Consider the following 227893-nt stretch of genomic DNA (forward strand, 5'->3'; position numbering starts at 1 on the left):
CAGGCCCGCGCTTTCAATCCCTTCCGCAAGCGACCGCAGATCGGCGGGAATGTCTACGAGAACCCAATGAAAAACCGACACACGGGGATCATTGCGGTGGATCACGACGCCGGACTTGTTGATTTGGCTGAAGTCCTTCGGCACATCGGGGTCCGTCATCAGTAGGACGTAGGAGCGCGTGCCGCCCGGTCCTGCGGACCAGGTAACTGGTGGGCTGATGTTGTTTCCAGAGACAGTAGACGGCGCGCAAAAGGCGGCCTTGTCGGGCAAACGTCCAGCCTTGCCAAGACCAGGAATCGTGACCTTGAGGCCGATAATGTCGGATGATCCAGCCGCCGTTGTGGCAAACGCTGCAATGAAGGCAGCGCTCATTGTTCGCAGGTAGTGGTGCATAGTGGTTATCCTCACTGTTTCTATTGGTGAGGATACCGATGCGCCTGCGAAAATCTGGACCCGAACCGATCAGCTTTGGGCCGGATTCAGTCAGGCAGCCGCGTTTGTGACCTGTGTAACCGTACCTCTGACGGTGTCGCACCAAAGCGCTGCTGAAAGTGCTTCGAAAAGTGCGAACGAGATTGATAGCCAGTCGCCGCTAGCGCCTCGGCAACGGATGCGTCACGGTCGTTCAAGATGGTGAAGGCAGCTTTCATACGCTCATCTAGCAAAAGGTGCTGAAGCGAATGGCCCTCCGCGCTGAGGCGGCGGCGAAGGGTGGCCTCAGACATCGAGAATTCCGAAGAGACTGCTGCCGTGGTCCACGGGAAGTGCAGGCGGTGGCGAACGAGGAGACGCACAGCCTCCACCACTGAACCATCCACATATTTCGGCGTCAGCGAAATCGCGCCCTGCTCAGCCAGTATCAGCAGCACCTCAAGCAAGCGGTGCTCTGCGACCCTGCGGGAAACTCGCGTTTGATAAGACAGGGCTTCGGCCGCGTGGAGAAGTGCGGAGCAAAGGTCGTCTGTCAGCAGAGGCTCCCGTAATCGTAGCTCCTGGTTCACGAACTGTGGCCACAAGCGTGCGGCCTCTATGATCAGAGCGCGATCAAAGCGCACGAAGAGGGCTCGATAAAAGCCGGATTTATGATCTGGTTCATTGACCACATCGACATGCTCGTTGGCATTGAGAATGAAGGCGTCGCCGCTTCGATAAATTCGGTGCTCGGTACCCGAGACAATGTCCTTAGTACCTTCCAGGAGCACGACGAGCCCCGCCGTAGGCATTACGAGACGGTTTAGCGTCTCGCGTACACGAGTGACGAAAGCGGAGATCACTGGAGGATGGCTTTCTCCCTCAACGGCTATGCGTGTGTCTTGCCTGGCAAGCTTGAGCAGCCTGCCCACGTCAGCTGTCTTGCTTGGCACAATCACTACTGCATCACTCATCGCATCTCCTTCTTCCCGAAGAGATTTACACCCGGGCGAAGGGCGAAGAAAGGGTGGTTCAGAGCGGTTCGGTGGGTTGTGGCGGAACGAATTTTAGGTTCGCGCCGATATTATCGAAGCCTATTGGTGGTTGGCATCCCATCCGCCCCTTGGAAATTTAGCCGCCGTGACACGAACCGTCAGCCGACATATCGTACAGTCTTTCTAGAAGTCTGATGGGTGTAACTCGGTTGTGGATGGAGCAACAATCTACGAGACGCCCCGCGAGTTGGCTATGCTTGTCGGGATGGCCTCGTATGGCGAGACAAAAATCCGTTTGTAACTTTGCCGGCTGGCAAAGATTGGCACGACATCGACCTGTGCCTTTGCGGCATCGATATCTCGGCTTCTCGGCGCGACTTGAATTCAGTGTGAACGGATGACAGCGGACTGGATGGAGCTGAAGATCGTTCGGTGATGTCGGATGTAGCCCTATTGCCGAGGAATTCGCACTGCTTATGCAGGAAGGCCCTGATTAGCCAGGGCCGTCTGATGTAGAGGAACGCCGCCGGTACGGCTATCCTTCGGCGGCCACTGTCATTTGACTGCGGAATTCCCACCATTCGCGTAAAGCGGTGAACCCATAACAAAGCTCGACATGGCAAGGAAGAGGGCGGCATTTGCGATTTCCTCGGGTTGTGAGATCCGTTTGATCGCGTGCAGCCGGGCCGCCCCAACGCCCTGGCAGCAGTAATCCGCCGTGATACCCTTCACCAGACCCATCAGGCCGCCTTGGCAGTGGCACCGGGGAGCCCGACGCTCGTGCCAACAACGCTCGATTTAAAGATGATGCTGCCGCCTCCAGTCTGATGCATCGCCGGAATTTAGATACGGCTAGCAAAGGAAAGCATACGTCAGCGTTGTCGAGACGGTATTCTGCCATTCCGTCAAGTCGACCTCGGCCAGCGGCTTTCGGGGGCCGATGAAAACCGCGTTGTTGAAGGCGATGGCTAACCGTCCGAAGGACTGATGCGCCAGTGCTACCAGCCTGTCATGTTGTCTCCGGCAGGCCGACGTCGCCAGGAACTGCATCAGCTGTCCCTGCTAGAGCACGAATGCTGTCGAACACATGGCCGAGCGCTGCTGTTTTTCTCCGATTAAGCACAACCGCCGCACCCTCGGCGCTGAACAGCAATGCGGCCGCGCGGCCGATACCTGACGATGCACCCGTGACAATAGCTACCTTGTTTACAAGCAACCCACTCGTGGCCTCCATTGTTGAAGGACGAAGGATATCAATGCTGGTGACCCTCGCCGTCACCCGTGTCATGCGGGACCGGAGACGGAGCGCCGCAAATCCTTCAATGACGCTGAGTGAGATTGGTCGACCGGCAGGTCGAACGTATTGTGGCCAGATGTCCTCGAAGACCGTGCGCTTTCGTACGAAATAAAATGAAAGCGGAACGTCTTCGCTGCCTGGTCATTCATCTTCTGAGATCGCGGCTGTGTCAACCGGACGCGACGGGGATGGTGAACGCAGCGGTTTTTCCGGTTTCTCGCTGCGGGCAACGAAACGCCAGGCGAGCACCCAACCTGTCCGACCGCGATCTCTACCTGTTCCTTAGGAAAACCGATTGGGGTGGCTTGTGCAAAGTGTTAAAGAGAATGCAGAAGCTCCGCTTCTTCAGGCGATTGTCGAGTGGTTTAGCTTCTACTCGGTACCTTTCGAAGAAGAGGTAGCAAACGTTCTGTGTGATCGAGCCATTATGCTCTACAACCAAGGTGCCAGCGGTTCAGAAATCACCGAACACCTTCTCACACATTTTGTAGGCTTAGTTTCCACTAAAGCAAACGCGCCTACGTCTTCCGCACTTCATTAAGCGCACGGCGAGCGGCTCAGCGTTGATGTACGAGAAAGGTGGCGTTGCGCACGGTGCGCGAAACGGTCAGGCGCTCGGTCTCGCGCTGGCGCAGAAAGCGTTGAATCGGCGACGATGGCAGCATGATTGTTAATGACACAGCCACCCAATGGCTTCCACTTGTAGAATTCGCTGGGTAACCGCGAAGCGCAAAGCGTTGCTATTACTCACACGGCAGAGCAGGTGTCGTCGGTGAATGGGCTCCCCGTAACAGCTTACCATTCCGTCGCTAACGTTGGCTTCCAATGCCCTCGGGAACCTCCAAGGTCTGGCCAAGTTTTCCCTCTCTAGGATGGAGTTGAAACAATGCTGAATTTAGTCACAGCGGTGATAGCGCTTTCACTTATGACAGCCAGTGTGGCCGGGGCGGAAAGCCTCCCGGACCAAGCTGGTCCCACTCCTGGCCCAAGTTCCTCTTCATCGTCTGTTGAGGGTGACATCACCAACCCGAGCGGTTTCGGCTCGGCCGCTGGTGCCCAGAAAGCTCCGGATGCGACGCCTGAGGACGAGAAGAAAACAAGGTGCGCCGATGTGAGCGGGTCTACAAACGATGAGCAAAAACGGGACTGCGTGCGGTAGCTTCGATACCGTGAATGGCCAAGGTGGACCTCGCCTGACTGGGGGACCGTACGCTGCCCGGCGCTCGAAACAGATTGCGGAGGGCGGTCTCCACGGCTTTGTCAGCCAGCCTTGCGAGACTTCAATTCCTTCTGGACTGACTTTTTCAGAGCATCCATTATGTTGACGACGTTGTCGGACTTTGTTTTGTCATCATCCCGGCTCTTTTCCGCTGTTTTCTTCGATGGCTTCTTAGCCTTCTTCTTCTCGGCGATGAGCTTCAACAAGCTTTCCTGGATTGGGTCGGACACCATCTCTGGCGACCAATTCTTGGTACGCTTCTTGATGACCTTTTCGAGCGCGTTGACACCCTCTGCGTCCGATTTCTTGTCGATACCGGTGAAATATTCGTTCTCAGGCCGAACTTCATCGCCATACCGCAGCGTCCAGACAACGATACCCTCGCCACGTGCCTCCAGTATAACGGCGCGCTCGCGGCGGCCGAGAACCACACGGGAGACACCGACAACATTCTGAGCTTTCATTGCTTCTCTAATAACGGCAAAGGCTTCGTCCCCGATCTTGTCGTTCGCGGTGAGATAGTAGGGGGTATCGAGATAAATCCATTCGATCTTGTCACGCGAAACGAATTTCTCGATATCGATGGTGCGCACGGTCTCTAGCTCGACGGATTCCAGGTCCTCGTCGGTGAGAATGACGTAGTCGTCTTCGCCGCGCTCGTATCCTTTGGCCTCGTCTTCGTCCTTGACCGGTTTGCCCGTCACGCTATCAATGTACTGGGAGACAACACGATTGCCGGTTCTTTCATTGAGGGTATGGAAGCGAACCTTCTCGCTTTCTGACGTCGCGGGCACCATTGCGACAGGGCAAGTAACGAGCGACAGTTTCAGGTAGCCTCTCCAATACGGACGACGCGGAGCCATTGTCAGCTTGCCTTCCTATGTGTGGTTTTGGACTTAGAAGAAGTGGTTGAAGATTTCTTCTTGCCAGAATTTGCGTTGGCTGCTTTCGGCTTCCCTGAGGAACCGCTGCCCATGCCGGCGCTCTCTCTTAAGGCCTTCAGGAGATCGTTGGGCTTCGAAACCTTTACCGGCTTAGGCTTCGGGAGCGATTTGCCCTCGGCCTTGGCCTTTACGAGCGCGGCTAGCGCAGTCTCATATCGGTCGTCAGTCTTGCCGGGATCGAAATCGCCAATTTTGGTTCCGATAATGTGTTTGGCCAAGTCGAGCATCTCCCCTTCGACCTTCACCTTCTCAACGTCCTTAAACGCTTCTTCAGAAGGTCGGACTTCATAGTCAAAATTCAGGGTAGTGGCGATCAACCCGTTTCCGTGCGGCCGAATTAACACGGTTCGCATGCGTCGGAACAAGACCGTCCTCGCGATCGCAGTGGAATTGGTCTTACTTAGTGCGTCTCGAATGCTGGTGAAAGCATCGTTTGCTTCCTCATCCGCCGGGACGAGGAAGTACGGTCTGTCGAAGTACACATCATCGACGTCGCCGCACGGAATGAAGGCCTCGGCTTCGAGCATCTTGTCCGATTCCGGCATCACTGCCGCAACTTCCTCCGGGTCGATCATAATGTACTCACCGTTCCCGGTCTCGAAACCTTTGACCTGCTGGTCACGTTCGACGACTTCTTCGGTTTCGCTGTCAATGAGCTCGCGCTTCAAGCGGTTGCCCGTCTTTCCATTGAGCATGTGGAAACTTATACGTTCCGAGGTCGACGCTGCCGTGTATAGTCCTACTGCGCAAGTCAGCTCGCCAACTTTGAGATGGCCTTTCCATTGAGCACGATGCGCAGTCATGTCGTTCTCCTGTTGATCCAGCTAAATCGTTCTATCGGTCCAGTTGTTCCGACCGCAGTGTGGCCATCTGCGCACCTTTTCTTTATAACGTCGCAAGTCGGGAAAAGATCGGATTGGAACAAGTCGGTCCGATAATTGGTCTGATTGGCCGGGCGCATGATGAGCATCTCTTCCTCGCGCACTGTTGCGCGGCATAATCCCATTCAAATTTACTATCCATTGAGCACCGTACGATGCGTCGGCCCGGTGTTGTTTCGGGATCAACTCCCCCGCGATATTGGCTGCCTGCGTGACGTCGACGATGACGTCGCGGCCTGGTCGTGCCAATCTTTGCCTCTGACCGAACCAGACTTCGTCGTCAAACGTGCCGACGTCAGCTTCGCAATTGATGGCCTTCGCGATGACGCTCCACCGCCCTGGGTGCGCGAGGCAGGGCATGCATATGAGCTGATCGAAAGCGATGCTGTCCCGTACGTCCGGTTGAAAAACGCCAAGGATCTTTTGCGCTACGCACGGCACGAAGCCGCATTGTCGGATCGCATCCGAGTGCTCGCGGCTCTGGATGAGCATTCAAGCCTAACCGTTGCGGAAGCGCTGATGTTATTCCGTGAGACGAGCCCGTCGCGGGCTTAGCCTCGCTCTTCTTATAGCGCTTCATCACCTGGATCTGGACGACAGGTTTATTGGACTGGAAACGATAGTCGCCGTGAACCCCGTTAATTCATTAACACGATCGCAAATTACAGCGCCGCAATCGCGGTGGAGGGATAACTATGCCTATCGATCTCGCAGATTTGGCCATTACGTGGTCGGTCAAGAAGTTCGCACACTACCTTTGCATTTGATCGCTCCCTTGAACGCTCCCCAAGCTTCAAACTGGAAGGCGGCCCGCTGTTTGAGCAGCGCCAGCGCAGGTTCAACTCTCTGGAACCGGGTCAAACGGAAGGGCGGGCTGGTCTGGAATACGTTTGCGGCGCGGCCGTGATCTGATCGGCGCATCGTCGTCTTTAAGGAGCGGCTTTGATTTCGGCGGCTTGCTCATCCTGCTTTATCGCGAGCACCTAGCGGTTGCTGAAAGCTTGGCGTGCGGGAACTTAGTTCTCAGATGATACTTCTATTCCTATCGAAGGAGGACGAAAATGTCAGGAAGCAAAAACAAAACCGTGGCCGCAACCTTTGAAACGCGCGAAGCAGCGGACCTCGCGGTCGAGCATCTGGTGCAAAAGATCGGTATCGAGCGGACAGATGTGTTTGTTCAAGCCGCCGGTCGTCAGAATTCCTCGGGTGTTGAGGCCAGTGGTGGTGATGCTCCGTCCGCAAATGAAGATGGACGAGAAGACGCTACACTTAGTGGCGAGATCGAAGTCTCAGCGGACGTAGCTGATGATAAGATCACGACGCTCCATCGGACGTTTGGCGATCTAGGGGCGCTGCGTGTCACCGCCAAGTAATGTCGAAGCGCTGAAGATTCGAACGCGTCGTTGAATGGAGTAGGTCATGAGCAAGGACCTGAAGAAGGGCGACCATGTCGTCTGGAAAACCAGCCAGGGTGAGACGACTGGGACCGTCGTCAAGAAGCAGACCAGCCCTACAAAAATCAAAGGTCACCAGATAAAAGCGTCCCGATCAGACCCGCAGGTCATCGTCGAGAGTTCGAAGACCGGAGCAAAAGCAGCTCATAAACCGAGCGCGCTCAAGAAGAAATCTTAATTCGAGTGGGGCGAGCTTACCGTTTCCTATCGCAGCGCGATCTAGCAGCGCAATCTCAGGCTTGAAGTAGAGTGTGACGACGGCGCCTGGTTCGGATCGGTCAGTGCAGGGTAGGTCTATTGCTCAAGCCGATGGAAAGTTTGGGGTGTATGCGCGAGCCCACCATCGTCAGTTGCTCGAACGCGTACTCCGCTATCGGCGCGATTGTTCTGCAAGGACCCGCTTCCCGTCTTCAGTCAAAATGAGAGTCGGTTCGCCGTTGAACGCAACCTCCCTCAGGAGAGATTTCTGCTCGAGTGCAGCGATGGCGCCTGACGGGATCCGCCTGTTGCCAACGAGCCAACCTCTATTTGACCGGTACTGACGGCGAAATCTCGCGATAGCCCCCAGGTTGTCGATAGCAGTTTTCGAAATGGACCCACCGTTTGACATGAGAAGGCTCCCAATTGAAGTTCTCTTTCTGTTCATGTGCGCATTCGAGTCATTGCTTTCAAGTGGCCGGTTATGGACGCGCATCGAACCACCGGCCGTGGAACCCTGTGAGCTCGCAAATGTTTGAGAGTACCGCGACATGCGCATGGCCGCCTCCTGCGTGAGCCTCGCTGCAGGTCGTCCAGACCAGAGCCCTCGGACCGCCACAGGACGAGCGCTTTGAAATCAACCGGCTGCGGCCTTGTGGAAAGGCCGCTTCCTGCATAGGTCAGTCAAATCGACTTCTCCTCGAAAGTGGCCAGAGCGAACAATGATCCTCACCCTTGACGCCGTTCGCAAATCATACCCATCCACTGAAGGGCCAATCGAGATCCTGAAAGGGATCAACCTTAGTGTATCGGCCCGTGAGAGCGTCGCTCTTACAGGAGAGTCTGGAAGCGGCAAAAGTACGCTCCTTCATCTGGCAGGCGGTCTCGATCGGGCAGACAGTGGCTCTGTTGTCATGGACGGCGACGATCTGAGCACATTCTCCGAGGACCAGCGGGCCCGATATCGAAGAACCAAGGTCGGCCTTGTATTTCAGCAGTTCAATCTCATTCCGTCCTTGACGGTCGCTGCAAATATATCCTTCCACGCGAAACTGGCGAAGCGACACGACAGCGTCTGGGAAAGGAAGCTGATCGAGGCCCTGGGATTGGAGCAGTACACTACCCGATACCCGGAACAGTTATCTGGAGGACAACAACAGCGCGTTGCGATAGGCCGAACCCTCGCTGCCAAGCCTCGGCTTATCCTTGCCGATGAACCGACCGGCAATCTGGACGAACAAACCGGTGACGCCGTACTTGATTTGATGCTTGATCTGGCGGGAAGCGCTGGATCGGCGCTGCTGCTTGTCACGCATTCGACCCGTTTAGCGGCTCGACTGGATCGTACCGTACTCCTTCGAGGCGGGAAGATTGCCGAATGAGCGTTCAAGCTTTCAGCGCCCTCCTGTCCCACTGGCGTCGGAAACCCTTGCAGCTCCTGACGCTGGTGATGGGTATCGCGCTCGCAACGGCACTGTGGTCCGGTGTGCAAGCGATCAATACCGAGGCAAGGGCAAGTTATGCTCGGGCGGCTTCGGTCTTAGAGCAGGGAGCGCTAGCGCAAATCGTGGCTAACGACGGCACCGGCATCTCCACGGAGATCTATGGGAAGATTCGGCGCTCAGGTCTCAAAGTCTCGCCGGTTATTGAAGGGATAGTGCGCCTTGAGACAGCCCGCATCCGGTTAATCGGCATAGACCCTTTGACCATGCCCCGAGATAGCCAAACGGTCGCCATTGAGAGCGGAAGCGAGCTCACGAGCTTCTTCGATCCGCGCGGGCAGCTTTTGGTGTCCAGCACCACAGCTGAACAGCTCCGTGGCAATACGGATATGAAAGTCCGGATTGACGCGAACGTGCCGGAGGGCGCAGCCTTCGTGGACATCGCTGTCGCAGATCGACTCTTGGACAAGCGCGGTCGGATCGATCGTCTCGTTGTTGCCCCGGAGCAAAGTCTAGCTGCCAGTTCCCTTGGCCAGTTCTCACCCGCGCTCGTTGTCCGCAGATCGGCGGAGCAACCGGATGTCGCGCGATTGACTGATAGTTTCCATCTGAACCTAACCGCTTTTGGTTTCTTGTCCTTTGTCGTCGGTCTTTTCATCGTCTACTCGGCAACAGGTCTTACGTTCGAGCAACGACGCGGCACATTTCGAACGTTGCGATCCCTTGGGATCTCTCTCCGTCAACTGACAGCGATGCTCGTTGTTGAGCTTTCGATGCTCGCTCTGGCATCTGGCGTGATCGGGGTCATACTGGGCTACGTGATTGCGTCGATTCTCATGCCGGGTGTCGCGGCCACCCTTCGAGGACTTTACGGGGCCAATGTCTCCGGGTCGCTCTCGATCCGCCCGGAGTGGTGGCTTGCTGGACTGGGTATAGCGCTTGCTGGGGCGGCGATTTCTTCCGCTCAAAGCCTCTACAGGGTCTGGAAGCTCCCAATTCTCGCCGCGGCGCAACCGCGAGCTTGGGCACGGGCGTCTGCGCGAGGACTGATGATCCAAGCAGGGGTTGGGGGGATACTTCTGTCACTTGCTGGCGCTTTAGCGCTGACCGCATCGGGCCTGGTGGCTGGTTTCGCGGTGTTAGGGTGCCTGTTGCTGGGCGCAGCACTCATGCTTCCGTCAGTTTTAGCAGCCGTATTGATCGGCATGCAGCGTTTGTCACGCAGCGCCATGACCGAATGGTTCTGGGCTGACACGCGTATTCAACTTCCCGGGTTGTCGCTGGCTTTGATGGCACTTTTGCTGGCGCTGTCGGCTAACATCGGCGTTGGCACCATGGTTTCCAGTTTCCGGCTGACGTTTACCGGGTGGCTCGATCAACGTCTCGCCGCCGAGCTTTACGTCACCGCCAAGGATGAAGACGAAGCGGCGAGGTTGCGGGCTTGGCTTCCCTCGCACTCGACCTCCGTCCTGCCAATCTGGAGCACTGAGGGCGATGTTGCAGGGGAGCAGATTCAGGTCTTTGGGGTCGCGGACGACCCGACCTACCACGAGCATTGGCCGCTGATCGCATCACAGGTTGGCGTCTGGGACACGATCGCAAAAGGTGAGGGTGCCCTCGTCAACGAGCAGATGTGGCGGGGCGGGGCGGCGAAATTAGGTGACGCACTAGCCATGCCCGGCGGCTGGAATGCAAAAGTCGTCGGAGTCTTCTCTGACTATGGAAACCCAAACGGGCAGGTCATCATCGGGATTGACGCTTTGACTGCTCATTACCCGCAGGTCGCCAAGCTCCGATATGGCGTGCGTGTTTCTCCTAATAAATCGGGTGATCTGAAGCGACAATTGATCGAGGACTTCGGCCTCCCGGAGACTGCTGTCGTAGATCAAGCCGCGTTGAAGAGGCAATCGCGAGCGATTTTCGACCAGACATTCAAGGTTACTGATGCGCTAAACTTCCTCACCTTGGCCGTAGCCGGTTTCGCCATGTTCTCCAGTCTCCTGACCCTTTCCGCAATCCGGCTTCCCCAACTTGCGCCCGTCTGGGCGATGGGGGTGCGTCGGCGTAATCTAGCTTTATATGAGGTCGCCCGAACGTTGGCGCTGTGGCTAGCTACGTTTATCGCGGCAATACCCGTCGGTCTTGTATTAGCGTGGGTGTTGCTGGCAATTGTGAATGTTGAAGCCTTTGGATGGCGGTTGCCGATGTACGTATTCCCCCTGGACTGGCTGTTGCTTGGTGCAATCGCCTTTCTTGCGGCGCTCGCTTCGGTGTTTCTTCCTGTCCGTCGCCTTGCGACGATAAATCCGGCCGATCTGCTTAGGATTTTTGCCAATGAGCGGTAGAGCAGCTGCTTTGATTTTGGTGGTCGCCGCCATGATGGGTTCAGCGGGAGAAACGCTAGGGCAAGGGTTCGCTGGATTAGGATCGGACGCCCAGGGCTTCGCTATTCCAGAGCGCGGCCATGAACTATCTTTTCCGAGAGATCATGGGGCGCATCCGGAGTATCGCATCGAATGGTGGTACGTCACTGCCAATCTCAAGGGGCAGGACGGCAAGCGATACGGAGCGCAGTGGACACTTTTCCGATCAGCACTCGCCCCGGAAAGCAAGGCTGGCTTCGCTGACCCTCAGATATGGATCGGACATGCCGCTGTCACGACGCCCGACCACCAATACGTCGCGGAGCGGCTCGGCCGTGGCGGCGTGGGCCAAGCGGGGGTCAAGGCTGCGCCCTTCCGCGCCTGGATAGACGAATGGACAATGTCCGCCGTCGACAATTCCAGCTCCGATCCTTTGGCAAACCTCTCACTAAAAGCCGCTGGGCCAGACTTTAATTACGCTTTGAACCTCAAGGCAAACGGTCCGCTTGTGCTCCAGGGCGACAACGGGTTCTCGGTGAAGTCGGCAAGCGGCCAGGCGAGCTACTACTATTCTCAGCCGTTCTATGAAGTCTCCGGAACAATAGAGGTGTCGGGGAAGCCTATCACAGTGAGTGGCAATGCGTGGCTTGACAGGGAGTGGTCCTCGCAACCGCTGGCTTCGAACCAGACGGGGTGGGATTGGTTCTCGCTGCACTTGGCGAGCGGCGAGAAGCTGATGGCTTTTCGTCTCCGCGATGACAAGAACGGGTTTATCTCGGCAAACTGGATCTCTCCTGATGGGCGCACATTGCCGCTGACCGGAGACCAAGTTCGTCTCACCCCACTGCGGACCGCGACGGTCGATGGGAAGCAGGTCCCGGTGTCCTGGCGGATTGAGGTCCCGTCGAAATCGCTTGATGTTCAAACTCAGCCGGTGAACGATCAATCTTGGATGGCTACGTCCACGCCGTACTGGGAAGGCCCTATCTTTTTTGAAGGCTATACCACAGGCGTAGGTTATCTCGAGATGACAGGGTACGAGTAGGCGGTCAGCGAGGTCCGTAACGGCCAGTGTCGAGCCAATAATGGCGATAGACCGGCGGATGCCCCCTGAGGGTACGTTGTGTTTTGGGAAACGGCTGCAGTAGGTCGGGTTCTCGATGCCCGGGGCGCGCCAGATAGTCGCGAGCTGTTCAAATCCGAGTGATCGCCGTATGCGACACTTGCAAAACAAACGATTGCGCGTAAATAGATTGTGCACAATAAAATAGGAGAGTGACCATGTTCAAAGAAGTTTTCACCGCAGCAGCATTGACCGTTGGCTTGGCGTTTGGTGCCCATGCTGCAGATAAGCCCACGGTGGTGCTAGTCCACGGAGCGTTTGCTGACGCCTCTAGCTGGAATGGAGTGATCACTCGGTTGGAGAAGGACGGGTATCCCGTTGTTGCAGTCGCCAATCCGTTGAGAAGCGTGAAGGGCGACGGCGATTACGTCCGCAAGGTACTGGCAGGCCTTAAGACCAACGTGGTTCTCGTAGGCCACTCATACGGTGGGTCGGTCATCAACGAGGCAGCCAAGGGCAGCTCAAACGTGAAGTCATTGGTCTTCGTCGCCGCATTTGCGCCTGACGTTGGCGAAACAGCACTCGCTCTTTCGGGGAAGTTCCCCGGTAGCACGCTGGCACCGACACTCGCAGAGCCCGTTTCCCTGGATGATGGATCGAAAGATCTCCACATCCAGCAGGATAAGTTTCACGACCAGTTTGCCGCTGATGTCTCGGCAAGTGAAGGTAAACTGATGGCTGCTACCCAGCGACCGATCGCCGACAAGGCACTCGGCGAGGCTTCGACTGTCGCAAGCTGGCAGACGGTCCCCTCCTGGTTTGTATACGGTGACGCGGACAAGAACATCCCACCTGAGGCGCTGGGCTGGATGGCAGAACGAGCTCACTCCAAAGAGACGGTCGTGGTGAAGGGCGCGTCCCATGTCGTAATGGTCTCCCACCCTGAGAAGGTAGCGAAAGTCATCGAAGACGCAGCCGCTGGTAAGTGATTGTTATTGGCGGCTGCTCAGGCAGCCGCTTTCAGCTCAACAGGATTTCTTCAACGGAGGCCGGCGGCCCGGGCTTTTGGGTTCGGCGCACGACTTGGGGAAACACTATAGCGCGGGTGGTCGGGGCAGGGCGTCACCCGTCGCGCCTCCCTACTTCGGAAATCCGTCCGTCGTAATGGACGTTACGGTGACGACAGTGCGCTCAAGGATGCGCTTGCTCCTGTCACGGTGCCTGGCACCTTCGAGACAGGCGAATGATCGATCCACCTTTATTGGGCGGATTCCGCCGAGCTGCGGCCGCTGGATGATCCACGGATTGCAATGGCGATCGAGGTTCTGGACCGGACGGGGAAAACGCCGGTGATAGCCCAGGAGGGACGAGATACCAGAAGGATACGCGATCCTGGCACGGCAAGGCTTGGACGGCCGCTCGAATTTAACGCTAGTTTCAATAATGGGTTGCGCATACCGTTGCCGAGGCCATAGCGAACGCATTGCCCAATGCTGAGCAGGTTGCTGATCGCTGGCATCTAATGGAAAATTCCAGTCGAGCCTTCCTCGATACAGTCAGCAAGACGATGCGACAGATCAGGCAGGCGGTCGGCAGCAATGTTGTTGCTCCCAAGCTTCTGACATACGCTGAAAAGCTGCAGTATGAAGGGTATCTACGCCGCCAGGAAACGAACGAGGCGGTTCGTGAGCTGTCGAAGAATGGAACATCAATTCGGCAGATTGTGCGGCAAACCGCCCATAGCCGAAAGCTCTTTCGCGTTTCAAGGGGGCAGCGTCTCGACGTATTCCGAACACGGCCCAGCTCTCTGGATCGCTGGCTGCCTTGGCTCACAACCGCTGAGAAGAAGGGGCACGTAACGCGCTTCGGCACTCTGGCGTGAACTGAAGACGAAGGGCTTTACGGGACAGAGTGGCGTCGTATCGAAATGGGCTCAACGCCGTCGTCTTGCGGAAAAGGCTAATCAGAGCGGGCTCGCCAGAACGCCATCGGCACGTGTCATCGCTCGGCTCATGACCACCGCGCGCGATGACCTTGCAAAGTCCGAAGCGATCCTCGTCGCGGCGATCGAAGTGAACGTCCCGGACCTTGTGGTTGCCCGCACGGTCATCGGGGACTTCCAGTCCATGATCCGCTCGAAGACTGCGCGTAAGCTGGACGAATGGCTGGAAGCTGCCAGGAGCAGCTTGGTCGGATCGTTTGCCGCGGGCATTGGAAAGGACCTCGATGCCGTCAGAAATGCAATTATCTCACCTCGGTCGAACGGCCAAACAGAAGGTCAGATCACACGCTTGATGCTCATCAAGCGCCAGATGTACGGAAGAGCAAAACTCGATCTGCTGCAGGCGCGGTTGATAGGCGCGTCGTAGGGGCTGCACATCAGCAAAAGTGCGTCAGAGCCAACTCTCAGCGCAAATCGACAGCGGCGGGGTATCTGTAAGGGTGCGGGATCGTCATGTCGGTCTCCTGATGTCTTCAGGAGTTTTTGGGAGCCGCCTGCAAGAAAGAAGCGCTGGTTCGGTTCGAAGAGGTCGACAGGTGCCGTTTTTGAGCTAGGGCTTATATCCTATAATTGTAGCGCGTCCTTGAGCCGTACACAAAGTTCCATAAGATAGATTATGCGATCTTTGGATGTAGCCACAAAGTTAGAATGTCCTGTTTCTGCAAAGTTGGAATGTCACACTCCCCGGGTCTGAAGGATGCGTGGGAGATTGCAGATGGGATTGATAGCGATGAGCGAGCGCGATCTGCAGCGGATTGAGATTTATCGAAGGTGGCCGCTGGCCGGATGACTACGGTGTCAGCGGCACACGTTCTTGCCGTGAGTGAGCGCCAGGTGCGTCGGCTTTTGGAGCGGATGCGAACTGGCGGCGCGGCGTCGATCCGACACAAGGCGATCGGCCGACCATCGAACAATCGGATCAGCGACGGGGTTCGCGATTATGCGGTGACGCTGATTCGCGAACGTTATGCGGATTTCGGCCCGACGTTGGCGACGGAGAAGTTGGCTGAGCGCGATGGCTTGCGGGTGTCACGCGAGACGGTGCGCGGTTGGATGTCCGAGGCCGGACTGTGGCTGTCGCGCAAGCAGCGCCGGACGTTTCACCAGCCGCGGCTTCGACGCGAGGCTTATGGCGAGTTGGTGCAGATCGACGGATCGGAGCATCGCTGGTTCGAGGATCGCGGGCCGCCTTGCTCGCTGCTGGTGTTTGTCGACGATGCGACCGGCAGGCTGATGCAGCTGCGTTTCGTGCGCTCGGAAAGTGCCTTCACCTACTTCGAGGCGCTGGAACTCTATCTCCACCGTCACGGCGCGCCGATTGCCTTTTATTCGGACAAGCATTCGGTGTTCCGGGTGGCGAAGAAGGATGCCAAAGGTGGCCAGGGCATGACCCAGTTCGGGCGTGCACTTTGCGAGTTAAACATCGAGATTCTATGCGCAAATTCGAGCCAGGCCAAGGGTCGTGTCGAACGCATGAACCGGACGCTGCAGGACCGCCTGGTCAAGGAGCTCAGGCTTTGCGGCATCGACAGCATGGAGGCCGGCAACGCGTTTTTGCCGGACTTCATGGAGGACTACAATGCGCGTTTTGCGGTTACCCCTGCCCGGTCTGATGATCTGCATCGGCCGCTGAATCTGGCGCCAGATCGGTTGACGGAGATCCTGTGCAAACGCGAGCAGCGCTATGTTGGATCGCAGCTGACGTTTTCGTTCGAGCGCCAGCGGATCATGCTGGAGGAGACCGATGTGACGCGTGGGCTGGTGGGGCGCTATGTCGAGACCTATGCCTATGCCGACGGTCGTCTGGATGTGCGGTGGAAAGGCTACTCCCTGCCCTACACGGTGTTCGACAAGGACCAGCGGGTGACGCATGCCGCGATCACCGAGAACAAGCGGTTGGGTGATGTTCTGGCCTATATCAAGGAGCGCCAGGAGCAGCAGGACAAGCCGAAGGTGAAGAGCAGCAGTGACAAGAATGGCTACGTCAAACGGGCTCGCGGACCTGGCCGGCGGAAGGATTTCATGAACGATCCGGCAGTGATCGCACGGCGCCAGAAAGCACTGTCGCGACAGCAGGCTGCGGAGTGAGGCGTGTCAAAGCTAAAGCCGAAGAGGTGTATTTACCACCCGCCCCGATCTGATCTTGCAACCGGGATCAACCGCTCAGATCGGGGCTGACCGTTGTGCCGTGTGATGACCACGCGGACATTTCTACCTTGCAAACCGCCGGACATTCCAACTCTCCCGCCACATTGGATGTAGCCAGGGTGGGTTCAAGAATGAAGTGCGACTTGCGAATGATACCAATGGGTTGTCACTCGCAAGGAAGCTGCAATGAAACGCACCTACTCCCACATCGACATGGATGAACGACGCAAGATCGCCCGCTGGCGCATGGCGGGCCTGACTGTTGGCGTCATCGCCGAGAAGCTTGGGCGCCATCGCTCGACGATTTTCCGTGAAATCCGGCGTAACATGTTCATCGATGAAGTCGTCCCGGATCTGAACGGCTATTACTGTGTTACGGCGCATGGCATGGCGTGCGAACGGCGCGCTAAATTGCGGAAGCTATCGCGCTTTTCTAATGTCAGGCAGTCCGTCATCGACCGGATCATGCATGGCTGGTCGCCGCAGCAGATCGCCGGCCGAATGCGGCTAGAGCGACATCCTGTCTCGGTGAGCCACGAAACGATCTACAAGTTCGCGTATTCCGCCGATGGTCAGTCGATAAAGTTGTGGCGACATTTGCCCGAACACCGGGCCCGGCGTAGACCGCGTCACGCCAGACGCAAACACGGTCAACGGTTTAGCCCGGAGCTCAACATTCTGCGCCGCCCCGACGCGGTTGCTGATCGAAAGCAATTCGGGCACTGGGAATGCGATCTCATTCAGTTCCGCAAGAAGTTCGGGAAAGCCAATGTGACGTCGCTTGTCGAGCGAGTGAGCCGCTTTGCGATCTTCCTGCGTAACAATGATCGGCAATCCCGGCCGGTCATGGACGGCCTCGTCCAGGCACTGCGAGCCCTGCCCCATCTCGCACGTCGCTCCATCACTTTTGATCGCGGCACGGAGTTCACCGACTGGCCTTACCTCCAGGCGAGCATAGGTACCCAAACCTGGTTCTGCGATCCACAATCGCCATGGCAAAAAGGTACGGTCGAAAATACTAACAGACGAGCCCGCAAATGGCTACCGAGGGAGGTCGATCCGCTCTCCGTCAGCGATGCCGACCTGATCGAGATCTGCAATCGGCTGAACACTACGCCACGCAAATGCCTTGGCTATCGAACGCCAGCAGAGGTCTTTCGAAAGAAACTGCTCGCGCAGATTCGTTATGCTGGTTAGTTTGGACCAGCCCGCAAGTCGCGGTTCAGCATGAACTCACGCGGCTATTTAGTAATGCGACAGTTGGGCCAGTTAGAGATGCGACAGTCTCGCCTCTCGACGCACTGGTCAAAGCCAACGTTGGGAGCAAGGATGACGACTATCAGCCTGGTCGAGACCATGAGCGGTTGGAGTCGTCATGTCCTTTATGATCACCATGTCGCAGAAAGAATTGCATCGCCTTGAGCTTATCCAGAAGATCCGTGACGAACGCCTGACCGTTGTCCAGGCTGCCGAACGGCTCGACCTCAGTCGAAGCCAGGTCCATCGGCTGCTGCAGGCCTATTACCGGGATGGTCCGGCCGGTATGGTCGAAATATGGCTATACCTCCGCTTGGCGGCCCTAGGCTATTGCTATCCCACGAACCGTTATCGTCTGCCAAGCAAGCGCCGATTCCAAGGGCAGTTGGACATGGCGAAGCTATTGGCCAATGCGATTCGCAGCAACACCGTCAACAAATTGAAAGGGAATTTCTACGACATGGATTATCACAGAATTAGGCAGCAACTGCCACCTGTCTCTGTGGCGGTAAACTCTCGGATCAGCGTGTATTCGTATGATTCAGAACGTCACAGACCATGCCGGCGCGGCACCTAGGAGTCGATGGGTTTTGTTGTGATAGGTTCAGGCTGGTGAACTCGGACTGATAATTTGCGCTTTTCACCACAAACATAGATACTTGATGAGTATCCGGGATACGCCTATATTGTCCGCATGTAGGAGTTGTAACCATGTCTGCAAAAGAACGCATCAAGAAGTACCGGGAGACTGGAGGAGCGTCTGATCTCGTGAGGGTGGAGGTTCTCGTTCCCAAAGCACGTAGAGATGAGATCGTGAGTGCAGCGGCTGAATTGCGCTCTGCGCATCGGGATGAAAAGAGTCGTCTTGCGGAATTTATCAGGATTGCGACCGAGAGGTATGGGCTAAGAGTTTTCGATAACATCGACATCGAAAAGCTGAATGATTTACCGCAGAAGGTGCGAGTTGTCGCCAATGCCCTTATGGAGCGCGGCGATGCGAGGGCTTATGCGATGGGACGAAGAATGGTCGTTCAGCTAGGAGACGGGCGCTGATGGCACTAACGCTGATCCAGAAAGAAATCATGGCCTCCATCGCCGGAAACAGGTCTGACACCAGTTACGTTGCTGGCGGCTTGGTTTTGAACATGGATTGGCCACGGATGTCCGATGACATTGACATCTTTCATGATACCGACGAGGAAATTGGTGTCTCGGCGGATACTGATATCGCGAAATTAGAGGCTGACGGTTTCAAAGTATCGATTGAAGTCAACGTTTACGGTTGCGTTGAGGCAAGTGTAATTCGCGACGGAGAACGCACCCTTGTTCAATGGATGAGCGAGACCCGGACACGCTTCTTCCCACTGGTCAGGGATGATGAGTGGGGATCGCGCCTACACCCGTCCGATCTTGCAGTGAACAAGGTGATTGCCGCGTCTACGCGGACGAAGGCTCGGGACTATGTCGATCTGCTGATGATCGAAAACCACATGTGCCCGTTGGGGCCAGTAATTATGGCCGCAGCAGGTAAGCCTCCCTACTTCTCGCCACTGCGTATCGTTGATGAGATTCGTCGTAAAGCGTTGTCCGTCACGAATGAGGACTACACGACGGTTCGCGGCCTACCTTCTGATTGGACTGCCGCAATGATCCGCGACGAGCTTATTATTGCTCTTGATCACGCAGAGAACTACCTGCGCAATGCGCCCCCAGAACTCGTAGGGATTTTGGCCATAGACATTTCCGGCGTTCCGTTGGAGGTCTATGACCTTAGCGCCCCTGGGGTCGGGTATCGAAAAGCGACTTCCGAGCCTGAAGTGATACCAGATTTGCCTGAAGCGGGCAGTCGCTGGGGGAATCTAGCCTAACCTAGCGCACGAGTGGGCAGGGTGTTCTCCTCAGAAGCATGCCGCGAACGAGTGGTGACAGCGCGGCGACATTGACGTCACCCTGCAGTTTGATTTCCGGAAGCATCGTGCAGCTTTGATCCCTACCCGCACAATTCAGATAGAAGCGAGTATCAGCCGGAGACGGAACAATTGCTACTGAGAAAGCTCACATGAGGATTTCGCCGTCAAGTTCAATCATAGTTTCATAGCTTGCCCCTTCGATTTTGTATCGAACCCATGGTCTGAGCCAACTTGGGCGTCAAATCAAGAAGTTCCACGCACTACGGCGCGAGGCACTCGCCGCAGATGCCGCAACCGTCGTCATCGAGAAAGGATCGCGAGCGCCCACAACAGAGACAGGCAAAAGCGCCGTCGCGAACAATGTCGTCGCTCGCCGTAGGCGGAGTAGCCGGTGGCCTCGACCGTGGCGCCGGCCGCATCGGTAAGGGCAACGATGAGGCCGAGGAGATCAGGCGGTGTTTATTGCCAATGAGTGACCCGCTTGGCTGATATCTCCATTGAGAATCAACTCTGGATCGAACTCACTAACAGGCCGATGACATCAATGATCGAATCCCTACGTGAATGTATTTCACAGTTTTGACGAAAGGTGATAGGTTTTCGCTAACGGTGACGGCTTCTCGCAACGGGGGCTAGATCCGGTGACCCAATTTCGCGAGATGACCTATGGGTGAATGGCCTGCGCAGGGCGTGATTGACTTTCACGGAAGAACCCTGCCTGAGCGAGGCGAGCCGGCAGGATATGCCGCGATCATTGCAGCATTTGACCTAGTCATACCCCCGCCGTCGCGGATGGCCGCGATCTCGGAGCGGCACCACCCGAGATCGACCGAAGCGTGGCTCATGCTCACGCCTCGCCATCGTCCAGAGCCGTCCCTTGTCTCTCATCTGGTCTTTGCCTTCAAATATGAAGGCATCGACCTGCAGGTATTAGCTGCACTTTTTCGAGCAGTTCACCCTGAGGCGATCGAGGCGATTATCCGGATGACTCCAACCGGCGCCTTCGCACGACGGATCTGGTTTCTGTACGAATGGCTGACGGGCAACCAGCTCGATGTTCCAGATCCCGGCAAAGTGCGCATGGTCCCGGTTCTCAACGCGGATCAGCAGTATGGTCTCGCGGAGGGCGATCCCTCGCCTCGGCACAAGGTCTTGAACAACCTTCCCGGCACTGCAAATTTCTGTCCGCTCGTTCGAAAAACAGAGTCTCTTGTTGCGTTCTCGCAGAAGGCACTTGGCGCGAGGGCGCGCGAGGCGATGGGCCGGATCCGCCCCGATCTGATAGCGCGCGCCGCAGCATTCATCCTGCTCAACGATTCAAAGTCCTCATTTGCTATTGAAGGTGAGAAGCCGTCAGGGCAAAGAGCGGCGCGTTGGGGGCAGGCCATTTCGCAGGCGGGCGTGAGACCGCTCAGTGTCGAGGAGCTCGATCGTCTTCAGCGGATCGTCATCGGCGATGCTCGTTTCGTGCGTCTCGGGCTCCGAGATGAGGGCGGTTTCATCGGGGTTCATGACCGTGACACGAGCATGCCCATTCCCGATCACATCAGCGCCCGACATGAGGACCTCGGAAGCTTGATTAGCGGTCTCATCGCCTATTCCGATCGCGCGACACGAGGAGCGATGGATCCTGTCGTGGCTGCAGCTTGCCTGGCGTTTGGCTTCGTCTACATCCATCCGTATGTCGATGGCAACGGCCGCCTTCATCGCTGGCTGATTCATCATGCTCTCGCGACAGCATCCTATAGCCCGCCTGGTCTCGTGTTTCCCGTCAGCGCGGCAATCCTGCGAAACATAGACCAGTATAGGGCTGTGCTGGAATCCCGGTCTGCGCCTTTGTTGCCTTACATCGAATGGCGACCCACTGCTGCTGGCAACGTCGAAGTGCTGAACGACACCTCTTCGTTCTACCGGTATTTCGACGCGACAGAGCATGCCGCCTTCCTTTACGGCTGCGTAGAACAGACCGTGGAACATGATTTGCCCGAGGAAGTCCGTTTCCTCCAAGCCTTCGATCTTTTCGCGGCCGGTGTTCAGCAGGTCGTCGACATGCCTATGGCCCAAGCCGAGTTGCTGCACAAATTTCTTGACCAGAATGGGGGTCGCTTGTCGCAGAGGGCCCGCACAAGGGAATTCGCTGCACTCAACGATACGGAGGTCGAGCAGATCGAGGCGCTTTACGCCGGCTCATTCGATCAACCTGCCCAATGATGGCTCAAATGCATGGAGCCAGCTGGCGACCCAATCAAGCCGATCTGGGCTCTTTCCATCGATCTGCGCAGGATTTCGCGATCGTGTCCCGCCGCGTGGTGTAGCTGGTTGATAGCGAAGCCGCTCGCGAGCGCACTCTCCAATGTGCCGTAGGGAGCGGGCGGCGTAGCGGTAGTCACCAGTGATTTCCGGTAGGGTCGGGTTGCTTAGAGCCAACCTGAGGGACACCACCGATGACCGACGACATGATGAACCTGCGCTCGCTCGTTGAGAAGAGTGCTGATGCTGACCTGCCACTGAAGTTTCATCCGGCTGCGATTAGAGCCTCGGCGGTTTTTGATACGCCAAATGGCGGTGTGTTAGCAACCGGCGGAAACGCGAAGCTTCCATATTGCGTAGCGTTGGAGCCGGTTGCGGCGATGATCCCGGCATAGTCCGCCGGGGTTTGGTATCCGAGCGATGAGTGCGGCCGGAAATTGTTATAATCGTCGGCCCATTCTGCGATGGCGCTGCGGGCATGATCGAGCCCGAAGAACAGGCTCTCGTTGAGCAGCTCGTCGCGCATGCGGCCGTTGAAGCTCTCGACATAGCCATTTTGCATCGGTCTTCCCGGCGCGATGTAGTGCCACTCGACCTTGTGATCCTTCGACCAAGCAAGGATGGCATTCGAGGTCAGTTCGGTCCCGTTGTCTGAGACAATCATGCCAGGCTTACCTCGTCGCTCGATAAGCGTCGTCAGTTCTCGCGCGACACGGCGACCTGATATCGATGTGTCCGGGATCGCCGCCAGGCATTCGCGCGTGACATCGTCGACTACATTGAGGATGCGGAAGCGCCTGCCGCAGGCGAATTGATCGTGGACGAAATCCAGAGACCAGCGGGCATTGGCCTTTGCTTCGACGAGGATCGGCGCACGCGTGCCGACGGCACGCCGCCTGGCTTTCCGTTTGCGCACGGAAAGACCTTCCTCGCGATAGAGCCGATAGATGCGATTGACCCCGGAAGGCTCTCCGTCTCGCCGGAGCAGAATGAACAGCCGTCGGTAGCCGAACCGTCGTCGCTCGTTGGCTAGATCGCGCAGCTTCGCTCGCAACTCGACCTCAGGCGGCCGAGAGGATCGATAACGGATCGTCTTTCGATCTGCGGATATGATCTGGCAGGCCCGCCGTTCCGAAAGACCCATGATGGCCTTCAGGTGCGCGACAGCGTCACGCTTGGCGGCAGGCCCTACCATTTTTTTGAAAGAAGCTCGCGGAGTGCGGCTGTATCCAGCATCTGTTCGGCAAGCAGCTTCTTCAGCTTGGCATTCTCGTCCTCCAGAGCCTTGAGACGCTTGGCCTCAGACACTTCCATGCCGCCATATTTGGCTTTCCAGTTATAAAAGGTCGCCTCGGAAATCCCGTGCCTACGGCAAAGATCAGCCGCTTTCGCTCCGGCTTCCTGCTCCTTCAACACTGCAATGATCTGCTCTTCCGTAAATCGCTGCTTCTTCATAAGTCCGTCCTCAATGGGCCGAACTCTAATCCATTCTGGAGGAAATTCTCAGTGGCAGGTCAATGCCGATTTGCTGCGCGAGATGATCGGCTTTGCTGCCGAGAAGCTGATGGCGCTGGAGGTCGGGACGAAGACCGGCGCGGGCTACGGCGAGAAGAACGGCTTCCGACTTGCCCAGCGCAACGGCTACCGCGATCGAGACTGGGAGACACGTGCAGGAACCCTCGAGCTGCGCATTCCCAAGCTTCGTACAGGCAGCTACTTCCCGAGTTTCCTGGAGCCGCGCCGGATGGCTGAGAAGGCCCTGACTGCGGTCATTCAGGAGGCTTACATCCAAGGCGTTTCGACCCGATCCGTCGATGATCTCGTCAAGGCCATGGGCATGAGCGGCATCTCCAAAAGCCAGGTATCCCGGCTCTGCGAGGAGATCGACGAGAAGGTGAAGGCCTTCCTCGACCGTCCCATCGAGGGCGAGTGGCCATACCTCTGGATCGATGCCACCTACCTGAAGGTTCGTCGCGGCGGTCGTATCGTCTCTGTCGCGGTCATCATCGCCGTAGGCGTCAACACTGATGGTCGGCGCGAGGTGCTCGGCATGGAGATTGGCACTTCCGAGGCCGAGGCGATCTGGACCGAGTTTCTGCGAAAGCTGACCAGACGGGGCCTGCGCGGCGTCAAGCTCGTCGTTTCCGATGCGCATGAGGGCATCAAGGCCGCCGTATCGAAGGTGCTCTCCGCCACCTGGCAGAGGTGCAGAGTTCACTTCATGCGCAATGCGCTGGCCCATGCGGGAAAGAGCGGAAGGCGTGTCGTCTCCGCCTTCATCGCCACGGCCTTCGCCCAGGACACCCCGGACGCGGCAAGCACCCAATGGCGCAATGTAGCAGACCAGATCAGGCCGAAGGTGCCGAAACTCGCCACGCTGATGGATAGTGCCGAACAGGATGTGCTAGCCTACATGACCTTTCCCAAGCAGCACTGGGCAAAGCTTCATTCGACAAATCCAATCGAACGTCTCAACGGCGAGATCAAGCGACGCACTGAGGTCGTCGGTATCTTCCCCAACGACGACGCCATCGTCAGGCTGGTCGGCGCATTGCTGCTGGAGCAGAATGACGAGTGGGCCGTTCAGCGATCCCGCTACATGACACTTGAGACAATCGCCACGATGAGCGATGATCCGCTCATCAGCCTGCCTGCCGCAAGCTGAATAATTCCCGGTTCTGTCCGGAAGGCACGGCGACCGCCGAAGCTACACCAATCCATGGGACACGATCGATTTCGCACACTATCGCCATCAGATTCAGTATTGCCATCGCTCTTTGCGCTAGCGGTAGCATCGTCGCTCGAGCTTGCATCCCCGCCATCATCGACAACTGCTTAGTTCTTTGAAACGGGTTCGCCATCTCTGCGAGAGCACGCTGCCGCAGATCTGCGTTCTCGATAAATGTTCACATAGATAGCGACATCAAGCGTGACTCCGGCTTCGTTAAGCGCGGCGACTGAGCGTAGGTGCCTCGCTGAACCCAGTGTCGATCAATCTGATGTTGGAAAGGGCACCCCAACCTCTCGATCAGAGCGCCCTGTTCTGACGCCACGAGGTCTAGAAAGGCGCCAGGCCATCGAACAAAACATCGACGGTTTCCGCAACCACATTCCTATTGAGATCGGTGCGAACGGGAGTTGTTACCGTTATCCACAGAAAGCGAGAGGACAAAACGCCCGCATTTAGGACTTCTCTTCTTCGGTTGGAGTTTTGACGGGCGTTAACGACTACTCCGCCGCTATCGTGTGCAGCTTTGCAGTCGCCTGAATTTCTTCAAAAATCATGCAGCATCAGACTGCGTGATCAGCGTAGCCGGCTGGCCCAACAGGCTGACGAGTTCAACCGCCTTCCGGTCGAACGATACAAAGGTCTCTCCTCCCAACCATGCTCCATCATGTGCGATGACGCCGTCTGCGAAGTCGCCACCAGCTTCGAGCACTGCCAGTCCGGCTTCCACTGCAGGTCGGTTCATCGAAACGGTTCCGGCATCCAGCAGGTCGCGGATCGACAGTGCCACATCTTCTTTTGAGAGCTTGGCACCGCGCCGGAGCACCCACACGAATTCGCATAAGGTTGGCAACGAGATTGCGATGAGCGAAGCACGTTCAAGCATAGCCGCGGCCGCTTGCCCCTGTTGCGGGTCATCCTGCAAGACCGCGCGAGCCAGAACGTTAGTGTCTGCAATGACTTTCACGGTTCGCCGCTCCAGCCCGCAGCGCCGATCTCGTTCATTTCGTCGATGGAGAGAAGCCGTTCGGACTTACCGGCCCATGACGGCCGCCGCCCTGGTCAGCGACGTGATGGAAGCACGTGACGAGCGGCGTCTGCTCCGGTTCCAGAAGCAGATGGCATCTTACAAGCTACTGATCATCGGCGAGCTGGGCTTCGTACCGCTCTCCAAGACCGGTGCGGAGTTGCTGTTCGAGCTGATCTCGCAACGATACGAACGAGGCGCGACACTGATCACCAGCAATCTGCCCTTCGACGAATGGACGGAAACTCTGGGATCAGAGCGCCTCACCGGCGCACTGCTCGACCGCATCACCCACCACGTCAACATTCTCGAGATGAACGGTGACAGCTACCGTCTCGCCCAGAGCCGCGCCAAAAAGGCAAGCTAAAACTCCCTTCAAAAAATCGCCGCGCGGCCTGAGACCCTCGCTCGGGCTACGCCCTCCTGGCGGTCTCAGGCCAGCGCAAGAGTGGCCGACTTTTGCTCCGCCCCTTAGCCGGTTTTTACTCCGCCGTTGACAATCGTTCGTTGCTTCTCGTGTCCCCGCGAAGGCGGAAGCCTGTTGTTCCGTTTTCGGAGTTCTATCTGTTTGTTTTCACGGAGCGGTCACAGTGGTCATTCCCGGTTGTTTGCGAAAATGTTAAAAGTGCTTGGCCCGTCTTAATCGACTTCGATTATGACTGGACGCATCAGTACAGACCGGAATAACGTAAATTTTGAAAAAATTTACGGAATTCCGATTGAGTTCTTTTCCCTGGTCTGTTACGAAATTCCGTGTGGTTTCCTCAAAAGAACGGAATACCGTAATGCGTTATCGGATATTTGAGCGATTGGCTGATCAGATAGCCACCGCGCGCCAAGCGAGGGGCCTGCGTCGGACCGAACTAGCCGCACGTATCGGGCGCAGCCCCGCGCGTCTAACGGAGTTCGAACGGGACTTGACGAGCGGACGTTTGGGCAAAGACCGTTTAACTCTACTTGTCCAGATTTGCGACGCGCTCGATTTGGTGCCTGTAATCGTCCCGCGTCAGCATCTGCATGAGGTTGAAACGCTGCTGGGAACCAATTCAACCTTGCCACCTGTTTCTACACCTCCGAAATCGGTATTCAGCGAGGTGTTCGTGTCACTCAGTGACGAGGATGATGACTGATGGCCAAGACCCCGGCAATTCTCGGCGTCCATCTGCTTCATCAAGGGAAAGCTGTCCGAGTTGGCACGCTCACCCGCAGTGCAGCTGGTGAAACGGCATTTATTGTCGAGGAAGCCTATCTCCGCGATACGGGCCGTCCGATCCTCAGCCTCTCTTGGTTAGAGCCAGCCAGCGAGCAAGGCACAATGGAACGGCTTGCCTATCGCGGCGACAAAATTGGCATATTGGGCACTTTGCCACCCTGGTTCGCCGGCCTATTGCCTGAAGGCGCCTTGCACGATCTTGTATTACACGAAATGGGCGCTGGCGATCATGACCAGTTCGATCTCCTGACGCGGCTCGGTGCGGATTTACCTGGCGCGGTGTTAATCACGCCCGAAACTGAGACACCAACATCGGCTGGCCCGCTAAGGCTTGAACAAGTCGCTGGTTTTGACACCCCCCGTCCTCAGGGCACTGTGAAATTTTCCCTTGCCGGGGTTCAACTGAAATTTGCCGGCCGGATGGACGGAGATCGCTTGACCGTGCCGGCACGGGCGGGCGACGCACGGTGTATCCTGAAAGTCCCGACAGAACGTTTTTCCAATTTACCGGAACTCGAGTTTGCCGGAATGACGCTTGCCCGCTCAATCGGCGTAACGACTGCCGATTTCCGGCTGCTGTCCGTCGAACACGTAACGGATATTCGACCTGAATTCCTAAAGGCTGGCCCCCAAGCGCTTGTTGTCGATCGTTTCGACCGCGGCGCTGACGGTCTGCGTACCCACATGGAAGACATGGCCCAGATCCTTGGCGCGCTTGGCGAGCGCAAATATACGATGGGCACTGGAGAGACGGTGCTTAACATGATCCGACGGTTCAGCACCGATTGGAGGGCCGATGTCCTAGAAGGGTTTCGTCGCATTGTTGCCGACATATTGATCGGCAACGGCGATAACCATCTCAAGAATTGGTCCTTTCTGTTTCCAAGCCCAGGCGAGATCCGCCTGTCGCCAGCCTACGACATCGTCCCGACCGTGCTCTACATCCCCGACGACCAGATGGCGCTGCAGTTCGTCGACACCAGCAACTTTAACACCGTGACGGTTCGCCGCTTCCGTCGCGCGGCAAAGTTCTTAGGCCTTGAAGAAGATTGGATCGAAGCTGAGATTAGCAGGCAAGTCAAACACGCTGTCGAAGTTTGGCAGACCCTTGTCCCGTCCTTGCTCGACGAGAAGCGCGCAGTTCACTTCCTAGACAGGTTGAGAACGCTTACTCTTGTGCAGGAGGTGATCGGCTGAAACTGTTCAGGTCATGAGGTATTGAGGAGAAGACCGGCCGTGAAACGAGACGATCATGCTAGCCCATGTCGTGGCGGGACGCTGTAAGGCGCCGGGCGAGCCTCCATTTTTTCGCCTGCCCTTATTGGCTTTGCGGGACACCCCTGAGGAAGACGAACTTAGCACAAAGGTCTCTCCGCCCAACCACGCTCCGGTCATGTGCAATGACGCCGTCTGCGAAGTCGCGGCCAGCTTCGACTACTGACAATCCGGCCCTAACTGCAGGTTGGTTCATCGAAACGTTTCCGGCATCTAGCAGGTCGCGGATCGACTGTGCCACATCTTCTTTTGAAAGTTGGCACTGCGCCAAAGCACCCACACAAACTCACATACGCTTGGCAACGAGATTGCTATGAGCGAAGCGCGTTCAAGCAGAGCCGCAGCCACTTGCCCCTGTAGCGGGTCATCCTGCAAGACCGCGCGAGCCAAACGTTAGCGTCCGCAATGCGATTCCACGACGTTATCGAGGTCGTAAGCGTTATAAGTCCCCCCGCCCCAAGACCTCCAGAACCTGTTCTGCCGGTCTTTCATGGGCGTAGAACAGTTGTCCGTTGCCGCCGCCGCAAACCTTGAATCGGCGCATTACACCGCCTCCCGCGCAAAGAAGACAACAATCGGTAGCGTAGTCGAACCGTTTGGCCAGCTTGATGCGGGCTCCCAGGCCCTGAAGGAGCTCGGGACTTTGAATTCGCGGCTCTGGTCGTCACCCGTATCATGGAGGCTGCAGCGACGGAATTGCGCAAGATATCAGTAAGGGTCCTGCCGTCCGACATCTTGCCGTCCCATAATTCGATTTGGCATCGCATGTGTTGCACGGGGACGAGATGTCTGTCTCTTCGGCTATAGGTCAAGCAAAAGTCGGCCAGCGTCTGGAAGCGACATGGCCGTCACATCGTTGGGGAGGGGGAAGGTTTCCTGGCCGGGATAAACGACGATGCGCTTCTGCGGCTGGATCTCTTCGCAGGCAAAATAGAACCCCTTTTCGAGTTTTGGCGAAAGACTTCTCTTGATTTCCACTGCCCAAGGCTTCTCACCTGCAGGGGTCAGCAGGAGATCGATTTCGGCGCCGGCCGACGTGCGATAGAAGTTCGCAGCTGTGCCATCAGGTGCTGCCGCGATCAGCGTCTCGATCACGAAGCCTTCCCAGCTAGAACCGACAATCGGATGGCCGAGCAATTGCTCAGTGCTGCCAAGTCCCAGAAGCGCGTGAGCAAGGCCACTATCCCTGACATAGATTTTCGGTGATTTGACCAGTCGCTTGCCGACATTGGCATGCCATGGTTCGAGGCGGCGTACGAGAAGCAGGTCGACGAGAAGATCGAGGTAGGACGCAACGGTTTTTCCATCGACGCCCAGGGAGCGAGCAAGCTCGGCCGCGTTGAGGAGCCCTGACTGGCGATGTGACAGCATTGTCCAGAACCGTCTTAGCGTTTCGGCAGGGATGCGCGGCCCGAGAAGCGGAATATCGCGTTCGAGATAGGTGCGAATGAAATCCCGTCTCCAGCGCAGGCTCCCACGGTCGGTTGCCGCCAGAAAGCTGTCCGGAAAACCACCCCTTAGCCACAGCGTATCAAGTGCGTCGTCCGCGACTTCTAGCCCATCGACAGGTTGCATCTCAAGATAGGCAATACGGCCTGCGAGCGACTCGCCGGATTGCCTGAGAAGATCGATGGAGGCCGATCCGAGAAGCAAAAACTGGCCAGCGCGCCGACCGGCTCGTCGGGTGCGATCGATCAGGCCACGAAGGATCTGAAACACGCCTGGGAGGCGATGAACTTCATCGAGAATGACCAGCTTGTCGTCATGGCCCGACAGATAAAGCTCTGGTTCCGAAAGCTTGGCCCTGTCAGCCTCCGATTCCAGATCGAGATATATAGACGGCCTGGTTCTGCCGACATCGATTGCCAAGGTTGTCTTGCCGACCTGACGAGGTCCGAGCAAAGCCACGGCGGGACTTTCCTCAAGAAGAGCTAAAAGCTTGGATTCAATTCTACGCTCAATCATCATCCTTGCATTTATGGATATAAACTCCACAAATGCAAGGACCAATGCGTGGGTCCAGCTGGAGCTGTCTTGAGACAGGAGCCAGCTTTATCGGCCATCCTCTGCAACGGCGTATGGCGCTTCGTCAGGTTCAGCGGCGAAAGCGCCAACTCGCGCGACGTGAAGTTCTCGCTGGAGCGGACCGCAGCAGAAGGCAATTCCTCTGGCAGAGGTCGGCATGCTCCGCAATGGCAGCGACTGCGCTCATCTGCCGTCCCCGATCCGGTTGCCTTAAAGCCGCATAACAGCGAGGCAGATCCGTCCGATACTGTCCTATCATGCACCGAATGGAACGCCATGGCTGCTGCCAAACTCCATCAAGAGCGCTCGCAAGCCAGGCTGCGACGCTTCACGTGCAGCGATTGGGAGCGGGAACCAACTCTGCTTGCGAGTGCCTCTTTCCGGATATTCGAGAGCGATTTCCACCACTTCGATGAGGTGGACGGTGACATGGTAGCGATGCGGTGCGCTGTCCTTCACGTAGGCGAAGAAGCCGAAAATCGCCTGATCGATCCGACCGATAACGCCCGCTTCCTCAAAGGATTCGCGTTTAGCCGCGACGCCACTGGTTTCGCCTTCGTCTATATGCCCTTTGGGAATGCCCCATCTTCCGTTGCGACGACTGCCGATGAGCAGGATTTCAACCACCCCACCCTCACCCTGTCGGTAGCAGATGGCGCCAGCCTGCGTGATCTCGCGGGACGCTCCGGTCCCGGAAAAGTTTTCGTTCGCTTGCATGGCGTTCCCGAAATTCTTCCTATCTTCATTCGAACAATGACCGCGAAGTCGCGGCGGTCAGGCCGCTTTCCTTGTAATCGCAACCGGAGCATATCTTGTCGTCGGAAACCGAAATCAAGCTTGATCTTTCACAGGATGCCTGCGTCGCCCTCCTCGGATCCGATCTTCTTGGCGAGCCTGACAGAACTCTTCAGCAGCGTTCCACATATTTCGACACGCCCGAGCGCACACTGTGGAAGCAAGGTTATAGTCTTCGCATCCGGAAAGTCGGCGATGCGCGAACTCAAACGGTGAAGGCTACGGGGCCAAGCCGAGCGTTGTTTGCCAGGTCCGAGTGGGAAATACCAGTGGAAGGAGACGAGCCTGTTCTCGATCATACAAGCCCGCTGATCGGCGAGTTTGGCAAGGAACTAAGGCTCGAACCTGTCTTCGACGTCGTCGTCGAAAGGCGCCTCTGGAACGTTGACGAGAACGGATCCCGTATCGAGGTCGTCGGTGACCAGGGCGAGGTGATCTCCGGTGAGCGCCGCTCTCCGATCCGCGAGCTCGAAATTGAGTTGAAAGACGGAAGTCCTGGCGACCTCTTCGCGCTTGCAAGGAAGGTCGATGCGATCGCTGCCTTCAGGTTCGGCGTCATCTCCAAGTCCGAGGGGGGGGTCCTGCTAATCGATGCGCAGAAGACGGTCTTCAAGTCGGAACCAATCTACCTCGACCGCGGAGGGAGTCCCGCCTTTGCCTTCCAGTCGGTCGCACTGTCATGTCTGAGACATTTCCGGTTGAATGAAGACGTTTTTATGCGCGGGGGAAATCCTGAAGCCCTCCACCAGGCGCGGGTGGCCCTTCGGCGTCTGCGCTCGGCGTTTTCATTGTTCAAGCCGATCCTCGAAAACCAGGAGCCGCAATGGCTAAAGGATGAGCTGCGTTGGCTCGCTGGCGTGCTTGGGGAAGCCCGCAATGTCGATGTGCTTCTCGCCAAGGCCGTCGATCCGGATTTCATCTGGAGGCTGAAGACCGCAAGGAAAGCAACGTATCGCGACGCTCTCGACGCGTTGGAATCCTCCAGGACACGTGCGCTCATGCTTGACGTGGTCGAATGGCTCCAATGCGGCGATTACCTCTCGGGCGGCCTCGGGACAGGCGAAGCGTCGGATGCGTCGCAGGCTTTTGCGGCCGGGGTGCTTGAAAAGCAGCGCAAGCGTTTGAAAAAGGACGCGCGCGCGCTAAAGAAGCTGGACGACCAAGATCGGCACGAAATCCGGAAAGATGCGAAGAAGTTCAGATATGCAGCGGAGTTCTTCGCCTCGCTTTTCGATGACAAGCGCAGCGCGCGGCGGCATAGCAAGTTCCTCAAGGCAATGGAAGCCCTGCAGGACCAGCTCGGCGCTCTCAATGATCTCGTCACTGAGCCTGATGTGCTGAACCGACACGGTCTATCGAATCACCCTGCCGCCGACACTGTCATGTATCACGGTGCCAAGGGCAAACTGATCGATGCCGCACAAGACGCGCTCGATGAGGTGCTGGACACGAAGCGCTTTTGGAGGCTTTAGCCGTCAGGCGTCGTCGCCGTCATGTATTGTTTGGACGTAGCCTTAACCTCTTTCGACCTTGGCGTCCGATCAGTCCGGGCTGATGGTTGAGGGCGGTCGGATCGGGTCCTTGGAGGCGTCGTCATTGAAAGCGCGTTCGGCTTCCTCGTTCGCCCTGGTAATCTCTGCAGCCTCTTCTTCGCTGACTTGTTGCCCCTCGCCGGCACGCTTCCAATGATCGTCGTGCTTTCCCTCTGGGCGACCTTCATCCTCCCAAATCTTATAAGCCCGGTCGCGCCTGTCGTTTTCCGTATCCATTCGATGAACTCCTGTTGCGGCTGCCACCATAAGATCTGGAATGGCCGATCGTTCCATTGGAAGGTTCTCAGCCGGTCCGGCGAGCCCTGCCCTGCCGAAGCAACAGGTGATGAAGGTACCGTCAATTAGTGACACGCCTATGAAGCTCGGCGAACGTTCCTGCACGACTGCTGGCATGGCATCCCCCGCCCTTGTACCGCCGCCGACTGTCAAGAAAGTTTCATAAACAATAACTCGATCAGCAGCCGGGTGTCAGGTAGAAGTCCGGCAGCAGAAGGCAACCTGATGAAGGAGAAAGCCATGGCGGAGACAGCTAGCATCGCAAAGACCGTGGCATCGCTCGCCCGGCCAGGCATGAAGCCAAAAGAGCTGATTTCTGCGGTGCGAACAGAACATCCCGAAGCCACGAAAAAGGATATCGCACGCGCTGCGTTCTATGCGGTCATCCTCGCCTCCGAAGAAATGTCGAACCGAGTGGAAGAATTACACGATATCGCAATCGAGACGCGTAACAGCAGTGACGACAGCGCGTTGAATGACCACTGAATGGGTTCCTGGGAACTCTCACACCCATTCTCGGTTGGATCACGAGATTGGCGGTGATTGGATGGTTGCCATAGATAGTCCGACCGCGCCTGCTGCTGAATATCAGCAGATCGGCGCAATATGCATGCGACTACAGGACCACGGCCCCGAAGTGCTGCTGATTACCACACGCGAAACCGGCCGTTGGATGATCCCGAAGGGATGGCCGATCGCCGGCCTCCTCCCGCATGAGGTCGCCGAGCGGGAGGCGTGGGAGGAAGCCGGCGTTATCGGAAAGGTCAAGCGCAGGATCTTTGGCGAGTTCAGGTACGCGAAGATCCTCTCGGACGGTAGCAAGGTCGAGCCGCTGGTGTCGGTTTATGTTATCAAGGTCCGTTGTCGTAAGAAGCGTTTTCCCGAACGGGCGGAACGAGACGTCATATGGATGAATCCCACGGACGCTGCTCTAAAGGTGCAAGTACCCGAACTGCGAACTCTGTTGCAAGATTTCGCTCGCAGTTTGACACTGGGCTCTGACAAAATCTGGTGATGCCTTAGCTAAGCTTCTCGCTAAGCGGCGAACAGAAGGCAGCTTGAAAGAGCGTTGCTGACCTTCTTTTTTTGTGATGGACAAGCCTGGCGGGGACACCGCTCCAACGCGCGACAGAATTTCCGGGTAGACCGGGCAGGTGGACATTCCAACGGCCGTCGGAAGACTTTGCGTTGCGTCTTTCCAACGGAACGCCGGATCTACCCGCGCCAACCGGACGGGCAGCGCGTGCCGGAGCCGCTCGTCGTGTCGGTCGACCTCTCCGACATCAAACCGAGCTGACATGGATTGCTGCTCGGCCTGAACCGGGCGGCGCGCAGACGCTCGGTTTCGCCTCGCGGAGCTTCGCTCTTCCGCTAGAGCGTCGCGAGCTATCTTGTTGGTTCCTTCGCGGACCTTGCGGTCGCCTTGATGCGGTCAGCAAGTTTAAGCCGTCATCGTCTGACCGAACGACAGCGGACGAGTTGCTTGACCGCAGCCCGACGAGCGCCCTTCCTGTAATGACCAGGACTGGGAGGTGCATCGTCGTCGGAGGCCCCGATCAGTCGCGGGAAGTCAATAGTTCGCGAAGACGGTTCTTGTCGGTGACGCCGGCCTGAAACCATCCGAGAAGATCCTTCGCGGCGGCATGCGCCTCGGGACAACCGGAATCGATTGATTTGGCCTCGCAGAATTCTTTCACAAGGCCCTGTACCATCAAGACTTCGTCCGGTCCCAACGGCTGCTTCCCGCCACTGTCGAACGCCTGGAACATCGCACCCTCCTTCGCACGAGCGTCTATGCACGTGAGGGAGCCTACGCCGATCCCACGACATTGCAACGACGTCGCGTGGAACCCACCCGACGTCTGAGCATTTCGGAGGCATGAGACCGTTGTTCCTCGCATTGTCTGAAGCAGTTGTTCGGGTTGCCGGTCACCGTTTCACGGTCGCAGGGGCGTTCGCACTCGTAATGCTGTGGTGCGCGGCTGGCGCGATGTTCGGCCTGCCAACGGAATGGTTCCTGCTTTCAAACATGATCGGCACGAGCGCGGCGCTGTTCGTTCTTTTGATCATGCAGCATTCGCAGAACCGCGACATGGCGGCCTTGCAAGTCAAGGTGGACGAACTCATCCGCTCGAGCGAAGCTGGCAATCACATGATCGGGATCGAGCGGCTTGAGGCCGAGGAGCTTTCCCGGCTTGCACGGGAGCGTCAGGCAGGTGTCTGAACTCGCACGACGCTCCTGCAGCACAAGCACGCTGGCGCCCTCACCCTGCACGTCCCAAAGCGTACTGGAACAAAGCTCGGATGACGGGGCTTCCTTTCGTCGAAGGAAAACCTCTCATGTCCCATAACATTGCTATCCCATCCGCCTACGTCCTGCTCATCCTGTTGCCTGCTCTATCTTCGACGAAACCGGCCAGCCGTTGATCATGACAAACAAACTGCCTTGGCGAGTGAGTACGCCGACCCTTCAAGCGAGTGTTCATCGATAAGCTTTCTTATCGAAATCCTACTTCCCGCTACGCACACCCGGAACAACCGCCCGATTTCGTCCGTGACGAGCTCACCGACAAGTTCGGAGGGCTAGCGATCCAAATCATCGACGAGAGCCTGAAGCAACATTGAGTTCGAGGCCTTCTGAAGCAGACCCGATGGCGATTCATGGACCAACTGGTCCTACGGTAACGAGGCAAACGGCAAGAGCGTGCTCGCTGGCATTCTCGGCCGCTTACGATGACTGCCTATCGTTCTTGTAGGGCTAGTGCTTAAGAAGCATAAAAAGCGCAGCGCACCGAGATCGTGGCGCTGCCCGCTCCAATAACTCATAGTGAGGCGCTGCCTTGGCAAGATTGCCTCTCTCCGGACCTGCACGCTTTTAGCCGGATATCCGATTAACCATTTCCAATATTCTTCTAGTGCCAGTAGTGTCCGAGGTGGGGGAGATAATCTATGGGAAAATCTGACAGTGATGCATTCAATGTGATCGTGCCTTTTGATTTGCAAAAGGCGGATCTACTTTTGCGTACGCTCAGCCACCCGATCCGATACTATATGACGGAACTGATGCTTGAGAGGGAGCGGACCGCCGTCGACTTCCAAGAGATCATCGGCATCACCGAAGGTGCTGCTTTGCAACATCTACGAGTGCTGAAACAGGCCGGCGTCGCCAAAGCGCGGCGGAGAGCCCAGACTTTCTATTATTTTTCGCGATCGGTTGAGGCGGCCACGCTGCTTGCTTGTGTCACGGAAATTACCATGCAGTACTCGTCGGCGACTAAGTCTCGTTGAGTTACTCGTCACCGACCTCGATGCCGCGGCACCAAAGGGACGCGACAATGGTCGACAAGCAAATTTGCATCACTTAACCTGCAGACGGGGATTCGCTGTATCAATCGTTGCCAGATGAGCGAAAAGCTCCTCGGCGGACATTGCGAAAATCAGGACAATGACCCTCCACGGTGGTCCCGACGCTGAAAGAGGCCGCGAATGGTCATCGCTGCAACTCGGTTCGCCGGGATTGCCGCTGCAGATGCCAAATTTTCCATACCGCATTTGAATGACTAGCTCGCCGCAGATCTTTCGCAGAGTGGAAAGCTGTTAGGCGTCGATGGACCACTTCCCGTGCCCGTCATTGGCGTCCCGCGCTCGCTAAGCTCACGCATAGGCTTGAGCGCAGACTGGCGCTACGAAGTGTCGTCGACGAGGGCGCGAGCGAGCTTAAGCGCGTTTTCACGATAAGTGAACGAATGGCTTCTAAAACGGCGCGAGCGATGGAGAGGTTTGATGTGGTCCCTAGCGTTTATCAGTGTCATTATTTGGACAGTCGTATCCGGGCTAGGAGGAGGCGCGGTCGGATCGCTGGCACTTGCCTTAGCAGCTTCATTTGGCGCTGGTGTCATTGGAATTTGTCTCAAGTGGGGCGAGCGGAGCCTATGGATCGGCATAACGGCCGGGCCCGCATTGCTGCTGATCATTCTGCTCTCGGCGGCCATATCAGACCGTATGGCTCGGCGTCTGCAAAACAGGAAGCGTTCTAAATTTTTCACCTGAAGGTTTATGGATCTTTCAGTTGTTCTCGGCGGACAATCACGATCTCTTGGTCTGCCGATGACGGTCGGAGTTACCGTCTTTTTCGATCTAGTGGCCGTCGACATGGCCAATCGACCAGGCCCTTCCTGTTCCGAGCGTTCAGGCTCAACGGGCTTCCGACGAGCGTAGCACGATACCCACTAAACCACCTCACCAGCGTACGTTTCCGCGATCGTCTCCGCGACGCATCAGACGACACAGTGATCCTCTTCAGCATTTCAATTCGGAGGCTTACGGTCGAGGCAAGCCCGTCTCGCATTCACCGATGTCAGTGGACCGCGCAGAATGGCGCTAAATCAACGATAGGATAGTGCTTCGAGGATAGCCTTCCACGACTGGCTGTCCGGCGCCGCTAGGAGGTGACCCTTTGCAACTGTTGGTCGATACGGCTGGCCCGTAGTGGTTGCTGCATAACCACCCGCTTCCGCGTGAATCAATATCCCAGCCGCGTGATCCCATGGGTTCATGCCTTCGTTTAAGCAAAAGCTCATGGCACCCGTTGCCAACATCCGGTATTCCCAGGCTGAACAGCGCCAAGATGTGACGCGGCTAAAGTTCAACACGCCCAACGCAACCGAAGCGCGCGTTTGAGCTTCGAATGCGTGAACTGCTGCAAAACCTTGCATTTCATTTACTGAACCTCCCCCCGCGACCGCCAGCCGCGTGGAAGCTCCATCCGCCCCCACATGCCAAGCGCCCCCGCCGGGTCGGGCAATGAGGAAGTCCCCAAGCACCGGATAGTGTATAATGCCGGCGATGGTTCTACCCCGTGATACGATCGCCAGGATACTGCCGAACATCGGCGAACCGTGTGCGAAATGCCACGTGCCGTCTAACGGATCAACGACGGCGGCTAGGTCGGCTCCGGAGAGACGATCCAACAACGATGGATCTTCTGACACCGCTTCCTCGCCGATTATCACGATGTCGGGCAGCCTCGTCCTCAGCTTTTCAGCAATCAGATGCTCGGACGCAATATCCGCATCAGTTACGATATCGTCAAAGCTTGTCTTGGCACGCTTCGAGTCAGAGGAGACAGATCGGAATCGCGGCAGAATTTCCTCGACCGCTGCATCGCGTAGATAGCTCATAAGCTCTTCAAGTAGCTCTTCAGCAACACTTTCCATACTGCAACGTGTCCAGATCGCTTGCGCGCTTGTCCAGCTAAATGTCTATCGTGATTCCCACCGGAGACAGCCAAATGATATCAGTTTCAACACGCCCACAAGCCCGCTATTTGCCCCACTGCCCCGCCTCCGGTAAACGGCTGTGCTGTTTCACCCAAAAATGATGGTAGACACGGCCACCGCTTCGGTTAACGTGCGTGTAGGCATTGGCTAAGCAGACACCATTGCCAAGAGATTATCGTTAGACTTAATACAGTCCGGCGATGACCTCACCAAAGTCTTTGGCGGTTGCGGCCCTGTCATAGCGGTCTGCGGATCCCGTTGGAGAATGGCTCTCCTACCCTCACCGCGGGTGCGCCGATAGCGCTTTTTGTAGACGCAAAAAGATGCGCCGCACACAGCAGAATACGACGCATCTTCTCGAAGGATCACCGTGGGCTAGCAGGTCGTGTGCACGTCTTAGACAATGCGCCCGCAGTGACCGCATTCGAACTGCTTGTATCAATGAAAGTTTCCAGCCGGCAAAAAAATAACGCCAGTGCAACACTGGCGCTAAGTTGGTCATCCATTGGGAGCGCCTCCCAACGCGGGAAAGGAAAGAAGAATGGCAAGCCAATCTCTCGTCGGGCGACCCCTATTTAACATCGACCGGCAGCTGGAGTTCCCGTCTGCCACCGTACCAACGGCAAATCCTACCGTGGTTGGCACGGCAACAGAAAGCTCACGCGACTGAGACGCGCGCGGCTTATTAGTCGTTTCGTGTTAGAGGATCAGAAAACCGTTTGGCCCCTACGGCGGTCGCCAATGAGATGCTGATTGGCATCCCGGATTAGGCAGACAGGCCGAGATCACTCAATGGATTGCGGCACCGCCAACCGGTCCTTCGACGACCTTACGTATGGTGGAAACTAAGCGAGCGGTCGAGGTGATGATTTCCGTTGCAATGTCCTCATCGCCCTCACCTACCTCGACGGCCATCTCGCCGACCGCGGCTGCTGCATTGGCGACCAAAACTGAGAGGGCGACCCTTTCGCGAGGGACTCGGCGGGCGAACGCCTCCAAGGTGGCACTGAAGTTGAGGAGGACCGCCGTCATCTGCTCGGGCGTCATTCCAAGCGGCTTTAGTGTGTCTGGCAAAACAGTGACTCACATAGGGAGAAATCGCGTCGACGATAAGCGGCTGGTTCATTCGAACTCCGGCGCTCATGGAGGTGATTCTAGCAAGCTAGGGCGAAACATCGTCTGTTCAAGGTCGGCCGCGGATGTCCTCGCCTCCAGCGCCCCAAGCCTGTCACGATGATCGCCAGCCGCGATGTCCTCCCTCCGTCCGTATTAACTGACCCCGTTTGAACACTGCCAATGTTGTCAACTGACGAGCTGTAAACGGGATCTTATCCGCATCATCGCGGGGACCGACCGTGAGGAAGCGGCTACGGCCGGCGACCTATTGGCCGAGCCAGTTGTACTCGGCAATGGATACTTTCCCTGACTTCTTGTCGTAAAGACATATCAGGTTGACCATTTTTTTGGTCTTGGTGTTCCTTTCGCGAAGCAGGATTGCGATTTTTCCCACAGTGTCATCGAAGAGGATCGGTGTAGTCGCTTCCGGGGAAACCATCCGTGACTGCCCGATGCACTTGCCATTGGCCTTTGCAAAGAGGCCGTTCCAAGCTGCGTCACTTGAAGCGTCGGCGATCTGCGCGAGGGAGAGACAGCATACGATGGTGGCGAGTGGAAATTTTAGCATTAGGGTCCTCGTCTCGAATCTGCCAACATTGGCGCGACTTTTCTTGCGAGGAAAAGTGGCATGATCGCGGCCTCATTTGTTGGAAGTTCACGTCGTAAAGGCTTTTGACATCGTTTCGCTTGACGGACATATAGGCATGGCTTTCAAGTGGCCGCTTGCCAGGCAGTCCAAGGAAGGCGCGAATGGAAGCAGGCCTCGACACTATCGTACACATTGCCGGGGACCCGATCAGCCAATTCGTAACGCTGGTGTTGTTGTTGGTCCTGGCGAGGATAATCGTTCAAGGGAAGGCCACTGACCGTTTCCTTATTCACATCGGTTTCTTTGTCCTCCTCACAATCCTACTTGTCGGCCATGACGTCGCACCATGGACGACGGTGATCGACGATGAAGACCTCCCCCACAGGATGTTCATTGGCATTGCGAAGGCGACCTGGTGGGCAGGCGGAGCGATGGTTATCGCAAGCTCGGTTCGCGTCTACCTCATCATCGAGCGTAAACCGCGTGAAGGTCGCCTCCTGCAAGATCTATTGGTTGCCATCATATACATTGGAGCGGCCCTATCCATAATCGCCTTTGTGTTCGACCTTCCCGTGCGGACGCTCATTGCAACATCCGGGGTATTCGCTATCGTCTTAGGGCTGGCTCTGCAAAGCACGTTGAACGACGTGTTCTCTGGCATAGCGCTGAACCTGGGGCGTCCTTACTCGGTTGGTGACTGGATTGAAGTTGAGGGCGGCGTTCGCGGTCAAGTCGTCGAAACCAACTGGCGCTCCACTCACCTTCTTAACGACGCCAATGATCTTGTCATCGTGCCAAACAGCGCGTTGGCCAAGGCAACGCTGACCAACCTGACTGGCGGCGACGCCATCCATGGCTCAAAAGTGGTAATCCGGGCGCTGCCGTCGAAGTCGCCGGCGCTGATCGAAGAGACCATGAGGACGGTGCTGCTGAGCGCCAATTCGATTTTGAAGTCGCCGCCCCCGTCGGTATCCGTTACCGCACTGGACGGTTCCGCTGTTGAAGTTGAGCTCTCGTTCAAGGTTTCGAGCCTTGGGCAAACTGGCGTGGCGAAGAACGAAATCTTCGACCTTGTGTATAGGCACGCGAAGGCGGCGGGGATCCAATTGTCCTTGGCGGCGAACGCATCGGCGGTGATGAACCCTGATCCCGGATCGAAGCACCCGGGAACGCCGTGGAGGCTACTGACGTCCATCCCGCTCTTCTCGACGCTTACCGAGGATGAGATGGAGGCTCTGGCCAACAGCATGGAGCGTCTGGCGTTCAAGAAGGGCGTCGTCATCGCTCCACAAGACGCTTCGATGACATCGTTGATGATCGTTCGCAGTGGCGTCGTCACGATCGAACGCGTCAGTGATCATGGAAGAGAAGAACTCACCCGGCTGGCTCCAGGCGACCTCTTCGGTGAGCGCGGCGTGCTGATGGGAGCGCCCGAGCCGGCAACCATGCGCGCCCTGACATTTGTTGTGGTCTACGAGATCTCCAAAGAACACCTGGCCAGCGTGATGCACCAGCGCCCGTCCTTGGCGGAGGAACTCAGTCAACTTCTGGCAAAACGTGTCGAAACAGAAGAACACTTAAAGATCGATGGGCGCTCTGCGGTTGAAGATCATCCGGTGTCGCTTGCCGCTCGAATACGCCACCTCTTTGGCGTGCAGCAACGGAGCATCCCTTAAGCAAGGGTTCAGACAACCTCGTTGGCGTTCGGGGCTGCCATCGTTGATGGCCGGCCGCAAGCGAGATGTGCTTATGAAAAGCAAACAAGGGGAAGACTTGTGTCACCCGGAAAATTTTCTGATTTCGCTCGGTGCGCTTCTTCCATAGCCTACAACCACCCCACTGCCCCGGGTCGGCCTCTGCGGGAGCCAGCGTCCTACAGTGACGGAAGTCCCGGCGATTATATCGGTGATCGAGAGTCTTGCTCTTGCTGAAATCATAGCGGCATTCGGCGCTGCGTACCATCCCACGCCCACGCCACTATCAAGGTCCAAGATCCCAAACTGGACGATGAAATCCCTACACAGTACGGGATAGTTTTGCGAGCTACACGAGGACTAAAACCGCGTGAGACGCTGGCCGATATTCTCGCAGGAGCGTCTCTTCATAGCGCTCACAGGGACCGTTAACAAACCGTCATACTCGCTGGATTTCGGCGTGCTTGACGCTATCTCACGGCGATGGCCGACACACGTTTTCCAACAGCACTCCATATCGTCGTCACTGTAGCGGTGAATGAGGCCGCCGGCGTGCGAACGACAAGCCCCATCCTTGCCGAAGCTTTGAATACGAACGCTAGTTTCGTGCGAAAACTTGTTTCCACGTTAACGAAGGCGGGCATTTTGGCGTCCAAGGACGGATCGGGCGGCGGTATCGGCCTGGCTAGAAAATCCGAAAAAATCCAACTTATCGAGATCTACAACGCGATACTGCCCGATCAACGATCATGGGCCGCACGCGAAAAAATCCCTTCTTTGTGCGCAGTAACACGTAATATCGGCACCATCAGCGATCAACTCGGCGAGCATGCTGACGCTGCAGTAGCCAGAGTGCTGGGTGGAGTATCCATCGCCGACTGCGTCGCCAAAATCGCGGAACTAGAAACATCCGCTAAAACCGGAATCTAAGCAGACGTTCCTCACTGTGATTGGTGGCAAATTGACAGTCGGCGCGCTTGGAGCCGAATGAAACACCGGTCCGGAGCTTAAGCGACCGGAGGACCAGTCAGTGACGTACAGCCTGTTTAGCTGTTAGCGATGCGATTTTGATCATCAGTTCATCCATTTGGACCGGCTTGCTGAGGCAGGGAACTCGTGCGAAGCGTTTTGGCATGCGGCTGCGATCATAGCCGGTCACGAAGACAAACGGCACTTTCCGATTATATAGAATATCGGCCAGTTCGAATACATTTTCCGAACCGAGCCGGACATCGAGAACCGCAAAATCGACGGCCGCTTTCGCCAAAGCTCCCAAGGAGCCTTGTAGATCTGGATAAGGGCCGATAACGTTCGCGCCATGTTCTTCCATCGCCAATTCGATATCGACGGCCAGTAGATATTCGTCCTCAACGACGAGGACGTTTCGTCCAATGAGATCACTGAACATCATCGACGGTCCCATCCTTTTCTGAGCAGGACATCATACGCTGGTTAAGCAATTTGCGAAAAGAGAGAAGATGGTTTGAAACCGTACAGATATGGAGTACGCGCCATCATGCGGTGCGAATAACTACGGCTTCCGGGACTGTGGCCAAGCCCGTGTGTTCGGATCATGCAGGGTATCAAGAATCATTTTGTGACCCCTTGATACGGCTTTCCCACCATGGGATCGTCTATTTTCCGTGCCGATCCTACCGCCGCAGCCCGGCAAGAAACGAAAAATTATAAATCCCGTGACCATGAGCTCGCATGTCGGCGTTTGCGGTGAACGCGCGCTCCGCTCACCCCAAGTCGGGGCATTACAGTGACTTAAGCTCCACCAGTTCGCGCACTTGGTTGAACACGGAAGCCTCCACGCGTCGTAACCGGCCTATCAGTCTGGCCTCATCGTCGGTCACAAGGACTACCTCGCGTCTTTGCGCTACTTCCCCGCGCACAAAATACTCCATTGGGAGGCCGAACAGCTGGGCAATGTGGTGGAGCGAAGCCGCGGTCACCCGGTTTTCGCCCTGCTCGTATCTCTGGAGCTGCTGGAATGATATTCCTAGCCTCTCCGCAACAATCTTCTGCGATAATCCCGCATTCTTTCGAACTTCCCTTAACCGAACGCCGATCTGCAAATCGATTGCCTTGGTCCCGCTTTTCTTGATCGTTTCCAGTTCCATCAACGTCCCCCGACGATATATGTGTCGTCTATCTAAGGCATCCTGGCATCGTTTCACAAACCAAAAGGGATGCAGAGATGGCCGTCGCGACAATTGGATTAGATATCGCGAAGAACGTTTTTCAAGTCTACGGGGCGGACGAAGCAGGCGAGCAACTGTTCAACAGGAAGATAGCGCGCACGGCAATCCTGACTACTTTCGTAAGCTGCCGCCATGCGTTGTCGCGATGGAGTCTTGTGCGACAGCCCACCATTGGGGCCGCTCGATTGCCGCGCTCGGTCATGAGGTCCGCCTGATCCACCCCACATATGTGAAGCCGTTCGTCAACCGTGACAAGACCGATGCGAACGATGCCGAGGCGATCCACGCAGCATCTTCCAGGAAGTCGATGCGCTTCGTACCGGTCAAGTCGGCAGGTCATCAAGCCTCTACGATGCTGTTCAAAACGCGGGCGCTCCTGGTGCGTCAGCGCGTTCAAGCAGTAAATGCGTTGAGAGCCCACCTAGCCGAATTTGGCATCGTTTCTCGTCCGGGAGCTGCCAATGTTCCCACATTGGTTGCAGCGGTCCGCAACCGAACAAACACCATCTTGCCGCCGCAGGCCAGGGCTGCTCTCAGGATCATTGCGAAGCAGATTGACAGGCTGTCTCAAGATATCGCCGGTCTCGAAAAGGCATTAAAGGCTCATGCGAAGGCTGACGATGAAATGAGGAGGCTCATGACGATCCCAGGGGTGGGACCGATGACCGCCACTGCCGTCAAAGCATTCGTACCGGATGCCAAGATCTTCAAGTCTGCGCGTCACTTCGCTTCATGGACGGGCCTTACTCCCCGAACGCTCTCGAGCGGCGAGCGTACCTGGACTGGCGGCATCACCAAAAGGGGCAACTGCGAACTGAGATCGTTGATCGTCGCGGGAGCTATGTCTGTCGTTCGAAACACCAAAGAGGATGCGCGCAGCTGGGTGGCCTCGTTGAAGCGACGACGTCCCTTCAAAGTTGCGGCGGTCGCCCTTGCCAATAAAATTGCAAGGACAATCTGGGCGCTTCTTGTTAACGGTGGCATTTATAATCCGGAACTGCTGGCATAGCCGGCGCGGCTGGTTAACACGGGCCGCTTAGCTTCGGCCGGAATGCCGATCATCGAATGCACAGCAGGCGAGCAACACCGACGAATACCCTGTGCTTGTGAGCACGCTCGAGTGACGGGTGCGCTTGTCCCGCGTACGTCGCTGAGGCTCATTGCAAGCCCTTGCATGGAAGCCGTACACTTGGTTGCAGCATAAGATGTGAGGTAGCTGGCCGGGCGGATCGCAATGACTTGCGATCCGCCTCTTAGCTTCCTCTGCTCCTCATGAGAATACGGCATTTACCCCCTTGCCTTGTATGACAAGTTTGGATCAGATGCGGGAAAGCTCAATGTATGGAGAGGTCGTATGACACGCCTACTAATTCGCGCTACTTTGGCTCTGTGTGGTTTCATCATTCCAGCCGCCGCCTACGCTCATACCGGAGCGGGTGCTCCATCCGGGTTCGCGCACGGCTTCGCGCATCCGATATCAGGTATTGATCACACTCTTGCGATGGTGCTGGTCGGTCTACTGGCTTTCCAGCTTGGCGGACGAGCTGTTTGGCTCCTGCCGATGGCATTTACCGGTTTGATGATTGTTGGAGGGATCCTGGGCATCGCCGGCGTGAACCTGCCTATGGTGGAAACCGGTATTGCCGTCTCGGTGATCATCCTCGGAGCATCGGTCGCGTTCAGGATCAAGACACCGACGGCTGCAGCAATGGGTGTTGTCGGCCTCTTCGCCTTGTTTCATGGGCACGCTCACGGAGCAGAGATGCCTGGAAGTGTGTCCGGCCTCACCTATGCCATCGGCTTTCTCGCTGCGACTGCATCGCTTCATTTGGTGGGGATCGGAACCGCATTGCTGTTTAGCCAGCTTGATCAACGCCGAGGCGCAATCATTACTCAAGTAGCGGGCAGCGTCGCGGCGCTCGCCGGGGTCGGTCTCGTCCTCGGCATCCTCTAATAACCGACAAGCAAGAGAAACGCTCCCAATCGTCGCAGAGCTAGCGCCGAAACGATAGGCAGGCCGCTGTTCGGACGGGAGCCCAGCTGGACTTTCGGAGGGGTGTTCTTAGCCAGCGTATCGGCTGCATCCTATCAGCGTTGACAGGCCCCATTCTCCAGCGTGGGGCTTTTTTCTCAACTTCTACTGAACCGCCGCCTAGCGCGCTCCACTACACGTTCGGGACCCGCGCGAACAAAAACCCTTTGTCCAGACCTGCGCCTGGTTATGAACGCACCGCGATGGTCATCGCCAGGTCACCGTCATCTGCCAGTCTTGGAACTCGACCGACACTCTGGCGTTACACGATTTCACAAAGAGGAGACGTAGCATGTCGACAGAAAATCGATCGGCCTGCCCATCCCGGTCGGCATCATAACCCCTGAGGATGGCTACCAGCAGCAAACCGAGGTCATACCGGCAAAGGAGCCTGACGACCTAGCCTCAGCCACTATTCGATCCGTTGACGCGCTGTGGCTCGCGCCGATGAAATTCACGCTCGCAGCCACATTGGCAACTGCAGCCCTCTCGCTCAATCCTTTGTTCGCGTTGAAATTATACCAGCCGGGTAAGCCGTTGGCCTAAGGCGTCGAGAGCGTATTTCAGTCGAACCTGTGACCAAGTCGGCACGAAGGCCTTCGCGGCGTTTGCACCCCGCTCTTCGATTGCGGGCTGCAGGTTTGATTTAGGCCGGGGAACATCCCGGCGCCAAGACTGTTTCTGGACGACACCAATGAGGAGGACCAAAAATGTCGAAAGATCTCAGTGTTGGCTTCACTGGCATTCCACGCGAACCCGCGACGGGTGTGCGCAAGGTGGCGAAGAACGCTGTGGACACTGTACGGCGCGAAACGAGCGCCGTTGCGGCAGGGGCAGCCGATCACCCACACACGGCAACTGGGCTCCTGCTCGGCGTAGGAGCATTGGCGTTTATGGCGGGCTTCGTCTTCGGCCGCGGGGCTGCGGATCACACCTCCACTTGGCGATAGCTGGAAGGCTTGCAACAGCCTGCTCGAATATGGCCGACGTACCCGGGTAAAGCCGAACGGCTGACTTGGGCTGAGGTCGGCTGGCAGGGACAAGCAAATGGTTGCCAACGGCACCAAAAAATCTTCAGACGGATAAGGTCTTCCGCTTATGCCAACGCGGCGAAAGGGACGCCAGATTGCTTGTAGGTTAAATAGTCGAGCTCTCCGGTCTGCGCGCGTTGAGCGAAGGCCGGAAGCCGAGCTGGGATTGACGTACCGGCAAAGCGCCGCATAAAACATCCAGATGACATGATGACTATGGGCCTGGTGAAACGGGGTCCAGTCTCTTCAAGGTACCGGTCCTATCTCACAATCGCTTGAAGATTACGCACGTGGCAGCTTCCTGTCTCTCGATATCGAAGGCGACGGTAACAAAGACCAGCGCCCGGTTGAAATCTCCCTGTGCCAGTTCGATGGCGGGCTGTTTACCCGGGAGTGGCACTGGTTGGTCGACCCTGGAAGAGCGATCAGCTACTTTGCGACAAAAAAGCATGGGCTGCGTGACGGCGACGTCAAGGGAGCGCAAGCATTTGCGGAAATCTCACATGAGATTGCCGTGGCCGTGGAAGGACGGGTCTGCGTCGCTCATGATGCGATCGGCGACCTCTTGATGCTTGGCGAGGGCGATGTTCGAACACTGGACCTGCCAAGTCGAATCTTCTGCACCTACCGAATGGCCAAGGCCGCCATCGCTCGCGGCCAGCCGGTCAGCCCCGGGGTGGTGAGCTTGAGCGAATGGCTCGGAATCGGCGAGCCGCCCGAGACGTTGCAGCGGCGCACTGTTCATTCAAGCTCGCTCGACGCGTGGCGGACCGGGCAAATTTTTCTTGCCCTCGCTTTGCAGCTGGCCGGGAACGTCCCGGCAGATCGGCAAGAGATCGACCGCTTCTGTATCGGACAAAAATCTTTGCAGTCCGTCAAAGCAAAACTCGCAAAGCGTCGATCAAAGGCCGTTTGACCGACCGAAAACCGCCCATCGGCGCCAATGCCCCGACGCCGTCACCATTGACCCGTCATCGGCAGCCCTGGCATCGCTACACCCGCCAGCTCGAGTGCATGGTTATCAGTTTGCCGGGCCAGGCTCGATGAGGGACTGTCGTCTTTGGACATGATCCGGTCGGCGAGCTTTCGTCAACCGGCTCATGTTTTTCGGCTTTCCTCACAGCAAACGGGCGCCGCCCGACCTGGATATCACTGAAAATTCCGGCTCTTTACCTTCAGCGTATCGATATGCAGATCCGGAATAAAGATATCTCTTGGCCTGACGGACGGCCTGCGATCCCGTGAATCCGGACTTCCAGGAGATCCGTGGGCGAACTCATCACCCCTGCCCGTCGGCAGCTTGAAGTCGAGATCGCGGTCAGCAAGCCCTGTCAGATCGTCGGAGAGATCGAATAGTTGCTGGGCGACAAGATGGACGACGTCACCTTCGCGCTGAATCCTGCCGTTGATCGCCATCATCGACGATCCCAGCACCACCCGACGCCGCTTCTCGAATAGCGACGGCCAGACGACGACATTGGCAGGGCCGGTTTCGTCTTCGATAGTGATGAACATGACGCCCTTTGCGCTGCCCGGCTTCTGGCGGACAAGAACAAGGCCGGCGGTCATCAGCCATTGACCGTCGCGGGCGCTCATGGCGTCTGAACAGGTGACGATGTTTCGCCTCGCGAGATCGGCCCTCAGGAAGGAGATCGGGTGGTCACGGAGTGTCAGGCCGACATGGCCGTAGTCCTGGATGACATTATGCCCTTCAGTCATTTGGCGCAGATGGACTTCCGGTTCCTGTTGTTCGGCTATCACCGTTGCCTCGCGCTCGGCTGCTGCGGCAAACAACGGCAAGGGCTCGTCGCGTAGCGCCTTAATCGCCCAGAGAGCGTCGCGACGTTCAAGCTCCATTGACGGCAGGAAGGCGTCCGCCTCGGCAAGTTGTTCAAGGGCTTCCGTTGGGACGTTTGAACGTCGCCACAAGTCATCAACACTTTCGAATACCCGGTTCATGCGGGCAGCAACAATGCGTGCCGCGTCGGCGACGGCCAACCCCTTGACCATTCGCATGCCAAGTCTGACCGCATGCCGGCCCGTATTGTTTTCGAGCTCCTCAAGCGTGCAGTCCCAGCGTGAGCGATTGATACAGACGGGCCTGACTTCCACGTTGTGATTTCGGGCGTCTCCGACGATTTGCGCAGGCGCGTAGAAGCCCATGGGCTGGGAGTTCAATAGCGCTGCACAGAAGATATCAGGGAAATGACACTTCACGTAGTTGGAAGCATAAGCGATCAGCGCGAACGACGCCGCGTGGCTTTCAGGGAAGCCATAGCTGCCGAAGCCTTCAAGCTGACTAAAGGTTTTCGCTGCGAATTCAGCTGAGTATCCGTTCTTGATCATGCCTGACACGAGCTTGTCCTTGAAGCGTGAGACGCCGCCCGTAAACTTGAAGGTCGCCATGGATTTTCGAAGCTGGTCGGCTTCGCCACCGGTGAAGCCGGCACAGACCATGGCGACCTTCATTGCCGACTCTTGAAACAGCGGGACGCCCAGCGTCTTGCCGAGGACGGCCTCCAGTTCCGGTGTCGGGTACTCGACCTTTTCCTTGCCTTCTCTCCTGCGGAGGTAAGGATGGACCATATCGCCCTGAATCGGGCCTGGCCGAACGATCGCTACCTGGACGACGAGGTCGTAGAAGGTCCTCGGCTTCATACGCGGCAACATCGCCATTTGCGCGCGGCTCTCAATCTGGAAAGTCCCAAGCGTATCCGCCTCGCGTATCATTGCGTAGGTCGCGGCGTCCTCCTGCGGTATAGAAGCAAGATCCAGGGGTTGGTGTTTATGGTCGCGAATGAGATCGAAGGCCTTCTGCATGCAGGTGAGCATGCCGAGCGCCAGGACGTCGACTTTCATGAACCTCAAGGCTTCAACGTCGTCCTTATCCCATTCGATAATCTGACGATCGGCCATGCTTGCCGGTTCTATGGGAACGAGCTCGTCCAGGCGATCATGGGTGAGGACGAAACCGCCCGGGTGCTGGCCAAGATGACGCGGCGCTCCCATCAACTGCTGGGCGAGCTTGAGGGTCAAAGCCAGCCGGCGGTCCGCGGGATTGAGGTTCAGCTCCCGGATATTGCGATCGGGCACTTCCTCTGACCATGACCACATGCCCGAGGACAACGCCTTGATGACGTCTTCCGGCAAGCCCAGCGCCTTGCCCACATCACGGATCGCGCCTTTGGCCCGGTAGCGCGTGACCGTTGAGCAGAGCGCCGCCTTTTCCTTGCCGTAGGTCTTGTAGATCCACTGGATGACTTGTTCACGCCGCTCATGCTCGAAGTCGACATCGATATCGGGTGGCTCGTCGCGCTCCTTGGATACGAAGCGTTCGAAGAGGAGATCGTTGGTTTCAGGATCGATGCTTGTGACCCCGAGGATGTAGCAGATCGCCGAATTGGCGGCCGATCCCCGGCCCTGACACAGGATGCCCTGGCTCCGCGCGAATTTGACGATGCTGAACACCGTCAGGAAGTACGGCGCATAGCGCATCTCCTTGACGAGATCGAGTTCATGTCGGACGGCTCTAAGAACCTTTTGGGGCAAACCTTCCGGATATCGTTGGGGGATGCACTCCCTGACATAATGCTCTAACGACTGCTGGGCATCCATGCCGGGAACAATGGCCTCCTGCGGGTACTGGTACGTGAGCTCTTCGAGTGAGAACCTGCAGCGCTCGGCAATCTCCGTGGTCCTGGCCAAAGCTTCCGCATAGCGCGGGAAGAGGCGCTCCATTTCGTGTGGCGGCTTAAGGTATCGGTCGGCATGGCGTTCACGCTCGAAACCGAGCTCGTCAATGGTCGTGTTGTTCCGTATACAGGTGACCACGTCCTGCAATTGACGCCGCCCCGGTTTGTGAAACAGCACATCGTTTGTGACGACAGTGCGAACACGGTGCTTGGCCGCCATGTTGGCAATCTCGTGGAGCCGCATCTGGTCGTTCGGCCGACGTCGCAAGGTGAGCGAAACATAGGCTCGGTCGCCGAAGATTTCGGACATCTTCCTAAGGTGGAGCGCGCAAAGCTCGTCCGGCAGATCAGGAACCAAAATGGCGATGAGGCCATCGCTGTAGAGAGCGAGGTCGTCAAGTTGCAGGATACAATTGTCCTTGCCTCCCCTACCCTTGCCGAACGTGATCAGCCGGGTCAGCCGAGAGTAGGCCGCCCTGTCGGTCGGATAGACGAGAATGGATATTGCCTCTTGCAGGTCAAGACGACAGCCGACCACCAGGCGAACACCCGTGGCCCGCGACGCCTCGAGCGCCCGGACGATGCCGGCCAGGGAGTTTCGATCGACAACGCCAAGCGCTTCGATGCCCAACTCCTTTGCCGTCGCAAACAATTCGTCGGCAGAAGAAGCGCCGCGCAGGAACGAGAAATGGGTGGTGACCTGGAGCTCGGCATATCTCATCCGAATATCCCATGCATGAACCATTTGCGATCTCCCGTCTCCGGATCGACACCGTCACCGCTGCGGAATATCCAATATCGCTCTCCCATCTCGTTCTCCACCACGTAGTAATCCCGCACGGCCTCAAGCTCGCTCTCGCAGGTCCACCATTCGCCGAAGACACGCTCGGGACCGTCTGCCTTGCGCACATTATGCTGACGTCCCCTCCAGGTGATGCTGCGCGGTGGATAATCCGGCATGAGGGAAAGCGCCTTGATCTCGTCAGGCTGGTGAAGCAGCCGTATCGGCCGTCGCCAGTGGCCGTCCCAGGTCCCTCGGATATCATCCCCAGCAGGCGCAATCCGTCTGACGCTGCGCTCCGGAACATCCGAGGCGACCGGAGCGATACGGTAAACGCGCTGACCGCGATTGCCCAGGATGTCGATCAAAGGCGCAATGTCTGCCGCCGCCTCCTCTACAAGCGACGACGTCTTCTGTTGCTCTTGGAGTGGTTCGGTCACGACCGCGATGAGCGTCAGCTTCTCGATACCGAAACCTGGCTCGATTTTCTCGGTGCGGTCCTTGAACAATTTCGTCAGCCAGGCCTCGTCGCGAGCGGGCTTGGCAGTTCCTGCCCTTATCGCCTGGAGGGTGCCGTCGGTCTTTTCGACGATCAGGTCTATTTTGCGAGCCCCCAGACCGCGACGTTGGAGCTCGCCGATCAGTTGCTGGATGAGCCGACCCGCATACTTGTTGATCGTTTCGGCGGCTGCGATGGGTTCAGCGAAAGCGCGTGATACGTCGATCCGGTCGGCTTCGCGGATTGGTTCGATCGGTTCGGAGATCCGGCCGAACATCTGGTCGAGGCGCCGGCCGACTTCCGGGCCGAACCGCAGCGCGAGCGGCGCTCTGGCCGTCGCCGACAACTCGCCGATGGTCCGGAACCCGAGCGTCCCGAGATCGGCGACGATCTTCGGGGCAAGCCTTAGCAATGCAACAGGAAGCCTCGCCACCGCATGGAACAGTTCACCGCGGCCAACGATGACCGTTTCACGCCTGATCGATCGAGCACAGGCATGAGCAGCGCCCCAGGTGTCGGCGATTGCCACCCGTGCGTTAAGACCCTTGGCTTTGAACTGGCTTGCGACACGGCTGAGCATTTTCTGCTCGCCGCCTTGCAGATGATCGGCACCCTCGGTGTTCATGACGATACCGTCGTTGCCATCCACGGCGACGACGGGCGAGTAGATGGAAAGCGCCCATAACGCAATCCGTTTGAGAGCTAACTGGTCGCCAACAGGGTCGGCATCCACCAACTTCAGGTCGCGAAAGATCGCCTGCGCTTTGGCAGCCGGCATTCCAGCGGTTACTCCGGCCCTGCGCGCCGCGTGATCGGCGGCAGACACCCAACGTCTGGAACCCGACTTCGCGATAACCGCGATAGCCTGATCAAGCGGAATAGAGGGATCGGCTCTCCGAATCCGATCGGTCGCCAGATCGGGGAAGAATATCGATACGACCCTTGTCATCGCAGGCTCCGATTTCAAACTCAGCACACTCGCCCGCACGCGATCTCATTAATTCCAACAACCACCTTGGCCTGCCGACGCCCTGAACCGGGAGATCAACGCTTGGCAGGACGCTGATCCTCCAGCGCGTCGTTGCCGCTGTTGGCTGACCAAAGTCGTTGGCTTCGATCTGTCGTCGCCACCGCCTTACGGCCAGGGCAATCGTACCCTTTCGTTCTGCAGCCAACTGAAGCCGCCTTGAGGCAGTCATGGGAAGTCGAACGAGTTCGCCTACTACCGCTCCGAGACCACCATAGGCCAGGCATTCCTCCATACTGGCAAGGACATCTTCCTCCTTGTCTCCTTCGACAAAGACAACCCGACCGGGATGCAGACCGGATTGTGCCAGAGCAGGCATGAACAGGTCCGGGCGGGTTAGGCACCATACCACCTGACCGGTGGTTCTAGCTGCGATACCAGCGGCGAACAAAGCTGCCGCCGCCCCGTCGACGGTCCCTGCCCCCCCACCCGCGAATTCATGCAGCGCGCCGCGCGCCAGACCACCGCCTGGCAAGGTCGCGTCGATCTCGGCTACACCGAACGGCAGCGAACCGGCACGTCTTGCGATCCCGCCTTCAAGGGCGGAAATGCGCTCTCGCAGGTCGGCGAGAACGTGCTCGCGGGCAACAGTCATCTGTCACGAATCCTTTCGAAATCGCGTTAAAACATCCGGCTTCATGCCGTGAAAAGTTGATTGTTCCCTTTTTGTTCCTTATCTTGACCGCCGTCAAGATCGCCGATTCCAGGAATCTATTCCTCAAACTGGGTGATGGAAAAGATAAGCGAGGTGAATCAATTCCATAGTGGAAGCTTTCAGCTTAAATGCCGTTATCGAAAAAATTCGCCGTCGGTGCCTTGCCTGTTGAAAACCATGCGGCTAGCTAGCTGCCGCGCGATGAGATGCCCTGCGCCTGGAGAAGAGATGGCCAGAAGACACCACAACCTGGCCGGTGGCGATGGCCCCAGGCTGAAGGACCTGCGTGACGCAGTTATCGTGCTGGAATGCAGGTTCTGTCATCGCAGCGATGGCTTCGAGCGAAAGAGTCTCGTCGCACAATTTGGCGCGGACGCATGTCTGGCAAAGCTGCGCCGTCGACTGGCGATGGGCTGCGAGCGAATGGTCGGTTCCGAAGGCGATCGCTGCCAGACACGGTTTGCAAATCTTGAGCCGTAGACCGCTGGAACATTCACCTTCGTTGCCCGTTGGCTCCCCTAGCAAACAACGGAGGAGCATTTCCATGACCAACGTCTATAACGAAGGCGCGCCGAGCTTCGCAAGCGGTCTAGCCAAGAGCACCCTGACTGCATTCTTCGACAGCCGCAGCGACGCCGAAACCGCCGTCGAAAAGTTGAGGTCTAAAGGCGTCGCAGACGTGCGGCTTATGCCGGGCTACGAAGCCGACGGCGAAGGAGCATCGTCTGCCGCGGAAAGTTCCGGCTTCTGGTCAAGGCTCGGGGACTGGTTCTTCCCGGACGAAGACCGCGACGTCTATGCCGAGGGGTTGCGCCGCGGCGGTTTTCTTGTCTCCGCTTCCGTCGATCAGTCGAATTACGACACGGCGCATGACATTCTCGACGACGCGGGGTCAATAGACCTCGATGAACGCGCCGACCTTTGGCGCACCGAAGGCTGGACGGCAGGCACTGGTTCCCAACAGGCAGCAGCGTCCAAGGAAGACGTCTCCCAGGCGGACGCGGCTGCAGGAAGCGCATCAGGACCTGGCCGTTACACGCGAAGCACCCAAGCGACATCACCGCGAGTGCGGGGATACGACCTGACAGAACTGTCCCGCGACATGGTCGACGACGTCATCCCGACGGGTCATCAGCGCGACGTCTCCGAAGGGGATCGACCTGCCGGAGATCGGCCATCGCAGGATCAGCCTATTGACGACGTCCGGCAAAGCCAGATGCTTCCAGGCAGCCGCTGATCGACCGGCAATCACGGAAGCCGCGTGTGATGCGCGGTTTCACCATGGTTGCCGGAATGAACCGCTTGCATTTGTCCGGAGCAAGGATGACCAACGACCAGCAATTGAAGACGATCGCCTGGTTCGGCTCGCTGCCGCCAGTACTGCCGACGGAGATGGTCGGCCTTTGGCAGGGCGAAGGCATTTCTTCCGGTCATCCCCTCGACGGCGTGCTCGAAAATCTGCAATGGTTCGGCAAAAGGTTTCATGCGGATTTTAGAGCCGACGCCCTCCTGTTCCAGTGGCAGACAGGCCGGCTTATTGCCCTGGAGCCGTCTTTTTTGCCTATCAAACTTGCCCTGCGCTTGGCGGCCGTCGGCCGGACATCTATCGCCCGGAACTGGTTTTCGTACGTGCAAAAGGCATGCCGCGCGCGGGGCACGACGGCGATGGTCGAACTGCGGAAACTCGATGGCGCGCAGACAGCGGCTATGGTCTACGACAGCCAGCCGATCGCCGACTACTTCAAACGGATCTGTGACGACCAGATCGCTGGAATGATGGCCGTCGAGGGCGACGCGCGCCGATACTTCTTCCGTCTCTGGCGCGTGGAGCCCCGAATTATCAGCGGCGGTGACCACAGTAACGGTAGCCCGCGAAACGACTGAGCGCCTTTGTGTGGCTGCAGCACGAGCCTGGCGCCGGACGCTCGCTCCTGCCATGACCGCCCAACCGCTCCTTGCCCGCATCATCCGAAAAGACAGCTGCCATATGGCCTAAGACCGTGAAATGATGCCTGGCGAACCGGAGGATGACGATGCTGGCGTTGACGATCTGCCTGCCGATTGCTTTTGCGATCGTGCTTCTCGCTGCTGTTGTTTTGCGGCTCATTCCAGCTGGGGGAGAGGTCGAGGGCAGACGCGCCAGCAGCGATCCCCGTCGCATCGAAAAAAGTGGTTTGAAAGATAGTGATGTGCAGCGCTCTTGAACGCTGTGGCAGCATCAGGGCGACCTGATGACGGCAAGGCAGGGTCCGCGGAGCCGCCCGATCTCAAGTTCCTCGCTCTGCTCATGCTGCAGGAGAGATCTCCTTCATCATATCGCCGTCGATTGCAGCAAGATGCAGATATTTCAGGGCGAGGAAATTTTTCAAGATTGCGCCGTTGCCTGTCCCGCGTCTGATCGCAGGAGACCCAAGGTGCCCCAACCGGAACGCCGCTCGATCCTGCTTTACCAGCTATTGCAAACGACTTCGAAGACGAACGGCGCCGCTAAGCGTTCGAGGCCGGACAGACGATTGCAAGGACCACCACCAATCTGTATGTCGTAACCGCCTTTCGGATACTGGGATGATGGGGGAGTTCCATGACGCTCCAAAATGATGACGACAGCGTCTACGAGGCGAGGGCGCGGGAAGCAGCGCGACGTATCGTACGCGATGAAGCGGTTCAGTTTGCGGCGTCTGCGGTTAACGGAGACGAGGCTGGCCTGGAAAACAACGCGCATGCTCTCGAGCAGGCAATCATCGCCGCAATCATGGAAGGCGTCGGGAGGCGCTAGGTTTTTTGCAACTTCGCACTAAGCCTTCAGTCTGAGGCGACGGACGGGCTGGAGCGCATCGAATGTTGCCGATCTGAGGCAGGAGCACCAGAATAACGACCATCGGCTGAGGTTGCCAGCACAGCATCTTTCGTCGCAGGAAGTGGAGCCCGATTGAGACAGGGCGAACACCGTGGAGCGTCTTTGACAAGCGATGGCTGCAACGAGGCACACAAGAAAAGCCCCGGCATTGACCGGGGCTGAAGTGAGGTGCCGACTGAGGAACGTGCCAGCGCAGCTATAATGCACGGTGGCGTTGCGGGTTCCACGATTGATGCCGATTGTCATCTTTCGTACAAAGTCGGAATGCCCTTTACGCCGTTGATTGAGGGCTGGCATGATCGACGTCGACGATTCGGGGCGCCCAATGAAAATTCTACACGCTGCAATAATGGCGACACTTGCTGCGGGCACACCGGCGCTTGCAGATGATGGTGTTTTTGACGAGTTACGATTCGGCGCATCTGCGTCTATCCAGGGCGGTGGCGAACATGAAGACGGAATTTTTCCCGAATTTACGCTGTTCTTCGACCCCTTTGGCCATGATCAATCGACGGGTCTGCAAAAGCTTGCTCGCCCTCGAATCCATCTGGGAACCTCCATCGGGACGTCAGGATCTGCAAGTCAGGTCTTCACCGGCTTTTCGTGGACAGCCGATTTTTCTGATAAACTGTTTGCAGAGGCGGGCTTCGGCGGCGTCATCCATACAGGTGACCTCGACAGCAACGACAACGGCCCAGCCCTTGGTTGCCGCCTGCTCTTCCATGAATACATAGGCGCGGGCTTCCGGTTCGACAGTCACTGGAATGTAATAGCACAGGTCGCCCATTCTTCTCACGCCAATCTCTGTGATGGCCCCAACAACGGAATGACACGCGCGGGGCTTCAGCTTGGCTACAAGTTCTGAGGCCCTTGTGACCGCGCATAAGCAGCGATAGCAAAGCAGCTCTTTGAAAAGCTTCGTGGTGACAGAGCAACTCGCTGGACGGCAGGACCTGGCCGCCCTTCTTCGCCTGCGTGTTTCCAAGATCGTAGCCTCATAGCGCAACCCATCAATAAGCTTAGTGGCCGACAGGCACCCCTGGGTACGCTGGCTAGGATTGAACCGAGACCAACTGCCTCAGTGCGTCGTGACGCCCCGAGCCGGTTTGGCGCCGCCAGACACCACAGGCTGCGATGACGCAGCGCTTGCTGATGACTTTTCCTTTTTAATCTTCCCGGTCGTCGCCTTTTTGGCATCTGGCGAAGAGGTCGTCATTTTCGTGGCCCGAGCAGGCTTGAGGGTGCTGGGCTGCGCGTTCTCTGCAATTTCCTGGAAGGCCTGCATCCAATGCTTCAGATCGTCCCCGTGCGGACGACCTTCACGCTCCCATATCTGATAGGCGCGCTGGCGAATCTGGTCTTCGTGCGTAGACATCGTTTAGTCCCCGTTTTGGTGTGCTGAGCCGTAAGATGGGCCCAATCGAACGAATGGCAATAGCCGGTTCCAGATGGCTATAACCAGGAGATCACATGCCGTCAGACATGAGGCTATCGCTCGGGCCGATGTGACTGCGGCCGGCGACGCGCGGCATATTCGAATATGGCGGCGCAAAGCAATGCTGCCGTTGCTGCGATATTCAGAAAATAAAGCGGGACCAGCAGTGCAACGATACTGATTGCCAAGAGGCCAGCGAGACCAGCAAGGTGAGAAAAGGGAAACCGCTCGGCGGCTGCGAGCTTCAGCCAGATGTTCCCGCACAGAAAGAGCACGGGGCCCCCGATGATCGCGCAGGCACTTTTCCAGTCCCCCTGTTCCTCTGGATGCGAAAGCGCAAAGTCTTCGCCAACTGCTGTCAGGATTATGCCCGCGACGATCGGAAGGTGTCCGTAAGTGAACAAACTATGCGCGACCGCCTCAGGCTCGTTGGTTTCCTCCGCCTTCTCTGCCGCCTCCTCCTGGCCGCGGTGGAAGTAAATCCACCACATAGCGACGGTGCTTAGGAATGCGCCGCAGAAAACCATGAACGTCAGATCTGGCCCCATATGCTCGACGGCATTGCGACCCGTGGTCAAGATCGTCTCTCCGAGACAAATGATGACAAAGAGTGCGCAGCGCTCAGCCAGATGTTCTCCGTTGAGGTTCAAGGTCTCTTTGTCGGCTCTGCCAAGCCCCGGAAAAGGAAAGCGCAGGAGCGGCACGCCATATTCGATCGCAAGGGCCAAGCCCCAGACTGCCAGACGCCACTCTGTGGATGCAAATGCGCCAGCCACCCAGAGCGTGCCGGCTATACAGGCCCAGAACGTGATCCGACCGAAGGTCGAGGCGGATTTCGGATCGTGACTGCCAAACGCAACCCAGGCAAACAGCGATCGCCCGACCTGCATCAAGGCGTAGATGGCAGCAAAGGGCAGCGCATGATCGCCAAAGGCTTCGGGAAGCGCGATCGCCATTAGGATGGCTGCGAACATCAGGGCAAAAAGGAGATAGCGGACAGGCTCACTATCGGTGTTGAGGAGATTGGTCACCCAGGTCGTGTTGATCCAGAGCCACCAGATCGCCAAGATGAGCAGCAGGGCCTCACCAACAGCGGTGGACGTAAAATCCTCTGCAAGCGTATGAGAAAGCTGGATCAGGCCGAAGACAAAGACGAGATCAAAAAAAAGCTCCGGAAAGCTGGCTTTCGACTTTTTCGCCTCCCTGTCACGCAGCCAGCGCATCGGTTGCTTCTTCTTGCTCATCGGCACTCCATTGCTCATGGGTCTGCATAGCCGGCCGCGCGGACTGACAGGTCGCCGGCAGCAGGATCGGCGGAGAAAATCAGCGCCCCCTCGCCCGACGAGTTTGCCGGGACATAGTCGAGCGTCGTTTCGGCCGTCTCTGTTATTCCATCAGGCCGGCGCCATTCGCCACGCACGAGCACGGCCGCAGCTGTGGTATCGGCGATGTTTGTGATTTTGAACCGCACCTGTCCCTTGGGGGTAGCGTCAGTGGGCGCAAGTCGGGAGACCACAAAGTCCGGTGGGGATCCAGAGTTCGTTGCCGCTTCATAGCCAACGATGGCGATAAGAATTACAACGAGAAGGCTGCTGGCAACGCCGAGCGCCCATTCAACCGGGTGCGGTTTCGCTGATGGTGTTTTCTTTCGTGCCACTTTTCGTCGTCCTACAAAATCAGGCGTGCGGCCGCTGCACCGATGGAGCACGGAAGCCCAAGGACCACCACGGCCGGGAGAATCGCCGATGCAGATGTTCCGCTGAAGCGTTCGAATATCCAGAGGCAAAAGGCGCTGACCAACAGCGCGATGACATATCCCGGCAATGTGAACCGAACCACGATGTGCCAGGCGGGCACCTTGTCGCCGATCTCATGGCCCCCCTTGAACGAGACAGCGTAGACAAAACCATGCATGACCGCCAGTGAGATGACAATGACGCAAAGAACATGCCATGGGCTCATTTTGAAGGACAGGAGGATCATTTCCTCGGTCGGAGCGACATTCAGGCCGAGAAACAAGGCCCCGAGCGCCATCAAGAACATCTCGCCGCTATAGTCGGCGGGGCCTTCCTGCACCGGATCACCTTCATCGCCTTTGGCACTCTCGTCGCCATTGAGCTGACTTCGGCCCAACAGAGCGCCGATACTGGCTGGTACCGCCTGGAGGGCGATCTTTCCGACAATCTCATAGACAGGCTGGCCAGCCTTAAGCACGCCGACAGCGAGAAGGATCGCCACCGACGACACGATACCAATGGCAAAAGCGATCGCTGCATCACGGCTTGCATCGCGCCACGTCGACGTCTGTTCGAACCCGACGCGGTCCGAAAGGAGGATAAGAAGCGGGACGTTCACAATCAGAAGGAGCAGCAGACGCCAGCGATCCATGTAGAAACCCAGTTCCCACATCTCCATGGTCATGAACATCGGCAGAGCAAAGATCAATGCCCCGGCAAAACCTCGTCCAAGGCCTGCGGTAAACGCCTTGCCATCCCATTCACCGCTTGTTTGCGCTTCCGTCTTCGCTACCGCCATTTTCCTAGAGGTAGGAGGCCAATCGATTTTGGCGAGGAGCAAACCTTAACTCTTCGCATGGATTGACTGCAGGATTGTCATCGCCCTCGCTCCAATTCGCAAGACGCAACCGACGAGCTCAGCGATCTGATCCAAGTCTTGGCCGTCGTCTCGGCCCGGATCTGGGCCACCCCTCGGTCGAACCGTGCCCGACGCTCTTCAGAGATAGCTTCGATGCCCCGTGACACCGCGTCTCTTGAGCCTCGACTCGGCCGCACTGTACAGGCGAGTGAGAGGCCATGCGCGCATTCCGATGGTGAGAAATAAACACTGCCCTGTAGAGGGTCCCGCCTATGGTAATTGAACCAGACAATGTTGTTCTCTGGGACATCGGTGGATGTCCGCAGAGCATTGCACCCAATACTCAGTCACGCTGAACCCTAGATCGCCGAAGTTCGGTTCATTGGAAAAGCTCGGGGCATCTGAAGCATCTTCAGCGCTGGCCCAAATCACAGATAGTGCGATCTACCCGGGAAGGCACGGCCTGCATCAAGATCGAAACTCGTCGTTTGCTTCCCCTCTCACCACGCGTGCCCGCTCTTCGTCCAACCGATCAAGCCAGCTAAGACACAATTGGGTTCCTTCCTCTTTCATTGTGTCACTTGCAAAAAGGCCGTTGTGCCCACCCGGTTGCCTGCCTAAAGTGAATACGTCTGGACCGACATATTCCGAGGAAGAAATGGCAACAGGAACAGTGAAGTTTTTTAACCAGGACAAGGGCTTCGGCTTCATCACCCCGGACGCTGGCGGACCGGATGTCTTTGTCCATGTCAGCGGGCTCAGCGGTCAGGGATCGATCAAGGATGGCGACAAAGTCACTTACGACGTCGGCCAGGACCGTAAGACCGGCAAATCCAAGGCCGAAAATGTCAGACTGGGCTGACTGCTCCTGCCCCGGCCGCGCAGGTGGCCGGGGATCGACGGCTGCATCGTAAGCGGCCCTCGTTCGGCGAAAGGTAGATGGCATCCCAGCCCGTAGACAATTTCTTCGATCGGAGCGCCGTATGGCGGAACCGCCGACCTTCGCGGTCGTTAGATTAACGCGAAAACGGAGGTTCCTACATCATGTCGAACGTCTCGAGGACCGGCAATACCGAAGAGATCAACACCGCGACCAGCCAGGTCGAGTTTGGAAGCTCTGTCGAGAGCAAGGCTCAGATCGAGGACGCGACCGCTGCCGGCGCCGATCTGAGCGCGGAACCTCTTTCCATCTATCGCCTGGAGCCGATTGCGGGTCCAGGCGATCCGAGATGGGCGAACGCACCGGGTCATGGTGTGGTTGTTGTGGCAGCGCGCACCTCCGGTGACGCGCGGATCGTCGCCGCCAGCCGCGAACTTGATTACATGGAGATCGATTCTGCGCCTGCAGAAGACGTCACGACAGCAAATGCCAGCTCCTTCCGCGACGATAAGCTCTACACCGTGATTGAGATCGCTCACGGCCGCACCGACGTGAAGCGCGGTGTTCTGGACGGCCAGATCAGCGTCGACACCATTCGACCAACGCAACGCGACTGATTACGAGGATGGTTTTTACGGCCTGCATTGTCGTTGAACGGCAGGCCCCGCATGCGCCACTCGTCGCGCAAGACCCTCTCAAGATCATCGAGCGCGAACTCATCGAAATTTACCCATAACTGCACCTGCGGCGGCATCGGCGAGGGCGTCGACTGCAGGGTCCAGATGCAAATTTCCGTTCATAGCGCCGCAGCGGAAACAGGATCGACGAGCGCGCACGCGTTTTCATCTCTTCGTCCCGCTGGCTGTACAGCGGCAGGGGCAATCGAGCTGCTATCAGCCTGCTCCTGCGCTTCGACGAAACGTGAGACATCGCCCAGGCGGCGCTCCTTCTTGCTTGCCTTGCTATCGGTTTCTAACATCACTGCTCCTTCGCATAACGAACGCCAGTTTCCTTGCGGAACGTCGCTAAAGATTCTGAAGATCCGGCCCAGGGTCGAAACGACGCTATTCGCACGCTCCGCGGCGATCTTGAGGCCGTGTCGATCGCCCAGCTTAACCATGAAGCTTAGCCGGACTGACCAGAGGTCTTTCCGAGGCTGTCGGCGACGAAGGCACCGCGCACTCCCATTGGAAGCGGAGCGCCAGTTGTCGTGTCTCTCGCCGTCTGATGTTCGAGCTCGGCATTAAGCTCGGCGCCAACGATCAGAATCGTGACAGAAAGCCAGGTCCAGACCAGCAGGCCGATTAGCGCGCCAAGCGCCCCGTATGTCGCCTTGTAGTCTGCGAACCGGTCGAGATAGAGGGAAAAGCAGAGCGACATTGCCACGCAGGCGATCGTCGTCATCGCAGCACCCCAGGTCATCCAGCGCACCTTGGCGGGTTCACGGCTTGGGCCAAAGCGGTAAAGGGCCATGATGCCGCAAAAGAAGATCGCAAGCAGAACCGGCCAGCGTATCATCAGCACGATCTCTTCGGGCACCTCCCCCAGCCACACGTAGGAGAGGACGATCGGCAATCCCGCGACTAACCCGATCATTGCAATGACCACGATCGTAGCGCCAAGCGTAAACGCGAGGCCGGTCAGGTTGCGCCACAAGAAGGTCCGTTTTTCGTCTTCCTCATAGGCGACGTTCATCGCATCAAAAAGCGCTAACGTTCCATTGTGGGCGCTCCACAAAGCGATCGCGAAGCCCGCAAAGAAGGCAATGCCGAGCGATCCGTTCGGCTTTTTCGAAAGCTCCTGGATCTGGTCTGCGACAATGTCGAAGGCACCTGGCGGGAGAAGAACGGCGAGCTCCCGGATATGTTGGGCCATCGTCGCTCGATCCGCCGCAAGCCCGTAAAGTGCGACGACCGCGCCAAGGGCGGGAAAGAGTGCCAAAAACAGATAAAAAGTGACGCCGGCGGCGATCAGACTAACCCTGTCCCTCAAGACTTCTTCGTAGACGCGCCAGAAAACATCGACTAATCCCCGGGCGGGTATCGCCTCAGGCCGTTCGGCATCCCTTCCATGAGGATCTTCGGTCGCGATATTGCGACAGGGATCACCCCGGCTGCTGAGGCGAACTACGAGCCGCGTCGCGGCTAAGGCCATCATCGCGCCGGCGAGAGGGACAAGATATCGTTTGATCGACAGGCCCAAGTTGATCGGCTCCGTATTCTTTCGCGAAGGAACGCTTGCTGGTCTTCAGCGCAACTTTACGAACGTTAGCCCGGCGCTGCCTCGCCACTTTTTTGAAGCTTGGCGAGGCCAATCTCCAATACCTGATCCATCTCGCGTTTCAGCGGACCGTCCGTTGTGTCGTATCGATCGATTCCCGGCGATGACATAACAACGAGATGCTGCAAGGGCGTTATTCGCTCATCGACGACAGCTGCTATCCCGGCGGACCAGGCTTCAGAAAAGAGTTCCGGTGTCCATTGATCACTACTCATCCAGGCCTCCAGGCGACGGGCGGGTTCCTTGTCTCCTCACAAACATTTGTAAAGCCAATCGGTTCCGGCTGGCGTTGCCGAACCCGCAAAGAGTGGACCTCCGGCAAAACATTCAATGCTGTGCAAACGGAAAAAGGCCGGAGATGATCCGGCCTCCCTGTCGTCAGTTACAATCTGTCAGTTGTTGTTTTCGCCGCAGGCCTGATCCTGTGGCGTCGCATCACCCTTGCCGGCCTGGGTCTGGAGAGCGCCCTTGGCGTTCGAGCCGTCCTTACACTTGGTCTGTTCGGTCGTGCTGTTGGTCATCGTCGAGTCTGTGCCCATCGGCTTCATGGTCTTGGTGCCGGAAGAATCGCTGCTTCCAGCGCCGCCGCCGGCATCCTCGTTGGCGTTCTTATCGGTTGCCATGTGATTGGGAACCGGGTTGGACTGCGCGTAGGATACAGACGTTGCCATAGCGAGTGCGACGACGGATGCCGCAATAAGTTTGATACGCATTGGGAATTTCCTCCGTGGGAGTTTTCTGAGTTGGTAACCATTGCCAAACCTACGCAACGATGCCTGGTTCCACCGGCAGCAACAATAAATTCCCAAGTCCTACGGCAGTTGCCTCACTTCCGCCTTGTACTGGTTATCGTCAGAAGTTCTATCGCCGGCTCAGGCTGAGCAAGCGAAACCAAAGGTGTCATGACGCGTTGGTGATCCTTGCTTGGCGAGATCGAAATTGGCTGCCGGGTGGCTTAATCGCGGCCGGCCGTCAGCGATGAGCGGACATGATCTGCGAGCACAGTGTCGGTTGCGAGATGACGCTGAAAATCAGCCTCCTCCATCCGGCCCGACTGATAGGCGTTCAGCACTTCCTGCTGATCAACGGTCAGGGTTGTCAGCCCATCCCGCTCCGGAGGCAGAACGCCCAATTCGGTCAACAAACCATTGAGGCCGTCGCCTTTTTGTTTTGCCATGAGATCCGTCTCCTTTTGAGCGTGGCCGGCTGGCCCCGCCTCGAACGAGTGACTTTTAGCTGTCGCAGACTTGCCAAATGCGAGGTCATCGTCATGATCGTCCTCATCGAGCAGTTCCTGCATCGTTTCGTGATCATCATCGCCGAAGAGCTCGTCCTCCGCCTGCAGCCAATGTCGCTGGTCGGCACCGTCCGGACGCCCCTCGTCCTCCCATATTTCGAAGGCGCGCCGGCGGATTATTTCCTGTCTGTCGACACCCATGACCGCCTCGACCTACATTTGTACCTTGGCATTCTCGCCCATATCCGGCTTGGCGCTGGATACAGCAGCGGCAGCCATCTTGATGTAGCTGACGATGGTGCCTGGACTATCCCAATATTCGGCGAAGTTCGGCGTTACCTTGAGGATGCGGATCGAGGGATCTTCGGGACTATCCCACCATGCCTTGGCGGGGGTTGCCCAGAGATCCCGGATCTTCTCCCGGTCGTTCTGGACCTCCGCGATGCCCGATATCGAGACGTATTTCTGCCCCTTGCTGTCTGCGAAGGCGAGGCAGACGGCCGGGTTACGCTCGATTTCGTCATCCTTGTGGCTGTCGACATCGGTAAGGAAGTAGAAGGCGTTGTCGACCCTTTCGGCATATGCCGACATCGGACGGGCGCGTAGATCGCTTCCCGACTTTGTGGTCAGCATGCAGAAGCCAATTTTCTCTGAAAGGTCCCATACCTTGTGCAGTTCGTCATGATCCGTCATTTAAAAGTCTCCTGACTGTTTTCATTGAATAAAGTGCGGGGGCAGACTATGCCGCCTGCGTCCGAACATGACCTCATTGAACCTTCTCGGTGCCCGACGGTGTGGTGACCTGTGTCGGACCGCCGCCGTTGCCGCTCGGCGAGGGCGAACGATCTGTCTGCTTCGGCGGGGGCGCGCTGCCATCGGCGGCATTATTGTCGAAGGTCCCTTCTCCTGAGGGCTGGGCATTGATGGGGTCATTCGCAGTTGCGGCCGTCGAGGTTTTGTCAGTGTCTATGCTCTCGCCCCACATATCGACACCTACCCAGACGATCATGGCAAGGACCAGGCCACCGATAAGGACCAGGAACACCGGCCTGCCCCATCGGCCCTGCCTTGCCTCAGTCGCCGTTTCGGTCACTCTTTCACTGCTGCGGTGGTTGTTATTCATAGTCTTTCCTTTCGCGGTCGCTTGACGCGGGTAGCAGGCGCGGATCCGAGATCACGAGTTACAAATATGACGCGCCATAAAAGTTCCATGCGAACCGACGCGTCTCAATCCTCAGTGAGGAGAAATGTCTTGATCGCGGCAGCCAGATCTCTTGGATTTTCTTCTGCGACATGATGCCCACTGTCGACCCCGAAGCCGCTGACGTCGCTGGCCCAGTTGCGCCATATCGCGACGGGATCGGTGTAGATTTGTTGCAGGTCGTCGCGAAGTGACCAAAGACAAAGCATTGGGCAGGAAACCTTGCGGCCCGCCTCCCGGTCCTGCTTGTCATGGATATGATCGACGCGGATCCCGGCTCGATAATCCTCGATCATCCCGTGGATTACGGCTGGGTCATGGATGGCCTCACGAATGTCGGCATAGGCCTCAGCCCCCATTACGTCGGGCGACAGCTTGTCGTACCAGGCTTCGGGATCTGCGGAGATGACCCGCTCGGGCTTTCCGGGCTGGGCGAAGAAGAACCAGTGATACCAGTCGCGGGCGAACCGCCAATCGGCGCGTTCGAGATGTTCGAGCACAGGCAGGCCATCGATGATCACGAGCTTTCGCACAATGTCGGGACACATCATGGCCAGCCGGAACGCCGTCAGGCTCCCTCTGTCATGCCCGGCGAGAAAGAAGGACGGAAGACCAAGCTTATCCATCAGCTGGCGAAGCGATCTAGCCTTTTCCATCTTTGACGAATGGATCGAATCGGGCGCGTCCTGCGGTATGTAGGATTTGCCGAAACCAGGCAGATCGGGACAGACGACGGTGAAAAACGGCGCGAGGATTTCGGCGACGGTGCCCCATGTCATGTGCGTGCGGGGATGGCCGTGCAACAGAAGCAAGGGCGGCCCGCTTCCACCAATTCTGAGGCGGATGGCACCGGCATCGACATCTACCGTTTTAAGTTCGAAATTGGAAAACGGCATATCGTCAGCGTTCGCTGATTGACGGCAGATGGAGCTCGACTTCCCGACGTTTTTCTTCATCGAGAGGAGCAACATGCTCCTGCCAGAACCTTTCCGCCTCGGGAGTATCCTCATCCCATGCCCGCGTACTGACGATGTTATCGTCAACCTTGGCGAGCCTGCGGCCGCCGAGCCGGCGGTACTCCTCTGCAAGCTGTTTCGATTGGGTCATCATGGCTGTGCTCCTTTCCTTGCGAAAACACCGAGAAATGATCCAGGTTCCGGCGGACCTGCCATTTTCAGCGTGTTTCGCATCGTCGGAACATTCGGGAGCCTGTGATACTTATAGGATCTCAGTCACGCCCAGGAGGACATCATGCCGTCAATGACACTTGAGGACCTGTCCTCGCACTTGAGGAAAATTGACTTTTGCATGCTCTGCACCAACGCCGGCGCCGGCAGGATTGCCACCCGGCCGATGAGTAACAATGGCGACGTCGAGTATGACGGGGACTCGTGGTTTTTCTCCTACGAAGACACCCACAAGGTCAGCGAGATCGAGGGGATAAATGACGTTTTGCTGACCTTCACCGCTCCCCCAAGCCTGCTGGGCAAACCGGGGATCTTCATCGCGGTTGAGGGAGGCGCTTCCGTCATCCGCGACAAGGCGATGTTCGAGGATCACTGGTCCTCCGGTCTAGAGCGTTGGTTTCCGGAAGGGACCGAGACGCCAGGCCTGGTTCTCATAAAGGTTTCGGCTGCATCTATCCGTTATTGGGACGGTGAAGAAAACGGCGATGTCGTACTGTCTTCCAAGCCGTAGCAACGGCTCGGGATAAGAACTAGCCACACTTCGGGAGGACAGTCAGGTTTCGCCCGCCGCCGTTCGATAGCGAGCTTTTGGCGGCCGAATAGTGGAGAACGGCACAGCTTAGAGCGGGGTTGAAACGAAGCACATCGTTTTGGGAGGTGAGGCCGCCGAGAGGGGATCCTGACATGGACCTCACGGACGACTGAGCCGTAACATGTCAACGGTTGCAGCTATGTCCACCGGCTCTGAACGGTCCAGCTTGCGACAAGAAAATTGCTTCGGCGTTGATCACCGATGCATTGGGACATGACCTCGTCCGGACGGTGATGTTGCGTCCGCGACTGAGGGAGTAGGGCCGCTATCGCCTGGAGTGAGATTTCTTTCTTGTACGGCGGGAACAATGGTAGCGCTGACACGTTATGTCTAGCCGCCGGGCGAAGTGACGCGGATCTAACGAGACCCCGGCTTTTTCGATGCAACCCGGCGGTCCTTGCTCTCTGTTTTCAGCACGCCCAATTTCCCCGATGACTGACGTCGTCGGGGATTTTTATTAGTCGTCTAGGTCATCCGCTGGTTTCGCGAGCGTGCGAGGCTGAGCGTCATAACGAACCTGGTCGCAGTGGATGCAGGTGCCAATCAGCGACAGATTCCCGCCCGAGACGAGCGAACGGGCTTGCCAGATTGTGGATCGATCATATTTCTTGAAAAAAACCAATTGATATCTGGGACCCATAACGTTGCCTGACACTATTTCAACCGGAAATGCAGGCCTTGACATCATTCTCAAAGGCGGCCTGTCGCCACGACGACTTTATCTCCTGGAAGGCGCACCTGGCTCCGGCAAAACGACGCTGGCCTTGCAATTTCTTCGCGAAGGGGTGCGGCGCGGCGAAAAGGCCCTTTACATAACCCTGTCAGAAACGGCTGAAGAGCTTGCGGCCGTTGCTGCATCTCATGGATGGGACAGTGGCGAGTTCGACGTGTTCGAGTTCGACTCCGCTGCCGAAATTTTTGGTGAGGGCCGTGACCAGTCGATCCTACACCCCTGGGAGATGGAGCTCGGCGAGACGATCAGGCTCATCCAAGAAGAGGTGGAGCGGGTTAAGCCTAAGCGCGTCGTGTTCGATAGCTTGTCGGAAATGCGCCTGCTCGCACAGGATCCGCTACGGTATCGCCGGCAAGTGCTCGCTCTCAAGCAGTTCTTCTCGGGACGCGACACAACGGTGATCCTAGTTGATGACATGACCGGCAAAGCCGATGGCCGCGACGCTCATCTGCATAGTCTCTGCCATGGCGTTATAACCCTTGAGCGGCTGACGCTCGACTTCGGCGCCGCGCGGCGGCGACTGCAGGTCCAGAAGCTTCGCGGCATTGATTTCATCGCCGGCTATCACGATTTCACGATCAGGACAGGCGGGCTGCAGATCTATCCAAGACTGATTGCGGCTACTCACCACGGTGAATTTGCCGACGAGGTCACGCCGAGCGGAGTGCAGGGGCTCGACAACCTGCTTGACGGCGGACCTCTTCGCGGCACGAGCACGCTTCTGACCGGCCCCGCTGGCAGCGGCAAGACGACGATCGCGCTGCAATATCTGCATGCGGCCTGCGAGCGGGGTGAACCCTCCACCGTCTATGAGTTCGACGAGCGGATAGGGACATTGATGGCTCGCGCCAAAGCCTTCGGTTTCGATCTGGAGAAGCATATTGCGAATGGCACGCTTTGCGTCGAACAGATCGACCCCGCGGAGATTTCGCCCGGTGAATTTGCATTTCGGGTGCGACGTGAGGTCGAGGAGCGCAAGGCCCGGATGATCGTCATCGACAGCCTGAACGGATATGTCGCTGCCATGCCTCAGGAGCAGCATCTCATCCTGCAGATGCATGAGCTCCTGTCCTACCTCAGTCAGAAAGGCGTTGTGACGCTGCTGATCGATCCTCAAACCGGTCTCGTCGGCGCGATGACGACGAGCCTCAACATATCCTATATTGCAGATGCAGTCGTCTTACTGCGGTTTTTCGAAGCCGAGGGGCGGGTGCGCAAGGCAGTCTCGGTACTCAAGAACCGTGGAGGCGCGCACGAGGATACGATCCGTGAATTGAGGGTCGATGCGGGCGGGATCCGCGTGGGCGAACCCCTGTCCCAGTTCAGGGGCATTCTGACCGGTACGCCCGAGTATCTTGGTATACGGGATCCCTTGATGGAAGATCGAGATCGTGAGCGATAGGTCAGAGACGTCCGAAGGCCGGCGTATCCTGATCTGCGCGCCCTTCGGCAGGGATGCGGATGCGGTCTCATCGATCCTGACGCATAAAGGCTACGAGGCGGTCATCTGCCGCGATCTCGAAGATGTCGCAGGCATGATGAGCGAACAGATCGGCGCGATCCTGCTGACGGAAGAAGCGCTGGCAAGAAATGCCGACACCTTGAAGTCAGCGCTTCAGGCTCAACCCTCCTGGTCTGACGTGCCATTCGTTCTTTTGGCCGCGCCTCGCGCGGCGCGCATGCCCAGCGAACGCTCGTCGCAACTGGCGCTCTTCGATTTGTCGAGCAACAGCGTTGTGCTCGAACGGCCACTCGGAAGCGCCTCTCTTTTCAGTGCGATCGCATCGGCGATGCGGCTGAGGCAGAAACAGTTCCAGATGCGCGATCGCCTGAGGGACCTCGATGAGAGCGAGACGCGGTTACGTCTAGCAACGAGTGCGGCGGGAATCGGGACCTGGGATTATAACCCTGCGACGGGGCCTTGCGTTGGGACGAGCGCTGCAGGGCGATGTTTGGATTGACGTCTGATCGGCAAATTTCCTACGAGGGCACCTTTCTCGCTGGACTTCACCCACAGGACAAGGAGCGCGCCGACAACGCCGTCAAAGCTGCCTTGGAGCCCACAGGGCGCGGCGAATTCGAAGTCGAATACCGCACCATCGGCATTGACGACGGCAAGGAGCGTTGGATCGCTGCAAAGGGAGGCGCAATATTTTCTGGTGCGAGCGCGGTGCGCTTCATCGGAACCGTGATCGATATTACTGAAAGAAAGCGAACGGAAAGCGCTCTTGCGGCATCGGAGGCGGCGCTGCGTGTGGAGCGTGAGGCGCTCGACACCCTGAACCGAACGCTTGAACAGCGGGTTGCCGAGCGCACAGCCGCTCTGGAAAACGAAATGGCGGCTCGCAATCTTGCCGAGGAAGCCCTCCGCCAGTCCCAGAAAATGGAAGCGGTCGGTCAACTGACCGGCGGGATCGCACATGATTTCAACAATATGCTCACCGGTATCATTGGGGGCATCAATATCGCAAAACGCCGCATCGCAAGCGGACGGCTCGAAGACGTCGACAGATTCATGGACGCCGCCGTGGATTCGGCAAATAGGGCGGCAGCTCTGATCGCACGGCTGTTGGCCTTTTCTCGCCGCCAGACGCTGGACTCCAAACCAGTCGAGATCGCGCCGCAGTTGGAAGCAACCAGGGAACTCCTGGAAAGGACATTGCCGGAGAACATACGCGTAGAGATCGACGTCGAGGCCGGGACCGGGGCAGCCTTGGCCGATGTTAACCAGTTGGAAAGCGCATTGCTCAATCTCGCAGTCAACGCGCGCGACGCTATGCCAGACGGCGGTCGATTGAGAGTTGCCGCCAGGCGCTGTGTTGTCGAGGCCTGCGAGCGGAGTTTAGACTTGAAGCCGGGCACCTATGTATTGCTAGCCGTTAGCGATACCGGTATCGGCATGCCGGCCGATGTTGTGAACAAGGTGTTCGAACCGTTCTTCACGACAAAGCCGGTCGGCCAGGGCACCGGCCTCGGCCTCGGCCTGTCGATGATTTACCGTTTTGTTCGTCAATCCGGTGGCCAGGTCCGCATTGATAGCAGGCCGGGACAAGGGACAACGATCGAGCTCTATCTCCCGGCGGCTGACGGGCCAAGCGATGATAAAGGACCGATGGTTCCAGAAGCGGCGCCGGAGGGACGGGGGCAGAGCGTCCTTGTGGTCGAAGATGACGACGCAGTGCGCCTCCTGATCTGCGACGTGCTCGGTGAACTGTCCTATCTCGCCTTCGAGGCGGCCAACGCGGAAGCCGCCATCGGTATTCTGGCCTCTGAAAAAAAGGTCGACCTCATGGTTTCGGATGTCGGCCTTCCTGGGATGAACGGCCGACAGTTGGCGGAAATTGCCCGGCAATATCGGCCGGATCTTCCTATCTTGTTCGTGACAGGCTATGCCGAAAACGCTGCCACAAAGGCAAGTTTTCTTGGGCCCAACATGGCGGTGATCGGCAAGCCTTTCGCCGTCGATGATCTTGCCGGAAAGATCAATGAGATGATGCTGGCCAACAATCCCGGCCGATAGTTTGATCGGCAGAACAGACTAAAGCTCCAAGGACCGCCGCTGTGCGTGCTGCAGCTCCTGCGTGAGCGCGAGTGGACCGCACCTTCGACAGCAGTTCGAGCATGGGGTCGGACCACGCCTCACGGAAATCCCTGCAAGCGGATGGAACCGCGAGCGCTTCCCTCTGTTCTAATCAGAAAGGAGCCTATCATGATCTACGTCGCCTCCCCGCGTTTCAGTCAGGACCCGGCTGCCCGTGCGGCAAACCTCAAGGAATGTCTTGAGACGGCAAGCAAACATCTTGATGAGACATCTCGATCGTCATCTGCGGAGAAAATGGTCGAACTGATCGAATCGGCAGTGCGGGCGGGATGGGAGGAAAATGAGGTCCGTGCCGCGCTATCGGCATCGCCTCAGCCCGGCGCCGAAGCTGCGGACACGCCCTCACCGAACGTGGTGATGTCGTCGTCGATGTAAGTCTGCCCCTATCGGCGGCAATTCAAATGCCTGTGCGGCCGTTCGCGCGCAGCAGGGCGAACACCAACCCACTCGGCCTGAGCCGGAACCCGATCGATGAAGGGTCGGCCGCCCGAGACAACTGCCCTTGCCATCCTTGCTCAGCGGATCGATCATATTTAAGGGCATTGTAAGCGACCGCCGCTGATCGACCGCAATGCCTTTCCCCTGCCCTCGCCTCGACGGAGATACGAGGTATCGTGCGGCAAATTCGGCGATCGCGGCCTTTATAGGAAGCGTCGCCCGGTGTCCTTCTCATTTTTCATTAATCCGGAGAAAGCTTCGGCCTGCAGCAGAGGCCTAGGGATCGTCGACCGAACCGGCCGCTTCGCCAACGGCCTCATCATAGGGTGTTCCCAAATGGCGCCAAGCCTTCTAGGGTGCGGCAGGGGTAGTTGACGGAACCAGAATTGTGACACAGGCACTAGCAAGACTTCAAACGGGCGTTCCCGGCCTAGACGCCGTCCTCGGCGGAGGGCTCGTCATCGGCGCATCATACATCCTGCAAGGCCACCCTGGCGCAGGAAAGACGATCTTCGCCAATCAGATCGCCTTCAAGACAGCCGAGAAGGGCAGCAAGGCGCTCTACGTCACGCTCCTTGCAGAGACGCACGAGCGGCTCTTTCAGGCGCTTGGCACTCTTGAGTTTTTCGACAGTTCACGTCTCGGTATCGACGTCACCTATGTCAGCGTGTTCCAGACCCTGCGTGATGAGGGTCTGTCGGCGGTCGTAAAGCTGATCCGGCAGGAGATCGCCCGTCAGGGCGCCACCCTGCTGGTGTTCGACGGGCTCCTGAATGCGCGTGATCGGGCCGATACGCAGCTTGACGTCAAAACCTTTGTCGCCGAGGTTCAGAGCCAGGCCGCCTTCGTCGGTTGCACGGTTTTATTCCTGACCAGCAGCCGGATCGCCGAAGAAAGCCCGGAGCATACGATGGTCGATGGGGTGATCGATCTTCATAACGAGTTGAGCGGTGTGCGCGCTGTTCGCCGCCTCCAGGTCAAGAAGTCCAGAGGAACCGCAGCACTTGGCGGGCACCATCAGTTCGAGATCACGTCTGATGGCGTGGCGGTATTCCCCCGAGTTGAGGCGCTTCTCGCTCATACGAGCGTGCCTGATCATGCGCCGACTGGATCAGTTTCGTCCGGGACGGGCGGTTTCGACGCATTGGTCGGAGGCGGCTTGCCCGAAGGTTCGGTATCACTCGTCTTCGGACCGTCAGGAAGCGGAAAAACCTCGCTCGGGATCAATTTCCTGTCGCTTGCGACGCAAGAGCAGCCGGCGCTTCATTTCGGCTTCTATGAGACGCCTGCCCGCCTGCGCGGCAAGGCAGCCGCGCTGGGTGTCGATTTCGAAGGGCTGATCAAAAATGGCGCTCTCGAAATGATCTGGAATCCGATGACCGAAAATCTCTTGGACAAGCTCGGACATCGTCTTCTCGACGCCGTGCGTGAGCGCGGCGTGAAAAGGCTGCTGATCGACGGCCTTGGCGGTTTCGAGCGTGGGGCGGTTTATCAACCGCGTATGGTCGAATTTTTCGCAGCTCTGACGAACGAACTGCGTGCGCTCAACGTTACTACAATCACGACCTGGGAACTGCGAGATCTCTTCGGACCCACGGTGACGGCGCCAGGATCGGAGATCTCCAGTCTCCTGGATAATCTGGTAATGCTGCGCCATGTAGAGATCGGATCGCGTTACAAGCGCACTGTTTCGGTCCTGAAGGTCCGTGACCGGGCGTTTGAACCGATCATCCATGAGATCGGATTCGGGCCGGGTGGGATGGAGGTTCGAGCGGCACTTGAACCGGTCGCGGGGGCCGCTACCGGATTGGCGCAGGGGTCGGCTTGACAACAGGGAACTGCCAGGGATGCCGCTGATCGTCATAGCCGAGGATGAATTCCTGCTCGCAGATGTCCTTACAATGATGCTGGAGGACGCGGGCTATGAGGTGGCCTCCGCATCACATGGAAAGGCCGCGCTGACGCTTGTCAAGCAAAAGCTGCCGGCGCTCGTCATAACGGATTTCATGATGCCGCTCATGACCGGTTTGGAGCTCGCTCAAGCTATGCGAGCTGATGCCACTCTTTCGTCCATTCCAATCGTGCTGGTAAGCGGCGCACAGGGAAGCATCGGGCGAGCGCACCCTGAGGTCTTCGATGCCGTCCTTGACAAGCCTTATCGGGAAAAAACGCTGATCGCGACCGTTGCCGGTCTGATCGGCAACAGGTGATAAAAGATCCACCAAACGTTTTCGGAAGAGACAGAGAGCTCTGCTCGTCGTCTAGCCTAGTGATTATGAGCGTCCCGAAGTTTTGAAATGCCGTCAGTGGGCTTTTGATGAGTTCGGCTCGGTATGCTCTGGACTAGCCTGAATGGCTGCGGCCAGTTGTATGGCGTGTCGCACAGCCTCGCGCGTCACCGGCTTTGCCGCGCCGCCGATCGCGTCGCTGGAACCCTTCGGCGCGTCCTGACCGTTCGTCAAATAAACAACCCCAATCCCAAAACCATTGACCAGGCTTTTGGCAATCTCCGGGCCGGTCATTGCGTCGCCAAGACGGATGTCGATGAGGGCAACGTCTGCGAGAGGCGCAAGTTCGAGCGCTTCGGCCAGCGTCGTGGCAATCCCGATCACTTCCCCGCCCTCCTGCAGGATGACCTCCTCGATTTCAAGAAACATCTGAGGCTCGTCTTCAATAACCAGAACGCGCATGCCCACTCTCCCTCATGAAAGACGCCTCTAAACGAGAATAGCACGGGAGCGCCGGAGCGCAGACGATAAGTCAATGCCGGGCTGCCATTGTCCGAAACCGGACATTTTTTGAAAGAAGGCCGCGGCCGTGGGTATCGAGGGAACATGACGGTCAGCCACGGGTTAGAGTTCTAGACTGTTTCGAACAACGACCAAGGAGAAGCAAAATGGGAATGAATTCTCCAAAAGACGGGATGCCCGGCACGACGGACCAGTCGCCGCGTTGGGAAGGACCTAAATCGAACACGCCGCGCGGCTACATGCCAGCCAAGGACGATCCGGATCGCGACCGTGACGCCCTGGGCGAGAACAATCGCGACCCAGAGACTAGAAAGGTCTCCGACGCGCTGAAGACAAAGGAGAACGGTGATGAGTAACGTCGAAAAGGATGCACGCGGACAGTTTGCGAAATCACAAGGTGACCGCAAGGCGTCCGGCGTCCACAGCGCCAAGCCCACTGTCGTGACCGGCTCAGAGGATGCGACAGCTCACAAGCGTCCTCCAGGTTCCAAAAAGCCGGAGAAGGACTGGGACATCAACTATGACCCGTCAGAAATGAACGAGGGACGCTCTCACTGACGCAAGCCGGAGCTCCGCTGTATCAGGAAGCTTGAAGACGGTGATCAAGGTCAGGAAATCAGCGTTCGTTGGACAAGCCGCGTCGCCTTCGAAGATCCACGCGGCGAAAAACGCATGCGAACGTTTATGACGCGATGTGCCAGTGTTCGCCGGAGCGTGGCTGATGCACTCTCCTCCGAGCGACTTCAAGTTCTCGATCTCGTAGCGGTTAGTGCCGTCATCGTGATGATGCCGCTGGTCGTGGTTGACGCGATTTGTCACCGCTTCTAGCGGGAACACCACTTTTGGAACAAAGGACGCCGCTGTTTGTTGGACGCGTGCAAACGTAAAAAGGAGAACGACATGGCCACAGCAAAGACCCTCGACGACCTGTTTCTCGACACTCTCAAGGACATCTATTATGCCGAAAAGCAGATCTTGCGTGCACTTCCGAAAATGGCCCGGGCTGCACAGTCTGAAGATGGCAAGAAAGGTTTTCTGAAGCATCGCGACGAAACTCAAGGCCAGATCGAGCGCCTGGAACAGGTATTCGAGATCATTGGGAAGCCGGCCCGAGGCAAGACCTGCGAGGCGATCCAGGGGATCATTGCAGAAGCAAACGAAATCATCGAGGAATTCGACGGAAGCATTGCTCTCGATGCTGGCCTGATCTCGTCAGCGCAGGCTGTAGAGCATTACGAAATTGCGCGCTACGGCACGCTGATTGCATGGGCCAAGCAGCTCGGGCACAAGCAGGCAGTCACCCTTCTCCAGCAGAACCTTGCGGAGGAGGAGGCAACCGACAAGAAACTGACAGAACTTGCACTGTCAGCGGCGAACGCCAAGGGCACCAAGGCAGCTTGACATCTTGAAGCGCTGCGGCACGGTCGCAGCGCTTCGCACCTCAGGCATTGTCAAGTATCGGCCAGTAGCAGTCGTTCCGGAAATCCGCTGGAATTGGGTCGAGGCGTGACAAGGCGCCTACCACAAATTCAATCTGCATTCGAAAGTGATCAACAGAACGCGGCACCGCAATACCGGTCATGCGCCGCCGTGCCTCCAGCCGATCATAGCCCGAATCTCGCAGCCGACGCGCGCCCTCTCTTCTGACCTGCGCTACATCAACCTGAGCGGCATTGTCTCCATTCACCCACCCATTGGCCGCGAGGCCACCCTCGATCACCCTGAATGCCATCTTCGTTCCACCGTCACCCCGACCCTAACTGGGATCAGAATCCGATTCGACGCAACGGCATCGATAGCGGGGCGGACGATGGTCGATTGACTCTAGCGGCGGTCATTGCTGATTTGCAACAGCTGGCCACAGGTGGGCAGGAACAACTCTCCGGTTCCCTGGTTCGATTGAGCAACTATTCAAGGGTCTGCTAAATGACAAACTACCTCACATTGGAGGCCGGATGCGAGCGTAAGGGTGAACTTGATCGTCAAACTTACCGTCACCAAATCCGCGGATTCATTCGAAACACAAGGTTCGGAAGACGAGGACATGGTCTTTCCTGGCAAGGAGACGGAACCGCCCGTTGTCTTAAGATCGCCGGTAATCATCTCGGCGATGCCAATATTGATCGAGCTTAAGGAAGGTGTCGAGTGGGACGAAAGATGGGATCAACGCGCGTGAAGCTTGTAAACCGGTTTGCACGGCAACGATCAAAGCTTGCACACTGAGCCAAAAGATCTCGGATGCCAAAAGATAACAATCCGCTCGAGCGGATCCCTTGTCGGGCAGGCAGGCTCTCGTCACTGGGTTCCACCGCATCTTCGCGCAGCGGCTGGCAGATCAGTACGGAGTGACCGGTCAAAAGAGCGACAAATAGAATGTACGCAAACGGGGCTGAAGAACCTTCATTCTCCAATTCGATCAAGCAGGGGCGGCAGGTCTGGCAGCTGCCAGCGCGACACTCAGCTGTGCCTGCGTGAATGGTTTCGAGAGCTTCACGACGCGTGGCGCCGTGCCGTCGGGCAGCTCCGCATAGCCTGTGGCAAGAACCAGCGCCACGGACGGGTGCGAAAGGCTGACTGTTCGGATCAGCTCCGCCCCTGTCATATTTGGCATGGCATGATCGGTCAGGATGACGTCCGGAATGAACCCTTCCTTGAGCAACTCGAGCACCTGCCCCGCTGATTCAGCCTGTATGGCCTCGTGGCCCAGATCTTCCAGCATCAGAATAGTGTTCATCAAGACGAGAGCATCGTCATCGACGGCAAGAACAGTCAATTGCGACGGTGATTGGACAAGCGGTTCGCTTGGCAGATGGGACGCCGGCTCGTTCTGATCAGCCGCGACTGGCAACCACAGTTGCGCCGTGCAACCCAGGCCCGGCGCCGACTTCAGATGAAGGGCCCCGCCTGCCTGGGCCATCAGGCCCTGGACCATGGGCAAACCCAGTCCAGTACCTTTGCCAATTCCCTTGGTTGTGAAAAAGGGCGTCGTGGCAAGCTCCAGGGTCTCGTCATCCATGCCGCCTCCTTCATCGGCGACCGAAAGACAGACATAGTGTCCCGATGGCAGTCCCTGGCTGTTGGTACCTGTGAGGCTATGGCGCCCGGCGCTAATCGTGATCGTGCCACCATCGGGCATGGCATCACGCGCATTGACGACCAGATTCAGGAGAGCGTTTTCAAGCTGATTTGCATCCGACAGAACTGCCGGCAGGTCAGGCTCAAATCGGCTCACGATCTCGATCGCCGGACCGATCGAGCGTTCCATCAGTTCCGTCATTCCGCTTACAAGATCAGCGACCTTGACCGGTTCAAGTTTGAGGTCCTGCTTGCGGGAGAATGCCAGCAGCCGCTGCGTGAGAGACGCGCCCCTTCGCGCGCCGACGATGGCGTTGTCAATCAAATCGAGGACACTTTCCCCAGCCAGGGTTCGTTTGCGGGCGATCTCAAGGCTGCCAAGGATTGCCATCAGCAGATTGTTGAAGTCGTGCGCGACCCCGCCGGTCAGCTGACCGACCGCCTCCATCTTCTGCGCCTGAAAGAGCTCCTGCTGTGCACGGGCCAACGCTTCTTCGGCCTGCCGCTTCTCGGTAATATCGCGGGTGATCTTCGCAAAGCCGACAAGGCTGCCGTCATCGGCATGTATGGCATCTATTATGACGTTTGCCCAGAAGCGGCTGCCGTCCTTTCTGATCCTCCAGCCTTCCTTTTCAAAACGGCCTTCGCGCGCGGCTGTTTCAAGGGCCATAGAAGGCAGACCCGCTGCCTTGTCCTCGTCGGTGTAAAAGCGTGAGAAATGCTGCCCGATGATTTCGTCGGGCAGAAAGCCCTTGATGCGCTGAGCGCCAGCGTTCCAGCTGGAAACCAGGCCATCGGGATCGAGCAGATATATCGCATAATCCGTGACACCCTGAACGAGCATGCGGAACTGCTCTTCCTGACGCTTGAGAATCTGTTCGGCCTTCTTGCGCTCAGAAAGATCCCTGGTGATTTTGGCAAAGCCGAGGAGCAATCCGCGACTATCGCGGATCGCATCGATCACGACGTGGGCTGGGAAACGCTCCCCGTTCTTTCTGAGCCTGAAGCCCTCGGCCTCGAAGCGGCCGGTTGTGGCTGCCGTCTCCAGTGCGGTTGCGGGAACGCCGGATGCCCGGTCTTCCGGCGTATAGAAGCGCGAAAAGTGCTCACCGAGGATTTCGTCCTCCTCGTATCCCTTAAAGCGCTTGGCGCCCATGCTCCAACTGTTTACCCGCCCTTGCGGGTCAAGCATATAGATGGCGTAGTCGGTGATAGCATCGACGAGGAGCCTATATCGGCCGTCCAGGTCGCTCCCCTCAAGATCTGTCATGCTGGCAGTCCCAAAATCACTTTGCGCTATGGAGGTTCGGATAACCGCTATGATCTAGTCCAACCAGTTCATCCGGCAAGGCTGTGTACGATTCCGGTCATAAGGACCATATCTACTAGTCGAAGCTGAAGTTGTCCGGAAGCGGCGTAGCAATGCTGCAACAGTTTTCGACATCGGTACTTCGAGATTTGGGAATGTCCGGTCTGTGGGACGGTGCCTCGGCACCGACAGCCCCACGGCGCGCACTCTCGGAACTGAAGATCCATCAGCATGGGACTGGACGGGCTCGCCCGCTATCCGCACTTTGTAGACCACCCGGACCTGTCTCATCGTCGAGAGCTTAAAAGCCATCGAACTTTGCGAGAGAGAGGGCGTTCGATCTTATGCGAAGCGAAATCGGACCGATCTCCGCTTGAACAAAATCGGAAAATTATCGTTTGCTTTCTATCGCGCGGGAGCCAGCATGATTTTCCAAAAGGGAAGCTTCGCTGCAGACTATCTGACTGGCACGCACATACGGAAAAGCCAGCGAAGTGAAAGATAAGGCGATTTGTCGATGAACCAGCCTCGAACGGTAAGATTGACCCGCGCCGATGCCGAGAGCATTGGACAATTGATCCGGTTCTGCCGGGAGCTCGCCAGCATTGTCCGCGATGCAGATCTTGCCGAACTGGATCAAATTACGGCCGCCATTAATCAGGCGCAGGCGTTTCTTGAGCGCAATGAAGACATGATCGAGCCGGACAACGGCCCGGTTTAAGACTGCTGTTCAATTTCGGCCATCCCGTCGCCGCATGGCGCGCCGGATAAGACCCTTCTGCCGTCTTTGCTCGATAAGGTAGTCAGCATACCCAAGGGCAACGTACAATAATGTTCGTCCGGCAACAGCGGCAATCAGCAGCAGTGCTATCAAAATGATCCATGTCATTGGAACGCCTCGGTATCGGGATGATCCGTCAAACGTGGAAATACCAGCCTGGTTCCCAACATCCGGGCTGTCGTCCATGGAACTGCTGGCGGCCTCGGTAGTTCGACGAAGCGATATGGGATACAGCCACGCGATGGAACCCTTTCGATCGAAATATCAATGGCGCAGGACAGGCACCGGATCCCAGGATGTCTTCGACGGCAACGTCCGTTTTGGGCGGGTTATCTTTGAGGTGGGTGGCGGCCCGCGGCAATGCGATGGGAAGGCGGGCTTGACCCACGGATCAAGATGATCATTAAACCGCATGTCGAGGCAGCTGAGCGAGAATCGGATGCTTTTGCACTGGTCGAAGCCCATTACGAAAGCTGCCTCAGATTGAATGGGCTGACAAAAGGCCGGGCGATCCAGTTCTCGTCGAGCGACGTACAGGAAGGACAGTGACGCTGACGCGCGGAGGCGGTGCCTCGCGCGGCATGGAGGGTAATGTGGATCAGAAGCTTAGCCTGCTCACTGGGAAGAATATCCTGATCGTTGAAGACGAATATTTCGTCGCCGACGATGTGCGGCAGGCACTTGAGCGGGCGGGAGGGTGCGTGGTCGGCCCGGCGCCTTCTGTCGAAGCCGGTATGGTATTAATCGACACGCGTGCCATCGACGGCGCGATCCTGGACATCCGGCTTGACGGTGAGACGGTTTTTCCGATTGCCGAACGGCTTCAGACAATGGGAATACCGTTTGTGTTCGCGACCGCTTATATCCGCAGCCAGATTCCCGAAGGCTTCGCGGGATATCATCTTTGCGAAAAGCCGACGGAACTCGGCGCCATTGCTGTCGCGCTTTTCGGCACCGCGAGAGGTGACCATTAGCACCGATCCCTAGGTACGGTTGCGTACCTTGCCCTTTTCACCCGGAACAAAGGTACCTTCTGAGCTTTGATGAGGTCGGGAGGTGCACAATGGCCCTTAAAATCAATCGACAGTCGAACATAGAGCATGAGCTGGTCCTTCTGTTGCCGGCTCTGCGCGCTTTTGCGAGGACTTTTCATCGCAATCCGACCGAAGCGGACGATCTCGTCCAGGAAACGGTGGTCAAGGCGCTATCACACATTGACCGCTTTCAAGAGGGCACAAGGCTGAAGTCGTGGCTCTTTACCATCATGCGAAACACTTTCTGCTCGAAGTTTCGTGTCGGGAAGCGGGAGATTCTTGGCGCCGAAGATTGCGCCTCCTCACGTGGCAGCGTCCCACCCGAGCAGGAGTGGCGCGTGCGAGGCCATGAACTCGAGCGTGCCTGCGGCCAACTGCCCGAACCCTATCGATCGGCATTCGAGTTCGTGTTCATCGAAGGCCACTCCTATGAAGCCGCCAGTGAGCACTTCGATTGTCCAACCGGAACGATCAAAAGCCGCGTCAACCGAGCAAGAGAGCGGATTGCGCAAGACCTTGGCGAGTTGAAGAGTGGGACGCCCTAGCTGGGAGCATTGGGGCGCAGCGTTGCGACAAGATCGCGATAGGCGCTTTCTGCCTGCCCGTAGCAGCCCTGGCAGAATTGTTCCAGTCCGCGGCGATCCCTCACCACGACGAGACTGCGTTCCGAATGGATCAATCGCCGGCCCTCAAGCACATGAAGCGCCGTCGTCACGCTTGGACGGCGAACAGCCAGCATGAGTGAGAGGAATTCGTGTGTGAGGGATACACGGTCGCCGTCGATGCGGTCGTGGCACATCAATATCCAGCGCGCCAGGCGCTCTTCGACGGATTAGCTGGCGTTTGCCAAGGCCGTCGAAGCTGTCTGCACCAGGAAGCTCTGGGCATACCGGTACATGATCTCGCTTACTGCCGGGTGGGCTAGCAGGACGGGCCGGAAATTCTTTGTGCGGGCCCGCAGGCCATATCCCTCGACTTGCATGACGGCATCGAACGGCGCGCTTTGCCCCGTCAGCAATCCAGCAATTGGCGCTGCCCCCTCCCGTCCGACAATGCCCACCTCGCAAGACCGGCCCTCCGACGTCGTCATGATGATCGAGGCTATACCACCCTCCAGAAAGTAACAGAATTCCGGAACCTTCCCACTGGTCGAGAGCATCGAATTCTTTGCAAGGACGACAGGTTCAAGAAGAGGCCGTAGCGCAGACATCGCGTCTTTTGCGATAGCAGAAAGCAGGCCGTTGCGTTCGACTGCCTCGGTGGATGTGTCCATTGGCCGATCTCCCTTTGCCTCCCGAACGTCGGCACAAAGCGCGAGTTCCAGCGCGGCGAACTCACCAAGGCCGGAACTTTCTACCTTGGAAACTGTTCGGCAGATTTTCTTGAAGGGAGTTCGGCAGATGAGCGAGACCGCGCTGACACCGGGTCTGGAAGTTGTGCCCTCGGATAATCCAAATGTCTTCAACCTCGCGCACGAGGGTATGTATATCGGGGTTCTGGCCTGCGACGGCAGCAACCTGACCAGCAAGGCTCCGTGGGGTTGGCGTCTGAGCGTTGGTCACGGCGTTGGCACCCTGCCGCCGACTGGGACCTCGGCCAGTATAGAGGAGGCGATCGCTCAGGCTGAACGCGCCCTTCGCCGGACTACGACACGGCGCTGACCCGACTGTCAGGAGGGCAATCGACCAGGACCGTTCGCCTTCCAGTGCCCGTCCGGCCGATCAATCGCAGCCTTTCGCGTGTTTGTCTTCTGGCAGACATTGACTCCTATAGCCTGCTATCAGAGAAATGAAATCTACCGTTCGGCGGGGATTGAATGCGAACCCAACGCGATTCCACGATAGTTGGAAAGGCAGCGGTCGGCGCGATTGCGGCGATGTTCTGCGGATTGGCGGTCGTCCTTTCCCTGTGGCTCCATTCGAGCTACTGGTCGGCCGTCACACGCGGTGAAGAACAGGTCACGGCGACAACCAAGATCGTCGCTGCAAACGCGATCTGGATCAATTCGCTCGCTCGCCAGACGCTCTATCGCATGGACGATGCGGTGGGTGACGCTTCCCAGCCGCTCGACGCTACCGGCATCAAGCATCTCAACCAGGCGACAGCCGGATTGCCTGTCACCGCAACGGCATACGTCATTGCGCCCGACGGCCACGTGATTTACTCCAACGATCGCGAGAACAGCCCTTCCGACATCGCCGATCAGCTTTTCTTCAAGCGATTGTCGAATGGGGCGGAGGATTACACTTCCGCTTTGACAATGCTTCGAGGCACGAACCGTCATGTGTTCCTGTCGGCAACAAGGATCGAGCGTAACCGGATTTTCGCAGGAGTTGCCGTGCTTGCCTTCGATGCCGGGATGCTGAGGGCGATATGGGATGCCGCATCCCTCGGAAAAGGTTCAACGGTCAGTTTCATCCGACGTGACGGGAAGCTGATCGCCAGGCATCCCGAAGCAAAGGATGCGGTCGATCTCGGTAACTATGTGCTGTTTACAGACTATATGCGAAAGGCAACGGCGGGCACCTACATATCGGCATCGCCCGTCGACGGTGTCACCAGGCTCGTCGGCTACCGGATCGTCGAGCGCACGCCCTTCGTGGCAATCGCCTCGGCAGAAGTGTCAGCCATCATGTGGCCGTTCTGGCGTGACGTGCTGACAGCGGCGACAGTTCTTCTGCTTGCGCTTGCCGCAGCCACGACCGGCGCCTTGAAGATCCTCAGTCTCGCCAAGGCCGAAGCACAACGCACCACCGAGCTCGCACAGGCAGTGCGCACCAACAAGGTGCTGATGCGCGAGATTCACCACCGGGTGAAGAACAATCTCCAGACCGTGATGGCTTTGATCCGGCTTCAGGGCCTCAAGCAGGAGACAGTCCAACGGCTGCACGAGCGTATCATTGCCATGTCAGCTGTCCATGAGCAGATGTATGGCTTCGATCAGTTTCGAAGTGTCCAAGCACGCGATTTCATACCAAACCTCGTCAGAACCCTCGTTGACCTCCATGATCGCGACATAGCACTTAATTTCGAGATCGACGATATCGAGATCGATGCGGACAAGGCAACACCGTTCGCGCTTCTCCTTAACGAACTCCTGACCAATGCAATGAAGTATGCTTTCGATACGCGCCAAGATGGCCGCATCGAGGTTCGGCTTCAAAAACTGTCTACCGGGCGGGTCAGACTGGAGGTGAGCGATGACGGCATCGGCTATGTGCCGGCAGGCGCCAGGTCAGGGATGGGAACCCGGCTGATCAAGTCATTTGTTTCGCAGATGAGCGGGGAATATCGCTATGAGCAGGCCGGCGGAACGGTCTTTATCGCGGAAATCTCACTCGGATAGCGGCGACGCGCAGCGTCATCGTCAGGACTGTCGGTCGATCCCGAAATGGTCGAGGATGATGCGGGCGTTACGCCGGTGGGATTTGAAATAGACATCGAAGAAGTCGCCTGCAATCGGGATGGTGCCCGACGCCGCATCAAGCCCGAGATTGACAAACATTTTGACGAGCTTTTCGCGCGGAAGGCCTAGCTGTCGCGCCTCGTTGATGATCACCAGCCCAACCAGCGAGCCGGCAATATCGCCAATGCCCGGGATCAGACCGAGTATCGCGTCGGCGCCGAACCTTATCCCAAGGCCAGGAATGCCAACAGCGGTGTCCATGAGGTTTGCGAGGCGCATTGCACGACGGATCCGCACTTCCTCTGCTGGCGTCGGCCCCGAGGCGTGCCTAGAACTCATCGGCTCAGGCTGCCATTGTCAGCCGCTGCGGTGCAGGAATGTCCTCACCTTGAGTTTTGGCACTGATATAGCGCAACACTGCGGCTACATCGTTGTTTCGAAGGGGTTTGGCGAGTACACCAAGCGAGCCGCGAAATCCCTCAACCGCTTCGGGATTGCCGGTCAGAAACACGACATTCACGCCGAACTCGTCGATAAGGCGGCGCGCAATTTTGGGACCCTCTACCCCGTCACGCAGCCGAACATCGGCGAAAGCGACATCCGCCTTTGGAGCGAGCGCGAGAGCATCATCATATGATGCAGCAAACCCGACGGAGCGATGTCCGGCATGGTGGACGTCGTCTTCGAGGTTCAAAGCAAGGATGATTTCGTCTTCGACGATCATAACGTTCATGAAAGTGCGCCCTTCTAAGATCGCACATTAACGTTAAGCCGGATACTTTAGTTCCAGCTCATGAGCGATTTCAGCGGTCGAAGGGGATGTCCGTTATATTGTTAATTGGTTGACGACGCCCGCAGATCCCGACCGTTGGCGGCACGAGGGCGGCAATGGCGCGCTTTTGGCCCCCACTCGGCATTCAACTGTGGGCTGGCGCTTGTCTGACGTAACCTTGAACTGTGATCTTCCAAGTCGCGGTTGGAACAAACAACGCTTTGCGAAGTTACGACCCCGTTAGTCATTCTTTCAGGAGGTTTTAAAATGGGTCGTGGACTATTGCTCTGGTTGCTTGGGATCCCCCTGCCAATCGTTATTCTTCTCGTACTGTTCATGCGATAGGAGCGGCTGATGGCTCTTGGCTCCGAAACCGGCACCGGGCTCGTTCCGGTCGAATCGGCAAAATCAGCGATCTCCTGGGGTTCAATTATCGGTGGGACGGTCGCGTCGATCGGCGTGACGCTGATGCTTCTTCTGCTCGGTACAGGGATGGGCCTGACCATGGTGTCTCCGTGGTCGGGCGAGAGCAGCTCGGCCGCGACCGTTGGGATTTCCGCAGCGATCTGGCTGGTCGTCGTGCAGTGGCTCTCTTCGGCCCTTGGCGGATATCTAACGGGGCGCCTGCGTACGAAGTGGGCTGTGGTCCATACCGACGAGGTCTTCTTCCGCGATACAGCGCACGGCTTCCTCAGTTGGGCACTGGCGACGATCTTCGTTGCCGGATTCCTTGCTTCTTCTCTCGCATCGCTTGCGGGCGCTGGCGCAAGCGCAGCCGGTTCTGTTGCGACCGGCGCCGGGATCGCGGCGGCCGCGCCTGCAGCATCCGCCGCATCCACCAGCGATCTGTCGACGGGTTATTTCACTGATGCTCTTCTTCGCCCGGCCGAGGCCGGTGCCAGGGCAAAAGAGGACAACGCGGCGGCGACAGCGGAAATCTCGCGCATCTTGATGCAGAGCGCCGCGAAGGGATCGGTTTCCGATAACGACAAGGCCTATATCGCAAGCCTCGTTGCCGCACGTACCGGCTTGTCCGAACAGGATGCGCGCAACCGGGTTGATACGGTGCTCAAAGAGATCGAAGATGCGAAGGTTGCCGCGCAGGCTGCCCTCGACAAAGCGCGAAAGAGCGCGGCAACAACCGCTCTTGTGGGAACGATTTCGCTGCTAGTCGGCGCCTTCATCGCATCGGCTGCGGCAGCACTTGGTGGCCGCCAGCGTGACGACGAAGAGGATTTAGTGCGCACAACGCGAGGCCCTCTCGTCTGAGTGCGCATTGAAAAGCCGGCAGCGCTCACGCGCTGCCGGCTTTTTGTTATCAAGCGTACAGACACCCTCCGTCGTCTTATCTTGGTGTAGCATAGGCGCATGCAAGGCGGAGTTGTCGTGCCATCATGCCACCGATAAAAAATTCCAGACTTCTGATCCTATTGGAAGGATTGAGCCAGACAGAGTACATCTCGCCGCCGAGTGGCGTTGGGCTGAAAACCGGCCTGCGAGCTGTCGAACTGGGCCTCGTCCAATGGAACGACGACGTTAAAGCTGCGCGGTTCAAGCTGACGAAAAAAGGGCTGGGCTACCGGTCGCGCTTTGCAAAAGCCATCTGATCATCATGTGTCCCGTCTGGATGAAACTGCCTGCATCGTTGCGCGAAGTGCGGCATCCAAGACAGCGCGGCCAGGCAGCAATCGGGCCAAGCGGGGCTGTCGACATATTCGCGCCCCTGCCTCGCCGCCCTCGATCAAAGTCTGACGCACGTCGTCGTCGCTCAATTGGTGCTCCCGCTTTCTGTAGAACCTGGATAGGCCGTAGACCGCGAACGGTAAGCCCCAGACGCTGCAGTCGTTGCGGAGAAGCTCTGGTGGAAAAAGCGCGACCGAACTCATGATGCCGTTGCGCGTTATGACGTGACAGCATTTGTAAGCCAGGAGCAAACAAAAATGAAAAATCACGTCCGGTTCGCGCTTCTGGCGAAAGCCGGCTATGCGGCGCGGGGCCTCGTCTTCCTTCTTGTCGCGGGACTGGCGCTGTTTTCGGGTCTCACCGGCGGCACTCCTGAGACGAAATCAGCACTCTCAACGCTGCTGCAGCAACCTTTTGGCCGCGTGTGGGTCGGCCTTATCGGGATTGGATTGCTGGGCTTTGTCGCATGGCGACTCGCACAATCCCTGGCCGATGCGGATCGGCATGGGCGCGACGTAAAGGCAATGATCATTCGCTCAGCCCTGTTTGGCAGTGCGATAACCTATATCGGTCTTGCTGCCTATGCACTCGGTCACGCCTTTGCGGTCGGCGGCACGAGTGGAGGTTCTGGAGAAAAGGGTTTAGCGGGATGGATCATGTCGCAGCCATTCGGCTCCTACCTGGCGATCGCCGTCGGCGTCGGTTTCATTGTTGGCGGGGGCATGACCGCGCTCAAGGGTGTCACCGGAAAGTTCAGGCGTTACATCAGGCTGGACGAACGGTCTGCAGCTTCATGGATTTGTATCTATGGTCTGCTCGCACGTGGCGCAGTCTTTGCGGTCACAGGCGTGCTGTTCGTTTTCGCTGGCATCCATGTTAATCCTGATGAAGCGGGGAGCATGGCCGACGCCCTCGAATGGGTCCGCCACCTTCCGTTCGGCGGCATCCTTTATGCGGCAGTCGCAATCGGTCTGGCCGCATTCGGCATCTACAATTTGATCGAGGCGCGCTACCGGATCGTGCGCAGCCCATCGCTTAAGGACGTGACGAAGTCGATCCCGAGCACTCGCTGAGCAAAAAAGGGTATGAGCTATAGCCCGTCATCTTCGATTAGACGCGCAAGCTCGGCCGGACTGCGAATGCCAAACTCATACCATCCGATGAGCTCTCGGGCCTTAAGGCTGCTCGCGTCATCGGTGATTGCCAAGCCACGGCGCGCGCACCAACCGCGCAGGACGCGATCGATACAGTCGACATCCTCCTCGACCAGAGGCGCCTTGGGCCAACAGGTGGTATTCATGTTCCCCTCATCGGCGTCAGATCGCCAAGGTCCACGATAGGCGAAAGTTCAAGGCGCACAAGCGGTTTGCGGCCAAAACTCACAGCTGGTTGAAATCGTACAAACCGTTGTCGACCGGCGGTCCGCAGTGCCTTCCCTCCGTACCTCCCTTCAAGACTGAAGCAGATCGGCCCTGCTCGGTCCTGCCGCATGGGGAATGGAGTGTCTTTGAAATCCAGCGGGCGTGGGCTTGACGATTTATCGCCGATTTTCCTGCCGTTTTGCAATGTCGAGCCAACAATCGTGAGGGCAACAGCCTGATAATTTCGGCAACAACGTGAACGACCGAGTTGACTGAATCGGGTTGGATCTTCGCCTCCCCGATAGGGGAAGACGTCAAAGACAGGCTGAGAAAGTCGCTAAGAGCTTGAATGGAGCAGGATCAGGAAAACCTGACCGCATCTTTAAAGGGCACGACCCGCACCACAGCTCCCGTTTCGTCGGTGATCTCGAAGCTTTGTCCATCGACAAGCTTGCCGAGCCTTACAATTTCACTCAGGAGTTCGCGAGCGCCTGTCAAGGCTTCCTCGACCGCGGCGTCGAGATCTGCGAGCTCGGTGCCATCGGGATCGGCGATATAATCGTCACCGTTGCGGATGTTGAAGAAAAATCGGGGCATGTTCACCATTCTCGGGAGCTCGTTTCCATAACCGTCGGTGCGCGGGATTTGTTCCGGGAACGTCCCCTGGCGGCGCCCGTGACTTCAATTTGGCCCATCGAAGTGGGAACCCTCGGGAGATGGCGGAGTTAAGACAGGTGTCGAACGCGAGCTCGGTGATGAGGAACATGTCTCCTCAAGCCCCTAGCGGAGATACCCGCGATGATGAGCGGCCAGCGGCCAGTCAGCACGATAGGCAAAGGCCACCGGTTTGAGACAGCTCGCCTCGCGGAGGACAACCATGTCCGGCCGCTCTACGTCTCAGTCCCGGATAGAGCGGTAGAAGGCTCCCGGGTCCCAAGGCAGATAAATTGAAAGGCGCTATCAATGACAGACCGAAAAAATCAAGGTTCGCTTGACGTCGACGGCGAGGATATCATCGACGGCAATACCGGAGGTCAGCCAGCCGACCGCGGCGACGACGGGTTTAAGTTCAAGGCCATGCGTGAGGCTGTGCGTCAGCGCTCCGACGGTCTCATCGTAACATCAGACCTCGAAGATCATGAGGAACGCGAGGCGGCGTCTGGAACGCGCGAACAGGACTAGGGACTGTCATTAATCGGTTGTCGATCGGCGGCGGCTGTATCAGGCGTCTTTAGGGAAAAGGCCGTTTGTCTGACCCGTCAGCATTTACGAGAGGCCAGATCATCACAAATGGGTCCTGTCCAGTCGTCTGGCGGGCCGGTGATGTCACCCTACGCCTAGGTAGCTGATGGTCGTGGCGCTCCTTCATTGCGGCCAACGGTGGACGGGTCCGACAACGCGGCGCTTGTGAATTTCAGATAATCTGAACTGCGCCTCATATGTCCTTGCTGGGGCTGAGCCTTCCATTTTCATCGATGACAATGTCCACCTGGTCCAAGCCACGCGGAACATGTTTTTGTTGCCAGCAGCCGCTGAGCAACAGCCAGGACACTCCCAGGATTAAGAACCGTCCGAGCTCAACGTTACAGAAAACGCATTGCCCTGATGAGTGCCGAAAACCGCTTTTAGCCTGCCTCGATTTGCCATGGAACAAAGCCGAAGCGATAAGGGTTCATTCAAAGCAACTTAAGGAGATGCAACAATGGACCATACAAATCATGTCCGGCTGACCGCCGACGAGCTAACACCAGCTGTTCTTGAAGGCGCTACCGTTTATGGCGCCGACGATCACAAGATCGGCAAGGTTGATCATGTTCACGGAAGCGGCACGGCGACCAACGTTGTCATCGATGTGGGTGGTTTCCTTGGAATAGGCGCCAAGCCGGTGTCGGTGCCGGTCGGTGATCTCGAATTCATGCGTGACGAGGACGGCGACGTGCACGCCCTCACCGCCTGGACGAAGGATCAGCTGAAAGAGATGCCTGAGCACCGAGATTGACGGGCGGACGCGCCGACATGCTGGCCGCAGGGTCGGCGCGGTAGCTGTGCAGCCGATGAGAGCCCTATGTGCTTGAAGGGAGTGCGACATGGCTTACAACGTGCTTATTGTCGAAGACCAGCCGCTGATTGCCCTCAATCTTCAGGATACGGTCGAAGAGCTTGGACACCGCACGATCGGCATCGCCAGCAACATGTACCAGGCACTGATGCTGTCTCATGATGCGGAGTTGGCGCTCGTCGATGTCAACCTGGAGGATGGCCCGACCGGACCAATTCTCGGAAAGACGCTCGTCGATGCGAACGTCACCGTCCTGTTCATGACAAGTGACCCCGGCGCGCTACGTGGCGGCGTGCCGGGCGCGATCGGTGTAATGCAAAAGCCGGTGCCCGACAGGGATCTCGGCGATGCGATCCGCTATGCTGCGGATCGTCGCAGCGGCAAGGACAATACCTCCGTTCCCAGAGGCCTTGTTCGGTTCCACGCGTGATCCAAATCCAGTCATTTGCACCATCGCACCGCACCACAAATGGTTCATGACGCCTGCTAGGCCGCAACGGGACCGGAAACGGCGGCCTTTCTGAGGCTCGCAGAAATTCGCGCGTCGCTGAACGGCTTGGCAACGATATCGATACAGCCGGATAATCCGCTTCCCACTTCTTTAGGGCTGCCAGTCACGAAGATGACCTTGATATGAAAGCGGTCCATAAGCCGCCGGCCAAGAGCTGAGCCGCTGGCACCGTCCGCCAGGCCGAGATCGACAAGCGCCGCCTCGGCGCGCGGAGCGTGGGCAAGAGCCTGTTCCAGCGTGACAACCGATCCTATGACTTCGTGCCCGGCGTCGCGAACGATCCGCTCCAGCTCAAGAGCGATGATTGGCTCATCCTCGATAATCAAAACACGCATTGATCCCTCCTACGATTAGTCCAGCAAATAGGTCGGGTTTAGAAAATGACCACGAAACCACACGGTTTTTTGATTGAAAACAGGCAGTTGGTACGGTTTCGTACCGGATCGACGGTCTCGTCCGCATTGTCCGTCAGGAAGCGTGGAACCCAACTGGCACCATCTCGTTAGCTTTGAACTGTGATGAGTGGCGGCCATGCACGGTTGCGACAAGAAAGTGCCGAAAACGTCTTTGCACAGCTTGCACATCGAAAGCGAACAGTAACTGACATTCGCCGCGCTTGACCGGTACGCTGCGCGTGACACAGGCGCAACCAGCGCCCGGCTGACAGAAGGCGCCAGTCTGTTCAATGGAGAAAAAAATGTCCGAATCTTCGAAGCCCGCCGTGCGGGGAATGCTTCTTTATCTCGGCGCGCTTCTTTCACTGGGCCTGATAGCTGGCGTGATCTTTACCCTCTCTGGCAGGCCTTCGAATCCTTCCGTGCAGTCGGCGGGCGAAACCATTCCTGAAGCGACAGCACTACCACAGCAAGCGAAATAGGCAGTTTTCGTCTTCACCGAGTTCAGGCGATGAGCTTCAGCAACTCCAGTCCCGCCGTCGGCTTAGCGACAAAAGTCACGCCGGCCTCGACATCGTCGTGCGAAAGCTTCACGAGACCTGAGGTCACGATAACCCGGGTCGCTGGCCATTGCGACCGGACCCGCGCAACCAGGCCGAGGCCATCCATACTGCCGGGCATATCTATATCGGTGTAGAGGGTGTCGATCTGGTTGGTCTTGAGTAGCACCAGCGCCTCGTCGGCATTGGCAGCTTCAAGCGTCCGGTAACCGGCGCGGTCGAGGAAGTCGACAATATCGAAGCGCAGGCGGCTTTCGTCCTCGACGACCAGGATACTGCGCTCAGCCATGTCCTCGATCGCGGCAGGCGCGCGCACGCGATCAAGCACTTCGCGACCATCTGGCGATGCCTGGGTATGCTCAAGAAGCTCGCGTTCGAGCACCGCCTGGTGCCAATGGAGATCATCCTGCCCGAAAGGCCGGCCGGCCTGCTCCCATAGAGAATAGGCGCGTGCGGCGATCCACTCACTTCGATTACCGGTCATTTATCGATCTCCCTCCGTCTGCGGCGGGCAACGAACGTATTGCGGGTGAACTTGGTTCCATAGCCGAGCGCAAATTCTCCCGAACTGGCGCCTTCCGTACGGTTTCAGACCGGATCGATCGCTTCAGCTGACAGGAAGCGACCATGCAAAAACGCTTTCGTCATTTCGTAGAGCCACCTTGCGCTTTCCTCGCGCCCAAGGTCGATGAGGCAATTGCGTTCGAAGGGCGCGGTGGCATGTGCCGCCCAGTTTCTGGCTTTGCTCGGATCGTCCCACTGCTGGAACTCCCTTCTGATGCCAAGGGTTAATGCCACACTCGGCAAAGGCCGATCTATGAAGGAGACGATATCATGAAAAGCAAGGATCTCGGCGATACCAATCCCTGGAGCGAACGCAACTGGGTTGCTGTCGTCGCCGATGGCGACGAGGCTTTCCAGGCCATCACTCGCTTTGCGGAAGATAAGCGCATCGCAGGGGCGTCGTTGACCGCGATTGGAGCATTCAGTTCCGCCACCCTCGGTTTTTTCGATTTCACGACACGCAGGTACAAGGAGATTGTGGTCGACCGGCAGGCGGAAGTATTGAGCGCGATCGGCGACATCGCGATCGGAGACGACGGTCATGCAAGCCTGCATTTGCACGTCGTTCTCGGTTTCGAGGACGGTTCGACCAAAGGCGGTCATTTCATAAGCGGTATCGTTCATCCGACATTCGAAATCGTCATCCGCGAGAGCGCAACCGGTTTCCGCCGCCGCAAACACGACGACCTCGGGATCGCCTTGATCGACCTTTGAGTGACAAGACCGCGGAGCGTGGCGGCGGGGTTTTTGATCCTGTCCTGCGTTGTCTACGACAAGGGTCACGCAGCCCATCTGAACAAACTGGCCGCTTCCGGCGCGTCGCGGATACTTCGATCCGAAGCGCTTAAACTATGCTCGAGCGGAGGAACATTGCTGCGCCGATGACGGCACGGCCGCTCCGGCATCGACAGTTGCCGGCCGGCAAGCCTGAACTCTTACCGGTCGACGCCGTCACTCACGATTGAAAGGCCGGACCGACAGGATAGTCTGGATGAAGCGCATGGAATGTCGTCATAAGGGCGAGAGCGCGTGTGACCACGTCTTTCGCGAGTTCAGGATCATTGACGGCAAGATCACTCGCGACTGAGGACAGTGCTTTGCCGACCGATGCCATAACCGTCTCGAGCCCATCGTCCCCCTCATCGGCTGCCCAGCGTGCATTTCGCTCCAATGTGATCGCCAGCCGCTCCAACAACGCCTGCTTTTCCGCCACCCCCAATGTCGCGAATGTCTCTTCCGTCACCAGCAAATTCGTAGTTCCTCTTATGGACGCGGGCGGTAAACGCACATCAGGAAAAAAAGATGCACTCAAGTGCGCGTCGGCAGAAGGGTTGCGGAACATCGCAGCCGCTTGCTTGTTAGTGCTGCGACACTTCTGTCACAACTCACAAAAGACGGAACTGAAGCCATGACCCTTGCCGGGAAGAAGATCGCCATTCTCATTGCGCCGCGCGGGACGGAAGAGCCGGAATATGTCAAGCCGAAGGTGGCCGTGGAGGCGGCAGGTGCGGCCGTAACGGTCATCGGCATCGAAACGGGAAAGGGCCAGACGAACAACAGCGATCCGGTCCCCGATGGCAGCTATCAGATCGCCAGCGTCGTTGCGAAGATCGTCGAAGAATTTGCAGAGGGCCGCCATTCCGAACAGGCCCGCGGCGCCTGATAGGCTTAATTGCGCTGCCGGGAGCGACGGACGAGCGAGTTCGCCGCCTCGCGCCTGCGTCGGTGGAAAGGGAGTTTTGAGATGACGGAAGACAACAAGAAGCAAGCAGAGCTGCCGGAAACAAGCCCTGGCTTGGAGCCACCGATCAAGGAATCAAGCGAGCAGCGCGGCATGGCGCCCCGGCCGGATGAGAAAGAAAAGCTCGTGCCAATCGGCAAGTCTGGCTTGAGTGCTGGCAAGCCCGATCGATAAGGCCGACGGGAGCAAAACCCGGTCCCAGTGGTACCTTGTGAGGCGGATACCCGCCCTGTCAAGATCGAACGGCGGGCTTCCTGACCCGGTTCCGATTTCTGACGAATACTATGCAGCAATCCCATCTTTCAGCATGGGGTCGGTGGTTCGCGCCTCAGTGTCCTCCTCGAACTCCGGGTGCGGATTCCCGCTGCGAGAATGAAGTCGCTCGATCTTGCGACAGGAAAAATTGTACTGCGCGCGAGATCCAGGACATCCGACCAATACATCTACTCCGTCATTGCTTGCTGCCCGACGGACGACTTCCACGTGCCGGAACGGGAACTGGACGGGCTCAATCGCCGGGCCCGTAAGATTATCTTTCATGACCGGGTCCGAAAGCGGTCGAGAACATGCTTGCCCGCGCCATTCTAGAGGAATGAGGCGAGGAAGACCTGATAAACCAAGTCGAAAGACGGCGTCGCGCCGCATATCGGGCGAAGCTGACCCTATCGCCGAGGAAAAAGGAGGCGACACCCGTCAGCCCGCCACTGACGGCGACGCGTCGAACTTGGATGGCTGACAAGAACTAATGCGCGCCGGCTTTCTGGAGTAAACCCAAGCAGATCGCACTCATCGTAGTGCCGAAGCTGCGCCAAGACGATCGCGGCAGGAAAATGGTGGAACCGGTACCTTCGATCGCCGTTGTCACACGAAAGGAGACCGGCATGCGCTACTTTTTCAACGTCAAATCAGAGGCTTTCGACGAGATCGACAAGGAAGGCAGCGACTTTCCGGATGTTGCCGCAGCTCACCAGGAGGCGGTTCGTTCTGCGCGCGAAATGGTGGCTGAACTGGTTCTTAACGACGACCGCATCGACGGCATGCGTTACGAGATCGCCGACGAAGCAAACGAAGTCGTTGCGACCGTGTGGTTTCGCGACGTCCTCAAACTGGACTAGCTTGCTTCGCCGATCAGACGTTCGAATTCTTCTTCGGGGATACCGTAGGAGCCTGCTGCATAGGCTTCGAGGCCTTCACGATCAAGGACTTCGATTGCACCACGCGTTGATCTTATCAGGTGAAGTCCCTCCAGCAGGTGAAGACCGGTTGTGACGCCCGGCCTTCGCACGCCAAGCAGCAGCGCGATGTAGTCGTGCGTGATCTCCATGACGTCGGCGCGTAGCCGGTCGTGACACATGAGGATCCAGCGCGCCAGCCTCTGTTCCAGCCGAAACTTCGCATTGGCAAGCGAGGTGTAGGATACCTGCGTGGCAAACACATGCATGTACTTGATGAAAGGTATCTGCAAGGTCGAGCTTTGGAGAGTAGCCTTCCTCATGTGGTCGATGGGAATCCGGTAGCCGGATCCGGCAACATGCATTTCGATGAGATAGGGGACCTCGTTATCGCCGATAATTGTCGCGGTGGGTACAAAGCCCTCGCGCCCGAACATCCCGGCTTCCGTCGCGGTTCCAGTGGCGGCCACGGCAAGCACCGAGCCGATGCCGCTCTCGGGGAAATAGACGTGCTCTAGCGTCTTGCGCGGTTCGGCGATCCGGAATGCACTCGTCAGTCTTACGGGTTCGAGATAAGGTTCAAGCAGACCGAAATCCTCTGCTGTCAGTGCCCTTAGCATTTTATTTCTCAGGTCGCTTTGCTTTACCATATCCGCCGGTCTCATTGTTGGCATCAGTTTGACGATGCCGATCCTGTCTATCATCCGGAGAAATTGGGGTTCGCCAGCCGAACGGCAAGGCGCGGAGAAGTCCCTCCAACCAAGGGCCCCCGGGAGGTATTGGGCCAACGAAAGTTTGCAGCTGCCCCCGGGGACCGCCGCACACAAAGCAGCGACAGCATCAGATGGCCTCACCTGGGCGCCTCAAATCCAGGCAAGGAGCCAATAATTTGCGCGGCAAATCAGGAGAATGAACGTGCCCATCCAAACGGCAAAAAATTATCCTGATCAGGCACTTGATCATTTTCCGCACTGCAACATCTGCGCGAGAAACGCCTGTCTCTCCACCGTCGTCGACGCGCTGGGGCGGGGCCCGTATCTTACAGGAGTGTGCAGAATGGAATATGTCGAGCCGAGGAACGTAACCAGCGATGCTTTAACGCGGGTTTGGTCCGTCGCCGAATTTTGCGACCGGCATCGCATCGACGACAGGGAGCGGCAGCGGCTGTTGGAACTGTTCGGATCTTTTGCAACTGCAAGCGAATTGCTTCACAACGCTCGGCGCGAACCCAAATTCAGATAATCGCACGCTCGATCGACGGCTTTCAGGTCTGCCGTGTTGCTCACCTTATCATCGCCGTCCCAGGCATTTTCGCCATTTTCACAGTTTCGTGTGCTGGGAACAACGTCTGGCGACGACCGTTCGCCTTTCGTTGACCTTTGAAGGATCCGAGAATGAAGACAATTGCAAAACCATTGCTACTTGCTGCCCTCAGCGGCGCACTGACCGTGACGACGATGTTTCCCGCTGCGGCGATGCCGGTTCCGGTTGTGAAGCAGACACAGATCAGCAACCTAGAAGACGTCCAATTTCGCCGCCCCGTGAGGCGTGGATGGTATAATGGACATCGCGGTTATCGCTCGTACCACCGAGGCTATCGCCGCCATAGCGACGGTTTCTGGTACCCGCTTGCCGCTTTCGGTGCCGGGGCAATCATCGGCGGCGCTCTCGCGGCGCCCCGAGCCTATGCAGGTTCCAGCCGCCATGTGCAGTGGTGCTCGGAGCGCTACCGCACCTATCGTGCATCCGACAACACCTACGTGCCGCGCGCTGGCGTGCGCGCCGAATGCATTTCCCCGTACAACTAGTGCCAAAGGAGGCCGCCTGACACCAGGCGGCCTTTCTTGCCTCAGGGCCTGCAGGAGATCCTGAACCCTGAGCTCTCTGGCTACGTTTTCAACACACTGTCCAAGCGGACGACGTTGGCTGATTGGGCGATCCTTGATCGCTCCGCCGCCAGGGCTGCTGCCAGGTCTTCGGTCCGAAACGGTTTGGCGACGACCGGCCGCGTCACTTCGGCTCCTGATTCCAGCTTGTCGCTGTAACCGGTCATCAACACGACAGGAAGGCGGGGATGGCTGTGTCCAATCGTTTCGGCAAGCTCGATCCCGGACATCTGCGGCATCATGATGTCGCTGACGATGGCTTCGACTTCTGGATGGCGATCAAGGATTTCGAGCGCCTCAGCGCCTCGCCCGGCCGTGAAGATCGTCGCGACGAGACCTTCCAGCCCCAGACGGACCGACTCAAGCGATGCGGGCGTGTCGTCGACAATCAGGATGACTTTGGCGAGTTCTGCCGATGAAGGCTTAATCTGTCTGGAGGTCTTTGGCGCATCGGATTTCGGCAGAAGGAGTGTGAAGGCGCTGCCATGTCCGAGCAGGCTGGAGACCTTGACCGCGCCTCCGGCTGCCAAGGCGAAACTATGAACTTGAGTGAGCCCGAGACCGGCCTGGCCGTTTTCCTTTGTCGAGAAGAAGGGCTCGAACACCCGCACCAGGTTTGCCGCGTCGACGCCCTTGCCTGCGTCTGTGACAGTCAGCGCCACGAAGGCGCCACGGAGCCGCGCATCTTCCAGGCCGGCCTCGGCGACATTCCTGGCCGAGATCGTCACCCTTCCTCCATCCCGCATCGCTTCCCTGGCATTGGTCAGGAGGTTGATAAGGGCAATCTCAAGCCCGGCCGGATCCACGTGAACGGGCCAGAGGTCATCATGGAGTTCAAAATCCAGCGTGACCGTGTCATTAAGAGCCTGGCGAAGAAGCGGTTTGATGGCAGCGAGTTTCTCGTCGAGTTCGACATGCGTCGCACCCTGGTTGGATCGCCTGGAAAATGACAAAAGGCGTTGGGTGATCGCCTTGCCTTTGGTGACGCCGTCGGCCATGTGGCCGAGCAAAAGCGTAACGCGCTGCTCGTCGCCTCTGCGCCGCTTGATGCCTTCGACCCCCGACTGGAAGACCATCAGGAGATTGTTAAAGTCATGAGCAGCCTGCCCCGTAAGCTTGCCGAGTGCGTCCATTCGCTGCCAGTTGGCCATGCTCTCGCGTTCGCGATTTCGCGCATCGATTTCCCGCAGCAGCAGGAATGCTGCAGCGCCTGACAGCAACAGCGTCACGCATGCGCCAGCAATCAGCAGCATCCAGGCCTTGTTGGCCAGTCGATCATATTCTTCGGCGGGGATGCCGACCCTCACGCGCCAGGGTGTCTCTGCAAGTCGTGCCTCGGCAGCCCTGAGGGTCCCCCCGGACGCCAACACTGCGTTGCCGAAGCTGCTGCCGGTAAAACGTGCGAATTCGTCGCCGGGCCTGCCTGAGAGTGCGGGCGCGCCGGTCGAGGCAACCAGCCGGTCTTGCCCATCGACGATCCATGCCGGCCAGGTGCCGGGAAGACCGGTCGCGGCCAGCAGCTCGGTAACGGTCTGCGGGCCGATCACCGCGGAAAGCACAGCCTGAAGCTTGCCTCTTCTTTCGATAGGGACCCGGATAGCGAAAGCTGCCCTGCCCTTCGGACCGACAACGACGTTCCCAATGACCGGCTCGCCCTTTTTGAGTAGCCTTTCGTAACTCTCGACATCAACAATACGCCGGCTCGCCGATGCATCCAGGGGCGGAAGCGAGAGAACGACATTACCGTCCTGGTCGGATACGCGGATCTGCTGCCATCCCGGCACCCGTTCACGCAGCCGGCGCGCCGTCTCTGCAAAGCTTGAGCGAGAAACCGGAAGATCGAACCTTGGCGAGTCGGCGATCACTGACAGGAGCTGTATCTGGGTATTGAGCTCGCGCTGGACCGTCGCGGCGATCGTGTCGGCCCGCAACCGGACGTCATCATCGAGCGACCGTCGTTGCTCGGTCACGAAGAACCACTCCATTCCCGCGGCCAGGATGATGACCGGTATGAGGGAGGCGCTGAGGAGAAGGAGCGCTGGCCGGACTTTGTTCAAGCGATTTCCCAGATGTTATTCGGCAACGGTTATGACATATGCGAGCAAGCCAAACTTGCAAGCGGGGGCAGACTGCGGACTGCCGGCTGCATTGCCAGTTATTTTATCAGGCCTGACGCAGGAATTTCGAGTGAAATCGAAACGCCGTCGCCGCCCCATTTTCGCTCGATTGCCGCATTCAGACCTTTGAGCGCGGCTCTTTCAAGCGTCGTCCCGAAGCCTTCCCGATCCGTAGGACCAGTCATCTCGGGCGAGCCTTGCTCGACCCACCTGAGATGAAGGACACCCTCGGACATAGAAACGTCGATCGAAAGCTGTCCCGAGGGCGTGGAAAGCGCGCCATACTTGGCGGCATTCGTCGTCAGCTCATGGAGAAGGAGCGCGAGCGAGGTCAGCGCGTTACCGCGCAGCGGAGCGTCCGCTCCGCTGATCGCGATATTGGCTTTCTGCCTGTTTTCATGGGGAGCAACGATCGCTTCCAGGAGCGCCTTTACGGTTGTATCAGCCCAGCTGATCCCGTCGCCGCTTCCAAGTTCGGGCAGCGTCAGGTCATGAGCGCTGGCAAGTGCCTGTATGCGCGACCTGAGGTCGCTCTCGAGGTCGGCGGCGCTGGTGGCCGACCGGGCGCTGAGCGAGATCAGCCCGGCCGTGATGCTGAACAGGTTCTTGACCCGGTGATTGATCTCCCGCAACAGCACGTCCTTGTGCCCGGCTGCTTGCCTGAGAGCCTCGGCCTGAAGGGCGAGCTCGTCCCTTTGCGCTGCCAGCTGTTGTCGCTGACGATAGAGTTCGACGAAAACCTCGGCCTTGCTGCGCAGGATGTCTGGCTCGATGGGCTTTTGGATAAAGTCGACCGCTCCGGCCTCGTAGCCCCGAAACCGGCGCTGTCCGTCTGTCGTACCAGCGGTCACGAAGATAATCGGGATGCGCCGGGTCCTTTCGTTTCCACGCATCAGCTCGGCGAGCTCGAAGCCGTTAAGGCCCGGCATCTGCACGTCGACCAGCGCCAGCGCTACATCGTTTTGCAGCAGGATCTCCAGCGCCTGGTCGCCTGATCGGGCCTTGAGAAGCAGGAGGTCGTCGCGCCGCAGCAGCGCCTCTAGGGAAAGCAAATTTTCCTCAAGATCGTCGACGAGGAGAAATGGGACGGGCGCCAACAAGTGATCTAAACCTCTTTTAAAAATTCGCCGATCGCTGCAATCGACATGACATGCGCCGCTGGACACATTGCGATAGCTGCTTCAGGCATGGCGGATGCGAAAGCCGTAAGCGGGTCCTGGATGAGGGCGATCCCGCCGGCAGCGCCGACCGCCTGCAAACCCTTTGCGCCGTCATGGTTGGCGCCGGTCAGCACAATTGCAATAAGAGACGGCCCATAGGCATCGGCAGCGCTCTCGAACAGAACGTCGATGGACGGCCTGGAAAACAGGACCGGCTCATCGCTCGATAGTGACACGGTCTTATCGAATTCAACGAGGAGATGGTAGTCGGGCGGCGCAAAATAGATCGTGCCTGGCTCTATCGGCTGCTTGTCCTCGGCCTCCTCGACGCGCAGGCTGCATTTGGCGCGGAAGAGTTCGGCCATGACGCTGCGCTTGTCCGGCGGGAGGTGAACAACCACTAGGATCGGGATAGGGAAGCTGACAGGCAGGAGCGGCAGTATCGCCGAAAGCGCCTCAAGTGCACCTGCCGACGCTCCGATTACCACGGCTTGCGGCCTGATCGCGCTCATTCTCCCTGCCTTTGGTAGATTTTCTCCTCACGGACGAAGTCTCTGAAGGCACCAGATTGAGGCGAGAAGCGCAGGCTCTCCTTGGCACCGAGCCCCAAAAAACCCTTGCGGGCGAGCGAGTCCTTGAAGAGGCCAAGTGCCCTGTCCTGTAGGTTTCGATCGAAATAGATGAGGACGTTGCGGCAGGAGATGAGGTGCATCTCGGCAAAAACGGCATCGGTTACCAGACTATGGTCCGCGAATACGACATTGCGGCGCAATGTCCTGTCGAAGGTGACCCGGCCGTAGGCTGCCTGGTAATAATCCGAAAGCGAGGACTTTCCCCCGGACTTGCGGTGGTTTTCGGTAAAGAGGGGGACGCGGTCCAAGGGATAGACGCCTGCTTCCGCCGTTTTCAACGCGTCCTGGTTGATGTCGGTGGCGTAAAACAGCGTGCGCTCTTCCAGCCCCTCTTCCCTAAAAAGGATGACCATGGAGTAGAGCTCCTCACCGCCGCTGCAGCCGGCAACCCATAGCTTGATCGATGGATAGGTGCGCAGATGTGGAACGACCTTTTCCCGGATTGCCCTGAAATAGGAGGGATCGCGAAACATCTCGCTCACCTGTACCGTCAGGTAGCGCAGGAGTTGCCCGACCATTTCCGGATCATGAAGTAGGCTTTCCTGCATGGCTGAGAAAGTCGCCAGCCCGAGCTGCTCGCGCGCCTGCTTCAGGCGCCGCTTGATGGAGGCAAAGGCATAACTGCGGAAATCGTAGTGGTACTTCAGAAACAGGGCTTCGAGCAGCAACCTGATCTCGATGTCCTCGACCTTCTCGGGGATCGGTACAAGCGTCATTTCGGCATCCAGACCCGTACCAGCGACAGAAGCTTCTCGACGTCGAGCGGCTTTGCCATATAGTCATTTGCGCCCGCTTCGATGCAGCGCTCTTGGTCGTCCGGCATGGCCTTGGCCGTAAGCGTAATGATCGGCAGTTTCTTCCAAGCGGCGTTCTTGCGGATCTCGCGGGTCGCCGTCAGGCCGTCCATGACCGGCATCATCACATCCATCAGCACCAGGTCGATGCCGCCATCGGCTTGCGCTGCGGATTTTTCCAGAGCTTCGAGCGCTTCCCGGCCGTTGCGTGCAATCTCGATTATCGCTCCCCGCGGTTCCAGGATATTGGTGAGAGCATAGACGTTGCGCACATCGTCCTCGACAACGAGGATCCGCCGGCCTTCAAGAAGCGCGTCCCTGTGCCTCGCCTGACGGATCATTTTCTGCCGTTCGGCCGGCAGTTCGGAGATCACCTGGTGCAGGAAGAGGCTCACTTCATCGAGCAGCCGCTCGGGGGATTTCGCACCCTTGATGATGATCGACTTGGAATAGCGCCTGAGCTTCTGCTCGTCGTCCGCGGACAACTCACGACCGGTATAAACGATGACCGGCGGGAATGCGTAGGCGCTCTCCTGACTCAAGGTCTCCAGGAGGGAATATCCGGACGCATCGGGGAGCGTCAGATCCATGACCATGCAATCGAACGTCTCCTGCCTTAGCCGGTCGAGGCATTCGGCCGCCGTACTTGCTGTCACAGTCTCGACGTCGTGCGAGGCGAGCAGTCGCGCAACAGCCTCGCGCTGCACCGGATCATCCTCGACGATCAGGACGCGACGAACACCCTGGGACAACCGGGCTTCGAACTTCTGGAGCACATCGACAAGCTGATCACGATTGACGGGCTTGATCAAGTAACCGACCGCGCCGAGTGAATAGGCGGTTTCAAGATGGTCGCTGCCGGATACGACGTGGATCGGTATATGGCGTGTCTGAACGTCCTGCTTTAACCGGTCGAGCACCGCAAGCCCTGATTGATCCGGCAACCCGATGTCAAGGACGATGGCACTCGGCTTCAAGTCCTTTGCAAGCGTCACCGCTTCCTCGGCAGTTCCGGCAACGATGGTCTGGAAGCCCATTTCCCGCGACAGATCACGGACGATCGATGCAAAGGCATCATCGTCCTCGACGACCAGCAAGACACGCTTTGTCTCGTCGAGCGAATGGCGGTCGTCCTCGACGCGGCGGATCGGCCTTTGGGGCGCCGCGGGAGGCTCCCTGACAGCGGCAATGATCGGTTCAACGGCTGTGGCGGGACGCATATCGCGCGGTGTCACCTTCGCCGGATCGTATTGTTCGGGCAGGGTCACCGTGAACGTGCTCCCCTTTCCGAGCGTGCTCTCCAAATCGATCGCTCCGCCAAGAAGCCTGACAAGCTGACGCGAGATCGACAGCCCAAGCCCGGTGCCGCCAAACCGGCGGCTGATCGTGCCGTCGGCCTGGTGAAAGGCATCGAAGACTGTATGCTGCTGCTCGCTGGCGATCCCGATCCCCGTATCGGAAACGGAAAACGTCACCTGCCCGCCCGCCGCGCGGCGGATTGACAGCGATACCTGCCCGTCCTCGGTGAACTTGATCGCATTTGAAAGCAGGTTCTTGAGCACCTGTTCAAGGCGTTGCGGATCGGTCTCGATGACAGCAGGGCAGGCGCTGTCGACCTCGATGGCGAAGGCAAGCGCCTTGTCTGCAGCCAACGGCTGGAAGACCTGCCGGAGGTTGCCGGCCAGCCGTTCGAGCGTGACTGTTTCGGGCCTGATCTCGACATGTCCGGCCTCGATCTTCGAAAGGTCGAGGATGTCGTTGATCAGGTTCAACAGGTCGTTGCCAGAGGACTGGATCGTGCGTGCGTACTTGACCTGCTCGTCGGTCAGATTGTCTTGCGGATTGTCGGCAAGAAGCTTCGCCAGAATGAGCGAGGAGTTGAGTGGGGTGCGCAGTTCATGCGACATGTTTGCAAGGAAGTCAGACTTGTACTGGCTCGCCTGCTCAAGTTCGCGCGCTTTCAGACCGACGGCGACATTGGCGCGTTCCAGCGCGTCGCGCTGGGTTTCCAGTTGCTGGGCCTGCTCTTCGAGCTGGGAATTCGTCTGTTCGAGCTCGACCTGTTGCTGCTCCAGCCGCGACTGCTGTTCCTTCAGCGCCCGGCTTTGCTCCTCCAGTTCCTCGTTCGAAACCCGCAGTTCCTCGCTTTGGGTCTGAAGCTCTTCGGACTGGCGCTGTGTCTCTTCAAGGAGATCCTGCAATTCGCTGCGGTATGTGGCCGACCTGACGGCAATGGAAACGGCTTCGGATGCCCGTTCCAGGAGGGCGACGATCCGTTCGTCGACCGGGTGCAGGAAGCCGAGTTCGATCACGGAATTGACGGCGCCATCGACGCTTCCTGGCAGAATTACCAGGTGCTTTGGCTTGTGTGCACCGAGAGCGGAACTGAAGGTGAGGTAGCCGTCCGGGACATCATCGACAACGATTGCCCTGTTTTCGGCAGCCGCCTGACCGAGCAGCCCCTCTCTCAACCTGAATTGCGAGCGAATGCTGGCGGCGTCACCCACGCCGTAGAGCGCCTGTCTCTGGAAGGTGTCGCCGCCGCCAGAAAAGATGGCGGCGGCCACTGCGCCGGAGTAGCGGGCAAGATAATCCAGGATGCTGTTGCCCAGTTTGGCGATCTCCTGATCGCCCATCATCGCACTGGCAAGCCCGACCTCACCGGACTGCAGCCACTGGTCCCGGCGTCGCGCAAGCGTGGCCCTGCGAACCAGAAAGCCGATCGTCGCTGTCAGGACCAGGCCGAGAGCAACGGCAAAAACCGTGCTCAACAAAGCGCGTTGCTGTGCCTGTTTCATTTCCACGAAGCGCTTCAGGCGTATGTCAGCTTCTGCGCCTGATATGGCAGCGATCTGAGCGCGGATCGCGTCCATCTCCTGCTTGCCGCTGTCGGCGTTGACAACCGCAAGCGCTGCTTCGAGACCTTGAGAACGGCGCAGATCGATCGTCTGGGCAAGTTCGGAAAGCTTCGCATCGACATGCTGTTTCAACGTCGCCAGTCTCTGGCTCTGCCCGGGATTGGCTCCCGTGAGTTCGCCGATCCTATCGAGCTGCCGCGGGATCGCGCGCAGCGCCTCATTGTAAGGTGCGAGGTAGGTCTCGGTGTTTGTCAGGAGGAAGCCGCGCTGGCCGGTCTCTGCATCCTGTATCTGCGATAGCAACTCGTCGAGCGCAACGATGGCCACATGCGTCTGGACAACCCGTCCGTTCCCATCCTCCAGTGCCTGCAGATTGGAGAACGATACGAACCCGTTGAGAAGGAAGAAGAGCACTGCGCCTGCTAGACCAAGAGCGACAGCAGGGTCGAGACCGAGCGTTGGTTTCGATCGATCCGGCATACGCGCGTCAGTCATTCTAACCTCATTGGCATTCGCGGGGCATTCTTGTCATGACGGGAGGCACCCGGAAGACCCCTCGCCCGGACACGCGACGAAATCTAACGGCAGATCTCGTCTGTGGAAGATGCACGCGCAAATATTTCTTGCCAGGCACACAGATTTTTTCCAATCCGCAAGTGCGTTGGCGCACACTCTGCGCCGCAGCCCGGGCTACGCGCCACCAGGGGCCGGTGATCTCATGAAACGAAAGGCTGTCTGGGGCCTGGCACCCGGTAATAGGGTGGACCGCGACGCGAGCGACCTAGCCGACGACTGGCAGACCGGCGATCAACTTGTCGAGGGTGATCGGATACTGCCTGACGCGGATGCCTGTCGCGTTAAAGATTGCATTGGCGACGGCCGCCGATACACCGCATAAGCCGAGTTCTCCGACGCCCTTGGCCTTCATCGGTGATGACATCGGATCTGTCTCGTCCATGAAAATGACGTCCTGATGAGGAATGTCGGCGTGAACCGGCACTTCGTAGCTCGCCAGATCATGATTGACGAAAAAGCCGCGACGTGTGTCAACTGCGAGCTCCTCGGTCAATGCGGCGCCGGCCCCCATGGTCATTGCGCCGATGACCTGGCTTCGAGCTGTGATAGGGTTGAGGATCCGCCCGGCGGCACAAACGGCAAGCATACGACGGATCCGCGTCTCCCCGGTAAAGGCATCGACCCCAAGCTCGACGAAATGAGCCCCAAAGGTCGATTGCTGATGCGTCTTGGCGAGGTCACCCCATTCCATCGTATCTTCGCCAACCAAACCGTCTCCCGCTGCCTCCGCGAGCGCCACCGTGCGATTGCCGGACCGGACCTGGCCGTTCTCGAACACCACGTCATCGGAGTTGAAACCGAGTTTGCTCGCCACGGCCTCGCGCAACTTCACGCAGGCCGCATAGACGCCTGACGTCGATGAGTTGGCGCCGAACTGCCCCCCGGATCCAGCGGACACCGGGAACTGTGAGTCTCCCAATCGGACTCTGACCCTGCCGATCCCGACACCCATCATTTCCGCGGCCGTCTGCGCTATGATCGTATAGCTTCCGGTGCCGATATCGGTCATGTCGGTCTCGACCGTCACGATGCCGTCGCTATCCAGTTTCACCCGCGCGCCCGACGGCATGACGAGATTGTTGCGGAAGGCAGCTGCGACGCCCATCCCGACAAGCCAGTTTCCCTCCCGGCGCGAAGCTGTCGCGGGGCGCCTGTGCCACCCGAAGCGCTCGGCTCCCAGGGTCAGGCAGCCGATCAGATTGCGATGAGAGAACGGTCTATCGGGATGTTCCGGATCGACCTGAGTATCGTTGACCATGCGAAATTGGACCGGGTCCATTGCGAGCTTCACGGCCATTTCGTCGATTGCAATCTCCAAGGCCATGAGGCCTGGCGCTTCACCGGGAGCGCGCATGGCATTGCCTTCTGGCAGATCGAGCGCGGCAAGCCGCATGGCAGTCATGCGGTTGGCTCCAGCGTAGAGCAGCCTTGTCTGATTGACCGCAGTTTCGGGGCCGCCACCTTTGAGATCGCCGGACCAGCTCTCGTGGGCGATCGCGGTAATCTTACCATCGCGCTCGGCGCCGATGCGGATCCGCTGGATGGTTGCCGGCCGGTGGGTCGTATTGTTGGGCATCAACGGGCGTGGGAGAGCAACCTTTACCGGGCGACCAACCTCCCTTGCCGCGAAGGCGGCGAGGACGGCGTCAGCGCGCAGGAACAGCTTGCCACCAAAACCGCCACCGACGAAGGTTGACATAAGGTGAACCTTTTCCTTGTCCACGCCGAGCGTCGTTGCGAGGTCGCTCCGCCACCAGTCGATCATTTGGCTCGACGTCCAGACGGTGAGCTGGTCTCCGTCCCATGAGGCGACCGACGCATGTGGCTCCATCATCGAATGGGACTGGTCTGGTGTGGTATAGGTTTCATTGAGGCTGACGGGTGCCGATCGGAACGCCCCTTCGAAGTCGCCAACTGCGGTATCCGGTTCAGTAGACTCGTCGGGCTTTTGTGCCGACGCCATAGCACCCCGCAGGTCAAAGGTACCGGCCTCCGCTTCATAGTCGATTTTCAGGTCAGTGGCAGCCGCGCGCGCCTGTTCAAATGTCTCGGCGACCACCACGGCGACAGCCTGATGATAATGTTGAATCTCGGCGCCGCCAAAGAGCGTGGCGGTGTTGTACTTGCCCTTGTCGAGGTCACCCACATCGAGCGTCGTGACGATGCCGAGCACACCGGGCGCCTTACGTGCGTCGCTGGCGTCAATCGCCCGGACCTGACCCTTGGCGATCGCTGCGCCAACGGGGTATCCATACGCGTAAGGCGCGTTCGGCTCGTTCCACTCATAGGCATAAATCGCCTTACCCGTGGTCTTCAGCTCGCCGTCAATCCTTATGGTCGGCTTGCTCACCACCTTGAGCTGGTCGATCGGATTGGTGGTTGCCGGCTTGTCGAACTGCATGATTATCCCCTTGCCTGCGCAATGACGGCTGCGAGCGCTCGCTCTACCAGCTCGAGCTTGAAGCGGTTCTGTTCGGTCGGGCGGGCATCTGCCATCAAGGCGGCGGCAGCGGCTTTGGCTCCGTTTTTGAGTTCCTTGTCCCCGTCCTCGACACGCCATGGCTTATGGGCGACGCCACCGGCGGCGACGCGACCGCTGCCATCGGGCTGAATGACGGCACCGATCGAAACAAGCGCAAATGCGTAGGATGCACGGTCTCTGACCTTCCTGTAGATGTGGGTGCCGCCGGCTGGAGCCGGCAGGACAACGCTTGTGATCAACTCGCCGGGCTCGAGAACGGTTTCGATGTGGGGCGTCTCGCCCGGAAGCCTATAAAATTCACCGATTGGTATTGCGCGCGCCGAGCCATCTGCCTTGACGGTCTCGACGACAGCGTCGAGCGCGCGCATTGCGATCGCCATGTCGCTCGGATGCGTGGCAATGCAGGCATTGCTGATGCCAACGACTGCATGCTGGCGGGTGAAGCCGCCTATCGCCGAACAGCCGCTACCGGGCTGGCGCTTGTTGCAGGGCTGGTGCGGATCGTAGAAGTAGGGACAGCGCGTGCGCTGCAAGAGGTTGCCTGCGGTGGTTGCCTTATTTCGAAGCTGACCGGATGCTCCTGCCAACAGCGCTCGCGACAGAAGAGCGTAATCGCGACGCACGACCTCGTGTGAGGCTAGTGCGGTGTTGCGTACCAGCGCTCCGATCCGCAGACCGCCTGCCTCCGTCAGCTGAATCTCATCGAGCCCAAGTCCGTTGACGTCGATCAGATGGGCGGGACGTTCAATCTGAAGCTTCATCAAATCGAGCAGATTGGTCCCGCCGGCAATGAATTTCGCCTCGGGATTTTCCGCAGCCGCCCTTGCAGCGGACGAAGCAGAGCTAGCGCGCTCATAGGTGAACGGTCTCATGGGTTGATCCCTCCGACCTCTTCGATCGCTTCCAGGATGTTGGAATAGGCACCGCAGCGGCAGATGTTGCCACTCATGCGCTCGCGAATCTCCGCATCAGTAGGGCGGGGTGGTCTCGTCAGCTCTTCGGTGACGTGGCTTGGGATGCCGGCCCGGATCTCTTCAAGTACGGCGACAGCCGAGCAGATCTGGCCAGGCGTGCAGTACCCACATTGAAAGCCATCATGTTTGAGGAATGCGGCCTGCATCGGATGGAGTTGACCGGGTCTCCCCAGTCCCTCGATTGTCGTGATATCGTCGCCCTCGTGCATCACGGCGAGCGTAAGACAGGCATTGATACGCTGGCCACCGACATGCACGGTGCAGGCGCCGCACTGCCCATGATCGCAACCCTTTTTTGTCCCGGTGAGGTGCAGATGTTCGCGCAGCAGGTCGAGAAGCGTCGTCCGGTTGTCAACGTCAAGCTCATGCCGCTCGCCATTGATGGTGAGTGACACAGGGGTCGAATATGTCATCGTGTCTCCTGCAGATTGGGCCACCGCACCTCTTTTGGCAGTGCTGGTGACCATGACAGTGCCCTTCGAAGAGATAAGAAGCGCCACGCGACAAAGTTCCAGTGTGATCGACGCGTCAGGAATGACTGGCAGTGTGCCAATCGTGCGCCGAGCGAGAGGTGCACTTGAGCCGGCAGCTTGGTCATGGGTGTCGCTTGCGCTTGCACCGGCTGCCGATAATCCGTGCAGAGGGTTCACCGCCTCGCGGTCACGATGTCCCCGACACCTTTCGCGGGTGCAAGAGCCCCGCGATAGCGAATGACGGGATTTTTCCGCGGTAGGGTTTCAACGCATGTGCTGGCGGTCGAGCTGGCGACCGATAGACATCCCGTGCTGCGGCGTATTCTGAAGCGCTATTCCTGTATCGGTCATGCTGCCCTCCTGAGAACGATTGGTGCATCCAAGGGCCGTGATCAAGATTAGTGATAAGACAACAAGTATCTTCATGAGATGTTCTCGATGGTTGGGGCGCCGGCCGATGGCCGCGCCTAACTATATCCATCCCTTAACCCGCGCCGCGACTGATGGTTCCGCGTCCGCGGCAGGGTCGCGCGAGCATAAGTCAGTCTCGCGTTTCGATAAGCGCGGCCGACAATTTCTGACCTCGATATGGAAAATCGACCGATCTTGACCGGATCTTGTGGTGCAGGAACAATAGGGTTAAGTGCTTTTCACCATAGCGCACCTAACAAGTCCTACATGCTCGTAGTATAGAGCCTTTTCCAACGACGACACGGAGGCAGAAATGCGAAAGACCTGGACCGTCAGCCGCGGCCCGATCGCCGCCACGCCGGCCGATGTCGAAAAGGCGAGCGCGATCAACGCCATGCTTTGCGAGCCGATTGGCATACTGCCGAAGGCTCCGGGCGATCCAATCCGTCCATTTTCCCTCGGCCTGTTCAATCACATCAAGACGCGCTTGAAACCCGAGTTCGGCGTAAGCGCCTTGCGGCGCGCCACGGCCTTCTACATTTTCTCAAAACGCTATTATTTCGCGAGCGCGCAGCCAGATTCGATGCGGCACGACATCGACGGCAAGCCTGTAGCGCCACTGACCGCGGCTGACCGGGCGGCTGCACAGAAATCCTTTATCGAGGTGAAGAGAAGCCTTGAGGAGCGTCGCGACGGTGCGGTAGGTCGAACGCGGCCCAAGGAGGATGGCGATGGGCGGCGACCAAAGGCGGGTGACCTTGCGCGTCGGCTATAGCTTTCAGGAATGGCCGCCCTAACTCGTTTTGATGTCAAGCGAGGGGAATGCTGCGATGAACACGCACATATTCGATAAAGTCATATCGGAACTGGAAGGTTTGCAGGCTCCGATTGCGGCTATTAATGCGCGCCCATTCCTGCCCGATGCGCCGTCGCCGATTGCAATGCACACAAGACATTCGAAGAAAACCCGATCTGGCGATACAGGGGCTGCGGCGCGCGTCCAAGACACCGCAAAGAGGCTAACAAAACAGGGTTGATCTCTCCTGATATGTCGCGCAGCAGGAAAACCGCTCGTCAGTATTGCGACCCCGTGCTGTGAAATGCCTTCGACGACGCCGCCAGGTCATCGTCGACCTAATGTTTTCGATTGTATGGCCGGTGGATGTGGCCGCAGCAATCAATGCATTTGCAATCGAAAGCCTTGATCTAGTAACGGTTAGAGAAGCGGTCGGCGGTGTTGCCCGGCGAGCCGGGCTGCCGAGCTGTCGAAAGAGGCGCCTGCGCCCTGGGTTTGAAAGCGGAACAAAGTTCAGAGCTCAGCGCCCCTACCCAGACCGCCGGATCGGAGTGAAGCTATCTAAAACGGAGACAATGCTCACCGCCCCCTTCGATCAGCCGCCACCTCTCCGGGACAACCGGGGATATGATGAAAGCCGGTGCAGTGTGGCAGATGCCAAAACCGATGCGGCAAGCGAGAGTAGCTTCTGCGCACTTCAAGCATCGCGGCGCTATGATAGAAATTATCAGGGCGCTAGACACTCTTCGCAGATGCCGCAGCCGTCTTCGTCGAGAATGGACTTCGAACGACGGCAGCAGATGCAGGTGTGCTCGATGTCACCAAATATGGCTTCCGGCGGCAGGATCTCGATCTCCGATGCGCCAGTCAAGTCTACGGTCTCGTCTTCCATCTCGAGTTCTCCAGGTTCGAGGTTTCATCTGAGATGGGGAGCCGATCCGTTGAAACAAGATGCCCACACAGCTGGCCAGCGACTTCGAGCAGCCGATGCGATGGCCAAGCAATCATGGCTACCAAACTTCGCAATCAAGTACTAACTTCCACCAGCACTCACATCATCCGGGACCATGGCCTCTGGCGTCTGGAGCAGGTCGCAGTGCCCCTTTGCTTCCACATGAGCAGCCGAAGCCCGGTCGAACCCCCGGCGCTCGGTACGCAACCGTACCGCGCAGCGCCTTTAAGGTAATATTTGCAGTCCCGGCCTAGATTGTCCTGAGAATTTCAACGAACCATCGTCTCATGCCGCTACCAAAGTTCCCAAAACCGATCCTTTTGACGAAGGCCGCCCTAGGCACGCTCGCCTTCGTCTCCGCCCTCGTCATCTTGTCCGGGCTCGTTACGATTGCCTTCAGCGAAATGAGACGGGACGCCAACTGGATTGACGACGCGCGAGCCGGTCAAGCTGCAAGAGCGGCGATCAAGTCCTTCCAATCACGGCTCGGAGCGACCGTACGCGACAATGCGATCTGGGACGACGCCTACTTACGGATGCAGTCGCCCGCCGGTGCAGCCTGGGCTTACGAAAACTGGGGGAAAGTCAGCGCCGATTACCCACTATACGACGTCGCTATCGTCTTAACGCCCACCCTCGGCGTCTTGAGCGCCTATAAAAAGGGCATCGCGTTCGATCCGATGAAGGACTTCGGGGCAGGACTGCTTCGCCTGGCGGCAAATTCTGCGGCAACCGAACCGGCTGCGTCCACCGCTTTCATTCCCACGCAAGAGGGCCTTTATGTCGTCGCTGCCGATCGTATCCAACCTTACGACAGCAGGCCAGAGGTCTCGACACTGCATACCCTGGTCTATGCGAAGTTACTCACCCCGGACGTGGTCGGCCAGCTCGAAACGACCTTCGACATAACGGGTCTTCGACTGGCGCCCGCGCCTTTGCAGGAAGAGCTCAGCATGCCGCTGCTGGGGCCCGACGGACGCGCTGTGGCCTATTTCGAATGGCCGAGCCGCCTGCCCGGCGACCAAGCCTTTGCGCACGTCCATGGCTACTTGATTGCGGCCGCCATGGTTTTGGCATGCATTTTCGCCGGACTGTTGCGCGTGGGCATTCGCACTGCCGGCCGGCACAAGAACGATGCGGAGAGATTTCGCCTCCGCGCGTCCCATGACGATCTGACCGGACTGGCCAACCGCACCGGGCTAGCGGAAGCCTTCGACAAGAGGCAGCTTCCCGCGGCATTGGCGATTGTTGATCTTGACGGGTTCAAGGAGGTCAACGATGCCTGGGGACACGACGTCGGCGACAGTCTGATCCAAGGCGTCGCGGCGCGGCTTCGCGAGGCGGTGCCCGAGGGAACGGTCGCAAGGCTGGGGGGCGACGAGTTCGCCCTGCTGACCGATCCGGGCGAAATGTCAACGGTCGCGGCCCGCGTCCTGACAGTCATGGAACGCGAGTTCGTTATCGATGGTCGCACGATCGAGGTGGGTGCAAGTATCGGCTTTGCCTATCCCGAGGATGGATGCGATCGGCTGGAGCTGATGCGCCGTGCCGATATGGCGCTTTACCACGTGAAGGAGAATGGCCGCGGTCACGCCGGATCCTATCTGCCAGAGCTCGACCGGGACCGAGCGATGCGAACCGGCCTGGAGGACCGCCTGAGGAAGGCCATCGCCGCAGGCGAAGTGCAACCCTTCTTCCAGCCGCTGGTCGGTTCGAAATCCAGAGAAATTAAAGGCGTAGAAGCCCTTGCGCGGTGGCGGACCGAAGCAGGGCCGGTAAGTCCCGAGGTGTTCATCCCGCTTGCCGAACGTTCCGGTCTCATCGATGATCTCGGCAAACTGATGCTCAGACAGGCGCTCGGTGCGGCGATGCAGTGGAATGGCATTTACGTGTCGGTCAACGTCTCCCCGAGCCAGCTTAAAAATCCGCGCTTCGCTGAAGACGTCATCGCCATCGTTTACGAAACTGGTTTTGATCCTCGGCGACTGATGCTCGAGGTCACCGAAGGTGTGCTGATCGCCAATCCAGAACAAGCCAAAAGGAGCATGGAAGCCCTCAGGAAGCTCGGCATAAAATTCGCCCTCGACGACTTCGGATCCGGCTATGCAAGCATCGGTGCCCTTCGGGAGTTCGGTTTCGATCGGATGAAAGTCGATCGATCTCTGGTCGTGGAACTGGACGATCCCAAGGGATTGAAGATCTTGAATGCGACGGTCGCGCTTGCCGATGCTCTAGGAATATCGGTCACGGCGGAAGGCGTCGAGACCGAAAAACAAGCCGAAGCCCTCTTCTGCGCCGGTTGCGACCAGCTTCAGGGATACCTCGTTGGGCGACCGATGGACGTCCTGCAGTTCAACGCTTTCGTCGCCAATCGTCTGGCGACGGCATAGACGTCGCTTGCGACCTGCGGCACATGCATCGATCAAGCAGCTGTCGATTTGGACCATGAACGACCAAACGTTCCCGCCGTAAGCCGTGTACCGGCCAACATAGCCGCAATTGCTGCGATCGTTAAAGGCAGGCAACGATCGGCCCGGGCCAAGTCGGCAATTTCCGAACGTCGCACATTCGGATTTTCCGCGAATGGCTGTGCGCGCCGAGCTGCGACACGCAAACCACACTCCCTGATTTAGCACGATCGTGTCGGTTGCAGCCGCCGCCGCCCTGCACGTACTTTTGCGCAAATGCTGGGAGACAGCATGAAGCTGCCTCCCGCAAGGTCAGTTGATGACCTGGATTACTTTTCGCGACGACGGCTCGACGATAACCCGCTCGTCGTTGACGATAGCGTAGGAGTATTTCGGATTTTCTGGCACGGGTGTGACGACAACTGTTTCAGGAAGCGGCTGGCCGACGACAACCTTTTCTCTAACAACAACCTTGGCCGAGGGAGCAGGCGCTTCGCGGACATAGGTTACAACCTTTTCGGGCGGCGGATCGATCGCGGTGCCGACGACGGCGCCTGCGACACCTCCCACAGCCGCTCCAACCGGTCCGCCGACGATTGCGCCAGTGACCGCGCCGCCGGCTGCACCGTTAACGGTCGATGACTGGGCAAAGGCCCCGCCGGCGATCACACTTGCGGCTGTGACAGCGCCCAAGAAAAGCTTCGTAATCATGATTTTGTCCTCCTTTCCTATCCGCGGTCTTCCAACCGCTCAACAGAAACGGCGATCACAAAACCCGGTTCCGCACCCCGGACCTCAGTCCCATTCCGATTACGACCATGGTCCGGGGATCTCGCTGGAAGCCTGTGCTAAAGACTTTCAATGAAGAGGAGTTGGAAGAATGCATCGTCGTGAACTCGGAAGGCGACGGCTAGCCATGCGTCTGCCGAAAGTGCGCAGCAGGATCATGCACGCTGCCCACCCTTGGCAGCTTGAGCTCTTCGAGGCTTATGAACTGGCTGTCGAATATCGAGAGCTTATGCGGATAAACCCTTCCGAGGCCGGTCTGTTCGAAGAATACTGCCAAACATGTCTCGACATAGAGCGTGACGTCACCCGGGTGATGTCCGGCGCATCCTCTTCTTGAAGCGGGAGGCGTTCGCTACGACGCTCCTGGAGGACATCTTGAATTCAATCAGCATTGCCATCGTCGACGACCACCCGCTCTTTCGGGAAGGCGTCTCGAGCGCACTGTCACGCTATGACGATCTCATCATCGTCGCGCAAGGTGAAAGTGCGGCGGACGCCTTGGTGCTCGCAGCAACATACCGGCCCGCGATCCTTCTGCTCGACATAACCATCCCCGGCGGTGGGGCTATAGAGGCGATCCGGAGCATTATCGCAGGCAGTCCCGAGACCAAGGTAGTGATGTTGACCGCAAGTGAAGAGATTGAAACACTTGCGTCGTCCTTTCGCCATGGCGCTTCCGGATACGTCGTCAAGGGCGTCGGGCTGCGCGAGCTTGCACAGGCGCTTCGTCGAGTCGCTAACGGCGCGCGCTACATCTCCCCGCTCATGTCCTCGCGGCTGGCTGCGATCTCGGCAGGCGGACCGCGACTGCAGAACAGGCTGACGAAACGGGAACGGGATATCATCTGGCTTGTCGTTGAAGGGCTGATCAACAAGCAAATAGCACTTCGCTTGAACCTCCAGGAGAAGACGATAAAGCATCACATGACCAACATCCTGAAGAAACTGGGCGTGACAAACAGAACGGAGGCTGCGCTGCGCTGGCGAACTTTGGCCGGCCCAACCGATATCTACGAGGCGTTGTCCGCGGGCACCGGCAAATCCGCGATCTGAGCGTCTCGTGAAGGCCAGGGCGGAGGAGCCGTCGGAAAGCCGTTCCGGCATCCGCTTTAATCGGGTCACTCGTTTTTTGGCTTCCACTCGTTGCAAAACAGCCCTTAATGTAATCAAAGTGACGTTTCGATGCAGGAGCGTCCTTGGTGGCAGAACCATTTACATCAGACATAGCTGCGGTTCAGTCGATCGCCGCCGTGCCAAGCATCCTCGACGTCGTGTGCAGGACAACGGGAATGGGATTTGCCGCCGTTGCAAGGGTAACGGAGGATCGCTGGATCGCCTGCCAGGTACTGGACCACGTGAACTTCGGCTTGCCGGCCGGGGGCGAACTCAAGATCGAAACCACCATCTGCAACGAAATACGCGACCATCGCCAGGTCGTGGCGATCGACAACGTCGCCGAGGACGCGACATATTGCGACCATCACACCCCGCGGATGTACGGTCTCCTGAGCTACATATCCGTGCCTATCGTGTTGTCGAACGACACATTTTTCGGTACGCTCTGTGCCATCGACATCGCGCCGGCCAAGGTGAACAACCCGCAGGTTATCGGCACATTTAAGCTTTTCGCCGAGCTTATCGCCCATCATCTTGAAGCCAACGAACAGCTCAGGGCAGCCAAGGACGACCTCGTTGACGAGCGCGCGCTCTCGGAATTGCGTGAGCAGTTCATCGCGGTCCTTGGCCACGACTTGCGAAACCCGATGGCTGCACTTGATGCCGGTATAAACCGCCTTCTGCGGAAGGGATGGGACGACAACTCCCCCGACATGTTGCGCCTGATGAAGGCAAGCATTGTGCGTATGGCAGGGCTGGTCGACAACGTCATGGATCTGGCGCGCGCTAGGCTGGGTGACGGCATCACCCTCAATATGGATTTGGACAGGGATCTCTCCGAGACACTCGACCAGGTCATCGGCGAGTTCAAAACCGCTCAGCCCGACCAGGTGATCGAGACGACCGTCATCCTGCCGCGCATCGGACTGCCAGTCGACCACGCACGTATCGCCCAAATGTTTTCGAACCTTCTTGGCAATGCGCTGACCCACGGATCCCGGACCGACCCTGTCAGGATTATCGCAGGCATCAGCGGCGAAACCCTGTGGCTCGACGTCATCAATCGCGGCGACGCTATCCCGTCCGAAAGGATTGCGACACTGTTTCGGCCATTCCATCGTGGAAACGACACGAGCCGTGAGGGTCTCGGCCTTGGGCTCTACATCGCCTCGGAGATTGCCAAAGCGCATGGTGGCACGCTGACGGTGACTTCAGATCCCGAAGCAACACTTTTCAGGTTCGAGATGCCCGTCATCGGATGACCATTTGTGCCGCCTTTGCGGCTGCCCAATGGTCCTCCAACACAGCGCAGGAGGATGCAAAACCGAGGCGCGGAGCGCCATGACGTGAAGGCTAGGTCCCGCGCGGCAAGTCCTCTCGTAGCTGCGCTGCCCAATGTTTAGCTGCTATCGTGCGCCCGCGACGTGAGACTCGCCACCTTTCACTGACCCAATCGCAAGCGATGCTTGAATGTGCACTGCTGACACTCGTTTTGGCAAAGGAAACGCCCGGAACCATGTAGAGCCCTCCTCGTTGCTTTCGCGTAAGGCAGGCCATGCGCGATGACGGCTCTTCAGGGCGCGACGTTTCAAATGGGCTGATCCTGCCACACAGCGACAAAAAAGCAGCCCGACCGCCGGGTGGACGGAGTTACGAGGCCGAAATGACAGCGACGTCCTTGCCTGCCCTGTCCGCCGCGTTCCTCATGAGCATGTATTTCAGAAGCTACTTCGGCGTGGTCGGTCCGGCCCTCACCGCTGAACTGGGTCTGTCGCCGCAACAGTACGGCTGGCTCGCATCGGCGTTTTTCGCATCTTTCTCGATCCTGCAGATCCCGGTCGGAATGTCGTTTGACAGGTGGGGCGTGCGCTTTCCGATGGCAGCGATGATGGCCTGCGGAGCCGCAGGGGCTGCGCTGATAGCATTAACGCCCGGGTACCAGGCGGCGATCATGGGCCAAATTTTGATTGGCTTCGGTTGCGCGCCGATCTTCATGGGTGTCCTGTTTTATGTCGGACGGACAAATTCACCGGCGAAGGCGGGACGGCTTGCTGCAACCGTCAGCGGAATCGGTTCGATGGGCGCGCTGATCTCGGCCTCGCCACTATCTTGGTTCGTTGAGGTATTCGGCTGGCGATCTGCATGCTGGGCGGCCGCATCAGCCATGGCGGCGAGCGCAATTGCTGTTTGCGTCGCGCTCGGCAAGACGCCCTCAGCCGCGAGCGAAGCGCCGGCCGCTGAGCACCGCAGATCGATTGTGCCACTGCTTTACCTCGTTCCCATCTGCATGACGCTCTCCCTTGGCGGAACGTTTCGCAATGCTTGGGCTGCGCCATATGTCACGTCCGTCTTCGGCACACATACGGCAATAGGTGAGATCCTCACAGCGATCAGCATTGTTGGCATCGTCACAAGCGTCGTCCTTCCCGCAGTCCTCGCCCGTGTTGAGGGACGCAGGATTGTGATCTTCGCCTATGTCGCGGGCGTCATCTGTGCCGTCATGCTGTCCGCAGGGCCGGATGGCAGTTTCCCTGCAGCCTGTGCCGGGCTGTCCCTCCTTTATGCTATGGGGAACGTGCACCCGCTCATCATGACAGAAGCCCAGGCCCGCATCCCTTCGCACATGCGCGGCATTGCGCTTGGAGTGCTGAACACGCTGGTCTTCTTGGGCGTGTCGGTAGCCTCGGTGGTGTTCGGGCAGATCGCAGGACTGTCGCTGGCGCCAACAACAACCTATCGCCTGATCTTCGCCGCGACCGGCCTGGCGCTCGCCATCGCTTTGTTGTCATATGTCATCGTCCCGCGATCGGATCGAACCCCGCGCGCCCACACCGACAATTCGCGTCAAGACGCTGCGACCCGGGCGAACAGTGCGACCGGCAGCGACTGAAAGCGAAAAAGCGCGGCTAGCGGTTCGACAGGCCTGATCGGCAAGCTCCGCGGATTGACTTTGGCAATCGCGTCTCCCCGGGTAGCAGGGCTTCGGATCGACTTAGTACTTTGTGCGATATCGTTCGACACCCCGACGAAAGAGGAGGGTGTTCTGGAGCCTTTTCCGCTTTTGCCACTCCTCCGGGTCCTCGCCGGATCCCCGCGTCGCAGAGGCTGCTCGGCTGAAGTCAATCAGCCGAGAATAATTTCGCACGCATGCTGTCCATAGGGCAGGATGCGCGCTAGGTTCGCCAAATGGATGATACGAAACAATATCTTGAAGGCCACGCATTCGTTGGTGGTGGTGAAGCCGGCGATGCCATCCGACAGATGGATTGGGGACTGACGCCGCTCGGACCAATCCGGGCATGGTCAGCGGAATTGAAGGCTAATGTCCAGACCGTGCTAGCGTCACCGGTTCCGATGGTGGTTCTGTGGGGACCGGAAGGCATTCTCATCTATAATGACGGTTATGCAGCTGTATGCGGCCCTCGTCACCCCGCAGCTCTTGGCGGAAAACTTCTTGAGGTCTGGCCTGAGGCTGCAGACTTCAACGCTCATGTGATAGCAGCTGGATTGCGTGGTGAGCCGCTTAGCTTCCATGGCCAAGAGCTCGAACTCTGGCGACATGGCAGAGCTGAGCAGGTGTGGATGGACCTGGAATATCTGCCGATACGGGATGCCGCGGGCAAGCCGATCGGCTCCCTGGCGATGGTGTTTGATATCACCCACCGCGTGCTCGCCGAGCGTCGCCTGGCGCAGAGTGAAGAGTTATACCGCTTCCTGGACGAACTTGGTCAGGCAGTTGCGGGCCTGCATGATGCAGATGAAGTTCTCGCCGTCACGACGCGCCTAATAGGCGCACATTTGAGCCTCTCAAACTGCGCCTATGCCGATATGGATCCTGATGAGGATGGCTTCACCATCCGTGGTAACTGGCACGCACCGGGGTCTCCCTCGATCGTCGGGCACTATAGTCTCTCCGATTTCGGAACTCTAGCGGTGCAGGAGCTGGCCGCCGGCCGGCCGCTGATCATCAATGACAATCTTGCCGAGATCGCGCCCGAGGAGGCAAAAACCTTCCAGGATATCGGGATCACTGCAACGATCTGCATGCCGCTGGTGAAAAACGGTCGGCTGACCGCTTTGATGGCAATCCATGACAAGGCACCGCATCGATGGTCCGACTACGAATTGACGGTCATCCGCGAGGTCACGGAGCGATCGTGGGCCCATGTCGAGCGTGTGGGTTCTGAAGCAAACCTTCGCGCGAGTGAAGAACAGCTTCGCCTGGCCGTCGATGCAGCTGAAATCGGCCTTTGGGATGTGGACGTGGTTGCCGACACCTTGTTCTGGCCGCCCAGGGTCAAAGCGATGTTTGGCATCTCGCCCGACGTCCCCGTTTCGATGCAAGATTACTACAGCGGCCTTCATCCTGAGGACCTCGAACGAACTTCGGCTGCTTACGCGGCAGCGGCAGATCCCGCCGTGCGCGCCGTCTACGACGTGGAGTATCGGACGATTGGCAAGGAAGATTCAGTCGTCCGCTGGGTCGCGGCGAAAGGGCGTGGCGTATTTGAAGGGGAGCGCTGTCTACGAGTGATCGGAACCGCGATTGACATTACCGAGCGCAAGAAGACTGAGCTTGCCCTACGCGACCTCAACGAGACGCTGGAAGCGCGGGTCGCTGAGGGGCTGGCCGAACGCAAGCTTCTGGCTGATGTCGTTGAGAACACGACAGCAATCATTTTCGTGGCGGACCAGGACTTCCGTTGGCTGGCGATGAACAGGGCGGCAAGCACCGCGTTCGAGCAGGTCTATGGCGTGCGCCCGGTGATCGGAGCATCTATGCTAGAGGCGCTCGATCACCTCCCCGAGCATCGCGAGCATGTGCGCCGGACCTGGTCGAGGGCGCTCGCCGGCGAGGAGTTCACGCTGGTAGACGAGTTCGGAGATACCGCATATTCCAAGCGTTGGTTCGAACTCAATTTCAACGTGCTGCGAAACACTGCGGGTCGCCAGATCGGTGCCTACCAGATTGTGTATGACATCACAGGGCGCTTGGCGGAGCAAAGGCGCCTGGCGGAGGCGGAAGATCAACTTCGACAGGCGCAGAAGGTCGAAGCGCTCGGTCAGTTGACGGGCGGCGTCGCTCATGACTTCAACAACTTGCTGACCCCGATCATCGGCTCTCTCGACATGCTGGTGCGCAGGCAAATTGGGACCGATCGCGAGCGCAAGCTGATTGGTGGCGCATTACAGTCGGCCGAGCGCGCCAGAATACTCGTCCAGCGACTTTTGGCGTTTGCTCGGCGCCAGCCGCTGCAGCCGCTACCGATCGACGTGACGACGCTTGTCGCCGGGATGGGAGAGTTAATCCGAAGCACGACTGGCCCTCAGATCCAGGTTGTCATTGACGCAAGCCAGGACCTTCCGGCGGCCCGAGCCGACCAAAATCAGGTCGAGATGGCCCTTTTGAACCTTACCGTGAACGCCAGGGACGCCATGCCGACAGGCGGCACGCTGCGCATCAGCGCGAGCGCTCGCGAAATCCATCCGCAGAAGCCTGAAGATCTGAAGCCTGGCCGCTACGTCGTTATCTCTGTTGCCGATACCGGCGAGGGAATGAGTGATGAGGTCCGAGCGCGTGCAATCGAGCCATTCTTCTCGACCAAAGGCTTAGGACAAGGAACCGGACTGGGCCTTTCAATGGTGCACGGCCTTGCACAGCAACTTGGCGGCGGCATCCGCATCTTTAGCCGGGTGGGTGTTGGCACGAATATTGAGCTCTGGTTACCAGAGGCCGGTGACGCCCCTGTCAGTCTTGCGACCAATGACCCCGGCGGCACGACGTCGATCGGCCATCGAGGGACGGTGCTGCTCGTCGACGATGAAGATTTTGTTCGCATTAGCGCGGCCGATATGCTTGAGGAGATCGGCTTTGATGTCGTTGAAGCCTCCAATGGCGAGGCTGCGTTGGCATCGCTGGACAGCATCGCAGATTTAAAGCTCGTCGTGACGGATCACTTGATGCCGGGCCTGGATGGGGTCGAACTTGTGAGGCGTGTTCAGCTGCTGCGGCCTAATCTGCCTTGCCTGATCGTCTCTGGATATGCCGACGTCGAGGGGATCGCACCGGATCTACCCAGGCTGACGAAGCCGTTCAAGGTTGAAGACCTTAGAGAAGCTCTTATTGCGTCGGGATTTGGAGCAAATTGAGTTCTGGCCAACTGCACATCCTCGACCAAGCTCCCCGGCTTCAGTTGCTGGTGACCTGACCTGTGGAAGGTGCGGGTATCACCACTCCGGCATAGTGGACGGGATTGTCGGTTTTGTCTCGAAAGCAACGCCCGAAGGCGCGCACGGCATTGTACTTTCCCAGCAAGCCGAGCGTGCGGTAAAATTGCTCCGTGGGATGCTCCGCGATGATTGCATCGCTGATCTGCTTCGCCAATGACGCCCGGTCGTCAGGGTGCACACGCTCAAGGTAGGTTCTGATAGGAAGCCCCCTCTCCGTCATGGACGGGTCTAGCCCGAAAAGCGACGCAACGGCGCTGTCGGCATAGACAAGATCGCTAGAAAGGTCCCAGGTGAAGAGGCCCGGGTCAGGCATGCGCTCGGTCGTAATCGACGTCGAAAATTCGAAGCTGTCCGTCATCCCCACCACCAAAATTTCCAGGTGAGAATGCCATCTCGCATAACAACTTCAAGGCGGCGAATCGCGAACATCCGGACTTTTTGTGCACCTTATTCTGACATGGGTACGGCATAGATGTCCTTCAACGACCGCAAGAGCTTCAACACACCCGGGTGGCCAGTTGAGTAAAAGATGCTCTGCGCCTCACGGCGGGTGACGACAAGCCCGCCCTCCCGCAGGATCGACAAATGTTGTGATAAGGCTGACTGGCTGATTTCAAGTCGCTCACCCAGTTCACTTACTCGGATTTCCTCGTTGGAAATGATCGAAAGAATTTTCAGGCGGACCGGGTTGGCCATGGCAGAGAGAAGTTTCGACTTTTCAATCAGATCTGGATGCATCATGGACATTTTTGTTGTTGGGCGTGCAGTTGCGGCGCAAAGCATCGGTCAACGTCCGACTTCTTCAGCGCTTCGTGTCTATAGGCGCTTTGCAGAAAGCCTTGCAACCGCTTATTGATTTGCTGCATCCGATCAGACGGCCATCAGACGAGCTCGGCACGTGACGCGGCGTAAGTGGCGGAAGCTAGCAGGATTGAGCGCCCGGCACTTTCGGTAGCGCTGTTGCAGATCAATCTTTTTGGGAAGGTCATCGGTCGTTTCCGCTGGGGCGGGCTGTCCAGAAAGACCGCGAGGAAGATGATGAACATGGCCCCGCTCTTTGAGGAGAAGGCGGATGCAAATGTGCTGCACGACATGATCAGCTTTGCGAGCAAGCAAAAACTGCTTTATCGCCCGAGACGCGAATTCGGACTTTTTCGAAGGGAAACCCAACCGCACGCGTTCGGCTCTGCCTCGCCTCGACAACCCGTCGCCAGTGTCTAGCAAAGTCCGCGCGCCGGCCTCGCGCGGGCTTTTCCTTTTTGGGCCTGCGGAACCAACAGACGTTCGGTGTGTCTGGCCATCGGCATCTGATTGTTGGTGACACGATCGGGTGTCAGGCTCTTTCAGTCGATGCAAGAGCGTGCCCACGTCTTTGACCTGGGCAGGGCAGCGGCGTCCAAGTTAGCATTCAGCGCTGACCTTTTTGCATGCACCCAGATCGGCTCAAAGAAACCTGTGCGATTTGGCAATCGCAAAACCTCCATTGCGGGCAGCAGGTTTCCGAGTGTCGCTCGAGGCCCCCGCTCCGCATGCAAGATGGCGTTTGCGTGAAGCAGTCTTGGAGATGCCGCTGAGGCGCAATTAACACGGTTGCAAATGTAAGTGCTCTGTCACACCTAAAGGAGATCGCCCCACGGATGGGGCTGGGTTGAAGCCTGGGGTTTGCAGGGCGATCTCAGTGGCAATTGGATCCAAACCACTTGCCGGAGAGCAACGTACACCTTCTGCGGGTGATGTCGAGAGTACGCTACCGTACCAACATGCCGGCCGTCCATCCGTGCCAGCGCCATGAGCGTCACGCGCGCAGCAGGGTGTTACAACAAAGCACGCAGGCTTATCGCAGTACGGGATTAATAGCCTTCGTTGTCACCGACCGCCTCCAACCAAGATCCCATCGCCCCAGGGCCCACTGTTCGTCAACGGTATCAAAATCGCGAACACATCAGGAGAGCGCGCTGCAATTAGATCTCGGCCGTCTCGTTGAAACCTGCTCGGCTCGCTACAGACACCGGCGCTCGGAAGTCCTCGACGTACCGCCGGCTTATCATGTATACAAAAAGGCCACCGCGAGGAATGCGCCGATCGCGGTGGCCCAAGTAGCACTTCATGAAAAAGAACCGCTTCACGAACCACGGAAAAGCGGTGCTCGATTATTTACCAAAGGCTTCAATCCCAATCAAGCGATTGCTGGTAAACCAGATCTTGAAGGATCCCGTCAGCCTCTCGACCGAAAAGCCGGCGCAGCTTGACGCAACAACAAGGCGCTCCCGTTTGACGAGCGCCAACAGGTTTTGGCAGAACCAATATCCACCATTTGAAGACTCGCCGGCCGTAGAGTCACAAGCAGGTGGAGAAGTGGGGCTCCTATCCGTCGTGACGTCATTGTAACAGGCTGCCTTGCAAAATCGGCATGCATGAGAGTGCCGTTTGTCTGTTTGCGAGGCGAAAGGCCGTACATGGAGAACGGCACCCGAATAACCGACCTCAGACGCCAGACATAGTGACAGAGATTTCGCTTTGGTGGAAAGCCACTGGAAATTCGCTGATCCTTCCCGAGAATGGCGGGCCGCTATGGCTTCGTAAACCATGAAACGACCAGGGAAGGACAATCAACGAAGTCTTGGGGCGTACCCGCGGCCAAGACATCTGACCGATAGATCGGTTGTAGACCGGCCCAAGCATTTCATCGAAAGCTTCGCTCAATCGGCCGACGTCCGTGATTACCCCATCAAATGCGGCTCTTCTGACGACGGACCAGTTGAATCCTGATGCCGGTGTTTTAAAACGCCGCTTTGATAGCGGCGGCGACCGCAACCGCGAGGGGTAACATGGCGAGTCAGAACAGTCTGGAAGAGATGGAAAGCGAAGAGGCCGGTGGGTTTCGCGGCTTTCTCCGGCGATATCGCACGCAGCTCGTGGCAGCCGCGACGCTGATCCTGTTCTGCATGGTCGGCTATGCCATCATGCAGCTTACGGATGAAGTTCGCTATGACGACGTCGTCGAAGCGCTTGCCGATACCCGTGTCAGCTCGATCCTTCTCGCGCTTCTCTTCACCGGTCTCAGCTTCTTCGCGCTGATCTTCTATGATTTGAACGCCATCGACTATATCGGCAAGAAGCTGCCCTTTCCGCATGTGGCGCTAACGGCCTTCAGCGCCTATGCGGTCGGTAATACTGCCGGTTTCGGCGCGCTCAGCGGCGGCGCGATCCGTTATCGCGCCTATTCGCGCCTCGGCCTGACGCCCGAAGATATCGGCCGCGTCATCGCCTTCGTGACGCTCTCCTTCGGTCTCGGTCTTGCCAGCGTCGCGGCAATCGCGCTGATGATCATCGCCGATGAAATCGGACCGCTGATCAATACCAATGCGCTGCTCTTGCGGATTATCGCCGGTGCGATCCTGGCGGGGCTTGGTTTCGTCGTCTATCTCGGCCGCGATGGCCGGGCCGTCAATCTTGGCCCGATCGCTGTCCGCCTGCCGGATTCGCGCACCTGGTCGCGCCAGTTCCTCGTCACCGCATTCGATATCGCGGCGTCGGCGACCGTTCTCTACGTTCTCCTGCCGCAGACGGCGATCAGCTGGCCGGTGTTTCTGGCGGTCTATGCGATCGCCGTCGGTCTCGGCGTTCTCAGCCACGTTCCGGCCGGTCTCGGCGTTTTCGAAACCGTCATTATTGCCTCGCTCGGCAGCGCGGTGAATATCGATGCGGTTCTCGGTTCGCTGGTTCTCTACCGCCTGATCTATCATGTGCTGCCGCTGCTGATCGCGGTGCTTGCGGTATCGCTGACCGAGCTTCGCCGCTTCGTCGATCATCCGGCCGCATCGAGCATCCGTCGCATCGGCGGACGCCTGACGCCGCAGCTGTTGTCGGCCTTTGCGCTGATCCTCGGCGTCATGTTGATCTTCTCGAGCGTCACGCCGACGCCAGACGAAAACCTCGAATTCCTGGCCAACTACCTGCCGCTGCCGATCGTCGAAGGCGCGCATTTCCTGTCGAGCCTGTTCGGCCTGGCGCTCGTTGTCGCCGCCCGCGGTCTTGGCCAGCGTCTCGACGGCGCCTGGCTGGTCTCGGTGGTCTCGGCCGTGCTGGCGCTGGCGCTGTCGCTCCTGAAGGCGATCGCGCTGGTCGAGGCGATCTTCCTGGCGATCCTGATCTTCAGCCTGTTCGTCAGCCGCCGGCTCTTCACTCGCCATGCCTCGCTTCTGAACCAGACGCTGACGGCGGCCTGGCTGATGGCGATTGCCGTCATCTGTGTCGGCGCGGTCGTCATCCTGCTGTTCGTCTATCGCGACGTCGAGTACAGCAACGAGCTCTGGTGGCAATTCGAATTCGCCGCCGAAGCGCCGCGCGGCCTGCGCGCCGTGCTCGGCATCACCATCATCTCCTCGGCGATCGCCATTTTCAGCCTGCTGCGCCCGGCGACCTTCCGCCCGGAACCGGCAACCGAGGAGGCGCTGCAGCGCGCCGTCGATATCGTCAAGGCGCAGGATTATGCCGACGCCAATCTCGTTCGCATGGCCGACAAGAGCATCATGTTCTCCGAAAAGGGCGATGCCTTCATCATGTACGGCCGCCAAGGCCGCTCCTGGATCGCGCTGTTCGGACCGATTGGAAATCAGGAGGCCGCTCCCGAACTCGTCTGGAGCTTTGTGGAGGCGGCGCGCGCCGCAGGCTGCCGCGCGGTGTTCTACCAGATTTCTCCCGGGTTGCTGTCGCACTGTGCCGATGCCGGCCTGCGCGCCTTCAAGCTCGGCGAACTCGCCGTTGCCGATCTCGGCGCCTTCGAGATGAAGGGCGGCAAGTGGGCGAACCTTCGCCAGACGGCAAGCCGCGCCCAGCGCGATGGCCTGAGCTTCGAGGTCATTCCCGCCGACGGCGTACCGGCCATTCTCGGTGATCTCTCGGTGGTCTCCAGCTCCTGGCTTGAAGACCACAACGCCAAGGAGAAGGGCTTCTCGCTCGGCGCTTTCGAGCCCGACTATGTCAATTCGCAGCCGGTCGGCGTGTTGAAGAAGGACGGCAAGATCGTCGCCTTCGCCAATATCCTCGTTACCGAAACCAAGTCCGAGGGCACGATCGACCTGATGCGCTTCTCGCCGGAAGCGCCGAAGGGCTCGATGGACTTCCTCTTCGTACAGATCATGGAATATCTCAGAGCCGAGGGCTACAAGCACTTCAACCTCGGCATGGCACCGCTTTCGGGCATGTCGAAGCGCGAGACGGCGCCGGTATGGGACCGTATCGGCAGCACCGTCTTCGAGCACGGCGAGCGCTTCTACAATTTCAAAGGCCTTCGGGCATTCAAATCAAAGTTTCATCCGCACTGGCAACCGCGCTATCTTGCGGTTTCAGGAGGGGGCAATCCGATGATCGCGTTGATGGATGCGACCTTTCTCATCGGCGGCGGATTGAAGGGAGTCGTCAGGAAATGATCGCGCTGAGATTAACAGCGGCTACCTTACTGCAGTCGGCCCCGGGCCGCGGCTCGGCCGGGCCAATGGTTCGGCCGGCAGAAGACGCTTTTGGATTGCTCTAGTTCCTGCAGGCTCTCGGGAAGGCATGGTGTGCCCGCACCTTGACCGCAGAATAATCATGCGCCCAGTTTAACGCGGGACGCGTCCTCTATTCGCCAGCCAAAGAACCATGCCTCTGCCCGGAAGAGCCAGCTCTCCTTCTCGATTTGCGATCCGGCGTTTTCGAGATAAGGGAGAACAGGATTATCGCGTTCGGAGCGCCCCAATATCCTCGCATTAATGCCCCGCTGTTGCCAGTCGAGTATAGCGTCAACGTCAAACCCCATCCGGATCTCCATGCTGCACGTTACGCTTGAGCGTTGCGGCCGGGCAACTTCTGTGGAGCGAGGCTTGCGTGAAACTTGCATATTGCCGTTAAAACGGCAAAAGCCGGGGTACGGTCCGCTAGCGTACCGGCTTGGAGCCTGCCAATCGCTCTTCCCAAGCGTGGTCGGGCCGTGTGTCGCCTGGTAAACATCCATGTCAATATTAGCCCAGACGCCCCAACACCGTTTTCTGTTCGTTCTTAACTCTTCGAGAAGAACCCAGGCATGCAACGCCACAGGCGCGTGAATGAGCGTGCCGTCGGACTTGTGTCTTCATAGCCCTCCTGCCTATCGGAAGAGTTGCGTTGTTCGGAGCCAAGCTGCCATCATCCGAAACCGATAATCTTGCCGGGGCAAATTCGAAATTGGGGATGACCGCTTGGAAGTGCGGCGTTGCGCGTGCTCGATCCGAGGACGCGCTCAGTGGGCTTCGACGGCCGCACAACCGCAACACAATTCTAGTCGCGGCACCGTTTCGGAGCAAATCGCGCCGCGACGGCACGGTCAGGTCTGGCTTCTTTTGTCAGCGGAGATACCAGATATGGCTGGCTGGTCAGCAATAGAGGCGTCTTCAGCTAGCGGCCGCACACCGAGGGCGAGGGAAGCCTAGCCCCTCCTGGGTTCGTTCAGCCGATCACTGATCGCCTTGCCTGGGCGAAATAACGGCACCCACTTTTCTTCGACGAAGACCGCATTGCCGTTGCTCGGGTCGCGGCCAGCGCGTGACGGTCGATATCGAACCTGGAAAGCACCAAACCCGCGAATCTCTACGCGTTCTCCTCTTTCGAGCGCCTCGACAATACTCTCGAGGATTGTTTCGACGATCTTCTCTGCGTCCTGACGATACAGGTGAGGATTACGAGCCGCAACAGCCTCAATCAGTTCTGATTTGATCATTTGGAAAACCTCGTCCAATCCCCGTGGCCCATAACTCTTTACTTCATTTCAGGTCATCCACTTCGCTATATATGACTTGCCGAGCGGAGAAAATCCGGGATTTCATCCTGGACCCGGACCAGGACATGACTGTGCGGTTCCCTGCGAGGAAAGACGACAGGACAGGGCTATTGGACGGCCAGTAGAGCTAGAGCAGATCCACATTCAAGATTTCAGGGACCCGCAATTACCGAAGCGGCCGAGATCATCTGCCAGCGGGGAAAGAAACTTAGCCACGGCGTCGCCGCCCACCTGAGGCATGTCGGAATTCAGGCCGAGGTACTTTGAAGGCGGCTTCGAGGCTTGGAGAAGGACAGAGGGCAACCTGGTGCCGGATAACAAGTTGCCCCCGCGCGACCCGCAGGGTCGAACGGTCTGGGTTACGCGCTCTCGTTGAAAGATCGACCGCACCGCCTGACCCTGGCTAATTCGTCGCTTCGTTGATCCTTCTGCCGTATTCCCCGTCGTTCCGGCTTCCAAGGTTGCGCTTGTCGGCGAACGCTTCGGCGCAACGCCCTTCGACGTCGAGGATCGCTGGAACGCTCTTCGTCCTGCCGGGCGCGATCGCGATCATGGACTGAGCTGGATCTACGCGCTCTACGAAAACGTCTGCGCAGTCCCGGCGCTGTTCTTCGGACCAAACGCCGCGGTCCTTGCGATTGTGCTCGGTGAGGTCGGTTGTATCGGCAGCAGGTCTCTGAAGAACAACGTCATGATCGGACTCGCCGCCGCGTTGAGGAGACAAGTTTCGACATTCGCTTTCAAGGAAATGGTGGAAAGCGAAATTTGCTCTCTGAGCCCGCGAACCTCGTCGATACAAGACGATCGCTGGCCAGATCTCGAAAGCCATGGGTAACCGCCTACAGCCCCGTTAGGGTGCCTGATTGATCGCAGAAGTCGGGCGAGGGTCGACGAGGTTCCGTCCGAATGGGTTTAAGGCGACGAGCGCGACTAGGATCACGAAGAGCGATGCTGTGAGTATACCGCGCGCCTTTGCCATGTTTCGAAGCCTTGCGTTGAGTGCTATCACGAGCCGTCAATAGCGGATGAAAAGTCCGCTGCATTGGCGAGCAGCGGACCATATCAGCATTATTTGGTCTGGGTAATTCGTCAAGATATCTCACCTTCTCGACGAACCTAGAGTGCCGAAGCAAGGTTGATAAATTCTGAATTGCACGCTTCTGACCTGCCACTGAGAATTTCCTCCAGAATGGATTAGAGTTCGGCCCATTGAGGACGGACTTATGAAGAAGCAGCGATTTACGGAAGAGCAGATCATTGCAGTGTTGAAGGAGCAGGAAGCCGGAGCGAAAGCGGCTGATCTTTGCCGTAGGCACGGGATTTCCGAGGCGACCTTTTATAACTGGAAAGCCAAATATGGCGGCATGGAAGTGTCTGAGGCCAAGCGTCTCAAGGCTCTGGAGGACGAGAATGCCAAGCTGAAGAAGCTGCTTGCCGAACAGATGCTGGATACAGCCGCACTCCGCGAGCTTCTTTCAAAAAAATGGTAGGGCCTGCCGCCAAGCGTGACGCTGTCGCGCACCTGAAGGCCATCATGGGTCTTTCGGAACGGCGGGCCTGCCAGATCATATCCGCAGATCGAAAGACGATCCGTTATCGATCCTCTCGGCCGCCTGAGGTCGAGTTGCGAGCGAAGCTGCGCGATCTAGCCAACGAGCGACGACGGTTCGGCTACCGACGGCTGTTCATTCTGCTCCGGCGAGACGGAGAGCCTTCCGGGGTCAATCGCATCTATCGGCTCTATCGCGAGGAAGGTCTTTCCGTGCGCAAACGGAAAGCCAGGCGGCGTGCCGTCGGCACGCGTGCGCCGATCCTCGTCGAAGCAAAGGCCAATGCCCGCTGGTCTCTGGATTTCGTCCACGATCAATTCGCCTGCGGCAGGCGCTTCCGCATCCTCAATGTAGTCGACGATGTCACGCGCGAATGCCTGGCGGCGATCCCGGACACATCGATATCAGGTCGCCGTGTCGCGCGAGAACTGACGACGCTTATCGAGCGACGAGGTAAGCCTGGCATGATTGTCTCAGACAACGGGACCGAACTGACCTCGAATGCCATCCTTGCTTGGTCGAAGGATCACAAGGTCGAGTGGCACTACATCGCGCCGGGAAGACCGATGCAAAATGGCTATGTCGAGAGCTTCAACGGCCGCATGCGCGACGAGCTGCTCAACGAGAGCCTGTTCTTCGGGCTCGATCATGCCCGCAGCGCCATCGCAGAATGGGCCGACGATTATAACAATTTCCGGCCGCACTCATCGCTCGGATACCAAACCCCGGCGGACTATGCCGGGATCATCGCCGCAACCGGCTCCAACGCTACGCAATATGGAAGCTTCGCGTTTCCGCCGGTTGCTAACACACCGCCATTTGGCGTATCAAAAACCGCCGAGGCTCTAATCGCAGCCGGATGAAACTTCAGTGGCAGGTCACTTCCTGGATAGAGTCGTCGCGCGTCATTACCGGCTGGGCGAGTATAGATAGTCGGCTTCTTCAACGGTCTTGGGAGGTTTATGGCCCAATTTACGCTCGACGACGCGATATGGCGTCGCCGCCGAACAACCTTCAACTTTGGTGACGATCTGAGCGCCCAAGAGACATAGCGTCCGTGAGACTGCGCATAACCCCGTTTCATTCCTATGGGCGCGATCATTGATACGGCCCGTCTCTATAAGTCTTACCTGGGACTTAGGTGCCTGCCGGAGGTTGGCGTATGGAGCGGCTCGGTGCCTCGTAGTGACGCTTAGAATATGCCGGTCGGGACCTCAAACTCCCTCCCATCAAACGCGAGAGCGGCGGAGCGGCATCGCAGATGACCTGCTGCTCGATGGCGATCCGATCATGCCAAGCCTTCGCTACCATCAGGCTCCGCGGCCCTACGTGCTGACTGACCTACAAGCTCTTTATGCTGAATCCGCCACAATGCCGAAGCGGGAGCCGAAGGCCATTGATGCCTGTAGGCTTGGCGCACTCGGAGTTGGGCTTTGCTGTGGTTCTGAAAGCGTTGACCCGTACAACGCCCGACGGTGCGCAGGCCGGAGCAAACGATATCGTTGACATGCCTGGAACCAAAACCGAGGACCAAGCGCTTCGGGGTGCTGGTCAGCTCGCTTTGTTAGCACTCTCACTTCCCGGATCCGCTCCAGCCGCACGCTGGGGCTTTTCGTGACCGGTCAGTAGGTACGACCGATTGCCCACACCATGAAGACGAACGAAAGTGTTGCGGCAAATGCTGCGATGGCGAGATTGGTGTCCATAGCTACCCTCTTGTGAAATTGTTCGCACCGAACGCGCAAGAGAAGGTTTTGGTTCCCCGATGCCGGCGAGGGGGAAATCGGTTTTCGAAGTATGCTTGTCTGCAACCGTACTGATAATTTGAAGGGACTCTTGTCATCCGATGTGATTAGGTCAGCGATGTAATGTGCGACCTGGCGGACCTCTGTGTCGCATGGAGGGGCTCGCCTATGTATTGAGTAGCGAGCCCTTCCCTTACGCGCCTGATCACATCCTCACGTTCACCCACCTTGACGGTCATCGCCAAACCCCTTACCGACTGCGCGTCGCGGTCTTTTAAGTCATGGGGCGGTATAGGGATTGCCCGATCTGGCAAGGATGTTCGGGCCTTTGCCAGTCCTGGGACTATTTCACAAGAGCACACAGGAAGCAGCGGGGGAGATCTTGACGAAATTGCGTAAGGGCGACACACCGGCAACGGTTGATGACATAGCGGGCCTGTTTCAGCACATAAACCTCATGCAGCGGACTTTGCTAAGCATCGGCGCGATAGCATTGCGAAGCGCTCAATCACCAAGGGAAATCGAACAAATCGACGCGCAGGTTCAAGCGATGGTCGACGACTTTACGAACAGGGTCACCGCTCTCGCTAAGCGACTTGATATCGATGTCGTAGATAACTGACGAGTTGGTCGGATCTGGTCTCGAATGATAAGGACCGCAAGCCCTTCAATCGAGCAGTCGGCGCGCAGGGCCCTGTACCTGGCCGCTTCCCGTTGCTCGTGAAAGGACAGGAACCTCAACCGCATTCGAGAAGCTCGAGGTCGCGGCGACGTTGATGAAGGCAAGGATACTAACAGTGATCTAGGTCTTCATGTCGATAATCTGGACAGTGTTATTGATCGTCAATTTTATTTCGGACGTATTTGCCAGAAGAACCGGCCGGTGTCGGAAGCACGAACGCCTCCGACGATACAGACGTACATTCCTCGGTTCGGGCCCGCAGCGGATCGAGCCCTCCCTCACACAGAAAGCGCTTCTTAATGTCCAAAAGGGGTGCACGACGTGTATTCCAGCAGTGACTCTTCCTCATTCTGAAAGCTTCGCGGCATTCCGCTAATGGAGCATCACATGCTGCAGGACTTCTTCGTCCCGCCGCATGTGCACCATGGCGAGAACGAGACTTTCCATGGGCTTGACAGAAATGTCCACTTTATAGTCGATGACGAATCCGGCACCTGCGGTCCCTTCGCGTTTCAGGCCGCGGGCGTTCAAGATCATCTCACCGCTGGATCCGTTCCTGACCAGCACCAACGGCACTTCGGAGAAACGGTGCGCGCGCCGTCAATGCCTTCTTGAGGAACCGGAGATTCCACAGTGGTTTTTGTCACTGGGGAAAAGCTGCCTTGAAAGTGCGTCGAGGCGCTCGGGCACCGAACGGTCAAGGCCTCCGTGCGGGCCGGGTCGCCGCCTTCCGATAACAACTTGTTCGCTGTTAGCGCGGCGGCTCCAGATAAGATCAATTGGAGGCTGATAAAGCGATCGGCAGGGCGACATGACGATGCACGAGGATACAGCCGTGACGGTTCGCGCCTTACGCAGGCGGCCGTCAGTGAACCGAGTAGCTGAGCATCCTATACGGATGGCTCGCGCCGAAATGTTTGATAAATTCGTTCGCCTGCCTGAGCACGTTCTCCGCATGACGAATGTCGTCGCGAGCAAGTTCGTCGGCGTTGAGAAGGATGGCCTCGGCCATCGTCTTCGATAAGACACCGAATTTGCGATTACCCTCGACCATGGATTCGAGAGCAGCGCCGTCCAGCAGACGGCCCACCGCGATAAAGAGCTGCTCGCGCTCCTCGACGGACAACTGTGCAATGTCTGAAGAATGATGCATGGAAGAATTTCTTACTTTCGGAAGGCGGGGCGCCCGCCACCGGGTCCCGTATACGGACACCCGGCGGTCTGCCGCGGCCTCTAAATCAGGGATTACGCTGCGTGCTGATCGGCCTCGATCTGCAAAACGGTCTCCTGGCTGCCCGGACCGATTGCGATCTTTCGCGGTTTCAGGGCCTCCGGGATCTCTCTACGAAGCGATACCGTCAGAAGGCCGTTGGCGAGCGAAGCGTCTTCGATCCGTACATGATCGGCAAGTTCAAATCGACGCTCGAAGCTCCGTGCTGCGATGCCCCGGTGTAGATATTCACCTTGCTGGTCCTCGGCCTTGCCTCCCTTGACGACCAAGAGGTTGCGGTCCTGGGTAATGTCGAGGTCGCCCCGGCCGAATCCAGCAACCGCCATCGTTATGCGGTACTCGTCCTCGCCTGCCTTGATGATGTCGTAGTGAGGCCAGGTGTCGTTTGCCTGCAGGCGCTGCGTATTGTTGAGCAGATTGAAGACGCGGTCGAAGCCGATGCTGGACCGGTACAGCGGTGAAAAATCGAGTTCAGTTCTCATACCAAAACCTCCGTAAAGCGAGTTGGAAGGAGACGCAAATTCACGCCTCCGGTTTTTGGCCCCCATTGGGCGACCGCGCCGACGATTTGGGATCGCGGTTTTCGAGCGTCAAGAGATCTGACGAAAAATTTCTTGAAGCACATCCCGCTCGGTCTTGACGTTGATGTCAATCGCGCCGATCTTTCTAGTTGCCTGAGGATTTTTATCCGATTTCCAGGAGACGCATCATGAGCAACCAGGGATTAGCACCGTTTCGCGACTCGGAACGTTCTTCATCGAAGGTGAAGGGGCTGCCATGAGACGGTCGGCTGTCACCTCGCCCGACGGGCGACGCAAGGTCTTGGCAACCACACCCGCAGGCCTCGCCGTCCGTTACGCCGAAAACCTTCGCCGCCTTGCACGCGAAGCAGGAAAGATGGACCGCCCCGTGCTCGCTAACAGCCTTCTTTCCGTCGCCCACCAGATGGACGACATGGCCGACGCCAACGCAACCGACGAGCTTGGCCTAAGCTTGCTGCGGCGGGTTTGCGCATGATTGGTCGCGTCGAGCGCATACTCGACCACCAGGCAAAGGCGTCGATCTTGCACTGACACTTTAGTCGCGGCCATTGCCGTTCGGGCTGCCCCTTTCGTCTCTGTTCCTTGACGACACGAGACTTGAGGGGCTGACCAGGTCCGAGCGCAGCTTTGACAAGTCGGTGTCATCCACCGACGCACAGGCGCGTCGTGAAGCGCAAATATTCCGGCACCGGGAGCTTCACATCAATCAGCGCAATCGCTTTCAACCTCGGTGACCGCTCGCAGCCCGTTTAAAGTTGGGCCGGGATCCATGCGCACGTCTACGCCGTCGACAGGTTTATGAAATAAGGCATGACTTCGACCGCTCCTCGATAAAGCATGTCAAGCGCTACGTAGAGGATGACGGCGAGGCCGATATAGGCTATCCACCGATGACTGTTGAGCTGGCGGGCAATGAAGTTTGCGGCCATCCCCATCAATGCAATCGACAGCATCAATCCAAGTATAAGAACGCTCGGATGCTCGCGCGCCGCACCGGCGACTGCGAGCACGTTGTCTAGCGACATGGACACATCGGCGACGATGATCTGCGTTGCAGCCTGAAGGAATGTCTTTCGGGGAGTGTTCGTCTCGTCTGGGACCTCCTCGCGGCGGTGGCCTGACCGCAATTCGCGCCACATCTTCCAGCAAACCCACAGCAGTAAAAGTCCACCCGCGAGGAGAAGACCGACGATCGCAAGAAGGTAGACTGCGACGCTGGCGAAAACTATCCGAACTGCAGTAGCGGCGAGAATACCGACAAGGATGGCTTTGCCCCGTTGCGAGCGCTCAAGACCAGCAGCCGCGAGACCTATGACTACAGCGTTGTCGCCAGCTAGCACAAGATCAATCGTAATCACCTGCAGCATTGCGCTCAGACCGGCCGGCGTGAAAATCTCCATCATGGGTGGACGCTAATCTCCGACGTTTTTCAATTGCAAACTCGCCTCAAAGCCAAATGCCCATGCGCTTACTCAGTTCCGTGTCACGGTTGCGAGAGAACTCGCGATTGTCCGGAGATCGATTGTCGCGACGATAGTAGCCCTATGAACCGTGACATTACCCCTGAGGCGTGAGTGAGATCGTCGGCAATAGCAGTGGTAGAAGGTCGGCGGGAGCAGAAGCTTCATCAGATCACGGACGACCAGAAGGCTGCCGTCTACAAGAGTGTCGCCGGTCTTCTGTTCGACGTGATCGTCAGGCCTTGCAAAGACACCACGGTCATTTTCCACCATCCAGAACCAGGGATAACGGACAAGGCCTGCCTGACGCTACGCGGCTACCACCGGTGAAGAAATGATCATGATTTTTGGCGGGCCGCGCCGCTGTTGGTCAAGCCCGACAACTCATCGTTCTCAACGATCCACTTAAAGCGCCAGGTCGCGGAAGCCACGCACGTCGGCACCCACTTCCAGGCATTTTCAACCGGAAACAAGTCCGGCATCGTCCCGCACATGTCAGAGAACATTGTTTTGTTCACTGGATACGCTCGACACGAGGAGGGTAGAGGTTGACGGATGTCGTCGACCTTTATGATTGCGCATACCCTGGTGAATGCGGCCACATCGCTGACAACTCGCCAACGCCATCAGCTTCCTAAAGACGTTTACTGAGCCCGCTCTGGTAATTATTACATCGGCCGACGCTCGTCAGCGTCGGCGATATTAGAGCAGTGGGAGGTACGACGATCAAAATTCTTCCCAGTTCTGATCAGGAGCGACCACCGTTGCGGTGCGACCACCCCCAAACGATCGGGCCACTCTGTCCGTCATCGCTCGTATTGGCGAGGCAACAGCTCGGACGCTTGGTTCCGTGATGACCCTTGCGGCTTGAACCATGCTGACCGTTGCCGCAGGGGCGTCGGACAAGCGGAACTGTCCTACCAAAGACTTCAGTTTCGCGGATTCTGCGGCAAGTGTAGCACCGGCGGCATTTGCCTCTTCGACCATAGCTGCATTCTGCTGTGTCACCTGATCCATTTGATTGACAGCGGTGTTCACCTCCGCCAGGCCGACCGATTGCTCACGGGCGGAAGTAGCAATGGCATCCATATGGGTGTTCATGCTGACGATGTAGGCTTGGATACTCTCGAGCGCGTCACCAGCTGCACTGACGAGCTGGACACCGTCCTGAACGTCGTCACCGGATGCACGGATGAGCTCCTTGATCTCCTTTGCGGCCTTGGCAGAGCGCTGCGCCAGTTCGCGGACTTCCTGCGCGACAACCGCAAAGCCTTTCCCCGCTTCGCCCGCGCGAGCAGCTTCGACGCCGGCGTTGAGCGCGAGGAGATTCGTCTGGAAAGCAATCTCATCGATGACGCCGATGATGTTGGAAATTTCACTCGACGATTTCTCAATTTTGCTCATCGCCTGGACCGCATTACGGACAACATCGCCCGACTGGCTGGCGCTGCTGTTTGCCTGGATCGCGATCGAGCGCGCCTCATCTGCGCGCTTCGACGAATTCGCTACATTAACCGTGATCTCGTCCAGCGCTGCTGCCGTTTCTTCAAGCGAAGCTGCCTGCTGCTCTGTCCGTCTCGAAAGATCGTCGGCGCTCTGGCTGATTTCCCGCGAGCCACTTTCGATGGAGCTCGTGGATGTTGCGACCGCCGCCAACGTCGAGCGCAGCTGCTCGACCGCGCGATTGAAGTCGACACGAAGGCTTTCGAACTCGTCGGCAAATCGATCAACAAGACAAACGCCGAGATCGCCCGAAGCAAGTTTCTCCAGGCCGCGTGCCAGACCTTCGGTCGCTTGAGCCATGGCTTCCGCCCTTAATTGGTCGCGTTCAGCGATCTGGCGGCGCTCCTGATCCGAAACTTTGCGCTGGTGGTCCGCATCTTCCTCTAACTGAAGGGTGCGGATCGCATTGTCCTTGAAGATCTGCACCGCATGCGCCATTGCGCCGACTTCGTCCCGGCGCGTGGTTCCTTCGATCGACACAGCGAGATCGCCATTGGCCAGCCTCGACATGGTTGCGGTTAGCCTGGCGAGCACCCCGGCAAGTGAGCGCGCAAAGAAATAGAAACCGAGCAAAGAAATGATTGCGACAAGAACCGTACCCAAGACAGTCGTCAGGAGGGCGGCCTGCGCATTTGAAGCGACGTCGGTGACGTTTGACGCCACCTCCAGTACACCAATGGTTTGCCCCGAAAAGTTCTTGAACGGCACGGCATTGACGACCACTGTCGTCTCACCGTCGGCGACCTCCCGTGGGCTGAACACTCCATCCATTGCCGCCTTGAGTTCTTCGGCAGAGAGCTTGGATTTCGAACCCGTCGAGGCTTGGACCGCCAGTTTGTCGTCATTAAGAATGTAAACGGTGATCGCGCCGTCGATCCGGTCGGCAATCGCATTGAAATAGTCGTTCGTGAGCCCCGTGCCGACATCGACGACCCCGACCGTCTTTCCATCGGCAACGACCGGCGCAGATGCGAACATCGAGACCGCCGTCCGACCGGGCTCGATCCCTGCAACAAGCTTTCCGCTCGCTAGCGCCTCCACGACGGTCTTCCGCCGGCCGGTCATATCGTCGCCAAACTTGTCCGGTGAATGAATTCGCGCGAGCGCGATGCCCTTCGCATCGATGAAGGTAATGTTTTGAAGGCCGCCGGCGTCTTTGATCGCCGACATCGCGGAGACATAGCGGGCGATTATCTTGTCCTTGTCGCCGCCTTTAACCAATGTCGCCGTCTCAGGCTCTCCAGCGAGCGCGATAGCCAACGCCGAGGCGGCCTTCTGCTGAGCAGCCATATCGGTCTGAATGAGGGAAAGGTCTCCTGCTGCCTCGCGGTGAAGGGCTTCGTCAACGGCGACCGATTGCCGATACCAGGCACTTCCTCCAATTGCGATGCTTGAAAACAGAACCGCTGCGAAACCGCAGGCCGTGATCGTGAGCCACAAGGGCCGCTTGATGTTCACATCCGACATATTGACCGTCCTTATACGTGACAGACATCACTGAGATGAAAACGAAAACGATTTCTGAACCGGGACTACAATTTCTCACTAGGTGAATTGCTTCTCCAGCCACTTGGGAGGGAATTTCCGATCGATGTGGCAGCAGGCTTTGAGACCAACGTCGCCATCTGTCGAGGACGATCTCAGTTTCCAGCCCTTCGATGCCGACACGTGTGTTGCGTCGCCGGTGCGAGGCACCCTGTCTACGAGGACGCTTACTCTCAGGCGAGACTCGTAAGCTCCGACATCACAACGATTAGGCCGCTGTCACCGGATGCCTTCTTTCCAAAAGCTCAACGGCGGGTGCGCAACAGTCGCGCCGATCACGTAGAAAACGAGAAAATCGGAGCGCGGGACCCCGGGTAGATCGTCGCCCAAAGTTCGACAGCGCTTTGTAAACGCGCGCGGCGAGCGGTCCTCGTCATGGGATCGCCGCTCGCCTTTGTTATCGCACATAGGGTGACGTTATCGGCCAATGATCATGCTCCACGGTAAGCTGGTCAGGCATCCCTCATCAACTCGGATTTGGGTCTGATGCTCTTCGTGTTAATATCCTATCACGGTGATATGCCAGCCGCGGGGACGAAGACGCGAGCGGGCGACGGGCGCTCCGTCGTCAGCACCAGGCCCCCACAGACGCAGGCGATAGCGATGACAATGACGATTAACGGGAAACCGATACCTGATGATTTTTCTTCACCGTAGATCATGGACATTCCTCCAGCGGCCCCGACGGCGCAAGGTGACGCCGCCGGGTACTACCTGCTAGGCCTCGATGATGTAGACGATCGTCAGCGCGTCTGGATCGACGATGACGATCCGGCCGTCCGCAAGGAGGAAGAAGCGGTAGCCGTCATACGCCGGTACGATCTTCACTATTCGCGGCGGCAGCCTCTCAAGGTGAACCCGCTTGGGGATAGTGGTGCCGACGGACACCGTGAAGTCGACTTCTTTGACCGGTGCAACGTGAACTTCCTGGATCACCTGGCGGATTTCGGTGCGCTGTTCGACGGTTACGTTGACGTTGGTCTTGGATTTGGTCGTCTCGTTGCTTGTCGTCCCGTTATTGACGTTTGTCTCGGTTGACTTATGAGTGGAGGTGCTCTGTTCGGCAGAACTCCTGGAAGCGTCACCACCTTGAGGGCTCGTGCCAGATGTGGTGGAGCTTTTTGTGGTGTTGCTATTCGCGTCCGTCGCCGCGTCGTTGGTGCCAGACTTCGCCTTCTGCTCGGCCGTCGTGCCGCTGGAGGCGTCTTGCGACGCGGACGTCTTCTTCATGTCCGCAGAGGGTTTCCCGAGCTCAGTTCCGCTTGCACCATCGGTCGAATGCTTTGTCCTGCTCTTCTGCCCATCGGACCCTTCGTCGATCTTCTGCTTGGATTGTTCGTTGGTTTGCGGACATGCGCCTGACGCGTCGGGAGTGCAATCCGTGCCGGAGGCATGCGAGCCGGCATCCGACTGACTTGACTGGGACCCAGAGACGGCATTGGTCGAGGTCGCGCCTGACTGGGAACCGGATTGAGCGCCTGACTGCGTTTTCGTGCCGCTTTGTGCGGCGGCCGGAGTGGTCGCTAACGGCGAAACGCTTAGAGATAACGCGGCCAGCACAGCGGCGAGATGGGTTCGTTTCATGACATAATCTCCAAATTCTAAGAGGCAGCGCCGGCCGTAACGAATGCTTGTGTCGCGGCAGGCGTGGCCACTTGTTGATGGTAGACGGCTGTCGCCGCCCGACGATCACGGCGGAACTGTCTTACTGGATGACCTGGATGACCTTCCGGGTGGAAGGTTCGACGCTCACGCGCTCATCGTTGACGATGGCGTAGGCATAGCCAGTTTCGTCGGGGATCGGCGTCACCACGACGGTGTCAGGAAGAGCCTGTCCGACAACGATCTTCTCCTTGACAACCACGCGTTCCTCGGGAGCAGGAGCCTTTTGGACGAAGGTGATTACCTTCTCCGACGGCATGGCCGACTGTGCAAATGCAACGCTCGAAGTCATAAGCGCGGCGGCGGCGATTGCTCCTCTGATATTCATGATGTTTCCTCCTTTTTGATGGACCGTTCCACCGGGAGGCCAAACCTTCTCACCGCGCACTCGTTCCAGACCCCGGACCTCAGTCCGGGGTCAATTCGACCTTAGTCCGATGCCTCTGCAATTCGCCGTTTGGAACGAAGGTCCGCCTCGTTCATCAGTTCGTCAAATGCTTCACGCGCGGCCATGACATTCGCTGGTTCAAGGGGATTGCCGTCCCCTAAAACCACTGGTGGCCGCGCCAGTGATGCAGGGGAGCGTCTGGGGCAGCGATCCGCGTTTTCGGCAGACTGACGCGCCATGATTTGGCCAGCGGCATGAGCTGCCCGCCAGACGCGCCGATGCCATGCAGGAAGATGACGAGGTGGTCGAGCGATGACATAACGATCCTGGAGGTTGCGGAATGGCCCGACGGCGCTCGACCTCAAGGAAGGGAGCAGTCGTCTCACCCCACACATAAGCCGTCACGCAGACGCCGGCGGATACCGCTGCGGAAGTCCACGTGATGACGGGTGGCAGATCGTAGATGGCGTACATGCAGCGCCTCCGCAAAGAAGAAAGGCTGGCCATACGCTCCCGGACACGGGGCCCGAAGCCGTTGAAGCGCCCTCTCAATTTCCCCACATCTGAGGAAACCTTCACGAATGGCTGTCATGGTAACGAGGATCAGGAAGACGCTGGCCGTGCAACAGCGTTCAGCGGCCTTCGAACGCACGAACAAGATTGTAGCAGACGCCGCAAAAGAAGAGCGGCATCTCCGGGAGGAGAGCGAGCGACTTTGCAAACTGAGGTTGGCTGCTTTGAATGCGAGGGAATGAACCACAGATCTCGTGCAACGAAGCTGCTTGTCGATCAGGCGGGGCACTGCGACCGACAGGCCGCTCTCCGGCTGTCACACCGCTGCCGCTGCCGATTGGAGAAGGCCCATGACGACCTCGGTTAATGCGGTCATACAGGCTGTCGATCCAAGGAGTCTGGCTGGAAGCTGTCGATCCAAGATCTAATCTCTTCGGAGGCACAATGGTAGAATACTGTTCGGCCGCATCTCCGCGTCCTGATCAGGCCGGCCTTGCGCAGCTCGCGAAGATGAGCGGTTGCAGTCGATCGGCTCCGGTCGCAAAGCCGAACAATCTGCTCGGCACGTAATTCGCCTTCCGATACCGCCTTAGCGAGCCTAAGCTTCAGGGGATGGGAAAGTAGCGCCCGGAACAAGGCGCGCTGATCGGGATTAATGTCGATCATCAAGATCCTGAAGGGAGGGACTGTAGTGGAGACCAGCCGGACAATCAACGGCGGAGAAGAACTCAAAGTTATCAAGCATCGCGTGGCTTTCAGAGCCCATCACCGCGACAGTCCAAAATTCGCGCTCTCCGCCGAAAAGGGATGAAACCATGACTATCTCGGTGCGGCTGCTGCCTCGTCGGCGAGCCCAGTAGAACTTTTCCGTTTCGAGCTCTGGTCGGTCCATACTATTCCTCCACGGAAGGACCGGAAATGGTACCGCCTGACTTTCAGATAGGGCGACTGCAGTCAATTGCCAGCGGAGATCGTACCGAAGATCGAAGTCGAGCTTAGCGGCTCGTCTTCCAGAGCGCTCTTTCGCCTGGATCAGCGCTTTCGTTGCGCAATTCTCTCAAGGTCGAGGCTACCAGTCCCACAAACATGGTCGCGATAAGGACTGTCAGTATTGTCAGAAGGGCGAACATTTTATTTCTCCAGCGTCCCATATGAATGAGCGCCATGTGAAAAAGTTCCGCGAGATCTCCGCGACGCGCGGATGCTGTCAGCGCTTCGATAAGGCGAAAATTCTTGCAGAGCCTAGCAGCGGCTCGCCGTCTGCCTGATTGCCCGCGCGTGCGCTCTGCTCGCCACAGTTTGTGGCGCGGGCGACTGAGAGCTCTTTTACCCTCGCCCCAGAGCGTGTTCCGGAAACGATCCGAAATTCACCGGAAACCGCGTCCTAATCATTCGTTCGCGGCGCGGTCTAATCCATCGATGCCCTCACCTGCGGGACATTGCTGTTAAGCAACTCGCTGCCGATGCCGGCTGGGACGTGTCGTGCAGCCGAAGCGTCGAGGCAGCACACAGATACGGTTTAAGACCAGAAGGAGCCTTTCTTCGAAATTGATTTTATCGAGAGAGATTGGGTGTGAGTTTCACCCTCACCCGGCGATCAGAAGCAGCACATAAGCGATGACGGTTACCATCAGTCCGCGAAACGCGAGTGTGACGCAACGATACTTGCCGCGCGCAATGGTGGAGAGAATATCGGCATTGTCGAGATATTCGGCGAAGAGATAGCGCTCGTCGCGCCGTGTCGCCGCGTCCCAGAAGAGCTGCCGGTGCTCGCCCCAGGTGCCCCAGAACAGCGAGGTGGACTTGGTGAGATGGCGCGGCAGCACCACCAGGATCGCTGACAGGATCGAGAAGACGGACGCCGCTGCAAGCAGACCGGAGAACAGAATGTGCTGCAGGTTTCCGTCGGCATAGCGCGTCCATGTAAAGACCGCGCGTACCTCGCTGGAGCTGACGAGAAAGGCAAGCATGAAGGTGAAGATGTAAGCCGCCTTCTGATCGGATATCTTGATCTGATCGTAGAAGATGTCGTTTATCTTCTTGATATGATCGAAATATTCCGATCCGATATCCTCTGTCGAAGGATCGCTCGTCATCAGTTCAGTCGCACTTTCGAAATCCGCCACGCACTTACCTCCGCCGCAAAGTGTTTCCCTGATATTACACTTCACAACCAAAGCAAGAGCATAAGTGGAACTCTGCTTGACTTTTGGCCACGCCAAAGACAAACGCCTTTCTATGAGGGGTAGATTTACGAATTCCATGTCCGCCGTGATGGCGTTGACTGTGGCGGCGTCTTTTGTTGCGCGGCCGGCAGCGGCCGACCCTGTTTTGCGCGCCGAACCGGCAGCCGGTTCCGTCATCGACCGCAAGATGGGCGAGGAAGTCCGCTTCGTCGATCTGTCGAACTGGCAGAATGTCGACCTGCACCAGGATCTGCTCGGCGGCGACGTGCTGCGCACCAATGCATCCGGCCAGCTCGCCATCCTCTTTGCCGACCGCACCCAGGTTCGCCTCGGCCGCAATTCGGCGCTGCAGGTCAAGAAGATGGCGCGCGACGGCGACACGATCCTCAACCTGCAATCCGGTACCATGTGGGCCCGCGCCCAGCGCGGCGGCACGGGGCTGACGGTCGAGACCCCGGCTGCGGCCGCCGCTATCCGCGGCACGGACTGGACGCTGACCGTCAAGGGCGACCAGACCTCGCTGATCGTGCTCGAGGGACAGGTCGAGCTGAAGAACGACTATGGCAGCGTCCAGGTGGCGGAGGGCGAAGGCGCCGTCGCCACAATCGGCCAGGCGCCGCGCAAGCTCGTCATCGTCACGCCGGATGATCGCGAGCAGATGCTCTTCTATCTGACGCTGCGCAGCGGCTTCACCTTCATGCCCGCCTCGCCGCTTCCGGTGCAGAAGATGCGCAGCGAGCGCGGCCGCATCGAGGCCAAAGCGCCCGGCGCCCGCAACGCCGAGGACTGGCTGACGCTTGCCGAAGTGCAGCTCTCGCTCGATGGCCGCAGGAAAGCGCTGGAATCCTTGGCGCAGGCCCGCGCCTCCCGTCTCTCGGCCTCCCAGCGCGCCCGCGCCGATCTCATCGAGGCGCTGATCGCCGGTGCCGAGAAGCGCTATGACGATGCGGCAAAACTCTTTGCCAGCGCCGAACGCTCCCTCGATCCGCTGCGCCGCGGCATCGCCGCTTACGGCGGCTATTACGCCCGGTCGCTCCGCGATCCCTCCCGAAACGAGAAGCCGCCGGCGAGCGTCACCGGCCCCTACGCCGCGGTGATGAAGGCCTATACGGCAGGCTTCCTCGAAGACATCCCGGCAGCGATCGCCACGATGAAGCAAGCCGAAGCGCGCTACCCTGACGACTCGACGCTTCCGGCGCTGCGCGCCCAGCTCGCGCTTCTGATCAACGACCGCGTCCAGATGCAAGATGCCATCGCCCGCTCGCTTGCGATCGACCCGCAGGATCCGAACGCCCTGCAGGCCCGCGCCCGCATGCGCGCAGATTATCAGGGCGATCTCGAAGGCGCTCTCGCCGACTTGAACGCAGCGATCGAAGTGGCGCCCGGCTCATCCATGGCCTGGAACGACCTCGGTCTGCTGCAGGATGCCCGCGGCGCCTCGCGCGAAGCCGAAGCCGCGCTGAAGAAAGCGATCGAGCTCGATCCCGACGATCCGATCGGCCACGCCAATCTGGCAATTCTCTATCTCGACCAATCGCGGATGAAGGAAGCCAAGCACGAGATCGACCTCGCGCTCGCCGCCGACCCGGCCTTCGACATCGCCCTTCTCGCCCGCGGCCGCTACTATCTGCAGATGGGCGAGATGGACAAGGCGATCGACGATCTGCTCGCATCCTCGACCGCCAATCCGGCGCATTCGCAGGCGCAGCTGATGCTCGCCGCCGGCCACTACGAAAAAGGCGACCGCGTCCTCTCGGAACAAGCGCTGGATAATGCCGACCGGCTGGACAAGAATGATCCGGTGATCTCGTCCTTCCGCACCGCCGTCGCGATCGACGACTACGATCCGGACGGCGCGCTTGAGAACGCCCAGGAATTCCTGCGCCGCTCCAAGGCCCGCGGCGGCCATTACGGCTCGCTCGGCGCCAATCAGGATGCCGGCTCGACGCTGAACAACGCCTTCCGCCTGCGCGGCCTCAACGCCTGGGGCCGCTACTATGGCGATGCCGTCTTCGACCCCTTCGCCGGCAGCGGCTATGTCGACCAGTCGATCCGCGGCAATATCCGCCCCTTCGCCAATACCGAAATCTTCGACGACGAGATCGATCTCTACAAGCTGAACTCGAACAGCTTCTCGGCGCTCTTGCAGGGTCTGCTGCTCGATCCGCACATGCTGTCCGGCCGCTCCCGCTCTGCCAACCTCCTGCGGCGGCCTTTTCTTGAAGGGTCGCTTGGCGCGGGCTTTATCAATTCGGCTGGCGAGACGAAGCCGACGGGTGAAGCGGAACTGCAGGGTTTTGCCAATGCCCCGTTCCCGGTGAGCGGGTATCTGAACTTGACGTGGGTGCAGACGCCGTATGGCGGCGATTATGGTCCGTTCCTGACCAGTCCCGCAATTTTCAGTGGCCCAGGCAGCTTTGACGGAGACATTCGTAATTTGTCCGGCAACGGATATCTGACCGCGACGCCCAATCCGGACGACCGCTTTGTTCTCTACGCCAATCACTCCGACAGCCGGCTGGATCAGTCAATCAGCTTCCCCACTGTGGGCTACACTGAGAGCGACGACATCGATACGAAGTCAACGGCGGCCGGTCTGGGCTGGAGCCACACATTCGGCGATCGCAATGTTGTCAATGCCGCATTCTTCTACACGAGTGCCGAACAAAACGTTGAACAGGAGCTCGTCGCTCCGCCGTTAGTGCGCATCGCCGACAGCGTGCAGCGCAACTATGTGGCAGCGATCAATCATCTGTATGGCGTCGAAGATCTGACCTGGCGCTACGGCATCGAGGGCGGCTTTGCCGACGTAAGAGCTACCGACCCATTTTTCACTTCGGTCGATGAGCGGATCGGCATCGGTCGGGTCTATGTCGATCTGCTTCACGAGATTACCCCAAGCCTCAAGGCGGAATACGCGCTTTTCGGCACAGTCATGGACGGCGGCTCGACGGATGTCGCGAGACTGGAGCCGCGTTTCGGCGTCGCCTGGGCACCGCTCGACGGTCAATGGCTGCGAGCGGCCTTCATGCGCCAGAGCTACGACATGGGCTCGCCGACCTTGTCACCGATCGGTGTCGTCGGTATTCAGTCCAATCAACCCTATTCCGGCATTGACGGCTATACGGACACGATCGCGCTCCAATGGGATGCGCAGTGGACCGATAGGCTGTTCACCAGCATCGAATACCAACATCAGGAAATTCGCGACCTCGATCTGGCCTATCCGGTAGCGGGTCCCTTTCTGCCCTATCTGCCTGGTGGCCTCACCATCAGCAAGGCAAATATCGATCGTGTCAGCGCAACAGCCAACGTTGCGCTCGCCCACGGCTTCGGCGTTTCCGCAACTGTCGCCTATTCCCACTCCAAGAATGAAGATACGAGCAGCGCCGGCTTCGGTGATGCCCTGCCCTACATTCCCCAGAGGAGCGGTCAGCTCGCCCTCACCTGGGTCAACGAAGCGAACGTCAAGGCGACGGTCGCGGCAAACTACATCGGTGAACGCCAGGGCGACGGCGGCCTCGGTGGCGCAGATCGCCTTGACGACTACTGGACGCTCGACGCCAATCTCATATGGGAACCGCTCGACAAGCGTTTCGCCCTCGAAGCCTCTGCCTTCAATCTTCTCGACGAGGATTTCGAGGTTGCGCCCGGCGTGCCGGGCTGGGGGCGTGCGGTCAAGGGCAGCCTGAAGATCCGCTTCTGATGCGCTCCAATCCCCGCCAGTCCATCCGCGCTCCCGGCTGGCCGTTCAGCAGCCGGCCGGTCAGGCTTGCCGTGCTGGTGCTGGCGACGCTGGTGGCGATTTCGTTTCTATCGCGGCTGCCCGCGTGGTCGCTGCTCGAGCTCCGGAGCTTCGATTATCTGTCGACCGTCGACGATCCCCTTCCGCCCGAGGACGCGCCCGTCATCGTCGCGATCGACGAACCAGCGCTGGCGCAGATCAACGCGCAATGGCCCTGGCCGCGCCGCCTGCATGCCGACCTGATCAAGGAGCTGCGGGCCGCCGGCGCCAAGGCGATCGGTCTCGACATCATTATGGCCGAGCCCTCGTCTCCCGAGAATGACGCGGCAATCACCGCAGCCTCCCTACCCGATCTGGTGCTCGCCGGTGATGAAACGCTGATCCAGTCGCCGCAGGCCGACCAGCTGATCCGCACCACGCCGATGCCGCAGTTCACGGCCGCCGGTGCCAGAACCGGCATCGCCTCGATCGAGCTTGGCGGCGACGGCACCTTCCGCACCATTCCCGCCTATCGCGACGGCTTTGCCGTGATGCTGGCGGCCGCCGCGGGAAAGGCGGCTGCGATGCCGCCCGCGGGCGCAATGATCCAGTCCTTCGGCCCGGCCCGCAGCTACCCGACGGTCTCCTATTATCAGGCGCTCGATCCGCCGACTTTCCTGCCCCCTGATTTCTTCAGGAATCGCGTTGTGCTCGTCGGCCTCAGCCTGCAGAACGCACCCGAGATCGACAAGGGCGGCGCCGATACCTTTGCGACACCCTATACCGTCCACACCGGCAAGCTGGTGGCTGGCGTCGAGATCCAGGCAACGATCTACGACAATATCGTCCATCGCTTCTATATCGCCAGGGGCGCGCTGCCGCTGGTGGCACTGGCGATCCTCGTCGCGGCGATCCTCGCGGCGGCAACGGTCTGGCGCTCCACCAGCTGGCTGACGCTCGCAGCCGCGATTGCCGCGATCGGTGTCTTCGCTGCCGCAAGCTTCGCCGGCATCCGCTTCGGCCATGTCTTCGTCTCGCCACTCGGCCCGTCGATCGCCTATATCGCCGTCGCCTTCGGCCAGGCTGCCTTCGACTTCGCCGAGGAGCGGCGCAACAAGCAGCAGATCACCCGCGCCTTCTCGCAATATATCTCGCCGGAACTCGTCAAGCGGCTGACGGAAGACCCCTCGCAGCTGAAGCTCGGTGGCGAGCGGCGCACGCTCTCGGTGCTGTTTTCGGATGTGCGCGGCTTCACGACCATCGCCGAGACGATGAAGGACGATCCGGAGCAGCTAACGACACTGATCAACCGGCTACTGACGCCGCTGTCCGAAGTGGTGATGAACCATGGCGGCACGATCGACAAATATATGGGCGATTGCATCATGGCCTTCTGGAACGCCCCACTCGACGACCCCGATCATGCCATGCATGCCGTCACCGCATCGCTGGCGATGCAGGAGGAGATCACCAAGCTCAATCGCGAGCTGGAAGCCGAAGCCAAGGCCTTTGGTACGCCGCTGCATGTGCTGAAGATGGGCGTCGGCATCAATACCGGCGAATGCGTCGTCGGCAATATGGGCTCCACCCGCCGCTTCGACTATTCCTGCCTCGGCGACAGCGTCAACCTTGCCTCACGGCTGGAGGGCGCCTCGAAGAATTATGGCGTCGCGCTTCTGCTCGGCGAGACCACGGCATTCCTGGTCAGCGGCAGATACACGATCGCCGAGCTCGACCGCGTCATCGTCAAGGGCAAGACCGTCCCTGCCCCTGTCTTCACCATTCTGCACCGGGCCAATGACGATGCGCTCGCCGCCCACGCGCTGTTCCTGCAGGCGAAATATGCCGGCGAACTGGTCGAGGACGATCCCCGCTTCGACGTGATGGCGGCGATGATCCCGGAACTTTCGGGCTATTACGCTCTTATGCGATTTACTTCGACTTGAGCCGTAGAGCAGACAGCGGCCCAAACATCGCCGCGCAACGCGAATGCCGGGACCGGCTTCTTCCTGAAAGAACAAATCGGGGGGGTGGCCATACCGTCATTGCCGCTCTCTGGTCTCCTGAGCTGCTCGATTTGTTTCATAAATCAGACTATGGTCCGACCCAGCTGAAAAGCATGGACAGCGCACGCTCGCTAGTGCAACCGTTGCACACCAACTCTCCAGGAAAGTCATGCCGAAAATTCCCGCTATTCCCTCTCATATCGATGTTGCCGTCGGAACCCGTGTACGAACCCGCAGAAAGCTTCTCGGCATGTCACAGACCAGCTTAGCCGACAAGTTGGACATCACATTTCAACAGGTCCAGAAGTACGAAAAGGGCACAAACAGGATCGGCTCCAGCCGTCTGCAGCAGATTGCCAATATTCTTGGGACGACTCCAGCCTGGCTCTTTGGCGAAGAGGAGGAAAACCGACACGGGGCGGTCGGGTCATCTGCGATAGAAGACATGATTGGAACAGCTGAAGGTATTGCGTTGAACCAGGCGTTCATCAGGATCAAAGATGCCGGCGTGAGACGCTCGTTGATAGCGCTGGTAAAGACCCTTGCCAGCAATGACGACGAGTGACATGCGCAGGCTCGCACGACCTCGAGAGAACCATAAGCCTGACCTGCGATGCCAGCTGCGACGTGCTTGACAACCGCGACTGGAGAACTCCAGCGACGCGATCAGCCTAAGTCGAGCGATCCAGATACCAGGCTTGGTAGTCATCGCACGCGCCCTCGAATTCCTTCGAGTGTTCCAGCAGGGAATGAGCTGTCATTGCAGTGAGAGCTTACACCTGGTTAGGCGTCATCGAAGGCGGCAGAGCATTTCCAGGAAGGAGGATGGCTGCATGCGTCGGCTTGCGGCGCCGGATGCTGACCTCACCTGCTCAACGGCAATATCTTTAAGCTCAGTCATACCGTGGTCCCCGACGGATGTCCGGATCCAGCGGTCGACCTACTCGCCACGGCCACGCCGTGCAGGGTCGAACCACTCTCCACCGAATTTCGACATGAATGCAGAAGCTCCCGCTCGCGTGGCGAAACAATGGATATTGAAAATCTGCCCGTTGGACGTCACCGATGGGATGACACTGCAGCGTAACAGACGGTTGCAGTAAAGCGCTTGCTCGTCTGCCAAACTGCCTTCCGACAATGCTTTCAAGAGCGCGATCTGATGAGGCCAGCCCCGATTGATTGTCGATAGAGTCAGCTTCTTCGCCACATCGCACTCCCTTGAGTATCGGCAAGTCCAGTTGACATATATCCCAGAAAGAACAAAATGGGAACATAAGATTTTCCAATGAAGCTTGGCTGCCTCTGGGGCCCACGGCAACAGCACAAGGAAGAACGCAATGAGTGACCTCGACCGTCCCACGCTGCAGCGTGCCCCTACCCTCGTCGCCCGCAAATGCAGTTGTGGGGATTGGGCGGGGTTCGGCTTCGGGAAAGGCGAGCGTGAGGAATGGTGGTGTTGGAGCCACTATCCCTACAAGACTTCTGCACGGATGGAAGCCGCTGAGATCGCCGACGCCCTTTCGTCGAAGGTAGCGTAGAAGTACCTACGCTGAGAACCGATGGAAGCTCGCGACAAGGTTGGGGCGCCAGTTGGTGAGACCTGCTCCCTGTCATTCCAACGCTGAGAAATCGAATGGCTTTGCAGATGCCGCCGCGGTGTAGATTGCTCCTGATGCCTGGACACCGCCCGCGCTCCAGAACGTCCACCTTCGTTGTTGGCGATCGAGACCGCCGCCCGGATCGCTCTCGTTGAATGTGAGTATGATTTCAGAGAAAATGACAAATCTCCAGGGATCGCCTTTAGCCAGTCTGATTTTCGCTTTGGCGCGACCCTCAAGATGCTCGATTTCTTCGCGCACCTCGGCGAGCGCTGTCCATATCTGGAAGGCTTTGCTGAAGAGAGCTGACCCATAGGGGCTCAACGCCTTCGCCAGTTTGCACAAACAGACGAACGCCGTGGGGATTCTCGAGCTGGCGGATTACCCGCCGATAGCGCTAGCTGGGAAATGTTCAGCTCATTGCCAGCAGCTGAGATTGCGAGGCAGATAGGCGACTTTCACAGATCATGTCCCAAAGGATCAACTTCAGCAACGGTTCTGATTTCACCGGCCAGACTACCCTTGGCAAAGGCGATGCGCCCGCGCTGCAGGTACTCGATCGGACCAAGGCACACCACCTCCTTAAACCTTGCGGCGAAACTCGCCCGAAACTGTCGCGTGGCTCGACCTGACGCAATGCACAATTCAATCGTTCGCGAAGCACTGTTTGCGCCCGCGAGATAATACCAGTATATATCCAGTGAATTTTCTTGAGTCCTCCTTCGGCAGATTTCCCATGGCAGACAATCAGGTCATCGATGCAATCGGGACGTCCCTCGATCAGCTTCCGGCCGATATCCCGCTCTATAAGCGGCTGAAGCTGGCAATCGAGGAGGCGATCCAGACGCAGGCCTTTCAATCCGGTAGCGTCCTGCCTGGTGAGCGGGTGATTGCGACGTCTTTCTCGCTCTCCCGCGTAACGGTGCGCAAAGCTTTGGCGCTTCTGGAAGAAGAGGGGCTTCTCAATCGGCGCCACGGCTTCAAGACCGAAATCGGCTCGCGCGTCGAGAAGTCGCTTTCGACGCTCACCAGCTTTTCCGAGGACATTCGCGCCCGGGGCCAAGTGCCTGGATGTATTTGGATCGCGAAGCAGATAACCCGGGCCTCTTCCACCGAGATGATGGCCCTCGGCATTGCCGGAAATGCCAATGTGATCAGGATGAAGCGGGTTCGAACCGCGAACGGACTGCCGATCGCATTGGAGACGTCGATCGTTCCCGTTCGCTTCGTGCCCTCACCTGACCTGATCGGCCAGTCGCTCTACGAAGTGCTGGAAGCGCGAGGGTTCATGCCGGAACGCGCGATCCAGCGTATGCGCTCGCGAGCAGCGACCCCTGAAGACGCCGACCATCTTCACTGCGAGGCGGGCTCACCTCTCCTGGTGACCGAGCGGCGTTGTTATCTGGCGGATGGCCAGACCGTCGAACTGTGCGAAACCCGCTACAAGGGCGACGTGTATGACTTCGTCTTCGAATTGCAGCGATAATACCAGTCATTAACTGGTTGCCATCTGGTATTTTCCATCTATCGTGATGTCCGAAATGGAGCATCCCGTGAAGCGCGAAGACATCAGAAACAGCCTCATCGTTTCCTGCCAGCCGGTGCCCGACGGCCCGATGGACGATGCGCGCTTCGTCATCGGCTTTGCAAATGCGGCTGCCGCTGCCGGTGCCAAAGCAGTGCGCATTGAATCCGTCGCCTATGTGAAGGCCGCCCGGCCGCATGTGAAGCTTCCAATTATCGGCATCGTCAAGCGCGATCTCGACGACAGCCCGGTCCGCATCACGCCCTTTATTGCGGATGTCGAGGCGCTGGCGGATGCGGGCGCCGATGTCATCGCTTTCGACGCGACAGATCGCACGCGTCCGGCACCTGTCGAAGCGCTGGTGACTGCGGCGAAGGCCAGGGGCAAGCTGACGATGGCAGATTGCTCCTCGCTCGAAGACGCCAGGCGCGCGCTCGCCGCCGGTGTCGATTTTGTCGGCACGACCCTGTCAGGTTATGTCGGCGGGCCGGAGCCGATCGAGCCCGACATCGCCTTGATTTCGGCAATACGCGCGTTGACGCCTTACGTCATCGCCGAGGGCCGTATCCGCACACCGGAACAGGCGGCGCAGGCAGCGGATGCAGGCGCGCTCGCCGTGGTCGTCGGCTCCGCCATCACCCGCACCGAGCATGCGACGGCCTGGTTTCATCAAGCGATCGACGCGGCCTTCTCGGCGCGCGAGGATGCAGGCAAGCCGGTGCTGGCGATCGATATCGGCGGGACGAAGACAATGGTCGCCCTCGTCGAACAGGACGAGGTGCTGGAAGAGCGCGTCGTCCGCACGCGGCGCGAAGAAGGTCCCGACGCCTGGCTGGACGCAATCGCTGCGGAAACCGCCGGGTGGGCCGGTCACTTCGCCCGTGCCGGTATCGCCGTGACCGGCTTCGTCGAAGACGGCAACTGGTCGGCGCTCAATCCGGCAACCCTTGGAATTCCCGATAACTATCCGCTGGTGGCGCGCGCAGAGAAGCGTCTCGGCGTACCCGTCATCGCCATCAACGATGCGCAGGCCGCCGCCTGGGGCGAATATCGTTTCGGCTCCGGACGCGGCGAGGATATCGTCTTCCTGACGATCTCGACCGGCATCGGCGGCGGCATCGTCATCGATGGCAGGCTCGCCTCCGGTCTTGCCGGGCATTTCGGGCTGACCCGCAGTCCGTCGCAGGGCGTGGAGCCTCTGGAAGACATGACATCCGGCCTCTGGATCGCCGCACAGGCGAAAGCGGCCGGCCATGACGCCGACGCGGTGACGGTATTTGCCGAGGCAGAAAAGGGCGCTGCCTGGGCGAAGGAGATCGTCGAGCGGTCCGCGCTGCGCGTTGCCCTGCTTTGCAGCGATATCAAACTGATGCTCGATCCGAAGCGGATCGTCATCGGCGGCGGTATCGGCCTTGCCCCCGGCTATCTCGATCAGGTGCGGTCGCAGCTTGGCGGTTTGAGTTCCCGCATCACTCCCAACCTCGTCGCGGCAGAACTCGGCAGCCGCGCAGGCATTATCGGCGCCGCGGATCTGGCGCGCAGCAGGGCATGAAGACCACCGGATAATCACGAAAACAAAGAAAGGGAACAAAAATGAAAATGCAGAAGATAATCGCTCCGGCTCTCGCCGCGCTTCTTTCGAGCGCCGCCCTGCCGGGACTTGCCAATGCCACCGTCACCGTCCTCGGCTGGCCTGGCGGTTCCGAGGAGACGGCGCTGCGCGCCACCGTCGAGGTCTATAACAAGACCGCCTCCGACGCCGACAAGGTGGAGCTGCTGTTCTTCAACCGTGACGGCTTCTTCGACAAGCTGCAGGCCGACATGGCCGCCGGTTCGACCGCCTTCGACATCAACCTCGTCGCAACCTACTCGATCGGCCGCTACGCGCCTTATATGGAGCCGGTCGATCTCGGTGCCGATGCGGCCAAGGTGTTCGGCGATTCCGTCCTGAAAACCATGCAGTTCGACGGCAAGCAGTATGGCGTTCCGACCGACCTGTCGCTGCACTTCATGTATTACCGCAAGGATCTCATCGACGCCCTGATGAAGGACGACGCCGCGAAGAAGACCTATGCCGAGCTCGCCAAGAAGGTGCTCGGCAAGGATCTGCAGCCGAAGGACCCGGACAGCTGGACCTGGGACGACTGGGCGGCGACCGCGCTCTACTTCTCCAAGCAGGCCAATCCCGACAGCCCCGTGCGCTATGGCACCGTGCTGCAGATGAAGAACCTGCTGTTCAACATGATGGTGTTCCAGTCCCTGCCCCGTTCCTACGGCGGCGACTGGATGGATGCCAGCGGCAACGTGACGGTCGATTCCGACGCCTACAAGACTGCGCTGCAGCTCTATAAGACGCTCTACGATGCCGGCGCTTCGCCGAAGGACTCGCTGAGCTACGAATATCCGGAAACCAACGCCGCCTTCGCAGCCGGCCAGGCTGCAACCGCGCTGCAGTGGAATGCCGCCGCCGCCGACCTCACCAGCGCCGAGAAGTCGCCGGCCGTCGACGACGTGACGGGTATCGTCGCGCCGCCGGCCGGGCCGAACGGCCGCGCCGATCACATCCACGGTCTTGGTCTTGGCCTCAACAAGAATGCCAAGAACAAGGAGGGTGCCGTCAAGTTCCTGAAATGGTTGGCGACCGAGGATGCAGCCCTGACCTATGCGAAGAGCGGCGGCTCACCGGCGCTGACGCCTGAGGTCGTGGCGAAGGTCGCTTCCGAGCGCCCGGATCTCGTCAAGCTCGGCGAATTCGCCAGCAAGTACGGCTATGTCATGACCGGCGCCACCTCGGCCAATGCCCTCTCGGTCTACGAGCTGCAGGCCAAGGAGTTCACCGGCTACTGGTCGGGCCAGCAGAGCCTTGAGGATGCGCTTGCCCACACGAAGACGGGCATGCAGGATCTCCTCAAGAAGTAACCCTGATCCGGATGCCGGGTCATCCCGGCATCCCTCCCATCCGGCGGAGCGACATGGCTATAGTAACACGTGCCGAAGGCAGGGCTTACCTGACGCCGCTGGTCGGCTTCCTGCTGCTTTTTCTGGGCTTTCCGGCTCTCGTCAATCTGGTCTATTCGGTCTCGACGGTCGGATTCCAGAACCTGCGCAGCCCGGAACTCAGCGGGTTCGGCAATTACCTTGCCGTCGTGCAGGACCGCACCTTCTGGCAGGCGACCTTCTTTTCCTTCCGCTTCGGCATGGTGACCGCGGTCGCCGAATGCCTGATCGGCCTGTTTCTGGCAATCTTCCTGGCGCCGCTGCTTGCCAAGCGCTCGGCGCTGATGGCATCGCTGATGCTGCCGCTTATGGTCGCACCGGCGATGATCGGCCTGATGTACCGGCTCGTGCTGCACGAGTTCGCCGGCCCCGTGCCCTACTATCTCTTCATGTGGTTCGGCGACAGCCCGGCGTTCCTCGACGTCAACAACGCCTTCAAGACGCTCGTCGTCGTCGAGACGCTGCAATGGACCCCGTTCGCCTTCCTGCTCTTCTACGTCGCCTATTCGGCAATCCCGCTCGATGTCCGCGAGGCAGCTTCGCTCGACGGCGCCTCGGCGTGGCGCATCCTCTGGTGGATCGATCTGCCGCTGATGATGCCGACGCTCGTCATCGCCTTCTTCATCCGCTTCATCGATGGTTTCCGCGTCTTCGACAATGTCTATGCGCTGACCGGCAGCGGCGCCGGGGGCTCCACGACGTCGCTGTCGATCTACATCTATCAGGCCTTCTTCAAGGATGGTTCGATCGGCAAGGCGGTGGCGGCCTCAGTCGTCCTCTTCATCGCCTCGCTTGCCGTTCTCTACGGGCTGAACTGGCTCGCCGGCCGCAGGAGGAAGGCAGCATGATCAACGCGCTTCGCTGGATCGTCTTCGCGGTTGCCGCCGTTGCGATGAACTTCCCGATCATTGTCACCCTGGTCACCTCGTTCAAGAGCGCACGTGAACTCTCGAGCAATGCCGGCCTCTGGATCAACCAGCCGACGCTCGCGAATTACGCACGCATCCTCACCGAGACGGACCGCTTCAATATTTATGCCTATCTCCTGAACAGCACAATCGCTGCGACCCTCGGCACGGCGCTCGCCATCGCCCTCTGCCTGCCGGCCGCCTATGCCATCGCCCGCAGCGAAGTCGGCCGGCGGATCATGATGCCGCTGGTGATCAACCTGCGCGCCGTACCGCTGATCATCTTCGCCATCCCGCTCTACATGATGTACCAGTGGCTCGGGCTGCTCGACACCCAGCTCGGCCTTGGCCTGATCCTGACGATCGTCAACATCCCGCTCGCCCTCGTCATGCTGGTCAATGCCATCAACGACGTGCCGCTTGAACTCGACGAAGCCGCCCGCATCGACGGCGCCTCCTCGTTCCAGGCAATGGTCAGCATCATCACGCCCGTCATCCGCCCGGCACTCGTCACCGCCTTCATTTTCGGTTTCATCACCGCCTGGAACGAGTTCCTCTTCGGCCTGATGCTGACAACGAACAAGGCCGTACCGATGACCGTCGGCGCCTCCTTCTTCTTCGCCGCCAGCGGCGGCGGCGTACAATGGGGCGTCGCCTCGGCGGTCATGGCGCTCGGCGCGCTGCCACCTGCTCTGCTCGGACTGCTGATGTATCGGCAGATATCGGGTTCGATGACGGCGGGTGCCGTCAAGGGCTGACGGTGCCTGATGTCGATGATGGTGCCCGCGCAGACCTGTCCATAATTCCGGAAAATCAGCATTACCCATTCGACAGCCTTTGGAGACGGTCGCAGCACATCATGGCGAGTGGCAAGCGCGTCAAGATTCTTTCCTGAATCGCGAGACCACATCTTTCGTCGCGAGCCATCGTGCTGCGAAGGTTCGTGTCTTCACGATTTTTTTGCAAGACTACTGAGGCGTGCTGATTAGCTCTGCCATTCGAGGACGGACCTGCAGAAGCTTACTGGTAACGACACCGGTGCGCACCGATGCTACCGCTTTGCTGCGTTGCCATTCCTGACGTGCCATGCGATTACCGCGGATAGGTGTGCTCTTTGATCACGCTGTTGAGACGCCTCTGTATCGGCGGCCCCACGTCAGACGTCACATGCCGAGTTTGCTTGCGTACAACGGCCAATCTGGGTGTATTACGGGAAATAAATAAGGTCTCGTGGCCAGCTCTCAGACATGGGCAATTCAGAGTTACAGAAGCCGCTTTGGCGACCGCGGCCTCGCTCGTTTCGAGGTCCTTGGACGCGATAGTGATCGCAGCTTGATCAGGTCTCTTGCGCGCACGGAAGCAGCTAACCTACGCACAGTCGTGAGCGAAACGCTCCCGGTGAGCCGCCAAAGAGGGGCGGGATTCTCGCGGCGCTGCGTCGAGCCCGCTCGCCCGAGTAAGGTCGTGAGCTCGATCTGTAATGCGCGCTCTGCTCGACACGAACATTCTGAGCAATATCACGAAGCCACAAACGTTATAGTTGCTTTCGACATGGATGGCCGAGCGAGCTGATACTGATTTATTGGTCGCATCCCTCACCGTCGTCCTCCGTTCGACGAAGGCCGATCTCATCTGGGGAGAACTGATGGCACAGGGAAAGGCAACCGGCCCCCCGCGAAGTGCCATGGATACCATCGTGGCCGCCGTCGCTCAGGCCAACGGATGTAACGTTGTCACCGACAACGAGGGAGAGTTTCAAGGGATCGAAATTATCAAGCCTCGCAATCTGAACGCTTGCCAAACACCTATCGTCGCGAGCCGGCATCGGTCAGCTCGATCGACCGGAGTTGCCAGGCGCGCCGGAACCAGCGACTTTTCTATCTCAACGATATCATCGTCGCAGTGGTGTCAGCAAATCTTCGCTCATGGCCTCCTCTCGCCAGGCGCTCGTGACTTGCCTCGCACGCTGCTCTCGCGGGCTCGCGTCTTCCAAGCCAAACTGACCGCTCGATTTTGGCTCACTGCGGCGCTTGAAGGCCGCTGGAGAGCGCGGCTTCCGCGCTATGGAACAATCGAGCTGTTCAGCCCTTTCGGTGCTATGAAAAGACTTCTGTTTGGCTCAATGATCTTTTTCGGCTCGCTTGGCTTTTCCCACGCCCAGGAATTGTCGCCCGATTCAATCAACAACTCGGATGTCTTGTCAGGGCTCGACGGGCAGGTTGCGCAGGACCCGCCTGTACCGAAGGCCGCAATAGTCCATCTTCAGGTCCTGCTTGACCGGGCAGGCGCATCGCCGGGTGTGATCGATGGCTTCGATGGCGCCAATGTCAGCAAGGCGATTGCCGGTTTCGAAGCAATGCAGCATCTGCCGGTGGACGGCAAGCTCGACGCCCTGGTGGTAGAGCGGCTCGGCGACGACAAGCATGTGATCGGCCCGTATATCATCGCGCCCGATGACGCCGACGACCTCGTTAGTGAAGTGCCGAAAGACTATGCCGAACAAGCCAAGATGGATCACCTCGGCTATACAAGCATCCCAGAAAAGCTTTCCGAGCGCTTTCACATGGATATCGACCTTCTCCATGCCCTCAACCCGTCCGCAAAATTTTCGCCCGGCGAGACGATCTCCGTAGCCGTTGTCGGAGCACCCAGAACCGGCCGGGTGAAGCGGATCGAAGCGCGTCGCGCGGACGGACAGCTCGTCGCCTTTGCCGATGATGGAGATGTTCTGGCAATCTATCCGGCGACAATTGGCAGCGAAGACAACCCGTCCCCTTCCGGAAAGCACAAGGTCAACGGTGTTGCCCGCAACCCAACCTACGAATACAATCCGCGTGTCAATTTCCAGCAAGGCAAGAACAGGACGAAGCTTACCTTGCCAAGCGGACCCAACAATCCGGTTGGGTCTGTCTGGATCGACCTCTCGGAGCCGACCTATGGCATCCACGGAACGCCTGAACCATCCCTCATCGATAAGACCGGCTCGCATGGCTGTGTAAGATTGACCAACTGGGACGTCGAGGAACTGGCAAGCATGGTAAAACCTGGCGTCGTGGTGGTCTTTACCGAATGATGCTGGCCGCCCGGCCGGGCCGTCGCTATCGACTTCTAACCGATTGGGAGAAAATTGCCTTTTCACCAGATCGATTGTTGAAGAGGGGCTGTCGATCCGGTCTCGATCGACACCTCCCGCCGAACGCAGATCACCTCTTTTCTGGAGATCAACAATCCCAAGGCCACAAGGGAAAGCTAGCCGCGACTGGCTGTCATTCGCGATCACCGCCAGCGATTGCGGCTGCAACATCGCTCGCGACGGCCTGAGCCTGAATGCGAATATCCGGAACCGCCGTGATTTCCCAGAACTGGCCTGCCGTCAGCGCTCCGACTGCATAGAGCCCTGCGGCGCTTGCGGCATCTGCCTGCACTCTCGATTGCCGATCGACGACGATGCCGAGCCCCTGTGCGTCTGCCTTGATCAGAGCCTGGCGCTTCATTTCCGCAAGCAATGGTGAATGCGCGATACCCGCCCTTTCGACGCCAGTGCAATTGACCAGCCAGTCGGCATTCACCTGCCTGCTTTGCAGCGTCCCCTTGGATCTATAAGTGATGGTAAGGGCGCCCCCTGTCTGCTCCACGCCTGAGAGGAAGCCGGCATGCACAGCGACGCGGCCACTCTCCATCAACTCGCGAAAGCGTGCATGGACATCTGGGGCCACCCGATGGCGATGAATGTTCCACCATGGCAGCGCGTGTCGAAGAAAGCGGACGCGCTCGGCGGCCGGAAGCCGTGCCCAGAGCGCCTGCGTCTGCGGGCGCAGACGGTCCATGACTGAGCGCCAGTCACCTGCAGCCCGGCTTTCCTCGCGCAGTCGACGAAGCAGCTCACTCAACTTGACGGGCAGGGTCTGCGGATCAAAATCGGCCGGGGGCGCCGGAGCGACGACGTGCCCATGGGGGACAAGGCCGCGCCGGGAAAGGACATCGATTTTTCCGCGGAAACCGCGTGCGCGCAGCGCCAGAACCTGATCGATCATCGTCAGGCCGGAGCCAAGAATACAGACGTTGTCGTCGCGCCCGACGCGTCTCAGCCACGACAGGCGCCACGGGTTTTCGACGATACGCTTCCTTGCCGACGCGGCCAATCCGGATACATCGAAGGGCAGCGGCGCATTGCCGACGCCGAGGCACAGCACGACGTTCCGCCCGGCGATCTCCCCACCATTGTCGAGAAGGAAGCCAAGTGTGGCGTTATAGCGCTCGACGCAGCCCGTTGCCTTGGCGCGGATGAAGTCCACCTTGCATCGCGGCCGCCTGTTGCGCAGCAGCGCCGCAAGGCTGTCGCGAACGTAGAGGCCGTAATCCTGGCGGGAAGCAAAATCGCCGTCTCTCAGCGGCCGCTTGCGCTCGGCAAGCCATTCGACGAATGCATTCGGCCTGTCTGGAAAGAGGCTCATCCGGCCGGCCGGGACGTTCAGCCGGTGGAGATATAGCTCCGAGCGATAGGCGGTTCCGCGGCCAAAGCCCGGGTCATCGCCGATCACGGCCACGGCAGCCGATGCCGGAAGAATCTCGATCAGATTGCAGAGCGTCGCGATCGCCGAGAAGCCGGAGCCAACCAAAACCGTATCATAAATCATTCGTTTCCCTCGTAAGCGCACGGCAAACGCGCCCGGGCGGGATCGTGTTCCCGCGACGTCATGGGCGCGTCAAGCGTAGCGGCTCCTGGGCCGGGGAAGCCCGAGATGGTCGCGCAGCGTTGCTCCCTCATACTTGCTGCGGAAGAGCCCCCGCCGCTGAAGCTCAGGAACCAGCCGCTCGACGACATCGTCGAGGCCCTGCGGCAGGTAGGGAAACACAACGTTGAAACCATCCGATCCTCCTTCATGAAGCCACTCGGCCATCTGGTCGGCGATCCGCTGCGGCGTGCCGACGAAGGCGAGCCCCGAATACCCGCCGTATCGCTGCGCCAGCTGCCGCACGGTCAGGCTCTCCTGAACAGCGAGCTTCAGCACCTGCTCGCGGCCGGTCTTGCTGGCATTGGTCTCGGGGACCTCGGGAAGCGGCAGGTCAGGATCGAATTTCGAGGCGTCATGACCGAGCGCGATTGATAATGAGGCGATGGCACTGTCGTAATGCACGAGGCCATCGAGATGCGCGCGCTTTGCCCTCGCCTCTTCAAGCGTATCCCCGATCACCACGAATGCCGCAGGCAGGATCTTCAGATGATCAGGATTGCGCCCCACTTTCCCCATCCGCCCCTTGATATCGGCGTAGAGCGCCTGTCCGGAGGGCAAGTCGCGCGGCGAGCAAAAGACGACCTCAGCCGTTTCAGCGGCAAGCTGCCGGCCCGGGTCGGATTGACCGGCCTGAACGATGACGGGCCATCCTTGTGGAGGGCGGGCGATATTAAGCGGACCCCGTACGGACAGTTCAGTGCCTTTATGGTTGAGGGCATGCAACTTCGCCGGGTCGAAGAAGGCGCCGCTTTCGATATCGCGGATAAAGGCGTCGTCGTCGAAGCTATCCCACAAACCGGTGACGACGTCATAGAATTCGCGCGCACGTTCGTGGCGTTCGCCATGAGCGACATGCGCATCAAGGCCGAAATTCAGTGCAGCATCGGGATTGGAAGTCGTGACGATGTTCCACCCGGCGCGTCCGCCGCTAATGTGATCGAGAGATGCGAAGCGCCGCGCCACATGATAGGGCTCGTCGAACGTGGTCGATGCCGTGGCGACGAGACCGATGCGGCTCGTCAGCGCCGCAATAGCGGAAAGCAGCGTGAACGGCTCGAACGACGTGACCGTGTGGCTGCGCTTCAAAGCCTCCTCGGGCATGTTGAGCACGGCAAGATGATCGGCCATGAAGAAGGCGTCGAACTTCGCCGCTTCCAGTTTCTTCGCAAACGCGACGATATGGGCAAAGTTGAAATTCGCGTCCGGATAAGACCCCGGATACCGCCAGGCTCCGGTATGGAGGCTGACGGGGCGCATGAAGGCGCCCAGATGAAGTTGCCGTTCGGTCAATTGCGTTCACCTTCTCGGCTCCCGGTGCCGATACTTGTCGGCGGCGTGGGAACTCGGTTGTCGCTTGGGTTCGGCCCAATATTCTCTACGGCGCGGGGGCGCTAAAGGAATATATTTTCGTTCTGCAACTCGGCTGCGAAAAGAAGCCGTGTTTGCGCACGAGCATCAGGTGCCACGTACAGGTCCGCACACGTTAGCATGTGGTGGCGGATGTCGGCACTATGGTATCCGCGCCCAGTCTCACGAGACTCTTTCCACTGAGGAAATCGCCTGCTCTTCAACCTGGCTTTACGAGTTAGCACGCACGGAAGCCGCGCCTTCGCTACGGAAAGCCACACGGCGCCGCCGCAGCATGCAGCTCTGCGTTGAATCGACCTTTTTTGTGTGAGCATTCCCGCAAGCGATGGGCTGTTTCCGAAATCACTCGCCCCAGAGGCAGGAAAGCGGGACCGCCGCCAGTCTATCACCAAAGGGTAGGATCTTGTCCCCGTCGTAAAGAACCCATCCTGCCTTGAAGGCGCTTCCGGTGGCAGCCGCAACTTTCCGGAGGCCCTTGAAATCCGGCGCTGTGACCGTCGCCGCAGCCTTTACCTCAAGCCCGATGATATCGCCGCTCTCATCTTCCAGAATAATATCGACCTCGTCCTGATCTTTGTCACGATAATGATGGAAGGTCGGTCGAGCATCGCTCCATGTGGCGAGCCTGAGAATCTCATTGGCAACGAAGGTTTCGAGCAGGGCACCGAAGGCCGAGCGGTCTCTTGCAATACGATCCTGGGTCAATCCCGTTAATGCGGCAAGAAGTCCGCTATCCAGGAAGAACAGCTTCGGCGTCTTCACGAGACGCTTCAGTGGATTGCGGAACCATGGCTCGATCCTGCGCACCAGAAACAGGTTCTCGAAGATGCCGATATAGCGACGCGCGGTTTTATCATCGAGACCGATTTGTCCTGCCAGCTGCGCGAAATTCAAGAGCTGTCCCGAGTGATGTGCGAGTGCGCGAAGTAGCTGAGGCATCTGGTCGAGACGCTCGACATCGGCGATTTCGCTAACGTCGCGCTCGACAATCGCTCGGATATATTCTCTTGCCCAAGCAGAACGACGGCGAGGATCGGGGCGTGCGATCATCTCCGGATATCCGCCAGTGAGGACGTGTTCGATCAGGTCAGACCCGACAATAACGCTCCCAGGCGCCGTAAGCTCTCCGGCAAATGCCTTGTCGAGGAAATTGCCCTTCCCTCTCAGGACTTCTGCCCGGCCCAGGGGCAGCAGGGTCACAACCTCCATCCTGCCGGCAAGGCTTTCCGAGACGGTCGGAAGCGCAAGGATGTTGGCGGATCCTGTCAAAAGAAATCGGCCGGGACGTCGGTCGTTGTCGACGGCGCTTTTGATCGCGCGCAACAGTTCGGGAGCCCGCTGCACTTCGTCGAGGATTGCAGTATCGATTTGCCTGATAAAGCCGACCGGATCGGTCTTTGCCGATGCGAGCGTCGTGTCGTCATCCAGCGTGAAATACGGCCGGTCTGTCTTGAGGAGAGATCGTACCAGAGTGGTCTTGCCGCATTGTCGGGGTCCATTCACGAGGACGACCGGCGTATCTGTCATGGCTATGGCCACGCGTTGAGACGCACCTCTGGGAAACAGCAGGTCGGCCTTGTTGTTGCTGATCAAATATTGGCCCCTTTGGAACTAACCGTAACTATTCGTCTGATCCGGAAGATAGCTTCGTCCAATCCGGATTTCAAGTTCGGCCAATCCGGAAAGGCACGCCGTCTATATCGGAGCTGCCGTCCAGCCAAAAAATTGAGATGGCAAAGGAGAAAACAAAGTGTACTCGGTCGCAGCTCGATCCTCTTGCCCCCGGCTGTCGCTCAATCGCCGCCTGCGCGATCAGCGCAGGTTGTCCATCGCAGGGCAGATGCCCCCTCGTCCTGGCCTGCAGGGATGCTCGGCAGCAGTCGCGGCAGTCCGGCCGTCCTGCGGTCCGGGAGGTGTCTTCGGAAAAAATGAGGACAGGAAGGGCTGGCAAGGCGCTAGCCGCGGCACGGGATCGCCATAGATATTTGACTCCAGCTAAAAAAGTTCTTACTTTGTTCTATTCATTAGATAGATGAAATAGACATGAACCGGCACACTTCGAACTTCACCTGAGGCCGCACCAATGGATGTGACGGCAGCTTCGACGATTAGAAAGATCATCCATGTCGACATGGATGCGTTTTACGCGTCAGTGGAACAGCGCGATAATCCGGAACTGCGTGGCAAGCCGCTCGCCGTCGGTGGTGCAGCCGCCCGAGGCGTGGTTGCGGCTGCTAGCTATGAAGCACGAAAATTCGGTGTCCACTCGGCGATGCCTTCGGTCACGGCCGCTCGCAAATGCCCTGACCTGATTTTTGTGACGCCCCGCTTCGAGGTCTATCGCGCCGTCTCGCAGCAGATCCGCGAGATCTTTGCCGAATACACGCCGCTGATCGAGCCTCTGTCGCTCGACGAGGCCTATCTCGATGTGACCGAAAACCTCAAGGATATGCCGATCGCGACCGAGATTGCGCTGGAGATCCGCGCAAGGATCAAGGCCGTTACCGGGCTGAATGCTTCAGCCGGAATCTCCTACAACAAGTTTCTCGCCAAAATGGCCTCCGACCTCAACAAGCCGAACGGGCAGGCCGTCATCACGCCGAAGAACGGCCCTGCCTTTGTCGAAGGGCTGGCCGTGAAGAAATTCCACGGCGTCGGGCCGGCGACCGCCGAGAAGATGCACCGCCTCGGAATCCAGACCGGCGCCGACCTCAAGGCGCAGTCGCTGCAGTTCCTGACCGATCATTTCGGGAAAGCTGGTCCATACTTTTACGGCATTGCCCGCGGCATCGATGAGCGCCGCGTCAAGCCGGACAGGATCCGCAAATCGGTCGGCGCCGAGGATACTTTCGCGCAGGACATTCACAGCTATGACCCGGCGCTCGAGGGCGTGCGGCCGCTCATCGCCAAGGTCTGGCGTTACTGCGAGACCAACCCGATAAGGGCAAAAACCGTGACGTTGAAGGTGAAATATGCCGACTTCACGCAGATCACGCGCTCAAGAACAGTCGCGCGGTCCTTCCTGTCTGCCTGCGAAATCGACGAGGTTGTTGCCTCGCTCTTGAAGTCAATCTTTCCGCTGCCGCAAGGCATACGATTGCTGGGGGTGACGCTATCCTCTCTCGAAAGGGCAGATGACCTCCGAACGGATCAGTTGCAGCTAGTTTAGACGACGCGCCCCTCAGAGCAGCGAGCATCCACAATGCTTCTAATGCTGCGTCCACCGCAGCATGTCGACATCGTAGCCGAGCGCTTTGGCCTTTTCGACAAGCATGTTACGGGTCTTTTTTGTCGGGTCGGGTCTCCGAGTCAGAAACCATAAATATCGACCCGAAGGTTCGCCAACTATCGACCAAGAATAATCCGCGGCGCGATCAAGGATCCAGTAATCCCCGTAAAACGGGCCGAAGAACGATACTTTGAGCTTGGCGTTGCCGCTATCCGGGACAGTTTTTGCCCTGCCTTCGGATTCTTTGCGCCTACCGTCTATTCCGCCTTCCCGGCAGGTGTTGAGCACGCGGACCATACCATCTTCACCAAGCGAGTAGTCGGCAGTAACCGCCTCGCAACCGCGCTCAAACTGATTTTCGTAGCGCGCCATCTCGAACCAATGGCCTAGGTATTGCTCGATCTCGACAGGCTTGGCTGGCTGAGGTACGGACGAGTTGCCAGAAGGCCCAGCCGGGCTGCACGCAGCCAACACGGCGCCCGCCATTGATATGATTGCGATATTGATTTTCATGCCGTCAGAATACATTAGGTGACCGATAGTTCCAGTTGCTCGTTCGCGATGGCGCGTGCGACCGTGCCCGGCTAGCCGTGGGATCCGTGCGACCGGAGCCGATCAGTTATCAGTGCCGCCATTCGTTGGAGTTTCGCAAGGGTCACGCAGACACCGTGCCGGTGAAGAAGAAAAACGCGGTCGTGGCTCCCGCAGCCGCGCCCCCGTCGGGTCGGAGCGGACAGATCGTTCGGTTGCTTTGTCTGCGCAACATCCGCTCCGTTGCGAGAATGGGTCATGCAGTAAGGTTGTCTGGCAAATTGCACGACCTTTCCGTCAGGACGCTGGGCACAGGGCTGACGAGGATCGAGGCGGTTCGAGAACCCGCAAACACATAGAGGTCGAATAGTACCTTAGAAGAAGCGCCTTCCGAGCCCGAGATTGTGTGAAAGAAGAAGTCAAGCGCCCGCCCAGATGACTCGCCACTCGACCACCGCCTCCACAGCGTCCGGGACGGGCCGACCGATGTTGATCCATGTGACGGACGACATCAAGTTCGGGGAGCCGGCGACCTTTTACTGATACCAGACGGCACCCACGTTCGGCGCGATCGAAGGGGCCTCTCTAAGCCGCATTTCATCTTCCGAGTGTTCGGCCAGGGTGATGGCGCCGATTTTGATTTGACCTTTTTCCAACCTCTCGGATGGACAAGCCAAAGTACGTTAGCGTACTATCGGTTATCGGCACCCCAAATGACGGGGCTCGTTGCCGCTGTGAGATTGGCACCTTGCGCCCCGAGACAAGGAGGACGCAACGATGGAGCTGAACTCTGTCAATGTTGATTTCAAAGACGATCAGTGGTGGGTACGCGTTGTCGAGAACGGTACTGTGACCGAAAAAGAGTTCGTGCTTGAAAGCCACGCCCGCAGCTGGGCAAGCGGCCAGAAAGCTCGGCTGAGCCAATCTGGCAATCGTACCGAGGCAGCAGAGTAACGACCTGCCGAGCCCTTCACCGCTGCAATCAACACCCGCCTAGTCGGATCTATAGTAACCGCGCTGCGGTCGGAACTATCAGAAATCTACCCGAACCGCCGTACCCACACTTTCACGACTTGGCTCCAGTCGGGATGACCGGTGGCCTTGCTCATCCTTTGTCGCGACCTAACTCACAACCATGGGTATGGAAAGAGTCCGCACTGGCGCCCAACCGTCGCCGCCGAGAGAAACTCCCGTTGTTACCGAAGGGGGCTGGGCCGAGGTCCAACGGTTGCTAGACGGCCGGACGCGGCACATACGCCTCGAAGGAGAACTGGCCCAGCTTTTCCGTGAACGTTCGGCCAGGCAGGCAGCGAAGATCATCCGTGCATGGATGGTGTGGGTTGTTCTGCTGGATGTCGTCACTCTCACGCTAAATCTGCTCCTCCTTCCGTCGCAAACAGCTACAGCAATGTTCTTGCCGGCATCACTGCTTCTTCCCGCCGCAATATCGACGGCCATTTTTTTCTCGAAGCCGCGTGGGCCACGGCAACAATTCTCAGTATTGCTCGGTGGCATCCTGGTCATCTTGCTGTCAGTCGCCCTGGTTGGGGTAGCTTCCGGGGGCGAATTCTATGAGCGGCATCTAACGATCATGTTGTTCGTGGCTGTGACTGCGATAGTGATATTCCCGGTGCCGCTCACCCTTGCAACTATGGTGGGCGTGGGAGCGATCTTTATCTACCTGATATTCCAGCTCCGAAATCCGATGATAGGACCGGGGAGCGCGATCGCGGGCTCGCTGTTTTTTGCGGCTGGCATAATGGCAACCCTGGTAGCGCGCCGGACCGCAATCATCCTGGCGCAGAAAACTTTTCTTCTGGAGCTACGCGATCGCAAACGCCTTGCAGACCTGAAAGATGCTAACGGCCGTCTGGAACGACTGGCCCGCACCGATCCCCTGACAGGTGTTGCAAACAGAAGATCAATGATGGCAACGCTTGAAGCTCATTGGAAGAATGGACCTGGCGGCCTGGAAGCTGCGATGTTGATGTGTGATGTCGACGACTTCAAGCGCCTCAATGATAGTCTCGGCCATGCCGAAGGTGATCGCTGCCTCGTCAAGGTGGCCGGTATCATCGAGAGCAGCTTGAGGAACGACAACGACCAGGTCGCGCGCTTTGGTGGGGAGGAGTTCCTGATTTTTCTTCCTAGTTGCGATGCAACGACGGCCCTCAGCCTGGCCGAGACGATCCGACAGCGCGTCGAGGCTGCCTCATTTCCCAACCCCGCATCGAGGGCGGCGCCAGTAGTAACGCTCAGCATCGGCGTCGCTACCCTCCCCCCGGACCGTGCGCCAAAGAGCGTGGACGACCTTCAGCGGGAAGCCGATGCAGCACTTTATGCGGCAAAGAGAGAGGGCCGCAATCGGACCAGGGTATGCACTCACGGCAGTTCAGCCAATCAAACGTAAACCTGAGTCCAAACGCTGGCCTTGAAGGATATTGACCGGCGGCCCGCAACCAATCGATACGAAAATTGAAAACTTGGCCTCCTGGTTTGTCAGGGGCTAACTGCAACCTGAGAAAAACAGCGGCTTATGAACAGTTTGCCCATCGTCAGCCGCTAGCGCTATCCCATATAGAGTCACTCAGGGTTCGAGAGAATGAAGTCGCGCGATGACCAAAGATGCTGAATCGACGATCTCAAGTTTCGTGGCAAGCCGACCTGCTGGCACAACCTGTCCGAGCGAAGTGGCGCGTAGTCTTGCGCGTGATCACAACGCCCCGCTGGACTGGCGCAAATTCATGCCGGTCGTCCATGAAGCGGTAGATGTGTTGCTGGCGCGCGGCGAAATTACCCTGACCTGGAAATCTGTCGTAATGAGCGAGCGAGCCGGCCCCTACCGAATAAGCGGTCCCAGCTGAAAGGCTCACTATAATACACTCAGGATTAGGCAACCGTCATCACCGAGGCGATAGCGGTCGGGGCCCTTTTCCGGGAAGCGCAGAAACAGCTGGTTTACGAGCACCGCGCGCTCCCGCTTGAAAATGCGTAGCGAACTTCGCACTAAGGTATAGCTTCACCGAAACGCCGGGAAGAGCAAGAGGAACCATTGGCGATCTGAGGTCATCCCTCTACATCACCGAAGTTCCTTTGCATGAAGATCGCCGCATAGGACGTGAAGGGCTTCGACGGCGTCGGCGCCGTCCGTTCATTCATGCACTCTGCAAACGGCGCTCTCCAACCTTCCCGAATATCTTCAAATCTTTGCTTGCTCGGCGGAGCTGAAACGCAGTGCTCGGTCCTTTGCCGGAACGATCGCATCCCTCTCCTCTGCGAGCGCATCGCTGGCGGATTTGCTGGGCGCGTAGCCAGAGCCAGCCATGACGAAAAATGTTGCCCGTTCCGCCACCAACGAGTTTTACGATCCGGCCGCTGCCCTGGGCCAGCATCATAGGGCCGGCCGTGCGGCAGGTGTTGAACGTGCCACGCAGAATGATCTCGAAAACGGGATCGCAGTTCCAACTAGGACTAAAGCCCGGAAACGAGCCGTGGTTGTTGATGAGGACGTCGATCAGGCCCAATTCGCTCGCGACGCGAACAAAGGCGGTAAGGTCATCAGGTTGGTCGCAAGGGCGATCGCTCCTTTGCCCGCTTCCTCAATGAGAGGCTGTTTCCTTAACTGGGTGGCCTCCGCGCAACACGACAACTTTTGCCCCTTCCCTACCCTGCTGTGGAGCGAACTCTTAGACCTACCCTCAACCGCCGCCAGTTACGATGGCGACCATGTTTGAAAGGAACGCCATGGTTACTATGGTGTTTTGCAAATCGATCTGGATACACAAAATATGCGTGGTTCGGCGGTTGATGGCAATGACGGAGGCTCGACTTCGATCGGTCACGGCTAATTCCAAAGCATCGTACCAGTAACCGCTGGACGAGGTACTGGCGCTGGGACGCCCAGTCGACCTAAAAGTCCCCTCAGATCCTAAGCAACAGGGGGCTTCAGCTTCCGACGCTGATTGACAGTTCCAAACCGGCATGCGGTATTCATGCGCCGACCGGTTGTGGGAGCGTTATATCGCCATAGTCCGGTTATACGTCGACAGAACTCCCAATGTTGTTTACTTGCGACACGATCAAAAAATCTTGGCAGCAGTTTACTGCCGTAGCAGGCCGGCTTCCGTGGCCGCGTTCTTGAACGCTTCCGCTGCCACCGACGGGTCCACACGACCGTTCACAGCGCCGATACAGGCCCGCCGGGCGGCCGCAAAAGCTTTGCCGCCGCGGCTGGGCCAACAGGTCATCAGGCACGCAAGCGCTTCTCGGCTGTTGCTCACGCTCTTAAAATGATCACCGCCGTCGATCGCCACCTCGATTGTTGATTGCCATAGTTCGATCGACATTTCTTTCCCTGCCTCTGTTTTCCATTTTGTCTTGAACGCGCCTTCGACGCGTGCTGTTCCGCGATCGGACTTAAGTCCAAGTTATCCCCATGGTGGAGTTGGAACCATTTTAGAAATGAGCAGCAGGCTTCGTGCTGACCTGGAAGGACGGTTGTTTTCACGGGCGCTGCGACAGCTCGCTGTCGCTTCCTGGCGCAGGCTTCGATTTGTTATCCGCTGGGCCATTGCGCGGTATCAGGTTCAGGGCCCGTCCCGGCGTTCCTGTCGCTGTCCAACGGTACTTCAGCCTATCGGACTAAGGTCCGATGCTGGAACCAATGCAATGTCAGGGTTGGATAGATTCAATATGACGATCTAAACTAGAGAGGGAACCATGAAGAAAATCGTTCTCGCAGCCGCATTCGTCTCCGTCTCGTCTCTTTCAGCACTGGCTCAGACCGCGCCAGCCGCCAACAGCAACGACGACACGCCGGCAGTTGCTACCCCCGACACCAAAAATCCGACGGCTCCGGTGGAAGGCGCAAACAGCTTTACTGAGGACCAGGCTAAGGATCGGATTGAAAAAGCAGGTTACACGCAGGTGAAAGATCTCAGCAAAGACGACAAAGGCGTTTGGAACGCCAAAGGCATGAAGGACGGCAAAGCCGTTTCGATCGCCCTCGATTATCAGGGCAATATTGTTGCAAAGTGAGTGCGAAACACAAGCGCAAGGAGGTTATCATGAAAACTGTTACCGGACTTTTTGACGACTATACGGACGCCAGCTCCGCTGTGGGTGAACTCGAAGCTGTTGGTGTTCCATCTACTGATATCAGCATCATATCCAACGTGGTGATCGACGGCACGGCTAGTCGAATGCCGCCGAAGGGGCCGGAACTGGCGTCGGGATCGGTGCTGTTGTCGGCGGGGCAGGCGGTTTGCTCACTGGTCTCGGCTTGATAGCGGTTCCGGGTGTTGGCGCGGTTGTCGCCGCCGGTTGGCTTGCTGCGACCGCAGCTGGTGCGGTTGCAGGTGGGGCCGCTGGTGGAATTATCGGCGCACTGACGAGCTCCGGCGTACCAGAACGAGATGCTCATTTCCACGCCGAAGGTGTCCGCCGAGGTGGAACCCTCGTCACCGCCAAGGTGGATGAGGCACTGGTGCCAGAGGCTGAAGCTATTCTGAAGCACTCGAATTGGGTTGATCCGACAGAACGGCGCACCGCCTACGAGAAGCAAGGATGGACCCGTTTCGGCGATACACTCGCGCCCTACAATGCCGAACAAATTGAACAGGAGCGGCTTCGTTATCGCCGGAATGGGATGTGAATTTTGTATGATGGGCGCCCCCGAGGCGCCCTTCATTGTACTACGGTTTGTGGCATAACGTTAGCTTATGGAACAGACAGAAGTCCCGGCAAAACGCGGCTAAGACGCCTCTTTGTAATGCCGGAGCGCATCTCCTGAACATCCACAGGGTTATTGATGAGCAATCGCGTGTGTTCACCGCGTCAGGCCTAGCTCATGGAGAGAGTTCACGCGCCACCGTTGTGGACCGATAGGTGGCCGGCCAGAAGCGGAGGCCCGCTTTCTCTCGACGATTCCGATGCGGCGCCTGGGAAAGCCGGAAGAAATTGCCGCTGCGATAGCCTTTTTCCTGTCCGAAGAGGCATCTTACATCACCGGCCAGGTCCTCTTTGCTGACGGTGGTGGATCGGTCGGACGCACTTCAGTCTGATCCTTTCTGGTGCGAGCCTCACATGGAAGGGCCCCGGCCTTAGGGCGGCGATGGCATCGCGAAAGTCCAGAGAACGAAGTCTTAATCCTGAGCTGCGTCTGCGATAGGGGCTTGGCTAACGGGGCTCGCTTGCTGTTCGGACCCAACAGACACAGCCGCGCCAGGATCCCTCGGTTCCCCTCAGATATTTCTGCGAGGCAATTGCCAAAAAAGGTCCGCCGGAAGTGCACGACAAAGCCGCCATCTTAACAAGATCCTGCCCGATATGGGCTAGATTTTGCAGCAAGACGTGATGGGGGCATCAATGATCAACACTGCCAGCAGACGGATCGAGGCCCTGGTGCTGGCACTGGGGCCTCGCCGATATTCCAAGGTTCCCAGACACGTGGGCCTTAAGACGATAATACGCGCCAGAGAGGCGGAACTGATCGAAGTGCAGGGCGCGTTGGGCCGGAAGTGCCTGTGCCGGCTCACGTCGAAGGGCTTCCGGTACAAAAGAATTATTGAGAAACTGCCGCAGCCTGCCGCTGCCACAGTCAGTCGCACCGCATTTCTGTCGTCGAGACGTTACTGACCTCCGGCACGGACGCGGGTTTAGAATCGACCCCAAGCTGACGTACGCTCTCATTTGTTTTGCATTCATGGGATTGGGTCGGCATCCGACTGCGCTTTGCCCGTTGATGCTTCTCACGCCTGGTAGGGACTCATAACCGGCCCAGAGTGGCGAGAGCCTTAAGGGTTCTCGCAAATCAACGCGTCAGGTTGTTGGCCAAGCCGACTCCCGCAATCACCTCTCCATCACGAAAAAGCAGCGCCAAGGCAGCTCTTTCCGCTAGAGCGGCGGGCGTGCTCCCCAGCCTGAGCCACATTTGCAATTTATGGCATTCAACGAAAAGCTTTGCGAATATGGCTCCGTTAGCACGATCTTTGGGGACAGACATGCCGTCGCTCCCCCTGCATCATGTATCGGTCATCACTGCTGACTTGGCGACATCGCTTCCTTTTTACCGCGACGTGTTCAAGCTCGCCGAGATCCCCCGTCACAACTTTCCCGTAAAGGGAGCTTGGCTCGCCTGCGGCAGTCTGCAAATACACCTCGTCGTGCACCCTGAAGGCACTTTTCGCAGACGACCTTTCGTCGACCGCAATGACTAGCACTTTGCGTTCAGAACGGATGATTTCGATGCGACCCTCGAACGTCTGGAGGCCCTCGGCTTCCGAGAGGACCTCCCGGAAGATCATCCAAACTATCTTCTTGTTTCCCGCATCGGCCTGGCTGGTTTTCCCCAGCTATACCTTCGCGACCCGGATCTGAACGTAATCGAGATCAATAGTGCGCCTTGAGGCGCAACCTGGCACACGGTCGTTGCGATGTATCCGGTCCGAGCCTCGGGCATCCAGGAGTTCCGCGGTAAAACTCACCAAGAAAGGAAAAGCCAATATTCGCGGAGTTCATCAGTTTCCAAGTATGGAAATATCGATCTCGTGTCGAGTTGACAAACCAGCCCGCGTTGTTTTACCAGGCGCCCGTCGCAGGCTTGAGATACCGACGACATGCAATGATGGTGCGCATGAGGAGGCCTTGGAACCAAAGGGCAAAGCTGGTTCCAAAGCCTTTCTTTCACTACTCCGTCCGCCGATCTCATTGCTTTTCCTGCGTCTGAACTGGCTGTCTGAGTCTTCTGGCATCGGCCGAATCCGCAGTCTCCCGGTTCATATGGAACATGATACGGCCCTCTCCGTGCGTCGGCGGGCGGCTGCATTCGAAGCAGATGCCGTGCGCCGGGAAGGCTCAGGGCTTGGAAAGCCCCATACGTTTCGCGCAACGTTCGGCGAGTCCGAACAGCAGAATTGTTTTCTGCCCGCTAATTCGGACAGCTCCCCGGTAGTAAATCACGGTCATCGGCCTCGGCATCGGGACCGCTCACCAACGCCAGGAGTTCATCATGTCCAGACTTGCCAACAAGACCGCTCTAATCACCGGCGGCACCAGCGGCATCGGCCTTGAAACCGCCCGGCAGTTCGTCGCCGAAGGTGCGCGCGTCGCCGTAACCGGCAGCCGCGCTGCCAGCGTGGAGAAGGCCCGCATCGAGCTCGGCGACAGCGTCATCGTCATTCAGTCAGACGCGGGCGACGTCGACGGCCAGAAGAAGGTCGTCAGCCAGATCGAAGAAGCGTTCGGTCACCTCGACATCCTGTTCGTCAATGCGGGCGTCGCGCAGTTCGGACCGGTCGAGAGCTGGTCGGAAGCGGACTTCGACAGGTCGTTCGCGACGAACGTCAAGGGTCCTTACTTCCTTATCCAGGCTCTCCTGCCGATCTTCTCGAAGGGCGCTTCGATCGTACTGAACACGTCGATCAACGCACATATCGGCATGCCGAACTCGAGCGTCTATTCGCTGACCAAGGGCGCGCTGCTGACGCTGGCGAAGACGCTCTCGGGCGAACTGGTAGGTCGTGGCATCCGCGTGAACGCCGTCAGCCCCGGCCCTATCGCTACCCCGCTGTACGGAAAGCTCGGCATGTCCGAGGCGGACATGAAGGCGATGGCCGACGGCGTGCAGAAGCAGATACCGGTCGGTCGCTTCGGCGACGTGTCGGAAGTAGCGAAGACCGTGGTCTTCTTCGCATCCGACGAGGCGGCCTATATCGTCGGCAGCGAGCTCGTCATCGACGGTGGCATGAGCAACCTTTAACCGCCATCCAACCCACAGGAGCAGAACATGCAAATCGATCTCACTGGTAAGACCGCCCTGGTAACGGGGTCCACCGAGGGCATCGGCTACGCGATCGCCCGGCAGCTCGCGAGAGCGGGAGCGGACGTCGTCATCAACGGCAGATCCGACGAAAAAACCGCAAAGGCCGGCGAACGTCTGAAAGACGAAGGTGCCAAGGGCACTGTCACCGCAATCGCAGCCGATCTCGCCACGGCCGAAGGATGTGCAGCGCTCGTTGCGAAACTGCCTCGCGTCGACATCCTGATCAACAATGCCGGGATTTTTCAGCCGAGCGACTTCTTCGACACGTCAGACGAGGTCTGGGACCGGCACTGGCAGGTGAACGTCATGTCGGCGATCCGGCTGTCGCGTGCCTATCTGCCCGGCATGGAAAAGGCGAACTGGGGACGCGTCATCTTTATCGCGTCGGAGTCCGGTTTCAACATCCCGGTTGAGATGATCCACTACGGGGTGAGCAAGATGGCCGATATCGCTGTCGCCCGCGGGCTCGCCAAGCGTATGGCCGGCACGGGAATTACCGTGAATTCGGTCCTTCCGGGTCCTACTCTGTCCGAAGGCGTCGAGGCGATGCTTGCCGACGAACGCGAGAAGAGTGGGAAGTCGATCGAGGAGGTCGCCGCCGATTTCGTAAAGCAGCATCGAAGCAGCTCTCTCATCCAGCGAGCAGCCAGCGTCGACGAGATCGCGAACATCGTCACGTATCTGGCATCGCCGTTGGCCTCGGCCACGACCGGTGCCTCAATGCGGGTGGACGGCGGCCTTATCGACACGCTGTGAAGAGACGGCTTCTCACATCGCCACTTCCATCACGCCGCGAGCCCTCAAAGTGAAAGGCCCCTGCAGGACGCGGGGGTTTTACGCTTTGCAAGGGGATGACCGGCGAAATCGTAGCCAGATCGCGCTCGTCCCTTTGCTTAAGGGAAGAACAACTCGTTCCCGAACGAAATGCGCGACCTACCCTCCGCAATATTGTTCTGGGCCGTTTTCGAACCCGATTTGGCAGAAAGTGTATCAAGGCCGAGTTAGGAGAAATGATCTCCGCGAGCGATTGTCGGCTGCAGCGACAACGCTTCGAAGGAGTAGACATGATCGACGAACCTACCACAATCGCGGGCGTCAGAATGCCCGACAGCGCTATGGCCAAGGCGGCAACGGAGCTTGTCCGGGATACGGAAACGGACCTGCTTTACCACCACTCCAGGCGGGTCTTCCTGTTCGGCGCCCTTATCGGTCGCCGCAAGGGCGTGCCTTACGACCCGGAACTTCTCTACATCGGCGCCATGTTCCACGACATGGGCCTCATGGATTCCCATGCGAGCGACACCGAACGATTCGAGGTCGATGGAGCCAACGCCGCGCGCGATTTCCTGAGCGGCTACGACATCTCCGAGCGAGACGTAGACGACGTGTGGGATTCGATCGCGCTGCATACGACACCGGGGATCCCGCGACACAAGCGGTCGACAGTCGCCCTCGTCACAGCCGGGGTCGAGATGGACGTCCTCGGGATAGGCTTCGATGATTTCACGAAGGAGCAGCGCGAGGAGGTCTGCTCGTGTCATCCCCGCGGTTTGAAGTTCAAGCACGGTATACTGTCTTCGTTCTGCATGGGTACAATCCGCAAGCCGGAGACGACCTTCGGAAACGTGAAAGCCGACGTGCTCTCTAAGATGGATCCGACCTACAAGAGAGTCGACTTCGCCGATCTTATCCTCGGGTCGAAATGGGAAAGCTGAGCGAGGCTGCTGTCGCCATCAGACGGTTCATTTACAGAGTTCGGCAGCAGACGCCACCAAGCCAACGGGCGGCGGCTTCGCGCCATAAGCGGACGAAGCCGGGCACAATACCCGACGCTCGTCTCTATTACTTCACGATGGCGTGGCGTTTTCGCCAAAGGAAAGTCGGACGGGGGACGGCTGTACCAACACCACAAGATCGAGGTCTTCAACGACGTTCCCATCAAGCCGCACTCCGCGACTTGCGATTGCTCTCCTTGCCTCGCTCTTGGACGAGGACAGCCCCGTACGGACCAGGAGATCAACGAGGGAGACGCCAGCGGATCGCTCCTCATCATCAAGCTGGAGTGTAGGCAGTCCCTGCGCGGCTTCACCATGTTCGAAGGTCTGCCTCGCAGTTGCGGCAGCATGCCTCGCTGCATCTGCGCCGTGCGCGAGGCTGGTGGCTTCATTGGCAAGACGTTCCTTGACTGCGTTGAGTTCTGCGCCCTCTACTCGGCCAAGGCTATTGATCTCGTCCATCGGCAGATCGGTGAAGAGCTTGAGGAAGCGTACAACATCGGCATCCTCCGTGTTGCGCCAGAACTGCCAGTAGTCGTAGGACGATAGGCGGTCCTCATTCAACCATACGGCTCCCGCCGCCGTCTTGCCCATCTTGGCCCCTGAAGACGTTGCGACGAGCGGGGCTGTCATCCCGAAGACTTCTTGCCCCTCGGTCCGTCGCACCAGTTCAATACCATTGATGATGTTACCCATTGATCGGCTCCGCCCATTTGTAAGCGGCAGCCTGTGCGGCGGGATAGTACGAGAAAATCGAAAGCCTGGAGGATCATGTAATTGAACTCCAGGAAGCTCAGGTTCTCCTGCTTCTCCAGCCTCGTCCTGACGCTGTCGAAGGAGAGCATCCGGTTTACCGAGAAGTGCCTGCCGACATCTCTCAGCATGTCGATCCAGCGGATGTTGTCCAGCCAATCCGCATTGTTGACCATGACCGCATCCGTTGGGCCGTCACCGAAGACGAGGAGTCGGTCGAAGACCTTTCTGATCCCCGCGATGTTGCTGGCGATCTGCTCGTCCGTCAGCATAGGCCGCACTTCGGATCGAAAGCTCGGATCGCCGATGCGTGTAGTGCCGCCACCAATGAGGACGATGGGCTTGTGGCCCGCCTGCTGAAGTCGACGCAGAGTCATGATCGGAAGAAGATGCCCGACATGCAGGCTCTCGGCCGTCGCGTCGAAACCTACGTAGGCAGGCACAATCCCTTCCTCGAAGGCGAAATCGAGGCCAGCGAGGTCAGTCGCCTGGTTTGCGTAACCGCGTTCGACCAGCGTCCTCAGCACTGGCGAACGTGGTTTGAATTGGTCAGTGGTGGTCTCTGAGTGTGTCACGAGAAGTCTCCTGGTGTTGCCGCCAGGGGTTCTCCAGAATGAACAAAGCCGCCTGACGGCGGCTTGTTTCAAGGCATGATCGAAACGCGCCGCTCCTTATGGAGAGGTCGGATAATTGCGGCGATGAGCACGGTCTTGATCATGGGGCAGCTCATATATGAGTTTCCCTCTCGCCGCAAGGCAGGCTTCATGACCGGTTTGGGCCGACTGCGGTCATTGGTGGCAACTGCTACCTAAGTCTGTTCATTTACTCGGCCGCTTGAAGCTCGCTCGGTATTGACCGGGGGTGACGCCGATTCTCCGGAGAAAGACCTGACGCATGCGATGGGGCGAGCCCAGCCCGCATTCGAAGGCGATTTCCTTGAGCGCCAGGCCGGTACCTTCCAGCAGGTTGCGGGCGGCGTCCAGCCTGGCGTTCTCGACGAATTCGGCAGGCGTCGTTCGCGTCTCCAGTGCAAACAGGCGGGCGAAGCTCCTGCGGCTCATATGCAGGTGATCGGCCAGATCGTTTACCGACAGACGTGACTTCAGGTTCGCCATGACGAAAGTAGAGATCGCCGCTAGCGGAGACTTCGGATCCGATGGAGCGACGACGTATGGGCTGAACTGGGATTGCCCGCCCTGGCGCTGGGCGACCACGACAAGGCGCTTGGCGACTGCAAGCGAGACCTTGCTTCCGTGATCGTCGCTGACGATTGCCAGCGCCAGGTCGATCCCGGCCGTCACTCCGGCCGAGGTAACGAGCTTGCCGTCCCTGACGTAAATGCGATCGCTCTCCACGACAGCGTCCGGGAACCGCTTTGAAAGGGTGTGGGCATTCTGCCAATGGGTTGTCACCCGCTTCCCGGCCAGAAGACCGGCGTGGCCCAGAGCGAACGCCCCAGTGCAGACCGATCCCACTTGCCCCGCGGAGTTCGACAGGCGCCGGATGCATTCCAGCATCGCCGCTTCGGGCTGTTCCTCCGCCAGCCTGGGGCCGCCGGCTACGAGCACGAGATCGTACTCCGCGTCCGTTTCCCCATATGTACGGTGGGCCGCTATTCGCATTCCGTTCGAGGCGTTGAATATGCCGCCAGGGCCGATGATCTGGACGTGATACCTTTCGGCGCCCGGCAAGAAAGCATTAGCCTCCTCGAAGACGTCCATAGGGCCGGACACGTCAATGGCCTGAACGCCAGAAAAAACGATGACCGCTACCGAGCGCATTGAAACCGGCCGCCGTTTCCATTCGAGATCATGCAAACAAGTCCTTTGCTTCCTCGAACATTGCCACCACTTCGTCGGCGATAACGCGTATCAGCCGGTCCTTCTTGTCTCGCCTGCGGGTAAGCAAGAATACATCTCTGTCCGGCGGCAAAGGACCGAGAGAACAGAGGCGAAGCGCGGCATCGCTGCGACCGAGGTAATGCGGTAGCAGCGCGAGCGCTCCTCCCGAACGCGCGGCAACAGACTGGGCGAACTGATCGTTTGCTCGGAATGCCAGACGCGACCGGGGAAAGTGCCGCGTCAGCCACACTGCGGTCGGCATATGTGCTTCTGCCTCGTCGAAGCCGATGAAGACCGGCCTGCCCTCAGCCTCAACTGCGCGGCATGCATCGTCTGTCCCGTAGAACCCGTAGCCGACGGTCACCAAAGCGCGTGCAATAACGTCGCCGCCTTCTGGCTTGCCGAACCGGATGGCGATATCCGCCTCGTGGCGCTCAAGGCTGATGAAGCGATGACTGTTCGTCAGATTGATGTCGAGCGTCGGATACCGCATAGCCAGCTTCGCGAGCTTCAGATTGAGAAAGCCGTTCGCCATCGCCGGAGACGCGTTGATCCGCACGAGCCCGCTTGGCGCGGCGTCGGCCGCGCCTCGGCCCAGAAGCTCTGCGGCATGTTCCATCCCGCCGGCCGCTTCGAGCGCGTGGATTCCGGCAGACGTTAGGGCATACCCTTCTGGCCGCCTTTCAAGAAGTTTTTCGCCGAGGCTGTTTTCAAGGGACTGCAGCCTGCGCGACACCGTAGCATGAGTGACGGAGAGAGACCGAGCAGCGGACGACAGGCTTCCATGCCGCGCGACGGCGATGAATGTGCGTACGTCCTCCCAGTCGAACCCTGTACGTTTTTTATCAGCCATTGTTCAAGAATAGCTAATTTTTCGTCGGATGGAAGGTCCTTACATCCAGTCGGCAAGGACACCTTTCAAGGATACATGACAATGACAAACACAAAGAAAGTCGCGATTGTTACAGGCGCCTCCCAAGGGCTGGGAGAGGGCATCGTCAACGGGTACCGGTCGCGCGGATATGCCGTGATTGCATCTTCGCGTTCGATCAAGCCGTCCTCCGATCCAGATCTCGTCACTGTCGCCGGCGACATCGGCGACCCCGAAACCGGCAAGAAGCTGGTCGCGACCGCTCTGGAGAAGTTCGGCCGCATCGACACGCTGGTGAACAACGCGGGGATCTTTATCGGCAAGGCCTTCACGGACTACACCGAAGAGGACTACCGCCTGAAGCTCAGAACGAACCTCGACGGCTTCTTCTTCACGACACAGCAGGTCATTCCCGTCATGCTCAAGCAGGGCAGCGGTCATGTGGTTCAGATCACGGCATCCACTGCCGAGTTTGCAAGCTCCCGGTCTCCGGCTTTCATCGCCATGCTGACGAAGGGCGGCATGAACGCGGCGACGAAGAGCCTCGCGATCGAATATGCGAAAAGTGGCATCCGGGTGAACGCCGTCGCTCCCGGCGTCATCAAGACGTCAATGCATTCGCCGGCAAACTTCGACGCCCTTGCCGCCTTCCACCCGATGAACAAGCTCGGAGAGGTGGAGGACATCGTGAGAGCCGTCCTCTACCTCGAGGACGCCGCCTTCTCGACAGGCGAGATCGTCCATGTCGACGGCGGCCTTATCGCCGGCCGCTGATCGGAGACACGTCATGCCAATCGTGAACATCCTGGTTACCCGCGAGGGGACCGCTCCAGGCGCTGACCGAACCACGGACGAACAGAAGGAAGCCATCTACAAGGGCGTTGCGGATCTTCTCTTCAAGGTGATGGGCAAGCCTCGCGAAGACACGACCGTGATCATCCACGAGCACGAGATCGAGGACATCGGACAAGGCGGACTGCCGCTACGCGACTACCGTAAGTCGAGGAAGTGAGCATGACTTCCGGCGGGCAGCGCCGCTGCTCGCCATATCCGTACACCCAAAATTCCGCCTCTCCACCAAGGAGCCCAAATCGTTGAACACCACACACGTCGATACCTATTTCCAAGCGCTTGCCAACAGGGACAAGGCTGGCATCGTCCCACACCTCTCCGAGAACATTGTTCTGCTCGGTCCGATCTTCCCCGAGCCGACCGAAGGCAGGGAGGCCGTCGTCGGCGTCCTCTCAGGCTTTCTTGATACGATCGACAGCCTCGACGTCGACTTGAGTTTCGCGTCGGGGCGTGATGTCGCCGTCTTTTTTGCGTTCACCTGCAACGGAATCAAATATCGAAGGAAATGAGCATCTGCACCTCGACGAAAACGGCCTGATCGCCAGAATCAAAGTCGCGTGGCGGCCGCTTCCTTCCGCCGTGCTCGTCCAGGAGATCTTCGCCAAAAGCTCGGCTTCCAGGCGATGCGTCTCGTTCCGGTCTGATCCGGAATAGGACCGCGGTGTGTCGGGCTGGCAGTAGGCAACGGCGGGGATCGATCAGTGCCCGGCGACGCTTTCAAAGGGGGCGGTGAGCAACACGAACACTCAAGCGACGTCAGCGATGCGCACAACGCGGTAGCTGATGGACTGCCATGTTTGAGAGACAGGAGCTACCGTGGGAGTTCTCGATGACGCCTCGCACCGGGTCTGAACTCCGCTGGCGGCGTCAGGTTTGAACGGATGAGGGCACTTCGATCGGGCTCGCGTCCGCCACATGACTCTCTTTGAGTACGGCAGCGGCATCGGAGATCGCGACTACAATTTCCTGGACTCCCCAACCCGCTGCCGTTGCCATCAAGAGAAGACCATCCAACGCCGATCTAACCTGTTCCTGGGCCTGCCTAAAACGCTCGGCTTCGACATCTGTCGTCGGACTAGCGAATACGTTCTCAAGCTTGACTGGGACAGCTTCGACCATCGGGATTCTCCAAGGTTGTCAAACCCCGAAAGCAGGACGATGTTCCCGTTATTTGAAAAAGAGCTTCGGTCAACGTTTCGCGTCGTCAGCAACGTATATCGTCGTGGTGTTTTCGATCCTCGTGCAAGGACTGACTTCGGTTGCCTCGCCAAAAGCTATTCGTCGAGCTTCGTCAAACGACCCCGACCATCGTGAACCATCTTCGCCTTCTCGCGTTTTGCGGGCAGGAGGTGGTTGAAGATGAAGATGGGCTTCGTCGATCGCAACGCGATACTTCTTTCATTGCCGCAGAAGGAGGCAGACGCCCTTCGGGTGTTGGCGGATCCGGTTCCGCTACCAGTTGGGAAGGTTCTCGAAGATCCGCAGCGGCCGATCAAAGACGTCTGGTTCATCGACCAAGGAGTGGCATGCTCGTTCGTGGAGGCACGCTCCGTTGGGCGTGCAGGAATTGGGCTCGTCGGTCCGGAAGGTTTCATCGGGGTTTCCCTTCTCGACGGGCCTGTCCACGCTGCGACTAAGGTAGTCGTACAGGTTCCTGGGGAAGGACGGCGTGTCGACGCAGCCGACTTTCTGCATATGCTTCGACGGTTCCCGACGTTGGAAGCCTCGTGCCGCGATTACTGCCGGAACGCGTTTCTACAGGCAGCAGGAACCGCGCTTGCGAACGCCAGGGGACACATCGAGCACCGAGTCGCCAGATGGCTGCTGATGCTTGATGATCGCCTCGGACAAAGGCATATCGACATCACGCATGAATGCCTCGCGGCGATGCTTGGCGTCAGAAGACCCGGAGTTACCGGGGCCCTGCACGTTCTGGAAGGAACGGGCGTGATCCGCTCCACGCGTGGCCACGTACAAATTCTTGACCGCGAGGGGCTGGAGGCGGCCGCCCGAGGGTTCTACGGCTCCATGGAGAGATTGGAGCCGCCAGAAGAAGCCAAAAGCTTGGTCGAGGTGGGAACCTGGCAGGTGCGACGAGGTTAGGGCCGCAACGGAGGCCCGTCATGACCAAGTACTTTTTTGGCGTCAGGCACGAAGGTTATCTCGTAGAAGATCGCGAGGGGAGCGATTTTCCGAGTCGATCCGAAGCGCGGGCAGAGGCTCTGGAAATCCTTCGAGACTTGATCGCCGACACGATTCAGTCCCGCTCGGAAAACTTTTCGACGGGCGTCGAACTTGTCGATGCAGATGGAACATGCGAGATCGTCTCAACCATCGAAGCAATACCTGCCCTGCTAAATTTGCTGGCGACGGGGGCTGATCGGCGCGCGAACACAGGCAACGCCCGGCCCCCTAATGGCGACGAGGAAGTGCGGAAGGCTGCAGCGATGCCTGCGCCCGCCGGCTGGAAAAGCGTGATTCTCAGAATGTATTAGTCTGCTCGAACATGACGTCGCTGAACGACTGCTCGTCGAACGAGATAGAGCATCGTACCCCCTCGGGTTCAAACACGTGGCGGAGTGTCCCGCGAAGCTGGCGCTCGACCAGGCGCGCGAGAAGCCCCGATCCCTCGCCGACCTTCTTTACCGTCACCGTGGGGCCATTCGTTTCCGTCCATGACAGATAGAGATGGCCGCCATCTCGCGACCACGAAATTTCAACCCTTCCCTCAGCGACGGACAGCGCCCCATGCTTCAGAGCGTTGGTCGCGAGTTCGTTGATCGCCAGACCGAGCGGGACCGCCCTCGCTCCGCTAATCTCCGTTACTGGGCCGTGGACAACGAACCGGCCGGCCGCCGTGGTTCTGTATGGCTCCAGCTCGATCTCAACCAGTTCCTGCAGATCGATCCGGGCCTCGTCGGTGATGCGTTCGTCGAGCAAGATGTTCGTGCGCGCGAGCGCCGCGATCCGGCTCACAAGCTGCTCCCCAGCTTCCCCCTTGACGGAAAGTCGGGCGAGGCCCTGGACCCCCATGTATGCGTTCTTGACACGGTGCCTGAGTTCGTCACGTGCAAGCTCGGCGTCCTCCAGCGCTTTTGAGAGCGCCTCGATCAGCCTGACGTTCTCGATCGCCGTTGCTGCCGCGCTCGCGAGCGCTTCGAGAACCGCGATCTCGCCGTCAGTCGGGCTATAGGGCGCCGCCCAGTACGCCCCAATCGCGCCGACCGGCTCCGCCACACCTACCGGAGCCATTGCGATGGCCCTGACGAACGTCCCCTGGTAGAGCTCGCTCGGTAGACGGGGTTCCATGGCAATATCTGGAATGACGAGCGTCCGTCGCTCAGCCATTGCCCAGCCGCTGACGCAAGCCGAGGCTGGGAATTTCTGCCCCTTCCAAAGAGAGCCAATCGCGTCTTCGTCGATGTAGTGGCACAGGTCGCCTTCCTTACGGATTACCGCGATGCCTTGGCACCCGATCATGCTGCGCGCGGTGGATCGGACGATCTGGACAATGTCCTTCGGATCTCTGACGCCAGCCAGCCGCGCAACGGAGTAAGTCAGTATCGCCAGTGGCGTAGTCCGGGAAGTTTCGGAGGACATTTGAGGCTCCCTTCGGGGCCATTGGCGCAACCATCACGTGAGAGTGCCTCACTGTCTTAAGGCAGGCGAAGTGCGTCCGCAACTAATTAAGACATAGCATCGCGGCCGCTTTTCCTCGGTAGGGGATGTCCTGGAAACGGCCAGTATGAAGGCCGGTTGGCTGCGGCGGCCAGTACGTATGAGGCGTCGGAGCAGTCGTTGGCTCGAGCAAACCGGGGATCAGTTCCGAGGTACTTTTGAGGACCGTCTCGCAAAGAGAAAGCCCACGCGAAGGCGGCGCGTGGGCTTTTATTTTCTCTGCCAATGAGTTGTGAGGGGAGCAGAGATTGAACGCGTGCGGTGGGTCACCATAGCGTCCGCGCTATTAACGATCAGAGCGGCGCCTTGTTCCATCAAAATTGAAAAATTAGATTTCGTCCTGTTTTGAAGAATACAGCTTCATATTTTAGCGGCTGGCCCTGTGGACTTAAAATCGCCATCGCAAGAAGTGCTGGTGCGCATGTGACAACCCCGATACCAAGGGCAAAGCGGTGTCTCTGTTTTTCTTTTCCCAAAAAAAGCGCTGGCGTTTCCACCAGCGCAGTTAGGTCATCCAGATTGAGAACTGCCGTCCGACTTAGCAAGAACTGGGGTCGCTTGCTCGAACAGGTAAACAAGTCGCCGGGCGGCACTTAAATAACCTATCTCGGCGCAATCGGTTCCCGCTCCCGAGGGTGATCAAGTCGTGCCCGCGTCGGCTCTCGTGACGCACGCTCATCTGGTGCTGCGAGACTCCGATCTTCTTGATCGCGCCGAATTTTACCGCCGCGATCAGTCTGCTGTCGGCGTTATCAGAACTCCTGCCAATCATCCTTCGCCAAAGCGGCGGCAGTGCCTGACCGGGCCGTCGCTATCACGCTGCGGAGACGCCGAACGGCAGTCCCGTTCGAGTCTTCGGGCTTGGATCGCACTGCGTGCGGCAAGGTAAAAGTGGAAACGAGGCTCTGGAGCCTTCCGCTTTCGCTGGCAAGTGTGGCGCTCGCGGCATTGGCTTCTTCGACCATCGCGGCATTCTTCTGCGTCACCTGATCCATCTCGTTCACGGCCGTGTTCACCTGCACAAGACCAACCGATTGCTCTTTTGCGGAAATCGCAATCGCGCCCATCAGCCTGTTGATGCTGGAGACATGATCCTGAATGGACGCGAGCGCTCCTCCCGTCTCCCTCACCAAGGAAACGCCATTCCCAACTTCGGCCTCGGACATTTGGATGAGCGCCTTGATCTCCTTTGCTGCTTGAGCAGATCGTTGGGCAAGCTCGCGAACTTCCTGGGCGACGACTGCGAAGCCCTTCCCAGCCTCGCCAGCGCGCGCAGCCTCGACGCCTGCGTTGAGGGCCAGCAGGTTGGTCTGGAAGGCGATCTCGTCAATGACGCCGATGATGCTGGAGATCTGCCGGGACGAGCCCTCGATCTTTTCGATGGCCTCAACGGCCCGAGCTACGACCTCAGCGCTATGGCCGGCACTTGTCTGCGCGTCCGAAGCGGCCTTGCGAGCCTCTTCCGTCCGACGCGACGCGTTTGACACATTGGTGGTGATCTCATCCAGAGCAGCGGCGGTCTCTTCCAACGAAGCTGCCTGCTGCTCGGTTCGCTTGGACAGGTCGTCCGCGCTGCGGCTGATCTCGTTGGAGCCGGAATCGATGGATGACGTAGCTTCCGACACCGACAGCATCGTGTTCGCAAGCTGATCGACAGCGGCGTTGAAATCTGCACGCAGCGTTTCGTAATCCGGAGCGAAAGGCTCGGCAAGCTTGTAGTCAAGCCGGCCGCTGGCGAGGCGCTTGAGGCCTTCAGCAAGACCTTTGGTGGCAGCAGACATTTCATCGGCACGACGGCGGTCGTCCTCCAGCTTGGCACGTCTTTCCGCCTCGCTGGCATGACGTGCCTTCGTGGCTTCTCCTTCGACTTCGATCGCTTGGAGGCCGTTGTCCTTGAAGACCTGCACGGCGCGCGCCATCACGCCAACCTCATCCTTACGGTCGGTTTCAGCGACATGAGCGGTCAGATCCGCCGACGCCAAGGTTCTCATCGTCGCGGCAAGTCCAGTAATCGGCCTGACCAGCCAGCGGCTAACGCCGAACAGGCCGGCGGCAAGGATCATCACAAGCGCAAGAAGGGTTCCGACGGCAGTTTGCCATTCGGTGGCCCACGCATCGGCGCTGAGACCGTCGGACAACTGGTCGGCGACATCGACGAGCTTCTGGGTCTTCTGCACGAACTCTTTTGAAAGCTCGGGAAAGAACGGCTGGCAAGATTTCAAAAATGCATCCTGGGAGGCGCCGATTTCTTCCAAAGAGGTCGATTTCGAGGCAGCTAGAACGGATGGAGCGCATGCCTCGTCAAGGACGCGAAGAGCCCGTATTTTAAGCGCCGGTATCTCGGCGTCGGACGGAAGGGCAGCGGCCGCGACATCCATCGACTTGACGAACGAAGACCGGGCGTCAGACAAAGCATTTGTCGCAGAGGCGCTGAGATCCTTGCTTCGAGACATGAGAAGATCGCCAATCGAGGCCCGCGCCGTCTGAAGCGCCCGGTTCGATCTCGCCATGTTGGTGGCGGCAAGACTTTCGCCCGACATGAGCGCGTTATACGAACCGTCGATTTCCATCATCTTGAAGCTTGTGTAGGCCGTCGAAGCGGCGACGAAGGCGCCGAAGATGCCCAGTAGCAGTAAGAATTTTCCCTTGATCGAAACGTTCCGCATAGTCACCCCTATCACACGGCGCTGAAGATGAGCCTAAATTAGGGGTGACTTTACTAACCGCGCATTAAGCACGATCAAGACTTGTCGATGGCAAATGTTGATAGTCAAAGGATCAAGAAGTGACCCCGCGAGTCGTAGCAGTGAACTGCGGGTTTTCAAGCTCCAAGGGCGTTTTTTCTGGAAGGCGACGCGCTCTTGCGCTATCCACTTCACACGGCGTGTGCTGCGTGCGCCACGGGCCATTTCCCGAAATTGACGGAGACTACGATCAACCTTCCACAAGGGAGCGCTGACCTATGTCGTCGCCTATTCCTGCGGGCCGTATTCGGTCCACCTTTCGCCACTTCCTCGACAACGAGGCCTCCGGCGGTCTTGTCTTGATGGCTGTGGCACTTGCCGCCATCGTCACGGCCAACTCTCCGCTCGCTGAGGACTACTTCCACGCCCTACACGTCTACATCGGCCCGCTCAGCCTGCTGCATTGGATCAACGACGCGCTAATGGCGCTGTTCTTCCTACTCGTTGGACTGGAGATCAAGCGCGAGATGCTGGACGGCCAGCTCTCGTCCTGGAGCAGACGAATCCTGCCCGGCGCGGCCGCGCTCGGCGGCATGATCTTCCCGGCCTTGCTCTATGTCGGCTTCAACTGGGAGAACCCGGCCGCGCTGCGCGGCTGGGCGATCCCGACCGCGACCGACATCGCCTTTGCTCTGGGCGTGCTCTCGCTCTTCGGCCCGCGCGTGCCGGCGTCGCTTAAGATCTTCCTTGCCGCGCTCGCCATCATCGACGACCTCGGCGCGGTGGTGGTGATCGCCCTCTTCTACACATCTGACCTCAACCTCCTGGCACTCGCGGGCGCGGCCGCGGTTCTGACAACCCTGTACGGCCTGAACAGATCGAAGGTCGTCACGCTGTGGCCGTACATCGCGCTTGGCGCAGTGCTGTGGCTTCTTGTGTTCCTCTCCGGTATTCATGCGACGCTTGCGGGCGTGCTGCTCGCGCTCACCATCCCGCTGAAGGTGACGCCCGGCACGCCGGAGGCGACCCATCAGGAGTCTCCGCTCCACCATCTCGAGCACCTGCTACACAGGCCAGTCGCTTTCCTCGTGGTGCCGATCTTCGGGTTTGCGAACGCCGGCGTCTCCTTCGACGGAGCCTCGCTCAGCATCTTCTCCGAGCCGCTGACAATGGGTGTCGCCTCGGGCCTTTTGCTTGGCAAGCTTGTCGGCGTGCTCGGCACGGTCGCCCTCCTAGTCAAGCTTGGTCTCGCTGATCTCCCAGCCAAGGCGAGCTGGGGGCAGATGACAGGCGTGGCGGCTCTTTGCGGGATCGGCTTCACCATGAGCCTCTTCATCGGCCTGCTGGCCTTCGATGACCCGCAGATCCAGGATCATGTGAAGATGGGCATCTTGCTCGGTTCGGTGGCGTCCGGCGTGATCGGAGCGATCGTTCTCGGCTTGTTCAAGAGGCGCGCCTAATTGAGCTGAATGCCCGCTTGAATGGGGATATCCGGATCCAGGCCGGATCTTTTTAATCGAGGTCGTATCGTCGCACGTGTTTCAAAAGAAGTTCGAGACGCCTATATCATATCCATGAGATTGAAAGATTACCAAGTCGCGCTCGCGCTTGTGGGCGCAGTGTCCCTGATAGGCGTTCTGATGGCGAGCGTCTTACTATTGGGGCACTCGGTTGCACCCCCGCCCGTCTGACGACCTACAGGTTTAGCGGCCGTCGGTGCTTCGGCAGTCGCCCAACCATGTGTCGAGGCCTCCCATTCGATCTCATCAAGGTTCTGTCGGCATTCCCTCTCGACGGAACTGTCTTCGTTGCGACGATACGTCGACACGCAATCCTTTGCCGGGAACCTTTGCGACCAACCATATCTCGAGGACCTAGAGGGTACCCACTGCGTGACCCGATGGAGGCTCGGTTCGAACCTGTGAAGACTCGTTGATCGTAATGGGAACCCAAAAGAACCCTAGGCGACGAATCAAGTGTTATGCTAGGATATAACCGGCGGACCATGATTTCGTTATCATATTACTTTACGCAAGCGAGGGGCGCCGGTGTATGTTCCTTGGATATCCGCAACGTACACCGGCCGTTCGCCCGTATTTTGTATGATCCTTATTATGGACATTACCCTTGATGATGTTCTTATAACCTTCCATCTTCAAGCAATGCGCAACATTGACGATAATCTTCGCCGCGCGAATAAGTCCTCTCCATACAGAGCTTTTTGAGGCCGTCTCGGGAGCGCCTCTCAGCGGTGCAGCTTGACCCAGACTACAACGGGATGGTGGACATGTCTCGGCTAACGGTGTCCGCTGCGCGTCAAACGGCTGCAGGACGCCGTCGACGATCACCCCTCGATCTCGTAGACGGCCGCGTTGTCCTGCACGACTCGCAGTCCCTTGTAGGACGCGTGCCTGAGCTTGCCGTCGTAGGTCCAGGCGCGGTATTCGACCTCGGCTATAAGGGTGGGCTGCGCCCAGACGACATTTTTTCGACGTCCGTCGTAGGTGATCAGCGGCTTCTTCATGGCCAGCTTGTCGAGCATATCGCGCAGTTCCACGGCGTCCTTGTATTTGAATCCCGTACCGACCGAACCGACGTATTGAAGGACGCCGCCCTTGCGCGCGGCCAGCAGGAGGCTTCCGACGCCTCCGCGGGCAACCGCCGACTTCTCATAGCCGACGACGAAGAAACTCTCGGACTGGATGCATTTCACCTTGATCCAGTCGCCCGTCCGGCCGGAACGATACGGGCTGTCCGGGTCCTTGAAGATGACGCCTTCAAGCCCGTGTTCGCAGGCCGCGTTGAAGATCGAGACGGCGTCGCCGTCGATCTGCTCGGAAAACCGTATCGCCCCTTCCCGGCCGTCGAGCAGCTCCTCCAACAGATGCCGCCTGCTCGACAGTTCCATCTTCTGGAGGTCATGCCCGTCGAGGTAGAGCAGGTCGAAGGCGTAGAAGACGGAATTGCCCGAGGGCAGCTTGCCACCCCTGCCGCCCAGCGAACGCTGCAATGCGCCGAAGTCAGATCGTCCCTGTTCGTCCAGGACAACGGCTTCGCCGTCGAGGATAGCACTCGCGACGCCGAGATCGCGTGCCGCGTCGGCGATGCCGGGGAAGCGCTCCGTCCAGTCATGGCCTCCCCTTGTGAGGAAGCGGACGCCGCCGGGCTCAACGTGGATCGCGCCTCGATAGCCGTCGAACTTGACCTCGGCGATGTAGCGAGAGTCGCTGGGAGGCCTGGCCTTCAGGAGCGCCAAGGCAGGTTCGATGCGGTCGGGCATCTGGTCCAGAAGCAGGTTCGGCTGCGCCGGGTCGCGACGCTTGCGCGCCCGGCTCCTGAGGCTCTGTTCATCGGATAGCAGGGGCTGGGATCGCTTATTCATGTCTCAAACTTCGTTAGGAAAAGCTGATGACGAATTGTCTATGGCTCACGGGATGCTACGATGGAGGCGTGACGTCCTTTCCCGGATGTGACGCTCTCCGACTGCCCCGCCCCGGCGGGGCTTTTTTTGCCTATCCCGTACTGCGCATCTCGGCCATGTCGTCGGGTAGCACGGTCATTCCAGCCGTGCGCGCAGCATCCACGAACGCCTCGCGAGCCGTTTCGGCGTCGACGTAGAGCTCCATCGCGTCGAGAGAAGTCGCTAGTGCCCGATGGAATGCGGGATCGGTCTTCGCCGACTGGGGCCATCCGCGCAGAAGCAGTGCGGCCAGGTCGTCGACAGAGAACGCCTGCCGATACCTGCCGACTCCGTCAATTTCAACATGAAGCGGACGTACTGGAACTTTCAGATCGGGTGTGTGTTCATCACGCAATACCTCTCGATGTCACAACGAATCACATGGGAGCTGATTCGTCGGCGTCGAGTCGATTTCTGCGAATGGCACTGAACGAGATAAATCGGAGACAACCTCTACAAGGTGCCAGGTTGCTTATGCCTACGCAGGCAAGTCCTATGGCCGGCCGGAACAAGAGTATGAGCGCGTCCTCGGGACGAGTGCTCCCGAGCTCCGTCTCGCGGCAGGATGATGACGGCCGCACATCAAGCGCTGGCCGCCGACTGAAGCCCGGTCATCCGCTGCAGCTCCTCTGTTATCACGCCTATATCGTAAGGCTTGCCGTAGAAGGCGCACCCGGCCGGGAGCTCGTCTCCCTGGGGCCGTCGCATGCCCGAAACAACGACGATCTCAATGGCTGGCCACCGTTCGCGGGTGATGGCCGCCAACCTGAGGCCGTTCATGCTTCCGGGCATGTCGATGTCGGTCATGAGGATTTGGATGTTCGGGTGAGCTTCGAGAAGCAGAAGTGCCTCGTCGGCACTGGCTGCTTCAAGCGTATCGAATCCGACGTCCTGCGCCATGTCGACCGCAAGCATCCGCACAAGAGGTTCGTCTTCGACGATCAGAATTAGGTTACGCATTCCGCCTCACACCCACCGCAGCCCCATGAACTTCTCCGGTCTGCTGTGGTTCCCGCAGGTCGAAACTTATTTCGAAGCATAGGCCTTCGGGACGGAATTGAAACTTGCTGACGGCGTTTGCTTTCGACGGAAAGGCGCGCTCGATGAGGACGCTGCCGAAGCCCTTCCTGGTGGGCGCGGCAACGGGCGGACCGCCCTCCTCACGCCAACAGAGGTCGATGCGGCCATCCATCTCGGTCCAGTCGATGGCGACCGACCCGCCTTCGACGTGAAGGCTCCCGTACTTCGTCGCGTTCGTCGCCAGTTCATGAAGCACGAGGGACAGCGGCAGGGCGAGATCGGACGATAGCGGAACATCCGGCCCCGATACCGAAATCCGACGTGCCTCAGACAGATGCGCACGAAGCGCGGCGGCGACAACATCGTTCATGGAGGAAGCGGCGCCCTCCCTCGACAAGAGGAGATCATACGTGCCCGCCAGTGCCGCAAGACGTTCCGAGAAGGATTGATATCGCTCCGGGTCGGCTCGACCGAAGGTCTGCCGCGCGATGGCCTGGACGAGTGCGAATCCATTCTTGACCCGATGGGCAAGCTCCCGAGCGAGAAGCGTCCTCTCCTGGACGGACGATTCGTTCTGAACTCTCCTGCAATCCAGCTCGTCGAGAAGGCCGTCCAGGGTCGCTCCAACCGCGTGCAATTCGTCGGTAGGCTTCATTCGCGTGCGGGCGGCGCCCTCGCCCGACTTCCATCGTTCCATGACGTCGGCGATGCGCGATATTGGGTTAAGCAGGAAGCGATTGCCGATGATGAGGGCGAGGATCAGGGAAACGGCTGCGCCGGCCGCAATACCGAGCGTGTTGGCGATCGTCGCCCTGTTGATCGGCGCGAAGGCATCAGCAACGGAAACACCGGCACTGACGTAAATCGGACTGCCCGGCACCGAGATCGGCCGGTAACCAAGCAGCCGCTCGGTTCCGTCCTGACTTTTCACCTCGATGACGCCCGGCCGGTCGGCATGGATTAGATTCTGGTACTCGTCGGGGATGACCGTACCGACAAATTGCTCCGGGAGCGGTACTCGGGCCAAGATTGTCCCGTGTCCATCCGCGAGCGTGACCGCGTTTCCAGGCGCCACGCCACGTTCTGTGATCCGGTTCTGCAGCCAGTCGAGCCTTATGCCGCTGACAACGACTGCCGTGACGGCGTCGCCCTCGACGAGAGGCATTGCCATCGGAAGGACTGCCGCGCCGGTGATGCGGCTCTTCGTGTATTTTCCAACGACGAAGTTCTTCGCCTCGACGGCCTTTCTGAAGTACTCGCGATCGCCGAACGCGGCACTTGAAGGAATCCCTACGCTTCCGCAGACCGGACTGCCGTCGGGGCGGAGAACGAAAATCGTACCTATGTTCGGGACGTTCTCCGCAAGCGACTTCAGGGCGTCATTGCAGTTCGGACCGTCCAGATGCCGGACGGACGGCATCGAGGTCACAGCCACCATCATGGAGCGGACGCCTTCCACGATACGCTCGACTTCGGACGACGCCTGCCGGGCTGCCTGTGAAGCCTGCGCCGTGACCTCAGACATTCGTGCCTGACGCGTCGCGACTTCGTTGTAGGCGAGTATCGCGATGACGGGCGCAAGCGCTGCCACGGCAACCGCTACAAGCTTCAGTCTCATGCCGCCCTCCTCAGAGCCCGCAACAGTCTTATAAAGCACGACCTCGCGGCGGAGAAAAGCAGCGAAAAAGGGCGCTTCTCGACATCATGTCAGAGCGCCCTGCATCGGGTTGTCCGTCTGGGGAGACCAACGCCCGGCAGCGACAGAGAAGATCGATTCGATCCCCGGATGCAAGCCTGTCGCGCCGCAGCAACGCATGACACCTAGGCCCGTGGCCCAAACGAACCAACACCCGGACGAACGAAGAGCCAAGGACTTTGCCGCGGCCGGTTTTTCGCCGTGGAAGAGCAGCCGTTCATGACGCGCGCATAATACTCCAGATCTCCGTTCGAAACACGCGTACAGCCATCTGTATGGGGTCGAAATCGAATGAAGATGACATCGCGAGCGACCTCGAGCGAAGCATGCGCGCCGTGTACGATTGCGGACAAAGCCTTGAATGAGGTATCAGGAGCGTGTCCATCTTCCCTTTCGGATGATCCGGTCCAGATAAGCCTCGTACTCAGCGCCGTGGATCAATCTGGAGGATAGTTACCGCATGTCGGACTTGTTTCAGGAGCTGGCGGAGAACGCCCCGGTAATGATCTGGCGGTCAGCTACGGACGCGCAATGCGACTACTTCAACAAGCCGTGGCTCGCGTTTACCGGCCGGTTCATGGAGCAGGAGCTGGGAATGGGATGGCTTGAGGGTGTTCACACCGAGGATATCGATCGCTGTCTCGACACCTATTCGACCGCTTTTGAGAAGCGCATTCCGTTCGTCATGGAGTATCGCCTGCGGCGCCATGACGGCGCCTTCCGCTGGATCCTTGATAACGGTAAGCCCTTCGAGCGCGACGGCGCGTTCGCAGGCTACTTCGGCTCGTGCGTCGACATCCACGACCAGAAGGATCTGCAAGCCGGTCGCCAGCTAATGATTGCAGAGCTGAACCACCGGGTCCGTAACAACATCGCGGTCATGCAGGCCATGCTCAACCACACCGCCCGCCGTGCTACCACGAAGGCCGAACTTCAGGATCTCCTCAGCAAGCGGGTACGTGGGCTGGGCCTTATACACGGCCTTCTGTCGGAAACCGGATGGCAGCAAATCTCGCTGCTTCGACTGCTGGACCGGATTATCGAAGCGAGCAACCTGCCCTCCCGTTTCGCGGTGACGGGCACGGATGTCGCGATCGAAGCGGGCGATGCGGAAGCCATTGCGACTGCGCTGCAGGAGCTTGTCTTCAACGCCCAGGAGCATGGCGCGCTCAGCAATGAGGGAGGCCAGGTCTGGATCGATTTGATGACGCAGTCGCGTCATGTTCTGCTTGTCTGGCGTGAGACAGGTGGGCCAAGGGTTGAACATTCCGGCCGGGTCGGGTTCGGCTCGCGCCTCGTCAGCGCTTACGTTCGCGCTAACCAGCCGTTCGAGTTCCTGCCCCAAGGACTGCGCTGCTCGCTTCACCTGCCGATTGCGACCTGAAAGGTCATTTCAGCAATTCTATCAGGACGTCGTAGTCGAAGGGCTTCTGCAGCACCGGAACTTCCTCCGGAAGGTCGAGTCCGTCCGTGTAACGGTCATGACGCAGATCGGCAGGGCCGGATGTTTCGCTCGCAATATCCGCACCAGATCGCCACCTTGCATATTTCCTCGCAGGCAGAGGTCGATGACCGCCGCCGAAAAGGATGGTTCCTGACGCACAAGATCAATTGCGCTACCCGCGTCATGTGCGATTTTCACACGTTATCCCGCGTCGGTCATGGCGTCGGCCAGATCGAAAGCGATGATCCGTTCATCTTCAACGATAAGTGCTGTCGGGCTTTCAATGGACATGGCTTACCCTCCGGGGAAGTGCCCTGAAATTCGCTTCAAAGCTGCTTCTGAGGTTGCGGAACTATTAAAGACATTTATTCGAGGTTGTACAAGCAACGTGAACGTGAAATGAGAGATCCGCAGGAACTAACGTATCTTTGGTTTTAGTGCTCGTAAGCCGTTCCCAGCCCTGCCGACCGCGCCGTGTGTCCAAGATCGCTTTGATCGGATACTTTTACTGCGGCGCCGACTGCAGGGACGGGTCAAAAATTGCCTCCGCTGAAATCGCAGGAGGACCAAAAGCCGGACCTGATAGTGTTTACGCTCCGGGTCGACGGTTTCCGGCGCTTCGTCCGGAGCGGCCATCGCGGAGATGAAACCTTTGGCGTCGGAACTGCCAAAGGATTCGGGTTCGACGGCATCGATCGGCGGAAAATTCAACCCGAGTACGCTTTCGCCTCGTGCAGCGACGCGACTGGACGGGCAGGACACTCCTTCTTGGCTCGGTGGTCTGCATCGCGTGTGAGAAATCTCGCGCGCCTGTTTGCATCGCTTCAAGAGAGCTAAAGCTGATGGGTCCAACGATGATCCGGGCAGGCCGGCCGGGTCGACCGAGATCCCACAAGGAATGTCTGTAAGACGGCCCTGAGCTTCCCATTAGGCTCATCGCCGGGATGGCGGACGTGCCTGAATTAACGAAGGCGAAGGCCACCCCTATAGACTGCTGCGGCCGACGGCCAAGGCTTGGCATCGAACTGGGATGCCCCACGCGCTCGAGCGGAGCATGTTAGCCGACCGGCCAACCTGATCTGCTACAGCGACTGGTTGGCGCCGAGATCGCGGGAACGCGAGCGTCACGAGGCGCGGGAGGAAGTCTGTTTTGGAGGGGCAATTTCGGCCCCTGGAGGTTCGGTCCGTGAACGCAGATGCCCTCCACAATATGCAGAAGCGTTCGCCTATCCTTAGGCCGAAGGCCCACGACACTATCGGGTGTGGGTCTTTAGCTGAGTGCAAGACAGTCAAAGAGCATACTCAACATAGGCGGCATGTTGCTGACAAACCGACCGACTTACCGGATTCAGAAGCATCATGTGATTACAGCGAGAAGCCGCTCACATGTCCGGACTATGTTCCCCGTAGGTGCGGTGGCCACGCCGAGCAGCAGCCCCGCCTCCGCCGTTGCAGGCGATGCGTACCACGGTGAAAGCGCCGCGGGAAAGGCGCCGAACGTGAGCGCGGTTCTAGCCATCGCGACATCGGGGGCGCCCTTGGGCAGCTTCAGCAGAACTGACAGTCCTTGAGCCGAAACTCTATGTGGGCCGAGAGCCTCTCGGAAAAAATCGAGAACCGGCTGCCGTGCCGACACGTAGGCCCGCTTCGTTCTCCTCAGGTGCCGCAGATAGTGGCCCTCCCGAATGAATTCGGAAATGGCCAGTTGTATCGACGGGCTGGGAGCTGGAGCGAGACACGCCGCCACTTCAGCGAAACGGCCTGCAAGGTCTTCAGGAGCGATCACGAAGCCGAGCCTTAATGCGGGACTGATCGTCTTGCTGAAGGACCCAATGTGGATGACACGGCCGATATTGTCGATGGAAGCAAGCGCCGGCGCGGCTCGCCCAGTCAACTGCAATTCGCTCAAGTAGTCGTCTTCTATAATCCAGCCATTGCTGCTCTCCGCCCACTCAAGAAGTTGCAGCCGTCTCCGCAGCGATAGGGTGGCACCAAGCGGCGCCTGCTGGCCCGGCGTCAGTACTGCGAGCCTCGCATCGGGATGAAGGCGAAGCGCATGATCGAGGACCAAGCCTTCGTCGTCGACGGGGATCGGAAGTGGCCGCAAATGGGCGAGCTCAAGCGCCCGCCGGGTCCAGGCGAACCCCGGATCTTCAAACCACGCGCATTCGTCTCTTATCCCGAGCGCGTTGAGGGTCAGCCCAAGCCCCCCTGCGAACCCGGCAGTAATGATGACCTGTGACGGCGAGCAGTTGATGCCTCGCCCCACAGCCAAATAGGCTGAAATTTCTCTCCGAAGATCCAGCTCGCCGCGGGGGTCGGGGTAGAGCGGAGGAGCGGTGAGTTCTGCGCGAACGGCACTCGCCCGTATCCGTGCGAGCAGCGTCGACGGCATTGTTGAAGATGCCGGGACGCCCATTTGGAAAAGCGCGGGGCCTTGTGTCATCTCAAGATATGCCTCGACGAACGAGCCCGCCGCAGGCGACCGTTCCGATTTAAACGTGGCCCGACGACGATCGGCAACGTGCGTCCCCGCGGCCTTCGAGGATTGAATCAACTGAGCCGCGGCAAGCTTTTCATAGGCAGCCCGTACCGTTCCCCGCGCAACGCCGAGTTGGGCTGCAAGATCCTGCCACGACGGAAGCCTTGCTCCCGGCTCAAGTACTCCGTCGTCAATTGCTTTCGCGATCCCCCTTCGGATCTGCTCTGACAGGGAATGTTTTTCAGACCGGTCGACGGTCAGTTTGAGCGGCGTGTTCATGATCACATGGTACATTACTTCTTCGCGTTCTTGGTTCTTTTTTCTGCATCAAGTTGGGAGCATTTTCAGTGCGTCTCTCAAGGAGAATGAATCATGAAACGATCGATAACATCCGCTGCGGCCGCACTGGCAACTGCCATTTCGCTCGCCTCGTCGGCGGCGGCCCACGACGACGGCAGGGAGAGCGTCACGCCGAAGTTTTCTCAAGCAATAGCCAACATTCCCGGCAAGACGATGCGTGTCGTGGAAGTCGACTATGCGCCCGGCACCTCGTCTCTCCCCCACACGCATGCCTCCTCTGCCTTCATCTACGCCTACGTCCTCGAAGGAGAGGTGGAGTCAAAGGTCAATGACCGAGAGACCCGACGATACAAGGCGGGCGAAAGCTGGTTCGAGGCGCCGGGCGCCACTCACTCGGTCAGCCGCAACGCCAGCATGACGGTCCCAGCAAAGCTGCTTGCCGTGTTCGTCGTCGACACCGGCGAAACGAAGCTCACCACCCCCATCAAGTAACAGAAGGAAGTCGAACCATGACAAGAAGGTTGGATTACAACCAAGTCGCTCCCGCTGGCGCTAAAGCCCTCGGCGGCGTCTACGGCTATGTCCTGCAGAGCGGTCTACCAGGCGAGCTCGTGGATCTCGTGTATCTTCGCATATCGCAGATCAACAACTGCGCCTACTGCCTAGACATGCACACTCGCGAACTCATCAAGCGCGGCGTCAAAACCGAAAAGCTCGCCCTGGTCCAGGCTTGGGAGGAAGGCGGTAGCCTTTTCAGCGACACCGAGCGCGCTGCGCTAGCCTGGGCCGAAACCGTGACCCTCGTCTCGGAAACAGGGGTACCCGACGAAGCTTATGAAGCAGCGCGTCGAGTGTTCGATGAGAGGCAGCTTGTCGATCTAACGATCGCCATCAGCCTGATGAACAGCTATAACCGCATGGCGATCAGCTTCCGCAATACGCCTCAAGCAGTCATCGAGGCCTAGGAGGTTGGAACATGGCTGTCGTTGAAATCTCAGACGTCGGGATACCGGACAGCGCTCTCGCCCGCGAAGCGCGCGAATTCATCCGGGAGACGGAAAGCACTCTGCTGTTCGATCATTCGACGCGCGTCTACCTCTGGGGCGCCATGGCCGGGCAGCGCCGCGGCCTGACGTCTGATCACGAACTGCTATACACGGCGGCCATGTTCCACGACGTGGGCCTGACGGCCGGCTTCAAGGGGAGCCGGCTGCGCTTCGAGGTGGACGGGGCGAACGCTGCCCGCGACTTCCTTTGCGGCCATAATATCTCCCAGGACGACATGCAGAGGGTCTGGCTTGCGATCGCGTTGCACACGACCCCCGGCATTTCACCTCATCTCGATCCGATTGCCGCCCTCACGGCCGAAGGCGTCATGATGGACCTGGTAGGAGTTGGATACGATCTGTTCGACGAAGCGAAGCGCAAGGCGGTAGAAGCCGCCTTCCCGCACGGTCCGGATTTTGCCGAAGGCCTGCTGCAGGCTCTCTATGATGGTTTGCAGCATCGGCCCGAGGTGACGCATGGAACCGGTCTTGCTGACGTGATGGCCGACAGGAATCCTCATTTTCATCGTCGCGACTTCTGCTGTCTGATGCGTAACTCCCCATGGACCTGCCTCGAATGCCGCAACGATTGAAGAAGGACACCGGCATGATTGAGAAGATTGAAGGAATAGCTATTCCTGACAGCCTGCTCGCTCGTCAGGTCACCGAGTTCATCCGCGACACGGAAAACGACCTCCTGTTCAACCACTCCGTCCGAGTTTACTTCTGGGGCGCGATGGTCGGGAACAGGAAACGAATGAACTTCGACCCTGAACTGCTCTACGCGGCATGCATGTTCCACGACGTCGGCCTTACGGAACACTATGGCGACAGCCAGCTCCGCTTCGAGGTCGACGGCGCCAATGCCGCAGCCGAATTCCTTCGAAGCTGTGGGATCGCGGCCGGTGATGTCGAGGTCGTGTGGAACGCGGTCGCTCTTCACACGACGCCGGGCATACCAGAGTTCATGGGCGCGGAGATTGCGCTCGTTCAGGCAGGCGCCGGAATGGACGTGGTGGGACGGGGCTTCGACGACTTCTCCCCTTCGGAGCGTGAAGGGGTCGCCGCGGCGTTCCCGCGGGAAGAAGGGTTCGCTGAGGGCATTATCGATGCGTTCTATCAAGGCATGAGGCATCGACCTCAGAGCACTTTTGGTACGTTCAACGACGACGTCCTTGCGTTCAAGGACCCGACGTTCGAAAGGGTCGACATCTGCAAGGCGATCTTCTCGTCTCGCTGGAGCGTCAATGCCCATCAATGCGGGAAACAGTGCAACCACGGGCACTAAGTGCTCTCCAGGGCCAGTCAAGATTCAGTTCGACCCCCTCCGCCCCCGAACGGAGCACGAGCTCTCGATATCAGGAACAAAGTCATCATGAAAACACGAACGATTCTCGTCACCGGCGCGAGCCGGGGCATCGGCAGAGCTCTGTCAGATCGCTTGGCCAATAACGGCCATGTAGTCGTCGGCGTCGCCCGAGGAAGGGATCCAACCTTTCCCGGCGAACTGGTACCGATCGATTTTGGCGACGACGGTGCCGCTGCCGGCGCGCTGCAAGCGCTCACCAAGAGGTACTCCTTCGATGGCGTAGTAAACAATGTCGGGATGGCCAAGCTTCATCGGCTGGGCGAAATCAACCTGAGCGACGTCGAAGAAATGCTTCGCTTGAACATTCATTCGGCCATCCTGACCACCCAATCCGTCCTACCTTCGTTCATGGAGAGCAGGTGGGGCCGCATCGTCAACGTGACAAGCCTTGTCACGACCGGCACAGCGCTCAGGAGCGGCTACGCTGCAGCGAAGGCCGCGTTGAACAGTCTGACGCGAACTTGGGCGATGGAGCTCGCGGAGACCGGCATCACCGTCAACGCGGTTGCGCCGGGACCGACGGAAACCGAGATGTTCCGGAGAAACACCCCTGCCGGAAGCGAAGCAGAGGCCCGCTTTCTCTCGACGATTCCGATGCGGCGCCTGGGAAAGCCGGAAGAAATTGCCGCTGCAATAGCCTTCTTCCTGTCCGAAGAGGCATCTTACATCACCGGCCAGGTCCTCTTTGCTGACGGTGGTGGATCGGTCGGCGCACTTCAGTCTGATTCCCTCTGGTGCGAGCCTCACATGGAAAGGGCCCGGCTTTTAAGTGCGGCGATGGCATCGCGAAAGTCCAGAGAACGACAGGATACCTCGGTCCCCCTCAGACGTTTGCGCGTAGCAATTGCCAAAAAAGGTCCGCCGGAAGTGCACGACAAAGCCGCCGTCTTAACAAAATCCTGCCCGGTATGGCCTAGATTTTGCAGTAAGACGTGATGGGAGCATCGATGATCAACACCGCCAGCAGACGGATCGAGGCCCTGGTGCTAGCACTGGGGCCTCGCCGATATTCCAAGGCTCCCAGACACGTGGGCCTTAAGACAATAATACGCGCCAGAGAGGCGGAACTGATCGAAGTGCAGGGCGCGTTGGGCCCGAAGTGCCTGTGCCGGCTTACGTCGAAGGGCTTCCGGTACAAAAGAATTATTGAGAAACTGCCGCGGCCTGCCGCTGCCACCGCGCAGTCTCACGGCATTTCTGTCGTCGAGACGTTGCTGAACTCCGGCACGGACGCGGGTTTAGAATCGACTCCAGGCTGACGTACGCTCTCATTTTTTTGCATTAATGGCATTGGGTCGGCATCCGACTGAGCTTTGCCCGCCGATGCTTCTCACGCCTGGTAGGGACCCATAACCGGCCCAGAGTGGCGAGAGCCTTAAGGGTTCTCGCAAATCAACGCGGCAGGTTGTTGGCCAAGCCGACACTCGCAATCACCTCCCCATCACGAAAAAGCAGCGCCAACGCAGCTCTTTCCGCTAGAGCGGGCGTGCTCCCAAGCCTGAGCCACATTTGCAATTTGTGGCATTCTCCGAAAAGCTTGCTAATATGGCTCCGTTAGCACGATCTTTGGGGACAGACATGCCGTCGCTCGCCCTGCATCATGTATCGATCATCACCGCTGACTTGGCGACATCGCTTCCTTTTTACCGCGACGTATTCAAGCTCGCCGAGATCCCCCGTCCCAACTTCCCCGTAAAGGGAGCTTGGCTCGCCTGCGGCAGTCTGCAAATACACCTCGTCGTGCACCCTGAAGGCACTTTTCGCAGACGACCTTTCGTCGACCGCAATGACTGGCACTTTGCGTTCAGAACGGATGATTTCGATGCGACCCTCGAACGTCTCGAGGCCCTCGGCTTCCGAGAGGACCTCCCGGAAGATCATCCAAACTATCTTCTTGTTTCCCGCATCGGCCTGGCTGGTTTTCCCCAGCTATACCTTCGCGACCCGGATCTGAACGTAATCGAAATCAATGGTGCGCCCTAAGGCGCAACCACGTGGTCGTTGCGATGCACCCGCTCCGAGCCTCGCATCCAGGAGCTTCCGCGGAAACGCCCACCGAAAAAGGAAAAAGCCAATATTCGCGGAGTTCATCAGTTTCTAGTATGGAAATATCGATCTCGTGTCGAGTTGACAGACCAGCCCGCGTTGTTTTACCAGGCGCCCGTCGCAGGCTTGAGATACCGACGACATGCAATGATGGTGCGCATGAGGAGGCCTTGGAACCAAAGGGCAAAGCTGGTTCCAAGGCCTTTCTTTCGCTACTCCGTCCGCCAATCTCAATGCTTTTCGTGCTTCTGAACTGGCTGTCTGAGTCTTCTGGCATCGGCCGAACCCGCAGTTTCCCGGTTCATATGGAACATGATCCGGCCCTCCCCGTGCGTAGGCGGGCGGCTGCATTCGAAGCAGATGCCGTGCGCCGGAAGACTTAGGGCGTTGGAAAGTCCCATACGTTTCGCGCAACGTTCTGCGAGTCCGAACAGCAGAATTGTTTCTGCCCAAATTCGGACAGTTCCCCGGTAGTAAATCATGGTCATCGGCCTCCGCATCGGGACCTTTCACCAACGCCAGGAGTTCGTCATGTCCAGACTTGCAAACAAGACCGCTCTCATTACTGGGGGCACCAGCGGCATCGGCCTGGCAACGGTCCGCAGCGCCGCCATTGTTGAGAAGGCCCGCATCGAGTTCGGCGACAAGCTACCGTGGGAGTTCTCGATGACGCCTCGCACCGGGTCGGAATTCCGCTGGCGGCGTCAGGTCTGAACGGATGAGGGCACTTCGATCGGGCTCGCGTCCGCCACATAACTCTCTTTGAGTACGGCAGCGGCATCGGAGATCGCCACTACAATCTCCCGGACTCCCCAACCCGCCGCCGTTGCCGTCGAGAGAAGACCATCCAACGCCGATCTAACCTGTTCCTGGGCCTGCTTAAAACGCTCGGCTTCGACATCCGTCGTCGGACTAGCGAATACATTCTCAAGCTTGACTGGGACAGCTTCGACCATCGGGGTTCTCCAAGGTTGCCAAACCCCGAAAGCAGGACGATGTTCCCGTTATTTGAAAAAGAGCTTCGGTCAACGTTTCGCGTCGTCAGCAACGTATATCGTCGTGGTGTTTTCGATCCTCGTGCAAGGACTGACTTCGGTTGCCTCGCCAAAAGCTATTCGTCGAGCCTCGCCAAACAACCTCGACCATCGTGAACCATCTTCGCCTTCTCGCGTTTTGCGGGCAGGAGGTGGTTGAAGATGAAGATGGGCTTCGTCGATCGCAACGCGATACTTCTTTCATTGCCTCAGAAGGAGGCAGACGCCCTTCGGGTGTTGGCGTATCCGGTTCCGCTACCGGTTGGGAAGGTTCTCGAAGATCCGCAGCGGCCGATCAAAGACGTCTGGTTCATCGACCAAGGAGTGGCATGCTCGTTCGTGGAGGCACGCTCCGTTGGGCGTGCAGGAATTGGGCTCGTCGGTCCGGAAGGTTTCATCGGCGTTTCCCTTCTCGACGGGTCTGTCCACGCTGCGACGAAGGTAGTCGTACAGGTTCCTGGGGAAGGACTGCGTGTCGACGCAGCCGACTTTCTGCATATCCTTCGACGGTTCCCGACGTTGGAAGTCTCGTGCCGCGATTACCGCCGGAACGCGTTTCTACAGGCAGCAGGAACCGCGCTTGCGAACGCCAGGGGACACATCGAGCACCGAGTCGCCAGATGGCTGCTGATGCTTGATGATCGCCTCGGACAAAGGCATATCGACATCACGCATGAGTGCCTCGCGGCGATGCTCGGCGTCAGAAGACCTGGAGTTACCGGGGCCCTGCACGTTCTGGAAGGAACGGGCGTGATCCGCTCCACGCGTGGCCACGTACAAATTCTTGACCGCGAGGGGCTGGAGGCGGCCGCCCGAGGGTTCTACGGCTCCAATGAGAGATTGGAGCCGCCAGAAGAAGCCAAAAGCTTGGTCGAGTTGGGAACCCGACAGGTGCGACGAGGTTAGGGCCGCAACGGAGGCCCGTCATGACCAAGTACTTTTTTGGCGTCAGGCACGAAGGTTATCTCGTAGAGGATCGCGAGGGGAGCGATCTTCCGAGTCGATCCGAAGCGCGGGCAGAGGCCCTGGAAATCCTTCGAGACTTGATCGCCTACACGATCCAAGCTCGCTCCGAAAATTTTCCGACGGGCGTCGAGATCGTCGATGCAGATGGAACATGCGAGATAGTCTCAACCATCGAAGCGATACCTGCCCTGCTAAATTTGCTTGCGACGGCGACTGATCGGCTCGCGAACAAACGCCCGGCCCCTAATGGCGACGAGGAAGTGCGGAAGGCTGCAGCGATGTCTGCGCCAGCCGGCTGGAAAAGCGTCATTCTTAGAATGTATTAGTCTGCTCGAACATGACGCCGCTGAACGACAACAATGGGCTGGAGGTGCCGTTCTATCATTCTAAACTCGGGACCGAATGGCAGCGGCAGGAACTTCTGAAGCGCTTCACGGGCGAGAGTCGACCGAAGCTTGATCACATCATCTGCACGAACGCCTTCGGCATGGGACTGGACGTTCCCGACGTTCGCCTTGTCATCCATTGGCAACAACCGTCTTCTGTCGAGGACTACCTGCAGGAATTCGGCCGCGCCGGCCGCGACGGCGCACAATCCGTGGCAGTCATCTTCAAGGAAGAAGTTCGAGGAGGCGGTCGTGACGTCGGCCTGCTTCGCTACATGGCGGAGAAGACTTCGTTCCGCGCCGCGACCGACGAGAGTTCAGCGCGACGGATCCTGGCGCACAGAACACAGCAGATCGCAGACCTTCGGAATCTCCTCGAAGGAGACGGTTGCTACCGCGACCGCCTAGTGAGCTACTTCGAAGGTCCCAAGGCTGGAGGACGACAAGGACTAGGACGCGCTATTTTGAACGCCGTCTTCAGCGCAAGGCCGTCGACCAGACGGTTTCGCTACTGCTGTGACCACTGCGCGGCAATGAGCCCGCGACTGGAGAGCCTGCCCGAGCACGTCACAGCGGTGTTTGGAAAGCATCGGTGATCTCATTGTCGCCAGCTTCATACCTTTCGATGATCCTCAGGATGTCCGCAGCAAGGGAACTGAAGTTAACCGGCTCGGCCTTCTCCATTGTCGTCCCTTGCATTCTTGCGAAAAGTAGCTGCTCAAGCCGTCGCTGCTGTAGACCGCGGCCGTCCATGCCCAGACGGTCTTTATCGATTTCAATCATGGCATCTCCTTTTGAACATCGTCGTACGCCGCGGCGACCGGTGCAAGTTATCCGGACCCGCGGGTGCAGATCTTGACTCTGAAGAAAAGCGGAACATAATAGGAACATATGCCTAGTTGTCAGGAGACACGACCGTGCCCTCGCGCGCGACTGCGGAGACTATCGCCCACCTTCGTGAAGTCATCGGCCACACCGACGGCGGGGCAAAAGGTCTCGTAGATCGCTGCCGTTCGGTCTTCCGAACATCGATGGACGACTTCCTCACGGGGGCCTCGCCTACGGCGCGATACATGAGGTGGGTGGAGGCGGAGACGACGCGGTGTGGGGAGCGGCGTCTGCCCAATTCGTCGCGGGAATAGCGGCACGGACGACCGGTCCGGTGGTGTGGTGCTTCTCGCGACCCGACCTGTTCGCACCTTCGCTCTCTGGCGTCGGACTGGCGACGAACAGGCTCGTGTTCGTAGAGTGCGCGAACGACCTCGCCGTGCAAGAAACGTTCGAGGAAGCGTTCCGACACGGAGGTCTGGGCGCCGTCGTGGCCGAAATTTGTCGTCTTCCAATGGATGTCTCCAGGCGCTTTCAACTCGCGGCCGAGCAGAAGGGAATGCTGGGTCTGATCATTCGGAGGTGGAGGCGCAACACCGAGGTTACCGATATCGGCAATCCGACCGCGGCAAGTACACGGTGGAGAGTCTCTCGGCTGCCGTCCACGCCGTTGCCCGTGGAAGGGATAGGTCGTCCTCGATGGCTTGTCGAGCTCATGCGGCAGCGCGCTGGAGAAGCGTTCGACGTCGAGGTCGAGGCTTGTGACGAACGCGGTCACATGTCGGTGCCAATCGGCAAAGGCGCCGAGCAGCTCCGCAGGGTTGGCTCCTGACAAGGCCCCGACGCCTCCGACCCTAAACGCGCAATGCGAGCGCTTTCGCACAGGTTCAAGAAGTTACTGAACTAGCGCTTGGCGGTCGCCATGACTTCCGCGAGCGTCGGTTGAGGATCGGCTATGACTTCAAGGAAGTCGTCGAACGCGATCAGCAATACCCGGCCTTCCCCATGGGCATCCAACAGACGTGGCCCACCCGAGAGCGCCTCGACCGACATCGTCAGCAAGAACTTCCGCGCTGTTCGGACCGAAACAGCTTCACCGGCCACTTCCTCGATGATCGAACCGATCGCCAGCTTCCGATCCAGCATCGCCTTGGCCTTCAGCCCTTTCACGACCAGTTTCCAGGTTAAATCCGAGGGCGCTTTCATCTGCTCGCCCTCCCTCTCCGCGACATCATCCTCTCGACATCAATGCCGCTCGCACATCCTTCCAACTCGAGCTTGTCGGCAAGACGCACGATAATCTTCTCGTGCTGCTCGACGATTGCCCTGGCCCGCTGCCACTCTTTCAGGAGGACCTTCTCGACGCGTTCCCGCACGCTCGCGACGTCGCGGCGCAAAGCTTCCAGATCTGCGGACGAGTTTGCCGAGAAGTAGCCGACGGTCTCGCCCATCGCTAGCTGGACGTCCATGAACGTCGCGAGATCGGTAGCCTTCTGGATGTCCGAGCCAGCGCCTCCGGAGCCTTCGAACGCCGTACCGAGAATGACCTCCTCCGCAAGCCTTCCTCCCAGGAGCATCGCGATCTGACCGAGAAACGTCTGGCGGTCCCGCTCCTTCGCATCGTCGAGAACGAAATGCGTGTGTCCCGCCGCGGACCGTCCCCGCGCTACCGTGTCGTGGACCACGACCCGCTCCAGCTTGCCGACGCCCAGGTGAAGACCGACGACGGCGTGACCCGCTTCATGCACGGCAACCGTCCGGCGCCTTTCGCCGGAAATCTTCAGGACAGGAGGAAGCGCGCCGAGGATCAGCTCGGAGGAAGGTTCCACACGTGCCCTTCGTGCACGTCTGCGTACATCCCTCCCCATCTGCTCGAAGTCCGCCCCGGTCATGCCTTCCGTCAACGATACGATCCTGTCAACGTCCACGTCGGAAAGATCTTTCCGAAGATATCGTTGGCATAAGGCTCTTCTGGCAGACGCGTCTGGAAGCGGGATTGCAACATGACGATCGAGCCTGCCCGCTCTTCTCAAGGCGGGATCGATCTTTTCCGGAAAATTAGTGGCGGCGACAAGCACCACGCCCTCGTGCTTCTCGAAACCGTCGACGAGCTCCAGAAGGGAGTTCACGACCTGAACCCAGTATTGATCGTACTGCCCCCGGATCGTAGCCCGGTCGCCGATGCCGTCGATCTCGTCAATAAACAGAATGCAGGGCTTCTTCGCCACCGCGTCGTGGAAGCTCCTTCGCATGGCCGAAAGGACGCCGTCCAGATGTCCTGCGGCGAGCCACTGGGCTACAGACGTCGCGACGATCCCGGTATTGCATGTGCGGGCGAGCGCGGACGCAAACAGAGTCTTCCCGCAGCCCGGCGGCCCGCTGATCAGGATCCCTTTGTCGACCTCCGATCATTCGATCGTACCATGGCGCCAGCTTTCGACGTCGTCGGCTAGATTGAAGCCCCAGTCCTTGGCCGGACCGTATCCATCCAAATCAACGAGGCTTGGCCCGTCGGTCGAAGCGTACCGAGCAGCAGGCGGCGTCCGTCGAGGAGACCGCCGCGGCTCTTGAACAAATCACGACCACTTGAAGGACTCTACCCGCCGCGCGGAAGAAGCCGGCGCCCTCGTCACTAGAGCGCGTGATGGCGCGGCGAAGTCTGGCGATGTGGTGCGCAATGCAGTTGCGGCGATGCAGGCCATCGAAAAATCTTCGACCGAGATCAGCAACATCATCGGGGTAATCGATGAAATCGCCTTCCAAACCAACCTGCTGGCCCTCCACGCCGGAGTGGAAGCGGCTCGCGCCGGCGAAGCGGGTAAGGGTTTTGCGGTTGTTGCCCAGGAAGTTCGCGAACTCGCTCAACGCTCGGCGACCGCTGCCAAGGAGATCAAAACCCTGATCATGGCATCTAGTAATCAGGTGCGTTCTGGCGTCCAACTCGTTGGAGAGGCCGGGACTTCATTGGAAACGATCGCGGGCGAAGTCCAGGAAATCAGCCGTCATGTCAGCGCGATCGTCGAGGCGGCTCGGGAACAATCGACCGGGCTCCAGGAAATCAACACCGCAGTTAACACGATGGACCAGGGGACTCAGCAGAACGCTGCCATGGTCGAGCAATCGACCGCGGCGAGCCACGGCCTGGCGAAAGAAGCAGCCTCACTCAACGCGCTCCTGTCCCAGTTCAAACTTGGGGGTGCTGCGTCAGCTCAGTCGACAGCTTTGCGCGGCATGGCTCGGATAATGGCCGCACCCGCAAGCCGTCCGGCACCTGTGGTCGAAAGCAAGTTGCCGACGAAAAAGGTCGCCAACGGCTTCGGTGCATCTTCAGGAACTTGGGAAGAATTCTGAGGTCCACGACGAGTAGCTAGAGTGTTAGCCCGACCGCCTGCATGATCCAGGCGGGGACCGGGATAGAAATCTGGTCGCCCCTTGCAGGCGGCGACTGGACGAGCGCATGGTTGCGATCCCGAACTGACGCGGCCGCCAACGCGATTTCCGACGATATGGGACGCCCACTTAAGGGTCGGCGATGCCGCCCGCAGTTCGGTAGCCGTGTACGCCGCCAGATTGCCGAGGTGTAGCCGGATTGGGATGGAGGTAGAGCGGGAAACGTCGTCTCGCAAAGCCTTATGATCTTGGAGGCCGGTGCACGGTCCTCTCCGCCTCCTTATCTTGCCTAGCCAACCTATCTCAAGCGAAGCGACGCGTAGAAGCCGCCGATCCGGCTGAAGCCGCACCACTCGGCAGCCTCAGGTATCGTGCCGTCAAATCACTGAAAAGCGTGGGTTTCCGGCAAGGCCGCAAAGACGTTACCGGAACCATCAGCTCGCAGCAGGGTTATCTCAGCGGATCCGTTCACGAAGATCTGAACATCGAGAGGAAACACCATGAAAAAGCTTATTCTCGCCGCCGCGCTCGTATGCGCCTCGTCTATTTCGGCCTTCGCCCAGACCGCTCCTGCCGCCAATAGCAATGGCGATACACCGGCCGTTGCCACCCCAGACACGAAGAACCCGACCGCGCCGGTTGAAGGTGCCAACAGCTTCACCGAAGCTCAGGCCAAGGACCGTATCGAGAAGGCTGGCTATACCGACGTCAAGGACCTGAAGAAGGACGACAAAGGCGTCTGGAACGCTGCGGGTATGAAGGACGGCAAAGCCGTCACGATCGCCCTCGACTACCAGGGCAACGTTGTCGCCAAGTAACCCAAGGAGATCACAATGAGAACTGTAACCGGACTGTTTGACGACTACAGCGATGCCAGCGCCGCGGTCAGCGCGCTCGAATCCGCTGGCGTGCGCTCTGACGATATCAGCATCGTCTCCAACAACGCCGACAAGCGTCATGGCGATTCCAACGCGGCCGAAGGCGCCGGGACCGGCGCCGGCATTGGCGCGGTCGTCGGTGGTGCGGGCGGTCTTTTGACCGGCCTCGGTCTGATGGCGATCCCGGGCGTCGGTCCCGTCGTGGCCGCCGGCTGGCTGGCTGCGACAGCGGCAGGTGCCGCGGCTGGGGCCGTTGCGGGCGGTGCGACTGGCGGCATCATCGGAGCGATGACAAGCTCTGGCGTCTCCGAACGCGATGCCCACGTCTATGCCGAAGGCGTTCGCCGCGGCGGGACGCTCGTCACCGCCAAGGTCGACGACGCATTGGCCCCGGAAGCCGAGGCAATCCTCAAGCGCTCGAACTGGGTTGATCCGACCGCGCGCCGGGCTGCCTACGAAGAGCAGGGTTGGACGCGTTTCGACGACACGCTCGACCCTTATAATGTAGACCAGGTGGAACAAGAACGCCTGCGTTATCGTCGCACGAGCCTGTAATCGATTAAGACAGGGCGCTTCGCGGCGCCCTGTCCCTCGAGACTTGGGCATTAAGCCCGTAGAACGTCTTGGAGCGCCTCCGATAACTGAGACAGCTGGTACGGCTTGGGCAGGATCTTGATGCCTGCGGCGTCAGCTGCTTTTTTTGCTGCTTCGGAATACCCGCTTGTCAGAAGCACGGGAAGATCCGCACGGCGCGCCCGGATTTCCTTCGCCAGTGCCACACCGTTCATCCCTCCGGGCATCATGATGTCCGAAAACACAACGTCCACTGACCGCCCGTTTGCAAGCGCCCCGAGGGCCGCGGCGGCTGTTGCCACCCGTGTCACCTGGAAACCCAACTCGTCGAGCATCTCCGCGACCAGGGTCGCGACCTCATCGTCATCCTCAACAAGCAAGACACTGCCCGCCGAGGCCGGCCGGCGGCGCTCGACATGAAGGTCAACCAGATGATGCTGGTCCGGAGGAGGCGATTTGCGAGACCGCGGGATCAGAAGCGCGACGGTTGTGCCGCGCCCTACCTCGCTGTCGATCTCGATCTTGCCGCCGGATTGCTGGATGAATCCATGCACCTGGGCCAGACCGAGACCCGAACCTTTACCGATGTCTTTTGTCGTGAAGAAGGGCTCGAAAACTCGAGCCCTTACGTCGGGCGGCATGCCAGAACCGTTGTCGGATACCGATAAGCTGACGGAGTCTTTCGCTTCACCCGTGGTCGCCGGCAGGTTCTCGGCGCGAATGACGATCGTGCCCCCGCCGGGCATTGCATCACGCGCATTGACCGCCAGATTGAGGACGACAAGCTCCAATTCGCTTGCGTCCACCTCCACCGGCCACAGACCGGCGGTGAAATCGAAAGTGACCTCTACGTCACCGCGCAAGCTGCGGTCTAGCAGTTCGCGCATCCCGCCAATCTGGCGTTCCAGATCGACCGTTTGGGGTTTTAACTCCTGACGACGAGAGAAAGCCAGCAACTGCCGCGTCAGGCCGGCGCCCCGCTCCGTCGCCTGCCGCATACCGTCCATCAGCCTCTGGCGTTTGGCAGGGTCGACCTGACGATCCAGCATCTGAAGGCCGCCGGAAATAACCATCAGCAGATTGTTGAAGTCGTGGGCGACACCACCGGTCAGCTGCCCGATCGCCTCGATCTTCTGCGCTTGCCGAAGCTTTTCCTCAATAAGCGCCCGTTCTGTCATCTGTTTGCGCAAGGACGCATTGGCAGCCTCAAGTTCTTGCGTCCGTGCCGCGACCTGGCGTTCCAGTTCCTGTGACGCACGCTCACGCTCCACGAGCAAGGCGCGTAGCTCCAGTTGACGCGCTCGGGCGCGCATTGCTGCCTGGATAGTGGTGACAAGCGTTAAAGCGTCGACGGGCCTTTCCAGGAGCGAAACGTTGCGCAGGGAATGAATAAGTTTCTGGCGCCAGAACTCTATTCCGGTCTGCTCCTGCCGGCTGGTCAGCAAGATAAAAGGGTGGTCGGACCAGGGGGGCTGTTGCGCCACCCACTCAAACAGAGCCTGCACGTCCTTGGCAAACAAGGCCTCCTCGGCAATGAAAGAGGCCGCAGCGCCGGCTTCCAACGCTTGAACGAGGTCACGCAAATCGCTGCAGACCTGCACATCGATGCCACTCTGCCGGAGCAAGCCGGCAGAAGCCGCGGCGTCCCGACCGATCGGCGCAAGGATGATGATCGGCTCGATCGGATCCTCACTTTGCAATGTCTGTTCCGTCCTCTGACTTTACCGTTGGAGCGGCGGAGAAATAGGGCGATCCGGCAAGCACGCCGGTGAACCCGCGTGTGGGTGGTCCAAGCTTGATCCCATGTTCCGACAAACTGAACTCGCGTACGCTATGCTCATGCCTACCGCTTCGCTTCTTGACCACGGAGATCGCCCGCTTTACCTCGCCGTCCATCTCGAAATAGCGCAGCATGACCACCGCATCACTGAGGTAGCTTAAATCGAGCGGCGCCTCCAGCGGTCCGACAAGACCGTGCTGCGCAAGCACAAGGATGGTGAGCACTCCGCGCTGGCCCAGATATGACAGAAGCTCGTGCATTTGCAGGACCAGGAACCGCTCGTCAGGCATGGCGTTGAGATAGCCGTTCAAGCTATCGATAACGACCACACGTGCGCCGTCCGTCTCGACACTTTTCTGCACATTCGCAGCGAACTCTCCGGGGGATAGTTCAGCAGGATCGATCTGCTGCAGGCGAATGAGCCCGCTCTTGAGATGGCTTTGAAGGTCGAAGCCAAGGTTTCTGGCGCGCGCCTGCAGCGTCCCGCTTCCTTCGTCAAAGGCATAGACGACCGCGTGCTCGCCGCGATCTGCCGCGGCGAGGGCAAAACTCAGCGCAAGAGACGACTTTCCGACGCCTGCCGCACCGAGGAAAAGAGCGTTCGTCCCGCGTTCGAACCCGCCGCCCAACATCTGATCGAGTTCGGCATTGCCGCTCGGTGTAAATTCTTCCACGAAGTCCTGGTGATGATCCGCAGCGACAAGTCGGGGAAAGATCTGAAGGCCGCCTTTCTCGATCGTGAAATCGTGGTAGCCGCCCCGGAACTTGATGCCCCGCATCTTGACGACGCGCAGGCGGCGCCGCTCGGCCCCGAAATCGATCGCGAGCTGCTCCAGGAGGACGACGCCGTGGGAGATCGAGTGAAGCTGGAGGTCATTCTGTTGTGCCGAAAGATCGTCAAGAAGAATGACCGTGCATCGACGACTGGCGAAATAGTGTTTCAGTGCGAGGACCTGGCGGCGATAGCGGAGAGGGCTATGAGCAAGAAGCCTCAGCTCTGAGAGACTGTCGATGATGACACGCGTCGGGTTCAGTTCGGAGACGCGCTCGAGGATGAGCTTTGTCGTCTCGTTCAGCTCCATTTCCGCCGGATGGAAAACCGTCAGTTCCCGTTCTGGATCGAGCGTCGTTTCTGGCGGAACGAGCTCGAAGACGGACACGCCCTCGAGCGACCAGCCGTGACGGCGGGCGACAAGGCGCAGTTCATTCTCGGTTTCAGAAAGCGTGATGTAGAGGACACGCTCCCCCTGGCGTACACCTTCCAGCAGAAATTGAAGGGCGATCGTGGTCTTTCCGGTTCCCGGGCGGCCCTCGTAGAGGTAGAGCCGGTCCTTGTCCAGCCCGCCGTCAAGGATGGCATCGAGCCCCGGGACGCCGCTCGAGATGCGAGCAGGATCTTCGGGCAACGCGTTGTCGGGCTGTTCGTTCATGCGGGAATGCCTCCGTTTCGCAGACTCGATATAGAATGCGTAGCTACGGTCTCAAGTGCTTGACCACTCGCTCCGCATTCAAGCGCATATTGCCCCCTCAGGCAGCATCGCTCGTTCGTGACAGTCGGGATCGTGTAAAGGTCAGAATGCCTCCGGCTCCGACCGGGCGGGGCGGTCGCAGTTCATCGACCGAACATCGGATTCGAAGCCGATCACGTGAGGACAGATCCAGCTGATCCCACGGAACTGCCAGCCCCTCGCCTTTCGTTGCTCCGAAGAAGCGGAGGAGGGCGCGACCGATCTCTCCTGACGAAAGCCTTTCCAGGAGCGCGAACGTTCCGAGGTGATACTCCTTGACCAGCAAGTCCTTTCCGGAAGGCTCCGCAACGACTTCCTCGATGCGTCCGATAACAGCGCCGTCTTGCCCGTAGACACGCTTGCCGATGAGGTTCTGAAGGACGATCTCACTCATGCCGATCCTCCCGGGATCCACCGCAGAACACGACGCCGCAGCCAGTCCTGCCACTGCACCAACGGCATCTGCTGCGGATCGACGTCCACGGTGACATCGATGCCGACATCGGTGACCTTTTCGTATGCGATAGAGTGCCTGTGACTGCTGGTGCGCCATCCTAGACGATCAAGGACGACGCCCGCCCCGGTCTCGATCGCAGCTATGCGTGGAGGGCTGCCGTCTCGGGTCTCGATGACGAGGCCGTCGACCTTGCCGATCTTGTTTTCGTCGCTGTCGACAAGTTGCTTGTCGAGAAGATCCCTGACCAGATGCACGTCACCCTCCCCAGATCTGCAAAGGTATCGTCACGACCGCAAACAGGAACGCCAAGCCGATCACGAACAGCACAACGGTGTTTCCGATCTTGCCGTTCACATGCTCCCCCACATACTTGCGATCGTTCATCAGGAAGATGAACGGCACCACGCCGAAGGGCAGGCTCACCGCCGTGATCGCCATCGAGAAAATGGTGACCTGGAGGGGATCGAGGCCAGCGGCGATGGGAATGACCGCGATGAGGATCGAGATCGTATAGACAAGGCTGAAGGCGGGATCTGTTTTTGGATTGGCGCTCTCCGACCAGTTCCACCCGAACCCCTGCGCCATCAGGTAGGACTGCGCAAGGGCAACTTCCAACGCCGCACCAAAACAAGTGATCATCAAAGACCCTGAGAATAGGTAGAGGCCCCAGCCGCCAAAGGCGGGCGTCAGGATCATTGCGATCTGCTCATAACCATCGACGTTCTCGATTCCCCACGCAGGGTAAATCATCGCGGCGAGGACCAGGATCGCTACGGAAATCACAGCTCCGAAGCTCATGCCAAGCGTCGCAATGCCTTTGTTGACGCCGAAGTAGGACTTGTCCCATTTCTCCTCGATCGCGCCCGACGAATAAAAGAAGAAGAGATAGGGGGAGATAACAGCGCCCAGGATGCCAACGGCTATGAAGGCATAGTGAAGGACATCCTTGTCCGGCATCGTGGGTACCAGTCCCGTTGCAACCTCGCTCCATGGTGGCTTCATCCAGAACATCGCGACGACAAAACTCAGCGCCAGCAGGCCGAAGAACGATACGCCGTCCTCGATCATGCCGAATGTGCCCTGCCACAGTAGCAGCCAGACGGCAAGCGCCACCGGCACGGCCCACCACTGAAAGCTCCAGCCGGTCAAAAATTGCAGCGCCAGCGAGACGCCGCCAATTTCGGCCGCAAGCACCATGAGATTGACGACGAATGTCACCGCGAGCATGACGATGAAAAGATTGGACCCGAAGCGATCACGGATGCCGTCGGCGATCGTGTAGCGGCTTGCAATGGCGAAGCGGCCAGACATTTCCACCAGGAAGATCAGGCAGATCGTGCCGAGCACGACGGCCCAGATGAGCTGATAGCCGAAAGCAGCGCCGGCCTGGGTCGAGGTCGCGATCAGGCCCGTCTCAAGGAAACCGCCAACACTGGTGACAATGCCGAGGCAGATCTGCAGCAGCTTCTTCATGTCTTCGGCATCTCGCTGGAAATTTCGGAGCGTGCGTGACGCAGAGCTTCCAACGCCCGGTCGGTGGCTATCCTGTCCTGCCTCGACGCTGCATCAGCAGCCTGCTGCAGCAAGCCATCCAGATCGCCAACAGCGTGAGGGATGTTCTGGTTGCCGGAAAGCGAAGTCACCAGGGCCGCGACCTCTTGGCGGCAGCGCGCCAGCGACAGACCGCTGTAGGTTTCGGGCACTGTCTCAGAAGCACGCGCATCGGCGATGAACTCGGCGCTCGCGGTCCAGGACAGGATGTCCCGAAGCGTTTTAGTCTGCTGATCCACTTCGTTGGAACAGGACGATAGCAAGATTGAGAGGACGAGGAGAAACGGGCAGAAGGTCGATAATCGGCTGAACATGCTTTGCGCTGCGCCCAAATGATTTTGCTATTCACGTAGCGGAAACGGTTTGTCTTTCAATAGCAGCAGCGACGGCTCCCGGCACAAGCGCACGACCAGGTCGATCGGTAGCTCTGAAGGCCTCAAGGAGCGAAAGCCGGAAGGCGCAGGAACGATTAGTTCACGCCTGGGTTTACGGTGCTCCAGCCTCATCCTACAGGAGCATCCCAAGATGAATAGCGCCCCCGCCGCTCTTTTCGTAGGATGCAGATGAACTCCCTCAGTCTTCCTGTTCTGGCCTTTGCCTTTCTGCTGAGTATGTATTTCCGCAGCTATTTTGGGGTCGTTGGTCCGGCTCTGTCCGCGGATTTATCACTGTCATCCGAACAATTTGGCTGGCTCGCCTCGGCGTTTTTCGCCTCGTTCTCGATCCTGCAGATTCCGGTCGGCATATCGTTCGATAGATGGGGTGTGCGTGGTTCCATGGCGATAATGATGATGATCGGAGCAGCGGGGTCGGCCATCATCGCGCTCTCGCCGGGTTACTGGGCGGCGATCACGGGCCAGTCCCTCATCGGGATTGGCTGCGCGCCGATATTCATGGGTGTGCTTTATCATCTCGGGCGCTCGAACGAGCCTCAAAAGGCGGGACAGCTTTCCGCCACCGTCAGCGCTGTCGGCTCGGCAGGCGCGTTGCTGTCTGCGGCTCCTCTAACGTGGTTCGTCGAAGCATTCGGCTGGCGGCTCGCTTGCTGGTTGGCGGCGGCCGCAATGGCGGTCATTGCCACAGCGGTTGCTCTCGCACTTGGACCAACGCCTGCGAGCGCGGATGAGAGCGATCCCGATCATGGCTGCGGGTCGCTGGTGCCACTGCTTTATCTCGTCCCTGTGTGCTTAACCCTTTCGGTCGGTGGCACATTTCGAAACGCATGGGCGACACCCTACATCACTTCCGTATTCGGTCCAGATGCGGGGGTAGGGACGATGCTCACCGCGATCAGCATCGTCGGGATTGTCACCGGCTTCATGCTGCCTGTTGTCCTTGCACGGGTCTCCGCACGTTCGATCGTCATATCGACTTACGCCGTCGGGGTGACCTGTGCTGTTCTCCTCGCCTTCTTTCCGGACATGAGCTTCTTCTCAGCATGCGCGGGCTTGTCCATTCTCTATGCCATGGGGAACGTCCATCCGCTCGTGATGACTGAGGCCCAAGTCCTCATTCCGCCGCCCAAGCGCGGATTGGCGCTTGGAGCGCTCAACACGCTCGTTTTTCTCGGTGTATCAGCGGCGTCAGCCGTCTTCGGTGAGATCGCGGGACTGTCCCTGTCGGTGCTGACGACCTACCGTCTGATCTTTGCAATCACGGGAGCAGCGATCGCCGTAGCCATACTTTGCTATATCGTGTTCAGAAGACGAGAGCCGGTACTCTCAACAGGCAACCAGCCCTTGTCTTGAAGTTGCTCGATGATCAAGAGCACGCCCAGCGTCAAGCCCCTGGCGCGTTGTGGCATTCACGACAGAAATGAGAGGATAGCTGCCGCGAGATCTTCCGGGTTTTCTTCTGCAACGTGATGACCGCTGTCGATTCCGAACCCTTGCACATCGGTTGCCCAGTTCTGCCAGATGGTCAACGGGTCACCGTATATCTGCTCCAGGTCGTCGCGCATCGACCAGAGGCAGAGCGTCGGGCATTGCACCTTCCTGCCGGCATTTCGGTCTGCCCGATCGTGATCATGGTCGATCCGGATGCCCGCCCGATAGTCTTCCACCATTCCATGGATGACATTCGGATTGCGAATGGCGCTCAGCACATCGTCATAAGCATCGGGGCCCATCAGATCGGGTGTCAGCCCATACCATGCCAGCGGATCGGCCAGGATCGCTCGCTCGGGCTTTTCTGGTTGCTCGAAAAAGAACCAGTGATACCAGTCGCGGGCAAATTTCCAGTCAGCACGTTCCAGATGCTCGAGGATCGGCAGGCAGTCGACAACGATCAACTTCTCGATGACGTCAGGCCGATTCATCGCCATACGGAACGCCGGGTAGCTGCCACGGTTTATGGCCTACGACCGTAAAGCGGTCATAGCCGAGGTGCCCCATCAGTTCGACGAGAACCGCAGCCTTCTCTCGCTTTGAGGAATGCCGGCTGTCCGGTGCCTCAGGCGGGATATAAGACTGGCCGAAGCCCGGCAGATCAGGGCAGATTACCGTGAGTGAGGGCGCCAGCCGATCTGCAACCTGCCCCCAGGTCATATGCGTCCGCGGATGTCCGTGGAGGAGAAGGATAGGAGGCCCCTCCCCTCCTTTCCGCAGCCGGATTGGACCGCGTGACGTTTGGATGGTTGTGAGTTCGAAGCCTTTGAACATGGAGCACGTTGCCTGCGGAATTTTCCAGATTGACCTTTCCGGCCGAAATCCGCTCTGCCGGTAAAGGTTCCGGCGGCGGCGTCCTGCACGCGAAGTCCTGGTCCGCTTTCGATGCTCACCAGGCCGATAGTTCTCTGGTAGAACGAGCTTCGGACCGACGAAGCCGCTATAGGCTAGACGCTTCTATCCCCGCCTCCAGACCGACACTTTGCAGCGCGCGAGCGAGCTCCTCCAGCCCGTGAGGCTTTGGCAGAAGCGCCGTCCGGGATGCGTCTTCAAGCGATGGCCCGGCATCCATGCCCGTCGCGAAGATGATGCCGATTTCCGGCCAGCGTCGGCGAACCTCCCTGCAGAAGTCCTCGCCAGACATTCCCGGAAGGCCAAGATCCGATACGACCACCTCGACACCGCCTTGTTCCAGCAAGGGCAGTGCCTCCTCCGCGGAGCCGGCTTCAAGCACTTCACAGCCAAGTTCCGCCAACATATCGGCTTCCGACATCCGAATGAGCTCGTTGTCTTCCACGAGAAGAACGCGGCGCCTGCTGTTCTCGACAGCACCTAGCAAACCTGTCGGCAGAGGAGCACCTCCGGCCTTGATGCCCTCAGGCTCGGCACGTCCTGCGATCGCTGCTTCCTGCTGCGTCGCTGCCGCCTTCATCTGCTTGGCGTTGTTCAGGACGTGTCGGATCTTGCGCGCCATCGCCTCGCGGCTATACGGCTTCGACAGCAGCTCGACGCCAATGTCCAGCTTGCCACCGTGGACGATGGAATTCTCGGTGTAGCCGGAGGTGAACAGCACTGCGAGTTCAGGCATCCTTTCCCTCGCTTGCCGCGCCATCTCGGCCGATTTCAGCGGCCCGGGCATAACGACATCAGTGAACAGCAAATCGATCGGCACGCCGCTTTCGATGATAATCAAAGCCGCGCTGGCATCCTTCGCTTTCAGGACCCGGTAGCCCAGGTCCGTCAGCATCGACACCACGGTTTCGCGGACCTGCTCGTCGTCTTCGGCGACCAGGATTGTCTCTGTACCGCCGACAACCGGTCCGTGATCGGCGACGACGACTGTGTCCTCCTGCTGATGGCTGCGCGGGAAGTAGAGTTTGACGGAAGTGCCCTCACCGACCTCGCTGTAAAGCTTGAGGTGGCCGCCGGACTGTTTGACGAAGCCGTGCACCATCGAAAGACCAAGACCGGTCCCCTTTCCGACGGGTTTGGTGGTAAAGAAAGGATCGAATACCTTGGCCAGAATGTCTGGCGACATGCCAGACCCGGTGTCGGTCAGCGCGAGCATGACGTACTGTCCGGCCTCAACCTCGTCATGCTGCGAGGCATAGGCGTCGTCGAGAAAGGCATTGCCGACTTCGATGGTGAGCTTTCCACTTCCCTCCATCGCGTCGCGGGCATTGATCGCAAGGTTCAGGATAGCGTTCTCTACCTGAACGACGTCGACAAACGTGTTCCAAAGCCCGCCGCTCCTGACGATCTCCACCTCGATCGCCTCACCCAGTGTTCGCTGCAGCATGTCCTCCATGCCTGCCACGAAGCGCCCGATGTTGACGACCTTCGGCTCGAGCGGCTGCCTGCGTCCGAAGGACAGGAGCTGGCTCGCAAGCTTCGATCCGCGCGCAACGCCCTCAAGCGCGTTCGCGACCTTCTTCTGGGCGGCCGGCAGCTCGGCGATATCGCGCCCGAGAAGCTGCAAATTGCCGGACACCACCTGCAGAAGGTTGTTGAAGTCGTGAGCGATGCCGCCCGTCAACTGGCCGATGGCCTCCATCTTCTGCGACTGCAGAAGCGCCTGCTCCGCGTTCTTCGCCCGCTCGACTGCCTCGCCGATCAGGTCCTGCAGTTGCCAATTCAATTCTTCGAGCCGCGCCTCGGCGTGCTTGCGCTGCTCGATCTCCTTTTGGGCGGTCTTGAACAGCCGGGCGTTCTCTATGGCGACCGCGGCCTGCCCCGCCACCGCGACAACGAGAGCTTCGTGATCGGCGCTGAAGCGTCCTCTCTCGGCGTGTCCGAAGAACAATCCGCCGACGACGTTTCCGTCCGGGGCCATGACGGGGACGGCGAGATAGCTGCGCACCGGCAAATGCCCTTTCGGCATGCCACGGTGTGGCTCGTTCTGCCCATAGCGTTCGTCGGCCGTGATATCGTCGGATCGGACGACACCCCTGCCCTCGAAGGTCGGGGCAAAGACCTTCGTGTTGCGCGGCATGGGAAATTTCGAGAACTCCGATCGCGGCACGCCGGACAGCGTATAGAGCATATAGCTCTCGCCCTTGTCGTCGACGACATTGTAGAAAAACGCGCCGAACTGCGCTCCTGTCAGCGCCACCCCGGAATCGGTGACCGTCTGCACGACCTGATCGAGATCGAGTTGCCCGGCAAGCAGTCCTGCGGTCTTGTTGAGGCTTTCCAGGCGTGCCGCCTGACGTCGGAGATTTGAATTGGCTTCCCGGCGGAATTTCGTGAGCTCCAGATTGGCGCGAACAGTGGCGATCAGTTCGCGCGCCGAGAACGGCTTGACGAGATAGTCGTCCGCGCCTGCCTCGAGCCCGTCGACCCTTGCTTCTTCGCCGGCTCTCGCGGATAGGGCAATGATCGGAAGATCGCCGAGATCTGGGTCCTCTCTGATCGCTTTGATGAGGCCAAAGCCGTCAAGGCGCGGCATCATGATGTCCGTGAGAAGGAGATCATGACGGCGTTCTCTTAACGCTTCGAGCGCCGCAACGCCATCTTCGGCGATATCGACATGGTAGGCCCCGGCGAGAAGCCGCTGGACGTAATCGCGCATGTCGGCATTGTCGTCGGCGAGCAGAATGCGCGGCGCGCCCTCCGGCGCTCGCGCCATATTATCTGCGGCGGCTCCGCCCGCTGACTGCGTATCGTCTGGGAGCCAGCGCATGGCTTCCTCGACATAAGCTTCCGCCCTCACTGCAGTCGTTGTCTGCGAGCGATCGTCTTGAGGGGCGATGCGGGACTGGTCGAGCGGGACCACTACGATGAACGAGGTGCCCTTGCCCTCCTCGCTCTCGACAGTGACCGTCCCGCCGTGAAAGCGCACCAGTTCCTGCACGAGCGCAAGCCCAATGCCGCTGCCCTCGATGGATCGTCCGCGCGCGCCCTCGATCCGGTGAAACCGCTCGAACAGCCTCGGCAGTTCCACCGAGGGGATGCCCGTTCCCGTATCCCGAACCGTCAGGGTCGCCTGGCCATCCCGCTCGCCCAGCTCTATGACGACCTCGCCGACAAAAGTGAACTTGAAAGCATTGGAAAGAAGGTTGAGGACAATCTTCTCCCACATGTCGCGGTCGACCAGCACCGGTCTCGACAGCGGCTTGCACGCGACCGAGTAGGTGAGGCCCGCCTTTTCCATCGCCGAGCGGAAGTTGCTCGCAAGGTCGGCCGTCAGTTTTGCGAGATCGACAGGCTCCAGGTTCGCCTGGGCCCTGCCGGCTTCGACGCGTGAAAAGTCCAGAAGCGAGTTTACCAGCTTGAGAAGGCGAAGGCCGTTGCGGTGGACGACCTCGATCCGCTCGCGCTCGCGCGGAAGAATGTCAGGATCGTCGAGGGCGTCCTCGATCGGTCCGAGCATAAGGGTCAGCGGCGTGCGGAACTCGTGGCTCACGTTGGAGAAGAACGCGGTTTTGGCACGGTCGATTTCGGCCAAGGTCTCGGCTCGCCGGCGCTCGTCTTCGAAAGCGCGCACATTGGCGAGCGAGGTACCGACATGTGCGGCGGCACGTTCAACGAAGGCCTCATAATCAGCGTCGACTGCACGGCGGGGGCTGATCCCGGCGACGAGAAACCCGGCTGGCGCGCCGGTGTGGCTGTTTCTGCCAAAAGGGACAAGCAGCGCCCGCTCAACCGCTTCAGGCCAGGCAGTGCTTGGGATATCGGCGCCGAGCTGGCTCGAAAGGTTCTCCACGAGAACCGGCCCCTTGCTTTCGAGAAGAAGGTCGAGCGGCCAGACGACGGAGGATGCGTCCAGTCCAGCCGAGCCAACAAGGCGTGGTTCGGCCTCTCCGGGATCGAGGCGGTAGACGAGGCAGAACGGGACGTCCTGTGGGTTCAAGCCGAGCACTTCAAGCGAACTGGCGAAGACCTCGTCTTCGGCCCTTGCGCCGGCGAGGCGTTCCGCAAGTTCCCGAAGTGTGCGCTCGCGCCGCTCGCCGATCACCCTGAAGGTCGTCTCGACAACGGCGTTGAAAATGCCTTCAACGTCGCCGTTCTCACCGCGGATTGGACTGAACGTGAAGTTGAAGTAACATTCCTCCGTATAACCGTGTCTGTGCATCGGCAGGAGCTGGTCTTCCTGCCAGACCCCTTCGCCCGTCGCCTGCACCTTCTCGAACAGGGGTCCGATCGCGTCCCAGATTTCCGGCCACACGTCCCTTCCAGGACGGCCCAGCGCCCAGGGATGCTTTTCGCCCGGTATTTCGCTCCAGGCGTCGTTGTAGAGGAGAGCGAGTTCCGGTCCCCAGTAGATCGCGATGGGATAGTTCGTTCCAAGACAGATACCGACGGCCGACCGCAGGCTTTGCGGCCAGGTATCCGGGAGCCCGAGCGGTGTCGTCGACCAGTCGAGCGAGCGCATCAACGCCCCTGTCTCCCCGCCCCCCGAGAGAAACCCTCCGGATTTTTCCTCCTTAGACGGGTGATCGGCGGACTGCTGGTCGTTCACGGCTCACCCCGATGAAGCATAATTCAGGGCATGCTCCATCCAAAGCACTCTGGCTTTTTAGCGGGAATTCTCACTCTTGTCAGCATCCTGCGAACGCGAGCCGCAAAGCGCGGGCCGCGAGAAAATGATCGAATCCACCTGCGACCCGAGCGCCACCGCAGTGATCCTCACGTTGAGCCCGAGAGGTCGGAACAAACGATCGGGATCTACGTTTGCCCCCGGACTCACGAAGCCGTGAAGACGAGGGAAATCAGTTCAACCACCGACCGTTTCACAACAGGAGATGACGTATGGCTACCACGAAGACACTTGACGACCTGTTCCTCGACACGCTCAAGGACATCTATTTCGCCGAGAAGCAGATCCTGAAGGCGCTTCCAAAGATGGCGCGTGCCGCGCAATCTGAAGAAGGCAAGGCAGGCTTTCTCCAGCATCGCGACGAGACCCAGGGTCAGATCGAGCGCCTGGAACAGGTTTTCGAACTGCTCGGCAAGCCGGCCCGCGGCAAGACCTGCGAAGCCATCCAGGGCATCATCTCCGAAGGTGAGGAGATCATCGAGGAATTCAAAAGTTCGCCCGCCCTCGACGCCGGTCTGATCTCCTCTGCCCAGGCGGTCGAGCACTATGAGATCGCTCGCTACGGGACGCTGATCGCGTGGGCCGAACAGCTCGGGCTCAAGGGCGCTGTGCCGCTCCTCCAGGCGAACCTCGCCGAGGAAGAGGCGACCGACCAGAAGCTCACGCAGCTCGCCAAGGCATCGGCGAACGCCAAGGGCAAGAGCAAGGCAGCCTAAACAACTAGCAGTTCTTGAAGGGCCGTCCCACCGGGGCGGCCTTTTTGACATCCGGCATCACCATCGGGGACAACCATGGCAAAGCGTACGACACGGGCCTCGGGCTCGACACCTTCCACCGACGCAGTCACCATCCATGACCAGCAGCTTCATCGCGGTGCTGGCGGCGAGCTGCACCAGATCGCGGAGGACGGCGCTGGCGTGCTGACTACCTCGCAGGGCGTACCGGTCGCTGACGATCAGAGCTCCCTTCGCGTCGGCGCCCGTGGGCCTCTTCTGGTCGACGACTTCCATTTCCGCGAGAAGATCTTCCACTTCGACCACGAGCGCATTCCAGAGCGCGTGGTTCATGCGCGCGGCTACGGCGCCCACGGCTTCTTCGAGACGTACGAATCTCTGTCCGACGTCACCCGCGCCGATATTTTCCAGCGACCGGGCGAGAAGACGCCGGTATTCGTTCGCTTCTCGACAGTGGCAGGCAACAAGGGGTCCGCCGACCTCGCACGCGACGTTCGCGGCTTCGCCGTGAAGTTCTACACGCAAGAAGGTAACTGGGACCTCGTCGGTAACAACATCCCGGTCTTCTTCATCCAGGACGCGATCAAGTTTCCCGACATGGTGCATGCCGCAAAGCAGGAGCCCGACCGGGCATTCCCGCAGGCGCAGACCGCCCACGACAATTTCTGGGACTTCATCAGCCTCACGCCGGAAAGCATGCACATGGTCATGTGGATCATGTCCGACCGCACCATCCCGCGGTCGTTCCGCTTCATGGAAGGATTCGGCGTTCACACCTTCCGCTTCGTGAATGACAAGGATGAGTCCACGTTCGTGAAATTCCACTGGAAGCCCAAGCTCGGCCTGCAGTCGGTGGCGTGGAACGAGGCCGTCAAGATCAACGGCGCTGATCCAGACTTCCATCGCCGCGATCTCTGGCAGTCGATCCAGTCCGGCAACTTCCCGGAATGGGAACTGTGCGTCCAGCTCTTCGACCAGGAATTCGCCGACAATTTCGACTTCGACGTCCTCGATCCCACCAAGATCATCCCGGAGGAGCTCCTCCCCGTGAAGCCGATCGGCCGCCTCGTGCTCGACCGCATGCCGGATAACTTCTTCGCGGAGACCGAGCAGGTCGCCTTTATGACGCAGAACGTGCCGCCAGGCATAGACTTCAGCAACGATCCCCTATTGCAGGGCCGGAATTTCTCCTACCTCGACACCCAGCTCAAGCGCCTGGGCGGCCCGAACTTCACGCACCTTCCGATCAATGCGCCGAAGTGTCCCTTCCACAACTTCCAGCAGGACGGGCATATGGCGATGCGCAATCCCGTCGGCCGGGTGAACTATCAGCCGAACTCTTTCGGGGAAGGTCCGCGGGAGTCGCCGTCGAGAGGCTATCGCCACTTCCCAGCCGAAGAGAACGGCCAGAAGGTCCGGCTGCGTCCGGAGAGCTTCGCAGATCACTACAGCCAGGCCCGCCAGTTCTACCTCAGCCAGACGCCTCCAGAGCAACGGCACATCGCGATGGCGCTCACCTTCGAGCTCAGCAAGGTCGAAACGGTCGCCATCCGGGAACGGATGATCTCGCACCTGCTGAACATCGACGAAACGCTCGCCACCACTGTCGCGCAGAAGCTTGGCATCCAGAAGATGCCGAAGGCCGCCGACGCCGCAATGCCGACGCGTCAGGATCTTGAACCGTCTCCGGCACTCAGCATCGTCGAACGCGGGCCGAAGCGGTTCGAGGGTCGCAAGCTCGGTGTGCTCGTGACGGACGGGGTCGACGCGAAGTTGCTTAAGGGGCTGAAGACCGCGGTCGAGAAGGAGAAGGCTTTGGTCGAGCTGATCGCGCCGAAGGTCGGCGGCGTGACGGCATCCGACGGTTCCTGGATTGAGGCGCAGCACATGATAGACGGCGGTCCGTCGGTCCTGTTCGACGCCGTGGCGGTCCTTGCCTCCCCGGCCGCGATCGAGGATCTGGTAAAGGAGGCGACCGCACGCGACTTCGTGGCTGACGCATTCCAGCACTGCAAGTTCATCGGCTACGACGAGAGCGCCTTTCCGCTCCTCGTCAAGGCTGGCATCGCCGACGACCTCGACGAAGGTACGATCGCCCTCCCCGGCGAGGACGGACTTGCAGCCTTCGTGGCTGAGCTTGGCAAGCTTCGGGTCTGGGCACGCGAACCCGCTCTTAAACTCGGAAAGGCGTCACCGCCAGTCAAGTAGAAACTCTGGGCGCGGCTGAAGCCGCGCCCCGAAAAATGATGCCTTGGGGTGACTGTCGCGCCAGGAACAGTCTCCACTTGCCGGCGTTCTGCTTTCCGACGGAGACGGAAGATGGATCAGCAAGAGTACAACTGGATAAGTCGCCGGGCGCATGAAATCTGGCAAAGCGAAGGATGTCCGAACGGCCGGGACCGCGAGCACTGGTCGCAAGCGGTCTCCGACTGGCAAGCGCGAGGCCACATGGATCCGCCGTCGCTTGGACCCGAAGCGGCGGCGCCTCCCATACGCAAGGTCCTTGTCGTCGACGACGAGCCGCTGATCAGGTTCGCGACAGTGGACGCACTGGAGGAGGCCGGGTTCGAAGTGCTGGAAGCCGGCAACGCCGACGAGGCTCTTGTCGTGTTCGAAGGGGCGCAGATCGATGCCGTCTTCACTGACGTGAACATGCCAGGTTCAACGGACGGGATAGGACTGATGAACCGGGTTCGCGCGCGTTCACCAGGTACGCGTGTCATCGTCACCTCGGGTCACGTCCGGCTTGGCGCCTTCGATCTTGCGAGCGGCGTCTCTTTTATCGCTAAGCCATACGATCATAGCGCGATCATCGATTTGCTGAAGGAGTCGCCGCGTCCCGCTACGAGTTAGGAACAGGTTCGATGCGATTTTTCTTTCATCTCCGCGACGTGAATTCCTATGAGGTGGACCATGAGGGGATCGAATTTCCGACACTTGCGCAGGCGGTCGCCGAGGCAAGGCGGGCGGCTCGCGAAATGGTCGCTGAACTTGTTTTGCACGACGTCGTGGTCGATGGCCGGACCTTCGAGATCACAGAAAATGACGGGTCGATCCTGGCAACCGTGGCGTTCAAGGACGTGGTTCGAATGGAATAAGGTTGAGTCACCAACATCTCAGGGCGCAGCGGGCGTCCGTTGGATTCAAAAGGAGGAAAAGCTATGATGAGTGGTCCTTTGAAGGCGCTGCTGGGCGTGATTGCGGTGGCAGGTTACCAGAACCGTGACAAGATAGGCGAATTGCTGCGCGGGATCCAAAACCCGCAGCGTGGAGAGAACGGCCAACCGACGACTTCCGGCGAGGCCCCAGGCGGCCTCGGTGGGATCTTCGGCGGACCCGGTGGGTTTGGCGATCTGCTCGGCGGACTTTCGACAGGCGGTATTTTAAGTGGCGGCCTCGGTGATTTGCTGAAGACGTTCCAGCAGAACGGCCATGGGGAAAAAGCGGAGAGCTGGGTAAGTCCAGGCTCTAACGCTCCGATCGATGGCAGCCAATTGGGCGAAGCTCTCGGGCCCGACATCCTCAATGAACTCGCTGCCAAGACCGGCCTTTCACATCAAGAGATCGTGGAACGATTGAGCCGAGACCTGCCTAAGGCGATTGATGACTTGACGCCGAACGGAAAGCT

Annotated in this window: 217 protein-coding genes and 18 pseudogenes (2 of these 235 only partly in view); 132 read left to right on the forward strand and 103 right to left on the reverse strand. The window is 58.8% G+C overall.

What is annotated here, in order from left to right; all coding sequences use genetic code 11:
• The 5 genes and pseudogenes from ABIE40_RS26985 to ku (ABIE40_RS27005) form a co-directional block, all read right to left on the reverse strand.
• Window positions 1-393, reverse strand: the 5' portion of a protein-coding gene (locus ABIE40_RS26985) for a YbhB/YbcL family Raf kinase inhibitor-like protein (protein ID WP_130279508.1). Its footprint begins 321 nt before the window's first position; only the first 393 of its 714 coding nucleotides appear in the window; its start codon is at window positions 391-393; its stop codon lies off the left edge, out of view.
• 86 nt (window positions 394-479) lie between these two features.
• Complete coding sequence (locus tag ABIE40_RS26990) at window positions 480-1385, reverse strand: helix-turn-helix transcriptional regulator (protein WP_130279507.1); 906 nt, start codon at window positions 1383-1385, stop codon at window positions 480-482.
• Between the two features lie 576 nt (window positions 1386-1961).
• Window positions 1962-2640: pseudogene (locus ABIE40_RS26995) on the reverse strand (SDR family NAD(P)-dependent oxidoreductase).
• A 1323-nt stretch (window positions 2641-3963) separates the two neighbouring features.
• Complete coding sequence (ku, locus tag ABIE40_RS27000; RefSeq protein ID WP_130279506.1) at window positions 3964-4785, reverse strand: non-homologous end joining protein Ku; 822 nt, start codon at window positions 4783-4785, stop codon at window positions 3964-3966.
• A gap of 2 nt (window positions 4786-4787) precedes the next feature.
• Window positions 4788-5669 carry a non-homologous end joining protein Ku gene (gene ku / locus ABIE40_RS27005; protein WP_199629667.1) on the reverse strand — a complete coding sequence of 294 codons (882 nt, stop codon included), beginning with the start codon at window positions 5667-5669 and terminating at the stop codon, window positions 4788-4790.
• Between the two features lie 156 nt (window positions 5670-5825).
• Between ku (ABIE40_RS27005) and ABIE40_RS27010 the strand changes: the two genes are divergently transcribed.
• Complete coding sequence (locus ABIE40_RS27010; protein WP_199629666.1) at window positions 5826-6302, forward strand: hypothetical protein; 477 nt, start codon at window positions 5826-5828, stop codon at window positions 6300-6302.
• Window positions 6303-6563: 261 nt separating this feature from the next.
• Here the strand turns inward: ABIE40_RS27010 and ABIE40_RS27015 are convergent.
• Window positions 6564-6711, reverse strand: a pseudogene (locus ABIE40_RS27015) (non-homologous end-joining DNA ligase); the annotation flags it as partial.
• Between the two features lie 97 nt (window positions 6712-6808).
• On the opposite strand from ABIE40_RS27015, the gene ABIE40_RS27020 reads away from it, so the two are divergent.
• From ABIE40_RS27020 to ABIE40_RS27085, 14 genes and pseudogenes are all read left to right on the forward strand, one after another.
• Complete coding sequence (locus ABIE40_RS27020; protein ID WP_130279504.1) at window positions 6809-7120, forward strand: hypothetical protein; 312 nt, start codon at window positions 6809-6811, stop codon at window positions 7118-7120.
• Window positions 7121-7166: 46 nt separating this feature from the next.
• The gene (locus ABIE40_RS27025) at window positions 7167-7379 is read left to right on the forward strand and encodes a hypervirulence associated TUDOR domain-containing protein (RefSeq protein WP_112716125.1); all 213 of its coding nucleotides are present in this window, start codon (window positions 7167-7169) and stop codon (window positions 7377-7379) included.
• Window positions 7380-8121: 742 nt separating this feature from the next.
• The gene (locus ABIE40_RS27030) at window positions 8122-8781 is read left to right on the forward strand and encodes an ABC transporter ATP-binding protein (protein WP_112716129.1); all 660 of its coding nucleotides are present in this window, start codon (window positions 8122-8124) and stop codon (window positions 8779-8781) included.
• Complete coding sequence (locus ABIE40_RS27035; RefSeq protein WP_199629665.1) at window positions 8778-11186, forward strand: ABC transporter permease; 2409 nt, start codon at window positions 8778-8780, stop codon at window positions 11184-11186. Before ABIE40_RS27030 ends, ABIE40_RS27035 begins: the two co-directional genes overlap by 4 nt.
• Complete coding sequence (locus ABIE40_RS27040; protein WP_130279502.1) at window positions 11176-12249, forward strand: lipocalin-like domain-containing protein; 1074 nt, start codon at window positions 11176-11178, stop codon at window positions 12247-12249. Before ABIE40_RS27035 ends, ABIE40_RS27040 begins: the two co-directional genes overlap by 11 nt.
• Before the next feature lie 236 nt (window positions 12250-12485).
• Window positions 12486-13256 carry an alpha/beta fold hydrolase gene (locus ABIE40_RS27045; RefSeq protein WP_199629664.1) on the forward strand — a complete coding sequence of 257 codons (771 nt, stop codon included), beginning with the start codon at window positions 12486-12488 and terminating at the stop codon, window positions 13254-13256.
• Window positions 13257-13750: 494 nt separating this feature from the next.
• The gene (locus ABIE40_RS27050) at window positions 13751-14149 is read left to right on the forward strand and encodes a hypothetical protein (RefSeq protein WP_165402641.1); all 399 of its coding nucleotides are present in this window, start codon (window positions 13751-13753) and stop codon (window positions 14147-14149) included.
• Window position 14150: 1 nt separating this feature from the next.
• Window positions 14151-14636, forward strand: a complete 486-nt coding sequence (locus ABIE40_RS27055) for a transposase (protein ID WP_130279499.1) — start codon at window positions 14151-14153, stop codon at window positions 14634-14636.
• Between the two features lie 348 nt (window positions 14637-14984).
• Window positions 14985-16357, forward strand: a pseudogene (locus tag ABIE40_RS27060) (ISNCY family transposase).
• A gap of 246 nt (window positions 16358-16603) precedes the next feature.
• Window positions 16604-17614 (forward strand): IS30 family transposase, encoded by a 1011-nt coding sequence (locus tag ABIE40_RS27065; RefSeq protein ID WP_199630035.1) that lies wholly within the window; start codon window positions 16604-16606, stop codon window positions 17612-17614.
• 178 nt (window positions 17615-17792) lie between these two features.
• Window positions 17793-17966: pseudogene (locus tag ABIE40_RS27070) on the forward strand (helix-turn-helix domain-containing protein); the annotation flags it as partial.
• 419 nt (window positions 17967-18385) lie between these two features.
• Window positions 18386-18727 (forward strand): hypothetical protein, encoded by a 342-nt coding sequence (locus ABIE40_RS27075; protein WP_025555477.1) that lies wholly within the window; start codon window positions 18386-18388, stop codon window positions 18725-18727.
• Window positions 18727-19542: a nucleotidyl transferase AbiEii/AbiGii toxin family protein gene (locus ABIE40_RS27080; RefSeq protein ID WP_199630036.1), complete on the forward strand. Its 816-nt coding sequence runs from the start codon at window positions 18727-18729 to the stop codon at window positions 19540-19542. The genes ABIE40_RS27075 and ABIE40_RS27080 overlap by 1 nt, the downstream gene beginning before the upstream one ends.
• Window positions 19543-20250: 708 nt before the next feature.
• Window positions 20251-21795, forward strand: coding sequence for a Fic family protein (locus tag ABIE40_RS27085; RefSeq protein ID WP_199630037.1), 1545 nt, complete (start codon window positions 20251-20253; stop codon window positions 21793-21795).
• A 304-nt stretch (window positions 21796-22099) separates the two neighbouring features.
• Here ABIE40_RS27085 and ABIE40_RS27090 read toward each other — a convergent pair.
• A protein-coding gene (locus ABIE40_RS27090) for an IS3 family transposase (RefSeq protein ID WP_199630049.1) occupies window positions 22100-23289 on the reverse strand; the annotation gives its coding sequence in 2 pieces (ribosomal slippage) (window positions 22100-23037 and window positions 23037-23289; 1191 coding nt in all).
• Window positions 23290-23302: 13 nt separating this feature from the next.
• Between ABIE40_RS27090 and ABIE40_RS27095 the strand changes: the two genes are divergently transcribed.
• Window positions 23303-24499 carry an IS256 family transposase gene (locus ABIE40_RS27095; protein ID WP_199629973.1) on the forward strand — a complete coding sequence of 399 codons (1197 nt, stop codon included), beginning with the start codon at window positions 23303-23305 and terminating at the stop codon, window positions 24497-24499.
• A 616-nt stretch (window positions 24500-25115) separates the two neighbouring features.
• On the opposite strand, the gene ABIE40_RS27100 is transcribed toward ABIE40_RS27095, so the two are convergent.
• Window positions 25116-25529: a type II toxin-antitoxin system VapC family toxin gene (locus ABIE40_RS27100; RefSeq protein ID WP_199629974.1), complete on the reverse strand. Its 414-nt coding sequence runs from the start codon at window positions 25527-25529 to the stop codon at window positions 25116-25118.
• A gap of 79 nt (window positions 25530-25608) precedes the next feature.
• Between ABIE40_RS27100 and ABIE40_RS27105 the strand changes: the two are divergent.
• From ABIE40_RS27105 to ABIE40_RS27115, 3 genes and pseudogenes are all read left to right on the forward strand, one after another.
• Window positions 25609-25956: pseudogene (locus ABIE40_RS27105) on the forward strand (ATP-binding protein); the annotation flags it as partial.
• A 328-nt stretch (window positions 25957-26284) separates the two neighbouring features.
• Window positions 26285-26719, forward strand: a complete 435-nt coding sequence (locus tag ABIE40_RS27110; protein ID WP_199629975.1) for a helix-turn-helix domain-containing protein — start codon at window positions 26285-26287, stop codon at window positions 26717-26719.
• Entirely contained in the window at window positions 26719-27999 is a 1281-nt protein-coding gene (locus ABIE40_RS27115; protein ID WP_199629976.1) for a type II toxin-antitoxin system HipA family toxin, read from the forward strand. The genes ABIE40_RS27110 and ABIE40_RS27115 overlap by 1 nt, the downstream gene beginning before the upstream one ends.
• Before the next feature lie 162 nt (window positions 28000-28161).
• On the opposite strand, the pseudogene ABIE40_RS27120 reads toward ABIE40_RS27115, so the two are convergent.
• From ABIE40_RS27120 to ABIE40_RS27130, 3 genes and pseudogenes are all read right to left on the reverse strand, one after another.
• Window positions 28162-28467: pseudogene (locus tag ABIE40_RS27120) on the reverse strand (PIN domain-containing protein); the annotation flags it as partial.
• A 411-nt stretch (window positions 28468-28878) separates the two neighbouring features.
• A complete protein-coding gene (locus ABIE40_RS27125; RefSeq protein WP_199630011.1) occupies window positions 28879-30042 on the reverse strand; it encodes an ATP-binding protein in 1164 nt (387 codons plus the stop codon).
• Between the two features lie 315 nt (window positions 30043-30357).
• Window positions 30358-30819, reverse strand: a complete 462-nt coding sequence (locus ABIE40_RS27130) for an NUDIX hydrolase (RefSeq protein ID WP_148194847.1) — start codon at window positions 30817-30819, stop codon at window positions 30358-30360.
• A gap of 95 nt (window positions 30820-30914) precedes the next feature.
• On the opposite strand from ABIE40_RS27130, the gene ABIE40_RS27135 reads away from it, so the two are divergent.
• Window positions 30915-32369 carry a CYTH and CHAD domain-containing protein gene (locus ABIE40_RS27135; RefSeq protein ID WP_199629977.1) on the forward strand — a complete coding sequence of 485 codons (1455 nt, stop codon included), beginning with the start codon at window positions 30915-30917 and terminating at the stop codon, window positions 32367-32369.
• A 69-nt stretch (window positions 32370-32438) separates the two neighbouring features.
• On the opposite strand, the gene ABIE40_RS27140 is transcribed toward ABIE40_RS27135, so the two are convergent.
• Window positions 32439-32843 carry a DUF2934 domain-containing protein gene (locus ABIE40_RS27140; RefSeq protein WP_354541174.1) on the reverse strand — a complete coding sequence of 135 codons (405 nt, stop codon included), beginning with the start codon at window positions 32841-32843 and terminating at the stop codon, window positions 32439-32441.
• 108 nt (window positions 32844-32951) lie between these two features.
• On the opposite strand from ABIE40_RS27140, the gene ABIE40_RS27145 reads away from it, so the two are divergent.
• Complete coding sequence (locus ABIE40_RS27145) at window positions 32952-33212, forward strand: hypothetical protein (RefSeq protein ID WP_148194849.1); 261 nt, start codon at window positions 32952-32954, stop codon at window positions 33210-33212.
• Window positions 33213-33273: 61 nt separating this feature from the next.
• Window positions 33274-33741: an NUDIX hydrolase gene (locus ABIE40_RS27150; RefSeq protein ID WP_148194850.1), complete on the forward strand. Its 468-nt coding sequence runs from the start codon at window positions 33274-33276 to the stop codon at window positions 33739-33741.
• A 541-nt stretch (window positions 33742-34282) separates the two neighbouring features.
• Here the strand turns inward: ABIE40_RS27150 and ABIE40_RS27155 are convergent.
• Window positions 34283-34495 (reverse strand): acetyltransferase, encoded by a 213-nt coding sequence (locus ABIE40_RS27155; RefSeq protein ID WP_148194852.1) that lies wholly within the window; start codon window positions 34493-34495, stop codon window positions 34283-34285.
• 110 nt (window positions 34496-34605) lie between these two features.
• Between ABIE40_RS27155 and ABIE40_RS27160 the strand changes: the two genes are divergently transcribed.
• Together ABIE40_RS27160 and ABIE40_RS27165 are read left to right on the forward strand one after the other, a co-directional pair.
• Window positions 34606-34950 (forward strand): low affinity iron permease family protein, encoded by a 345-nt coding sequence (locus ABIE40_RS27160; protein ID WP_112712701.1) that lies wholly within the window; start codon window positions 34606-34608, stop codon window positions 34948-34950.
• 725 nt (window positions 34951-35675) lie between these two features.
• Entirely contained in the window at window positions 35676-36014 is a 339-nt protein-coding gene (locus ABIE40_RS27165) for an ArsR/SmtB family transcription factor (RefSeq protein WP_148194853.1), read from the forward strand.
• 1097 nt (window positions 36015-37111) lie between these two features.
• Here ABIE40_RS27165 and ABIE40_RS27170 read toward each other — a convergent pair.
• The 3 genes from ABIE40_RS27170 to ABIE40_RS27180 form a co-directional block, all read right to left on the reverse strand.
• Window positions 37112-37942 carry an inositol monophosphatase family protein gene (locus tag ABIE40_RS27170; RefSeq protein WP_148194854.1) on the reverse strand — a complete coding sequence of 277 codons (831 nt, stop codon included), beginning with the start codon at window positions 37940-37942 and terminating at the stop codon, window positions 37112-37114.
• Window positions 37943-38794: 852 nt separating this feature from the next.
• Complete coding sequence (locus tag ABIE40_RS27175; RefSeq protein ID WP_246777738.1) at window positions 38795-39052, reverse strand: hypothetical protein; 258 nt, start codon at window positions 39050-39052, stop codon at window positions 38795-38797.
• Between the two features lie 334 nt (window positions 39053-39386).
• Window positions 39387-39689: a hypothetical protein gene (locus ABIE40_RS27180; protein WP_148194855.1), complete on the reverse strand. Its 303-nt coding sequence runs from the start codon at window positions 39687-39689 to the stop codon at window positions 39387-39389.
• A gap of 182 nt (window positions 39690-39871) precedes the next feature.
• Here ABIE40_RS27180 and ABIE40_RS27185 point away from each other — a divergent pair, with 182 nt between their 5' ends.
• Window positions 39872-41386 (forward strand): cyclic nucleotide-binding domain-containing protein, encoded by a 1515-nt coding sequence (locus ABIE40_RS27185; RefSeq protein WP_148194856.1) that lies wholly within the window; start codon window positions 39872-39874, stop codon window positions 41384-41386.
• Window positions 41387-41887: 501 nt separating this feature from the next.
• Window positions 41888-42334, forward strand: coding sequence for an RrF2 family transcriptional regulator (locus ABIE40_RS27190; RefSeq protein WP_199629978.1), 447 nt, complete (start codon window positions 41888-41890; stop codon window positions 42332-42334).
• Window positions 42335-42431: 97 nt separating this feature from the next.
• Here ABIE40_RS27190 and ABIE40_RS27195 read toward each other — a convergent pair whose 3' ends face one another.
• Together ABIE40_RS27195 and ABIE40_RS27200 are read right to left on the reverse strand one after the other, a co-directional pair.
• Window positions 42432-42815, reverse strand: coding sequence for a response regulator (locus ABIE40_RS27195; protein WP_199629979.1), 384 nt, complete (start codon window positions 42813-42815; stop codon window positions 42432-42434).
• Between the two features lie 349 nt (window positions 42816-43164).
• A complete protein-coding gene (locus tag ABIE40_RS27200) occupies window positions 43165-43530 on the reverse strand; it encodes a helix-turn-helix domain-containing protein (protein ID WP_112712719.1) in 366 nt (121 codons plus the stop codon).
• Window positions 43531-43607: 77 nt separating this feature from the next.
• Between ABIE40_RS27200 and ABIE40_RS27205 the strand changes: the two are divergent.
• The 4 genes and pseudogenes from ABIE40_RS27205 to ABIE40_RS27215 all read left to right on the forward strand — a co-directional run bounded on the left by ABIE40_RS27205 (window position 43608) and on the right by ABIE40_RS27215 (window position 47590).
• A pseudogene (locus tag ABIE40_RS27205) lies at window positions 43608-44620 on the forward strand (IS110 family RNA-guided transposase).
• A 345-nt stretch (window positions 44621-44965) separates the two neighbouring features.
• Complete coding sequence (locus ABIE40_RS27210) at window positions 44966-45565, forward strand: HupE/UreJ family protein (RefSeq protein WP_199629980.1); 600 nt, start codon at window positions 44966-44968, stop codon at window positions 45563-45565.
• A 788-nt stretch (window positions 45566-46353) separates the two neighbouring features.
• A complete protein-coding gene (locus tag ABIE40_RS31065) occupies window positions 46354-46593 on the forward strand; it encodes a hypothetical protein (protein ID WP_112712727.1) in 240 nt (79 codons plus the stop codon).
• Window positions 46594-46987: 394 nt separating this feature from the next.
• A complete protein-coding gene (locus ABIE40_RS27215) occupies window positions 46988-47590 on the forward strand; it encodes a 3'-5' exonuclease (RefSeq protein ID WP_354541265.1) in 603 nt (200 codons plus the stop codon).
• Window positions 47591-47823: 233 nt separating this feature from the next.
• On the opposite strand, the gene ABIE40_RS27220 is transcribed toward ABIE40_RS27215, so the two are convergent.
• The 3 genes from ABIE40_RS27220 to ABIE40_RS27230 are packed head-to-tail and all read right to left on the reverse strand — an operon-like array spanning window position 47824 to window position 53268.
• A complete protein-coding gene (locus tag ABIE40_RS27220) occupies window positions 47824-51087 on the reverse strand; it encodes an error-prone DNA polymerase (protein ID WP_199629981.1) in 3264 nt (1087 codons plus the stop codon).
• Window positions 51084-52595, reverse strand: a complete 1512-nt coding sequence (locus ABIE40_RS27225; protein WP_199629982.1) for a Y-family DNA polymerase — start codon at window positions 52593-52595, stop codon at window positions 51084-51086. Before ABIE40_RS27225 ends, ABIE40_RS27220 begins: the two co-directional genes overlap by 4 nt.
• Complete coding sequence (locus ABIE40_RS27230) at window positions 52516-53268, reverse strand: ImuA family protein (RefSeq protein ID WP_148194866.1); 753 nt, start codon at window positions 53266-53268, stop codon at window positions 52516-52518. The genes ABIE40_RS27225 and ABIE40_RS27230 overlap by 80 nt, the downstream gene beginning before the upstream one ends.
• 288 nt (window positions 53269-53556) lie before the next feature.
• On the opposite strand from ABIE40_RS27230, the gene ABIE40_RS27235 reads away from it, so the two are divergent.
• The 6 genes from ABIE40_RS27235 (at window position 53557) to ABIE40_RS27260 (ending at window position 57050) form a co-directional block, all read left to right on the forward strand.
• Window positions 53557-53808 (forward strand): hypothetical protein, encoded by a 252-nt coding sequence (locus ABIE40_RS27235; protein ID WP_112720391.1) that lies wholly within the window; start codon window positions 53557-53559, stop codon window positions 53806-53808.
• 64 nt (window positions 53809-53872) lie between these two features.
• On the forward strand, window positions 53873-54565 hold the full coding sequence (locus tag ABIE40_RS27240; protein WP_199629983.1) for a hypothetical protein: 693 nt from the start codon (window positions 53873-53875) through the stop codon (window positions 54563-54565).
• Between the two features lie 29 nt (window positions 54566-54594).
• The gene (locus ABIE40_RS27245; RefSeq protein ID WP_502944830.1) at window positions 54595-55212 is read left to right on the forward strand and encodes a GXWXG domain-containing protein; all 618 of its coding nucleotides are present in this window, start codon (window positions 54595-54597) and stop codon (window positions 55210-55212) included.
• A gap of 149 nt (window positions 55213-55361) precedes the next feature.
• Complete coding sequence (locus ABIE40_RS27250) at window positions 55362-55532, forward strand: hypothetical protein (RefSeq protein ID WP_199629984.1); 171 nt, start codon at window positions 55362-55364, stop codon at window positions 55530-55532.
• 377 nt (window positions 55533-55909) lie between these two features.
• Window positions 55910-56104, forward strand: a complete 195-nt coding sequence (locus ABIE40_RS27255; protein WP_199629985.1) for a hypothetical protein — start codon at window positions 55910-55912, stop codon at window positions 56102-56104.
• Window positions 56105-56534: 430 nt separating this feature from the next.
• Entirely contained in the window at window positions 56535-57050 is a 516-nt protein-coding gene (locus ABIE40_RS27260) for an acyloxyacyl hydrolase (RefSeq protein ID WP_502944840.1), read from the forward strand.
• A 213-nt stretch (window positions 57051-57263) separates the two neighbouring features.
• On the opposite strand, the gene ABIE40_RS27265 is transcribed toward ABIE40_RS27260, so the two are convergent.
• The 4 genes from ABIE40_RS27265 to ABIE40_RS27280 all read right to left on the reverse strand — a co-directional run bounded on the left by ABIE40_RS27265 (window position 57264) and on the right by ABIE40_RS27280 (window position 60155).
• Window positions 57264-57560 (reverse strand): DUF2934 domain-containing protein, encoded by a 297-nt coding sequence (locus tag ABIE40_RS27265; RefSeq protein ID WP_148194869.1) that lies wholly within the window; start codon window positions 57558-57560, stop codon window positions 57264-57266.
• Window positions 57561-57673: 113 nt separating this feature from the next.
• Window positions 57674-58864, reverse strand: a complete 1191-nt coding sequence (locus tag ABIE40_RS27270; protein WP_354541175.1) for a low temperature requirement protein A — start codon at window positions 58862-58864, stop codon at window positions 57674-57676.
• A 14-nt stretch (window positions 58865-58878) separates the two neighbouring features.
• Window positions 58879-59277, reverse strand: coding sequence for a hypothetical protein (locus ABIE40_RS27275; RefSeq protein ID WP_148194870.1), 399 nt, complete (start codon window positions 59275-59277; stop codon window positions 58879-58881).
• A gap of 11 nt (window positions 59278-59288) precedes the next feature.
• The gene (locus ABIE40_RS27280; protein WP_148194871.1) at window positions 59289-60155 is read right to left on the reverse strand and encodes a TIGR02587 family membrane protein; all 867 of its coding nucleotides are present in this window, start codon (window positions 60153-60155) and stop codon (window positions 59289-59291) included.
• 718 nt (window positions 60156-60873) lie between these two features.
• Between ABIE40_RS27280 and ABIE40_RS27285 the strand changes: the two genes are divergently transcribed.
• Both ABIE40_RS27285 and ABIE40_RS27290 read left to right on the forward strand, forming a co-directional pair.
• A complete protein-coding gene (locus tag ABIE40_RS27285) occupies window positions 60874-61077 on the forward strand; it encodes a cold-shock protein (protein WP_130284340.1) in 204 nt (67 codons plus the stop codon).
• 182 nt (window positions 61078-61259) lie between these two features.
• Window positions 61260-61712 carry a hypothetical protein gene (locus ABIE40_RS27290; RefSeq protein WP_130284342.1) on the forward strand — a complete coding sequence of 151 codons (453 nt, stop codon included), beginning with the start codon at window positions 61260-61262 and terminating at the stop codon, window positions 61710-61712.
• Between the two features lie 179 nt (window positions 61713-61891).
• On the opposite strand, the gene ABIE40_RS27295 is transcribed toward ABIE40_RS27290, so the two are convergent.
• The 9 genes and pseudogenes from ABIE40_RS27295 to ABIE40_RS27335 form a co-directional block, all read right to left on the reverse strand.
• Entirely contained in the window at window positions 61892-62215 is a 324-nt protein-coding gene (locus ABIE40_RS27295; protein WP_354541176.1) for a hypothetical protein, read from the reverse strand.
• Window positions 62216-62220: 5 nt separating this feature from the next.
• Entirely contained in the window at window positions 62221-63252 is a 1032-nt protein-coding gene (locus tag ABIE40_RS27300; protein ID WP_210341278.1) for a YihY/virulence factor BrkB family protein, read from the reverse strand.
• A gap of 110 nt (window positions 63253-63362) precedes the next feature.
• Window positions 63363-63590, reverse strand: coding sequence for a hypothetical protein (locus tag ABIE40_RS27305; RefSeq protein WP_199629987.1), 228 nt, complete (start codon window positions 63588-63590; stop codon window positions 63363-63365).
• A 177-nt stretch (window positions 63591-63767) separates the two neighbouring features.
• Window positions 63768-64088, reverse strand: coding sequence for a hypothetical protein (locus ABIE40_RS27310; protein ID WP_112720381.1), 321 nt, complete (start codon window positions 64086-64088; stop codon window positions 63768-63770).
• 551 nt (window positions 64089-64639) lie between these two features.
• Window positions 64640-64813 (reverse strand): annotated as a pseudogene (locus tag ABIE40_RS27315) (DUF2934 domain-containing protein); the annotation flags it as partial.
• Window positions 64814-64825: 12 nt separating this feature from the next.
• Window positions 64826-65305: a pyridoxamine 5'-phosphate oxidase family protein gene (locus tag ABIE40_RS27320; RefSeq protein ID WP_130284352.1), complete on the reverse strand. Its 480-nt coding sequence runs from the start codon at window positions 65303-65305 to the stop codon at window positions 64826-64828.
• A gap of 73 nt (window positions 65306-65378) precedes the next feature.
• The gene (locus tag ABIE40_RS27325) at window positions 65379-65735 is read right to left on the reverse strand and encodes a hypothetical protein (RefSeq protein ID WP_130284354.1); all 357 of its coding nucleotides are present in this window, start codon (window positions 65733-65735) and stop codon (window positions 65379-65381) included.
• Between the two features lie 104 nt (window positions 65736-65839).
• Window positions 65840-66709: an alpha/beta fold hydrolase gene (locus ABIE40_RS27330; protein WP_130284356.1), complete on the reverse strand. Its 870-nt coding sequence runs from the start codon at window positions 66707-66709 to the stop codon at window positions 65840-65842.
• A gap of 4 nt (window positions 66710-66713) precedes the next feature.
• Window positions 66714-66923, reverse strand: a complete 210-nt coding sequence (locus ABIE40_RS27335; RefSeq protein WP_112720376.1) for a hypothetical protein — start codon at window positions 66921-66923, stop codon at window positions 66714-66716.
• A gap of 141 nt (window positions 66924-67064) precedes the next feature.
• Here ABIE40_RS27335 and ABIE40_RS27340 point away from each other — a divergent pair, with 141 nt between their 5' ends.
• The 7 genes from ABIE40_RS27340 to ABIE40_RS27370 all read left to right on the forward strand — a co-directional run bounded on the left by ABIE40_RS27340 (window position 67065) and on the right by ABIE40_RS27370 (window position 74574).
• Window positions 67065-67511 (forward strand): pyridoxamine 5'-phosphate oxidase family protein, encoded by a 447-nt coding sequence (locus tag ABIE40_RS27340; protein WP_199629989.1) that lies wholly within the window; start codon window positions 67065-67067, stop codon window positions 67509-67511.
• A 725-nt stretch (window positions 67512-68236) separates the two neighbouring features.
• Complete coding sequence (locus ABIE40_RS27345; RefSeq protein WP_148194876.1) at window positions 68237-69727, forward strand: ATPase domain-containing protein; 1491 nt, start codon at window positions 68237-68239, stop codon at window positions 69725-69727.
• Window positions 69717-70286, forward strand: coding sequence for a hypothetical protein (locus ABIE40_RS27350; protein ID WP_354541177.1), 570 nt, complete (start codon window positions 69717-69719; stop codon window positions 70284-70286). Before ABIE40_RS27345 ends, ABIE40_RS27350 begins: the two co-directional genes overlap by 11 nt.
• Window positions 70274-71845 (forward strand): ATP-binding protein, encoded by a 1572-nt coding sequence (locus ABIE40_RS27355; protein WP_354541178.1) that lies wholly within the window; start codon window positions 70274-70276, stop codon window positions 71843-71845. Before ABIE40_RS27350 ends, ABIE40_RS27355 begins: the two co-directional genes overlap by 13 nt.
• A gap of 189 nt (window positions 71846-72034) precedes the next feature.
• Window positions 72035-72301 carry a hypothetical protein gene (locus ABIE40_RS27360; protein WP_148194878.1) on the forward strand — a complete coding sequence of 89 codons (267 nt, stop codon included), beginning with the start codon at window positions 72035-72037 and terminating at the stop codon, window positions 72299-72301.
• A gap of 451 nt (window positions 72302-72752) precedes the next feature.
• A complete protein-coding gene (locus ABIE40_RS27365) occupies window positions 72753-74192 on the forward strand; it encodes a DUF7125 family protein (RefSeq protein WP_199629990.1) in 1440 nt (479 codons plus the stop codon).
• Window positions 74193-74211: 19 nt separating this feature from the next.
• The gene (locus tag ABIE40_RS27370) at window positions 74212-74574 is read left to right on the forward strand and encodes a response regulator (RefSeq protein ID WP_112720371.1); all 363 of its coding nucleotides are present in this window, start codon (window positions 74212-74214) and stop codon (window positions 74572-74574) included.
• 93 nt (window positions 74575-74667) lie between these two features.
• Here the strand turns inward: ABIE40_RS27370 and ABIE40_RS27375 are convergent, their stop codons facing one another.
• The gene (locus ABIE40_RS27375; protein WP_148194879.1) at window positions 74668-75054 is read right to left on the reverse strand and encodes a response regulator; all 387 of its coding nucleotides are present in this window, start codon (window positions 75052-75054) and stop codon (window positions 74668-74670) included.
• A 206-nt stretch (window positions 75055-75260) separates the two neighbouring features.
• On the opposite strand from ABIE40_RS27375, the gene ABIE40_RS27380 reads away from it, so the two are divergent.
• From ABIE40_RS27380 to ABIE40_RS27390, 3 genes are all read left to right on the forward strand, one after another.
• Window positions 75261-75470 (forward strand): hypothetical protein, encoded by a 210-nt coding sequence (locus tag ABIE40_RS27380; protein WP_199629992.1) that lies wholly within the window; start codon window positions 75261-75263, stop codon window positions 75468-75470.
• Window positions 75463-75672 carry a hypothetical protein gene (locus ABIE40_RS27385; RefSeq protein ID WP_112720368.1) on the forward strand — a complete coding sequence of 70 codons (210 nt, stop codon included), beginning with the start codon at window positions 75463-75465 and terminating at the stop codon, window positions 75670-75672. The genes ABIE40_RS27380 and ABIE40_RS27385 overlap by 8 nt, the downstream gene beginning before the upstream one ends.
• Before the next feature lie 342 nt (window positions 75673-76014).
• Entirely contained in the window at window positions 76015-76515 is a 501-nt protein-coding gene (locus ABIE40_RS27390; protein WP_199629993.1) for a YciE/YciF ferroxidase family protein, read from the forward strand.
• A gap of 40 nt (window positions 76516-76555) precedes the next feature.
• Here ABIE40_RS27390 and ABIE40_RS27395 read toward each other — a convergent pair whose 3' ends face one another.
• Both ABIE40_RS27395 and ABIE40_RS27400 read right to left on the reverse strand, forming a co-directional pair.
• Window positions 76556-76846, reverse strand: coding sequence for a hypothetical protein (locus ABIE40_RS27395; protein ID WP_199629994.1), 291 nt, complete (start codon window positions 76844-76846; stop codon window positions 76556-76558).
• 684 nt (window positions 76847-77530) lie between these two features.
• Entirely contained in the window at window positions 77531-79459 is a 1929-nt protein-coding gene (locus ABIE40_RS27400) for a hybrid sensor histidine kinase/response regulator (RefSeq protein ID WP_199629995.1), read from the reverse strand.
• A 556-nt stretch (window positions 79460-80015) separates the two neighbouring features.
• On the opposite strand from ABIE40_RS27400, the gene ABIE40_RS27405 reads away from it, so the two are divergent.
• The 3 genes from ABIE40_RS27405 to ABIE40_RS27415 all read left to right on the forward strand — a co-directional run bounded on the left by ABIE40_RS27405 (window position 80016) and on the right by ABIE40_RS27415 (window position 81858).
• Window positions 80016-80219, forward strand: a complete 204-nt coding sequence (locus ABIE40_RS27405; RefSeq protein ID WP_112720364.1) for a hypothetical protein — start codon at window positions 80016-80018, stop codon at window positions 80217-80219.
• A gap of 605 nt (window positions 80220-80824) precedes the next feature.
• Window positions 80825-81253 carry a response regulator gene (locus tag ABIE40_RS27410; protein ID WP_354541179.1) on the forward strand — a complete coding sequence of 143 codons (429 nt, stop codon included), beginning with the start codon at window positions 80825-80827 and terminating at the stop codon, window positions 81251-81253.
• A gap of 89 nt (window positions 81254-81342) precedes the next feature.
• Window positions 81343-81858, forward strand: coding sequence for a sigma-70 family RNA polymerase sigma factor (locus ABIE40_RS27415; RefSeq protein WP_112720362.1), 516 nt, complete (start codon window positions 81343-81345; stop codon window positions 81856-81858).
• Here ABIE40_RS27415 and ABIE40_RS27420 read toward each other — a convergent pair.
• The gene (locus tag ABIE40_RS27420) at window positions 81855-82130 is read right to left on the reverse strand and encodes a helix-turn-helix domain-containing protein (RefSeq protein ID WP_354541267.1); all 276 of its coding nucleotides are present in this window, start codon (window positions 82128-82130) and stop codon (window positions 81855-81857) included. The genes ABIE40_RS27415 and ABIE40_RS27420 overlap by 4 nt on opposite strands.
• 15 nt (window positions 82131-82145) lie before the next feature.
• Complete coding sequence (locus ABIE40_RS27425) at window positions 82146-82586, reverse strand: Crp/Fnr family transcriptional regulator (RefSeq protein ID WP_354541180.1); 441 nt, start codon at window positions 82584-82586, stop codon at window positions 82146-82148.
• A gap of 127 nt (window positions 82587-82713) precedes the next feature.
• On the opposite strand from ABIE40_RS27425, the gene ABIE40_RS27430 reads away from it, so the two are divergent.
• Entirely contained in the window at window positions 82714-82974 is a 261-nt protein-coding gene (locus ABIE40_RS27430) for a hypothetical protein (protein WP_199629996.1), read from the forward strand.
• Between the two features lie 371 nt (window positions 82975-83345).
• Window positions 83346-84659 carry a sensor histidine kinase gene (locus tag ABIE40_RS27435; protein ID WP_354541181.1) on the forward strand — a complete coding sequence of 438 codons (1314 nt, stop codon included), beginning with the start codon at window positions 83346-83348 and terminating at the stop codon, window positions 84657-84659.
• Between the two features lie 21 nt (window positions 84660-84680).
• Here the strand turns inward: ABIE40_RS27435 and ABIE40_RS27440 are convergent, their stop codons facing one another.
• Both ABIE40_RS27440 and ABIE40_RS27445 read right to left on the reverse strand, forming a co-directional pair.
• A complete protein-coding gene (locus ABIE40_RS27440; protein ID WP_199629998.1) occupies window positions 84681-85058 on the reverse strand; it encodes a DUF4112 domain-containing protein in 378 nt (125 codons plus the stop codon).
• Window positions 85059-85062: 4 nt separating this feature from the next.
• Window positions 85063-85452: a response regulator gene (locus ABIE40_RS27445; RefSeq protein ID WP_199629999.1), complete on the reverse strand. Its 390-nt coding sequence runs from the start codon at window positions 85450-85452 to the stop codon at window positions 85063-85065.
• A 393-nt stretch (window positions 85453-85845) separates the two neighbouring features.
• Between ABIE40_RS27445 and ABIE40_RS27450 the strand changes: the two genes are divergently transcribed.
• The 3 genes from ABIE40_RS27450 (at window position 85846) to ABIE40_RS27460 (ending at window position 88247) form a co-directional block, all read left to right on the forward strand.
• Window positions 85846-86760, forward strand: a complete 915-nt coding sequence (locus ABIE40_RS27450; protein WP_199630000.1) for a hypothetical protein — start codon at window positions 85846-85848, stop codon at window positions 86758-86760.
• 170 nt (window positions 86761-86930) lie between these two features.
• Window positions 86931-87098 (forward strand): hypothetical protein, encoded by a 168-nt coding sequence (locus ABIE40_RS27455; RefSeq protein WP_354541182.1) that lies wholly within the window; start codon window positions 86931-86933, stop codon window positions 87096-87098.
• 333 nt (window positions 87099-87431) lie between these two features.
• Complete coding sequence (locus tag ABIE40_RS27460) at window positions 87432-88247, forward strand: DUF1206 domain-containing protein (RefSeq protein ID WP_199630002.1); 816 nt, start codon at window positions 87432-87434, stop codon at window positions 88245-88247.
• A gap of 648 nt (window positions 88248-88895) precedes the next feature.
• Here ABIE40_RS27460 and ABIE40_RS27465 read toward each other — a convergent pair.
• Window positions 88896-89141: a DUF6894 family protein gene (locus tag ABIE40_RS27465; protein WP_354541183.1), complete on the reverse strand. Its 246-nt coding sequence runs from the start codon at window positions 89139-89141 to the stop codon at window positions 88896-88898.
• A gap of 357 nt (window positions 89142-89498) precedes the next feature.
• Here ABIE40_RS27465 and ABIE40_RS27470 point away from each other — a divergent pair, with 357 nt between their 5' ends.
• From ABIE40_RS27470 to ABIE40_RS27480, 3 genes are all read left to right on the forward strand, one after another.
• Window positions 89499-89717 carry a hypothetical protein gene (locus tag ABIE40_RS27470; protein ID WP_199630003.1) on the forward strand — a complete coding sequence of 73 codons (219 nt, stop codon included), beginning with the start codon at window positions 89499-89501 and terminating at the stop codon, window positions 89715-89717.
• Window positions 89718-90237: 520 nt separating this feature from the next.
• Window positions 90238-90534, forward strand: coding sequence for a PRC-barrel domain-containing protein (locus tag ABIE40_RS27475; RefSeq protein ID WP_199630004.1), 297 nt, complete (start codon window positions 90238-90240; stop codon window positions 90532-90534).
• A gap of 88 nt (window positions 90535-90622) precedes the next feature.
• Entirely contained in the window at window positions 90623-91024 is a 402-nt protein-coding gene (locus ABIE40_RS27480; RefSeq protein ID WP_112720350.1) for a response regulator, read from the forward strand.
• A 56-nt stretch (window positions 91025-91080) separates the two neighbouring features.
• Here the strand turns inward: ABIE40_RS27480 and ABIE40_RS27485 are convergent, their stop codons facing one another.
• Window positions 91081-91440 (reverse strand): response regulator, encoded by a 360-nt coding sequence (locus ABIE40_RS27485; protein ID WP_112720349.1) that lies wholly within the window; start codon window positions 91438-91440, stop codon window positions 91081-91083.
• Between the two features lie 362 nt (window positions 91441-91802).
• Between ABIE40_RS27485 and ABIE40_RS27490 the strand changes: the two genes are divergently transcribed.
• Window positions 91803-91982 carry a hypothetical protein gene (locus tag ABIE40_RS27490; RefSeq protein ID WP_112720348.1) on the forward strand — a complete coding sequence of 60 codons (180 nt, stop codon included), beginning with the start codon at window positions 91803-91805 and terminating at the stop codon, window positions 91980-91982.
• 22 nt (window positions 91983-92004) lie between these two features.
• Here the strand turns inward: ABIE40_RS27490 and ABIE40_RS27495 are convergent, their stop codons facing one another.
• A complete protein-coding gene (locus ABIE40_RS27495; RefSeq protein ID WP_112720347.1) occupies window positions 92005-92544 on the reverse strand; it encodes a response regulator in 540 nt (179 codons plus the stop codon).
• A gap of 350 nt (window positions 92545-92894) precedes the next feature.
• On the opposite strand from ABIE40_RS27495, the gene ABIE40_RS27500 reads away from it, so the two are divergent.
• The gene (locus ABIE40_RS27500) at window positions 92895-93338 is read left to right on the forward strand and encodes a PPC domain-containing DNA-binding protein (protein ID WP_148194894.1); all 444 of its coding nucleotides are present in this window, start codon (window positions 92895-92897) and stop codon (window positions 93336-93338) included.
• Between the two features lie 241 nt (window positions 93339-93579).
• Here ABIE40_RS27500 and ABIE40_RS27505 read toward each other — a convergent pair whose 3' ends face one another.
• The gene (locus ABIE40_RS27505) at window positions 93580-93867 is read right to left on the reverse strand and encodes a hypothetical protein (protein WP_112720398.1); all 288 of its coding nucleotides are present in this window, start codon (window positions 93865-93867) and stop codon (window positions 93580-93582) included.
• A 165-nt stretch (window positions 93868-94032) separates the two neighbouring features.
• On the opposite strand from ABIE40_RS27505, the gene ABIE40_RS27510 reads away from it, so the two are divergent.
• The 3 genes from ABIE40_RS27510 (at window position 94033) to ABIE40_RS27520 (ending at window position 95480) form a co-directional block, all read left to right on the forward strand.
• Complete coding sequence (locus ABIE40_RS27510; protein ID WP_354541184.1) at window positions 94033-94287, forward strand: hypothetical protein; 255 nt, start codon at window positions 94033-94035, stop codon at window positions 94285-94287.
• 81 nt (window positions 94288-94368) lie between these two features.
• Window positions 94369-94539, forward strand: a complete 171-nt coding sequence (locus ABIE40_RS27515; protein ID WP_165402771.1) for a hypothetical protein — start codon at window positions 94369-94371, stop codon at window positions 94537-94539.
• A 707-nt stretch (window positions 94540-95246) separates the two neighbouring features.
• A complete protein-coding gene (locus ABIE40_RS27520; protein WP_112720397.1) occupies window positions 95247-95480 on the forward strand; it encodes a DUF6894 family protein in 234 nt (77 codons plus the stop codon).
• Here the strand turns inward: ABIE40_RS27520 and ABIE40_RS27525 are convergent.
• Window positions 95477-96187, reverse strand: coding sequence for a Crp/Fnr family transcriptional regulator (locus tag ABIE40_RS27525; protein ID WP_112720396.1), 711 nt, complete (start codon window positions 96185-96187; stop codon window positions 95477-95479). The genes ABIE40_RS27520 and ABIE40_RS27525 overlap by 4 nt on opposite strands.
• A 406-nt stretch (window positions 96188-96593) precedes the next feature.
• Between ABIE40_RS27525 and ABIE40_RS27530 the strand changes: the two genes are divergently transcribed.
• Window positions 96594-96779: a hypothetical protein gene (locus tag ABIE40_RS27530; RefSeq protein WP_112720395.1), complete on the forward strand. Its 186-nt coding sequence runs from the start codon at window positions 96594-96596 to the stop codon at window positions 96777-96779.
• A 152-nt stretch (window positions 96780-96931) separates the two neighbouring features.
• Entirely contained in the window at window positions 96932-97345 is a 414-nt protein-coding gene (locus ABIE40_RS27535) for a BA14K family protein (protein WP_148194896.1), read from the forward strand.
• Between the two features lie 80 nt (window positions 97346-97425).
• Here ABIE40_RS27535 and ABIE40_RS27540 read toward each other — a convergent pair whose 3' ends face one another.
• The 8 genes from ABIE40_RS27540 to paoA form a co-directional block, all read right to left on the reverse strand.
• Window positions 97426-99480, reverse strand: a complete 2055-nt coding sequence (locus tag ABIE40_RS27540) for a response regulator (protein WP_354541185.1) — start codon at window positions 99478-99480, stop codon at window positions 97426-97428.
• A 98-nt stretch (window positions 99481-99578) separates the two neighbouring features.
• Window positions 99579-100640, reverse strand: a complete 1062-nt coding sequence (locus ABIE40_RS27545) for a sensor histidine kinase (protein WP_354541186.1) — start codon at window positions 100638-100640, stop codon at window positions 99579-99581.
• A 5-nt stretch (window positions 100641-100645) separates the two neighbouring features.
• A complete protein-coding gene (locus tag ABIE40_RS27550) occupies window positions 100646-101212 on the reverse strand; it encodes a chemotaxis protein CheB (protein WP_112720343.1) in 567 nt (188 codons plus the stop codon).
• A complete protein-coding gene (locus ABIE40_RS27555) occupies window positions 101209-102048 on the reverse strand; it encodes a CheR family methyltransferase (RefSeq protein WP_112720342.1) in 840 nt (279 codons plus the stop codon). The genes ABIE40_RS27550 and ABIE40_RS27555 overlap by 4 nt, the downstream gene beginning before the upstream one ends.
• Window positions 102045-105479 carry a response regulator gene (locus ABIE40_RS27560; RefSeq protein ID WP_199630005.1) on the reverse strand — a complete coding sequence of 1145 codons (3435 nt, stop codon included), beginning with the start codon at window positions 105477-105479 and terminating at the stop codon, window positions 102045-102047. Before ABIE40_RS27560 ends, ABIE40_RS27555 begins: the two co-directional genes overlap by 4 nt.
• A gap of 286 nt (window positions 105480-105765) precedes the next feature.
• Entirely contained in the window at window positions 105766-107961 is a 2196-nt protein-coding gene (paoC, locus tag ABIE40_RS27565) for an aldehyde oxidoreductase molybdenum-binding subunit PaoC (RefSeq protein WP_199630006.1), read from the reverse strand.
• Window positions 107962-107963: 2 nt separating this feature from the next.
• Window positions 107964-108914 carry an FAD binding domain-containing protein gene (locus ABIE40_RS27570; protein ID WP_199630007.1) on the reverse strand — a complete coding sequence of 317 codons (951 nt, stop codon included), beginning with the start codon at window positions 108912-108914 and terminating at the stop codon, window positions 107964-107966.
• The gene (gene paoA / locus ABIE40_RS27575) at window positions 108911-109561 is read right to left on the reverse strand and encodes an aldehyde dehydrogenase iron-sulfur subunit PaoA (RefSeq protein ID WP_130284510.1); all 651 of its coding nucleotides are present in this window, start codon (window positions 109559-109561) and stop codon (window positions 108911-108913) included. The genes ABIE40_RS27570 and paoA overlap by 4 nt, the downstream gene beginning before the upstream one ends.
• A 652-nt stretch (window positions 109562-110213) precedes the next feature.
• On the opposite strand from paoA, the gene ABIE40_RS27580 reads away from it, so the two are divergent.
• Window positions 110214-110675: a ProQ/FINO family protein gene (locus tag ABIE40_RS27580; RefSeq protein WP_112720337.1), complete on the forward strand. Its 462-nt coding sequence runs from the start codon at window positions 110214-110216 to the stop codon at window positions 110673-110675.
• Between the two features lie 748 nt (window positions 110676-111423).
• Here ABIE40_RS27580 and ABIE40_RS27585 read toward each other — a convergent pair.
• Entirely contained in the window at window positions 111424-111588 is a 165-nt protein-coding gene (locus tag ABIE40_RS27585; RefSeq protein ID WP_165402772.1) for a hypothetical protein, read from the reverse strand.
• Window positions 111589-111935: 347 nt separating this feature from the next.
• On the opposite strand from ABIE40_RS27585, the gene ABIE40_RS27590 reads away from it, so the two are divergent.
• The gene (locus tag ABIE40_RS27590; RefSeq protein ID WP_199630008.1) at window positions 111936-114038 is read left to right on the forward strand and encodes a bifunctional diguanylate cyclase/phosphodiesterase; all 2103 of its coding nucleotides are present in this window, start codon (window positions 111936-111938) and stop codon (window positions 114036-114038) included.
• 330 nt (window positions 114039-114368) lie between these two features.
• On the opposite strand, the gene ABIE40_RS27595 is transcribed toward ABIE40_RS27590, so the two are convergent.
• Window positions 114369-114767, reverse strand: a complete 399-nt coding sequence (locus tag ABIE40_RS27595; protein ID WP_112720335.1) for a DUF1236 domain-containing protein — start codon at window positions 114765-114767, stop codon at window positions 114369-114371.
• Between the two features lie 169 nt (window positions 114768-114936).
• Here ABIE40_RS27595 and ABIE40_RS27600 point away from each other — a divergent pair, with 169 nt between their 5' ends.
• The 5 genes from ABIE40_RS27600 (at window position 114937) to ABIE40_RS27620 (ending at window position 122111) form a co-directional block, all read left to right on the forward strand.
• Window positions 114937-115182: a hypothetical protein gene (locus tag ABIE40_RS27600; protein WP_112720334.1), complete on the forward strand. Its 246-nt coding sequence runs from the start codon at window positions 114937-114939 to the stop codon at window positions 115180-115182.
• A gap of 38 nt (window positions 115183-115220) precedes the next feature.
• Complete coding sequence (locus ABIE40_RS27605; protein ID WP_112720393.1) at window positions 115221-115898, forward strand: response regulator; 678 nt, start codon at window positions 115221-115223, stop codon at window positions 115896-115898.
• Window positions 115899-116044: 146 nt separating this feature from the next.
• On the forward strand, window positions 116045-117223 hold the full coding sequence (locus tag ABIE40_RS27610) for a GAF domain-containing sensor histidine kinase (RefSeq protein WP_354541268.1): 1179 nt from the start codon (window positions 116045-116047) through the stop codon (window positions 117221-117223).
• A gap of 401 nt (window positions 117224-117624) precedes the next feature.
• Window positions 117625-118851, forward strand: coding sequence for an MFS transporter (locus ABIE40_RS27615; protein ID WP_354541187.1), 1227 nt, complete (start codon window positions 117625-117627; stop codon window positions 118849-118851).
• 296 nt (window positions 118852-119147) lie between these two features.
• Window positions 119148-122111: a PAS domain S-box protein gene (locus tag ABIE40_RS27620; RefSeq protein ID WP_130284416.1), complete on the forward strand. Its 2964-nt coding sequence runs from the start codon at window positions 119148-119150 to the stop codon at window positions 122109-122111.
• A 40-nt stretch (window positions 122112-122151) separates the two neighbouring features.
• On the opposite strand, the gene ABIE40_RS27625 is transcribed toward ABIE40_RS27620, so the two are convergent.
• Both ABIE40_RS27625 and ABIE40_RS27630 read right to left on the reverse strand, forming a co-directional pair.
• Entirely contained in the window at window positions 122152-122550 is a 399-nt protein-coding gene (locus ABIE40_RS27625) for a PAS domain-containing protein (protein WP_130284418.1), read from the reverse strand.
• Between the two features lie 89 nt (window positions 122551-122639).
• Entirely contained in the window at window positions 122640-122975 is a 336-nt protein-coding gene (locus ABIE40_RS27630) for an ArsR/SmtB family transcription factor (protein ID WP_354541188.1), read from the reverse strand.
• A gap of 177 nt (window positions 122976-123152) precedes the next feature.
• On the opposite strand from ABIE40_RS27630, the gene ABIE40_RS27635 reads away from it, so the two are divergent.
• The 3 genes from ABIE40_RS27635 to mprF all read left to right on the forward strand — a co-directional run bounded on the left by ABIE40_RS27635 (window position 123153) and on the right by mprF (window position 127624).
• Window positions 123153-123413, forward strand: coding sequence for a hypothetical protein (locus ABIE40_RS27635; RefSeq protein WP_130284420.1), 261 nt, complete (start codon window positions 123153-123155; stop codon window positions 123411-123413).
• An 885-nt stretch (window positions 123414-124298) separates the two neighbouring features.
• Window positions 124299-124580 (forward strand): hypothetical protein, encoded by a 282-nt coding sequence (locus tag ABIE40_RS27640; protein ID WP_199630010.1) that lies wholly within the window; start codon window positions 124299-124301, stop codon window positions 124578-124580.
• 440 nt (window positions 124581-125020) lie between these two features.
• Entirely contained in the window at window positions 125021-127624 is a 2604-nt protein-coding gene (gene mprF, locus ABIE40_RS27645; RefSeq protein ID WP_354541189.1) for a bifunctional lysylphosphatidylglycerol flippase/synthetase MprF, read from the forward strand.
• A 158-nt stretch (window positions 127625-127782) separates the two neighbouring features.
• On the opposite strand, the gene ABIE40_RS27650 is transcribed toward mprF, so the two are convergent.
• The gene (locus ABIE40_RS27650) at window positions 127783-128187 is read right to left on the reverse strand and encodes a CrpP-related protein (RefSeq protein ID WP_354541190.1); all 405 of its coding nucleotides are present in this window, start codon (window positions 128185-128187) and stop codon (window positions 127783-127785) included.
• Window positions 128188-128637: 450 nt separating this feature from the next.
• A complete protein-coding gene (locus ABIE40_RS27655; RefSeq protein WP_199630042.1) occupies window positions 128638-128928 on the reverse strand; it encodes an integration host factor subunit beta in 291 nt (96 codons plus the stop codon).
• Between the two features lie 243 nt (window positions 128929-129171).
• Here ABIE40_RS27655 and ABIE40_RS27660 point away from each other — a divergent pair.
• From ABIE40_RS27660 to ABIE40_RS27680, 5 genes and pseudogenes are all read left to right on the forward strand, one after another.
• Window positions 129172-129499, forward strand: a pseudogene (locus tag ABIE40_RS27660) (chromate resistance protein ChrB domain-containing protein); the annotation flags it as partial.
• Window positions 129450-129700: pseudogene (locus ABIE40_RS27665) on the forward strand (hypothetical protein); the annotation flags it as partial. The pseudogenes ABIE40_RS27660 and ABIE40_RS27665, both read left to right, overlap by 50 nt.
• Before the next feature lie 511 nt (window positions 129701-130211).
• A protein-coding gene (locus ABIE40_RS27670) for an IS3 family transposase (protein ID WP_199630049.1) occupies window positions 130212-131401 on the forward strand; the annotation gives its coding sequence in 2 pieces (ribosomal slippage) (window positions 130212-130464 and window positions 130464-131401; 1191 coding nt in all).
• Between the two features lie 1264 nt (window positions 131402-132665).
• A complete protein-coding gene (locus ABIE40_RS27675; RefSeq protein ID WP_199630033.1) occupies window positions 132666-132905 on the forward strand; it encodes a hypothetical protein in 240 nt (79 codons plus the stop codon).
• Between the two features lie 447 nt (window positions 132906-133352).
• Window positions 133353-133580 (forward strand): cupin domain-containing protein, encoded by a 228-nt coding sequence (locus tag ABIE40_RS27680; RefSeq protein WP_199630032.1) that lies wholly within the window; start codon window positions 133353-133355, stop codon window positions 133578-133580.
• A gap of 250 nt (window positions 133581-133830) precedes the next feature.
• On the opposite strand, the gene ABIE40_RS27685 is transcribed toward ABIE40_RS27680, so the two are convergent.
• Both ABIE40_RS27685 and ABIE40_RS27690 read right to left on the reverse strand, forming a co-directional pair.
• Window positions 133831-134118, reverse strand: coding sequence for a hypothetical protein (locus ABIE40_RS27685; RefSeq protein ID WP_199630031.1), 288 nt, complete (start codon window positions 134116-134118; stop codon window positions 133831-133833).
• A gap of 92 nt (window positions 134119-134210) precedes the next feature.
• On the reverse strand, window positions 134211-134678 hold the full coding sequence (locus ABIE40_RS27690; RefSeq protein ID WP_199630030.1) for an Hsp20 family protein: 468 nt from the start codon (window positions 134676-134678) through the stop codon (window positions 134211-134213).
• A 295-nt stretch (window positions 134679-134973) separates the two neighbouring features.
• On the opposite strand from ABIE40_RS27690, the gene ABIE40_RS27695 reads away from it, so the two are divergent.
• On the forward strand, window positions 134974-135213 hold the full coding sequence (locus ABIE40_RS27695) for a hypothetical protein (RefSeq protein WP_199630029.1): 240 nt from the start codon (window positions 134974-134976) through the stop codon (window positions 135211-135213).
• A 304-nt stretch (window positions 135214-135517) separates the two neighbouring features.
• Here ABIE40_RS27695 and ABIE40_RS27700 read toward each other — a convergent pair whose 3' ends face one another.
• Window positions 135518-136138 (reverse strand): TerC family protein, encoded by a 621-nt coding sequence (locus tag ABIE40_RS27700; RefSeq protein WP_199630034.1) that lies wholly within the window; start codon window positions 136136-136138, stop codon window positions 135518-135520.
• A gap of 195 nt (window positions 136139-136333) precedes the next feature.
• Between ABIE40_RS27700 and ABIE40_RS27705 the strand changes: the two genes are divergently transcribed.
• Window positions 136334-136528 (forward strand): hypothetical protein, encoded by a 195-nt coding sequence (locus ABIE40_RS27705; RefSeq protein WP_112720320.1) that lies wholly within the window; start codon window positions 136334-136336, stop codon window positions 136526-136528.
• A 396-nt stretch (window positions 136529-136924) separates the two neighbouring features.
• Here ABIE40_RS27705 and ABIE40_RS27710 read toward each other — a convergent pair whose 3' ends face one another.
• The 8 genes from ABIE40_RS27710 to ABIE40_RS27745 form a co-directional block, all read right to left on the reverse strand.
• A complete protein-coding gene (locus ABIE40_RS27710; RefSeq protein WP_199630028.1) occupies window positions 136925-139168 on the reverse strand; it encodes a methyl-accepting chemotaxis protein in 2244 nt (747 codons plus the stop codon).
• A gap of 587 nt (window positions 139169-139755) precedes the next feature.
• A complete protein-coding gene (locus ABIE40_RS27715; RefSeq protein ID WP_199630027.1) occupies window positions 139756-139908 on the reverse strand; it encodes a hypothetical protein in 153 nt (50 codons plus the stop codon).
• Window positions 139909-139963: 55 nt separating this feature from the next.
• A complete protein-coding gene (locus ABIE40_RS27720; protein WP_199630026.1) occupies window positions 139964-140830 on the reverse strand; it encodes a DUF1236 domain-containing protein in 867 nt (288 codons plus the stop codon).
• Window positions 140831-140951: 121 nt separating this feature from the next.
• The gene (locus ABIE40_RS27725) at window positions 140952-141236 is read right to left on the reverse strand and encodes a DUF1236 domain-containing protein (protein ID WP_199630025.1); all 285 of its coding nucleotides are present in this window, start codon (window positions 141234-141236) and stop codon (window positions 140952-140954) included.
• 217 nt (window positions 141237-141453) lie between these two features.
• Window positions 141454-141615, reverse strand: coding sequence for an alpha/beta hydrolase (locus ABIE40_RS27730; RefSeq protein ID WP_354541191.1), 162 nt, complete (start codon window positions 141613-141615; stop codon window positions 141454-141456).
• A gap of 566 nt (window positions 141616-142181) precedes the next feature.
• Window positions 142182-142475, reverse strand: coding sequence for an ArsR/SmtB family transcription factor (locus ABIE40_RS27735; RefSeq protein ID WP_148195336.1), 294 nt, complete (start codon window positions 142473-142475; stop codon window positions 142182-142184).
• On the reverse strand, window positions 142462-142701 hold the full coding sequence (locus tag ABIE40_RS27740) for a hypothetical protein (protein ID WP_199630024.1): 240 nt from the start codon (window positions 142699-142701) through the stop codon (window positions 142462-142464). Before ABIE40_RS27740 ends, ABIE40_RS27735 begins: the two co-directional genes overlap by 14 nt.
• A gap of 694 nt (window positions 142702-143395) precedes the next feature.
• A complete protein-coding gene (locus tag ABIE40_RS27745; protein ID WP_354541003.1) occupies window positions 143396-143935 on the reverse strand; it encodes a Pycsar system effector family protein in 540 nt (179 codons plus the stop codon).
• Between the two features lie 112 nt (window positions 143936-144047).
• Between ABIE40_RS27745 and ABIE40_RS27750 the strand changes: the two genes are divergently transcribed.
• The 3 genes from ABIE40_RS27750 to ABIE40_RS27760 all read left to right on the forward strand — a co-directional run bounded on the left by ABIE40_RS27750 (window position 144048) and on the right by ABIE40_RS27760 (window position 150290).
• On the forward strand, window positions 144048-147701 hold the full coding sequence (locus ABIE40_RS27750) for a FecR domain-containing protein (RefSeq protein WP_502944785.1): 3654 nt from the start codon (window positions 144048-144050) through the stop codon (window positions 147699-147701).
• The gene (locus ABIE40_RS27755; protein WP_354541192.1) at window positions 147701-149665 is read left to right on the forward strand and encodes a CHASE2 domain-containing protein; all 1965 of its coding nucleotides are present in this window, start codon (window positions 147701-147703) and stop codon (window positions 149663-149665) included. Before ABIE40_RS27750 ends, ABIE40_RS27755 begins: the two co-directional genes overlap by 1 nt.
• Window positions 149666-149894: 229 nt before the next feature.
• A complete protein-coding gene (locus ABIE40_RS27760) occupies window positions 149895-150290 on the forward strand; it encodes a helix-turn-helix domain-containing protein (RefSeq protein ID WP_199628647.1) in 396 nt (131 codons plus the stop codon).
• Window positions 150291-150665: 375 nt separating this feature from the next.
• Here ABIE40_RS27760 and ABIE40_RS27765 read toward each other — a convergent pair whose 3' ends face one another.
• Window positions 150666-150932, reverse strand: a complete 267-nt coding sequence (locus tag ABIE40_RS27765; protein ID WP_130284492.1) for a hypothetical protein — start codon at window positions 150930-150932, stop codon at window positions 150666-150668.
• Between the two features lie 130 nt (window positions 150933-151062).
• Here ABIE40_RS27765 and ABIE40_RS27770 point away from each other — a divergent pair, with 130 nt between their 5' ends.
• On the forward strand, window positions 151063-151263 hold the full coding sequence (locus ABIE40_RS27770) for a hypothetical protein (RefSeq protein ID WP_130284494.1): 201 nt from the start codon (window positions 151063-151065) through the stop codon (window positions 151261-151263).
• Window positions 151264-151335: 72 nt separating this feature from the next.
• Here ABIE40_RS27770 and ABIE40_RS27775 read toward each other — a convergent pair whose 3' ends face one another.
• Window positions 151336-151647 carry a hypothetical protein gene (locus ABIE40_RS27775; RefSeq protein WP_199628646.1) on the reverse strand — a complete coding sequence of 104 codons (312 nt, stop codon included), beginning with the start codon at window positions 151645-151647 and terminating at the stop codon, window positions 151336-151338.
• A 412-nt stretch (window positions 151648-152059) separates the two neighbouring features.
• On the opposite strand from ABIE40_RS27775, the gene ABIE40_RS27780 reads away from it, so the two are divergent.
• The 7 genes and pseudogenes from ABIE40_RS27780 to ABIE40_RS27810 all read left to right on the forward strand — a co-directional run bounded on the left by ABIE40_RS27780 (window position 152060) and on the right by ABIE40_RS27810 (window position 159826).
• Window positions 152060-152809, forward strand: a complete 750-nt coding sequence (locus tag ABIE40_RS27780) for a GntR family transcriptional regulator (RefSeq protein ID WP_199628645.1) — start codon at window positions 152060-152062, stop codon at window positions 152807-152809.
• 46 nt (window positions 152810-152855) lie between these two features.
• Window positions 152856-154400, forward strand: coding sequence for a putative N-acetylmannosamine-6-phosphate 2-epimerase (locus tag ABIE40_RS27785; RefSeq protein ID WP_502944831.1), 1545 nt, complete (start codon window positions 152856-152858; stop codon window positions 154398-154400).
• 41 nt (window positions 154401-154441) lie between these two features.
• Window positions 154442-155767, forward strand: coding sequence for an extracellular solute-binding protein (locus tag ABIE40_RS27790; protein ID WP_502944832.1), 1326 nt, complete (start codon window positions 154442-154444; stop codon window positions 155765-155767).
• 53 nt (window positions 155768-155820) lie between these two features.
• Window positions 155821-156693, forward strand: coding sequence for a carbohydrate ABC transporter permease (locus ABIE40_RS27795; RefSeq protein WP_199628643.1), 873 nt, complete (start codon window positions 155821-155823; stop codon window positions 156691-156693).
• A complete protein-coding gene (locus ABIE40_RS27800) occupies window positions 156690-157511 on the forward strand; it encodes a carbohydrate ABC transporter permease (RefSeq protein WP_148194770.1) in 822 nt (273 codons plus the stop codon). Before ABIE40_RS27795 ends, ABIE40_RS27800 begins: the two co-directional genes overlap by 4 nt.
• Window positions 157512-157983: 472 nt before the next feature.
• Window positions 157984-158198: pseudogene (locus ABIE40_RS27805) on the forward strand (hypothetical protein); the annotation flags it as partial.
• 677 nt (window positions 158199-158875) lie between these two features.
• Window positions 158876-159826: a L,D-transpeptidase family protein gene (locus tag ABIE40_RS27810; RefSeq protein ID WP_413709021.1), complete on the forward strand. Its 951-nt coding sequence runs from the start codon at window positions 158876-158878 to the stop codon at window positions 159824-159826.
• Window positions 159827-160019: 193 nt separating this feature from the next.
• Here the strand turns inward: ABIE40_RS27810 and ABIE40_RS27815 are convergent, their stop codons facing one another.
• The 3 genes from ABIE40_RS27815 to ABIE40_RS27825 all read right to left on the reverse strand — a co-directional run bounded on the left by ABIE40_RS27815 (window position 160020) and on the right by ABIE40_RS27825 (window position 164423).
• Window positions 160020-161390, reverse strand: a complete 1371-nt coding sequence (locus ABIE40_RS27815; RefSeq protein ID WP_112717526.1) for an FAD/NAD(P)-binding protein — start codon at window positions 161388-161390, stop codon at window positions 160020-160022.
• 69 nt (window positions 161391-161459) lie between these two features.
• Window positions 161460-162779 carry an LLM class flavin-dependent oxidoreductase gene (locus tag ABIE40_RS27820; RefSeq protein WP_354541194.1) on the reverse strand — a complete coding sequence of 440 codons (1320 nt, stop codon included), beginning with the start codon at window positions 162777-162779 and terminating at the stop codon, window positions 161460-161462.
• Window positions 162780-163199: 420 nt separating this feature from the next.
• Window positions 163200-164423: an ATP-binding protein gene (locus ABIE40_RS27825; RefSeq protein WP_413709022.1), complete on the reverse strand. Its 1224-nt coding sequence runs from the start codon at window positions 164421-164423 to the stop codon at window positions 163200-163202.
• A gap of 517 nt (window positions 164424-164940) precedes the next feature.
• On the opposite strand from ABIE40_RS27825, the gene dinB reads away from it, so the two are divergent.
• Window positions 164941-166026: a DNA polymerase IV gene (gene dinB, locus ABIE40_RS27830; protein ID WP_199628642.1), complete on the forward strand. Its 1086-nt coding sequence runs from the start codon at window positions 164941-164943 to the stop codon at window positions 166024-166026.
• 39 nt (window positions 166027-166065) lie between these two features.
• On the opposite strand, the gene ABIE40_RS27835 is transcribed toward dinB, so the two are convergent.
• A complete protein-coding gene (locus tag ABIE40_RS27835) occupies window positions 166066-166599 on the reverse strand; it encodes a lipocalin family protein (RefSeq protein ID WP_199628641.1) in 534 nt (177 codons plus the stop codon).
• A gap of 795 nt (window positions 166600-167394) precedes the next feature.
• Here ABIE40_RS27835 and ABIE40_RS27840 point away from each other — a divergent pair.
• From ABIE40_RS27840 to ABIE40_RS27850, 3 genes are all read left to right on the forward strand, one after another.
• A complete protein-coding gene (locus tag ABIE40_RS27840) occupies window positions 167395-167571 on the forward strand; it encodes a hypothetical protein (RefSeq protein WP_199628640.1) in 177 nt (58 codons plus the stop codon).
• Window positions 167572-167758: 187 nt separating this feature from the next.
• Window positions 167759-169027, forward strand: a complete 1269-nt coding sequence (locus ABIE40_RS27845) for a GGDEF domain-containing protein (RefSeq protein ID WP_413709023.1) — start codon at window positions 167759-167761, stop codon at window positions 169025-169027.
• Window positions 169028-169232: 205 nt separating this feature from the next.
• Window positions 169233-169481, forward strand: a complete 249-nt coding sequence (locus ABIE40_RS27850; protein WP_112717520.1) for a DUF3253 domain-containing protein — start codon at window positions 169233-169235, stop codon at window positions 169479-169481.
• A gap of 291 nt (window positions 169482-169772) precedes the next feature.
• On the opposite strand, the gene ABIE40_RS27855 is transcribed toward ABIE40_RS27850, so the two are convergent.
• Together ABIE40_RS27855 and ABIE40_RS27860 are read right to left on the reverse strand one after the other, a co-directional pair.
• Window positions 169773-170141, reverse strand: a complete 369-nt coding sequence (locus tag ABIE40_RS27855) for a Rossmann-fold NAD(P)-binding domain-containing protein (RefSeq protein WP_112717518.1) — start codon at window positions 170139-170141, stop codon at window positions 169773-169775.
• Window positions 170142-170717: 576 nt separating this feature from the next.
• On the reverse strand, window positions 170718-170963 hold the full coding sequence (locus tag ABIE40_RS27860; protein ID WP_112717516.1) for a DUF982 domain-containing protein: 246 nt from the start codon (window positions 170961-170963) through the stop codon (window positions 170718-170720).
• Between the two features lie 373 nt (window positions 170964-171336).
• On the opposite strand from ABIE40_RS27860, the gene ABIE40_RS27865 reads away from it, so the two are divergent.
• From ABIE40_RS27865 to ABIE40_RS27895, 7 genes and pseudogenes are all read left to right on the forward strand, one after another.
• Window positions 171337-171654, forward strand: coding sequence for a PepSY domain-containing protein (locus ABIE40_RS27865; RefSeq protein WP_199628639.1), 318 nt, complete (start codon window positions 171337-171339; stop codon window positions 171652-171654).
• A 29-nt stretch (window positions 171655-171683) separates the two neighbouring features.
• Window positions 171684-172270: pseudogene (locus tag ABIE40_RS27870) on the forward strand (hypothetical protein).
• A 229-nt stretch (window positions 172271-172499) separates the two neighbouring features.
• The gene (locus tag ABIE40_RS27875; RefSeq protein WP_112717512.1) at window positions 172500-172679 is read left to right on the forward strand and encodes an SDR family oxidoreductase; all 180 of its coding nucleotides are present in this window, start codon (window positions 172500-172502) and stop codon (window positions 172677-172679) included.
• Between the two features lie 1167 nt (window positions 172680-173846).
• A pseudogene (locus ABIE40_RS27880) lies at window positions 173847-174023 on the forward strand (VOC family protein); the annotation flags it as partial.
• Between the two features lie 602 nt (window positions 174024-174625).
• The gene (locus tag ABIE40_RS27885; protein WP_112717508.1) at window positions 174626-175375 is read left to right on the forward strand and encodes an SDR family oxidoreductase; all 750 of its coding nucleotides are present in this window, start codon (window positions 174626-174628) and stop codon (window positions 175373-175375) included.
• A 27-nt stretch (window positions 175376-175402) separates the two neighbouring features.
• The gene (locus ABIE40_RS27890) at window positions 175403-176194 is read left to right on the forward strand and encodes an SDR family NAD(P)-dependent oxidoreductase (RefSeq protein WP_199628638.1); all 792 of its coding nucleotides are present in this window, start codon (window positions 175403-175405) and stop codon (window positions 176192-176194) included.
• 308 nt (window positions 176195-176502) lie between these two features.
• Window positions 176503-177153: an HD domain-containing protein gene (locus ABIE40_RS27895; RefSeq protein ID WP_112717620.1), complete on the forward strand. Its 651-nt coding sequence runs from the start codon at window positions 176503-176505 to the stop codon at window positions 177151-177153.
• Window positions 177154-177285: 132 nt separating this feature from the next.
• Here ABIE40_RS27895 and tyrS read toward each other — a convergent pair.
• From tyrS to ABIE40_RS27915, 3 genes and pseudogenes are all read right to left on the reverse strand, one after another.
• Window positions 177286-178541: pseudogene (tyrS, locus tag ABIE40_RS27905) on the reverse strand (tyrosine--tRNA ligase).
• Window positions 178542-178784: 243 nt separating this feature from the next.
• Window positions 178785-179783: a GlxA family transcriptional regulator gene (locus tag ABIE40_RS27910; RefSeq protein ID WP_354541196.1), complete on the reverse strand. Its 999-nt coding sequence runs from the start codon at window positions 179781-179783 to the stop codon at window positions 178785-178787.
• Entirely contained in the window at window positions 179776-180660 is an 885-nt protein-coding gene (locus tag ABIE40_RS27915) for a LysR family transcriptional regulator (protein WP_199628637.1), read from the reverse strand. The genes ABIE40_RS27910 and ABIE40_RS27915 overlap by 8 nt, the downstream gene beginning before the upstream one ends.
• An 81-nt stretch (window positions 180661-180741) precedes the next feature.
• On the opposite strand from ABIE40_RS27915, the gene ABIE40_RS27920 reads away from it, so the two are divergent.
• From ABIE40_RS27920 to ABIE40_RS27930, 3 genes are all read left to right on the forward strand, one after another.
• The gene (locus tag ABIE40_RS27920) at window positions 180742-181452 is read left to right on the forward strand and encodes an SDR family NAD(P)-dependent oxidoreductase (protein WP_199628636.1); all 711 of its coding nucleotides are present in this window, start codon (window positions 180742-180744) and stop codon (window positions 181450-181452) included.
• A 13-nt stretch (window positions 181453-181465) separates the two neighbouring features.
• A complete protein-coding gene (locus ABIE40_RS27925) occupies window positions 181466-181690 on the forward strand; it encodes a tautomerase family protein (RefSeq protein ID WP_112717496.1) in 225 nt (74 codons plus the stop codon).
• 82 nt (window positions 181691-181772) lie between these two features.
• A complete protein-coding gene (locus ABIE40_RS27930) occupies window positions 181773-182039 on the forward strand; it encodes a nuclear transport factor 2 family protein (RefSeq protein ID WP_199628635.1) in 267 nt (88 codons plus the stop codon).
• A gap of 358 nt (window positions 182040-182397) precedes the next feature.
• Here the strand turns inward: ABIE40_RS27930 and ABIE40_RS27935 are convergent, their stop codons facing one another.
• Entirely contained in the window at window positions 182398-182649 is a 252-nt protein-coding gene (locus ABIE40_RS27935) for a hypothetical protein (RefSeq protein WP_199628634.1), read from the reverse strand.
• 240 nt (window positions 182650-182889) lie between these two features.
• Between ABIE40_RS27935 and ABIE40_RS27940 the strand changes: the two genes are divergently transcribed.
• Window positions 182890-183633 (forward strand): Crp/Fnr family transcriptional regulator, encoded by a 744-nt coding sequence (locus ABIE40_RS27940; RefSeq protein ID WP_199628633.1) that lies wholly within the window; start codon window positions 182890-182892, stop codon window positions 183631-183633.
• Between the two features lie 20 nt (window positions 183634-183653).
• On the forward strand, window positions 183654-184025 hold the full coding sequence (locus tag ABIE40_RS27945) for a DUF6894 family protein (RefSeq protein WP_199628632.1): 372 nt from the start codon (window positions 183654-183656) through the stop codon (window positions 184023-184025).
• On the opposite strand, the gene ABIE40_RS27950 is transcribed toward ABIE40_RS27945, so the two are convergent.
• Together ABIE40_RS27950 and ABIE40_RS27955 are read right to left on the reverse strand one after the other, a co-directional pair.
• A complete protein-coding gene (locus ABIE40_RS27950; protein WP_112717488.1) occupies window positions 184012-185130 on the reverse strand; it encodes an HWE histidine kinase domain-containing protein in 1119 nt (372 codons plus the stop codon). The genes ABIE40_RS27945 and ABIE40_RS27950 overlap by 14 nt on opposite strands.
• 830 nt (window positions 185131-185960) lie before the next feature.
• Complete coding sequence (locus ABIE40_RS27955) at window positions 185961-187874, reverse strand: methyl-accepting chemotaxis protein (RefSeq protein ID WP_199628631.1); 1914 nt, start codon at window positions 187872-187874, stop codon at window positions 185961-185963.
• Window positions 187875-188170: 296 nt separating this feature from the next.
• Between ABIE40_RS27955 and nhaA the strand changes: the two genes are divergently transcribed.
• Window positions 188171-189352, forward strand: coding sequence for a Na+/H+ antiporter NhaA (gene nhaA / locus ABIE40_RS27960; RefSeq protein WP_112717484.1), 1182 nt, complete (start codon window positions 188171-188173; stop codon window positions 189350-189352).
• An 884-nt stretch (window positions 189353-190236) separates the two neighbouring features.
• Here the strand turns inward: nhaA and ligD are convergent.
• The 4 genes from ligD to ABIE40_RS27980 all read right to left on the reverse strand — a co-directional run bounded on the left by ligD (window position 190237) and on the right by ABIE40_RS27980 (window position 193990).
• On the reverse strand, window positions 190237-191274 hold the full coding sequence (gene ligD, locus ABIE40_RS27965; protein ID WP_199628630.1) for a non-homologous end-joining DNA ligase: 1038 nt from the start codon (window positions 191272-191274) through the stop codon (window positions 190237-190239).
• 130 nt (window positions 191275-191404) lie between these two features.
• Complete coding sequence (locus tag ABIE40_RS27970; RefSeq protein ID WP_354541197.1) at window positions 191405-191707, reverse strand: DUF982 domain-containing protein; 303 nt, start codon at window positions 191705-191707, stop codon at window positions 191405-191407.
• 227 nt (window positions 191708-191934) lie between these two features.
• On the reverse strand, window positions 191935-192312 hold the full coding sequence (locus ABIE40_RS27975) for a response regulator (RefSeq protein ID WP_199628629.1): 378 nt from the start codon (window positions 192310-192312) through the stop codon (window positions 191935-191937).
• A complete protein-coding gene (locus tag ABIE40_RS27980) occupies window positions 192305-193990 on the reverse strand; it encodes a sensor histidine kinase (protein ID WP_199628628.1) in 1686 nt (561 codons plus the stop codon). Before ABIE40_RS27980 ends, ABIE40_RS27975 begins: the two co-directional genes overlap by 8 nt.
• A 538-nt stretch (window positions 193991-194528) precedes the next feature.
• Here ABIE40_RS27980 and ABIE40_RS27985 point away from each other — a divergent pair.
• Window positions 194529-195452 carry a sensor histidine kinase gene (locus ABIE40_RS27985; protein ID WP_199628627.1) on the forward strand — a complete coding sequence of 308 codons (924 nt, stop codon included), beginning with the start codon at window positions 194529-194531 and terminating at the stop codon, window positions 195450-195452.
• A gap of 1417 nt (window positions 195453-196869) precedes the next feature.
• On the opposite strand, the gene pdxR is transcribed toward ABIE40_RS27985, so the two are convergent.
• Window positions 196870-198273, reverse strand: a complete 1404-nt coding sequence (gene pdxR, locus ABIE40_RS27990; protein WP_199628671.1) for a MocR-like pyridoxine biosynthesis transcription factor PdxR — start codon at window positions 198271-198273, stop codon at window positions 196870-196872.
• Window positions 198274-198366: 93 nt separating this feature from the next.
• On the opposite strand from pdxR, the gene ABIE40_RS27995 reads away from it, so the two are divergent.
• The 8 genes and pseudogenes from ABIE40_RS27995 to ABIE40_RS28030 form a co-directional block, all read left to right on the forward strand.
• Window positions 198367-198786: a cupin domain-containing protein gene (locus ABIE40_RS27995; protein WP_199628626.1), complete on the forward strand. Its 420-nt coding sequence runs from the start codon at window positions 198367-198369 to the stop codon at window positions 198784-198786.
• A gap of 17 nt (window positions 198787-198803) precedes the next feature.
• Window positions 198804-199259, forward strand: a complete 456-nt coding sequence (locus tag ABIE40_RS28000) for a carboxymuconolactone decarboxylase family protein (protein ID WP_199628625.1) — start codon at window positions 198804-198806, stop codon at window positions 199257-199259.
• Between the two features lie 11 nt (window positions 199260-199270).
• Entirely contained in the window at window positions 199271-199933 is a 663-nt protein-coding gene (locus ABIE40_RS28005) for an HD domain-containing protein (RefSeq protein ID WP_199628624.1), read from the forward strand.
• A gap of 14 nt (window positions 199934-199947) precedes the next feature.
• Window positions 199948-200628: an HD domain-containing protein gene (locus ABIE40_RS28010; protein ID WP_199628623.1), complete on the forward strand. Its 681-nt coding sequence runs from the start codon at window positions 199948-199950 to the stop codon at window positions 200626-200628.
• An 87-nt stretch (window positions 200629-200715) separates the two neighbouring features.
• Window positions 200716-201645, forward strand: a complete 930-nt coding sequence (locus ABIE40_RS28015; RefSeq protein ID WP_199628622.1) for an SDR family oxidoreductase — start codon at window positions 200716-200718, stop codon at window positions 201643-201645.
• Window positions 201646-201656: 11 nt separating this feature from the next.
• Window positions 201657-201968 carry a hypothetical protein gene (locus ABIE40_RS28020; RefSeq protein ID WP_199628621.1) on the forward strand — a complete coding sequence of 104 codons (312 nt, stop codon included), beginning with the start codon at window positions 201657-201659 and terminating at the stop codon, window positions 201966-201968.
• A 319-nt stretch (window positions 201969-202287) separates the two neighbouring features.
• On the forward strand, window positions 202288-202692 hold the full coding sequence (locus tag ABIE40_RS28025) for a VOC family protein (RefSeq protein WP_199628620.1): 405 nt from the start codon (window positions 202288-202290) through the stop codon (window positions 202690-202692).
• Window positions 202693-203286: 594 nt separating this feature from the next.
• Window positions 203287-203403: pseudogene (locus ABIE40_RS28030) on the forward strand (short-chain dehydrogenase); the annotation flags it as partial.
• A gap of 56 nt (window positions 203404-203459) precedes the next feature.
• On the opposite strand, the gene ABIE40_RS28035 reads toward ABIE40_RS28030, so the two are convergent.
• Complete coding sequence (locus ABIE40_RS28035; RefSeq protein ID WP_199628619.1) at window positions 203460-203711, reverse strand: hypothetical protein; 252 nt, start codon at window positions 203709-203711, stop codon at window positions 203460-203462.
• A gap of 240 nt (window positions 203712-203951) precedes the next feature.
• Here ABIE40_RS28035 and ABIE40_RS28040 point away from each other — a divergent pair, with 240 nt between their 5' ends.
• The 3 genes from ABIE40_RS28040 to ABIE40_RS28050 are packed head-to-tail and all read left to right on the forward strand — an operon-like array spanning window position 203952 to window position 205737.
• Window positions 203952-204695 carry a Crp/Fnr family transcriptional regulator gene (locus ABIE40_RS28040; protein WP_199628618.1) on the forward strand — a complete coding sequence of 248 codons (744 nt, stop codon included), beginning with the start codon at window positions 203952-203954 and terminating at the stop codon, window positions 204693-204695.
• A gap of 20 nt (window positions 204696-204715) precedes the next feature.
• Window positions 204716-205081 carry a DUF6894 family protein gene (locus ABIE40_RS28045; RefSeq protein WP_199628617.1) on the forward strand — a complete coding sequence of 122 codons (366 nt, stop codon included), beginning with the start codon at window positions 204716-204718 and terminating at the stop codon, window positions 205079-205081.
• A gap of 11 nt (window positions 205082-205092) precedes the next feature.
• Window positions 205093-205737 (forward strand): helicase-related protein, encoded by a 645-nt coding sequence (locus ABIE40_RS28050; RefSeq protein ID WP_199628616.1) that lies wholly within the window; start codon window positions 205093-205095, stop codon window positions 205735-205737.
• Here ABIE40_RS28050 and ABIE40_RS28055 read toward each other — a convergent pair.
• The 3 genes from ABIE40_RS28055 to ABIE40_RS28070 form a co-directional block, all read right to left on the reverse strand.
• On the reverse strand, window positions 205709-205924 hold the full coding sequence (locus ABIE40_RS28055; protein ID WP_199628615.1) for a hypothetical protein: 216 nt from the start codon (window positions 205922-205924) through the stop codon (window positions 205709-205711). The two genes, ABIE40_RS28050 and ABIE40_RS28055, sit on opposite strands and share 29 nt — an antisense overlap.
• Before the next feature lie 948 nt (window positions 205925-206872).
• Window positions 206873-207175 (reverse strand): hypothetical protein, encoded by a 303-nt coding sequence (locus tag ABIE40_RS28065; protein WP_199628614.1) that lies wholly within the window; start codon window positions 207173-207175, stop codon window positions 206873-206875.
• Complete coding sequence (locus ABIE40_RS28070; RefSeq protein ID WP_354541270.1) at window positions 207172-208359, reverse strand: AAA family ATPase; 1188 nt, start codon at window positions 208357-208359, stop codon at window positions 207172-207174. Before ABIE40_RS28070 ends, ABIE40_RS28065 begins: the two co-directional genes overlap by 4 nt.
• 125 nt (window positions 208360-208484) lie before the next feature.
• On the opposite strand from ABIE40_RS28070, the pseudogene ABIE40_RS28075 reads away from it, so the two are divergent.
• The 3 genes and pseudogenes from ABIE40_RS28075 to ABIE40_RS28085 form a co-directional block, all read left to right on the forward strand.
• A pseudogene (locus tag ABIE40_RS28075) lies at window positions 208485-209320 on the forward strand (methyl-accepting chemotaxis protein); the annotation flags it as partial.
• 539 nt (window positions 209321-209859) lie between these two features.
• The gene (locus ABIE40_RS28080) at window positions 209860-210177 is read left to right on the forward strand and encodes a PepSY domain-containing protein (RefSeq protein WP_199628613.1); all 318 of its coding nucleotides are present in this window, start codon (window positions 209860-209862) and stop codon (window positions 210175-210177) included.
• 15 nt (window positions 210178-210192) lie between these two features.
• Complete coding sequence (locus ABIE40_RS28085; RefSeq protein ID WP_199628612.1) at window positions 210193-210792, forward strand: general stress protein; 600 nt, start codon at window positions 210193-210195, stop codon at window positions 210790-210792.
• A 50-nt stretch (window positions 210793-210842) separates the two neighbouring features.
• Here ABIE40_RS28085 and ABIE40_RS28090 read toward each other — a convergent pair whose 3' ends face one another.
• The 6 genes from ABIE40_RS28090 to ABIE40_RS28115 form a co-directional block, all read right to left on the reverse strand.
• Window positions 210843-212510 carry an ATP-binding protein gene (locus tag ABIE40_RS28090; protein WP_210341160.1) on the reverse strand — a complete coding sequence of 556 codons (1668 nt, stop codon included), beginning with the start codon at window positions 212508-212510 and terminating at the stop codon, window positions 210843-210845.
• A complete protein-coding gene (locus tag ABIE40_RS28095) occupies window positions 212500-214020 on the reverse strand; it encodes an ATPase domain-containing protein (protein WP_199628611.1) in 1521 nt (506 codons plus the stop codon). The genes ABIE40_RS28090 and ABIE40_RS28095 overlap by 11 nt, the downstream gene beginning before the upstream one ends.
• A 97-nt stretch (window positions 214021-214117) precedes the next feature.
• The gene (locus tag ABIE40_RS28100) at window positions 214118-214492 is read right to left on the reverse strand and encodes a PRC-barrel domain-containing protein (protein ID WP_354541198.1); all 375 of its coding nucleotides are present in this window, start codon (window positions 214490-214492) and stop codon (window positions 214118-214120) included.
• A complete protein-coding gene (locus ABIE40_RS28105) occupies window positions 214489-214809 on the reverse strand; it encodes a hypothetical protein (protein WP_199628609.1) in 321 nt (106 codons plus the stop codon). Before ABIE40_RS28105 ends, ABIE40_RS28100 begins: the two co-directional genes overlap by 4 nt.
• A gap of 1 nt (window position 214810) precedes the next feature.
• Window positions 214811-216028: an Nramp family divalent metal transporter gene (locus tag ABIE40_RS28110; RefSeq protein ID WP_199628608.1), complete on the reverse strand. Its 1218-nt coding sequence runs from the start codon at window positions 216026-216028 to the stop codon at window positions 214811-214813.
• On the reverse strand, window positions 216025-216438 hold the full coding sequence (locus tag ABIE40_RS28115) for a hypothetical protein (protein ID WP_199628607.1): 414 nt from the start codon (window positions 216436-216438) through the stop codon (window positions 216025-216027). Before ABIE40_RS28115 ends, ABIE40_RS28110 begins: the two co-directional genes overlap by 4 nt.
• A 231-nt stretch (window positions 216439-216669) precedes the next feature.
• Here ABIE40_RS28115 and ABIE40_RS28120 point away from each other — a divergent pair, with 231 nt between their 5' ends.
• Window positions 216670-217854, forward strand: a complete 1185-nt coding sequence (locus tag ABIE40_RS28120; protein ID WP_199628606.1) for an MFS transporter — start codon at window positions 216670-216672, stop codon at window positions 217852-217854.
• A gap of 56 nt (window positions 217855-217910) precedes the next feature.
• On the opposite strand, the pseudogene ABIE40_RS28125 reads toward ABIE40_RS28120, so the two are convergent.
• The 3 genes and pseudogenes from ABIE40_RS28125 to ABIE40_RS28135 form a co-directional block, all read right to left on the reverse strand.
• Window positions 217911-218766 (reverse strand): annotated as a pseudogene (locus ABIE40_RS28125) (alpha/beta fold hydrolase).
• 166 nt (window positions 218767-218932) lie between these two features.
• Window positions 218933-221674, reverse strand: coding sequence for a response regulator (locus ABIE40_RS28130; protein WP_502944841.1), 2742 nt, complete (start codon window positions 221672-221674; stop codon window positions 218933-218935).
• Window positions 221675-221764: 90 nt separating this feature from the next.
• A pseudogene (locus ABIE40_RS28135) lies at window positions 221765-223366 on the reverse strand (PAS domain-containing sensor histidine kinase); the annotation flags it as partial.
• A gap of 377 nt (window positions 223367-223743) precedes the next feature.
• Between ABIE40_RS28135 and ABIE40_RS28140 the strand changes: the two are divergent.
• From ABIE40_RS28140 to ABIE40_RS28160, 5 genes are all read left to right on the forward strand, one after another.
• On the forward strand, window positions 223744-224247 hold the full coding sequence (locus ABIE40_RS28140) for a YciE/YciF ferroxidase family protein (protein WP_199628604.1): 504 nt from the start codon (window positions 223744-223746) through the stop codon (window positions 224245-224247).
• Window positions 224248-224322: 75 nt separating this feature from the next.
• Window positions 224323-226473 (forward strand): catalase, encoded by a 2151-nt coding sequence (gene katE, locus ABIE40_RS28145; protein ID WP_199628603.1) that lies wholly within the window; start codon window positions 224323-224325, stop codon window positions 226471-226473.
• Between the two features lie 111 nt (window positions 226474-226584).
• Window positions 226585-227118, forward strand: coding sequence for a response regulator (locus ABIE40_RS28150; protein WP_199628602.1), 534 nt, complete (start codon window positions 226585-226587; stop codon window positions 227116-227118).
• Window positions 227119-227129: 11 nt separating this feature from the next.
• Window positions 227130-227363: a DUF6894 family protein gene (locus ABIE40_RS28155; protein WP_199628601.1), complete on the forward strand. Its 234-nt coding sequence runs from the start codon at window positions 227130-227132 to the stop codon at window positions 227361-227363.
• Window positions 227364-227426: 63 nt separating this feature from the next.
• Window positions 227427-227893 carry the 5' portion of a YidB family protein gene (locus tag ABIE40_RS28160; protein ID WP_199628600.1) on the forward strand. It continues 64 nt past the right edge of the window, so 467 of the gene's 531 nt are visible here — the first part of the coding sequence; the start codon lies at window positions 227427-227429; its stop codon lies beyond the right edge, outside the window.

Source organism: Rhizobium sp. OAE497, from assembly GCF_040546565.1.
In the GTDB taxonomy this organism is placed as follows: domain Bacteria; phylum Pseudomonadota; class Alphaproteobacteria; order Rhizobiales; family Rhizobiaceae; genus Rhizobium.

Coding starts and splice junctions, on each gene's coding strand:
- ABIE40_RS26990 (WP_130279507.1), bottom strand. CDS start 1,385: ATGAGTGATGCAGTAGTGATTGTGCCAAGCAAGACAGCTGACGTGGGC.
- ku (WP_130279506.1), bottom strand. CDS start 4,785: ATGGCTCCGCGTCGTCCGTATTGGAGAGGCTACCTGAAACTGTCGCTC.
- ku (WP_199629667.1), bottom strand. CDS start 5,669: ATGACTGCGCATCGTGCTCAATGGAAAGGCCATCTCAAAGTTGGCGAG.
- ABIE40_RS27010 (WP_199629666.1), top strand. CDS start 5,826: ATGATGAGCATCTCTTCCTCGCGCACTGTTGCGCGGCATAATCCCATT.
- ABIE40_RS27020 (WP_130279504.1), top strand. CDS start 6,809: ATGTCAGGAAGCAAAAACAAAACCGTGGCCGCAACCTTTGAAACGCGC.
- ABIE40_RS27025 (WP_112716125.1), top strand. CDS start 7,167: ATGAGCAAGGACCTGAAGAAGGGCGACCATGTCGTCTGGAAAACCAGC.
- ABIE40_RS27030 (WP_112716129.1), top strand. CDS start 8,122: ATGATCCTCACCCTTGACGCCGTTCGCAAATCATACCCATCCACTGAA.
- ABIE40_RS27035 (WP_199629665.1), top strand. CDS start 8,778: ATGAGCGTTCAAGCTTTCAGCGCCCTCCTGTCCCACTGGCGTCGGAAA.
- ABIE40_RS27040 (WP_130279502.1), top strand. CDS start 11,176: ATGAGCGGTAGAGCAGCTGCTTTGATTTTGGTGGTCGCCGCCATGATG.
- ABIE40_RS27045 (WP_199629664.1), top strand. CDS start 12,486: ATGTTCAAAGAAGTTTTCACCGCAGCAGCATTGACCGTTGGCTTGGCG.
- ABIE40_RS27065 (WP_199630035.1), top strand. CDS start 16,604: ATGAAACGCACCTACTCCCACATCGACATGGATGAACGACGCAAGATC.
- ABIE40_RS27075 (WP_025555477.1), top strand. CDS start 18,386: ATGTCTGCAAAAGAACGCATCAAGAAGTACCGGGAGACTGGAGGAGCG.
- ABIE40_RS27080 (WP_199630036.1), top strand. CDS start 18,727: ATGGCACTAACGCTGATCCAGAAAGAAATCATGGCCTCCATCGCCGGA.
- ABIE40_RS27085 (WP_199630037.1), top strand. CDS start 20,251: ATGGGTGAATGGCCTGCGCAGGGCGTGATTGACTTTCACGGAAGAACC.
- ABIE40_RS27095 (WP_199629973.1), top strand. CDS start 23,303: ATGGGCCGAACTCTAATCCATTCTGGAGGAAATTCTCAGTGGCAGGTC.
- ABIE40_RS27115 (WP_199629976.1), top strand. CDS start 26,719: ATGGCCAAGACCCCGGCAATTCTCGGCGTCCATCTGCTTCATCAAGGG.
- ABIE40_RS27125 (WP_199630011.1), bottom strand. CDS start 30,042: ATGATTGAGCGTAGAATTGAATCCAAGCTTTTAGCTCTTCTTGAGGAA.
- ABIE40_RS27130 (WP_148194847.1), bottom strand. CDS start 30,819: ATGCAAGCGAACGAAAACTTTTCCGGGACCGGAGCGTCCCGCGAGATC.
- ABIE40_RS27140 (WP_354541174.1), bottom strand. CDS start 32,843: ATGCCAGCAGTCGTGCAGGAACGTTCGCCGAGCTTCATAGGCGTGTCA.
- ABIE40_RS27145 (WP_148194849.1), top strand. CDS start 32,952: ATGAAGGAGAAAGCCATGGCGGAGACAGCTAGCATCGCAAAGACCGTG.
- ABIE40_RS27150 (WP_148194850.1), top strand. CDS start 33,274: ATGGTTGCCATAGATAGTCCGACCGCGCCTGCTGCTGAATATCAGCAG.
- ABIE40_RS27155 (WP_148194852.1), bottom strand. CDS start 34,495: ATGTTCCAGGCGTTCGACAGTGGCGGGAAGCAGCCGTTGGGACCGGAC.
- ABIE40_RS27160 (WP_112712701.1), top strand. CDS start 34,606: ATGAGACCGTTGTTCCTCGCATTGTCTGAAGCAGTTGTTCGGGTTGCC.
- ABIE40_RS27165 (WP_148194853.1), top strand. CDS start 35,676: ATGGGAAAATCTGACAGTGATGCATTCAATGTGATCGTGCCTTTTGAT.
- ABIE40_RS27170 (WP_148194854.1), bottom strand. CDS start 37,942: ATGGAAAGTGTTGCTGAAGAGCTACTTGAAGAGCTTATGAGCTATCTA.
- ABIE40_RS27175 (WP_246777738.1), bottom strand. CDS start 39,052: ATGACGCCCGAGCAGATGACGGCGGTCCTCCTCAACTTCAGTGCCACC.
- ABIE40_RS27180 (WP_148194855.1), bottom strand. CDS start 39,689: ATGCTAAAATTTCCACTCGCCACCATCGTATGCTGTCTCTCCCTCGCG.
- ABIE40_RS27185 (WP_148194856.1), top strand. CDS start 39,872: ATGGAAGCAGGCCTCGACACTATCGTACACATTGCCGGGGACCCGATC.
- ABIE40_RS27190 (WP_199629978.1), top strand. CDS start 41,888: ATGGCCGACACACGTTTTCCAACAGCACTCCATATCGTCGTCACTGTA.
- ABIE40_RS27195 (WP_199629979.1), bottom strand. CDS start 42,815: ATGATGTTCAGTGATCTCATTGGACGAAACGTCCTCGTCGTTGAGGAC.
- ABIE40_RS27200 (WP_112712719.1), bottom strand. CDS start 43,530: ATGGAACTGGAAACGATCAAGAAAAGCGGGACCAAGGCAATCGATTTG.
- ABIE40_RS27210 (WP_199629980.1), top strand. CDS start 44,966: ATGACACGCCTACTAATTCGCGCTACTTTGGCTCTGTGTGGTTTCATC.
- ABIE40_RS31065 (WP_112712727.1), top strand. CDS start 46,354: ATGTCGAAAGATCTCAGTGTTGGCTTCACTGGCATTCCACGCGAACCC.
- ABIE40_RS27220 (WP_199629981.1), bottom strand. CDS start 51,087: ATGAGATATGCCGAGCTCCAGGTCACCACCCATTTCTCGTTCCTGCGC.
- ABIE40_RS27225 (WP_199629982.1), bottom strand. CDS start 52,595: ATGACAAGGGTCGTATCGATATTCTTCCCCGATCTGGCGACCGATCGG.
- ABIE40_RS27230 (WP_148194866.1), bottom strand. CDS start 53,268: ATGACTGTTGCCCGCGAGCACGTTCTCGCCGACCTGCGAGAGCGCATT.
- ABIE40_RS27235 (WP_112720391.1), top strand. CDS start 53,557: ATGGCCAGAAGACACCACAACCTGGCCGGTGGCGATGGCCCCAGGCTG.
- ABIE40_RS27240 (WP_199629983.1), top strand. CDS start 53,873: ATGACCAACGTCTATAACGAAGGCGCGCCGAGCTTCGCAAGCGGTCTA.
- ABIE40_RS27245 (WP_502944830.1), top strand. CDS start 54,595: ATGCGCGGTTTCACCATGGTTGCCGGAATGAACCGCTTGCATTTGTCC.
- ABIE40_RS27250 (WP_199629984.1), top strand. CDS start 55,362: ATGCTGGCGTTGACGATCTGCCTGCCGATTGCTTTTGCGATCGTGCTT.
- ABIE40_RS27255 (WP_199629985.1), top strand. CDS start 55,910: ATGACGCTCCAAAATGATGACGACAGCGTCTACGAGGCGAGGGCGCGG.
- ABIE40_RS27260 (WP_502944840.1), top strand. CDS start 56,535: ATGGCGACACTTGCTGCGGGCACACCGGCGCTTGCAGATGATGGTGTT.
- ABIE40_RS27265 (WP_148194869.1), bottom strand. CDS start 57,560: ATGTCTACGCACGAAGACCAGATTCGCCAGCGCGCCTATCAGATATGG.
- ABIE40_RS27270 (WP_354541175.1), bottom strand. CDS start 58,864: ATGAGCAAGAAGAAGCAACCGATGCGCTGGCTGCGTGACAGGGAGGCG.
- ABIE40_RS27280 (WP_148194871.1), bottom strand. CDS start 60,155: ATGGCGGTAGCGAAGACGGAAGCGCAAACAAGCGGTGAATGGGATGGC.
- ABIE40_RS27285 (WP_130284340.1), top strand. CDS start 60,874: ATGGCAACAGGAACAGTGAAGTTTTTTAACCAGGACAAGGGCTTCGGC.
- ABIE40_RS27290 (WP_130284342.1), top strand. CDS start 61,260: ATGTCGAACGTCTCGAGGACCGGCAATACCGAAGAGATCAACACCGCG.
- ABIE40_RS27295 (WP_354541176.1), bottom strand. CDS start 62,215: ATGGTTAAGCTGGGCGATCGACACGGCCTCAAGATCGCCGCGGAGCGT.
- ABIE40_RS27300 (WP_210341278.1), bottom strand. CDS start 63,252: ATGATGGCCTTAGCCGCGACGCGGCTCGTAGTTCGCCTCAGCAGCCGG.
- ABIE40_RS27305 (WP_199629987.1), bottom strand. CDS start 63,590: ATGAGTAGTGATCAATGGACACCGGAACTCTTTTCTGAAGCCTGGTCC.
- ABIE40_RS27310 (WP_112720381.1), bottom strand. CDS start 64,088: ATGCGTATCAAACTTATTGCGGCATCCGTCGTCGCACTCGCTATGGCA.
- ABIE40_RS27320 (WP_130284352.1), bottom strand. CDS start 65,305: ATGACGGATCATGACGAACTGCACAAGGTATGGGACCTTTCAGAGAAA.
- ABIE40_RS27325 (WP_130284354.1), bottom strand. CDS start 65,735: ATGAATAACAACCACCGCAGCAGTGAAAGAGTGACCGAAACGGCGACT.
- ABIE40_RS27330 (WP_130284356.1), bottom strand. CDS start 66,709: ATGCCGTTTTCCAATTTCGAACTTAAAACGGTAGATGTCGATGCCGGT.
- ABIE40_RS27335 (WP_112720376.1), bottom strand. CDS start 66,923: ATGATGACCCAATCGAAACAGCTTGCAGAGGAGTACCGCCGGCTCGGC.
- ABIE40_RS27340 (WP_199629989.1), top strand. CDS start 67,065: ATGCCGTCAATGACACTTGAGGACCTGTCCTCGCACTTGAGGAAAATT.
- ABIE40_RS27355 (WP_354541178.1), top strand. CDS start 70,274: ATGTTTGGATTGACGTCTGATCGGCAAATTTCCTACGAGGGCACCTTT.
- ABIE40_RS27360 (WP_148194878.1), top strand. CDS start 72,035: ATGATCTACGTCGCCTCCCCGCGTTTCAGTCAGGACCCGGCTGCCCGT.
- ABIE40_RS27370 (WP_112720371.1), top strand. CDS start 74,212: ATGCCGCTGATCGTCATAGCCGAGGATGAATTCCTGCTCGCAGATGTC.
- ABIE40_RS27375 (WP_148194879.1), bottom strand. CDS start 75,054: ATGCGCGTTCTGGTTATTGAAGACGAGCCTCAGATGTTTCTTGAAATC.
- ABIE40_RS27380 (WP_199629992.1), top strand. CDS start 75,261: ATGGGAATGAATTCTCCAAAAGACGGGATGCCCGGCACGACGGACCAG.
- ABIE40_RS27385 (WP_112720368.1), top strand. CDS start 75,463: ATGAGTAACGTCGAAAAGGATGCACGCGGACAGTTTGCGAAATCACAA.
- ABIE40_RS27390 (WP_199629993.1), top strand. CDS start 76,015: ATGGCCACAGCAAAGACCCTCGACGACCTGTTTCTCGACACTCTCAAG.
- ABIE40_RS27395 (WP_199629994.1), bottom strand. CDS start 76,846: ATGGCATTCAGGGTGATCGAGGGTGGCCTCGCGGCCAATGGGTGGGTG.
- ABIE40_RS27400 (WP_199629995.1), bottom strand. CDS start 79,459: ATGACAGATCTTGAGGGGAGCGACCTGGACGGCCGATATAGGCTCCTC.
- ABIE40_RS27405 (WP_112720364.1), top strand. CDS start 80,016: ATGAACCAGCCTCGAACGGTAAGATTGACCCGCGCCGATGCCGAGAGC.
- ABIE40_RS27415 (WP_112720362.1), top strand. CDS start 81,343: ATGGCCCTTAAAATCAATCGACAGTCGAACATAGAGCATGAGCTGGTC.
- ABIE40_RS27425 (WP_354541180.1), bottom strand. CDS start 82,586: ATGGACACATCCACCGAGGCAGTCGAACGCAACGGCCTGCTTTCTGCT.
- ABIE40_RS27430 (WP_199629996.1), top strand. CDS start 82,714: ATGAGCGAGACCGCGCTGACACCGGGTCTGGAAGTTGTGCCCTCGGAT.
- ABIE40_RS27435 (WP_354541181.1), top strand. CDS start 83,346: ATGGACGATGCGGTGGGTGACGCTTCCCAGCCGCTCGACGCTACCGGC.
- ABIE40_RS27440 (WP_199629998.1), bottom strand. CDS start 85,058: ATGAGTTCTAGGCACGCCTCGGGGCCGACGCCAGCAGAGGAAGTGCGG.
- ABIE40_RS27445 (WP_199629999.1), bottom strand. CDS start 85,452: ATGAACGTTATGATCGTCGAAGACGAAATCATCCTTGCTTTGAACCTC.
- ABIE40_RS27450 (WP_199630000.1), top strand. CDS start 85,846: ATGGCTCTTGGCTCCGAAACCGGCACCGGGCTCGTTCCGGTCGAATCG.
- ABIE40_RS27460 (WP_199630002.1), top strand. CDS start 87,432: ATGAAAAATCACGTCCGGTTCGCGCTTCTGGCGAAAGCCGGCTATGCG.
- ABIE40_RS27465 (WP_354541183.1), bottom strand. CDS start 89,141: ATGGTGAACATGCCCCGATTTTTCTTCAACATCCGCAACGGTGACGAT.
- ABIE40_RS27470 (WP_199630003.1), top strand. CDS start 89,499: ATGACAGACCGAAAAAATCAAGGTTCGCTTGACGTCGACGGCGAGGAT.
- ABIE40_RS27475 (WP_199630004.1), top strand. CDS start 90,238: ATGGACCATACAAATCATGTCCGGCTGACCGCCGACGAGCTAACACCA.
- ABIE40_RS27480 (WP_112720350.1), top strand. CDS start 90,623: ATGGCTTACAACGTGCTTATTGTCGAAGACCAGCCGCTGATTGCCCTC.
- ABIE40_RS27485 (WP_112720349.1), bottom strand. CDS start 91,440: ATGCGTGTTTTGATTATCGAGGATGAGCCAATCATCGCTCTTGAGCTG.
- ABIE40_RS27490 (WP_112720348.1), top strand. CDS start 91,803: ATGTCCGAATCTTCGAAGCCCGCCGTGCGGGGAATGCTTCTTTATCTC.
- ABIE40_RS27495 (WP_112720347.1), bottom strand. CDS start 92,544: ATGACCGGTAATCGAAGTGAGTGGATCGCCGCACGCGCCTATTCTCTA.
- ABIE40_RS27500 (WP_148194894.1), top strand. CDS start 92,895: ATGAAAAGCAAGGATCTCGGCGATACCAATCCCTGGAGCGAACGCAAC.
- ABIE40_RS27510 (WP_354541184.1), top strand. CDS start 94,033: ATGACCCTTGCCGGGAAGAAGATCGCCATTCTCATTGCGCCGCGCGGG.
- ABIE40_RS27515 (WP_165402771.1), top strand. CDS start 94,369: ATGACGGAAGACAACAAGAAGCAAGCAGAGCTGCCGGAAACAAGCCCT.
- ABIE40_RS27520 (WP_112720397.1), top strand. CDS start 95,247: ATGCGCTACTTTTTCAACGTCAAATCAGAGGCTTTCGACGAGATCGAC.
- ABIE40_RS27525 (WP_112720396.1), bottom strand. CDS start 96,187: ATGGTAAAGCAAAGCGACCTGAGAAATAAAATGCTAAGGGCACTGACA.
- ABIE40_RS27530 (WP_112720395.1), top strand. CDS start 96,594: ATGGAATATGTCGAGCCGAGGAACGTAACCAGCGATGCTTTAACGCGG.
- ABIE40_RS27535 (WP_148194896.1), top strand. CDS start 96,932: ATGAAGACAATTGCAAAACCATTGCTACTTGCTGCCCTCAGCGGCGCA.
- ABIE40_RS27550 (WP_112720343.1), bottom strand. CDS start 101,212: ATGAGCGCGATCAGGCCGCAAGCCGTGGTAATCGGAGCGTCGGCAGGT.
- ABIE40_RS27555 (WP_112720342.1), bottom strand. CDS start 102,048: ATGACGCTTGTACCGATCCCCGAGAAGGTCGAGGACATCGAGATCAGG.
- ABIE40_RS27560 (WP_199630005.1), bottom strand. CDS start 105,479: ATGACTGACGCGCGTATGCCGGATCGATCGAAACCAACGCTCGGTCTC.
- paoC (WP_199630006.1), bottom strand. CDS start 107,961: ATGCAGTTCGACAAGCCGGCAACCACCAATCCGATCGACCAGCTCAAG.
- ABIE40_RS27570 (WP_199630007.1), bottom strand. CDS start 108,914: ATGAGACCGTTCACCTATGAGCGCGCTAGCTCTGCTTCGTCCGCTGCA.
- ABIE40_RS27580 (WP_112720337.1), top strand. CDS start 110,214: ATGCGAAAGACCTGGACCGTCAGCCGCGGCCCGATCGCCGCCACGCCG.
- ABIE40_RS27585 (WP_165402772.1), bottom strand. CDS start 111,588: ATGGAAGACGAGACCGTAGACTTGACTGGCGCATCGGAGATCGAGATC.
- ABIE40_RS27590 (WP_199630008.1), top strand. CDS start 111,936: ATGCCGCTACCAAAGTTCCCAAAACCGATCCTTTTGACGAAGGCCGCC.
- ABIE40_RS27595 (WP_112720335.1), bottom strand. CDS start 114,767: ATGATTACGAAGCTTTTCTTGGGCGCTGTCACAGCCGCAAGTGTGATC.
- ABIE40_RS27600 (WP_112720334.1), top strand. CDS start 114,937: ATGCATCGTCGTGAACTCGGAAGGCGACGGCTAGCCATGCGTCTGCCG.
- ABIE40_RS27615 (WP_354541187.1), top strand. CDS start 117,625: ATGACAGCGACGTCCTTGCCTGCCCTGTCCGCCGCGTTCCTCATGAGC.
- ABIE40_RS27620 (WP_130284416.1), top strand. CDS start 119,148: ATGGATGATACGAAACAATATCTTGAAGGCCACGCATTCGTTGGTGGT.
- ABIE40_RS27625 (WP_130284418.1), bottom strand. CDS start 122,550: ATGACGGACAGCTTCGAATTTTCGACGTCGATTACGACCGAGCGCATG.
- ABIE40_RS27630 (WP_354541188.1), bottom strand. CDS start 122,975: ATGCTTTGCGCCGCAACTGCACGCCCAACAACAAAAATGTCCATGATG.
- ABIE40_RS27640 (WP_199630010.1), top strand. CDS start 124,299: ATGAAAAAGAACCGCTTCACGAACCACGGAAAAGCGGTGCTCGATTAT.
- mprF (WP_354541189.1), top strand. CDS start 125,021: ATGGCGAGTCAGAACAGTCTGGAAGAGATGGAAAGCGAAGAGGCCGGT.
- ABIE40_RS27650 (WP_354541190.1), bottom strand. CDS start 128,187: ATGGATGTTTACCAGGCGACACACGGCCCGACCACGCTTGGGAAGAGC.
- ABIE40_RS27655 (WP_199630042.1), bottom strand. CDS start 128,928: ATGATCAAATCAGAACTGATTGAGGCTGTTGCGGCTCGTAATCCTCAC.
- ABIE40_RS27680 (WP_199630032.1), top strand. CDS start 133,353: ATGCTGCAGGACTTCTTCGTCCCGCCGCATGTGCACCATGGCGAGAAC.
- ABIE40_RS27685 (WP_199630031.1), bottom strand. CDS start 134,118: ATGCATCATTCTTCAGACATTGCACAGTTGTCCGTCGAGGAGCGCGAG.
- ABIE40_RS27690 (WP_199630030.1), bottom strand. CDS start 134,678: ATGAGAACTGAACTCGATTTTTCACCGCTGTACCGGTCCAGCATCGGC.
- ABIE40_RS27695 (WP_199630029.1), top strand. CDS start 134,974: ATGAGACGGTCGGCTGTCACCTCGCCCGACGGGCGACGCAAGGTCTTG.
- ABIE40_RS27700 (WP_199630034.1), bottom strand. CDS start 136,138: ATGGAGATTTTCACGCCGGCCGGTCTGAGCGCAATGCTGCAGGTGATT.
- ABIE40_RS27710 (WP_199630028.1), bottom strand. CDS start 139,168: ATGTCGGATGTGAACATCAAGCGGCCCTTGTGGCTCACGATCACGGCC.
- ABIE40_RS27715 (WP_199630027.1), bottom strand. CDS start 139,908: ATGATCTACGGTGAAGAAAAATCATCAGGTATCGGTTTCCCGTTAATC.
- ABIE40_RS27720 (WP_199630026.1), bottom strand. CDS start 140,830: ATGAAACGAACCCATCTCGCCGCTGTGCTGGCCGCGTTATCTCTAAGC.
- ABIE40_RS27725 (WP_199630025.1), bottom strand. CDS start 141,236: ATGAATATCAGAGGAGCAATCGCCGCCGCCGCGCTTATGACTTCGAGC.
- ABIE40_RS27730 (WP_354541191.1), bottom strand. CDS start 141,615: ATGTCATCGCTCGACCACCTCGTCATCTTCCTGCATGGCATCGGCGCG.
- ABIE40_RS27735 (WP_148195336.1), bottom strand. CDS start 142,475: ATGATCGACATTAATCCCGATCAGCGCGCCTTGTTCCGGGCGCTACTT.
- ABIE40_RS27740 (WP_199630024.1), bottom strand. CDS start 142,701: ATGGACCGACCAGAGCTCGAAACGGAAAAGTTCTACTGGGCTCGCCGA.
- ABIE40_RS27750 (WP_502944785.1), top strand. CDS start 144,048: ATGAGGGGTAGATTTACGAATTCCATGTCCGCCGTGATGGCGTTGACT.
- ABIE40_RS27755 (WP_354541192.1), top strand. CDS start 147,701: ATGCGCTCCAATCCCCGCCAGTCCATCCGCGCTCCCGGCTGGCCGTTC.
- ABIE40_RS27760 (WP_199628647.1), top strand. CDS start 149,895: ATGCCGAAAATTCCCGCTATTCCCTCTCATATCGATGTTGCCGTCGGA.
- ABIE40_RS27770 (WP_130284494.1), top strand. CDS start 151,063: ATGAGTGACCTCGACCGTCCCACGCTGCAGCGTGCCCCTACCCTCGTC.
- ABIE40_RS27780 (WP_199628645.1), top strand. CDS start 152,060: ATGGCAGACAATCAGGTCATCGATGCAATCGGGACGTCCCTCGATCAG.
- ABIE40_RS27785 (WP_502944831.1), top strand. CDS start 152,856: ATGTCCGAAATGGAGCATCCCGTGAAGCGCGAAGACATCAGAAACAGC.
- ABIE40_RS27790 (WP_502944832.1), top strand. CDS start 154,442: ATGAAAATGCAGAAGATAATCGCTCCGGCTCTCGCCGCGCTTCTTTCG.
- ABIE40_RS27795 (WP_199628643.1), top strand. CDS start 155,821: ATGGCTATAGTAACACGTGCCGAAGGCAGGGCTTACCTGACGCCGCTG.
- ABIE40_RS27800 (WP_148194770.1), top strand. CDS start 156,690: ATGATCAACGCGCTTCGCTGGATCGTCTTCGCGGTTGCCGCCGTTGCG.
- ABIE40_RS27810 (WP_413709021.1), top strand. CDS start 158,876: ATGATCTTTTTCGGCTCGCTTGGCTTTTCCCACGCCCAGGAATTGTCG.
- ABIE40_RS27815 (WP_112717526.1), bottom strand. CDS start 161,390: ATGATTTATGATACGGTTTTGGTTGGCTCCGGCTTCTCGGCGATCGCG.
- dinB (WP_199628642.1), top strand. CDS start 164,941: ATGGATGTGACGGCAGCTTCGACGATTAGAAAGATCATCCATGTCGAC.
- ABIE40_RS27835 (WP_199628641.1), bottom strand. CDS start 166,599: ATGAAAATCAATATCGCAATCATATCAATGGCGGGCGCCGTGTTGGCT.
- ABIE40_RS27840 (WP_199628640.1), top strand. CDS start 167,395: ATGGAGCTGAACTCTGTCAATGTTGATTTCAAAGACGATCAGTGGTGG.
- ABIE40_RS27845 (WP_413709023.1), top strand. CDS start 167,759: ATGGAAAGAGTCCGCACTGGCGCCCAACCGTCGCCGCCGAGAGAAACT.
- ABIE40_RS27850 (WP_112717520.1), top strand. CDS start 169,233: ATGACCAAAGATGCTGAATCGACGATCTCAAGTTTCGTGGCAAGCCGA.
- ABIE40_RS27860 (WP_112717516.1), bottom strand. CDS start 170,963: ATGTCGATCGAACTATGGCAATCAACAATCGAGGTGGCGATCGACGGC.
- ABIE40_RS27865 (WP_199628639.1), top strand. CDS start 171,337: ATGAAGAAAATCGTTCTCGCAGCCGCATTCGTCTCCGTCTCGTCTCTT.
- ABIE40_RS27885 (WP_112717508.1), top strand. CDS start 174,626: ATGTCCAGACTTGCCAACAAGACCGCTCTAATCACCGGCGGCACCAGC.
- ABIE40_RS27890 (WP_199628638.1), top strand. CDS start 175,403: ATGCAAATCGATCTCACTGGTAAGACCGCCCTGGTAACGGGGTCCACC.
- ABIE40_RS27895 (WP_112717620.1), top strand. CDS start 176,503: ATGATCGACGAACCTACCACAATCGCGGGCGTCAGAATGCCCGACAGC.
- ABIE40_RS27915 (WP_199628637.1), bottom strand. CDS start 180,660: ATGGCTGATAAAAAACGTACAGGGTTCGACTGGGAGGACGTACGCACA.
- ABIE40_RS27920 (WP_199628636.1), top strand. CDS start 180,742: ATGACAAACACAAAGAAAGTCGCGATTGTTACAGGCGCCTCCCAAGGG.
- ABIE40_RS27925 (WP_112717496.1), top strand. CDS start 181,466: ATGCCAATCGTGAACATCCTGGTTACCCGCGAGGGGACCGCTCCAGGC.
- ABIE40_RS27935 (WP_199628634.1), bottom strand. CDS start 182,649: ATGGTCGAAGCTGTCCCAGTCAAGCTTGAGAACGTATTCGCTAGTCCG.
- ABIE40_RS27940 (WP_199628633.1), top strand. CDS start 182,890: ATGAAGATGGGCTTCGTCGATCGCAACGCGATACTTCTTTCATTGCCG.
- ABIE40_RS27945 (WP_199628632.1), top strand. CDS start 183,654: ATGACCAAGTACTTTTTTGGCGTCAGGCACGAAGGTTATCTCGTAGAA.
- ABIE40_RS27950 (WP_112717488.1), bottom strand. CDS start 185,130: ATGTCCTCCGAAACTTCCCGGACTACGCCACTGGCGATACTGACTTAC.
- ABIE40_RS27955 (WP_199628631.1), bottom strand. CDS start 187,874: ATGCGGAACGTTTCGATCAAGGGAAAATTCTTACTGCTACTGGGCATC.
- nhaA (WP_112717484.1), top strand. CDS start 188,171: ATGTCGTCGCCTATTCCTGCGGGCCGTATTCGGTCCACCTTTCGCCAC.
- ligD (WP_199628630.1), bottom strand. CDS start 191,274: ATGAATAAGCGATCCCAGCCCCTGCTATCCGATGAACAGAGCCTCAGG.
- ABIE40_RS27975 (WP_199628629.1), bottom strand. CDS start 192,312: ATGCGTAACCTAATTCTGATCGTCGAAGACGAACCTCTTGTGCGGATG.
- ABIE40_RS27980 (WP_199628628.1), bottom strand. CDS start 193,990: ATGAGACTGAAGCTTGTAGCGGTTGCCGTGGCAGCGCTTGCGCCCGTC.
- ABIE40_RS27985 (WP_199628627.1), top strand. CDS start 194,529: ATGTCGGACTTGTTTCAGGAGCTGGCGGAGAACGCCCCGGTAATGATC.
- pdxR (WP_199628671.1), bottom strand. CDS start 198,273: ATGAACACGCCGCTCAAACTGACCGTCGACCGGTCTGAAAAACATTCC.
- ABIE40_RS27995 (WP_199628626.1), top strand. CDS start 198,367: ATGAAACGATCGATAACATCCGCTGCGGCCGCACTGGCAACTGCCATT.
- ABIE40_RS28000 (WP_199628625.1), top strand. CDS start 198,804: ATGACAAGAAGGTTGGATTACAACCAAGTCGCTCCCGCTGGCGCTAAA.
- ABIE40_RS28005 (WP_199628624.1), top strand. CDS start 199,271: ATGGCTGTCGTTGAAATCTCAGACGTCGGGATACCGGACAGCGCTCTC.
- ABIE40_RS28010 (WP_199628623.1), top strand. CDS start 199,948: ATGATTGAGAAGATTGAAGGAATAGCTATTCCTGACAGCCTGCTCGCT.
- ABIE40_RS28015 (WP_199628622.1), top strand. CDS start 200,716: ATGAAAACACGAACGATTCTCGTCACCGGCGCGAGCCGGGGCATCGGC.
- ABIE40_RS28020 (WP_199628621.1), top strand. CDS start 201,657: ATGATCAACACCGCCAGCAGACGGATCGAGGCCCTGGTGCTAGCACTG.
- ABIE40_RS28025 (WP_199628620.1), top strand. CDS start 202,288: ATGCCGTCGCTCGCCCTGCATCATGTATCGATCATCACCGCTGACTTG.
- ABIE40_RS28035 (WP_199628619.1), bottom strand. CDS start 203,711: ATGGTCGAAGCTGTCCCAGTCAAGCTTGAGAATGTATTCGCTAGTCCG.
- ABIE40_RS28040 (WP_199628618.1), top strand. CDS start 203,952: ATGAAGATGGGCTTCGTCGATCGCAACGCGATACTTCTTTCATTGCCT.
- ABIE40_RS28045 (WP_199628617.1), top strand. CDS start 204,716: ATGACCAAGTACTTTTTTGGCGTCAGGCACGAAGGTTATCTCGTAGAG.
- ABIE40_RS28050 (WP_199628616.1), top strand. CDS start 205,093: ATGACGCCGCTGAACGACAACAATGGGCTGGAGGTGCCGTTCTATCAT.
- ABIE40_RS28055 (WP_199628615.1), bottom strand. CDS start 205,924: ATGATTGAAATCGATAAAGACCGTCTGGGCATGGACGGCCGCGGTCTA.
- ABIE40_RS28065 (WP_199628614.1), bottom strand. CDS start 207,175: ATGAAAGCGCCCTCGGATTTAACCTGGAAACTGGTCGTGAAAGGGCTG.
- ABIE40_RS28080 (WP_199628613.1), top strand. CDS start 209,860: ATGAAAAAGCTTATTCTCGCCGCCGCGCTCGTATGCGCCTCGTCTATT.
- ABIE40_RS28085 (WP_199628612.1), top strand. CDS start 210,193: ATGAGAACTGTAACCGGACTGTTTGACGACTACAGCGATGCCAGCGCC.
- ABIE40_RS28095 (WP_199628611.1), bottom strand. CDS start 214,020: ATGAACGAACAGCCCGACAACGCGTTGCCCGAAGATCCTGCTCGCATC.
- ABIE40_RS28100 (WP_354541198.1), bottom strand. CDS start 214,492: ATGAGTGAGATCGTCCTTCAGAACCTCATCGGCAAGCGTGTCTACGGG.
- ABIE40_RS28110 (WP_199628608.1), bottom strand. CDS start 216,028: ATGAAGAAGCTGCTGCAGATCTGCCTCGGCATTGTCACCAGTGTTGGC.
- ABIE40_RS28120 (WP_199628606.1), top strand. CDS start 216,670: ATGAACTCCCTCAGTCTTCCTGTTCTGGCCTTTGCCTTTCTGCTGAGT.
- ABIE40_RS28130 (WP_502944841.1), bottom strand. CDS start 221,674: ATGCGCTGGCTCCCAGACGATACGCAGTCAGCGGGCGGAGCCGCCGCA.
- ABIE40_RS28140 (WP_199628604.1), top strand. CDS start 223,744: ATGGCTACCACGAAGACACTTGACGACCTGTTCCTCGACACGCTCAAG.
- katE (WP_199628603.1), top strand. CDS start 224,323: ATGGCAAAGCGTACGACACGGGCCTCGGGCTCGACACCTTCCACCGAC.
- ABIE40_RS28150 (WP_199628602.1), top strand. CDS start 226,585: ATGGATCAGCAAGAGTACAACTGGATAAGTCGCCGGGCGCATGAAATC.
- ABIE40_RS28155 (WP_199628601.1), top strand. CDS start 227,130: ATGCGATTTTTCTTTCATCTCCGCGACGTGAATTCCTATGAGGTGGAC.